General features: G+C 58.9%; 223 protein-coding genes, 5 tRNA genes and 1 other RNA gene (2 of these 229 only partly in view). 127 read left to right on the forward strand and 102 right to left on the reverse strand.

Annotated elements, in window-relative coordinates; genetic code table 11:
• The 5 genes from LG294_RS07610 to LG294_RS07630 form a co-directional block, all read left to right on the forward strand.
• Positions 1-1,876: the 3' portion of a S1 family peptidase gene (locus LG294_RS07610; protein ID WP_404291050.1), read on the forward strand. The gene continues 416 nt to the left of window position 1, outside the view; the window shows 1,876 of its 2,292 coding nt (coding positions 417-2,292); the start codon falls outside the window, past its left edge; its stop codon occupies positions 1,874-1,876.
• 169 nt (positions 1,877-2,045) lie between these two features.
• The gene (locus tag LG294_RS07615) at positions 2,046-2,594 is read left to right on the forward strand and encodes a hypothetical protein (protein WP_404291052.1); all 549 of its coding nucleotides are present in this window, start codon (positions 2,046-2,048) and stop codon (positions 2,592-2,594) included.
• A gap of 157 nt (positions 2,595-2,751) precedes the next feature.
• Positions 2,752-3,456: a signal peptidase I gene (gene lepB, locus LG294_RS07620; RefSeq protein ID WP_404291054.1), complete on the forward strand. Its 705-nt coding sequence runs from the start codon at positions 2,752-2,754 to the stop codon at positions 3,454-3,456.
• 11 nt (positions 3,457-3,467) lie between these two features.
• The gene (locus tag LG294_RS07625) at positions 3,468-4,175 is read left to right on the forward strand and encodes a ribonuclease HII (RefSeq protein ID WP_404291056.1); all 708 of its coding nucleotides are present in this window, start codon (positions 3,468-3,470) and stop codon (positions 4,173-4,175) included.
• Positions 4,176-4,190: 15 nt separating this feature from the next.
• Complete coding sequence (locus tag LG294_RS07630) at positions 4,191-4,511, forward strand: DUF2469 domain-containing protein (RefSeq protein WP_404291058.1); 321 nt, start codon at positions 4,191-4,193, stop codon at positions 4,509-4,511.
• 79 nt (positions 4,512-4,590) lie between these two features.
• On the opposite strand, the gene LG294_RS07635 is transcribed toward LG294_RS07630, so the two are convergent.
• From LG294_RS07635 to LG294_RS07645, 3 genes are all read right to left on the reverse strand, one after another.
• Entirely contained in the window at positions 4,591-5,475 is an 885-nt protein-coding gene (locus LG294_RS07635; RefSeq protein ID WP_404291060.1) for a glycine betaine ABC transporter substrate-binding protein, read from the reverse strand.
• Positions 5,476-5,540: 65 nt separating this feature from the next.
• On the reverse strand, positions 5,541-6,437 hold the full coding sequence (locus LG294_RS07640; protein ID WP_404291062.1) for an ABC transporter permease: 897 nt from the start codon (positions 6,435-6,437) through the stop codon (positions 5,541-5,543).
• Positions 6,437-7,705, reverse strand: coding sequence for a glycine betaine/L-proline ABC transporter ATP-binding protein (locus tag LG294_RS07645; protein WP_404291064.1), 1,269 nt, complete (start codon positions 7,703-7,705; stop codon positions 6,437-6,439). The genes LG294_RS07640 and LG294_RS07645 overlap by 1 nt, the downstream gene beginning before the upstream one ends.
• Positions 7,706-9,276: 1,571 nt before the next feature.
• Between LG294_RS07645 and LG294_RS07650 the strand changes: the two genes are divergently transcribed.
• The 5 genes from LG294_RS07650 (at position 9,277) to LG294_RS07670 (ending at position 14,091) form a co-directional block, all read left to right on the forward strand.
• A complete protein-coding gene (locus LG294_RS07650; protein WP_404291066.1) occupies positions 9,277-9,639 on the forward strand; it encodes a YraN family protein in 363 nt (120 codons plus the stop codon).
• Entirely contained in the window at positions 9,636-11,177 is a 1,542-nt protein-coding gene (locus tag LG294_RS07655; RefSeq protein WP_404291068.1) for a YifB family Mg chelatase-like AAA ATPase, read from the forward strand. The genes LG294_RS07650 and LG294_RS07655 overlap by 4 nt, the downstream gene beginning before the upstream one ends.
• A 9-nt stretch (positions 11,178-11,186) precedes the next feature.
• On the forward strand, positions 11,187-12,437 hold the full coding sequence (locus LG294_RS07660) for a DNA-processing protein DprA (RefSeq protein ID WP_404291070.1): 1,251 nt from the start codon (positions 11,187-11,189) through the stop codon (positions 12,435-12,437).
• Positions 12,438-12,442: 5 nt separating this feature from the next.
• A complete protein-coding gene (locus LG294_RS07665) occupies positions 12,443-13,444 on the forward strand; it encodes a tyrosine recombinase XerC (RefSeq protein WP_404291072.1) in 1,002 nt (333 codons plus the stop codon).
• Positions 13,445-13,587: 143 nt separating this feature from the next.
• Positions 13,588-14,091, forward strand: a complete 504-nt coding sequence (locus LG294_RS07670) for a DUF3145 domain-containing protein (RefSeq protein WP_404291074.1) — start codon at positions 13,588-13,590, stop codon at positions 14,089-14,091.
• Between the two features lie 128 nt (positions 14,092-14,219).
• On the opposite strand, the gene LG294_RS07675 is transcribed toward LG294_RS07670, so the two are convergent.
• The 7 genes from LG294_RS07675 to aceE form a co-directional block, all read right to left on the reverse strand.
• Positions 14,220-14,795 (reverse strand): dihydrofolate reductase family protein, encoded by a 576-nt coding sequence (locus LG294_RS07675; RefSeq protein WP_404291076.1) that lies wholly within the window; start codon positions 14,793-14,795, stop codon positions 14,220-14,222.
• A gap of 155 nt (positions 14,796-14,950) precedes the next feature.
• Positions 14,951-16,192, reverse strand: a complete 1,242-nt coding sequence (locus LG294_RS07680; protein WP_404291078.1) for a beta-ketoacyl-[acyl-carrier-protein] synthase family protein — start codon at positions 16,190-16,192, stop codon at positions 14,951-14,953.
• 118 nt (positions 16,193-16,310) lie between these two features.
• Positions 16,311-16,556, reverse strand: coding sequence for an acyl carrier protein (locus tag LG294_RS07685; protein ID WP_096287019.1), 246 nt, complete (start codon positions 16,554-16,556; stop codon positions 16,311-16,313).
• Positions 16,557-16,691: 135 nt separating this feature from the next.
• Complete coding sequence (locus tag LG294_RS07690) at positions 16,692-17,753, reverse strand: beta-ketoacyl-ACP synthase III (protein ID WP_404291081.1); 1,062 nt, start codon at positions 17,751-17,753, stop codon at positions 16,692-16,694.
• A gap of 23 nt (positions 17,754-17,776) precedes the next feature.
• A complete protein-coding gene (locus LG294_RS07695; protein ID WP_404291083.1) occupies positions 17,777-18,700 on the reverse strand; it encodes an ACP S-malonyltransferase in 924 nt (307 codons plus the stop codon).
• Between the two features lie 175 nt (positions 18,701-18,875).
• Complete coding sequence (locus tag LG294_RS07700; RefSeq protein ID WP_404291085.1) at positions 18,876-20,084, reverse strand: PucR family transcriptional regulator; 1,209 nt, start codon at positions 20,082-20,084, stop codon at positions 18,876-18,878.
• Positions 20,085-20,227: 143 nt separating this feature from the next.
• Positions 20,228-22,972, reverse strand: coding sequence for a pyruvate dehydrogenase (acetyl-transferring), homodimeric type (aceE, locus tag LG294_RS07705; protein WP_404291087.1), 2,745 nt, complete (start codon positions 22,970-22,972; stop codon positions 20,228-20,230).
• Between the two features lie 402 nt (positions 22,973-23,374).
• Here aceE and LG294_RS07710 point away from each other — a divergent pair, with 402 nt between their 5' ends.
• The 3 genes from LG294_RS07710 to LG294_RS07720 all read left to right on the forward strand — a co-directional run bounded on the left by LG294_RS07710 (position 23,375) and on the right by LG294_RS07720 (position 24,381).
• Complete coding sequence (locus LG294_RS07710; protein WP_404291686.1) at positions 23,375-23,749, forward strand: DUF3052 domain-containing protein; 375 nt, start codon at positions 23,375-23,377, stop codon at positions 23,747-23,749.
• Positions 23,749-24,201 (forward strand): redoxin domain-containing protein, encoded by a 453-nt coding sequence (locus LG294_RS07715; protein ID WP_404291089.1) that lies wholly within the window; start codon positions 23,749-23,751, stop codon positions 24,199-24,201. The genes LG294_RS07710 and LG294_RS07715 overlap by 1 nt, the downstream gene beginning before the upstream one ends.
• Before the next feature lie 104 nt (positions 24,202-24,305).
• Positions 24,306-24,381 (forward strand) — tRNA-Val (locus LG294_RS07720).
• Between the two features lie 87 nt (positions 24,382-24,468).
• Here LG294_RS07720 and LG294_RS07725 read toward each other — a convergent pair.
• The 3 genes from LG294_RS07725 to LG294_RS07735 form a co-directional block, all read right to left on the reverse strand.
• Entirely contained in the window at positions 24,469-24,753 is a 285-nt protein-coding gene (locus LG294_RS07725) for a hypothetical protein (RefSeq protein ID WP_404291091.1), read from the reverse strand.
• 273 nt (positions 24,754-25,026) lie between these two features.
• Positions 25,027-25,221, reverse strand: a complete 195-nt coding sequence (locus LG294_RS07730) for a hypothetical protein (RefSeq protein ID WP_404291093.1) — start codon at positions 25,219-25,221, stop codon at positions 25,027-25,029.
• Between the two features lie 129 nt (positions 25,222-25,350).
• Positions 25,351-25,650: a hypothetical protein gene (locus LG294_RS07735; protein WP_404291095.1), complete on the reverse strand. Its 300-nt coding sequence runs from the start codon at positions 25,648-25,650 to the stop codon at positions 25,351-25,353.
• Positions 25,651-26,554: 904 nt separating this feature from the next.
• Here LG294_RS07735 and LG294_RS07740 point away from each other — a divergent pair.
• Both LG294_RS07740 and LG294_RS07745 read left to right on the forward strand, forming a co-directional pair.
• Entirely contained in the window at positions 26,555-27,544 is a 990-nt protein-coding gene (locus LG294_RS07740) for an LLM class flavin-dependent oxidoreductase (protein ID WP_404291097.1), read from the forward strand.
• A 151-nt stretch (positions 27,545-27,695) separates the two neighbouring features.
• Positions 27,696-27,771 (forward strand) — tRNA-Val (locus LG294_RS07745).
• 169 nt (positions 27,772-27,940) lie between these two features.
• Here the strand turns inward: LG294_RS07745 and LG294_RS07750 are convergent.
• On the reverse strand, positions 27,941-28,453 hold the full coding sequence (locus tag LG294_RS07750) for a tyrosine-type recombinase/integrase (protein ID WP_404291099.1): 513 nt from the start codon (positions 28,451-28,453) through the stop codon (positions 27,941-27,943).
• Between the two features lie 548 nt (positions 28,454-29,001).
• Here LG294_RS07750 and LG294_RS07755 point away from each other — a divergent pair.
• Positions 29,002-29,277, forward strand: coding sequence for a hypothetical protein (locus LG294_RS07755; protein WP_404291101.1), 276 nt, complete (start codon positions 29,002-29,004; stop codon positions 29,275-29,277).
• 54 nt (positions 29,278-29,331) lie between these two features.
• Here LG294_RS07755 and LG294_RS07760 read toward each other — a convergent pair whose 3' ends face one another.
• Positions 29,332-29,718 carry a hypothetical protein gene (locus LG294_RS07760; RefSeq protein ID WP_404291103.1) on the reverse strand — a complete coding sequence of 129 codons (387 nt, stop codon included), beginning with the start codon at positions 29,716-29,718 and terminating at the stop codon, positions 29,332-29,334.
• A gap of 105 nt (positions 29,719-29,823) precedes the next feature.
• On the opposite strand from LG294_RS07760, the gene LG294_RS07765 reads away from it, so the two are divergent.
• The 5 genes from LG294_RS07765 to LG294_RS07785 are packed head-to-tail and all read left to right on the forward strand — an operon-like array spanning position 29,824 to position 32,067.
• Positions 29,824-30,285, forward strand: coding sequence for a hypothetical protein (locus LG294_RS07765; protein ID WP_404291105.1), 462 nt, complete (start codon positions 29,824-29,826; stop codon positions 30,283-30,285).
• A gap of 45 nt (positions 30,286-30,330) precedes the next feature.
• Positions 30,331-30,504 carry a hypothetical protein gene (locus LG294_RS07770; RefSeq protein WP_404291107.1) on the forward strand — a complete coding sequence of 58 codons (174 nt, stop codon included), beginning with the start codon at positions 30,331-30,333 and terminating at the stop codon, positions 30,502-30,504.
• A 49-nt stretch (positions 30,505-30,553) separates the two neighbouring features.
• The gene (locus LG294_RS07775) at positions 30,554-30,814 is read left to right on the forward strand and encodes a hypothetical protein (protein ID WP_404291109.1); all 261 of its coding nucleotides are present in this window, start codon (positions 30,554-30,556) and stop codon (positions 30,812-30,814) included.
• Positions 30,815-30,823: 9 nt separating this feature from the next.
• A complete protein-coding gene (locus LG294_RS07780) occupies positions 30,824-31,444 on the forward strand; it encodes a hypothetical protein (protein ID WP_404291111.1) in 621 nt (206 codons plus the stop codon).
• Positions 31,444-32,067, forward strand: coding sequence for a hypothetical protein (locus LG294_RS07785; RefSeq protein WP_404291113.1), 624 nt, complete (start codon positions 31,444-31,446; stop codon positions 32,065-32,067). Before LG294_RS07780 ends, LG294_RS07785 begins: the two co-directional genes overlap by 1 nt.
• A gap of 162 nt (positions 32,068-32,229) precedes the next feature.
• On the opposite strand, the gene LG294_RS07790 is transcribed toward LG294_RS07785, so the two are convergent.
• On the reverse strand, positions 32,230-32,895 hold the full coding sequence (locus LG294_RS07790) for a hypothetical protein (protein ID WP_404291115.1): 666 nt from the start codon (positions 32,893-32,895) through the stop codon (positions 32,230-32,232).
• Between the two features lie 64 nt (positions 32,896-32,959).
• On the opposite strand from LG294_RS07790, the gene LG294_RS07795 reads away from it, so the two are divergent.
• Positions 32,960-33,163, forward strand: a complete 204-nt coding sequence (locus tag LG294_RS07795; RefSeq protein ID WP_404291117.1) for a hypothetical protein — start codon at positions 32,960-32,962, stop codon at positions 33,161-33,163.
• Positions 33,164-33,926: 763 nt separating this feature from the next.
• The gene (locus LG294_RS07800; protein WP_404291119.1) at positions 33,927-34,538 is read left to right on the forward strand and encodes a class I SAM-dependent methyltransferase; all 612 of its coding nucleotides are present in this window, start codon (positions 33,927-33,929) and stop codon (positions 34,536-34,538) included.
• Between the two features lie 160 nt (positions 34,539-34,698).
• Here the strand turns inward: LG294_RS07800 and LG294_RS07805 are convergent, their stop codons facing one another.
• The gene (locus LG294_RS07805; RefSeq protein WP_404291121.1) at positions 34,699-35,892 is read right to left on the reverse strand and encodes a methyltransferase; all 1,194 of its coding nucleotides are present in this window, start codon (positions 35,890-35,892) and stop codon (positions 34,699-34,701) included.
• Between the two features lie 436 nt (positions 35,893-36,328).
• On the opposite strand from LG294_RS07805, the gene LG294_RS07810 reads away from it, so the two are divergent.
• The 3 genes from LG294_RS07810 (at position 36,329) to LG294_RS07820 (ending at position 37,572) form a co-directional block, all read left to right on the forward strand.
• Positions 36,329-36,991, forward strand: coding sequence for a hypothetical protein (locus LG294_RS07810; RefSeq protein ID WP_404291123.1), 663 nt, complete (start codon positions 36,329-36,331; stop codon positions 36,989-36,991).
• Entirely contained in the window at positions 36,978-37,274 is a 297-nt protein-coding gene (locus LG294_RS07815; protein ID WP_404291125.1) for a transcriptional regulator, read from the forward strand. The genes LG294_RS07810 and LG294_RS07815 overlap by 14 nt, the downstream gene beginning before the upstream one ends.
• Positions 37,275-37,377: 103 nt before the next feature.
• The gene (locus LG294_RS07820) at positions 37,378-37,572 is read left to right on the forward strand and encodes a CsbD family protein (RefSeq protein WP_404291127.1); all 195 of its coding nucleotides are present in this window, start codon (positions 37,378-37,380) and stop codon (positions 37,570-37,572) included.
• 78 nt (positions 37,573-37,650) lie between these two features.
• Here LG294_RS07820 and LG294_RS07825 read toward each other — a convergent pair whose 3' ends face one another.
• Positions 37,651-38,874 carry a glycosyltransferase gene (locus tag LG294_RS07825; RefSeq protein ID WP_404291129.1) on the reverse strand — a complete coding sequence of 408 codons (1,224 nt, stop codon included), beginning with the start codon at positions 38,872-38,874 and terminating at the stop codon, positions 37,651-37,653.
• A gap of 101 nt (positions 38,875-38,975) precedes the next feature.
• On the opposite strand from LG294_RS07825, the gene LG294_RS07830 reads away from it, so the two are divergent.
• The 3 genes from LG294_RS07830 to LG294_RS07840 all read left to right on the forward strand — a co-directional run bounded on the left by LG294_RS07830 (position 38,976) and on the right by LG294_RS07840 (position 42,222).
• A complete protein-coding gene (locus tag LG294_RS07830; RefSeq protein WP_404291131.1) occupies positions 38,976-39,662 on the forward strand; it encodes a TetR/AcrR family transcriptional regulator in 687 nt (228 codons plus the stop codon).
• 116 nt (positions 39,663-39,778) lie between these two features.
• Positions 39,779-40,948 carry an acetylornithine deacetylase gene (gene argE, locus LG294_RS07835; RefSeq protein WP_404291133.1) on the forward strand — a complete coding sequence of 390 codons (1,170 nt, stop codon included), beginning with the start codon at positions 39,779-39,781 and terminating at the stop codon, positions 40,946-40,948.
• Entirely contained in the window at positions 40,945-42,222 is a 1,278-nt protein-coding gene (locus LG294_RS07840; protein ID WP_404291135.1) for an MFS transporter, read from the forward strand. Before argE ends, LG294_RS07840 begins: the two co-directional genes overlap by 4 nt.
• Before the next feature lie 76 nt (positions 42,223-42,298).
• Here the strand turns inward: LG294_RS07840 and LG294_RS07845 are convergent, their stop codons facing one another.
• The gene (locus LG294_RS07845; protein WP_404291137.1) at positions 42,299-42,991 is read right to left on the reverse strand and encodes a hemolysin III family protein; all 693 of its coding nucleotides are present in this window, start codon (positions 42,989-42,991) and stop codon (positions 42,299-42,301) included.
• Positions 42,992-43,300: 309 nt separating this feature from the next.
• Here LG294_RS07845 and LG294_RS07850 point away from each other — a divergent pair, with 309 nt between their 5' ends.
• Positions 43,301-44,257: an HNH endonuclease family protein gene (locus tag LG294_RS07850; protein ID WP_404291139.1), complete on the forward strand. Its 957-nt coding sequence runs from the start codon at positions 43,301-43,303 to the stop codon at positions 44,255-44,257.
• Positions 44,258-44,350: 93 nt separating this feature from the next.
• Here LG294_RS07850 and LG294_RS07855 read toward each other — a convergent pair whose 3' ends face one another.
• Positions 44,351-44,611, reverse strand: a complete 261-nt coding sequence (locus tag LG294_RS07855) for a GlsB/YeaQ/YmgE family stress response membrane protein (protein WP_404291142.1) — start codon at positions 44,609-44,611, stop codon at positions 44,351-44,353.
• A 319-nt stretch (positions 44,612-44,930) separates the two neighbouring features.
• On the opposite strand from LG294_RS07855, the gene LG294_RS07860 reads away from it, so the two are divergent.
• Complete coding sequence (locus LG294_RS07860; RefSeq protein ID WP_404291144.1) at positions 44,931-45,446, forward strand: gluconokinase; 516 nt, start codon at positions 44,931-44,933, stop codon at positions 45,444-45,446.
• Positions 45,447-45,485: 39 nt separating this feature from the next.
• Positions 45,486-46,901 (forward strand): GntP family permease, encoded by a 1,416-nt coding sequence (locus LG294_RS07865; protein ID WP_404291146.1) that lies wholly within the window; start codon positions 45,486-45,488, stop codon positions 46,899-46,901.
• 133 nt (positions 46,902-47,034) lie between these two features.
• Here the strand turns inward: LG294_RS07865 and LG294_RS07870 are convergent, their stop codons facing one another.
• The 4 genes from LG294_RS07870 to LG294_RS07885 form a co-directional block, all read right to left on the reverse strand.
• Positions 47,035-48,261, reverse strand: coding sequence for an amidohydrolase (locus LG294_RS07870; RefSeq protein WP_404291148.1), 1,227 nt, complete (start codon positions 48,259-48,261; stop codon positions 47,035-47,037).
• A gap of 71 nt (positions 48,262-48,332) precedes the next feature.
• Positions 48,333-49,079 carry a hypothetical protein gene (locus tag LG294_RS07875; protein WP_404291150.1) on the reverse strand — a complete coding sequence of 249 codons (747 nt, stop codon included), beginning with the start codon at positions 49,077-49,079 and terminating at the stop codon, positions 48,333-48,335.
• Between the two features lie 26 nt (positions 49,080-49,105).
• Positions 49,106-49,843 (reverse strand): DUF5058 family protein, encoded by a 738-nt coding sequence (locus LG294_RS07880; RefSeq protein ID WP_404291152.1) that lies wholly within the window; start codon positions 49,841-49,843, stop codon positions 49,106-49,108.
• 414 nt (positions 49,844-50,257) lie between these two features.
• A complete protein-coding gene (locus LG294_RS07885) occupies positions 50,258-50,989 on the reverse strand; it encodes a FadR/GntR family transcriptional regulator (protein WP_404291154.1) in 732 nt (243 codons plus the stop codon).
• Between the two features lie 207 nt (positions 50,990-51,196).
• On the opposite strand from LG294_RS07885, the gene gndA reads away from it, so the two are divergent.
• The gene (gene gndA / locus LG294_RS07890; protein ID WP_404291156.1) at positions 51,197-52,636 is read left to right on the forward strand and encodes an NADP-dependent phosphogluconate dehydrogenase; all 1,440 of its coding nucleotides are present in this window, start codon (positions 51,197-51,199) and stop codon (positions 52,634-52,636) included.
• 66 nt (positions 52,637-52,702) lie between these two features.
• Here gndA and LG294_RS07895 read toward each other — a convergent pair whose 3' ends face one another.
• Complete coding sequence (locus tag LG294_RS07895; RefSeq protein ID WP_404291158.1) at positions 52,703-53,281, reverse strand: TetR/AcrR family transcriptional regulator; 579 nt, start codon at positions 53,279-53,281, stop codon at positions 52,703-52,705.
• 100 nt (positions 53,282-53,381) lie between these two features.
• Here LG294_RS07895 and LG294_RS07900 point away from each other — a divergent pair, with 100 nt between their 5' ends.
• The 5 genes from LG294_RS07900 to LG294_RS07920 all read left to right on the forward strand — a co-directional run bounded on the left by LG294_RS07900 (position 53,382) and on the right by LG294_RS07920 (position 57,108).
• Complete coding sequence (locus LG294_RS07900; RefSeq protein WP_404291160.1) at positions 53,382-53,768, forward strand: DUF1304 domain-containing protein; 387 nt, start codon at positions 53,382-53,384, stop codon at positions 53,766-53,768.
• 47 nt (positions 53,769-53,815) lie between these two features.
• Positions 53,816-54,826, forward strand: a complete 1,011-nt coding sequence (locus tag LG294_RS07905; protein WP_404291162.1) for an NADP-dependent oxidoreductase — start codon at positions 53,816-53,818, stop codon at positions 54,824-54,826.
• Positions 54,827-55,252: 426 nt separating this feature from the next.
• A complete protein-coding gene (locus LG294_RS07910) occupies positions 55,253-55,633 on the forward strand; it encodes a hypothetical protein (RefSeq protein WP_404291164.1) in 381 nt (126 codons plus the stop codon).
• Positions 55,634-55,639: 6 nt separating this feature from the next.
• Positions 55,640-56,254: a TetR family transcriptional regulator C-terminal domain-containing protein gene (locus LG294_RS07915; protein ID WP_404291166.1), complete on the forward strand. Its 615-nt coding sequence runs from the start codon at positions 55,640-55,642 to the stop codon at positions 56,252-56,254.
• Positions 56,255-56,577: 323 nt separating this feature from the next.
• Positions 56,578-57,108 (forward strand): hypothetical protein, encoded by a 531-nt coding sequence (locus LG294_RS07920; protein WP_404291168.1) that lies wholly within the window; start codon positions 56,578-56,580, stop codon positions 57,106-57,108.
• On the opposite strand, the gene LG294_RS07925 is transcribed toward LG294_RS07920, so the two are convergent.
• The 4 genes from LG294_RS07925 to LG294_RS07940 all read right to left on the reverse strand — a co-directional run bounded on the left by LG294_RS07925 (position 57,109) and on the right by LG294_RS07940 (position 61,348).
• On the reverse strand, positions 57,109-57,630 hold the full coding sequence (locus tag LG294_RS07925; RefSeq protein WP_404291170.1) for a DinB family protein: 522 nt from the start codon (positions 57,628-57,630) through the stop codon (positions 57,109-57,111).
• Between the two features lie 76 nt (positions 57,631-57,706).
• Positions 57,707-58,186, reverse strand: coding sequence for a GNAT family N-acetyltransferase (locus tag LG294_RS07930; protein WP_404291172.1), 480 nt, complete (start codon positions 58,184-58,186; stop codon positions 57,707-57,709).
• 3 nt (positions 58,187-58,189) lie between these two features.
• Positions 58,190-60,451 (reverse strand): ATP-binding cassette domain-containing protein, encoded by a 2,262-nt coding sequence (locus tag LG294_RS07935; RefSeq protein WP_404291174.1) that lies wholly within the window; start codon positions 60,449-60,451, stop codon positions 58,190-58,192.
• Positions 60,452-60,454: 3 nt separating this feature from the next.
• A complete protein-coding gene (locus LG294_RS07940; RefSeq protein ID WP_404291176.1) occupies positions 60,455-61,348 on the reverse strand; it encodes a dihydrodipicolinate synthase family protein in 894 nt (297 codons plus the stop codon).
• Positions 61,349-61,739: 391 nt separating this feature from the next.
• Between LG294_RS07940 and LG294_RS07945 the strand changes: the two genes are divergently transcribed.
• Positions 61,740-63,023, forward strand: coding sequence for a dicarboxylate/amino acid:cation symporter (locus tag LG294_RS07945; RefSeq protein WP_404291178.1), 1,284 nt, complete (start codon positions 61,740-61,742; stop codon positions 63,021-63,023).
• Positions 63,024-63,110: 87 nt separating this feature from the next.
• Here the strand turns inward: LG294_RS07945 and LG294_RS07950 are convergent, their stop codons facing one another.
• The 4 genes from LG294_RS07950 to msrA all read right to left on the reverse strand — a co-directional run bounded on the left by LG294_RS07950 (position 63,111) and on the right by msrA (position 67,220).
• On the reverse strand, positions 63,111-64,691 hold the full coding sequence (locus LG294_RS07950; protein ID WP_404291180.1) for an alpha/beta hydrolase domain-containing protein: 1,581 nt from the start codon (positions 64,689-64,691) through the stop codon (positions 63,111-63,113).
• Between the two features lie 210 nt (positions 64,692-64,901).
• The gene (epsC, locus tag LG294_RS07955) at positions 64,902-65,486 is read right to left on the reverse strand and encodes a serine O-acetyltransferase EpsC (protein ID WP_404291182.1); all 585 of its coding nucleotides are present in this window, start codon (positions 65,484-65,486) and stop codon (positions 64,902-64,904) included.
• A gap of 142 nt (positions 65,487-65,628) precedes the next feature.
• Positions 65,629-66,564: a cysteine synthase A gene (cysK, locus tag LG294_RS07960; protein WP_404291184.1), complete on the reverse strand. Its 936-nt coding sequence runs from the start codon at positions 66,562-66,564 to the stop codon at positions 65,629-65,631.
• Between the two features lie 128 nt (positions 66,565-66,692).
• Complete coding sequence (gene msrA / locus LG294_RS07965) at positions 66,693-67,220, reverse strand: peptide-methionine (S)-S-oxide reductase MsrA (RefSeq protein ID WP_404291688.1); 528 nt, start codon at positions 67,218-67,220, stop codon at positions 66,693-66,695.
• A 131-nt stretch (positions 67,221-67,351) separates the two neighbouring features.
• Here msrA and LG294_RS07970 point away from each other — a divergent pair, with 131 nt between their 5' ends.
• Positions 67,352-68,296, forward strand: coding sequence for a Nif3-like dinuclear metal center hexameric protein (locus tag LG294_RS07970; protein ID WP_404291186.1), 945 nt, complete (start codon positions 67,352-67,354; stop codon positions 68,294-68,296).
• Positions 68,272-68,682: a VOC family protein gene (locus tag LG294_RS07975; RefSeq protein WP_404291188.1), complete on the forward strand. Its 411-nt coding sequence runs from the start codon at positions 68,272-68,274 to the stop codon at positions 68,680-68,682. The genes LG294_RS07970 and LG294_RS07975 overlap by 25 nt, the downstream gene beginning before the upstream one ends.
• 68 nt (positions 68,683-68,750) lie before the next feature.
• On the opposite strand, the gene LG294_RS07980 is transcribed toward LG294_RS07975, so the two are convergent.
• Complete coding sequence (locus tag LG294_RS07980) at positions 68,751-71,618, reverse strand: exo-alpha-sialidase (protein ID WP_404291190.1); 2,868 nt, start codon at positions 71,616-71,618, stop codon at positions 68,751-68,753.
• A gap of 1,119 nt (positions 71,619-72,737) precedes the next feature.
• Between LG294_RS07980 and LG294_RS07985 the strand changes: the two genes are divergently transcribed.
• The 3 genes from LG294_RS07985 to LG294_RS07995 all read left to right on the forward strand — a co-directional run bounded on the left by LG294_RS07985 (position 72,738) and on the right by LG294_RS07995 (position 74,389).
• Positions 72,738-73,334: a hypothetical protein gene (locus tag LG294_RS07985; protein ID WP_404291192.1), complete on the forward strand. Its 597-nt coding sequence runs from the start codon at positions 72,738-72,740 to the stop codon at positions 73,332-73,334.
• Complete coding sequence (locus LG294_RS07990; RefSeq protein ID WP_404291690.1) at positions 73,229-73,495, forward strand: tyrosine-type recombinase/integrase; 267 nt, start codon at positions 73,229-73,231, stop codon at positions 73,493-73,495. Before LG294_RS07985 ends, LG294_RS07990 begins: the two co-directional genes overlap by 106 nt.
• Positions 73,496-73,792: 297 nt before the next feature.
• A complete protein-coding gene (locus LG294_RS07995; protein WP_404291194.1) occupies positions 73,793-74,389 on the forward strand; it encodes a hypothetical protein in 597 nt (198 codons plus the stop codon).
• 85 nt (positions 74,390-74,474) lie between these two features.
• Here the strand turns inward: LG294_RS07995 and LG294_RS08000 are convergent, their stop codons facing one another.
• The 4 genes from LG294_RS08000 to LG294_RS08015 all read right to left on the reverse strand — a co-directional run bounded on the left by LG294_RS08000 (position 74,475) and on the right by LG294_RS08015 (position 76,291).
• Positions 74,475-74,756 (reverse strand): hypothetical protein, encoded by a 282-nt coding sequence (locus tag LG294_RS08000; RefSeq protein WP_404291196.1) that lies wholly within the window; start codon positions 74,754-74,756, stop codon positions 74,475-74,477.
• Between the two features lie 839 nt (positions 74,757-75,595).
• The gene (locus LG294_RS08005; RefSeq protein ID WP_404291198.1) at positions 75,596-75,943 is read right to left on the reverse strand and encodes a hypothetical protein; all 348 of its coding nucleotides are present in this window, start codon (positions 75,941-75,943) and stop codon (positions 75,596-75,598) included.
• Positions 75,940-76,104: a hypothetical protein gene (locus tag LG294_RS08010; RefSeq protein ID WP_404291200.1), complete on the reverse strand. Its 165-nt coding sequence runs from the start codon at positions 76,102-76,104 to the stop codon at positions 75,940-75,942. Before LG294_RS08010 ends, LG294_RS08005 begins: the two co-directional genes overlap by 4 nt.
• Before the next feature lie 4 nt (positions 76,105-76,108).
• A complete protein-coding gene (locus LG294_RS08015) occupies positions 76,109-76,291 on the reverse strand; it encodes a helix-turn-helix transcriptional regulator (RefSeq protein ID WP_404291202.1) in 183 nt (60 codons plus the stop codon).
• Positions 76,292-76,770: 479 nt separating this feature from the next.
• Between LG294_RS08015 and LG294_RS08020 the strand changes: the two genes are divergently transcribed.
• Complete coding sequence (locus LG294_RS08020; protein ID WP_404291204.1) at positions 76,771-77,430, forward strand: hypothetical protein; 660 nt, start codon at positions 76,771-76,773, stop codon at positions 77,428-77,430.
• A gap of 129 nt (positions 77,431-77,559) precedes the next feature.
• Here LG294_RS08020 and LG294_RS08025 read toward each other — a convergent pair whose 3' ends face one another.
• From LG294_RS08025 to LG294_RS08035, 3 genes are all read right to left on the reverse strand, one after another.
• Positions 77,560-77,979, reverse strand: a complete 420-nt coding sequence (locus LG294_RS08025) for a hypothetical protein (protein WP_404291206.1) — start codon at positions 77,977-77,979, stop codon at positions 77,560-77,562.
• Complete coding sequence (locus LG294_RS08030) at positions 77,976-78,965, reverse strand: recombinase family protein (protein ID WP_404291208.1); 990 nt, start codon at positions 78,963-78,965, stop codon at positions 77,976-77,978. The genes LG294_RS08025 and LG294_RS08030 overlap by 4 nt, the downstream gene beginning before the upstream one ends.
• 300 nt (positions 78,966-79,265) lie before the next feature.
• Complete coding sequence (locus LG294_RS08035) at positions 79,266-80,045, reverse strand: YaaA family protein (protein ID WP_404291210.1); 780 nt, start codon at positions 80,043-80,045, stop codon at positions 79,266-79,268.
• A 141-nt stretch (positions 80,046-80,186) separates the two neighbouring features.
• Between LG294_RS08035 and LG294_RS08040 the strand changes: the two genes are divergently transcribed.
• From LG294_RS08040 to LG294_RS08060, 5 genes are all read left to right on the forward strand, one after another.
• Positions 80,187-81,647: a dihydrolipoyl dehydrogenase family protein gene (locus LG294_RS08040; protein WP_404291212.1), complete on the forward strand. Its 1,461-nt coding sequence runs from the start codon at positions 80,187-80,189 to the stop codon at positions 81,645-81,647.
• 46 nt (positions 81,648-81,693) lie between these two features.
• Positions 81,694-82,048: RNase P RNA component class A (gene rnpB, locus LG294_RS08045), an RNA gene on the forward strand.
• Positions 82,049-82,238: 190 nt separating this feature from the next.
• Entirely contained in the window at positions 82,239-83,696 is a 1,458-nt protein-coding gene (locus LG294_RS08050) for a glyceraldehyde-3-phosphate dehydrogenase (RefSeq protein WP_404291214.1), read from the forward strand.
• Between the two features lie 97 nt (positions 83,697-83,793).
• Positions 83,794-84,255, forward strand: coding sequence for a hypothetical protein (locus LG294_RS08055; RefSeq protein ID WP_404291216.1), 462 nt, complete (start codon positions 83,794-83,796; stop codon positions 84,253-84,255).
• Positions 84,256-84,411: 156 nt separating this feature from the next.
• Positions 84,412-85,428, forward strand: a complete 1,017-nt coding sequence (locus tag LG294_RS08060; RefSeq protein WP_404291217.1) for a winged helix DNA-binding domain-containing protein — start codon at positions 84,412-84,414, stop codon at positions 85,426-85,428.
• An 11-nt stretch (positions 85,429-85,439) separates the two neighbouring features.
• Here the strand turns inward: LG294_RS08060 and def are convergent, their stop codons facing one another.
• The 5 genes from def to orn all read right to left on the reverse strand — a co-directional run bounded on the left by def (position 85,440) and on the right by orn (position 90,670).
• Positions 85,440-86,012 (reverse strand): peptide deformylase, encoded by a 573-nt coding sequence (gene def / locus LG294_RS08065; RefSeq protein WP_404291219.1) that lies wholly within the window; start codon positions 86,010-86,012, stop codon positions 85,440-85,442.
• Between the two features lie 628 nt (positions 86,013-86,640).
• Complete coding sequence (locus LG294_RS08070; RefSeq protein WP_404291221.1) at positions 86,641-88,908, reverse strand: LuxR C-terminal-related transcriptional regulator; 2,268 nt, start codon at positions 88,906-88,908, stop codon at positions 86,641-86,643.
• Positions 88,909-89,605: 697 nt separating this feature from the next.
• A tRNA-His gene (locus LG294_RS08075) sits at positions 89,606-89,681 on the reverse strand.
• A 182-nt stretch (positions 89,682-89,863) separates the two neighbouring features.
• Positions 89,864-89,939, reverse strand: a tRNA-His gene (locus LG294_RS08080).
• Positions 89,940-90,097: 158 nt separating this feature from the next.
• On the reverse strand, positions 90,098-90,670 hold the full coding sequence (orn, locus tag LG294_RS08085) for an oligoribonuclease (protein WP_404291223.1): 573 nt from the start codon (positions 90,668-90,670) through the stop codon (positions 90,098-90,100).
• Positions 90,671-90,918: 248 nt separating this feature from the next.
• Between orn and mptB (LG294_RS08090) the strand changes: the two genes are divergently transcribed.
• The 7 genes from mptB (LG294_RS08090) (at position 90,919) to LG294_RS08120 (ending at position 99,320) form a co-directional block, all read left to right on the forward strand.
• Positions 90,919-92,448, forward strand: coding sequence for a polyprenol phosphomannose-dependent alpha 1,6 mannosyltransferase MptB (gene mptB, locus LG294_RS08090; protein ID WP_404291225.1), 1,530 nt, complete (start codon positions 90,919-90,921; stop codon positions 92,446-92,448).
• Positions 92,448-93,962 carry a polyprenol phosphomannose-dependent alpha 1,6 mannosyltransferase MptB gene (mptB, locus tag LG294_RS08095; RefSeq protein WP_404291227.1) on the forward strand — a complete coding sequence of 505 codons (1,515 nt, stop codon included), beginning with the start codon at positions 92,448-92,450 and terminating at the stop codon, positions 93,960-93,962. The genes mptB (LG294_RS08090) and mptB (LG294_RS08095) overlap by 1 nt, the downstream gene beginning before the upstream one ends.
• Positions 93,963-94,028: 66 nt before the next feature.
• A complete protein-coding gene (locus tag LG294_RS08100; protein WP_404291229.1) occupies positions 94,029-95,120 on the forward strand; it encodes a VanZ family protein in 1,092 nt (363 codons plus the stop codon).
• Between the two features lie 130 nt (positions 95,121-95,250).
• Positions 95,251-96,018 carry a DUF2637 domain-containing protein gene (locus LG294_RS08105; protein ID WP_404291231.1) on the forward strand — a complete coding sequence of 256 codons (768 nt, stop codon included), beginning with the start codon at positions 95,251-95,253 and terminating at the stop codon, positions 96,016-96,018.
• A gap of 65 nt (positions 96,019-96,083) precedes the next feature.
• Positions 96,084-97,181 carry a GTP pyrophosphokinase family protein gene (locus LG294_RS08110; protein ID WP_404291692.1) on the forward strand — a complete coding sequence of 366 codons (1,098 nt, stop codon included), beginning with the start codon at positions 96,084-96,086 and terminating at the stop codon, positions 97,179-97,181.
• Between the two features lie 173 nt (positions 97,182-97,354).
• Complete coding sequence (locus LG294_RS08115; RefSeq protein ID WP_404291233.1) at positions 97,355-98,956, forward strand: ABC-F family ATP-binding cassette domain-containing protein; 1,602 nt, start codon at positions 97,355-97,357, stop codon at positions 98,954-98,956.
• 127 nt (positions 98,957-99,083) lie between these two features.
• The gene (locus LG294_RS08120; RefSeq protein WP_404291235.1) at positions 99,084-99,320 is read left to right on the forward strand and encodes a hypothetical protein; all 237 of its coding nucleotides are present in this window, start codon (positions 99,084-99,086) and stop codon (positions 99,318-99,320) included.
• Between the two features lie 380 nt (positions 99,321-99,700).
• Here the strand turns inward: LG294_RS08120 and LG294_RS08125 are convergent, their stop codons facing one another.
• From LG294_RS08125 to LG294_RS08135, 3 genes are read right to left on the reverse strand one after another with little or no spacing between them, the layout of a single operon-like run.
• Positions 99,701-100,612: an SURF1 family protein gene (locus LG294_RS08125; protein WP_404291237.1), complete on the reverse strand. Its 912-nt coding sequence runs from the start codon at positions 100,610-100,612 to the stop codon at positions 99,701-99,703.
• Positions 100,613-100,855 carry an acetone carboxylase gene (locus LG294_RS08130; RefSeq protein WP_404291239.1) on the reverse strand — a complete coding sequence of 81 codons (243 nt, stop codon included), beginning with the start codon at positions 100,853-100,855 and terminating at the stop codon, positions 100,613-100,615.
• Entirely contained in the window at positions 100,856-101,260 is a 405-nt protein-coding gene (locus tag LG294_RS08135; protein ID WP_404291241.1) for a DUF3099 domain-containing protein, read from the reverse strand.
• A 209-nt stretch (positions 101,261-101,469) separates the two neighbouring features.
• On the opposite strand from LG294_RS08135, the gene LG294_RS08140 reads away from it, so the two are divergent.
• Both LG294_RS08140 and LG294_RS08145 read left to right on the forward strand, forming a co-directional pair.
• Positions 101,470-102,192 carry a beta-ketoacyl-ACP reductase gene (locus LG294_RS08140; RefSeq protein WP_404291243.1) on the forward strand — a complete coding sequence of 241 codons (723 nt, stop codon included), beginning with the start codon at positions 101,470-101,472 and terminating at the stop codon, positions 102,190-102,192.
• Positions 102,193-102,233: 41 nt separating this feature from the next.
• Positions 102,234-102,983, forward strand: a complete 750-nt coding sequence (locus LG294_RS08145) for an SDR family oxidoreductase (protein ID WP_404291245.1) — start codon at positions 102,234-102,236, stop codon at positions 102,981-102,983.
• Positions 102,984-103,106: 123 nt separating this feature from the next.
• Here the strand turns inward: LG294_RS08145 and LG294_RS08150 are convergent, their stop codons facing one another.
• From LG294_RS08150 to serB, 3 genes are all read right to left on the reverse strand, one after another.
• A complete protein-coding gene (locus LG294_RS08150) occupies positions 103,107-103,901 on the reverse strand; it encodes a GNAT family N-acetyltransferase (RefSeq protein ID WP_404291247.1) in 795 nt (264 codons plus the stop codon).
• Positions 103,902-103,975: 74 nt separating this feature from the next.
• Positions 103,976-105,703, reverse strand: coding sequence for a VanW family protein (locus LG294_RS08155; RefSeq protein ID WP_404291249.1), 1,728 nt, complete (start codon positions 105,701-105,703; stop codon positions 103,976-103,978).
• Positions 105,704-105,863: 160 nt separating this feature from the next.
• Positions 105,864-106,787: a phosphoserine phosphatase SerB gene (gene serB / locus LG294_RS08160; protein ID WP_404291251.1), complete on the reverse strand. Its 924-nt coding sequence runs from the start codon at positions 106,785-106,787 to the stop codon at positions 105,864-105,866.
• A gap of 107 nt (positions 106,788-106,894) precedes the next feature.
• Here serB and LG294_RS08165 point away from each other — a divergent pair, with 107 nt between their 5' ends.
• From LG294_RS08165 to LG294_RS08195, 7 genes are all read left to right on the forward strand, one after another.
• Complete coding sequence (locus LG294_RS08165; protein ID WP_404291253.1) at positions 106,895-107,335, forward strand: winged helix DNA-binding protein; 441 nt, start codon at positions 106,895-106,897, stop codon at positions 107,333-107,335.
• Positions 107,322-108,710, forward strand: coding sequence for an MFS transporter (locus LG294_RS08170; RefSeq protein ID WP_404291255.1), 1,389 nt, complete (start codon positions 107,322-107,324; stop codon positions 108,708-108,710). Before LG294_RS08165 ends, LG294_RS08170 begins: the two co-directional genes overlap by 14 nt.
• A 111-nt stretch (positions 108,711-108,821) precedes the next feature.
• Positions 108,822-109,613 carry an ABC transporter ATP-binding protein gene (locus LG294_RS08175; protein ID WP_404291257.1) on the forward strand — a complete coding sequence of 264 codons (792 nt, stop codon included), beginning with the start codon at positions 108,822-108,824 and terminating at the stop codon, positions 109,611-109,613.
• A gap of 18 nt (positions 109,614-109,631) precedes the next feature.
• Complete coding sequence (locus LG294_RS08180; protein ID WP_404291694.1) at positions 109,632-110,435, forward strand: sulfite exporter TauE/SafE family protein; 804 nt, start codon at positions 109,632-109,634, stop codon at positions 110,433-110,435.
• Positions 110,428-111,267: a TrmH family RNA methyltransferase gene (locus LG294_RS08185; RefSeq protein WP_404291259.1), complete on the forward strand. Its 840-nt coding sequence runs from the start codon at positions 110,428-110,430 to the stop codon at positions 111,265-111,267. Before LG294_RS08180 ends, LG294_RS08185 begins: the two co-directional genes overlap by 8 nt.
• Positions 111,268-111,401: 134 nt before the next feature.
• A complete protein-coding gene (locus tag LG294_RS08190; protein WP_404291261.1) occupies positions 111,402-111,659 on the forward strand; it encodes a type B 50S ribosomal protein L31 in 258 nt (85 codons plus the stop codon).
• A 103-nt stretch (positions 111,660-111,762) separates the two neighbouring features.
• Complete coding sequence (locus tag LG294_RS08195) at positions 111,763-112,818, forward strand: biotin/lipoate A/B protein ligase family protein (RefSeq protein WP_404291263.1); 1,056 nt, start codon at positions 111,763-111,765, stop codon at positions 112,816-112,818.
• Between the two features lie 12 nt (positions 112,819-112,830).
• On the opposite strand, the gene pepN is transcribed toward LG294_RS08195, so the two are convergent.
• Both pepN and LG294_RS08205 read right to left on the reverse strand, forming a co-directional pair.
• On the reverse strand, positions 112,831-115,476 hold the full coding sequence (gene pepN, locus LG294_RS08200) for an aminopeptidase N (RefSeq protein WP_404291265.1): 2,646 nt from the start codon (positions 115,474-115,476) through the stop codon (positions 112,831-112,833).
• A 53-nt stretch (positions 115,477-115,529) separates the two neighbouring features.
• Complete coding sequence (locus tag LG294_RS08205) at positions 115,530-116,264, reverse strand: FadR/GntR family transcriptional regulator (protein ID WP_404291267.1); 735 nt, start codon at positions 116,262-116,264, stop codon at positions 115,530-115,532.
• Between the two features lie 132 nt (positions 116,265-116,396).
• Here LG294_RS08205 and LG294_RS08210 point away from each other — a divergent pair, with 132 nt between their 5' ends.
• The 7 genes from LG294_RS08210 to LG294_RS08240 all read left to right on the forward strand — a co-directional run bounded on the left by LG294_RS08210 (position 116,397) and on the right by LG294_RS08240 (position 124,495).
• The gene (locus LG294_RS08210) at positions 116,397-118,013 is read left to right on the forward strand and encodes an ABC transporter substrate-binding protein (RefSeq protein WP_404291269.1); all 1,617 of its coding nucleotides are present in this window, start codon (positions 116,397-116,399) and stop codon (positions 118,011-118,013) included.
• A gap of 138 nt (positions 118,014-118,151) precedes the next feature.
• Positions 118,152-119,057 carry an ABC transporter permease gene (locus tag LG294_RS08215; protein WP_404291696.1) on the forward strand — a complete coding sequence of 302 codons (906 nt, stop codon included), beginning with the start codon at positions 118,152-118,154 and terminating at the stop codon, positions 119,055-119,057.
• 11 nt (positions 119,058-119,068) lie between these two features.
• Entirely contained in the window at positions 119,069-121,054 is a 1,986-nt protein-coding gene (locus LG294_RS08220) for a dipeptide/oligopeptide/nickel ABC transporter permease/ATP-binding protein (RefSeq protein WP_404291699.1), read from the forward strand.
• Entirely contained in the window at positions 121,051-121,854 is an 804-nt protein-coding gene (locus LG294_RS08225) for an ABC transporter ATP-binding protein (protein WP_404291271.1), read from the forward strand. The genes LG294_RS08220 and LG294_RS08225 overlap by 4 nt, the downstream gene beginning before the upstream one ends.
• A gap of 55 nt (positions 121,855-121,909) precedes the next feature.
• A complete protein-coding gene (locus LG294_RS08230; protein ID WP_404291273.1) occupies positions 121,910-122,857 on the forward strand; it encodes a dihydrodipicolinate synthase family protein in 948 nt (315 codons plus the stop codon).
• A 2-nt stretch (positions 122,858-122,859) separates the two neighbouring features.
• A complete protein-coding gene (locus LG294_RS08235; protein WP_404291275.1) occupies positions 122,860-123,804 on the forward strand; it encodes an ROK family protein in 945 nt (314 codons plus the stop codon).
• A 4-nt stretch (positions 123,805-123,808) separates the two neighbouring features.
• Positions 123,809-124,495, forward strand: coding sequence for an N-acetylmannosamine-6-phosphate 2-epimerase (locus LG294_RS08240; RefSeq protein ID WP_404291277.1), 687 nt, complete (start codon positions 123,809-123,811; stop codon positions 124,493-124,495).
• A 376-nt stretch (positions 124,496-124,871) separates the two neighbouring features.
• Here the strand turns inward: LG294_RS08240 and LG294_RS08245 are convergent, their stop codons facing one another.
• On the reverse strand, positions 124,872-125,201 hold the full coding sequence (locus LG294_RS08245; protein WP_404291702.1) for an NUDIX domain-containing protein: 330 nt from the start codon (positions 125,199-125,201) through the stop codon (positions 124,872-124,874).
• A gap of 379 nt (positions 125,202-125,580) precedes the next feature.
• Between LG294_RS08245 and LG294_RS08250 the strand changes: the two genes are divergently transcribed.
• Complete coding sequence (locus LG294_RS08250; protein WP_404291279.1) at positions 125,581-126,075, forward strand: hypothetical protein; 495 nt, start codon at positions 125,581-125,583, stop codon at positions 126,073-126,075.
• A gap of 91 nt (positions 126,076-126,166) precedes the next feature.
• On the opposite strand, the gene LG294_RS08255 is transcribed toward LG294_RS08250, so the two are convergent.
• Entirely contained in the window at positions 126,167-127,597 is a 1,431-nt protein-coding gene (locus tag LG294_RS08255) for a DUF222 domain-containing protein (RefSeq protein ID WP_404291281.1), read from the reverse strand.
• A gap of 622 nt (positions 127,598-128,219) precedes the next feature.
• Between LG294_RS08255 and LG294_RS08260 the strand changes: the two genes are divergently transcribed.
• Positions 128,220-129,254, forward strand: coding sequence for a DUF1648 domain-containing protein (locus tag LG294_RS08260; RefSeq protein WP_404291283.1), 1,035 nt, complete (start codon positions 128,220-128,222; stop codon positions 129,252-129,254).
• A gap of 197 nt (positions 129,255-129,451) precedes the next feature.
• On the opposite strand, the gene LG294_RS08265 is transcribed toward LG294_RS08260, so the two are convergent.
• Positions 129,452-130,408, reverse strand: coding sequence for a GlxA family transcriptional regulator (locus LG294_RS08265; protein WP_404291285.1), 957 nt, complete (start codon positions 130,406-130,408; stop codon positions 129,452-129,454).
• A gap of 85 nt (positions 130,409-130,493) precedes the next feature.
• On the opposite strand from LG294_RS08265, the gene LG294_RS08270 reads away from it, so the two are divergent.
• Positions 130,494-131,222 (forward strand): isochorismatase family protein, encoded by a 729-nt coding sequence (locus LG294_RS08270; protein ID WP_404291287.1) that lies wholly within the window; start codon positions 130,494-130,496, stop codon positions 131,220-131,222.
• Between the two features lie 143 nt (positions 131,223-131,365).
• Here LG294_RS08270 and LG294_RS08275 read toward each other — a convergent pair whose 3' ends face one another.
• Positions 131,366-133,375, reverse strand: coding sequence for an acyl-CoA dehydrogenase (locus LG294_RS08275; RefSeq protein ID WP_404291289.1), 2,010 nt, complete (start codon positions 133,373-133,375; stop codon positions 131,366-131,368).
• An 18-nt stretch (positions 133,376-133,393) separates the two neighbouring features.
• The gene (locus LG294_RS08280; RefSeq protein WP_404291291.1) at positions 133,394-134,071 is read right to left on the reverse strand and encodes a TetR/AcrR family transcriptional regulator; all 678 of its coding nucleotides are present in this window, start codon (positions 134,069-134,071) and stop codon (positions 133,394-133,396) included.
• 64 nt (positions 134,072-134,135) lie between these two features.
• On the opposite strand from LG294_RS08280, the gene LG294_RS08285 reads away from it, so the two are divergent.
• The 5 genes from LG294_RS08285 to LG294_RS08305 all read left to right on the forward strand — a co-directional run bounded on the left by LG294_RS08285 (position 134,136) and on the right by LG294_RS08305 (position 139,040).
• Complete coding sequence (locus tag LG294_RS08285) at positions 134,136-135,431, forward strand: acetyl-CoA C-acetyltransferase (protein WP_404291293.1); 1,296 nt, start codon at positions 134,136-134,138, stop codon at positions 135,429-135,431.
• Positions 135,432-136,769: a 3-oxoacyl-ACP reductase gene (locus LG294_RS08290; RefSeq protein ID WP_404291295.1), complete on the forward strand. Its 1,338-nt coding sequence runs from the start codon at positions 135,432-135,434 to the stop codon at positions 136,767-136,769.
• Positions 136,770-137,627, forward strand: a complete 858-nt coding sequence (locus LG294_RS08295) for a MaoC/PaaZ C-terminal domain-containing protein (protein WP_404291297.1) — start codon at positions 136,770-136,772, stop codon at positions 137,625-137,627.
• A 49-nt stretch (positions 137,628-137,676) separates the two neighbouring features.
• Positions 137,677-138,039, forward strand: coding sequence for an ArsR/SmtB family transcription factor (locus LG294_RS08300; protein WP_404291298.1), 363 nt, complete (start codon positions 137,677-137,679; stop codon positions 138,037-138,039).
• A 92-nt stretch (positions 138,040-138,131) separates the two neighbouring features.
• Entirely contained in the window at positions 138,132-139,040 is a 909-nt protein-coding gene (locus LG294_RS08305) for a cation diffusion facilitator family transporter (RefSeq protein ID WP_404291704.1), read from the forward strand.
• Between the two features lie 5 nt (positions 139,041-139,045).
• Here the strand turns inward: LG294_RS08305 and LG294_RS08310 are convergent, their stop codons facing one another.
• From LG294_RS08310 to LG294_RS08335, 6 genes are all read right to left on the reverse strand, one after another.
• Positions 139,046-140,233, reverse strand: coding sequence for a glycosyltransferase (locus tag LG294_RS08310; RefSeq protein ID WP_404291300.1), 1,188 nt, complete (start codon positions 140,231-140,233; stop codon positions 139,046-139,048).
• A 539-nt stretch (positions 140,234-140,772) separates the two neighbouring features.
• Positions 140,773-141,384 (reverse strand): Fic/DOC family protein, encoded by a 612-nt coding sequence (locus LG294_RS08315; protein WP_404291302.1) that lies wholly within the window; start codon positions 141,382-141,384, stop codon positions 140,773-140,775.
• A complete protein-coding gene (locus LG294_RS08320; RefSeq protein ID WP_404291304.1) occupies positions 141,371-141,544 on the reverse strand; it encodes a hypothetical protein in 174 nt (57 codons plus the stop codon). The genes LG294_RS08315 and LG294_RS08320 overlap by 14 nt, the downstream gene beginning before the upstream one ends.
• Positions 141,545-141,779: 235 nt before the next feature.
• Positions 141,780-141,863, reverse strand: a tRNA-Leu gene (locus LG294_RS08325).
• A 266-nt stretch (positions 141,864-142,129) separates the two neighbouring features.
• Positions 142,130-142,792 carry an NADPH-dependent F420 reductase gene (locus tag LG294_RS08330; protein WP_404291305.1) on the reverse strand — a complete coding sequence of 221 codons (663 nt, stop codon included), beginning with the start codon at positions 142,790-142,792 and terminating at the stop codon, positions 142,130-142,132.
• Positions 142,793-142,905: 113 nt separating this feature from the next.
• Complete coding sequence (locus LG294_RS08335) at positions 142,906-144,207, reverse strand: Nramp family divalent metal transporter (protein WP_404291306.1); 1,302 nt, start codon at positions 144,205-144,207, stop codon at positions 142,906-142,908.
• Between the two features lie 264 nt (positions 144,208-144,471).
• Between LG294_RS08335 and LG294_RS08340 the strand changes: the two genes are divergently transcribed.
• From LG294_RS08340 to LG294_RS08360, 5 genes are all read left to right on the forward strand, one after another.
• A complete protein-coding gene (locus tag LG294_RS08340; RefSeq protein ID WP_404291706.1) occupies positions 144,472-145,137 on the forward strand; it encodes a response regulator transcription factor in 666 nt (221 codons plus the stop codon).
• Positions 145,134-146,564 (forward strand): ATP-binding protein, encoded by a 1,431-nt coding sequence (locus LG294_RS08345; protein WP_404291308.1) that lies wholly within the window; start codon positions 145,134-145,136, stop codon positions 146,562-146,564. Before LG294_RS08340 ends, LG294_RS08345 begins: the two co-directional genes overlap by 4 nt.
• Complete coding sequence (locus tag LG294_RS08350) at positions 146,557-147,543, forward strand: TAXI family TRAP transporter solute-binding subunit (protein WP_404291310.1); 987 nt, start codon at positions 146,557-146,559, stop codon at positions 147,541-147,543. Before LG294_RS08345 ends, LG294_RS08350 begins: the two co-directional genes overlap by 8 nt.
• A 79-nt stretch (positions 147,544-147,622) precedes the next feature.
• Positions 147,623-148,939, forward strand: a complete 1,317-nt coding sequence (locus LG294_RS08355; protein ID WP_404291312.1) for a M20/M25/M40 family metallo-hydrolase — start codon at positions 147,623-147,625, stop codon at positions 148,937-148,939.
• 11 nt (positions 148,940-148,950) lie between these two features.
• Entirely contained in the window at positions 148,951-150,090 is a 1,140-nt protein-coding gene (locus LG294_RS08360) for an acyl-CoA dehydrogenase family protein (protein ID WP_404291314.1), read from the forward strand.
• Here the strand turns inward: LG294_RS08360 and LG294_RS08365 are convergent.
• The gene (locus LG294_RS08365) at positions 150,079-150,321 is read right to left on the reverse strand and encodes a DUF5703 family protein (protein WP_404291316.1); all 243 of its coding nucleotides are present in this window, start codon (positions 150,319-150,321) and stop codon (positions 150,079-150,081) included. The genes LG294_RS08360 and LG294_RS08365 overlap by 12 nt on opposite strands.
• Before the next feature lie 44 nt (positions 150,322-150,365).
• Between LG294_RS08365 and LG294_RS08370 the strand changes: the two genes are divergently transcribed.
• The 3 genes from LG294_RS08370 to mshC all read left to right on the forward strand — a co-directional run bounded on the left by LG294_RS08370 (position 150,366) and on the right by mshC (position 152,839).
• Positions 150,366-150,584: a hypothetical protein gene (locus tag LG294_RS08370; RefSeq protein ID WP_404291318.1), complete on the forward strand. Its 219-nt coding sequence runs from the start codon at positions 150,366-150,368 to the stop codon at positions 150,582-150,584.
• 78 nt (positions 150,585-150,662) lie between these two features.
• Positions 150,663-151,487, forward strand: coding sequence for an undecaprenyl-diphosphate phosphatase (locus LG294_RS08375; RefSeq protein ID WP_404291319.1), 825 nt, complete (start codon positions 150,663-150,665; stop codon positions 151,485-151,487).
• 89 nt (positions 151,488-151,576) lie between these two features.
• Positions 151,577-152,839 (forward strand): cysteine--1-D-myo-inosityl 2-amino-2-deoxy-alpha-D-glucopyranoside ligase, encoded by a 1,263-nt coding sequence (gene mshC, locus LG294_RS08380; protein ID WP_404291321.1) that lies wholly within the window; start codon positions 151,577-151,579, stop codon positions 152,837-152,839.
• 73 nt (positions 152,840-152,912) lie between these two features.
• On the opposite strand, the gene LG294_RS08385 is transcribed toward mshC, so the two are convergent.
• Positions 152,913-153,821, reverse strand: a complete 909-nt coding sequence (locus LG294_RS08385; RefSeq protein WP_404291323.1) for a proteasome assembly chaperone family protein — start codon at positions 153,819-153,821, stop codon at positions 152,913-152,915.
• Between the two features lie 83 nt (positions 153,822-153,904).
• On the opposite strand from LG294_RS08385, the gene LG294_RS08390 reads away from it, so the two are divergent.
• The 16 genes from LG294_RS08390 (at position 153,905) to LG294_RS08465 (ending at position 172,573) form a co-directional block, all read left to right on the forward strand.
• Positions 153,905-154,618 carry an HAD family hydrolase gene (locus LG294_RS08390; protein ID WP_404291325.1) on the forward strand — a complete coding sequence of 238 codons (714 nt, stop codon included), beginning with the start codon at positions 153,905-153,907 and terminating at the stop codon, positions 154,616-154,618.
• Positions 154,615-155,742: a site-2 protease family protein gene (locus tag LG294_RS08395; protein WP_404291327.1), complete on the forward strand. Its 1,128-nt coding sequence runs from the start codon at positions 154,615-154,617 to the stop codon at positions 155,740-155,742. Before LG294_RS08390 ends, LG294_RS08395 begins: the two co-directional genes overlap by 4 nt.
• A 26-nt stretch (positions 155,743-155,768) precedes the next feature.
• Positions 155,769-156,821 carry a tRNA (adenine-N1)-methyltransferase gene (locus LG294_RS08400; protein WP_404291329.1) on the forward strand — a complete coding sequence of 351 codons (1,053 nt, stop codon included), beginning with the start codon at positions 155,769-155,771 and terminating at the stop codon, positions 156,819-156,821.
• 183 nt (positions 156,822-157,004) lie between these two features.
• The gene (gene arc, locus LG294_RS08405; RefSeq protein WP_404291708.1) at positions 157,005-158,642 is read left to right on the forward strand and encodes a proteasome ATPase; all 1,638 of its coding nucleotides are present in this window, start codon (positions 157,005-157,007) and stop codon (positions 158,640-158,642) included.
• Positions 158,639-160,255 carry a depupylase/deamidase Dop gene (gene dop / locus LG294_RS08410; protein WP_404291331.1) on the forward strand — a complete coding sequence of 539 codons (1,617 nt, stop codon included), beginning with the start codon at positions 158,639-158,641 and terminating at the stop codon, positions 160,253-160,255. The genes arc and dop overlap by 4 nt, the downstream gene beginning before the upstream one ends.
• 66 nt (positions 160,256-160,321) lie before the next feature.
• A complete protein-coding gene (locus LG294_RS08415) occupies positions 160,322-160,507 on the forward strand; it encodes a ubiquitin-like protein Pup (protein WP_404291333.1) in 186 nt (61 codons plus the stop codon).
• Positions 160,508-160,580: 73 nt separating this feature from the next.
• Positions 160,581-161,954 (forward strand): Pup--protein ligase, encoded by a 1,374-nt coding sequence (gene pafA, locus LG294_RS08420; protein WP_404291334.1) that lies wholly within the window; start codon positions 160,581-160,583, stop codon positions 161,952-161,954.
• Positions 161,955-162,071: 117 nt separating this feature from the next.
• A complete protein-coding gene (locus LG294_RS08425) occupies positions 162,072-163,004 on the forward strand; it encodes an FKBP-type peptidyl-prolyl cis-trans isomerase (RefSeq protein ID WP_404291336.1) in 933 nt (310 codons plus the stop codon).
• A gap of 16 nt (positions 163,005-163,020) precedes the next feature.
• The gene (locus tag LG294_RS08430) at positions 163,021-163,416 is read left to right on the forward strand and encodes an FKBP-type peptidyl-prolyl cis-trans isomerase (RefSeq protein ID WP_096253963.1); all 396 of its coding nucleotides are present in this window, start codon (positions 163,021-163,023) and stop codon (positions 163,414-163,416) included.
• Positions 163,417-163,519: 103 nt separating this feature from the next.
• On the forward strand, positions 163,520-165,523 hold the full coding sequence (locus LG294_RS08435; protein ID WP_404291338.1) for a helix-turn-helix transcriptional regulator: 2,004 nt from the start codon (positions 163,520-163,522) through the stop codon (positions 165,521-165,523).
• 3 nt (positions 165,524-165,526) lie between these two features.
• Complete coding sequence (locus LG294_RS08440; RefSeq protein WP_404291340.1) at positions 165,527-165,886, forward strand: hypothetical protein; 360 nt, start codon at positions 165,527-165,529, stop codon at positions 165,884-165,886.
• 32 nt (positions 165,887-165,918) lie between these two features.
• Positions 165,919-166,134 carry a Sec-independent protein translocase subunit TatA gene (gene tatA, locus LG294_RS08445; RefSeq protein ID WP_096284442.1) on the forward strand — a complete coding sequence of 72 codons (216 nt, stop codon included), beginning with the start codon at positions 165,919-165,921 and terminating at the stop codon, positions 166,132-166,134.
• A 9-nt stretch (positions 166,135-166,143) separates the two neighbouring features.
• A complete protein-coding gene (tatC, locus tag LG294_RS08450) occupies positions 166,144-166,995 on the forward strand; it encodes a twin-arginine translocase subunit TatC (protein WP_404291342.1) in 852 nt (283 codons plus the stop codon).
• A 58-nt stretch (positions 166,996-167,053) separates the two neighbouring features.
• Positions 167,054-169,837, forward strand: coding sequence for a DEAD/DEAH box helicase (locus tag LG294_RS08455; RefSeq protein ID WP_404291344.1), 2,784 nt, complete (start codon positions 167,054-167,056; stop codon positions 169,835-169,837).
• Between the two features lie 35 nt (positions 169,838-169,872).
• Complete coding sequence (locus tag LG294_RS08460) at positions 169,873-171,471, forward strand: amidohydrolase (protein WP_404291346.1); 1,599 nt, start codon at positions 169,873-169,875, stop codon at positions 171,469-171,471.
• 373 nt (positions 171,472-171,844) lie between these two features.
• Positions 171,845-172,573, forward strand: coding sequence for a polyprenol monophosphomannose synthase (locus LG294_RS08465; protein ID WP_404291348.1), 729 nt, complete (start codon positions 171,845-171,847; stop codon positions 172,571-172,573).
• Between the two features lie 82 nt (positions 172,574-172,655).
• On the opposite strand, the gene LG294_RS08470 is transcribed toward LG294_RS08465, so the two are convergent.
• The 6 genes from LG294_RS08470 to zapE all read right to left on the reverse strand — a co-directional run bounded on the left by LG294_RS08470 (position 172,656) and on the right by zapE (position 177,297).
• The gene (locus LG294_RS08470) at positions 172,656-173,003 is read right to left on the reverse strand and encodes an RNA polymerase-binding protein RbpA (protein WP_404291350.1); all 348 of its coding nucleotides are present in this window, start codon (positions 173,001-173,003) and stop codon (positions 172,656-172,658) included.
• Positions 173,004-173,177: 174 nt separating this feature from the next.
• Positions 173,178-174,107: an SPFH domain-containing protein gene (locus tag LG294_RS08475; RefSeq protein ID WP_404291352.1), complete on the reverse strand. Its 930-nt coding sequence runs from the start codon at positions 174,105-174,107 to the stop codon at positions 173,178-173,180.
• Between the two features lie 56 nt (positions 174,108-174,163).
• Complete coding sequence (locus LG294_RS08480) at positions 174,164-174,634, reverse strand: NfeD family protein (protein ID WP_404291354.1); 471 nt, start codon at positions 174,632-174,634, stop codon at positions 174,164-174,166.
• A 103-nt stretch (positions 174,635-174,737) separates the two neighbouring features.
• Positions 174,738-175,592, reverse strand: coding sequence for a putative RNA methyltransferase (locus LG294_RS08485; protein ID WP_404291356.1), 855 nt, complete (start codon positions 175,590-175,592; stop codon positions 174,738-174,740).
• A complete protein-coding gene (locus tag LG294_RS08490) occupies positions 175,592-176,236 on the reverse strand; it encodes a peptide deformylase (protein WP_404291358.1) in 645 nt (214 codons plus the stop codon). Before LG294_RS08490 ends, LG294_RS08485 begins: the two co-directional genes overlap by 1 nt.
• On the reverse strand, positions 176,233-177,297 hold the full coding sequence (gene zapE, locus LG294_RS08495) for a cell division protein ZapE (RefSeq protein ID WP_404291360.1): 1,065 nt from the start codon (positions 177,295-177,297) through the stop codon (positions 176,233-176,235). The genes LG294_RS08490 and zapE overlap by 4 nt, the downstream gene beginning before the upstream one ends.
• A gap of 338 nt (positions 177,298-177,635) precedes the next feature.
• On the opposite strand from zapE, the gene LG294_RS08500 reads away from it, so the two are divergent.
• The 3 genes from LG294_RS08500 (at position 177,636) to LG294_RS08510 (ending at position 180,623) form a co-directional block, all read left to right on the forward strand.
• Positions 177,636-177,995, forward strand: coding sequence for an ArsR/SmtB family transcription factor (locus LG294_RS08500; protein ID WP_404291362.1), 360 nt, complete (start codon positions 177,636-177,638; stop codon positions 177,993-177,995).
• Between the two features lie 444 nt (positions 177,996-178,439).
• Positions 178,440-178,901: a DUF3817 domain-containing protein gene (locus LG294_RS08505; protein WP_404291364.1), complete on the forward strand. Its 462-nt coding sequence runs from the start codon at positions 178,440-178,442 to the stop codon at positions 178,899-178,901.
• Positions 178,902-179,348: 447 nt separating this feature from the next.
• Positions 179,349-180,623: a glycosyltransferase gene (locus LG294_RS08510; protein ID WP_404291366.1), complete on the forward strand. Its 1,275-nt coding sequence runs from the start codon at positions 179,349-179,351 to the stop codon at positions 180,621-180,623.
• A gap of 34 nt (positions 180,624-180,657) precedes the next feature.
• Here the strand turns inward: LG294_RS08510 and LG294_RS08515 are convergent, their stop codons facing one another.
• Positions 180,658-181,641: an arsenic resistance protein gene (locus tag LG294_RS08515; protein WP_404291368.1), complete on the reverse strand. Its 984-nt coding sequence runs from the start codon at positions 181,639-181,641 to the stop codon at positions 180,658-180,660.
• A 119-nt stretch (positions 181,642-181,760) separates the two neighbouring features.
• Between LG294_RS08515 and LG294_RS08520 the strand changes: the two genes are divergently transcribed.
• Positions 181,761-182,138: a DUF3054 domain-containing protein gene (locus LG294_RS08520; protein WP_404291370.1), complete on the forward strand. Its 378-nt coding sequence runs from the start codon at positions 181,761-181,763 to the stop codon at positions 182,136-182,138.
• On the opposite strand, the gene LG294_RS08525 is transcribed toward LG294_RS08520, so the two are convergent.
• Both LG294_RS08525 and LG294_RS08530 read right to left on the reverse strand, forming a co-directional pair.
• Positions 182,124-182,675, reverse strand: a complete 552-nt coding sequence (locus LG294_RS08525) for a hypothetical protein (protein WP_404291372.1) — start codon at positions 182,673-182,675, stop codon at positions 182,124-182,126. The genes LG294_RS08520 and LG294_RS08525 overlap by 15 nt on opposite strands.
• On the reverse strand, positions 182,672-183,265 hold the full coding sequence (locus LG294_RS08530; RefSeq protein ID WP_404291374.1) for a sigma factor-like helix-turn-helix DNA-binding protein: 594 nt from the start codon (positions 183,263-183,265) through the stop codon (positions 182,672-182,674). The genes LG294_RS08525 and LG294_RS08530 overlap by 4 nt, the downstream gene beginning before the upstream one ends.
• A 165-nt stretch (positions 183,266-183,430) precedes the next feature.
• Between LG294_RS08530 and LG294_RS08535 the strand changes: the two genes are divergently transcribed.
• Entirely contained in the window at positions 183,431-183,712 is a 282-nt protein-coding gene (locus LG294_RS08535; RefSeq protein WP_096284479.1) for an Lrp/AsnC family transcriptional regulator, read from the forward strand.
• 80 nt (positions 183,713-183,792) lie between these two features.
• On the opposite strand, the gene trpD is transcribed toward LG294_RS08535, so the two are convergent.
• A complete protein-coding gene (trpD, locus tag LG294_RS08540) occupies positions 183,793-184,860 on the reverse strand; it encodes an anthranilate phosphoribosyltransferase (RefSeq protein ID WP_404291376.1) in 1,068 nt (355 codons plus the stop codon).
• 287 nt (positions 184,861-185,147) lie between these two features.
• Here trpD and LG294_RS08545 point away from each other — a divergent pair, with 287 nt between their 5' ends.
• The 6 genes from LG294_RS08545 (at position 185,148) to LG294_RS08570 (ending at position 191,961) form a co-directional block, all read left to right on the forward strand.
• Positions 185,148-185,786, forward strand: coding sequence for a heme-copper oxidase subunit III (locus LG294_RS08545; RefSeq protein WP_404291378.1), 639 nt, complete (start codon positions 185,148-185,150; stop codon positions 185,784-185,786).
• 75 nt (positions 185,787-185,861) lie between these two features.
• Positions 185,862-186,656, forward strand: a complete 795-nt coding sequence (locus LG294_RS08550) for a c-type cytochrome (protein WP_404291380.1) — start codon at positions 185,862-185,864, stop codon at positions 186,654-186,656.
• A gap of 69 nt (positions 186,657-186,725) precedes the next feature.
• Positions 186,726-187,775, forward strand: a complete 1,050-nt coding sequence (locus LG294_RS08555; protein ID WP_404291382.1) for a Rieske 2Fe-2S domain-containing protein — start codon at positions 186,726-186,728, stop codon at positions 187,773-187,775.
• A 2-nt stretch (positions 187,776-187,777) separates the two neighbouring features.
• Positions 187,778-189,448: a cytochrome bc complex cytochrome b subunit gene (locus LG294_RS08560; protein ID WP_404291384.1), complete on the forward strand. Its 1,671-nt coding sequence runs from the start codon at positions 187,778-187,780 to the stop codon at positions 189,446-189,448.
• A gap of 684 nt (positions 189,449-190,132) precedes the next feature.
• Complete coding sequence (locus LG294_RS08565; protein WP_404291386.1) at positions 190,133-191,209, forward strand: alkene reductase; 1,077 nt, start codon at positions 190,133-190,135, stop codon at positions 191,207-191,209.
• Positions 191,210-191,247: 38 nt separating this feature from the next.
• Positions 191,248-191,961 carry an SDR family oxidoreductase gene (locus tag LG294_RS08570; RefSeq protein WP_404291388.1) on the forward strand — a complete coding sequence of 238 codons (714 nt, stop codon included), beginning with the start codon at positions 191,248-191,250 and terminating at the stop codon, positions 191,959-191,961.
• A 463-nt stretch (positions 191,962-192,424) separates the two neighbouring features.
• Here LG294_RS08570 and LG294_RS08575 read toward each other — a convergent pair whose 3' ends face one another.
• From LG294_RS08575 to LG294_RS08600, 6 genes are all read right to left on the reverse strand, one after another.
• Positions 192,425-193,207, reverse strand: a complete 783-nt coding sequence (locus tag LG294_RS08575) for a GntR family transcriptional regulator (protein WP_404291390.1) — start codon at positions 193,205-193,207, stop codon at positions 192,425-192,427.
• Positions 193,208-193,291: 84 nt separating this feature from the next.
• Complete coding sequence (locus LG294_RS08580) at positions 193,292-193,693, reverse strand: cytochrome c oxidase subunit 4 (protein ID WP_404291392.1); 402 nt, start codon at positions 193,691-193,693, stop codon at positions 193,292-193,294.
• Between the two features lie 2 nt (positions 193,694-193,695).
• Entirely contained in the window at positions 193,696-195,414 is a 1,719-nt protein-coding gene (ctaD, locus tag LG294_RS08585) for a cytochrome c oxidase subunit I (RefSeq protein WP_096284690.1), read from the reverse strand.
• 5 nt (positions 195,415-195,419) lie between these two features.
• Entirely contained in the window at positions 195,420-196,310 is an 891-nt protein-coding gene (gene coxB / locus LG294_RS08590) for a cytochrome c oxidase subunit II (protein WP_404291395.1), read from the reverse strand.
• 213 nt (positions 196,311-196,523) lie between these two features.
• Positions 196,524-196,898 carry a HesB/IscA family protein gene (locus tag LG294_RS08595; RefSeq protein ID WP_404291396.1) on the reverse strand — a complete coding sequence of 125 codons (375 nt, stop codon included), beginning with the start codon at positions 196,896-196,898 and terminating at the stop codon, positions 196,524-196,526.
• Positions 196,899-197,032: 134 nt separating this feature from the next.
• On the reverse strand, positions 197,033-198,442 hold the full coding sequence (locus LG294_RS08600; protein ID WP_404291398.1) for a dipeptidase: 1,410 nt from the start codon (positions 198,440-198,442) through the stop codon (positions 197,033-197,035).
• 69 nt (positions 198,443-198,511) lie between these two features.
• On the opposite strand from LG294_RS08600, the gene LG294_RS08605 reads away from it, so the two are divergent.
• The gene (locus LG294_RS08605; RefSeq protein ID WP_404291400.1) at positions 198,512-199,105 is read left to right on the forward strand and encodes a DUF3043 domain-containing protein; all 594 of its coding nucleotides are present in this window, start codon (positions 198,512-198,514) and stop codon (positions 199,103-199,105) included.
• Between the two features lie 372 nt (positions 199,106-199,477).
• On the opposite strand, the gene LG294_RS08610 is transcribed toward LG294_RS08605, so the two are convergent.
• On the reverse strand, positions 199,478-200,542 hold the full coding sequence (locus LG294_RS08610) for a quinone-dependent dihydroorotate dehydrogenase (RefSeq protein ID WP_404291402.1): 1,065 nt from the start codon (positions 200,540-200,542) through the stop codon (positions 199,478-199,480).
• Between the two features lie 61 nt (positions 200,543-200,603).
• On the opposite strand from LG294_RS08610, the gene LG294_RS08615 reads away from it, so the two are divergent.
• Entirely contained in the window at positions 200,604-201,641 is a 1,038-nt protein-coding gene (locus LG294_RS08615; protein WP_404291404.1) for an alpha/beta hydrolase, read from the forward strand.
• Here the strand turns inward: LG294_RS08615 and LG294_RS08620 are convergent.
• The 3 genes from LG294_RS08620 to leuA all read right to left on the reverse strand — a co-directional run bounded on the left by LG294_RS08620 (position 201,638) and on the right by leuA (position 205,022).
• A complete protein-coding gene (locus LG294_RS08620; RefSeq protein ID WP_404291406.1) occupies positions 201,638-202,444 on the reverse strand; it encodes an isoprenyl transferase in 807 nt (268 codons plus the stop codon). The two genes, LG294_RS08615 and LG294_RS08620, sit on opposite strands and share 4 nt — an antisense overlap.
• Complete coding sequence (gene recO, locus LG294_RS08625) at positions 202,441-203,190, reverse strand: DNA repair protein RecO (RefSeq protein ID WP_404291408.1); 750 nt, start codon at positions 203,188-203,190, stop codon at positions 202,441-202,443. The genes LG294_RS08620 and recO overlap by 4 nt, the downstream gene beginning before the upstream one ends.
• Before the next feature lie 92 nt (positions 203,191-203,282).
• Entirely contained in the window at positions 203,283-205,022 is a 1,740-nt protein-coding gene (gene leuA, locus LG294_RS08630; protein WP_404291410.1) for a 2-isopropylmalate synthase, read from the reverse strand.
• 329 nt (positions 205,023-205,351) lie between these two features.
• Between leuA and LG294_RS08635 the strand changes: the two genes are divergently transcribed.
• The 3 genes from LG294_RS08635 (at position 205,352) to LG294_RS08645 (ending at position 208,101) form a co-directional block, all read left to right on the forward strand.
• On the forward strand, positions 205,352-206,524 hold the full coding sequence (locus LG294_RS08635) for an FAD-dependent oxidoreductase (RefSeq protein ID WP_404291412.1): 1,173 nt from the start codon (positions 205,352-205,354) through the stop codon (positions 206,522-206,524).
• A 155-nt stretch (positions 206,525-206,679) separates the two neighbouring features.
• On the forward strand, positions 206,680-207,243 hold the full coding sequence (locus tag LG294_RS08640; RefSeq protein WP_404291414.1) for a DUF4396 domain-containing protein: 564 nt from the start codon (positions 206,680-206,682) through the stop codon (positions 207,241-207,243).
• A 42-nt stretch (positions 207,244-207,285) separates the two neighbouring features.
• Positions 207,286-208,101: a type II CAAX prenyl endopeptidase Rce1 family protein gene (locus LG294_RS08645; RefSeq protein WP_404291710.1), complete on the forward strand. Its 816-nt coding sequence runs from the start codon at positions 207,286-207,288 to the stop codon at positions 208,099-208,101.
• Positions 208,102-208,286: 185 nt separating this feature from the next.
• Here LG294_RS08645 and LG294_RS08650 read toward each other — a convergent pair whose 3' ends face one another.
• The 5 genes from LG294_RS08650 to LG294_RS08670 form a co-directional block, all read right to left on the reverse strand.
• Positions 208,287-209,522 (reverse strand): serine hydrolase domain-containing protein, encoded by a 1,236-nt coding sequence (locus tag LG294_RS08650; RefSeq protein ID WP_404291416.1) that lies wholly within the window; start codon positions 209,520-209,522, stop codon positions 208,287-208,289.
• A gap of 332 nt (positions 209,523-209,854) precedes the next feature.
• Positions 209,855-210,817 carry a GTPase Era gene (gene era / locus LG294_RS08655; protein ID WP_404291418.1) on the reverse strand — a complete coding sequence of 321 codons (963 nt, stop codon included), beginning with the start codon at positions 210,815-210,817 and terminating at the stop codon, positions 209,855-209,857.
• Positions 210,807-212,063 carry a hemolysin family protein gene (locus LG294_RS08660; protein WP_404291420.1) on the reverse strand — a complete coding sequence of 419 codons (1,257 nt, stop codon included), beginning with the start codon at positions 212,061-212,063 and terminating at the stop codon, positions 210,807-210,809. The genes era and LG294_RS08660 overlap by 11 nt, the downstream gene beginning before the upstream one ends.
• A 39-nt stretch (positions 212,064-212,102) precedes the next feature.
• A complete protein-coding gene (ybeY, locus tag LG294_RS08665; protein ID WP_404291422.1) occupies positions 212,103-212,576 on the reverse strand; it encodes an rRNA maturation RNase YbeY in 474 nt (157 codons plus the stop codon).
• On the reverse strand, positions 212,577-213,602 hold the full coding sequence (locus LG294_RS08670) for a PhoH family protein (protein WP_404291424.1): 1,026 nt from the start codon (positions 213,600-213,602) through the stop codon (positions 212,577-212,579).
• A 401-nt stretch (positions 213,603-214,003) separates the two neighbouring features.
• Here LG294_RS08670 and LG294_RS08675 point away from each other — a divergent pair, with 401 nt between their 5' ends.
• Positions 214,004-214,816 (forward strand): GerMN domain-containing protein, encoded by an 813-nt coding sequence (locus tag LG294_RS08675; RefSeq protein WP_404291426.1) that lies wholly within the window; start codon positions 214,004-214,006, stop codon positions 214,814-214,816.
• Between the two features lie 80 nt (positions 214,817-214,896).
• On the opposite strand, the gene LG294_RS08680 is transcribed toward LG294_RS08675, so the two are convergent.
• Genes LG294_RS08680 through hrcA form a run of 3 tightly spaced genes read right to left on the reverse strand, consistent with a single transcriptional unit; the run spans position 214,897 to position 217,862 of the window.
• Entirely contained in the window at positions 214,897-215,670 is a 774-nt protein-coding gene (locus LG294_RS08680) for a 16S rRNA (uracil(1498)-N(3))-methyltransferase (RefSeq protein WP_404291428.1), read from the reverse strand.
• 2 nt (positions 215,671-215,672) lie between these two features.
• Positions 215,673-216,797 (reverse strand): molecular chaperone DnaJ, encoded by a 1,125-nt coding sequence (gene dnaJ / locus LG294_RS08685; protein WP_404291430.1) that lies wholly within the window; start codon positions 216,795-216,797, stop codon positions 215,673-215,675.
• A 51-nt stretch (positions 216,798-216,848) separates the two neighbouring features.
• Entirely contained in the window at positions 216,849-217,862 is a 1,014-nt protein-coding gene (gene hrcA, locus LG294_RS08690; protein ID WP_404291432.1) for a heat-inducible transcriptional repressor HrcA, read from the reverse strand.
• A 124-nt stretch (positions 217,863-217,986) separates the two neighbouring features.
• On the opposite strand from hrcA, the gene LG294_RS08695 reads away from it, so the two are divergent.
• Together LG294_RS08695 and LG294_RS08700 are read left to right on the forward strand one after the other, a co-directional pair.
• Positions 217,987-218,859, forward strand: coding sequence for a DUF3097 domain-containing protein (locus LG294_RS08695; RefSeq protein WP_404291434.1), 873 nt, complete (start codon positions 217,987-217,989; stop codon positions 218,857-218,859).
• Positions 218,860-218,947: 88 nt separating this feature from the next.
• The gene (locus LG294_RS08700) at positions 218,948-219,349 is read left to right on the forward strand and encodes a DUF4870 domain-containing protein (protein WP_404291436.1); all 402 of its coding nucleotides are present in this window, start codon (positions 218,948-218,950) and stop codon (positions 219,347-219,349) included.
• Between the two features lie 17 nt (positions 219,350-219,366).
• Here the strand turns inward: LG294_RS08700 and hemW are convergent, their stop codons facing one another.
• Positions 219,367-220,596, reverse strand: coding sequence for a radical SAM family heme chaperone HemW (hemW, locus tag LG294_RS08705; protein ID WP_404291438.1), 1,230 nt, complete (start codon positions 220,594-220,596; stop codon positions 219,367-219,369).
• The gene (lepA, locus tag LG294_RS08710) at positions 220,597-222,441 is read right to left on the reverse strand and encodes a translation elongation factor 4 (RefSeq protein ID WP_404291440.1); all 1,845 of its coding nucleotides are present in this window, start codon (positions 222,439-222,441) and stop codon (positions 220,597-220,599) included.
• 112 nt (positions 222,442-222,553) lie between these two features.
• On the opposite strand from lepA, the gene LG294_RS08715 reads away from it, so the two are divergent.
• The 3 genes from LG294_RS08715 to LG294_RS08725 all read left to right on the forward strand — a co-directional run bounded on the left by LG294_RS08715 (position 222,554) and on the right by LG294_RS08725 (position 224,149).
• Positions 222,554-223,120 carry a type II toxin-antitoxin system PemK/MazF family toxin gene (locus LG294_RS08715; RefSeq protein ID WP_404291442.1) on the forward strand — a complete coding sequence of 189 codons (567 nt, stop codon included), beginning with the start codon at positions 222,554-222,556 and terminating at the stop codon, positions 223,118-223,120.
• A 170-nt stretch (positions 223,121-223,290) separates the two neighbouring features.
• A complete protein-coding gene (rpsT, locus tag LG294_RS08720) occupies positions 223,291-223,551 on the forward strand; it encodes a 30S ribosomal protein S20 (RefSeq protein ID WP_404291444.1) in 261 nt (86 codons plus the stop codon).
• 163 nt (positions 223,552-223,714) lie between these two features.
• A complete protein-coding gene (locus LG294_RS08725; protein ID WP_404291446.1) occupies positions 223,715-224,149 on the forward strand; it encodes an SRPBCC domain-containing protein in 435 nt (144 codons plus the stop codon).
• Between the two features lie 14 nt (positions 224,150-224,163).
• Here LG294_RS08725 and holA read toward each other — a convergent pair whose 3' ends face one another.
• The 5 genes in view from holA to leuS are tightly spaced (at most 34 nt apart) and all read right to left on the reverse strand, a layout consistent with a single transcriptional unit that may run on beyond the window.
• Positions 224,164-225,156 carry a DNA polymerase III subunit delta gene (gene holA / locus LG294_RS08730; protein WP_404291448.1) on the reverse strand — a complete coding sequence of 331 codons (993 nt, stop codon included), beginning with the start codon at positions 225,154-225,156 and terminating at the stop codon, positions 224,164-224,166.
• A gap of 34 nt (positions 225,157-225,190) precedes the next feature.
• The gene (locus tag LG294_RS08735; RefSeq protein WP_404291450.1) at positions 225,191-227,461 is read right to left on the reverse strand and encodes a ComEC/Rec2 family competence protein; all 2,271 of its coding nucleotides are present in this window, start codon (positions 227,459-227,461) and stop codon (positions 225,191-225,193) included.
• Positions 227,458-228,090, reverse strand: coding sequence for a helix-hairpin-helix domain-containing protein (locus LG294_RS08740; RefSeq protein WP_404291452.1), 633 nt, complete (start codon positions 228,088-228,090; stop codon positions 227,458-227,460). Before LG294_RS08740 ends, LG294_RS08735 begins: the two co-directional genes overlap by 4 nt.
• Positions 228,091-228,111: 21 nt before the next feature.
• Entirely contained in the window at positions 228,112-229,044 is a 933-nt protein-coding gene (locus LG294_RS08745; protein WP_404291454.1) for a DegV family protein, read from the reverse strand.
• 9 nt (positions 229,045-229,053) lie between these two features.
• Positions 229,054-229,528, reverse strand: partial view of a leucine--tRNA ligase gene (gene leuS / locus LG294_RS08750; protein ID WP_404291712.1) — the 3' end only. Its footprint extends 2,045 nt past the window's final position; only the last 475 of its 2,520 coding nucleotides appear in the window; its start codon lies beyond the right edge, outside the window; its stop codon occupies positions 229,054-229,056.

Genomic DNA, 229,528 nt, shown 5'->3' on the forward strand with positions numbered 1-229,528 from the left:
GATCAATGCTGAGGTCGGCAAGATCTCCAACGTGAATGACGTCTACGACGAACTTCGCGAAAATGTTGCACCAGCCGAAATGACTCGACTGACCGCAATCATGAACACCGGTGCCGGCAAGCCATTCGAAATCGTCGCAGCAGGACCAGCGAAGACCGAGAAGAAGGCAACGCCGAAGGCTACCGCCACCAAGGCAGCAGAAGAATTGCTCACCTTGGAAGAATTCGCCAAAGAAGCTAGCAACGTAAAGCTCGTAGAAGGTGCCAAGGCTAAGGCTGCAGCCCTGACCGACATTTACGGTGGCATGGGCTACGGTATGTCGAATACTGAAGACAGCGTTGAAGGTCTTTGCTCCATCGGCTTCAACGCTTGGAGCCCAGCAGGCGCCGACGCGGTACTCACTGCCGGTCACTGCACCGAAGACGGCGGATTCAAGAACACTTTCGTAGTTGAACACGATGCTCCAAACGAACCGACTGCGATCAGCGCCAAGCTGGGTGTCTTCGGTTTCAGCCAGTTCGGTGGCCCGAACAACTACGGTATTCCGATGACCCCGGACTTGACCCAGGATGACCTGGATAATGCCGAGCCAGGCACCGATATCGCCGTAATCGACGACATCAATCCTGAACTGACCCTGCACCCAGAAGTTTCGCAGTGGCCAGCTGGCGCTGATGAGCGTTCGAAGGTTATTCAGGTAACCGGCGTTTCGAAGGCAACCGTAGGTTCCGAGGCTTGCTCGGTGGGTCGCACCACCGGCTGGAGCTGCTCGAGCATTCTCGGCGAAGGCATGTTCTTCGTCGGTGGCTACGCCGATGACATTCGTGCCGTCTGGGGCTACACCGCCGAGAACCCTAACCAGAGCGTTCTGGACCAGGGCGACTCCGGTGGAGCCGTGCTCGTTGGAAACAAGGCTGTTGGCATCAACTCGGCTAACTCCGGTGGCGAAGATCGGGTCGAAAACACCGCAGACGATCTTGCCTTCTACACCTCGATGTCGGACGTCATGGCCAAGAACTACACCAACGGCTACACCGTCAAGTTCGCTGTGAACACCCCAGCTCAGACCTCGCCAGCAGTTGGCGCTGAGGTCGAGCCAGGCGCAACGATCACCGGTAAGGTTGCAGGCGCTTCGGCCGGCACCACCGTTCGTATCGTTGTTGGCGGCGAGCTGCACGCGAACCCTAAGGTTTCGGCGAACGGCACCTTCACCTTCGCTGCAGGCGATGCTGAAGGTCCATTCAAGTTCAGCATGACCGCTGTCAATGGATTCAATAAGTCGGCCAGTGCAAACGGTTCGGTAATTGTTGCGGCTCCGGAGCCAACTCCGACCCCAACTGAGCCAACCGCGACTCCTACTGAGCCAACGGCAACTCCTACTGAGCCAACCGCGACTCCTACTGAGCCAACGGCAACTCCTACCGAGCCAACCGCGACTCCTACCGAGCCAACCGCGACTCCTACCGAGCCAACCGCGACTCCTACCGAGCCAACCGCGACTCCTACCGAGCCAACCGCGACTCCTACCGAGCCAACGGCAACTCCTACCGAGCCAACCGCGACTCCAACCGAGTCGGCTACTCCAACCGAGAAGCCAACCGAGTCGGCTACTCCAACGGAGAAGCCAACCGAGTCGGCTACTCCAACGGAGAAGCCAACCGAGTCGGCTAAGCCAACTCCAACCAAGGATGATTCCGAAGAGCCAACTGAGGCTCCGAAGAATGATGACCAGACTCCAACCAAGTCGCCTGAGCAGAAGGATCCGCTGGCCGATACCGGTACCAGCACCGTTCCGCTGATCGCCGCTGGTGGAGCCCTGGCTCTCGTTGGTGCAATGTTCCTGCTGTTCCGCCGCGGAAACCGTCGCCACAGCTAAGGGATAACCCCTAAACGGTTGTAGCTTCGGCCACGACCAGAAAGTGCCCCGTTACCGTTGCCGGTAGCGGGGCACTTTCACTTGGCACACATGTGCCTCACCGAATACTTTGCAGAAGTCCAGATATCATCTTCCTAGGTGATCCCAATGACCTTGAGGCGGTAGTAACATGATCAAAAAATCCCCATCAGCTCGTCGTTCACTCGCATTGGCTTCCACCGCAGTCGTCGCAGGGCTCATGCTCTCCGGCTGCGGACAAGCTTCCACCAGCGGTGAAGGTACGACTGAACCTACCGGCAGCGAGAATGTTGTGGACCAGAACGCACTCCTAGAAACCAACGACGCATTGTCCGCCACCTTGGGGGAGGACTATGTGCAGGGCTGGATCGAGGACGGCAAGCTCAACGTGTCGACCACCGAAGAGAGCCAGATGAAGGCCATCGAGGATGCCGGTGCGACCCCGCACTTGGTTCAGTACTCCGCCGATGAACTGCGTCAGGCCATCAGCGACGTGATGAAGTGGCAGGCAGGCTTGGAAGCCCCCCTGAATGTCTCGATTCACGGTTACACCTTGAACCCGAAGATCGGTGGATTGACCTTGTCAGTGGATTCCAGCCACCTTGAGGAAATCAAGGGCTTGCTGGAAACGGACAAGCCACTGGGCGAGATCCCGATTGAATTCCAGAAGAGTGGCGGCATCGCCACCCGCGCCAACTAGGCAGCTGCGTCAAGGGCCGGCCAAGCACATCTGATGCTTGGCCGGCCTTGCACGTTAAACTTCGATTTTTACGCGCTGAGCTGGCCTCCGGCGGAACTACCTGCCCGCCAAGTAAGATGAGAAGCATTGCATGACAGTGAAAGGTAAGAAACCGAACGTGAGCGCCGAATCCGCAGAAGTACCCCCAACGCGGGGCCCGTTGTACCGGCTTTGGCGATTTGTGCGAGAAGTGTTGATCATCCTCGTCATTGCTATTGCGCTCTCCTTGCTCATCAAGACGTTCTTCTTCCGTGCGTACTACATCCCCTCGGGATCGATGGAGAACACGCTGCAGATCAACGACCGCATCTTTGCCAACCTGATGACTCCCGGCCCGTTCGACCTCGAACGCGGCGACGTGGTGGTTTTCCGCGACGACCTGCAGTGGCTGCCACCCTTGGAGAACGACCCGACCGGCTTTGAGAACGCGCTGTCTTGGGTGGGCATCTTGCCGGCGGCCGACGAGCAATACCTGGTTAAGCGCATCATCGGCATGCCAGGGGATACCGTCGAATGCTGCAGCTCGGATGGGCTGCTCACCATCAACGGTGAACCCATCGACGAATCCTACATTTACGACGGCGACGCGCCAAGTGACATCCAGTTCCAGGTCACGGTCCCCGAGGGGAAGATCTGGGTGATGGGCGATCACCGCGGCGCCAGCGCCGACTCGCGCTTCCACGTAGATGTCCAGGGCGGCTTTGTGGACCTGGAATCCGTGCAGGGCCGCGCCTCGGTCATCTCCTGGCCGCTGAATCGGATCGGCGCGATCGATACCCATGAGGAAGTCTTCGCGAACGTCCCCGACGCAGGCAGCAAGTAGAACGCCGGCCCATGGCAACAGCAAAGGCACAGCCAACGACCCTGGATCATGAGCGGGCGCTGGCCGCAGAGCACGGGGTGCGCTTCATAGGCGCTGTGGACGAGGTAGGCCGCGGATCCTTGGCCGGCCCGATCACGGTGGGCATCAACGTCATCGACATGCAACGGGTGACCGAGTTCCCCGAACTGCGCGATTCGAAGCTGCTCACCCCCGCGCGCCGCGAAGAACTTGTCATCCCGGTGCGCGAGTGGGCGCTCGGCTACGGCGTGGGGCACGCCAGCGCAGCCGAGATCGATCAGCTAGGGGTCACCGGTGCATTGCGCCTCGCCGGCACGCGCGCCGTCGCACAGTGCTCCGTGGCCCCGGAGGCAATCCTCCTGGACGGAAGCTATGACTGGCTCACCGCGCCGGAACAGGATCTTTTTGACCTGCTGGCCGATGACCGCGAGCCGGTGGGAGTCCACATTCCGGTTCGCACCATCATCAAGGGAGACATGACCTGCCAGGCGATCGCCGGGGCTTCGATCCTGGCGAAGGTGGAGCGAGATGCGATCATGGTCCAGGCTGCCACGCAGTATCCGGCCTTTGGCTGGGAAATCAATAAAGGCTATGCAACGGCCACGCATCGGGCAGCGATCGAAAAACTTGGCCCCTGCGAGATGCACCGGAAAAGTTGGAACTTGACTTCCAAGCCCGAAAAGGCCCAAGGTAAAACCTAGAGAAGAAGGAAAACCATGGCTGCCGAAGATCTCGAAAACTACGAATCAGACCTTGAATTACAGCTGTACCGCGAGTACAAGGCTGTGGTGGGTCTGTTTAACTACGTGGTGGAAACAGAACGCCGCTTTTATCTGGCGAACCAGGTCGATGTGAAGACGCTCACCGACTCCGGCGAGGTGTACTTCGAACTGAACCTCACCGATGCGTGGGTCTGGGACATCTACCGCCAGGGCCGTTTTGTGAAGACCGTGAAGGTACTGACCTTCAAGGATGTGAACGTCGAGGAGCTGAACCGCGACGAGCTGCAGATCCCTAAAGACGGACTGCCAAGCTAAACGCCCAGAACGCAAGAAAGGCTCCCAACCATCAACTGGTTGGGAGCCTTTCGCGTGCTCAAGGGCTTTACGCTAGTCGCTAGCTGGTCATGCCGTCGACGAACTCACGGTTTTCTTCCATCCACTGCTTAACCAGCGGCTGGTAGTCATCGGTGTCGTTCTCCACGAAGAGGAGGTTTTCTAGATCGTAGAGCGTATCCAGATCCATCTTGAAGTCACTCATCCACTTCGCCACCTCGGCGTGATCATCGGCAAAGCCCGCACGGCTGAAGGTGTGAATGCCTTCGGCGTCACCCAAGGAGCCCTTCGGGTCCTCCAGGTTCTTCACTGGGTAGGCGCTGTATGCCCAATGCGGCTCCCAGAGCGTAACGACGATGTTCTCATCGTTCTTCGTTGCGGTCTCCAGCTCGGTGAGCATCGCTGAGGTGGAACTGGTCAGGAATTCCATATCATCCAGGCCATAATCCGGGATGGCAGCCTCGTTCATGGCCTCGGTCAATCCGGCACCCGGCTCAATGCCCACGATGCGGTTGCTGAACTTGTCCGCGTTCGCCGCCAATTCTTCCAGCGAATCAATCGGAGCGTCCTCGTTCACGGCCACAGTTAATCGTGACTCGCTGTTCCATGCACCCAGATCCTCGATGTCATCGCCGTAATCTTCGAGGTAGGAGGCGTGCGTGACCGGGAGCCATACGTCGGTGGTCAGGTCGTAGTCACCTGAAGACAAGCCTTGGAAGAGGGGAGCGACGTCGGCGTTAATCAGTTCAACCTCGTAGCCCTTTTCTTCCAGGACTGCTTTCCACAGCTCACTGCTGGCGATGCCTTCGTCCCAGCCGTTGAAGACCGCGATATTCAACTTCTTATCTTCTCCGGCGGCTTCGGTGTCGCCACCGTTGCCGCAGGCGGTCAACGCCAAGGCGCTGGCCGCGAGGACCGCTCCAACCTTGAGGGTGTTGAGTTTCATGATCGTGATTCCTTTCGGGGTGGCGGTGTCAGCCGCCAGTTACATTGGTGGTTCGATGCGGGATGTTAGGCCGCGAGTTCTTGTTCTTTCACCGTGGCTGCCGCCTTGCGGCGCTTGGCGAACCAGGAAAAGAGCCCGGACTGCCGTCCGAAGGCATTGGTCAGCCGGTCGAGGATCATCGCAAGGATCACCACGCCCAGGCCCGCCTCGACGCCCAGCGCAGTATCCAGCCGGCCCAGCGAGGCAATCACGTCGCCGCCAAGGCCGCCGGCGCCGACCATGCCGGCGATCACGACCATGGACAGCGAGAGCATGATGACTTGGTTGACGCCAGCCATGATGGTCGGCAGTGCTAGCGGCAGTTGGATCTGGCGCAGGATGCGCCCGGAGGAGGACCCGAAGGCCTGGCCTGCTTCGACGACTTCCCGATCCACCGAGCGGATGCCCAGTTCGGTAAAGCGTACGCCGGGGGCTAGCGCGAAGGCGATGGTGGCCACGATGCCCGGGGCCACGCCGACGCGGAAGAGCATCAGCGCCGGAATCAGGTAGACGAAGGCCGGCATGGTCTGCAGGAAGTCCAAAAAAGGCCGGACGATCTGCGAGAAGGTCTGCGACTTGGCCGCCCAAATTCCCAGCGGAAGCGAGATCAACAGCGCCCAGAACGTTGCTACCAGCACCAAGGCCAGGGTGACCATGGCGTTGTCCCATTGGTCCATGCCCACGATCAAAACCAGTCCGAGCATCGCTCCGAGCATGAACTGCCAGCCGCGCGCGAAGAGTGCGATTAGCGCTACCAAGGCGATGATGATTGAGAAATGCGGGGTGCCTAGCACGTAGTAGACCCCGTCATACATTTCCACGAAGATCGCGCGGAGCAAGTCGAAGAACGGGCCCATATTGTCTACGACCCAGTCGACGCCCTTTTCGGCGACATCTCCGACCGGAATAATAAAGTCGTCCATTAGTTTTCCTCCCCGGCGCCCTGCAAGGCCGCACTGACAACGTTGCCCGGCAGTGGTTTATCCAGCACCGTCATTTCTTCGGTCGGTGGGGTAGTAGAGGCCAGCGCCGCCAGCAGCGTCACCCGCGGGATCACTCCGAGCAAGCGGTTCTCGCTATCGGTGACAGTCACCGGCAAGGGCGACTCCACCGAGGGAACGAACAGATCGATCAGCTGCGTATCGCGGTTGACCGATTCCAGTGGCTGGATCTTGGAGGTGATGGAAGTCTCGCCCTGGCGGACAAGCTTCAGGGCATCCCGGTCGGTGATCATCCCCAGAACCTTGCGATCCCGGTCGGTGACGATCGCCGCGGAGAGGAACATCTCGTGCATTGTGCGCAAGGCATTGCGCGGCCCGGCGGTCTCCAGAATGACAGCCCTTGTTGGTTCGAGCACGGAGGAGGCAGTCAGCACGCGAGCGCGGTCCACATCCTGCACGAATTGGGCTACATAGTCGTTGGCAGGATCCATGAGGATTTCCTCAGGGGTGCCCACCTGGACGATCTGTCCGTCACGCATCACCGCGATGCGGTCCCCAAGGAACATCGCCTCATTCAAATCGTGGGTAATGAACACGATTGTTTTGCCGAGCTTGGCTTGCAGCTGAACCAGTTGCTCTTGCATCTCGCGGCGGATCAGCGGGTCAAGTGCGGAGAACGCCTCGTCCATGAGCAGCAGTTCGGTGTCTGCCGCAAGTGCCCGGGCGATACCTACGCGCTGCTGCATGCCACCGGATAGCTCGCTGGGCATTTTGTCGCCCCAGCCGGTCAAGCCGACCAGATCTAGAGTTTTCGCGGCGGTGGATAGCCGCTGGGCCCGAGCCACGCCCTGCTGTTCGAGCGGGTAGGCGACATTGGCCAGTACGGAGCGGTGTGGCAGCAAGGCGAAGTGCTGGAAAACCATTGAGACGCGTTTTCGTCGAACTTCACGCAGCTTCGCCGCTGACATGCCGGTGATCTTGTCATCCCCGATGGTAATTTGGCCCGAGGTGGCGTCCCATAGGCCGTTCAGAGTGCGGATCAGCGTAGATTTGCCCGAACCAGAAAGTCCCATGACGACGAAAATTTCGCCTTCTTTAACTTCAAAAGAGGCATCAATAACGGCTGCGGTGTTCGATGCCGGCAGGTCTTGTCGCTTCGTTCCGGCTTTGAGCTTCTTCACCGCTTCCTGCGGCTTGCGACCGAAGACCTTGTACAAGTTCTCGACCTTGACGGCGATGTTGCTGGTCATTGTCTCCACTGCCCGTCTACCTGTGAAGGCACGAGCCGATTAGGGACCACAAGTTTCGGCCGCAGCAATCAGATCCTAGAACTAAAGATCGCTGGCACTCGCTTCTTGCTTGCGCGGCCCGAAGTTGGCCTCCAGATCGCGCACAGTCCTTGATTCTTTTATTCTTGGCTGACACAAACTGCATGTCGAGACCGATATCCACACTAACAAATTACCGGAGAATAGTTCTTCGGCATGGCGTGAAATCCTCCAATACTGTCCCGCTAAAACCTCAATTTATCGCGGATTCTAGGCCTAGAATCGTAAGTTATCCAATCGTTATATTCGACCGTTTCTTATCTGCTCGGAAAGTGTTTATTTGGGATATTTTGATATACGGGAAGCAGTGAGCTTGCACCTGCGATTAGTGTTCTATCGGGCATAGGAGGACTGTCCGATGTGCTGTCATAAGCGATGTGTGGGCAGCTTTCCACCGACGAACTCGAACATTCGAATCAATGAAGGATTGGAATCTCCAGGAAGAAATCTGCCGAGAAAAATTCACTTTATACGCGAGTTAAGCACCGACGATTGTGCCGAAGGGGAACCAAATTTGCGCAGGGCAGTTTATAATATCTATGCGAATCTGCCGGTGAGACGGTAGGTTCTACGACTGATTATGCATGCGTAAAGTTGCGGATTCTAGGTATGTAGTTGTGGCGCATTTCCCCGTTGGCCCACTCGTGGCTATTGCTTCCAGTAGAGGGAGAAGTCCGAGCGCTCAAACGATTCGATTACCGCGAGCATGCGCATTCTGCGCCTCCCTTGGGCCCGGCAGCGGTCGAACCAGGAGGCATCTCAACTGCATTGTGTTCGGGGAGTTTCTAGTGATTGGCCGCCATGCTGGTGTCGTTGCAAACTTGCAAACGAAATGGCTAGCCAAGCTGTTGTTTCATAACTACCGTTCTGGCCCAAAGTCTCTGAACATGCGGCCAGTGTGGCGCTGATCGGTCGTACGACTTGGCATTACAAATTCAAGCACCAGATCCAGAATGCCAACTAGAAAATTACGGTTAGCCAGCCGGTATCCACAGTTCTAGGAGGATGAAGCGATACTCGGCGAAGGCGGAGACCCTGGCAGTGTCCAAGCGAGGCTTTCGTGGATCTTTCAACGCATCGACTCATGGATAGCATGGTCAACCTCGTTCAACGAGCCCAATCGCTGGAAGCTTGGTATTACCCTGCCGACTGCGTTCTCGCTGGCGGTGAGCGTGCAGCTCTTGCGGACTTCTAGCAGCAAGACTAACTGTGCGGAAACTTCCAGTTCCTCCGCGTTATCTACTGCCTTGACTAAAGTGTCTGTGACGACAAGGCTGCCGTGGTTGTCCAGAGGCTGGATTCACGTATTTGCCTCACCGCGAATCGAATCAGATTGGCATCTCTGCACACCTAATCGTTCGCGACGGAAAACCCAGTGATTGGTATGCCTCATAGTAACGGGTTGTCCACATCTGGCAGCAGGCCCACAGACATCGAATCATCGTGAACGCATGATGGGGGACAAGGAATCGGATCTATTTGAAGGCTTCGTGATGAAAAACAAACATCAAGTGCTCGGGGATCAAGGTGAGCAAGCCGCCGTCGACTATCTCACCGCGCAGGGCTATACGATCCTAGAGCGCAATTGGCGCTGCAAATCAGGGGAGCTTGATCTAGTGGCGGCAGATGCGGACGGGTTTGTCCTTGCGGTCGAGGTGAAAACCCGAACCTCGGCACGCTATGGCACCGGATTCGATGCGATTACCCCAGCGAAATATCGCCGCCTGCAACGACTGCTCATCCAATGGGGCCACGCACGACAACGCTACATCGGGATGTTGCGCATCGACATAGTGGAGGTCCGCCCCGATGCAGAGGGGTTCAGCTGCGAACACCATGAGCAGGTGGGAGCATGAGCGTAGCGCGCACTTGCGCCGTAGGACTGCTGGGGGTGCAACCGGCGCTGATCGATGTGGAAGCAGACCTTGGCAATGGCATTCCGGGGTTTCTGATTTTGGGATTGCCGGACGCTTCCTTGAACGAGGCTCGCGAACGGATCAAAGCCGCTGCTCGGAACAGCGGAATTCCGTTAGCGAACCGGAAACTCACGGTGAATCTCAGCCCAGCTACACTTCCGAAATTTGGCTCGGGCTTTGACTTGGCGATCGTCGTCGCGGCCCTGGCCGCCGATGGTCAGCTGTCCGTACCAGCGCGGACTATCTTCTTAGCGGAGTTGGCCCTTGACGGCACACTGCGTCCGGTGGCCGGGGTTCTGCCCTCCGTTCGCTTTGCGAGCGCAGCCGGTTTCACGCACGTGGTGGTGAGCGCAGCCAACGCTCGGGAAGCTGAGCTCGTACCCGGCGTGCATGTCACCGGAGCGGAGCATCTGGGCGAAGTCCTCGGATTATGCGGGGCACCTTCGGATAGTATTCGCACCTACCTTAGGCACCGCAGTCAACCACCCGAGCAGGCGTCTGCGGCCGAAGAAACACCGCAGGATCTGTGCTTGGTCAACGGGCAATTCGAAGCCAAGCTTGCCCTCGAAATCGCGGCCGCCGGGGGCCACCACCTGATCATGGTGGGTCCGGCCGGAGCTGGCAAGACGATGTTGGCTCGATGCCTGCCAGGCATCCTTCCGCCGCTTGATGATGCCGACTCGCTCGAAGCGACGGCAATCCACTCAATTACCCGTGGCGGACAGGGCGGGATCAGGCAGCTTCAACGAACGCCACCCTTTGTCGCACCACACCATACCGCCTCGGCCTCCGCGCTGCTAGGCGGCGGCAGCCGCGCAATTCGCCCCGGCGCCATCACCCGAGCCCATGCCGGAATATTGTTTCTCGACGAAGCCACCGAATTCCAAGCCGGTGTGCTCGATGCGCTGCGCCAACCGGTCGAAGAAGGGCGAATCAACCTTGCCCGAGCCAGCGGACACCAGCAATTGCCTGCACGTTTCCAACTGATCCTGGCCGCCAATCCCTGTCCCTGCGGTCGCAATTTTGGCACCGGAACCGCCTGCACTTGCACGCCCAACGCTAGAAGGCGCTACTTCTCCAAACTTTCGGGCCCGCTATTGGACCGCATCGACCTGCAGGTTCGAATGAATGCGCTCACCGGACAGCAGTTGCTCGGGCGGGATGCCGGTGAGTCAAGCGCACAGGTCCGCGAGCGCGTTCTTCAAGCCCGTGCGCGGGCCGCCCAAAGGCTCAACCCTTGGGGACTGAACTGCAACGCACGCATGTCGGCCAAGATCCTACGCCAGGAGCTTCACTACCCGCAGGCCACCCAGCGGGCACTGGAACGCGTCTCCGAGCAGGCGGATCTTTCAGCCCGTGGCATGGACCGCATGCTGCGTGTCGCATGGACCGTCGCCGATCAGCAAGAGCACCAAGCGCCGACGGTGGATGACCTCGACGCTGCACTGCATTTTCGACAAAACCTCGAGCCCCGATAGGAACTGGTCATGCATTGCTCCTACACTCCCGAGCAGTTGTGCTTCGCAGAACTCAACACGCTGATCGAGCCGAACGACTACGCCAGCAACGGGCTGCTGCAGTTGATGAGCCCGGCCGAACTAGTGCAACTGATTCGCCGGGAGGACCATGTACCTGGCGGACTAGCCCCAGCCTTGGAAGAGGTGTTGGGACAGGGCTTTTCCGGAAGCCGGACGATGAGCTTGCCGGTGGCACTTGCCCGATGGCGTAAACGTTTGAGTTTCAGCAACCCGGTGGACGCACTAGACCGAATCTCGGCGCTCAACGGTGGATTGCTCACTCCCACGGATGCCGACTGGCCAGCTCAGTTCGATGACCTCGGGTTGGGCAAACCCCTGTGCCTATGGTGGCGCAGCAAACGTCCGGAACTCCTGGCAGCGCTGGAGGCAGAACGCTGCATCTCGATCGTCGGCGCACGGGACTCCAGCGACTACGGACATCAGGTGACTTATGAGCTGGCCCGTAAATTGGGTCTTCGCGGATTTACTATTGTTTCTGGCGGCGCTTACGGTATCGATGCCAGCGCCCACCGTGCTGCGTTGTCGGTCACGGATTTGGAGGCACCCAGCTATCCGACGATCACGATCCTGGCCGGGGGAGCAGACAAACCCTATCCGGCGGGTAACGAGACCTTGCTCAGGCAGATCATCGACACCGGGTTGCTGCTCTCCGAAGTGCCTCCGGGTACCGCACCCACTCGCTTCAGATTCCTCAATCGCAACAGATTAATTGCCGCGATTAGCAGGCTTACTTTGATTACGGAGGCGCGGCACCGATCCGGGGCGCTGAATACCGCGAGCCACGCGGTGGATCTCGGGCGCGATGTCGCCGCGGTTCCGGGAAGTGTTTATTCGCCGAACTCTGCCGGCACGCACCGACTGTTAGCCGCAGGTACGGCAGCCTTGGTGACCGGTGCGGCAGACGTCTTGGAGTTAATTGGTGTTCCAGCCGAACCAACTCCGCCAGCAGCGCAAACAGTTGATGTTCAGGATTTGCGCCCTACCGATGGGCTCAGCAGGCCCCAGTCAATGATCTACGACGTGATGAATTTCGTGCAGGGAAACGTACCGGATGAAATTTCGGCCTTGAGCGGTATCCCGATTCTGGACACTCTGCGTGCGCTGAGCGCCATGGAACGGCTCGGGAAAGTCGAGTCCAATGGGGCACGGTGGCGGTTGGTGCGCCGTGGATCCGTTTCCGCGCAGAACACGGTAAATTGAAGGAGATGAAGTCCGAACCTGTCAGCTCCGCACCACACCAGATTCCGGTGGCCATTACCGAGCCAATCGACGACTATCTGGATTATCTTCGCCTGGAGCGAGGCCGGAGCGAGAATACCTTGCGCGCCTACGGCGTTGACCTTCGACTCATGTCAGGCCACCTTGCCGGTAACTGCCACGTTCGACAGCTGACTGAGGTGAATGTGGATATGCTCCGCGAATGGTTGGCGGAGTTACACGAGGCGCAAATTTCTCGCACCACCATCGCCCGGCGAATTTCGTCGGTGAAGAACTTCTTCGCATGGGCGCTCAAACACGGAATCGTCGCCAAGGACCCGGCGCTTCGGTTGGTGGCCCCGAAAAAAGAACAGCGTCTGCCCCATGTGCTGCAGTCCGGACAGATCGATCGCTTGCTCTCCCGGCCAGCGGCCGCGCCGCCCGCTGAACCCTCCGATAGCCCGAAGACAAAAGCCGCTCGGCAAGCGGAACAAAAACGCTTAGCTCTCGCTGCCCGTGATCGGGTGATCGCGGAGCTGCTGTACGCCTCGGGGCTGCGCGTGAGCGAGCTCGTCTCCTTGGACATCGCTGACATTGATTTCGAACGGCGCACTTTGCGTGTGATGGGTAAGGGCAACAAAGAACGAGTGGTCCCTTTCGGGAAGCCTGCAGAGCGCGTGATCGAGCCCTGGCTGAAAAATCACCGCCGTGTCTTGGTGACGCCCGAAGCTGAAGGCGCATTGCTGGTTGGTTCCCGTGGCGCTCGGCTTAACGTCCGACAGGCGCGCCAGGTCATCGCGCAGGCTCTCGAATCTTTGGGGGACACCTCGGCGAGCGGACCGCACGCGCTGCGGCACACCGTGGCGACGCATTTGCTCGATGGCGGAGCAGATCTGCGTGCCGTGCAAGAGTTCCTGGGGCACTCGTCTTTGGCAACCACGCAGCTATATACCCACGTCTCGGTGGACCGGCTACGGCAAAGTTACCGGCAAGCACACCCCCGGGCATGATTGTTTGGGTGTAATCTACGAGAAGTTCCCGGTACAGCTGGCGAAAGCGCCCGGGTTCGGGCAAAATGGTACTTGTCGGTAGAAAATGCACTTCGACGAAGTTGACGTAGGGGAAGACGATCAACATCGTAACGGAGGATGGCATGTCTGCACCGATGACCAGAGGCGTGATCTTTATTCACTCGGCCTCTGCCGCGTTATGCCCACATCTTGAGTGGGCTATTGAGGCGGTGCTGGGTGGACCGGTCAAGATGGACTGGAACGACCAGCACGTAGCGCCTGGACTTCGTCGCGCCGAAATTACCTGGACCGGACCACAGGGAACCGGAGCCATCCTCGCCTCATCCATGCGCGGCTGGCAGCATCTGCGCTTCGAAATTACCGAAGAGCCAAGTCAAGGTTGCGATGGCAGCCGCTGGTCATTCACCCCTGATCTGGGGATCTTCCATGCAACCGTCGACGTCTCGGGCAACATTATGGTTGGCGAAGAGCGCATCCGTTGGGCCTACGAAAAAGGCGACGGAAACGCGGCCGTCTTCTTCCAAGAGATGTCTGTTGCCCTCGGTGAAGCCTGGGACGAAGAACTTGAACCATTCCGCCATGCAGGTGAAGACGCCCCTGTTCGATGGCTCAACCAGGTGGTATAACAACTGGTTACTAAGTCTCCGGGAGACCACTTGCGTCTTCCCGAGTAGATCCCCGGTGGTGCGGGGTGTTACCGCAAAAAAACGGGATCCCGATGCGAATCGGGGTCCCGTTTGCCGTAGGTGATATTTCAGCGCACCACGTCGTACACGTTTTTCTGAATTCCGTTGGGATACACGGCTGAATCGGTGAGCGCTAATTTCTGCGCCGGCAACGATGCCTCACTGAACAGCCTCTTGCCCGCGCCCAATAGCACCGGGAACACCAGCAAATGGTAACGGTCAATCAACTGGTGCTCCTGCAGGGAATGGAGCAAAGTCGTGGACCCGTGCACGATCAGCGGTCCACCATCGCCGGCGCGGAGCCGTGCTACCTCGGCGGCAGATCGCAAGATCTGCGTCTGGCCCCAGTTGTCCACCAAATCTCGGTTGTGCAGAGTAGTAGACACCACGTACTTTGGCATCGCGTTGTACTTCGGAAAGTCTTCGGTTAGATCTGGCCAGACGGAGCTGAAGGATTGGTAGCTGACTCGGCCTAGGAGCATGGCTTCAGCTTCATCTTGTTCGGACCCCTTCAGCGCGTAGGCCGCGGGATCAAAATCAACGCTGGACATGGTCCATCCGGAGTTTCGGTACCCCGGTTCGCCGCCCGGGGCCTCCATGACGCCGTCCGCCGAAATAAATGCTGTCGCGATGAGTTTACGCATGGCATTTGCCTCTTTCGTAGGTTGCCGATAACGCAGAGCCTAACAACGCGCGGGTTGTCGAACAATAGTTTGGACGTGCCAACCGGCGCTTAAAACACCGATGGCGGGGCAGCTCTAGAAAACTAGAGGTACCCCACCATCGAATCAAGCGGTAACTAGACGCTGCGGATTGCCACCACGGCATTGTGTCCACCGAAACCGAAGGAGTTATTCAGTGCCACGATGCTGCCCTCTGCGGGAAGCAAAGCTGGCTGGCCGGTAACGACCTTCAGCGGGATTTCCGGGTCCTGGTTGTCCAGATTGATGGTGACCGGGGCCTTGCGGTTGTAGATCGCCAGCGTGGTCAGCACCGATTCGACGGCACCAGATGCGCCGAGCAGGTGGCCCATCTGCGACTTGGTAGCTGAGACCCAGACATCGTCCAGGTGATCGCCCAGAGCGGCGCGCAGCGCGGTGTACTCCGGCTTGTCGCCCACCGGGGTGGAGGTCGCGTGCGCGTTGACGTGAACGACGTCCTCCGGCTGGATTAGACCATCGAACATGGCCGCCTTCAGCGCACGGGTTGCACCCAGACCCTGAGGATCGGGTGCCGTGATGTGGTGCGCGTCGGAGGTGACCGAGGTTCCGGCCAACTCGGCGTAGATGCGTGCGCCACGAGCCAGTGCGTGCTCTTCGGCTTCCAGCACCAGTGCGCCGGCGCCTTCACCCATGACAAAGCCGTTGCGGTCGATGTCATACGGGCGGGAGGCGCCCTGTGGATTGTCGTTGCTGCGCGAGAGCGCCTGCATCGAAGAGAATGCTGCGATCGGCATCGGGTGGATCGCGGCTTCCGCGCCGCCAACCATCACGATATCTGCCTTGCCCGAGCGGATCAGCTCAAGACCCACGTGCATGGCCTCGGTGCCTGAAGCACAAGCCGAAACCGGAGTGTGCGCGCCGGCTTCGGCACCCAAGTCCAGCGACACGGCGGCGGCTGGGCCGTTTGGCATCAGCATCGGCACGGTCATCGGAAGCACGCGGCGCGGGCCCTTTTCGCGCAGGGTATCCCAGGCGTCAAGCAGGGTCCACACTCCGCCAATGCCGGTGGCGAAAGCGACGGCCAGCTTTTTGCGGTCGAAATCTACGATCCCCGAATCCTTCCAGGCTTCGCGCGAGGCAACCACGGCGAACTGGGTGGATGGGTCCATGCGCTTGGCTTCCACGCGGGAAAGCACATCGGTGGCTGGGACCGAGGCGCGCGCTGCGAAGGTGACGGGCAGGTTGTATTCCTCCACCCAGGAATCGGTCAAGGTGGCGGCGCCGGAGACGCCCTTGAGGGCGTTCTCCCAAAGGGTGGGGACGTCCCCACCGATGGGGGTTGTGGCTCCGAGACCGGTGATCACTACTTTGCGCGCCATCATCAAACTCTCTACTGGGCGGTGTAAAAATATTGGGGGCCGGCTTCACGTACCGGCCCGTGCGTGCGGCTTTCCCACACAACGGGTTGCCGCGCCTCTGCAGGTGCGGCGGTAAGGCTTAGGCCTGTGCGGCGGCGATGAAGCTCACTGCGTCGCCAACGGTCTTCAGGTTCTTGACTTCCTCGTCCGGGATCTTGACCTCGAACTTGTCCTCGGCCTCAACGACGATGGTCATCATCGAGATCGAGTCGATGTCCAGGTCTTCGGTGAAGGACTTGTCCAGCTGCACGTCGGCAACGTCCAGGCCGGTCTCGGCGTTCACGATTTCGGCGAGGCCCGCCAGGATTTCTTCGTTGCTAGCCATCAGGTGGCTCCTTTTCTCGTTGTGCCGGAATGTTCCGGTCATTGTGTGTGGCGCAGTTCCCCGTCCGGGGCACTGTCCGGCTTAGATAAAATTTTACTGGTTCCCACCAGTCGGTGTTCGCCTTCGGGTTAAAGCTTAGGGCAGGAGTACTACCTGAGCACCAAAGACAAGCCCGGCACCGAAACCTATCTGCAGGGCAAGCTTGCCCGAAAGCTCCGGGTGCTCGCGGCGCATGCGGTCCATGGCCATCGGAATCGAGGCAGCCGAGGTATTGCCGTTCTCGGCGATATCGCGCGCTACCACCACCGAATCGGGAAGTTTCAGCTGCTTGACCATCTCGTCGATAATGCGCATATTTGCCTGATGCGGAATGAAAGCGGCCAGATCCTTGGCTTCGATCCCGGCCTCGCTCAGGGCCTTGCGTGCCATCTTCGCCATTTCCCAGACCGCCCAGCGGAAAACCGTCTGGCCGTCCTGGCGCAGCGTCGGCCACGGATTGGCGTGTTCCTCCAGTGGTTCGTCGACGGCGCTTTCAAGCAGCTCGTTTTCGCTGCCGAGCACCGATTCGCGCAGCGCCAGCTGCGAGTGAGTCATGCTGATCGCGTTCCACTTCGAGCCGTCAGAGCCCCACACCGAAGGGGAGATCCCCGGAACTTCGGAGGCACCGATCACTACGGCGCCCGCGCCGTCGCCGAGCAGGAATGAGATGGTGCGTTCGGAATTGTCGATGTAATCCGAGAGCTTCTCCACGCCTACCACCAGCACATGCTGGGCCAGCCCGGCGCGCACCAGCGCGTCGGCTTGAGCCACCGCGTAGCAGTAGCCGGCGCACGCGGCGGAGATGTCGTAGGCCGGAGCCGGGGTGGCGCCCAAGCGGTCGGTCAACGCGGAAGCCGCCGACGGGGTCGCATGCGGGAAGGTCACCGTTGCAACGATGACGGTATCCACCTGTTCGGCGGTGATTCCGGCGTCCTCCAAAGCACTGCGGGCGGCGGCTTCGGCCATATCGAGCACCGAGGTATTCGCATCGGCGCGGTGGCGGGTGATGATGCCGGTGCGCTGGCGGATCCACTCGTCCGAGGAATCGATCCACTGGCAGATATCGTCGTTGGTGACCACGACATCCGGGCGGAAGGATCCGGTGCCCAGAATGCGGCTGTAGGCGTTGGTGGCAGGGGTTTTCAGTTGCACGCTCATGATTGCGGAAAGGTGCCCGTCTGCTAGTTGGCGGTGTGCTCGGCGATGAAGTCGCGGGCTGCTGCCAGGTCTTCGGGGGTTTTCACAGCGAGGGTTTTTACGCCCTTCAGGCCGCGGCGGGCCAAGCCCACCAAGGTGCCTGCGGGGGAGAGTTCCAGTAGCCCGGTCACTCCCTGGACGGCCAAGGTCTCCATGCACAGGTCCCAGCGGACCGGGCGGGAGACCTGAGCTACCAGCGAATTCAGGTTCGCCTCGCCGTTGGCTACCGGGGCGCCGTCAAAGTTCGAGAGCAGCACCTGGGTCGGGGACTGCGGGTTCAGCGTGCTCGAGAGTTCTTCGAGCACTCCCACTGCTGGCTGCATGTGCGCGGTGTGGAATGCGCCGGCGACCTTCAAGGGGATCACGCGGGCCTTCGCCGGCGGGTTGGCCACTAGCGCTTCGAGCTGTTCCAGCGTGCCGGCGGCGACTGTCTGCCCGCCACCGTTGGCGTTGGCCGGGGTCAAGCCCAGTTCGTCGAGTTTGGCGAGCACCTCATCCGGGTCTCCGCCGAGCACCGCTGCCATGCCGGTAGGGGTGGCAGCCGCGGCTTCGGCCATCGCGTTGGCGCGTTCCCGGACAAAAATCATTGCATCGTTTTCAGCCAGCGCACCGGCCAGGGCCGAGGCGGTGATTTCTCCGACCGAGTGTCCGGCCAGGATGGCGCCGGCGGGCAGCTGCTCACCGAAGAGTGCGCGCGCGGTCACCAGGCCTGCGGCGACGATCAGCGGCTGGGCGACGGCGGTGTCTTTGATGGTTTCTTCATCCGAGACGGTGCCGTGGGCGATGAGATCGCGTCCGGTGATCTCGCTCAGGGCCGACAGATGGTCGCGAACGCCATCCACCTCGAGCCATTCGGTGAGGAAACCTGGGGTCTGGGAGCCCTGTCCGGGGCAAACGATTGCTAGCACTCTTACAGCTTTCCAAATAGTTGTGGCTTCACGCGCGGTATTTCGGTACCAAGCTCGTCGAACCTCTTTGTAGGAACTCTACAAAAGCTTATCGTACGCCGAGCACGAAAACCCATGTAATGCGGTTGTGTTGCGTCCGTTGAACTGTGCGGTCTCCATAAAAACATGAGCTCGGCTAGTCCGCCTCGGCAAGCCGTCCGACCACCAAAGCGGTCTGCAGCACAAATGCGTCGCGGGCCACCAGCGGATCCCAGCCGGTCACTTCGGAGACGCGTTTGAGCCGGTAGCGCACGGTATTGGCGTGCACGAACAGCTGCCGGGCGGTGCCCTCCAGGGAATGGCCCAAGGAAAGGTAGCTGGACAGCGTTTCGAGCAGCCCATTGCCCGCATGCACCAGCGGCACGTAGACGCGGTCGACCAGTGCGGTGCGCGCCAACTGGTCGCCGTTGAATACGCGCTCGGGCCACAGATCGTCGGCGCCCACCGGCGTGGGGGCCTGCGGCCAGGCCTTGGATGCGGCATAGCCGGCCACCGCGGCGCTGGCGGCGGTGTGCATATCCTTGACCGTCTCGGCCATCGGGGAATACACGATCGGGCCGGGCCCGAAGAACCTCGCAAAGCGCGAGAGGTCAGCTTCCTCGAATTTGGTATCCGAGAGCATCAGGATCGCCCGCTCGCCGAGCACTCCCACCAGCGAGTCGCTGGAATAGCGCAGCGCCATCCGGCGCAGCGCCGCGACGAAGGTCACCGAGTTCGAGCCCGGGGTGGTGCCCACCATGATGCGGATATTCTTCTGCGACTTCCAGCCGATGGCGGCGATGCGCGAGGAAAGGGAATCCTGGGATTCGCCGTGCAACACCGCGTCAACCACGTGCGCTTCGAGCCGGGAGTCCCAAGCTCCGCGGGTTTCCGCGGCTCGGGCGTACACGTCGGCGGCGGCGAAAGCGACCTCGCGCGAGTAGCGCAGCACCGCCTCGCGCAGCTGGGCCTGTTCGTTTTCCGCGGCGATATCAGGGACCTGGGATTCGACGACCTCCACAATGGTGCGCAGCAGGGCCAGCGCTTTCTGCAGCGAGATCGAGCGGGTCAGCTCGGTGGGGGCGGCGCCGAAGACGTCGTTCATCACCCAGGCCGGAGTGGATTCGGGTTCCTCGTACCAGGAGACGAAGGTGGAGATGCCCTTCTGGGCGACCAGTCCCAGGGCGGCGCGTTCGGCCGGTTCCAGCGAGCGGTACCAGGGCAGGGACTGGTCCAGATACTTCAGCGCCGTAGTGGAAAGCACCCCGAGATGGCTTTTGAGCCGGCGGATGGTTTCCGGCGTGGGCTTGGGCAAACGCACGGCGCGCGAGCGCACGCTGGATGTGGGTTCGACCTGAGGACTCATAATTCACAGCATACGGAAGTTTTCCGGTACTCGCTCGTAGGTTTGGCCCGCCGCAAAGCGAATATGAGGTTAATAACCGCAAGGGCGCGAAGGCAGTAGAACTGCCTTCGCGCCCTTGGGCATCAGCTTGGCCTATGCCGAGGCTAGGAGTCGCCGCCCGCGTTGCCGGAGGTTCCGGCATTCGGGTTGTTCAGGTCGTACTTGGCGTGCGCCTTCACCGCGGTGTCCGCCGGGATCTCGCCGCGTTCTGCCAGCGAGGCCAAGGTCTTGACCACCAGGGTGTGCGAGTCGATCTTGAAGAAACGACGCGCCGCCGCACGGGTGTCGGAGAAGCCGAAGCCGTCCGCGCCCAAGGTGTGGAATTCACCTGGAACGTAAGGCCGGATCTGCTCGGGCACCGCACGCATGTAGTCGGTGGTGGCGATGACCGGACCGGTGGTGGACTGCAACTTGTTGGTCACAAACGGCACCGGCCGAGCGATGGATGGGTTGGTGAGCACCGCGTCGTCGGCGATCTGGCCGTCGCGCGCCAACTCGTTCCAGGAGGTCACCGACCAGACATCGGCGGAGACACCCCACTCATCGGCCAGGATCTGCTGGGCTTCCACGGCCCACGCAAGCGCCACGCCGGAGGCGAGCAGCTGGGCGCGCGGTCCGTCGGTGGTCGCTTCCTTCAGCAGGTAGATGCCCTTGACGATGCCCTCGACGTCAACATTCTCCGGCTCGGCAGGCTGGGAGATCGGCTCGTTGTACACGGTGAGGTAGTACATCACGTTTGGATCTTCGTGCTTCCCGCCGTACATGCGGTCCAAGCCCGAGCGCATGATGTGCCCGATCTCGTAGCCGAAGGCCGGGTCGTAGGTGACTACCGCCGGGTTGGTTGCGGCAAGCAGCGGCGAGTGGCCGTCCGCGTGCTGCAGTCCCTCGCCGGTCAGCGTGGTACGCCCTGCGGTGGCGCCGATGATGAAGCCACGGGTCATCTGATCCGCTGCCGCCCAGAAGGCATCGCCGGTGCGCTGGAAACCGAACATCGAGTAGAACACGTAGATCGGGATCAGCGGTTCGTCGTGGGTGGAGTAGCTGGTGCCCGCGGCGGTGAAGGCGGCGACTGCGCCGGCCTCGTTGATGCCCGGGTGGATCAGCTGTCCGGCAGGGGATTCCTTGTAGGCCAGCACCAGATCGCGGTCAACCGACAGGTAGTTCTGTCCGGCCGGGTTGTAGATCTTGGCGGTAGGGAAGAAGGAGTCCATGCCGAAGGTGCGCGACTCATCGGGCACGATCGGCACGATGCGGTGCCCGAAGTCCTTATCGCGCATCAGGTCCTTGAGCAGGCGCACGAAGGCCATGGTGGTGGCCGCCTGCTGCTTGCCCGAACCGCGCTTGGCGAAGGCGTAGGACTTGTCCCCGGGCAGGGAGATCGGCGTGCTGGTCTCCTTGCGGCGGGTCGGCACCGCGCCGCCGAGCTCCGCACGGCGTTCCATCATGTACTTGTACTCCGCGGAGTCAACACCTGGGTGGTAGTACGGCGGCAGGTACGGATCGGCTTCGAGCTGCTCGTCGGTGATCGGGATGCGCAGGTGATCGCGGAAGCCCTTGAGGTCCTCCAGGGTCAGCTTCTTCATCTGGTGGGTCGCGTTGCGCGCCTCGAAGTGCGTGCCCAGGCCGTAGCCCTTGACGGTCTTCGCCAGGATGACAGTTGGCTTGCCCTTGAACTCGGTGGCTGCCTTGTAGGCCGCGTAGACCTTGTGGTAATCGTGGCCGCCGCGCTTGAGGTTCCAGATCTCGTCGTCGGTGTATTCGGAAACCAATTCCTTGGTCTCCGGACGCTGGCCGAAGAAATGCTCGCGGACGAATGCGCCGGACTCTGCCTTGTAGGTCTGGTAGTCGCCATCCGGGGTCTGGTTCATGACGTCGACCAGTGCGCCGTCTGGGTCGGCTTCGAGCAGGGCATCCCACTCGCGGCCCCAAACGACCTTGATGACGTTCCAGCCGGCACCGCGGAAGAAGGCTTCGAGTTCCTGCATGATCTTGCCGTTGCCGCGCACCGGTCCGTCCAGGCGCTGCAGGTTGCAGTTCACCACGAAGGTGAGGTTATCAAGCTTCTCGTTGGCTGCGAGCTGGAGGAATCCGCGCGACTCCGGCTCGTCCATTTCGCCGTCGCCCAGGTAGGCCCAGACGTGCTGGTCGGAGGTGTCCTTGATGCCGCGGTTATGGATGTAGCGGTTCAGCTGCGCCTGGTAGATGGCGTTTGCCGGGCCCAAGCCCATCGACACGGTCGGGAACTGCCAGAAGTCAGGCATCGAACGCGGGTGCGGGTAGGAAGGCAATGCGTGGCCTTCCTTGGACTTCTCCTGGCGGAAGCCGTCCATGTCCTCTTCGCCCAGTCGTCCTTCGAGGAAGGCGCGAGCGTACATGCCCGGGGAGGCGTGGCCCTGGAAGAAGATCTGGTCGCCGCCGCCTGCATGGTCCTTGCCGCGGAAGAAGTGGTTGAAGCCGACCTCGTAAAGGGTGGCAGCACCGGCGTAGGTGGAGATGTGTCCGCCGACGCCAATGTCTGGATGCTGGCCGCGGTGCACCATGATCGCTGCGTTCCAGCGCATATATGCGCGGAAACGGCGTTCTACGGACTCGTCGCCCGGGAATTCTGGTTCCTGATCCACTGGAATGGTGTTCACGTAGTCAGTGGTGGTCACGTGTGGGACACCAACAGACTTCGCGCCGGCGCGCTGCAGCAGCGAGCGGATGATGAACTGAGCACGTTCGGTGCCCTGCGACTCGACAAGCGAATCGAATGAGTCCAACCATTCCTGAGTTTCCTCAGGATCCCGATCGGATAGCTGGTAAGTCAAACCACTACGGATCTGGGAGATATGTTCCTCTACAGCCACGGATGCTCCTTGATTGAATTGCGGCTCCGTCGATTTGGTCTAAGTTTGGACCGGGCGACGGGTTGGGACTTTGAGACAGACACGCTTGATTGACGTGAGCATCTCGTTTCAACCCATACTCTAGTTCTTATGGGGAAGTGAAAAGTACACGTTTTTGACCCAAAAACGGCTTATATCTGACTTATTGAGTGACATATGCAACTCGGTACAGGAGCTATGCGGCCAATGGTCGTGTAAGAATGATGTGAGTCACAATGCATCGAGGTAGAATTACCGGCGTGTTACGTCGTTAGCGCTTGAATGGGACGACAAAAGAGTGTTTTGTTGTTAGTAACGCTTTGTATCAGCAGGAGGAATGAAGTGAGCAACGCCGTATCGGCAAACCCGGAACCCGCTAAGATCATGGGTTTCAAAGATGAAGACCTTATTCAGGAACTGGGCTATGACGAAGACGTGGACTTCGATCTTCGTGATGCTATCGAGGACCTGATTGGTTCAGAATTGCTCACCGAAGACGACCACGACGTAGTCGATTCAGTCATTTTCTGGTGGCGCGACGGCGATGGTGACTTGGTCGATGCCCTAATGGATTCATTAGAATGCCTCGACGAAGGCGGCATTGTCTGGTTGCTAACCCCTAAGCAGGGTCGGGTCGGACATGTGTCCCCAAGCCAGATTCAACAGGATGCTCCCACCGCGGGACTTCACGTCACTACAACCGAGGGTGTCTCTGAGGACTGGTCCGCCATCCGCCTGGCACCACGCAAGAAGAACTAATGATCGAAGCAGGTTCACGCCTGTTCGATTTCTCGCTGGAAAATCAGTACGGCGAAACGATCACCAGCACCCAGCTCGCTTCGGGCCGGGTGCTGGTGGTTTTTTATCCGTGGGCATTTTCCCGCGTCTGCGGATCCGAACTGGCGGAAATTCAAGAACACCACCAAAAGTTCCTCGATCAGCAGGTGCGAGTGGTGGCGATCTCGGTGGATCACAAGTTTGCGCTGCGCACCTACGCCGAGCAGCTTGGAATCGAGTTCGACCTACTCGCGGACTTCTGGCCGCATGGGGCAGTAGCCCAGGGAATCGGCGCCTTTGACGAGGAAAAGGGGGTAGCAACGCGCCTGACGCTCTATCTGGTGAACGGCGTCGTGCAAGAAGTGATAACCAGCTCGATGACCGAACCGCGCAGTCTGGAGAGCTACTTCGAGGCGGTCAAGAGGTCGCGGTGACGCGGCTCGCCGCACGCCGGGTGCCATCGATTTGCACGGTGAGGAAAATGCCGGTAAATTTATCTCTCGTTGGCTTGGATAAACGCAAGACAGCATAAAGGTTTGGGCCTTTAGCTCAGCTGGTAGAGCGTCACGTTTACACCGTGAATGTCATCGGTTCGATCCCGGTAGGGCCCACCACGCAAAACCCGTTCTGACTTGTCTGTATAGACTGGTTAGGGCGGGTTTTTTGTATTTTAACGCCAACTGATACGGGCCATTTAAGTTCTATTTCATCCCGGTAACCATAGAGCGAGTGTAATCGAAAGACATACTTTCATCTTCGGTGGTTACCTGAACTAATTTGAGTTCAGGAGTTTCCCACCCGACCTTTGACATGATATCCCAGCCCACATGCTCAATTGAGGGTTCATCCCATTTGCCGTTTTTGATAACTACTTTCAAGACCCCCTGCTCAGGTGAAGACCATTCGGCAATCTCGCGTTGAGCTGAGCCCTTGAAAAATGCGTTGAAACTTGCCGCGCCGTTGCCGTTCAAGAACAGGTTGATCATGTCATCTGCCCATGCTTGGCGCGGCGCAGTGGTCTTACTTTCACTGGCACTTGGCTTGGCACTCGGCTCGACCGACTTCGACACTGCCTGAGCGCTTGCCGAGGCGCTAGGCTAGGCTTTGGCGCTTGGAGTGGCATCGGTGGATTGATTGCCCGCAGTGCAGCCGGTGAGAGTGAGAGCGGCGATTAGGGCGTTCGGGGCAAGTTTCTTCACAGCAGTTTCCTCCAAAAGGTTTTGATACGAGTGCGACGAGGGCGGGCGACGGTTTTCGACTTAGCCCTTATTGATTTGGTATACGCGGGCATTGCTCAGCCCGGTTACTTCGGGAATCGTTGCCGTAGAGATACTAGGGTCCGCGATAGCTGCACATACTGCATCGGCGAGTTCGTCAGCGGCTAATGATTGCGCCTTGTCTGCAATTGCCTTCTTGGCAGCTGCTAGTTTCAAAGCTTCTAAATCATTGGCCATATTTGGCATCGTTTGCAGGTCCAATCGTTGCTCTCAATACTGTGTTTCTAGCCCATTAGACTTGATTTATTCTTGTAATCCCAACCCTAGTGGACAAGGCCTCATTATGCGGTGGACGGGATTTTGGCGTTAGGGCGCGACCTGTTCTTCCAGATTCTCACGCACAGCCCAGATTTCGGTCTGTGGGTTCTCGATGAGGTCCCAGGTGATGAGTTCGCAGCGGGGGTTGTGTCCGAGTCGTACTTGCACTCTCCATACCACGTAGTCGATCTGAACGTCTGTGTTCTTGGGAATCCGAAAAGTGGTATCTTCCCACCAGCGGGTGCGCTCAAACCATTTGGTCGGTTCCGACACCAATATGCCAGACCCGGCCGCCACGCCGAATGCGGAGCGGCTGGCCGGAGTAAAGACAACATCAACAGGAGCCATGCTGACTAACTTACGGACGTGAACCGACAGTAAAGTAAATTACGTTGAATGGTTGCCCGACACCACTAAAACTGCTGTTCAACGTGGTGCTCACCTCGCCTGATCGCAGTAGTGTCCGAGCACCGTTTTAGCCTTATGTTTCAAGGGTTTGCCCTCACGTTTACACCGTGAATGTCATCGGTTCGATCCCGGTAGGGCCCACCAAAATTTCATAGTTCAAAACGGCATATGTCCGATTTGAGAACACGATTCAGCGGCTCGCCCTCAGGGTAGGTCGCTGTTTTCGTGTAGCAAGATCGGAAAGCATGTGTTGGCGGTGTTAGTCCTAGTGGTCATGTGTTTTGGGTGTCTTCTGTACACCTTTTTGGCACTTAACCCTTGATTGCCTGCAGCCGATCATCGAGAGCTTCAGCAGAAGTGATGACGAAGCCCAGGAGCTCTGGCCTGTCTCTCAGTGAGGGGTGTCTCCAATTACTCGACTGCCAATCCAAAGAACTATCTGGACGTTGTCGATTAATGCCTAAGCGATGTGCGTCGTCAGGCTTCGAAAGTAGACACGGCGTTCCAAAAAGACATCCACACCCGAGCATGCTGTTGATCGGAACCGACTTGTAGGCTCCTGCGGTGTCGTGGCGCAACCCTAGGTAATGCATACCGTTTGAACGGCACGGGGTTCACCGGCGGGTATTGATTTCTTAAAACGAGGATCTTCGTCGGACGGCTGTTGTCCGTGGCAGGTACGGATGCCGAGGAAAGAAGATCGTGATCGGTGTCCTGCTGCCGAAAGCGCCTGTGAGCCAGGGGGCATTGGAATAGGAATACGCTCAGCGTGGTTACTGCTTAAAGCGACAATATTCCGTTTTGCGAAGAAAATACTGCAAAACTTCTACCTTAAGGAAACGATTTGCCTGTTCCGTTGAGCATTCTTGATCTTGCCTCTATCTCTGAAGGCTCCACTGCGCGGGAGGGGATCGCCGCTTCGATGAAGACCGCCCGGCTGGCAGATGAACTTGGGTACCATCGGCTGTGGTTTGCCGAACACCACAACACCCCAAGTCTTGCCTCGAGCGCCACGGCGTTGCTCATTTCGCAGGCGGCCTCGGTCACCGAGAGGATTCGCGTGGGTTCTGGTGGCGTGATGCTGCCTAACCACTCTCCGCTGATGGTCGCTGAGCAGTATGGAACCTTGGTTAACATGCACGGTGATCGGATCGATCTGGGTCTTGGCCGCGCACCAGGAACAGACGGTATGACCGCGCAGGCGCTCAGTCGTTCCTCCGCTGAGCCGCAAGAGTTTGCGCGGAGCATTTATGACCTGCAGGGCTGGTTCGGAGAGACCGGCACGGCCCACAGCATGCCGATCGTCTCCGCGGTGTCAGCCGGCATGAACGTGCCGATTTGGGTGCTCGGCTCCACGGTCAATGGTGCGTCTATCGCCGGCCAGTTGGGTCTGCCATTTTCGATCGCCTCGCACTTCGCTCCGGAACAAGTTGACCACGCGCTGAAAGTCTACCGAGAGGCATTCAATCCGCAGGCGGTGACGGCTCAGATAGAAAAGCCCTACGTGATGGCTGGCATCAACGTGATGGTCGCGGACACCGACGAGGAGGCTGCGCGAGAATTCACGGTGATAGAGCAGATGTTCCAAGATATTCAGCACGGACAATCACGCAAGCTGCAGCCTCCGGTGGACCCCGAAACGCTGGCAGGTCTCGGCGCCATGAGAAACCCGATGCTGAAGATCAAGGCGGTAGGCGCTGCCTCGACGGTGAAAGCTGAGCTGGATGCTTTCGTGCAGCGAACCGGTGCGGATGAACTCATTACGACGACTTATGCCTTCGATCCAGCTGTGCGTGATCATTCCTTGCAGCTACTAGCGCAGGCCTGGTTCTAACGCTTCGAGTTGTGGCGCAATCTGAGTGAGCCTGGACCGAACCGTGATGCGAGAGACGCACGTCACGCCCTGCTGATTTGCGCGGATAGGGAATCGCAAGTAAAGTTATTCTCTGTTGGCGCGAAGAAAATTCTTCGTTCAGCAATCGTCGGGGCCTTTAGCTCAGCTGGTAGAGCGTCACGTTTACACCGTGAATGTCATCGGTTCGATCCCGGTAGGGCCCACCAAGCAAAACCCGTTCTGACTAGTCTGTATAGACTGGTCAGCGCGGGTTTTTTGCATTTTTACGCCAAATGATAAGGGCAAGTGCTTCCGCGTATTTCCAACACTTTCGATTCATTTCCTAGTGCTGGAACTTTCCGAAAACTGTCCGGGTTTTGTCCCATTACTGTCCCGTTATTCGTCACTGAGTAGAGCCTGCGTGCGAGTAGACACATCATCAAGGTCTTGATCGAACAATCCAGCGTACGTAGCCAAGATGATCGATGCCGCGGCGTGCCCCAGCATCAGCTGCACGACCTTTACCGAAGCCCCGGACTGTACGAGCCATGACGCAGCCGTGTGTCGCAAATCGTGGACCCAAAGTCCCTTCGGTATCGTCAGTGCGCTCTTGTCACCCGGATATTTCTTTGCCTCAGCGGTTGCGTTTATTGACGCGATAGCTGAATCAAAATCGCGGTGCTTGAAGTTATTCGGCCTGATTTGGTGGCCACGAGCAGACTTGAACAAAAGTTCGTTAGGCCATCGATCTTTCACCAAGGGTTCGAGCATTGCCGAAATGTACGAGGGGATAGGAACCGTCCTGGCTTTAACATTTTCTGCTGGCCCAACAACCGAGCGGCCACCCTTTACAAAGACCACAGCGCGTTCGACGCGTATACGACCACGGCCGATCTGCACGTCCTTCACACGTAGTTCTACAGCTTCGCCGACGCGAAGCCCACAGCTAGCCAGTAACCAAATAAGGGGCCGTTATCGCTCGTTGACTGTGTCGGCCAGAGCGTTCATTGGGAGACATCTAATAACTGGTGCTCACGGGCTCGACCCGTTGGCACCAATGATCAGGCAGTAATAGTCAGAATCCCCAATTCCTAATCGCGAACTATCAGACTACCCAAAGGAAAAGCAGCCTGTTGGATTATTGCGGCACAAAGTCCCGGTCAGAGGAGATGGTACGGGTTCTGGAGTTGCTGGTGACGGATCAATAACCACTGCCGTTGTAATCCAGACGAGAGACACGAAGTACGCGACTAGCGAGATCTCCAACGGTCCGCTGATCTGGGGAGCGAAGAAACGCGGCAAGTGTGTTGTATCTGAAAATTACATCCCGGGTTACATGCTCTGGGTATATGAGAATGGAGCGCCCGATGACTAACCGAACCCCGCTAAACCCGGACGCGGTGACCGCCGTTGCGCGGGCACTAAACGAAGCCGGATGGACATGCTAGGAGGGCGGCATGGAGCCCGGAAATTACGATGAGTGCGAAGGCTGCCAAGAGGCGTGCGACAAAATCGCACGCAAAGACCTCGCCGCGTTGCCCGCCGCCCAGCCGGGAGTGAACATCCTGAAAGAACTCGACGCGTTGCCGATGTTGACCATTGTCCGCGATGCTCACGGACACCGTGCAGAGAAGTGGGTTCACGGCTTCAAGCTAGTTGGCGCGGCAGGAACATACTCGGTCTCCCTCCCTGCCCGTGTCCTGTACCGCCCGGAGGTGCCAGGTTTGGATTAATAGAAACGGGCGTGGCAGCACAAGAATGCTGACACGCCCGAAACGAAGACTAGGTTATGCGTAAGCGTAACCGGTAGACGACCTGAAGACATGCCCGCCGCTATTCATCATGTACAGCTTGAATGTCACCCGCTTACTTTCCACCTTGCCGTATTTATCCAAATCAATGCACGACCACGAGTCAAACACGCCCGTACCCAACTGAATAAGCGCATTCCCATTGACATAAAACGCGACATTTGCGGTGTAACCGCGTCCAACCTTTTGCTTGATACAGAACTCGTTGGTCGACGCATAGAACTTGTAGTAAATATGGCTCGCACCGTTGTAGGTGGAGCCGATGGATGTTCCAGCGTTAGCTGGGGCAGCACCCGCAACAGCGGTTCCGCCAATTAGCGCTAGCGAGAGTAACGCAGCGGAAAGTTTGCGTTTGAAAGACATGGGGACTCCTTGAGGGTAAAGAAAACGAACGGACTAAGAATTTCACAGGTGAATGACAGTGTCCACCAATCCCACAAAAATAAATCGTGCCGATAGGAGAACTAAATGGTTGTGAAGTTCACCGCGCAGGAGCTTGGTAAAGCGATCAAGCGTTACCGTGGCGAGCCAGCGTACGCGCCGGGGCCAGAGGTCAGCGGGAAGCTGATCTGTGGGGCGAAGAAGAACACTGACCCGTGCGGATCATCGCCTGTGCCGGGTGGTACCAGGTGCGGGAGGCACGGCGGCAACTCACTGAAAGCCAAAGCCGCGGCCACTCAGCGGATGGCTGAGCAGGAGGCCCGCGAGATCCTCGGCCATATCGACCCGGCGGCGCCGCGTGAGAACCCCGTCGAAATGCTCCTCAACTTGATCCACGGGACGTCTGCTGAAATCAGCTGGCTCCGGCGCAAAGCCAAAGCTCTCAACGTAGAAGCGCTCGTGTACGGGCTCACCGAACGGCAAGAAGGCATCGGCCCGCAAGGCCCAGTCGACATGACCACCCACAAAGTCGAGCAGAACATCTGGTGAAAACTCCTACGCGAAGCGGAAAACCAGTTAGCCTCCTGGACCAGCATGGCACTCAGGGCCGGTGTTGAAGAACGACGTGTCCGCATCGCCGAACAACAATGCAACCTCATCGCCCAAGCAATCCAAACGATCCTCGACGGCCTCAAGCTTACCCCGGCCCAAGCTAAGCTAATCTCGCAAATTGTGCCCGCAACCTTGCGAGAACTCACTGAGGACTAATAAATTAACAACCCGCCACACTGGTAAACCCGAAAACAAGGAGAAAGAAGTGACCATCACACGCGAAGCCAGACACCTAAGCCCGAACGACACCGGGAAAACAATGACCGCCACCGACCTCCTCACAAAACAAACCGTAACTGGCGAGTTCTACCGAATAACAGCCGCAGAAAACAGCATCGAACTAACCATCATCAACGGCGCGAGACACGAAGTCTTCCTCACATATAACGACACAGTCACCATCACCTGCACACCCACGCCACCAGGACTCAACCTACATAAACCAGTCACCGACCAGAACCAATAGGATGAGAACATGAATCTGGCCGAAAAATACTCTTGCGACATTCCGATGGAGGGGACAACCTTTGTAGAGTGCACGTTGCCTGGGGCTGGCGCACTTGAGTGGCTTACCGCATTTGGGACAGTTGGCGCAGTTGTCGCAGCAATCTGGATATCGCTTGCTTCAAAGAACAATCGCGACAGGGAGCGATGGGAGAACATCGCGGATGACTTTATCGAAGTACTCAACCAGATTTCATTGGAGTACCCGAACGTTCCTGAGGAAACTGAGGCGAAGTTCCGATCTAAGTTTGCTCGTCTTGCTTCAATATCCGATCGAAGATCCATCGGTATTTCATCCGCAGTGCTGACAGCTTTCAAGGTATCCGTTAGCCGCGTTTTGAGGAACTACAACAACACGAATAGCGAACTTGCAGCCAGCATGCTTGACGATGAATTCTACTCCCGCCGTAAGAGCGATGCGGAAGCACTTCTGTCTGAAAAAATCGCAGAATGGGTGAACTATTTTTCAGCTTTGGTGTATTCAAAAAACCAGCGGAGGAAGAAGTTGAAATCTATGGAAGCCATAGCTAAACAGCTGGACGAGAGACTTACGGCAATTGCCCACAAATCTGATTACAAATGGGGGGAATGATGAGCGAATATTCCATACAATTTTGGGTCACAATAGGCACTTTGGCTACAGCCGCCGCCACGATAGGTCTGGTAATCGGCGCATTCATGGCATGGCATAAAGCCAAACAAACCTTGGTGCAAATGCAGAAAGATGCGATAACTGCTTCTGAGAATTTTGATCGAGACATCATGCAGCGAGAGCGCCATGAAGGTGAGCGCCGTACAGACGCTACGATGTCTGGTTTGCTGTCGGCTGCGAGTGACCTAGTTGCCGCAACAAACGTTTCCTTGCATGCTGTGTACGCCGCCAGTATGGAGCTGCGGAAAGCCAACTTAAACTTCGTCATGACCTTCGAGCTGCAGAAGGGACAAGGCTCATTGGAGCAATTCTGTGCCTGCCTCTCATTGCTCGCGAAAAGCTCACACGCTACGGACAGAGACCTCGGTCGAGTAGCCAAGGACCTTGCGAATCAGGGGTTTGAGCAATTGTTCCAAACCCTGCTGTCGTTTCAACGTGAGGATATTGATATGCCAGGTTTTCTTGACGGAATTTATTCATTTGCAGAGGAAGTGAGTAACAACCACATGAGGCTCATCGGCAAACAAAATTGGAAAGACGGAAGGATCGTGAAGTGGTCGTGAATTGCCCAATTTGTGAGTACTCAGTACCGACCGGCCTGCACTTGTGCAGTCGCGACCATGGACGGTTTGAACTGGCCCCACAAACCTGACGACGGCCAACGAGCCGACACAACACACTGCGACCCGCTACGTGAGGCGCACACCGCAGACAAAAGACCGCCGTCAATTATTTCGCGGTACATTGAATACTGCTTCCAACAGCATTATGGGTGTAACGTCTGGGTCAGATATCCCCAAGTCCCGGCGGAGCTCATGGAGAACTCGGGAAAGTAGGTTTTGCACCGCTATGCTCTCGTCGGGTTCTAATTCAAAGCCCCCGCCAATTTTTTCCTTTGTGCTATGTAGGTACGTAATAAAACCTTGCCAGTCGCCCATTGCTTCTAACACTCGTGCGCTACCGTAGAGACTAACGAGCGACCGCAGATCAGCATCGGCTCTCATATCGTTTGTACCAACGAAGCTACTGACCAAGAGCTGGGCAACCCGTTGGTAAATTGTCTCTCGTTGCTTATCCAATGCAGTTTCTCGGTCACGCTTCCTCTGCTCGGCCCATGAAGATAGACCAAGCTGAGCGATGAGGGCTGAACCACCAGCAACGATCAGAGTAACCCCAGGCCCCACGATTCCAATGCCGCGATCTGCGAAGACGAACCGTCCAAACGCGAACGTTAACAGCGCTGTTCCTAGTGCCATCACGCTGACTGCGGCTACAGTCCCGACGTTCCTTCGCGAATGATCGTTTTCTAAGAGACTTAGAAAGCCCATTGTGGCTCTAGCCCAGAGTTTGTCTTTCTCCGGTACTGGAGTGGCAGATGATTCGTTTGACATACGTAACATTCTAGCGAGGTGCATTGTGTCCGCCGCATTTGATTGGGCGGAGTACGCTGCGCGCATGTTTGAATCACCTGAGCATGATTGGGAGACCCCCGGTCAGCTGGCAAAGGCTATCGAGCCGACGACTATTCAGACCCCGGCATTGGATCTCATTGACGAGTATATGGTGAAGGTTGAAGCTGGCGAGATTGACCGGCTGATTTTCAACCTTCCGCCGCAGGAAGGTAAATCGACCCGTGTCACGACGATTGGTCCGCTTTAGTTCCTCACCCGTAACCGTGACCGGCGTATCACAATCGTCTCCTACGCCGAGGACCTCGCCGACGAGTTCGGAAGAAACATCCGAAAACATATCTCGTCTAACAACGGCTAAGATGAAACACTCGACTTCGGCCTACGCGTCGCAAGAGACAATGGCGCTGCACTGCGTTGGAATCTCGACGCAGCCAAGGGCGGATTACGCGCAGTCGGTATCGGTGGCGGTCTGAGTGGTCGCCCCGTTGATACACCGTTCATTGACGACCCTATTAGCAGCCTTAGCAGGCTTACTTGAAACGTATCGTGAGCACGCGCGGGTGTCTTGACAGTCGGTCGGCATGACTCGTCTCGCGTCCGGAGAACCCGGCCAAGCCAGTACGGATGATCAGCGCGCCGACGTTGCGCAGCGACTGGGTGGTGAGGTTTTTCCTGTTTATCGTTGAACATGAAGGACTCCATGCGAGTCATTGAAATCAGCGAAAACATCGTTGTTTTATAGTACCGGGAATAGCTACGGACCGTTCATGAATTTCACCTAACGCAGGCGGTATCTAGGTTCTCGTCGGACGATTCAAGCAACTTCGGACAGCGGGTTCGTGGGTAAAAATACCAAAGCTGGGTTAGAGTAACGGTTGCGGTGGGACCTGAGTCGAAGTGGAGCCTGAATCTCCGAAGACGGCACTCAAGGTCACTGTCCCGAGGGGTGATTCCGCGTGGTTCGTAGTCTTGAAAGTTGATTGCGCGCGCCGGCGTGGGAAACTGGAGGTATGAGTGCTCCTGAAGAAAATGTGTGGCTCGCGGCAGTTCAAGCCAATCCAGATCATGCGCAGAACTACGCTCAGCGTTGGCGGAAGTTCGTCGAGGAAGGCAACGATATTTTCGGCGAAGCCCGAACGATTGATGCCATGGCCGAGCGTGGAAGCCGAATTCTCGATGCCGGCTGCGGTACCGGTCGGATTGGGGGCTGGCTCGCAGAGCATGGTCACCAAGTTGTCGGCGTGGATCTAGATGAGCATCTCATCTCTGTTGCCCGTGAAGATTACCCGACAGCGCAGTGGCAAGCTGGAAATCTTGCGACGTTCACGCTGAATGATGAGTCCGGTGCGGCCCAAAAGTTCGACCTCATCGTATGTGCCGGAAACGTACTCACCTTCCTTGCCAAGGCTGAACGGCTGCCTGCGTTGAAGCGACTTTGCGGGCACTTGGCACCAGAGGGCCGCCTCGTCGTCGGCTTTGGTGCCGGACGAGGCTACGAATTCGCCGACTTTGAAAGCGACGCATCAGAAGCCGGACTTGGCATGCAGCAGCGGTACTCCACATGGAATATGCACCTGCCGGCCGACGACTTCCTGGTCGCGGTACTAGGCCACGCCAAGTAGGTCGTCATGCTGGCCTCCGAGGCGCCGGGAGTATCCACCTCAGGTCGCCAAAACCACCATCTAACGCTGGTTTCGGTGACCTGGGCAAGACCAGAATTCGTCAGCTGCTGAGAGCACCATCCGAACCGTCGTCCAGCGATCTGGAACTATGCGGTGATCTTCAGCGTTTGGCTTGCAGCCGCCACAACGAGGTGACTTCGCGCGAGCGTGCTGCGTGAAGAATATCTGAGTCGTCCTTGGCGCGGGAGTGGGTGGGTGAGGTGTCGAGCCTGCCGATTACTTCGAGACCCGCCTGATCGATAGCTTCCAGCAGCAGCTCACGTGTGCGCAGGCCGAGCAGCTCGGCGAGGTCCGAGATGATCAACCAGCCCTCACCATTTTCGGTGAGGTGATCTGGCAGCCCACGCAGGAATTGCAACAGCATTTTGCTTCCCGGGTCATAGACCGCAGCGTCGAGGGAAGTCGGCGCGCTACCGGGCAGCCAGGGCGGGTTGCAGATGACCAGGGGTGCCTTGCCCGTGGGGAACATGCTGGTCAGTTCGGCTCGTGCAGCATCTTGGATGCCTAGGCGTGCAAAGTTATCGTTCGCGCAATCAACCGCCCGCTGATGGATGTCCGTGCCGATGACGTTCTTCACCCCGCGGGACACCAAAACGGCGGCCAGCACCCCGGTGCCGGTGCCGATGTCGAATGCCAGCTCCATAGTATTGAGCGGAGCCTTGGCCACCAGGTCGACATACTCGTGCCGGGTGGGCAAGAAGGTGCCGTAGTGGGGATGGATCTTCGCCCCCAGCGCGGGAACGTCTACGCCGTTGAGGAACCACTGGTAGGCGCTGAGCGTGCCCGTCAGCTCTTGCAGGCTGAGTACTGCGTGGCCCGAAGCGGGCTTCGTCTGTTGCGCGTAGCCAAATCCCACCGCGGGTCCGACAAGTGGCGCCCGGGAAAGCGGCAATGTCGCAGTACCATCGGGGGTGTCAAAATTCAGCGGGACCAAAATCATGGACATCATCCGCGAGCGTTGGGCTCGGGCTTGCCTGATGCCGTAGAACTTATCGGCGTCGGTCAGTGGCTTGCGGGGGACCTTGCTGCTGCCGGCCTTGGCCAGACGGCGGTCGATGGCGGTCAGCATTTGCTTGGCGTTGTGAAAATCGCCGAGCCACAGCATCGCGGTGCCCCGGGCAGCATGCCTCATGGCTGCGTCCGCGGTGAGGCGATCGTCGACGACAATGAGATCCTTGGGAGCTGAGCGCCCATTCGCGGACCACCAGGAAGCCGAGGTGCTAACGCCCTCGTGTTCCCAAGTGATTAATTGCTCGGCTGCAATGGGTGCGTGAGAGATATAAATCCACCTCATCTTTTCGTGGTGCTCACCCGATTAGCAACCGCGCACGAGCAGAACTGCTGCGAAGTTCGATAGACCCAATGATACCGAGGAAACCGGTCCATCAGGCTTTGATCAACGACCGGCCGGCGTTGATGAAGATCACCGATCACACGCCGCGCGGGCGTTTACATTGAGCGTCGGCTCAGCGGGGCGACCGCCGAAAACGCAGTGCCCCCGCATTATTTTCGGTGAAGTTTCTGCGAGTTGAAACCGAATGCTGGCCGCATTGACCTGTGCGTTTCAAATGGATTCGAAGCTACCACTCGCGGAGCGGAGGTGCTGGTGGAAACTACCCCTTCTTTAACCGGTGGGCGAGTGCTATCTTTAACTTTGTAACGCAAAGTACTTTTCATAGCGAACTACTTTGTGGTTTGCGTGAACGGCTCGGCGAAGGAGAGGGTACGTCATGAACAACGAAAATAGGCACGAGGTGGATCCGGCCCGGATCCTGCAGGACATCGAGGCGAATGCGCGGCAAACCCGCGAGGCCATGAGCCCGGATCAACGTTTGCTCTTTTCGATCTGGGGGACCGCGTGGGTGATCGCCTTCTTGGCGGTCTTCTTCACGCTTGCACCGCTCGGTGCCCCGATGCTGTCCAATGTCCTCGGGATCGGCATCGCCGTCCTCGCCTTCGTGCTTGCCATCGTTTTCTCGGCCGTGCACTCGGCCAAGCGCGCAATCGGCACCAAGGGCCCATCGATGCTTGAGGGCGCGATTTATGGAAATACCTTTACCCTCGGCATGATCTTTGCCGGGCTGCTTGGGTGGCGTCTGCATGTGTCGGGGCTCGATGCCATGGGCTTGGTGACCTTCGCATTAGCCGCGCTGTGTCTGGTGGTCGGCGTGCTGGTGGTCGCCGGATCATTGATCTGGAACGACCGCACGCAACTGATTTTTGGTGCGTGGATTCTCGTCGTCGGCCTACTCTCCTTGGCGGTGCCGGCCCCCTACAACCTTTTGGCGGGCGTGCTCGGCGGACTGGGGCTTATAGTCCTAGGACTGCTGTACGCAGCTCGGCCCGCATGGGTTTCGGGCGAGGTGGTGCGCGGTGGGCATGCAGGAGCTTGATCCGGTGATCCATGCGCAGGCAAGATTGCGCACTGTCACTGTGCTGGACACGCTGCGCCCGGGCGACAGCATATCGTTCCCCAAACTGCAGGGGCTGCTGGGGATGACTTCGGGGAATCTGGCCACGCACCTGCGAAAGTTGGAGGACAGCAAGTATGCGAACGTGGAGAAAATCCTCGAAGGGCGTTCGCCGGTCACCTATATCGCGCTCACCTCCAAAGGGCGCGAGGCCTTCGGAAACTATAAGCAGCAGCTTCGAGATCTGCTGGAAACGACGCCGTAGAGAAACTATCAGCAAACACTGAGGTTCCGGACAGTTTGCTCTAGGACTTCGCAGGTAGCGTCGGAAAAGTAAGTTGTTCGATCAATTGATAGGAGAACATCCAATGGGTTTGGGCGATAAGTTCAAAAACAAGGCGCAGGAAGCATCCGGCAAGGTCAAAGAGACCGTAGGCGACGCGACCAATAACGAGAATCTGCAAGCTGAAGGTGTGAAAGACCAGGCAGCTGCCAAGGCCAAGCAGGCCGGCGAAGCAGTGAAGGACGCCGCCAAGGATGTCCGAGACGATCTGAACAAGTAAAAAGTTTTTCACCAGCGGCACCCATTGATTATTCGATGGGTGCCGTTGGTGCTTTCGGAGCAAGCGGAGCCAGCGTGCCTATCGGGTCCGTGCCACCTCGCGCAGGGTTCTAACCACCGGCAGCGTGCTGTCTTCCTCCGCGTCCAGTAGCCGCGCAATGTGCGAAGCATTTGCGGCGTAGTGATCCGAGACGAGCGCTTGATCGATTGCCGTAGCCAATCGGATGACGCTCAAATCCTTGTACTTGATCGGCTCTACGCCTGCACCTAGAGCATGGACTCGGGCAGACCAGAATGGCTGGTCGGTGAAAATTGGCACCGTGATCGCAGGTAGCCCGGCGCGCAAACCTGCAGCGGTGGTGCCCGCCCCGCCATGGTGAACCACCGCGGCCATCTGGGGAAACAACCACTGGTGCGGGGTTGGGCCGATCCCGAGCACATCTGGTTCGCTAACTCCGGGGGCACCCTGCAAAATTGTGCGTCTGCCGCTGCGCCGTGCAACGTCGAGCATAAAGTCCGGTTCCATCGCAGCGGTACTGCCAAAGCCGATGAAGACTGGAGGCGGACCATCGGCGAGGAAATCGACCAGCTCGGTCGGTGGCGTCCAGGCGTCGTCGATGGCCGGCCACCAATAACCGCAGTTGCTCACACCGGATCGCCAGTCCGCGGCCCGTGGAACGACCGCCGAGCTGAACCCATGCAATACCGGCGCATTGGCACGCCTGCGTTGGCGTTCCGCGGAAGCCCGCGTGCGTTTGGGCAGTCCGAGGCTGGCGCGAATCCGTGCCGCCGGAGGGTCGTACGGAGCCTTGGAGGCGTTGATGAGATAGCCGAGGGCCTTGTTTCCCAATGAACCGAAGCTGCGTGCAGTGCCCAGGACCATCGGCGCGTATGCGGCGCTGGGTTCGGTGGGTTGCAGATGAGCGCCGATAGCCGGGATGCCTAATGCCTCCGCGACATCGTAGGCGAAGGGTGCGACCGAATTTGCCATGATCGCATCCGTGCCTCGTTCGGCCGCTTCGAGCGTACCGCTGGCCGCGGAATCGAAATATGTCCCCAATTCACGCATGTACCAACGCAATTGGCTGGCGCTTGGTTTGGCTCCCGGTGCGGCCGGGTTCACCAACTCGCTCATATCGCCGGGCAGCTCGTGGAAATTGCAGCCAGCAGCGGTGATCAGCGGCGCATGCGCAGCGTTGGCTACGATCGACACCTCAAAGCCGTGCTCCAAGAGATTTTTGCCCAGTCCTGCCATCGGAGCCACATCGCCCCGAGTGCCTGGAGCTACCATGAGCACACGCATTTTTCGCCCTCGATCCTAAATTGCGTTCACTGTTCGCAATTAAGTATATAGTCAAATAGAAGCAGGGGATAACAACCCGGCAAAGCACAACTTGGAGGAGCATGGTGCCGAAGAATGAGCAACCAGCTACGGCTGGTTCCGCTACCCGCCGCAGCACGGGCCCAAAGCCGCAGCACTCGCGCGAGAAGATTGCCCGCGCAGCGGTAGAACTGGCAGATCGTGAGGGGATCGCTGCGGTCTCTATCCGCGGTGTCGCCGCGAAAATAGGATCGGGCGCCGCCTCGCTCTATCGCTACGTGGATTCATCTGAGGAACTGATGGAACTCATGATCGATCAGGTGAGCGCCGAATATGAGTTGCACGACCTGAGCGGCAACGCAACCGAGCAGCTACTGGCTCTGGCTGCACAGGGCCGGAGCATTATGCACCGGCATCCGTGGGTAGCACCGCTGCTGCTGAGCAAAAGCGCGCTGGGGCCGCATGCGCTGGCCTATCTGGAGCGCGGGCTTGCGGCCTTGCAATTCACGGAACTCACCGGGGCCGCGAAACTTCAGACCATCGCCACGCTGACCGCCATCACCTCGGCTTTTGTGCAGAACGAACAAGGCGAACCAACGGGGGACACCAGTGAGCGAACCGCGAAGTCGTTGATCGCGGCACTTGAAACGGGCAAGTACCCGCTGCTTGCCGAGTCGATCGCCCAAGGTCCGGTAAGCGTGGACCAGGACGCGGTCTTCGCGACGCTCATCAGCAACTACCTGCGCGGTGCCGGGCTGGGTGATAGCTAAGCGCGAGATCGTCGGGCAGTTTTGCAGTTAGCCATGGTTCGAAATCTACTTTACCCCGGTGACTTGGTGTGAAAGCATGAGCAGATCGTAGTTTCAACGAAAACCGGGAGTTCACAATGGCTTCACCAGCCGAAACGACCATGGCGCAGATCAACGAACTGATCAGCCTCGATACCACCAGCCGCGACAGCAATCTGCCGCTGATCGAATTAGTGGTCGCCAAGCTCGACGCCGCAGGAATCAGTTCGCAGCTCATCCACAACGAAGATGGCAGCAAGGCCAACCTGCTCGCAACCATCCCGGCGGCCGACGGGTCGCGGACCGGCGGAATCGTCCTTTCCGGCCACACCGACGTCGTCCCGGTCGACGGACAGGACTGGTCAAGCGAACCATTTAGCGCACAGGTCCGCGACGGCAAGCTCTACGGCCGGGGCACCTGCGATATGAAGGGTTTCATCGGCGTCATTCTGGCCAAGCTTCCCGAGCTGACCGCCGCGAAGCTAGCCGAACCGATCCACCTGGCCTTGTCCTATGACGAGGAAGTAGGCTGCGTAGGTGCGGTGAGCCTGGTGGAGGAGATCACCCGCCAGAAGCTCGCCCCGCGCGGAGCCATCGTGGGGGAGCCAAGCAGCATGCGCGCCATCCGCGGACACAAGTCCATGAACGTTTTCCGCGTGGCCTTCAACGGCGTCGCGGCGCACTCCTCGCTGCCGCGAGAAGGACTGAATGCGATCTCCTACGCGTTGCGCTTCGCCAGCTTCGTGGAAGAAGTCTCCGAAGAATTGCGCACCGACGGCCCATCGGACGATGCTTTCATCGAGCCGACCACCACCATGAACGTGAACCGCATCGACGGGGGTATCGCGGTGAACACGATCCCTTCCGAATGCGTGGTGCACTTTGAATTCCGTTCGCTCGCGGTGGTGGATCGTGCAGCGCTGATTCAGCGCTTCCGCGACTACGCCAGTGAGCTGGAAGCGCAAATGCATCAGGTCAACTCGGCAGGTTCGGTGAACTTCGAGCAGATTGCCGGTGCCCCGGGCCTGGAAACCGTCAAGGACGCTGAAATCGTGGACCTCAGCGCTGCCTGCGGTGCGATCGCAACGGACGAGAAGGTTACCTACGGCACCGAGGCCGGCTTGTTCTCCGCCGCCGGAATCCCTACCGTTGTGTGCGGCCCAGGCGATATCGCCCAGGCGCACGCACCGGATGAGTTCATCGAACTCCAGCAGATCGTTGACTGCGAGAACTTCATTCTGCGTCTGGCCGACGAGCTGTCCGCATGAGCGCCACGGAACAGACGGCGACGCCAGAACAGCTGGCAATAGCTCGCAAAGCGGTAATTTCTTCCTCTATTGGTGCAGCCCTCGAGTGGTTCGACATCATTGTCTATGCCACCTTCGCCACCACCATCGCAAAGTTGTTCTACCCGGAATCCGATGCAGCTTTTGCGCTGATCCTGACCTTTGCGACCTTCGCCATCTCCTACCTCATCCGGCCGCTTGGTGGCATGGTGCTCGGCAGCTACGCGGACCGCAAGGGCCGGAAGAAGGCACTGACGCTCACCTTGATGCTGATGATGGTCGGAACGCTGATCATGGCCGTTGCTCCAACCTATGCAATGGTCGGGGTCTGGGGTGCGCTGATCATCCTGCTCTCACGCATGATCCAGGGCTTCTCCGCCGGCGGCGAGTTCGGCACCGCGACGGCTTTCCTGATTGAAAGCGCGCCAAATAAAAAAGCGTTTTACTCTTCGTGGCAGGTTGCCGCGCAAGGTGTTTCGATGCTTTTGGCTTCCGGATTCGGGTACGTGCTGACCACCCAGCTGTCCCAGGAATCGCTGGAGAGCTGGGGCTGGCGCGTGCCATTCTTCGTTGGTCTGCTCATTGGTCCGGTGGGACTGTATATCCGCGCGCGTCTGGAGGAGACCGAGGAGTTCATCACCACCAAGAAGGTCAAATCACCGCTGGGTGAGTTGTTCACTCAGCACTACGGGCGGCTCTTGGCAGGATCGGCAGCCATCGGCGTCGCCACGATCTCGGTTTACATGATCTTGTATATGCCGACCTTCGCGGTGACCAACTTGAATATCCCGGCGGATGCCGCGTTCCTCGGGGGAGTCGTCGCCGGTACCATTACCCTGATCACCGTGCCCCTAATCGGACACCTTGCTGACCGAGTGGGCCCGGCAAAGGTCATGACCTGGGCTGCTGTCGGAGCGCTAGTGCTCGCGTGGCCGCTGTTCAAAATTATGACAAGCAACCCGACCATTCCGGTGATGGTCCTGGTGATCGCATTGCTAGGCGTGATCATGTCCTTCTACTTTGGACCCTTGCCGGCCCTGATTTCTTCATTGTTCCCGGCAGCCATTCGCGGATCGGGCATCTCAGTGACCTACAACGTCGGGGTGACACTGCTTGGCGGTATTGCACCGCTGGTGCTGACCTGGTTGCTCAGCGTGACCGGATCTTTGGATGCGCCAAGCCTGTACTACATGGCCATCGCCGTGATTTCGCTCATCGGCCTGGCCTTCATTCGCTTGCGTTACAAGCTGCGTTAATAGCTGGCCCGGACAAAATGAAAACGGCTTCGAACTTCCCTCATGGAAGATCGAAGCCGTTTTTCTGTGCAGGAAACTACCTGACTACCAGCAGCACTGCGGTCCAATGGCAGAGGAAGGCCAAAACCGTGCAGGCATGGAATAGCTCATGAAATCCAAACACCGTAGGTATCGGGTTTGGCCGTTTCATCGCGTAGAACACCGCGCCCACGGTGTAAAACAATCCGCCGGCCAATATGAGGAGCAGAACCATGGGGCTCGCCGCCCAATAGGCGGGGATGTCCATCACCGCACCCCAGCCGAGCAGAATGTAAAGCGCTACGGAGAACCAGCGTGGTGCAGATGGCCAAAACGTCTTCACCAGTACCCCGAGCACGGCACCAGCCCAGATGATCGACAGAGTCAACGTGGCTTGAGGCCTGTCTAATATCTGTACTGCAATCGGTGTATAGGTTCCTGCAATCAGCAGGAAAATGTTCGCATGGTCAGCCCGCCGGAACCAGACCATAATATGCGGACTCCAATTGCCTCGGTGATACATCGCCGATGTGGCGAAGAGAGTAATTGAGGCGAGCGCAAATACAGCTGTAGACCATTCTGCAGCGTCACCCTGAGCGAGAACCACCAGGAGCAAGCCCAAAATGATGACGAGCGGGGTGCTCCATGCGTGAATCATCCCGCGCCATTTGGTTCGTTCGGTTCCTGGTGTCGGCTCCCGTCGCGGCTTAGGTGGAGTCGACTTATTGGCTTCGGAGAAATTGCCTGTCATGCGATTCCTTAGCTGGTCGAAGACATGTGCTTAGTTGTTTGAAGTCTACGTGAAACCAGCATTGACTCATTCCACCTTGGTGGACATGAATTGCGCACATGACGTGTCTATGAACGAAAGGCTCTCGTTCGTCTTGGGGGGTGTCTTTCGGTTCTGCATAGGGATCTCGTGTCGAAACTTTATTGGTGGATTGTCGCGGTAAGCTACCAGTTTGGTCGAAGTTTCTACTATGGGCGGTCGCGGTCATTCTGCGTACGCTACCGCGCGTCGATCTTCGCCTTGCACTTGCATGATCATTGGAGGAATTACATGCAGCGCCGTCTATTGGCCATGCTCGCAATCGGAGCCCTGGCGCTGACAGGTTGTTCAGATATATCCGAGCGCGACAAAGCCACGGCCGAGTATTCCTCGAATATCGTTCGCGTGGCTCAGCCAGAGGTGGCGGATTCAGCCGCGACCGGATCGACGAAGGTCAAACCCGGCGCCAAGCTCACCGGGCCGCGCGCACTAAATACGCTCAACTCGTTGCCGGTCAAGGGCAAGGCCCCGGCCACCGGGTATAGCCGCAACGGCAAGTTCGGTAACGGGTGGAAGGACTTCGACAACGACAAATGCGACGAGCGTCAGGATACGTTGTCCCGCGATATGTCCAAGGTGAAATTCAAGGATCGCAAGAAGTGCACGTTGCGTTCCGGGACGCTTCATGATGCATACACCGGGAAGCGGATCAACTGGAAAGCTAAGTCTGGTTCTGTCGATATTGATCATGTGGTGGCACTGAAGAATGCTTGGATTTCCGGTGGGCAAAAGCTATCCCAATCGCAACGGCAGGCATTGGCCAACGATCCGTTGAACTTGATGGCTTCGTCGGCGACCGCAAATCGCCAAAAGGGCGGGAAGGATGCGGCCGAATGGTTGCCGAAAAATAAAACCTTCCGGTGCCAATACGTGGCCACCCAGATTAGCGTGAAGAAAAAGTACGCCTTGTCTGTAACGAAGGCCGAAAAGAACGCCATAGCGATGGTGTTGAACAGCTGCAAGAGCCAGAAGGCCGCGAAGGTCAAGTCCATCAAGCCTGGCGGAAGTAAAGACAGTTCCAAGCCGAAGGCTCCGAAGAAGATCCAGAGTCACTACGTTAAGGGCACCGTGCACCCCGGCGCCTATTGCAAGGGCGCCGATAAGGGCAAGAAGGGTAGGTCGAAGGCAGGAAAGACCTACACCTGTAAGGGTTCAAAGACCGACAGCCGTTTGCGCTGGCGAGTCTAGGGATAAAAGAGACTGACCCACAATCCGGCACAAGCCGGGTTGCGGGTCAGTCTCTTTGTCTTCACCGAGGTCCAGTATTACCTCGGTCAGCAACTACGCTCTCTTTTTGGTGATGAAGCCCCAGATGACCAGGACTACCAGCGCACCGCCGATAGCGAGCAACCAGCTTGAAATCGAGAAGAACTCGTCCACACCCTTGTTGAAGATGGCGCTGCCAATCCATCCGCCAACGAGTGCGCCGATCACGCCGAGGACCAAGGTTGCGATCCATCCGCCGCCTTGTTTACCGGGCAAAATTGCTTTCGCGATGGCTCCGGCAATCAATCCCAGAACTATCCATCCAATAAATCCCATGGTTCTCTCCAATGGTCGAACTATCAGAAGTGGTCGGGTTTGACCTACTTAAACGCGACACTACTCGTCTTTGAGTAGGAGTTCCACGTCATCGGCGCTTTTTTGAGAGAATTTTCGGAAAACTTTCAACCGTCACCTGAAGGTTCGGGGATATTGGGACTGAACCGCGGGCTGACATGAGCGAACTCGCAGGGGTTTAGCTTCTAGATAATTTTCCCTTGACAGGCTGGTGTGGCGCTTCTAGTCTGTTTAAATCTGCTTTTATAACCCACTAGAACTATAAAAGCAGATATATGTTTCGCGCACGACGGAGTGAATAATGACATTGAAAAACGTGCCCATCATTGTGATGGGCGTTTCTGGAAGCGGTAAATCCACCATCGGAGCCCTTCTTGCCGCTGAACTACGGCAGGAATTTATAGATGGGGATGCGCTGCATCCGGAAGAAAACCGCGCCAAGATGGCGGCGGGCATCGCCCTCGAGGATGCTGACCGAACCCCGTGGCTCCAAATCATCGGGAACACCTTGGCGACGAGCCTCGACGCAGATACTCCGGTGGTGATTGCGTGTTCGGCACTCAAACGGGCCTACCGAGATTTGATCAGATCCCACGAACCCGGCACTGTATTTGTTCACCTCACCGGTGGCAAGGATTTGATTGGCGAACGCATGGCTGCACGGAAACACGAGTTCATGCCGAGCTCCCTGCTCACCAGCCAGCTGGCTACGCTTGAAGAACCAGGGAGCGATGAGCATGTGCTCCTTGGCGATATCGCGCGCAGCCCAGAACAAATCGTCAATGATTTACTCGAGCAGCTGCAACTCCAGCACTAGACCCTAAGCGCTAACAATCTCCATTGATCAAGGAAGACAATGACATCTGAGCTCGAAATGAACTGGACACTGGGCACCCCCGGCCTCCTTGGATTAGCCGTTGCGGCGGTCGCGTTGTTGCTGCTGCTCATTATCCGATTCCGTGTCCATGCGTTCGTGGCGCTGGTCTTGACCAGCCTGCTTACTGCCATTGCCGCAGGCATTCCGGCAGGCTCGATCATCACCACGATGACCAGCGGGTTCGGGAGCACACTGGCCAGCGTGGCCCTGCTGGTAGGTCTGGGAGCAATGCTTGGACGCATGCTCGAAACCAGCGGTGGCGCCGAAGTATTGACGAACTGGCTGATTGATAAATTCGGCGAGGATCGCGCGCCGCTGGCGCTCTCGGTTGCCTCGTTGCTCTTCGGTTTCCCCATCTTCTTTGACGCCGGTCTCGTGGTCATGATGCCGATCATCTTCACCGTCGCCCGCCGGCTCGGTGGATCGCTGCTGTTCTACGGTATTCCCGCTGCCGCCGCATTCTCAGCCATGCACATCTTCGTGCCGCCTCACCCAGGTCCGGTGGCTGCCTCCGGACTGCTGGACGCAAACGTGGGTCTCGTGCTCATTATGGGCCTGATCGTTGCGATCCCTACTTGGTACGTTGCCGGACACCTCTTCGCCAAGTACGTTGGCAAGAAGTTTGATGTCCCGGTCCCTGATATCTTGGGCGCCGCGTTGGGCGACGGGAAAGATGAGAACCACTTCAAATCTTCCCCTTCGGTGGGTACCGTCTTCAGCCTGTTGCTGCTCCCATTGATTCTGATTTTCCTGAACACGGGGCTGAATATGCTCGGTTCGGCTGGCGTCGTTGATCCAGAGGCAAGCTGGGTTCAGTGGTTGCGACTTCTGGGCGAAACTCCGGTTGCGCTGATCATCACCGTTTTGCTCGGGATGTACCTGCTGGGATTCCGCAAAGGCAAGGACAAGACCCTGATCGAAACGATCGTCGATTCCGCCCTCGGCCCGGTGTGTTCGATCATCTTGATCACCGGCGCCGGTGGAATGTTCGGTGGCGTCTTGCGTGCGAGCGGTATTGGCGACGCGATTGCATCTTCTCTGGAAAACGTTGGCCTTCCGCTGATCGTTGCCGGCTTCTTGATTGCCGCCATCGTTCGCGTGGCGCAGGGTTCCGCGACCGTCGCTCTGACCACGGCGGCCGCAATCATTCAGCCCGCCGTGCTGGCCGATACCTCGCTCAGCGCGTTGCAGGTAGTCACCATGGTTCTGGCGTTGGCGGCCGGTTCGGTCTTCGCGAGCCACGTCAACGACTCGGGCTTCTGGCTGATCTCCCGCTTCTTCCAGATGGATGTGCCCACCACCTTGCGCGTGTGGACCGTTAGCCAGACCCTGGTCTCGCTCGTTGGCTTCGGCTGCGTGATGGTGCTCTACGCATTGGCAACCATGCTGGCCTAGCCTCTTGTATTCGCCACCACAGAACGGCTCCCGGTATCAGCGGATTCCGGGAGCCGTTCTGTTTAACTTTTCCGATTGCGCGTGGAGCTTCGAATGGGCGTCCTGCTTAGCGTGGTGCGTTCGAACGCAACCGTTACTTACCGACCTTCGAATACAGCGCGCGTACCGCGGCCTGTACTCCGGTGCTCAAGGTCGGTTCGATCACCGGTGCGAAGAATGGCGAGTGGTTTGCAGGTGGTGGGCCGGCGGCTAGGGTTTGGGCCGTATTGCCGCCGAAGAACCAGAACACGCTGGGCACCCCAAGGGCCGAAGCCAGCGCACCGAAGTCTTCGCTGCCCATTACCGGGCTGCCGGGCAGCACTTGTTCGGCGCCGAACTCGTCACGGAACTGCTCGATGAGCAACGCGGTCTGCGCCGGGTCGTTGTACAGCGGAGGAAAATGCGACAAATCCTCAATCAACGGTTCCGGGGCCCCGGAGGCGGCTGCTTCCATGGCGATGATGCGCTTGATCGAGGCGAGCACGGTTTCACGCACCTCGGCCTCGAAGGTGCGCACATTGAGCGTGAAGACCGCCCGATCCGGGATCACGTTTTCCTTCAACCCGCTATGGAAGGAACCGATGGTCACCACCGCCGCGGACTGCGGGGCGACTTGGCGCGAAACGATGGTCTGCAAACGCATGACCATCGCTGCGCCAAGAACGATCGGATCAATGGAATGTTCGGGCATCGAGCCGTGCGAGCCCTGCCCGAACACGGTGACGCGGTAGGAGTCGGCGGTGGTCATCGCCGCGCCTTCCATCGTGGCGACGGTGCCTGCCAAGCCGTTCATGACGTGCTGCCCGTAGATCACCTCGGGTTTGGGTGCTTTGTCCCAGAGCCCGTCCTCGATCATGGCCTTGGCTCCAGCCCCGACTTCCTCACCGGGCTGCAAGATGAAGACGATCGTTCCGGCCCAGTCGTCGGTGCCCTGGGCATAAAGCTCGGCAGTTTTCAGTGCGGTGGCCATATGCGTGTCATGGCCGCAAGCGTGCATCACCGGAACTTCGGTGCCGTCCTCGAGCGTACCTGTGGCCTTGCTGGCATAATCCAGACCGGTGTCTTCTAGCACCGGCAGCCCGTCGGTATCGGCGCGAAATCCGATGACCGGTCCGGCCCCATTGCGCAGAACACCCACTACTCCGGTGCCGCCGCAACGGAACACCTCAAGCCCAAGCGACTCCAAACGCGCGGCGAGATAGTCGGCGGTCTGCTGCTCCTGCATTGAAAGTTCGGGGTTAGCATGCAAGTGCTTGTAGGTGGCGACCAGGTCGGCCGCCATGGCCTCGGTCATTTTCAGCGACTGCGGGACGTTGCTCATCAGATGCCTGCTTCCTTGGGCGCGGTGTGTGGCGGAACCGCACGGCGCCGCCACGGAGAATCGATCCGTTGCTAGTACACAGGTCCCTCCGGTGGCACCTCGCCTTCGGCCTCCTCGGGAAGTTCCGTGGCCTTGCGATCGCGTAGCACCCAGGCCAGGACCGCCGAAGAGATTACGGCGATCGCGGTGGAGAACAGCGCCATCTTGGGGGACAGCGGAGTGAGGACGAAGACCACGATCAGGGAGACCACCAGCGCGATCACCGCGGCCCGCGGGGACTTCTGGCTTACGATCGCCTGAATCAGCACCGCACCCATCACGGTGGGCAGGATGTAGACCTGAACGGTGTTCACGATATCGGCGGGAATCACGCTGACAAGCCAGCTGCCCAGTACACCGACAAAGATGAACAGCGAGGTCAGGTGAACCGCAGCCGCGCCGCAGATGGCCGCTACCGAGGCGAGCTCGCCCTTGCGTGTCCCGGGCTTAACCCCGATGGTCGCCTGGGCGATCATGGCCGCGGGAAGCAGCTTATTGGAGATGTTGCCAATCATGAACGCCTGATACATGGATGACGCGCCCAGAATTGGGTAATAGGTCAGCGGCTCGACGATCCAGATGACGCCGAAGACCGCCGCCAGCGCGGCGAAGGCCCCGAAAACTCCGGCGAGTTCGATGTCCAGGCCGGCGAAGAAGACCAGATAGACCGGTGCTGCCAGGGAGAAGAACAGGCCAATGATCATGGTGATCCGGCCCCAACGCGAGGTGGTTTTGTCGAAGGCGCCGAGCGCGTCGTGGATTTCGGTTGTCTTACTCATGGTGTGCTCCTTGAATCCGGTCCGGGCTAAGCGCGCGTAGCGAAGTGGGTAATGGCCAATGACAAGATGATGGCGATGCCTAGTGCCCATTCTTTAATCCAAGGTTTGTCCACCTGTTTAGCAATGAGCATCAGCACGGTCATAATCACCGCCGAAGATCCGAAAGCGACCACATGGATCCAAGACTTGGGCAGCTCTCCGATTCCCAGCACCATAAATGCCGCAACCATCGCTGCCCCGGGAACTACCATCATGATGGCCGGGTTGACTTTGCGCAGTGCTGAATCGCCGCGTTTGAGCAGCGGGGTGAGCACGAGTGTGGCGATCATCCACATGGCACCGCCAAGGCTCATGGCAGCAAGGGCCAGCCCGAAGACTGCTTGAGTATAGGTGGGGCCTCCGAGTTCGGCGCCAGCGGTGTTCACCGCGATGGCTGCCGCGGCCGTCTCATAGGACACCGAGCCGATCAGGCCGATTCGTACCAGCACCGCCGGGGTGCCGAAGACCGTCAGCAACGCAACCGCCACCATGACCACCGCCAGCGACGGACCCAGCGCGGAGATCGCGCCGGCATTAAAGCTCCTCTTGATCTCCTGCTGGCTCATTCCTATATGGGGTGCCGCGACTTTGGCGGCCTTCATGTAGATGACGCTCTGGAGCACGATGACCAAAAAAACGCCGATGGCACAGGCCCAAAGTACCGGTGAATTCGCCACGGCGAGAATGTCGGTGGAATTGTTGTCCACCACGGCTGGGATGTACATGAATGCTCTACCCTTCAGCGCAAGGTTCACGGCGTGAAGTGAGCGCCGAGTTGAACCAGTTTGGATGCCCGAGTGCACAAACTCGGCGCATTTCTTCGGTGAGCCGTGATACCCGGTGACCCCGCCCCAAAGGTTTCCATACGTGGCGGTGCTTGGAATCTGTGGGACTCGGCAAGACGTGTCCCGCAGTATCCGAGCATGCTCCGGGTTTCACCGGCCACGAGTGTTCGGAAGACTATGCAATTGTCCGTGGCCGACTGCCGCGTGCCACTAACCATACTTGACATGCGTCACATCGAGAATAGTTTTTTTGGGCGCGTTTGTGGAGGCGCTTAAGCGCTGAATAATTCCCTGACCAGTGATTAAGGGTGTGGCGTGTCCTCTGCGGCGAATTAGCACCGCGGCCGCGTGAGCTTACTTCTTCGTGCTCGGGTCGACGAATACGCGGGGCGCGCCTTCCCACAAGCTGCAGATTTCATTGTGGGTGCGGCGCATGATGCTCTCCATATTGCGCCGGGCGCCGAGCGCGTCCAGATGTGAGATGCTTTCGGCGACCGACTGGTGCCAGGCCAAGGCTTCTTCGTGGGGACGTTCGGGCATAAGCCCCAGTTCGGTGCGTCCGCGCAGGATGGCGGCAATCGGCGTGGACAGATTCGCGAACATCTCATTGCCCGAGGCCGCGAGCACTAAGCAATGGAAGCGAATATCCAATTCGAGGAAGCGTCGTAAATCGCCCTGGCGTCCGTAATGATTCATCTGAGCCGAGATCAGCAAGAGTTCTTTGCGCATCGCTTCGGGGGCGAACTCTGCGGCTAGTTCTGCCGCCATCGGTTCCACCGAGATGCGCAGCTCGGTCAGCGAACGAAGTTGGGCGCCGCGTTGCTCGCTAGCCAGTCGCCAGCGGATAACCTGGGTGTCGTAGGGGTTCCACTCTTCGGGCCCCAGAACGCGGATGCCTACGCGTTTGGTGCTAGTGACTAGGCCGCACTGCGCTAGAACACGCACTGCCTCACGGATCACCGAACGAGAAACCTGGAGCTTTTTCTCCAGTTCGGCGGCCAATACGATGGACCCGCGCGGGATGTCGCCGTTGACAATCCGGGATCCGAGGTGCTCAACTACATGAGCGTGCAGACTTGTTGCCATGGCGCCAGTTTAGCCAATATCTGCTGGTCAAGATGCTCTGGCGCAGCCAAGGAGAAAAATAAATATGCTTTAAAAAGGGTTCAAGTCTGGGAATCGATGGGTCCGCACGCGTAGAATGGAACCGTCACATGGCCGTGATGGAGGCCGTGAGTTCCCGGTTTCCAAAAAACGGTACAACTCCCCGGTAACTGATGGAGACTTATTTTTATGCCTGCACAGATTGGTGTCACAGGTCTGGCCGTGATGGGCGCGAACCTCGCCCGCAACTTCGCCCGCAACGGATACACTGTCGCCCTGCACAACCGCTCGGTCGCCAAGACCGATGCCCTGCTAGAGGCGCATGGCGATGAAGGTGACTTCATCCGCACCGAATCGCTCGAAGAGCTGGTCGCGAACCTCGAGATCCCACGCCGCGTGCTGATCATGGTGAAAGCCGGCGGTCCGGTTGACTCGGTCATCGATCAGCTGGTGCCACTGCTCGACGAAGGCGACATCGTCATCGACGCCGGCAACTCGCACTACACCGATACCCGCCGCCGAGAAGCCGCATTGACCGAAAAGGGTCTGCACTTCGTAGGCGTTGGCGTCTCCGGTGGCGAAGAGGGGGCACTGCTCGGCCCATCGATCATGCCAGGCGGCTCGGCTCAGTCCTACAAGGCCCTGGGCCCAATGCTTGAGAAGATTTCGGCGAAGGCCGATGACGGTACTCCTTGCTGCGCGTGGATTTCCACCGACGGCGCCGGACACTTCGTGAAGATGGTGCACAACGGCATCGAGTACGCCGACATGCAGGTCATCGGTGAAGCTTACGATCTCATGCGCAATGCAGCAGGCATCGAGCCGGCTAAGCAGGCAGAGATCTTCGCCGATTGGAACAAGGGCGAACTCTCCAGCTTCCTCATCGAAATCACCGCAGAGGTCCTAGGCCACACCGATGCTTCCACCGGCAAGCCGCTGGTCGATGTTATCCAGGACTCCGCAGGCCAGAAGGGCACCGGTCGCTGGACCGTGCAGTCCGGCTTGGATATGGGTTCGCCGGTTTCGGCGATCGCCGAGTCCGTCTTCGCCCGGTCGCTGTCCTCCCAGCGCGATATCCGCGCGGTGGGCCAGGAAGTCTTGGCGGCTAACACCACCGAGGTCACCCTGCCGGAGAACTTCATCGAAGACGTGCGCCAGGCGCTATTCGCTTCGAAGCTGGTTTCCTACGCCCAGGGCATCGACATGCTCACCTCCGCTGCCGGCGAGTACAACTGGGAACTGAAGATGGACGAGATCGCTGGCCTCTGGCGCGAAGGCTGCATCATCCGTGCGGCCCTGCTCAAGGACATCACCGCCGCTTACTCGGCAGATGAGAAGCCGGTCAACCTGCTCTTTGCTCCGGCCTTCGCCGAAGCAATTGCCAAGGCCGTGCCAGCTTGGCGCCGCGTGGTCTCGGTTGCAGTGCAATCGGGTATTCCAGTTCCACTGTTCTCCTCTTCGCTTGCTTACTACGACGGCTTGCGCCGCGACCGTCTGCCAGCAGCGCTGACTCAGGGTCTGCGCGACTACTTCGGTGCGCACACCTACCGCCGTACCGATAAGGAAGGCACCTTCCACACGCAGTGGAGCGGTGACCGTACCGAGGTCGAGGCAGTGGACACCCACTAGTCTTTCGGCAGCAACGAACACACCCGCAGATTCTGAGAATCTGCGGGTGTGTTCGTTTAAGCGAGGTTAGTCGTTGAGCAGCAGTTCGGCGGTGGTCAGCAGCCGCACCGCCTCTTGGGGCGCGATGCGCACCAGGGCAAAGGAAGCGACCACAAGTCCGGTGATCGCGGTGCTCAGCATATTTGCGCGTTCGTCGCTCACTCCGGGCAGCGCGCTGGTTACACCACGGAGTATCGCAGCCTGCAGCTCGGCGCGGTATTCGCCGATGAGGCGCGAAATCTGCGTGTCCTTTGCCAGCGGCGCGCTGGCGGTATTGATCAACAGGCAACCGTGCGCGGCGGGCAGGGATTCGGGGCGGGCGAAAACCGCGGCGAGCCCCTGCAGGTAATCGGTGAGCGCCGAGGCGGAAACCTGGTCGGTGAGCAGCGGGCGCAGCCGTGGCCTCACGATCTCGTCGAGGTAGCTGACGACAGCCGCATCGAACAGGCCGCGCTTGGAGCCGAAGGAATTGTAGATACTGGAGCGGCTGAGTCCCGTGGCGGCTTCGAGCTCCGGCACCGAGGCGGCCTCGAAGCCCTTGGACCAGAAAACCGAGCGAGCATTTTCAATGACTTCCGCGCGGTCGAAAGCTAGTGTTCTTGCCATCACATGCCTTTCCACTTTCGGTAACGACCATTCCAGTATATATTGAAATGGTCATTACAAAATAACTTTGGCCGCGAAGCCCGTAGGGAGCCCCTCAATCATGGTTATTACCGGACTCGTGCTTGGCGCGTTGGCAGCCGTAATTCACGTGTACATCTTCCTTATGGAATCCGTGTGGTGGACCACCCCGCGAGCGCGCGCGATTTTTGGAACCAGCGAGGCAGAAGCGAAGGCCACCAAGGAACTGGCCTTCAACCAGGGCTTCTACAACCTGTTCCTCGGAATCGCCGTTTTGCTTGGTGTGGGGCTCTTCCTCATGGGCCAGCCGGTGATCGCAGCCACCTTGGTGCTCACCGGGGCCGGTTCCATGGTGCTGGCCGCCACGGTACTGCTGATCTCCAGCCCTGACAAGGCGTCCGCCGCGCTGAAGCAGGGAGTGCTACCGCTGCTCGCGGTGATCTTCATGATCCTTGGTCTGGCCCTCTAGGTTATTTTCCGTACCCGACAACCACCCCGAGAAAGGTACTCATCAGGATGAGCGAATTTACCAGTACGCAGATCCAGCTAGCTAGCCGTCCCACCGGTTGGCCAACTGCCGAAAACTTCAACGTCACCACCAGCTCCTTCGAACCGCTGCGCGACGGCCAGGTGCGAGTACGCAATGAATTCATTTCCGTCGACCCATATATGCGCGGACGAATGAGCGACGCACGTTCCTATGTCGCGCCCTATGGCATTGGCGAACGGATCACCGGAGGCGCGATTGGCCGCGTCGTCGAGTCCGCATCCGAAGAGCTGCCGGTCGGAGCGGTGGTGCTCCACCAGCACGGCTGGTCCGACACCATCCAGGACGATGCCTCCAGCTTCAGCCAGGTACCCGAGATTCCGGGCATGCCCCTGTCATTGCGCTTGCATATCCTGGGCATGACCGGGTTGACCGCTTATGTCGGCCTAACCGAGATTGCCTCGTTGAAGGCCGGGGAGACCGTCTTCATCTCCGGTGCCGCAGGGGCCGTGGGCACCGCGGCCGGACAGATCGCCAAGCTGCTCGGAGCCAAGCGGGTCATCGGTTCGGCCGGCAGCGCCGAGAAGGTCGAATTGCTGACCAGCAAGTACGGCTACGACGCGGCATTCAACTACAAGGACGGCGACGTGCGTGGACAGCTGGCCGCCGCGGCTCCCGAGGGAATCGATGTGTTCTTCGACAATGTCGGCGGCGAGCACCTCGAAGCTGCGCTGGCCTCATTCAATGACGGCGGCCGCGCAGCACTATGCGGCGCCATCTCCGGCTACAACACCACGCAAAAAGCCGCCGGCCCGGAGAATATGGCCAACCTGATCACCCGCGGGCTCAAGCTGCAGGGTTTCACCCTCTCCAGCTACCTGCACCTGTCCGGGGAGTTCGGGCAGAAAATGGGGGATTGGTTCGCCTCGGGCAAGATCGCCTACGACGAGACCATCGTTGAGGGCATCGAGCACACCGTGGATGCGTTCCTGGACATGATGCGCGGCGCCAACACCGGCAAGATGCTGGTGCGGATCTAGCCGCCAGAACCATGGGGTGAGTGCCGCTGGGCTCTGCAATGACTTTGCAGAGCCCAGCGGCGCGCCTGTTCTCTGCCGTCGCTGCCAGAGTGCATCGAGAATTATGCCCGACCAAGACCAAGCGTGATTAGGTGAGCAAATACGCGGTTCGGAGGATTGAACCATGCGCGGTGAGATGAAAGTCGGTGGCTTCGGAGCTTGGCCGGTCACCGTTCGCCTGGCCGGTTCAAATTGCGGGAATGCATGAAAAGCTCCATTCCCGCAGGCCACCTCGCGGTTCCCGGTGCACAGTGCATCGGCGGCCGCCGAAAGCCGAGAAAGTATCTGGCTCCTACCCTTGGAGAGCGACAGCGTGAAGCGTAGAGTAGAAATAGACCGACCGGTCTAATTTATGCAGTATTTCTTCAAGGGAGAAGAATCATGCGTGTGGCAAGGGACGATGTCGAAGTCAGGATGGAAATTCCCGGCGCGGTGATCCGTCAGCGCAAGGGATTCGGCGAGGGGAGCGGATTCGAGTCCATCAGCGGTGAATACTTCACCCTCGCCGCGGGCGTGGACACCACCGCGTTGTTCGAGGGACTGGAAGGCGATCTGTGCCAGTGCCCGCATTGGGGCTACGTGCTGCAAGGCCGGATCACCACCACGGATTCCCTGGGCGCTCAGGAAACGGTCGACGCCCATGATCTCTTTTACTGGCCGTCGGGCCACAACGTGCGCGTCGATGCCGATGCCCAGATCGTCATGTTCAGCCCGGAGCAGCCGCACAGCGAGGTTATCGACCATATGATCAAGAAAGTCGGTGGCTAACCCCTCGTGGACGCACCGTCTCCTCAAATTCACCATCCGACTAAGCAGCTCCTGCTCGATGCGGGGATGCCGATGTTGCTGAAGCAGGGCTACAACGATCTGGGGATCCAGGCACTGCTCGCGGCCACCGGCACCCCGAAGGGCTCCTTCTACCATCACTTCCGGGACAAAGAAGATTTTGCGCTCCAAGTCATCGGGCAGTACATGCGCGGGGTTCATGACGGTCTGGACGCGTGCCTGAACAATGAAGAACGTGTTCCGCTTGACCGGGTACGCGCATTCTTCGAGCTGACCCAGCAGAGCTACCGGGATGAAGGTTATCTGGGCTGCCTCCTGGGGGGCCTGGGCCAGGAACTCTCTGGGGTGAGCGAGGTGTTCCGGCGCAAGATCGACGGATGTCTGACCCAGATTGCCGAACGGATCGCGGGCTGCCTTCAGCTGGCTGTCGAACGCGGCGAGGTTGCGGCCGGGGCCGACCCCCGAATCATGGCGACCCTCTTGGTGGATTGCTGGGAAGGGGCCGCGCTTCGCAGCCGGCTTCGGGGAAATGCCCAGCCACTGACCGAGATGCTGGACTTCTACTTCACCTCGGCCGTCGGCCGCGGTACCTCGAAGCCTTGAAATGAACAGCGCCAGAGCATCGCGAGCCCGAGCACTCGCTTTTTTAGACCGACGCTAGCGCTCCGCAGGCGATCGCGATCCAAGTCCAGCCGGCCCGTGGAGCCCAGGCGCTGGTCCTGCCGAAGGCGTTGTTCGGTCCCCATCCTTTCGCATAGGTCGATCAGGAACTTCTGGAATCGCTGTGGCCTGTTGGCCCCAGCGGATCATGGTTCGCAACACGACCGGAAGCAAAGCTGCGCGGCGCCAACACCGCAAAGTTGCCGGTCCGCATTTAGTCGATGCAACTGCGCCGCAAGGCCTGTGGGCCGGGCTAGGATCGAATCATGTATGGAATAGTTTCGGCATCCGGGACGGGCGCGGGACTGCTGCTGCTCGCCCCGCTGTTCGCCGTCATAGTCGCTGCGGTGGGAGCCTTCGTGGCGATTAGATCCTTGCAATTCCGGACCAAGATCGACAGCGCCGGGCAATGGTGGGCGCGCGTGGAAAACGCCGTGGACCATTGCCTGGCGGACAGCACGGTGGAGCAGAACTTGGGCACCACCATGCTCGCCCACCTCCAAGGCCAAGGCGAGATGCCAGACGGCTTGGATGACGCACAGCGCCGGGAGTGGGCGCATCTGAGTAAATTGCGCTGGAAGGTGCAACCCGAGGATCTGGCGATGATCCACGATATCGTCAAGGATCTGGCGCTGAGCAAGTCCCGGCGCTTCACTTCCATGGGAATACGCTTGAATCCAGAGCTGCGCCCCGAGCACGAGACCATGATGCGCCAGGCGCAGCTGGCGCTGCAGATCGACCAGAAACTGGGGCGCGTCAGCGACCCGGAGATCCTGAAGATCTTCACCAGCGAGTAGCTAAGCCTCCAGGCTCAGCTGCCGCGCGTGGAATGCGAAATGCGCACTGGGGTAGGCGTAGATCTCCGATAGAGACATGGATCGAGAGAAAAACGGGTCCCAGCGCTCCGGGAAATCCGTTCGCCGCGCTAAGGCCGCAGGGCTCTCGCGTTCCAGCGATCGTTCCAGGGCGAGCATGGTGCGCCGCAGCCGGCGCTCCATGCGCCGGTGGTTGAACACCAGTGCCGCCGCGCAGGAACCGGCGTAGTTCACCGGATGGAACAGCGGGGTTCCGGCGTTCAGCAGTCGCGAAAACCCCGATTGCACTCCGGCTGGAGCACGCACCAGCAAATGCACCAGCGGGATCAGGACGCGGACCACCATGTACCCGAACACCATATGGAAGAGCAATTGCTCATTGGTCCAGCGCGTTCCCGAGCTCCTGCGGCGCAGGCCCGCTGGAGAGGCCCCACGCAGATAGCCTTGCAAGCTTTGCGCATCCTGCCGGTAGCCCTGGATGATCCGGGACTTGGCTTCCTCCATGGCGCTACCCCTTACGCAGAGATCTCAATCCGGCCGGTGAGCCGACGAACTTCATTGTAGGCTCCGCCAGAGCCCCTCAGCGAAGCATGCGCAACTCGATCATTTGCGGCACCTCTGGATCCGCCTTTTCGGCTCCGTCGAAGGCGAATCCATTGCGCAGATAAAAGGCCGTGGCCCGCGGATTGTCCCTCGCCACCCACAGCATCCCCGGCTCTGCTCCCAGCACCGCATCGAAAAGGGCCTGCCCGATGCCCGTCCCATGAGATTGCGCCAGCAGATAGAGACTGTAGAGCTGCAGCTGGCACTCGCCGTCCAGGCTCGGACCGGCGAGCGCCAAGCCGACCAGTTCTCCTTTTTCTTCGGCCACGACCCGGCGCAGCTTCGGGTTTTCATCGCCGATCAGGCGTCCCCAGAGCAGGCGGCGTGACTCAAGGCGTTGAGCGGTGAAATAATCCGCGGGCAATAGATGCGCATAGCTTTGCTTCCAGCATTGGGTATGCAGCTGGGCAAGCGCCTCGATATCCTTAGGTTCGGGGGCGCGCAGGGTGAAGTCCATGCCTTATCCGGCGGTGTATTCGTTCAGGTGCTGGCCGGTGAGGGTTCCGGAGTTGGCCAGCTGCTGCGGCGTTCCTTCGAAGACTATGCTTCCACCGTCATGCCCTGCGCCCGGACCCAAGTCGATCACCCAGTCTGCATGGGCGATGACTGCCAGGTGGTGCTCGATCACGATCACCGTATTGCCTTCATCCACCATTTCGTCGAGCAGTCCCAGCAGCCGGTCAACGTCCGCCATATGCAGGCCGGTGGTGGGTTCATCCAGGATGTAGGTTCCCTGCCCCTTGCCCAGGTTGATGGCGAGCTTCAGGCGTTGGCGCTCCCCGCCGGAGAGGGTGTTAAGCGGTTGGCCGAGCTTGATGTAGCCCAGCCCCACCTGGTTCAGCCGTTCGAGCATGGCTTTGGCCTTGGGGATTTTGAGCTGTTCGAACGCTTGTTCGATACTCAGGTTGAGCACCTCGGCGATGTTCAGCCCCTCCAGGCGGTATTCGAGGACCTGCGCGGTGTAGCGCTTGCCTTCGCAGACCTCGCAGAGCAGCTGCACCCCGGCCATGGTGGCCAGGTCGGTGTAGATGAAGCCCACCCCGTTGCAGTTCGGGCAGGCGCCTTCCGAGTTGGCGCTGAAGAGCGCCGGCTTGACGCCATTGGCCTTGGCGAAGGCTGCGCGGATCGGGTCCAGGATCGAGGTGTAGGTGGCTGGGTTGCTGCGCCGGGAGCCGCGAATGGCGGACTGGTCCACCACCGCGACGTCGTCGCGCTTGGAAATGGTGGAGTGGATGAGCGTGGACTTTCCGGAGCCCGCCACCCCGGTGACCGCGCAGAGCACGCCCTTGGGGATGTCCACGTCCACATTTTTCAGATTGTGCGTGCTCGCTGCGCGGATCTGCAACGGATCCTTGCCGCTGCGCACATTTTGCTTCAATGGCACGCGGGCGGAGAAATGCCTGCCGGTGACGGTGTCGCTGGCCAAGAGGCCCTCGAGGTTCCCCGCGTAGCTGATATTGCCACCGTGCAGCCCGGCGCCGGGACCGAGATCGATCACGTGATCCGCGATCTTGATGACCTCCGGCTTGTGCTCGACGACCAGCACCGTGTTGCCCTTGTCGCGCAGGTCGCGCAGCAGGTGGTTCATGCGCTGGATGTCGTGCGGGTGCAATCCCACCGTGGGCTCATCGAAGACATAGGTGACATCGGAGAGCGCGCTGCCGAGGTGGCGGATCATCTTCACGCGCTGCGCCTCGCCGCCGGAGAGGGTGCCGGCCGGGCGGTCGAGCGAAATATAGCCCAAGCCGATCTGGATCATGGAGGCGAGAATCGCGCGCAGATTCACCAGCAGGGGAGCTGCATCTTCGATATCCAGTTTTTCGAGCACTCCATGCAGGTCGGTTACCTGCATGGCGGTCATCTCTGCGATTCTCAGGCCGGAAATCTTCGAGGCGCGGGCCTTCTCGCTCAAACGTGAACCCGCGCAGGCCGAGCAGGGTGCGGTCGTGGAGATCCGCGCGATCCAATCGCGGATATGCGCCTGCTTGATTTCCCGGCCCGAGTGAATGTAATTGGACTTGATCCGGGTGATCAGCCCGGCGTAGCTCATATTCGCCCCATTGAGCTTGACCTTGCCCGGTTCGGCATAGAGCATCCGCTCCAGCATCTCCTTGGGCATTGCGCTGAGCTTCACCTCCAGATCCGGCTCGGTTCCCGCGGTCAGCGTTTGCCATAGCCATGAATCCGGGGCGAAGTTCGGAGCCTTGATGGCCCCCTCGTTCAGCGTCTTGTCCCAGTCAAGCAGTTCATCCAGATCGATGCTAGCCTCGGTGCCAAATCCTTCACAGGTCGCGCACGCCCCTTCGCCGAGGTTGAACGAATACGCTCCGGCGCCCCCGGCGCTCGGCGTGGAATAACGCGAGTAGAGCACACGCAGCAGCGAATACGCGTCGGTGGCGGTGCCCACCGTGGAGCGGGAGTTCGCTCCCATGCGTTCCTGGTCCACCACGATCGCTGCCGACAGGTTCTCCAGCACCTCGACATCAGGGCGCGGCATCGAAGGCATGAAGGACTGCACGAAGGAAGTGTAGGTTTCATTGATCAGGCGTTGCGACTCCGCAGCGATCGTGCCAAACACCAACGATGATTTCCCCGACCCGGAAACACCGGTAAACGCCGTAATACGACGCTTGGGAATATCGGCATCCACACCCTGCAGGTTGTTCTCCCGTGCTTGGCGGACGCGGATCATATCGTGGGTATCTGCAAGATGCTGGGTCATGAACTAAATCCTACCCAGTTCCCGCAGCAACTCTCGGGCGCGGATTCGCAGTTCGTCGCTCAAATTGTGCAACGGGGCAGGCAGCGCGGAGTCCGACACCATCCCGAGTTCGCGGGCCAGCCCAGCAATGGCGCGAGCACTGCCTCCGCAGGCGGTGTAGAAGTCCCACAAATGAGCAAGTTGCCCCGATGCGGCGAGTGCCAATTCATGCTTTCCCTCCTTGGCTGGAGCCGCGATCCGCAGAGCCAGCGCCGGTAGCGTCCCGGCGAGCACGCTGTACCACCCATCGCATCCGGCTGCCAGGCCAGCGGCGGCGAAAGCGTCTCCCGAAATCCCCAAGGTGACATCCGCTGGGATCACCGAACGGATCGCTTTGATACGCTGTTCGGCTTGGTGCGGGTCCGACGGCAGCGGGGGGATCTTGATCGACACCACATTGGGCAATGCGCTGATGCGCGCGTAGAGCTCCAGGCTGAAGCTGAAGTGAGTGGTGCCCGGATTGTCATAGAGGATCACCGGGAGCGTACTCGCCTGACAGACAGCGGCAAACAGCGCAAAAACCTCCTCGTCACTCAACGGTTGGTAGCTCACCGGCGCCAGAAGCAATCCTTGGGCTCCGGCCAGCTCGGCTGAATGCACATTCGCCATAACCTGCGAGGTGCGTAGCGCACCGACGCCCACGAATACCGGCATACCGTTGGCATGCGAAACCGCAAGGCCAGCTACCCGTGCGCGCTCGCCGGAATCGAGGTAGGCATACATGCCGGTGGAACCGAGCACGGTGATCGAGTCCACGCCGCTGGTGGACAGCCGCTCGATAAGCTCGATGAAGCCAGGCTCGTCGAGCCGGTCCTCAACTAGGGGAGTGAGCGGGAAGGCGCTGAGCCCGGAAAACATTTCGAAGTGCTCCAAGTCATTTGCGGATAGACGGATGACCCTCATTAAACACGGGGGTGCCACGAGGGATCCGGCTGCCACGCGTGATGCTCGCCTCGCGGCAGAATATGACGCGGTGCAAGTAACTTTGTGCCCCCAACGACTAGGCGCGCTAGCGTTTAAACGTTGTCTGGAGACGAAACGCTGCGCGAATTCGCCTCGGCCGGGATTTTCTGGACAAAAAGCGAGAGTTATCGGCGCCGGGTGACGTCTCATCCATAGACGAAGCCCATGGTTTCTATGAATCGAAGCCAAGCCCTAACATTATGGAAGCATGTCGTACGCCACAAAAGCGCGTGGGCTCGACGCCGGACTGCTCGTCACTCATCATTCGTTACCTTGAAGGAAGCCCATGAACCTGTTGAAAAAGATCCCGCTACTTGGGTGGATCCTCGTTGCTATCGTCCTGGGCATTCTGCTTGGACCGGTTATGCCCGTGGGACTGGGCAGCGTATTCCTCACGTACAACTCGATCTTCTCGGGATTCCTGAGCTTCATCGTGCCCCTGATCATCTTGGGTCTGGTAATGCCCGCTATTGCCGAACTGGGTAAGGGCGCCGGCAAGTGGCTCGGAGTGACAGCACTGATCGCTTACACCTCGACCGTTCTAGCCGGTCTGTTGGCCTACTTCGTGGGTCGCTGGTTGTTCACCGCCTCGCTCAGCGGTGGCGGAGTTGAATCACTCAGTGAGGACTCCGGATCCGGATTCGAACCATACTTCTCACTGGTCAGCTCCGCCGGTGAAGGGGCAACCGAGATTGTCCTGGAACCAGTCATCGGTGTGATGAGCGCGCTGATCCTCGCATTTGTGATCGGTATCGGCCTCACCGCATTCCGCAGCACAGTACTCTTCCGCGGTGCGGTCGAATTCCGTACGATCATCGAAATGGTGATCCGCCGCATTATCGTTCCGGCTCTGCCATTGTTCATCTTCGGTATCTTCCTTGACCTTTCGGCCAGCGGCTCGGCTATGACCGTGGTAACCAAGTTCCTGCTTGTTGCCCTAGTGTCCTTCGCCCTGACCCTGGTGGTCCTGCTGGTCCAGTACACGGTGGCCGGCTCGATGACCGGACAGAACCCGCTGAAGGCACTGTGGAACATGCGCGACGCCTACTTCACCGCCTTGGGCACTTCCTCCTCCGCGGCAACCATTCCGGTCACCCTTGCCTCGGCGAAGAAGAACGGCGTCTCCGATTCGGTGGCAGGGTTCGTGGTGCCGCTGGGCGCGACTATCCACCTTTCCGGCTCGATGGTCAAGATCACCTGCTTCTCCCTCGCGGTGCTGCTGCTCACCGGAGGCGACGTTTCCCTCGGCGCGTTCTTGCCATTCATCTTGATGCTTGGCGTCATGATGATCGCAGCTCCCGGTGTTCCAGGTGGCGCTATCGCTGCCGCCGCTGGCTTGCTGGCGCAGATGCTGGGCTTCGGCGAGGTCGAGGTTGGCCTGATGTTCGCCGCCTACATCGCGCTGGACAGCTTCGGCACCGCCACCAACGTGACCGGCGACGGCGCCATTGCGTTGATCATGCACAAGCTCACCCGCGGAAAGCTTGGCGCGCAGGCGCAGGATCCTGCCGATGAGAAGGTCGAGGTCATCACGGGCAGCGATACCGCTTCGCACACCCTGGGCGACTAATTCTTCGCACCACCCCAAAAACCACGCAGGACCAACGCACAAAGCGTTGGTCCTGCGTGGTTTAAGGCCTCAATCCGTCGCTGGTGGCTACTTCGTGCCGGCCGGAACTCCGATGCGATCCAACAAATCGTTGGCTACCTCGGCGAAGTACCGTTCACCCCATTGCGTGAGGTACCCCTGCTCGACCAGTTTCGCATCGACCTTGCCGATCAGTTCCAGATAATCCGCCCGGGTCCCGAAGCTCTTCGCGAATTCTTCTGCAGAGATCAGCTCCATCGAACCATAGACCGCGCCCGGCTGCGCTGCCCCACGGAATTGGCCCAAAGAATGCTCGAGCAGTCCGTAGCGAAGCCCTCCAGCGACATTGCCGTCCGCAGCGAGTTCCAACTGGCCCGCTGACTGCTCGAACCACTTGGAGGGCGCGGCTTCGCGATTTCGCTTGGACCAATCGATCAGCGACTGTGTGGCCGCAACCACCGCAGGTTCCAGCGGGTAGGTATTCAGCGAGTCGCGGAACGCCTCATCGTGCACCGCGGTATTCGGCAGCCTTCCGGATCGGTAGATTTCGGCGTCAGCCGGGATGACCGGCGAGAGCAGATCGGTGTGCGCGGTACCCGGCACCTGCCAGTGCCGCCGATTGGCTGGCAGCTCCTTCTCGGCGAGGGTGGCGGCCCCGAACAGGCCCGCATCGCCCTCGGCGGTCACCGTGATGAACGGGACATCCAGCGCCGGCTCGGAGCCGGGCGCGGTCACCAGCCCGCCGGTCTGCGACTGCGCCAGGGGACGCTCCAGAACGGCGCCGACGGTGTTCAGATACCCGTCGAAGACCGGTCCGCGGTTAGCTTCGGTGACGAGCCCATGGAAGTTCGAGGCATAGGTGTTCAGATAGAGCCCCGACTGCGACTGGCCCATGAGCAGCACGGTCTTCGCCTGCTGCCCGCCGAGCACCGCACGGCCCGGCTTGCTCTCCAGCAGCGTGCCCACCTGGGTGATGATGTCCCAGGCGAGTCCTTCTTCGGCGCCGGGCACCACCATGAACGGATCGAAGGACGAGGGGTCATCGCGGTCGGCGATAATCGGCTCGCGCTCAGCATCCTCGACATCCCAGCTCAACGGCGCGTAGCGTTCGGGGTCGAAGTTCTTCAACGCGTCGACCTGGATGGGTTTGGAACTCACGCCAATGATCGTGTGCCCTTCTTCTGCGGCCCAATCCCACATGCGCCGCAGATGGTCTTCGCCGGGAAAACCGTTGGAGGCATTGAGGATGTCCACGAGCACCACGCCGGAAGAATCTGCCTTCTTGGCTGGGCGGCGCACCAGCATGTGGTTGGTGTAAGGAACGTTTTCGGTGACGACCTGCAATTCGCCTTCGGGATTCTCATAGACATTCGCTTCGCCGCGCAGGAAAAATTCCTCCTCCACGTAGCCTAGGTCCGAAACATCCACCGGCACCCGGGCATGCTCCAGCGCCGACCAGGGATAGCTGTCCTCGGTGACTGCGATTGGTCCGAGCACCTGCGGGACAGCTTCAAGCGTGTTGCTCTCCGCCTGCGCAGTCTTGGACGGGGAAGCGCCGGCCGGGGACGCGAGCGTTGCAAGGCTCAGCGCGCCGATGCAGGACACCGCCAGAAGCTTTCGGTATCGACGGTTTCCGAATTGATGAGGCACGATCCACTCCTTCGTGGGGAAAGTTGATGATCGGGATGCACCTGCGCACCCCTGGACGCCAGCGTGTCAGAGGTCACTTGGGGCAGTCCACTGGTTGCCATAACTTGCCAGCGGCTCGTTGGAATCCACGCGAAAATGCAAATGGCCCGGTGATTCGAACAGCAACTGCTGTCCAAAGCACCGGGCCACCTGAGGCGTTTCAGCGGGAAATCAGATCCACATCGCCGGATCGATATATTCCGCCGGATCCACCGCCGGCTTATGCTCTTCAGGCTTGCGCGGGCGATTCTGCGCCGGAATGCCGGTGACGATCGAGCCTGCCGGTGCATCCTTGACGACCACCGCATTCGCGCCAACGGCCGAGTCGGCGCCAATGGTGATCGGACCCAGGATTTTCGCCCCGGCTCCGATGACCACGCGATCCTCGATGGTCGGGTGCCGCTTGGTCTTTGCCAGCGACCGGCCGCCCAGGGTCACGCCGTGATAGAGCATCACGTCGTCGCCGATCTCGGCGGTTTCGCCGATGACGATTCCCATGCCGTGGTCGATGAAGAAGCGCCGCCCAATCGTGGCACCGGGGTGGATCTCAATTCCGGTGATCGCGCGGTTGGCCTGCGAGAGCAGCCTGGCCGGCCAACGCAGTGAGGGGTTCTGCCACATTTTATGCGCCAGCCGGTGAATCCAGATGGCGTGCAGTCCTGAATACACGAAGAAGTTCTCGGTATCGCTGCGTGCTGCCGGGTCGTGGGAGCGAGCGTTGGCGAGGTCTTCGCGTAACCGGAAGAAAAAACTCATAAATACAACCTTCATAGTGCTTGCAGCAAGCTGGCGTGCCCTTGAATTGGTCACATGACAAATCGGCGCGAACCGCACCGTGGACTTATTAAGATCCAACGACGGGCCACGCCGATTTATTCGCGGAGCAGGAAACTATTTCTTAGCCGCGGATGTCATCGAACAGCAGGGTGGAAATGTAACGCTCGCCAAAGTCAGGGATTACGGTGACGATCTGCTTGCCAGCGAACTCTTCGCGGGCCGCGATCTGCAGTGCACCCCAGACGGCTGCGCCGGCGGAAATACCGCCGAGGATGCCTTCCTTGACGCCCAGTTCACGTGCCACGGATACCGAATCCTCGATCGACGCGTCGAGTACCTCGTCGTAGAGCTCGGTATCGAGCACCTCAGGGATGAAGTTCGCGCCCAGACCCTGAATCTTGTGCGGGCCTGGCTTGCCGCCGTTGAGGATTGGCGAATCCTTTGGCTCGACAGCAACGATCTTCAGGTTAGGGTTCTTTTCCTTCAGGTAGCGTCCAGCACCGGTGATGGTGCCACCGGTACCGATACCGGCTACGAGCACGTCGATCTTGCCGTCGGTATCGGCCCAGATCTCCGGGCCCGTGGTGTCCGCGTGCACCTGCGGGTTCGCGGTGTTCGCGAACTGCTGCGCCCAGATGGCGTTCTCCGAGGTGGCAACGATTTCCTTGGCCTTTTCCACCGCACCGCGCATGCCATCAGCACCCGGGGTCAGCACGATCTCGGCACCATAAGCGCGCAGCATCACCCGGCGCTCGGTGGACATGGTCTCGGGCATGGTCAAGATGACCTTGTAGCCGCGGGCCGCGCCAACCATTGCCAGCGCGATGCCGGTGTTGCCACTGGTGCCTTCAACGATGGTTCCACCTGGCTTCAAGTCACCGGACTTTTCTGCAGCATCAACGATGGCTACGCCGATACGGTCCTTGACCGAGTTCGCTGGGTTGTAGAATTCCAGCTTCACTGCGATGCTGCCTGGCAGGCCTTCACCTAGGCGGTTGAGCTTCACCAGTGGGGTGTTTCCGATGATCTCGGTGACATTGTTGTAGATCTTGCCCATGTATACGCAATCCTTACGTGACTCGATGCAGGCCGCTGATGCCCGGCGAGGTTGGTTGGAGAAAGCCGTGAAAACGGCGTTTCATCCATAAAGTTTTCACTACTAACCCTAATCGGCTGACTCGCCGCTTAGTTCTCGTTAAGCCATTGAGCGTAATATTTCCTGACTTTTGCGAGCTTCGGGTCAATAATGACTCGGCAATACCCGACTTCTTGGTTCTCCGAGTAATAATCCTGGTGCACTTGCTCGGCCGGGTAGAAATCTTTTGACTCCTCGATGGTCGTCACGATCGGGCCCGGGTAAAGTGCCGCGTACTTTCGCATGCTCGCCTCGAAGACTCCGCGCTGGTTTTCATCCAACGGGAACATGGCCGAACGATACTGGGTTCCCACGTCGTAGCCTTGGCGGTTGAGCGTGGTTGGATCGTGCACGGTGAAGAACATGTCCAAAATGACATCGGCCGGAACTGTCTGCTCGTCAAAGATGACCGCGACCACTTCGGCGTGACCGGAGGTGCCGGAACACACCTGCCGGTAATCCGGGTTGCTGGTGTGTCCGCCCTGATACCCGGAAAGCACCGCGTGCACTCCGCGGGTGCGTTGGTACACGGCGTCGAGGCACCAAAAGCAGCCACCGGCTAGGACAAAGGTTGTCAGTTCGGTGTCCGCCACGGTCATCCGGGCGGAGAAACGATGGGGTGTGTCTAATCTGAGAATACTCACAGAGTCCATAACGTCGCGGCGTTGCATTATGTTCCTGACCCAGCTGTACCGCGTAGTGTGGAACTATGCAGAGCAAGGCTAATACCCCGCAGGATCCGGAGCAGAAGAACCCGACTTCGCCCTCCGCCAACTTATCTTCCGTGAGCGATGATGTGGTCGAGAACGATGCGACAATCGGTGCCACGACCCTGGGCGAAGTGCTTGAGGCCGTAGAAGAACTGTGGCCGCAGTCATTGGCCGAAGATTGGGATGCCGTAGGCCTCGTTACCGGTCGCACCACCGCTAAGGTGAAGAAAATCCTCTTGGCGGTCGACCCGACTATAGCTGTCATCAACGATGCGATCGCACGCGATGCCGACCTGCTGATCACGCACCATCCGTTGTTGTTGCGCGGGGTGACCCAGGTAGCGGGAACCGGCTTCAAAGGCGAAGCGATTCACCGGCTGATCGAAACCGGTACCGCCTTATTAACTGCCCACACCAACGCAGACAACGCGATCGGCGGCGTGAACGACGCCCTAGCTGACGCTTTCGGCCTCAAAGACTGCGTGCCGCTCGTTGAAACCAAGGATGGTCTGCCCGAAGAAGGATTGGGCCGTGTTGGATTCCTCGAAAAGCCGATGAAGCTGGAGGACTTCGCCGAACGCGTGTTCACCGTCCTGCCTGCGGTAGCCGGTGGCGTCCGTGTCGCCGGTGATCGTCTGGGCATTGTCCGCAAGATCGCCCTGTGCGGCGGCGCCGGTGATTCGCTCTTCGATGCGGTGCGCGCCCACAAGGCAGATGTATATGTCACCGCGGATTTGCGCCACCACCCGGCCAGCGAGGCGCGCGAAGCCGCCAACGGGGGACACCCCTTCCTGATCGACGTCTCGCACTTTGCCTCGGAATGGGTCTGGCTTTCCGCCGGAGCCCGCGCGCTGCAGAACGTGCTGCAGGACCTGGGACACGAGGTGGAAATCGAGGTGTCGCAGATAAACTCCGACCCTTGGGACTTCGTGCTCACCCCGTAGCGATGCTTCATCATCTTGAACTTTGGGTGGCTGACCTGAGCGCCAGTACCGGCTCGCTGGGCTGGCTGTTGTTGCGCCTAGGATTTGATGTTGAATCCACGTGGGCCAGCGGCGTCAGCTATCGACACCAAGAGTTCTACATTGTGCTCGAATCCGGACCGAACGTGATTGATGCGCCGCATCAACGCTGTGCCCCTGGAATGAACCACCTGGCCTTCCATGCCGGGAGCCGCGAGCAGGTCGAGGCACTGACCGCCGAGGCGCTCGATCACGGGTTCACACTGATGTTCCCTGATAAGCATCCGCACGCCGGAGGAGCAGAGCACTACGCCGCATACTTGGAGGACGCCGCCGGTTTCGAGGTCGAGCTGGTTGCTCACCGCTAGCGCAACCGCAGCTGGCGGTGACCCGGTGGATTCGGTTCCGGGTCACCGCCAGAAAATGCCTTTCGTCGCTAGCTCACCTTGACCTGAATGGTCTTGGTCTTGGTTTCTCCGACCTCATTGCTCAGCACCGCCTGGTACTGGTAAGTGCCGGGTGCTCGCTGGCTCAACGTTGAGACGGCTTTTTGTGCTTCGGGGGTAGCGACCGTCAGCTCCTGTTCGTCGACGAGCACACCATTCTCGTAGAGGCGATAGCCGCTGGCATTGGTGCCCCACCACATGTTGGTTTCAAGGTTCACCGTCCCGTCGGACTTCCCGGCGGATCCACTGAGCACGCCCGTAGTTGGGTCGGCGTCCGTAACCTCCACCTTCAATTCTTCGGTCCTCGTGGTTCCGGCAGCATTGGTGAGCACGGCTTGGTAGAGGTACACCCCGTTGGGCTTGCCGGCAACGTCCACCGTCGCCTGCTGGGCCGCAGGCGAATTCGGTTGGAGCTCTTGGCGGGAGATCTCCGCACCGTCCTCTAGCAGCACGAATCGTGAAGCGTTGGTGCCCCACCACAGGTTCATGCTGATGGTGAAGTCACCATCCTTCAGGCCTGTGTCATGTCCGTTATTGTGCGAAAGCACCGCACGCGCCGGCTGGTTGGTCTCTGTGTCCTGGGGCGCTTGCGGAAGCTGTGCGGCGGCCAACGAATATTGGGCTTCGACCTGACGCAAGCCATTTCTTGCCGTCGAAACCTCGGTGGAGGCCACGAGGGTACCGGCTTCGATATCCGACGCGGAAAGTTTTCTTGTGGCGCTCGCCGTCTGGGATTCTCCAATTTCCAGCGCGGAAATATCATTTCCGGCCCACTGCAGGTCCGTTAGCCGGACGTTGCCGTCGTTGGAAATTGTGAGCTCGTAGGCAACGACGTCACCGAGCGAGGCATAGCCATCGCCGTCCTTGTCGACGAATACCGGTTCGGCTACCGAGATGCCGAGCCCGGGATTGCGTTCAATGAGGTCTACTTCTTCCCCGGTGATCTGGTATTCGTCAACAATCGCATTGACCTCACTCAAGCGTCCCGAGGTCCAATGCGTTGAGGGGACGAAGAATCCATTAGCCAGATCGTCAGCAGTGACCTCATGGGCAGGGGTAGTGCAATTATAAGACTTGCCGGCGGCGAGGTTCGAATAGCGGCAGTTTCCCGAAGGGCTAGGCTCGCCCACCGGTTTGGCGGCGAAAGGTGAAAAGTTGCCTTCCGTGGGGACGATCCACTGGTTGATATTCCCCGTGTTTTTCACCAGGAAATGATAGGGAAGTTTTTCCCCGACCTGATAGGGATCCGCTGCTAGATCACGGTCGGCATCGCCGCGTTTTCCTGCGACGTCGATGCCCGTGACTTCCTTGCCTGCGATGGCGGTTTCGACAACAGCCTGCGAGGTTTTGCCCGCGTCGGTGGTGAACTGCAGTTGGAGGTTTTGCTGGCCGTTGGCTACGACGGAGATATCCACCGGCAGCGCCACCGTAGTGCTTTCGCCTGCTGGCAGGTTCTCTACATCCACCGGTGCCGCCGAGAAGTTTTCGGAGGAAACGAGCTGCACCGAACCGGAGAGCGGCTCGCTTTCCTGATTGGTGATGGTGACTTCAACATCGTGGGTGCTTCCAGCCTCGGCGCTGAAGCGATCGGCAGACAGTGGCGCGCAGACGTAGTTCAGCCACTGTTCATCGAAGGAAGCGAACTGCATATTGTTGGTGTAGCTCGCCTCGAAGAAGACTCCGAACTGCCCCTTGTCTAATGCGGTAGCTACCGAGTAGGCGGAGAATCCGCGGCGGATGGTGCGCAGACCGGGCCAGGTCTTGCCGTCGTCGCAGGAGACTCGTGCCGAAACATTCTCACGGGCGGTTTGGGAATTGGAGCCGGTGTAAAGCAGCTTCTTTGCATCTGCGCTATTTGCTTCGGCGTTTGGGTGCATTTGCGTCACATGAGCGTTATTTGTTGGATCAGGAAGGTTCTTGTCCTGTTCGACCTTCGAATAGCTATGCCCTCCGTCGTCAGAGATGGCAACTTTTCGGTAGCCGCCGCCTGCCGAATCGCGGGAGTTGAGCATGATACGCCCATCGGAAAGCTCGACAACTTTATTTTCATCCATCGAATGCCCGGTAAATTCGCCGCGCTGCCAGGTCTTACCGTGGTCATCGGAGTAGATCGAATATGCCTGGATGGATCGTGAACCGTCCGGCTGCATGACGTCGCCGGCGTACTGCTGGATCAGGCGCCCGGCGTATGGCCCCCGCGTGACCTGAATGCCCTCGCCGGATGTCGCGAACGTTCCACGGACTGCCCCCGGGACTGCGCTATCGCCCGGTTTGACTACGTCGGTGATCAACCGTGGTTCGCTCCAGGTTAGCCCGGCATCCGTCGAATGCACCACGGCTGCGCTCAAGACGTTGCGATTGGCGTCGTCATTGCCCCAAGTGCTTCCGTGGAAGCCCTGGTCTTTGGAATACACGAAGAAAGCGAAGACCTTTCCGCTCTCTCGGTCCACCACGTAGCTTGGATCCGAATAGCCGTATTTGCCTTCTGTTGCCGAGCCGGAAAATCCTTCGGCAATAGTGGTGAGCGGGCCCCATGTGGCGCCATTGTCCGTGCTTCGTCGTTGGATAATGCTGTTGGCATTGGGGGCATCGGCGGCGCTGCCTGGACGGGCGTCCCACGAAGTGATGACAACTCCGTTTCCAAGGTGCGCCAAAGCAGGGATGCGGTAGAAGAAGTTCTCCGCTGTACGATCCGCACCGAGATTGAGCTCGGAGTAGCTGCCGGGGGGAGTTTGGGGATCGGCTTCAACGACCGATGATGCTGCTTGCGCGCCAGGCGCCCAAGCCAGGGGCAATATCAGGGCTGCTGCGGCTGCTGCAGCCAGGGTCTTGCGGTGATTCTTGGAGTAAATCCGCACGGGCTAGCTTCCTCTCGAGAATGGGGGAGTCCGTGAATCAAATTGGACGTATGACGTAGGACGTCATACGTGAAGCCTATGTGAATCGCATCACGTTCGTAAGGGTGTAGTGCAATAATTCTCGAGCGAAAAGATGCAAAGCAGATTTCGTGGCGGGATACCCCTAGTCAATTTAGGCGCGCAAAGTCTAACAGGCAACGCGTTCGGAATTCTTTGCGCAGCTGTATTCAACCCGTCCCGACGGGCCTCAGCTTTGTTTGGGGATCATTTCGAGCGGTAATAATGTTTGGACACAGCAAGCCAATTAGATTTCACTCCCGGCGGCTTGCAGAAACTTGAATGCCCCAGCACTGCGTCAACAGTCTGGGGCGTGGCAACCGCTTACAAGGAGCGATCACGTGTCCAATAATACCCCGCGCACTAATGCGCGCACCACAGGCCGCGGTGTTTTTACCCCGGTCCCACATATTGCGCTGAACACTCGCGCAGCATCACTACCCGAAAGGCTACGCAGTCCGTGCACGCCAACACTCTACAGTCGAGTGGGATCTCTGGGCATGGGTAGATCAAGATCAAACTCTCAGCACCGATTACGTGCGCCGCGACGTGCCAGAATCCGCATTCACGCTTTCGCTTCCTCATCTGTCTGCGGTGACCAGCGATGCGTAAAGCAATTCAGCACACCGTTCAAGCTACCTTCTACAGCTCTCTGCTGTTCGCTATTGTCGCTATTCCACAGTTGTTGTGCGCTGCCCTCGGTGCACCTGTGACACTGTAAGGGGCGCCATGGGAACCGGAAGAATCGTAGATACCTGGCATAAGAAAGACAAGAGCCCTTCCTCGCGCTATGGCATAGGCCAGCGTTGGCAAGCCGTCTGGAGCGATGGTAAAGGCGGAGAGACTAAACGCTCATATCAGACGCAAGACGCTGCCAAGTCATGGATTGACACACAAATCTACGAAACTACGCGTAACCCGTACACACTCCGCCGTGACGTTACCTTCGAAGCCTATTGGGACCTGTGGAGGAGCAAACAGGCTCACCAACGGACGGCGTCTCTGCGAACCATCGACACACAAGGCAAGTAATGGATTCTGCCCTCATTCCGTGGCAGGACTATGCAAGAAATTACGCGGGAAGATGTACAGGCCGCCGTCAACGCGTGGTCAATGGTTCTGGCGCCGTCCACGTTTGAAGTGACCATGCGCTATCTGCGTGGCCTATTCAACGATGCTGTCTACAGCAAGCAAGTGAACGAGTCGCCATGTCAGCGAATTCGAATGCCGGAGCTTGTTCAGGCCGCGGGTATCGAACTGACAGATGACGTACTGAGTGAACTAGTCGCTGTTCTTCCTGCGCCCTACAATGACGCTGCCAGGATCTGCGCGGCCACCGGGTTACGCCCTGGCGAGCTCATCGGGTTGTCCAAGAAAGACATCAACTTCAAGGCCGGGCGCATTCAGCTGCGCGAACAAGACACCAGCACCAGCGCCTCGAACGTCAAGCGTGGCGCGCTGAAAACACGGTACTCCACGCGCATATCAGTTTCGGCCCTAAGCTCGCCAGTATCCTGCAGCGCCTTAGCGACGCCTCAGGCAGGAGCGGACGCCTGTTTCAAGAGAATGGCAAGCCGCTCCTTCGCACTCACTTCCAAGCGGCATGGAACGACGCTAGGAAAGAGCTCGGAAACATCGGCCCCGGCTGGCACCAGCTGAGGCACTACCATGCGAGTGCTCTAATTTCACGCGATTTTTCCCCTGTCGCCGTCGCCTCCCGAGTTGGCCACAAAGACGCGAACAAAACTCTTCGGACTTACTCACACATGTGGTTCGACGAGGATGACCGTTTAGCGGAAGCTTCGGAGGCCAACATCTAACTGGCCATTACTCTCATGCGCGCTCTTTTCGATTCTCAGCGCCTAAACGATGAATCCCCGGGATACTCACACTCACTGGCCGAACCGCGGCCAGACCGTCGCGCAAAGGCCACGCGCACACGACGGGCTACACCTGCTCGCTCTCATTCTGAGAGTGGGCTACTGGTGTTGGAATGGCGCAGGCAGTGAGCGGTGGGCGCCGGAAATTTCGGGGCAGGGGCAAGAGCAAGCCCACCCGTGGGTGCCCGCTAGCGCGCAGCGCCACTAGTCGTATGTTGGCTAAGATATGTTGTTTCTATGGAACTCGGTGAATTGATACTCCCCGCAGCTATAGGCGCAGGTGGAACAATTTTAGGTGTATTGGTGACAAACAGCCATACAGTTAGACTCGCAAGACTCAATCACAACTACACGAGGATCGGCGCTGAGAGGCTCAGGCTGGAAGAGACGGCCCAAGTTCTAGAGCGCTGGACTAATAATATGATCGCTATCCTGCCGTTCTACTATCGGGCAGAGACCTCGGATCTCATTGAATTCGTTGATACTGATTCCGGTAAGAAGAACCGCGAGGATGGCGAAAGACTTAAAAATCTCTTGACTTCGGGCAAAGTGAATTCAACATCACCTCAAGTTCAGGATGCTTACCGGCAGCTGGCAAGCCTGTGGGCAAGTTTCACCGACAAGTCGATACATACCTTGACGCTCAAGAAGAACGGGCATACGCCGGAATCTTCGTATGTGGACGCCATGGAGTTCCGAGAGAATTTCACCAAAATCGTTGACCACATTGGGATCCTCTTGAATGCGCCCGAGCCCAGTTGGGTAAAGAAGTTCTGGTTGAACCTTCGAGAAATGATTCGCGGCAAGTTTACGCGGAATAGTGGTGGCGCATAAGACTATTAATTCCCCTCCGAATGAGGGATAAAGCCCGCTGGAACTTTCCGAATTTACGGAAAGACCAGCGGGCATAGTGGAGAGATTAGTCTTGCGAAACAGGCGTTTCTACCTTCGTAGGTACTGCGTTCATTGCCAACACATACGATGCCGAAGTTGCTGCAGCAATCTGTTTCAAGTAGCCAGTGATTGCCGTTAGTAGGCCGATAGGAACTAGAGCGAATAGAACGGGCGTGCCACCCGATAGCGCGATAGCAATAGCAAGCAATAGGCCTATCGCAGCGACGAGCAAGCCGATAGTTTGGAGTACGCCACCTTCGCTTTGAACGTGTTTGACAGTCGGCGGAGTGTAAGTATTCTTTCCCATGATCCTGACCATAACAACAGAACCTATTCTCTGAGCTATTCGTTGCGAGTGATGATGCCGGTTAGGTATTCGGTCCACTCACGAGTTTCCGGATTGTAGCTATCGCATTTCCACGGAGACTAGTTCATTCGGTTCATGGCTTCCCAGTGTGCTCACCATTTGTCGTTGGCGGTTTTGTTCTTCGGAGATTGAATTTTCGTCGTCGGTGTTTTTTGGAGATTTTTTGGCAGCAGCCGTTTTTTGCGTGGGCTCCCTCGTAAGTTGAGAGAACGACGATGGGTATTCCTCTAATTTCTCCTCTAGGTATTCCTCAGTTGTTCCTGAGGTTGTTCCTAGGGGTACACCTAGCGGTCTCAGGTTGGGTTAGATCTATGGCGTAGCCAGGGGTAAAAACTTTGCTCTGGGTACCTGTAGCTGTCTCAGATTGAGTCGAGACTCGAACCTGTCGCCACTTCACATTGCCGCCTTCACCCACCGGTTTATAAGTGACCGTGGGATCCAAAGCGAGGGCATACTCAGCGCGCACATCTGTCCGCGCTTGGCCATTAGAGACGATTGCACCTGACTTAGTGAGAGCTCCGAGTACACGGACTGCAGTGCGTCGGGCACTCTCTCGCTTGCCTTCTAGGTCGGCTCCGAGCGCATTCGCTAGAGCTTCCCAGCCGCCGAAATAGACTCGTGGTGTGTCCGCATCCAGAGAGATGTTTGCCATGAAAATGAGTGTGCGCATTTCGCGGTGATCGAGATGTGTCCAGTGAGCAAATGCCATTGCTACATTGCTAGCTCCCATGCGATCGCCTCACCTTCGTTGTTAGTTTTTTGTCAGTCATTAGTGGCGGTTACAGCCCCTGCCAGATACGAACGCCGCGTTCTTGACCACTGGCTGTTGTACTTGGGCCCCAGCCAACTGCCTCTGCGATGCCGTGATGTTGGAGGGCAGCAAATAATGCGCCCCATTGTTGGGGTTTTTCTGGTGCGGGGAGTCCTAGCCGGCGGAGGACTTCGGCGGTGAATCGTTCGCCGTCTGCAGCTAGCGAGCAAACGATGTCTAGTGCCTGGTCGCGCCATTGCTCAGTGGTGTACGCGAAGGCGGATTGTAGACCGTCCGTATACCCGGGTAGTGCTGTGTTCGGATCCAGTTTTAGCAGCTGGTCTAGGAAATCGGCTTTAGTCGTTTGGGGGTTCATGCGGCCACCGCCATAGTCATGGTGCGGGGCGTGAGTAGATCTCGTATGCGTGCGCACTGCTCGGCGGTGAGTGGGGGAGCGGTAGCAACGAGTAGGGCAACCTGTTCCGCTATGGACGGGATGCGCTCGGTAGATTCGATATTCAGTTGTGGGGTGGCCATGGCTTTACACCTGGCTCCGGAATGCCTGTTCGGCGTCGGAGAGTTTGATGCGCACCGACCGGGGGTCGAACCGGTAAATCCTTAGCGTGCCGTCTTTGATGCGACGCTTGATTGTGGAGCGGCTAATTCCGTAATGTGCGGCTACTGCTCCGATAGAATGGAAAATGATGTCCTTAGGGATAACCATTTTCTGTCTCCTCGTTTCTGGCGATTCGGGTTTGCGGTGAATGTTTGAACCGAAGTTGTTTGCAGCGTCTTCGATTCTTGAACCCCGGGTTGTCTTTGCAGGACTTCCCGGGGTTTCTTAGGTTCTAGCGATACCTTGTGAACCCATCATAAGCACATTTTCACTTCATGTTCATCAGCCTAATCGCATTCTGACTTGGGTATTAGGGTTGTATCACAACCACTTTGTCCAACTGATGTTGTGGATAAGGTTGTGTGTATCGGTAGGCTGGTTATCACGTACTTCATGAAGCGTTTCAAATATAGCCATGTCGCCTTGGGTAGGCGCAACGCCCCTTGAATCGATTTAGATAGGCGCTAGAAAACAACTCGCTTACAGTTCACAAAAAACAGTCCGTCATAAAATAATCTGAAATACCTTTCGAAAGCCACGAAATCCAACTGGAATGCCAGGCGCATTAGTTCACCTAAGATCAGAGCATGATCACCGCCGAACAATTCAAATGCGAAATACCTCTGCCCAATGGGCTGAAAGAGGGCGTTCTTTACTGCAGTACCAACGCGACAAATGCGGCCGAAATATGGACTGCTGCCGCCGCCGTAGTTACGGCCCTTGCCACGGCCGGACTTGTGCTTGGCGTCGTGATTGCTTTTCGGCAGATCAAAGAAAACCGACAGATGCACGAAGATCAGCAGCAGTTGGATGCGCTGGCCAGTTACATCACGGCCATGCAATTCTTCGAGACGCTCAGGGCAGGGGATGAAGAAGAGCTTGTTGAAGCAGCGACTCGCGTAAGGTCTACCGGGCTACTGTTCGCGCTTGTTTTTCGTATTCAGAATCCGCAGACGATTGGCTCAATTCGTAGATTCGAGGAATTGCTGATCGACTTCGCGATGCTGGAATTCCAGATGCGAGACAAGAAGACGTATTCGAAAAATCACTACGGATACAACAAGTCGTTAACGGAGCTCGCGGGAGCGGCGACCGAAGCGCTTCCGCGATTGCGGCAACGGAATTTCGGGATCGACGATCTGAGCAAACTATTTACGCAAGCAGCGAATGACGCTCAATCTCAGAACCCAGAGTCAGCTATCGAAGCTCTTGTATTCCGCGGACTATTCGGGCGCAAGAATCAATAATCACGAATAAATGAGAAACGCGCCCACAGCCGTTATATACGGTGTGGGCGCGTTCTTTGTACTTCTATAAGTCATCTCAAAAGCTGTTTGCCATTACCTCGAGAATCATTGAGTTCTCGGGAGCGCGCACTACTTCCACGTGACTTCTACGCGGCGAGGATCGAAACGGCGAGGGGCCGCGATATGCACAGACTTTAGCCTGATCGTCATTATCGACTTGATGACTGCGCGCTGGTTTTCAAGAGTGGCATCAGCCCACCATTCTCGAATGTCACCTGCCTCCACGGACGGCACAGCAGTTCCGGCGCCGAGTACGGCTAACTCGTTTTGTGCTGCTGAAATCTTCCCGCGCAGTAGCCCTGTGATCGTTGCGAGTTGAGACGCTTCAATAAGTCCGGAGGCGAATGACTCGGAGCCTTGATCTAAGCGGTTCCGCAGTACTGCTAGCTCTGTCTGTAGCTCGGCTGCGCGCTTCGGGTTCTGTGGTGCTGACAAGTGCCGGCGTACCTCGTCGTCGGATAGCCTGGCCAGCACTAGCTCAGTGATCATTGCATCGATGGGCTCAGCCGTTTAGAAGCTGTGCCCTTGCCCACGAGTCGCGCTTTATAGTAGTCCTTGTTTTGGATCTGCACCTTTGAAGATCGAGTGGATCCCTTCATCGGTGCGCCACACTCGCCGCACTCTAGGATGCCAACGAGTAGCCGGCGCACCTTCGATTCAACGTTTGTGCGCTGCGCAGGGTCGGTAAGGATCAGAGAGGATGCCAGCCAGTCAGCTTCGGAGACGATTGCGGGCGCTTGTGCGTCACCAATGACTTTGCCTCGGTGTGTGGATTTACCTGCGTAGGTGGCTCGTTTCAGCATGTTGCGCATGGCTGTGGAGTTCCACTGCAGGTTACGGCGGGTAACTAGTCCGCGGTCGTTGAAGTCGCGCACCAGGCTGCCGAGTGATGCACCGTTGAGGAATTTGCGGAAAGCTTCGGCGACTTCCGGCGCTTCGACGGGATGCAGTCCAAGTTTTTTCTCTGGACGTCGCATGTAGCCATAGGGGATAGGCCCGCCAACGTAGGCGCCTTCTTTGGCTAGTTCGAGTTTCTTTCGCTGGATGCGGTCTGACTTGTGTTCCGATTCAAAGCGGGCCCAAGCTCCGAGGGTGCGGGCTACTGCGCGGCCGGAAGCAGTCGACAGGTCTATTTCCCCGGCTTTGACGGTGAGTGAGTTTGTGCCGTTGCGTTCGGTGAGGTCTATGAACTCTTCGAGCTCTCGCGGGTGTCGGTGCAGTCTGTCGGTGTGCCATGCGATGATCACGGCAGGTTTGCGGTCTGACCGTTCGGCGAGCATGCGGCGGTACTGTGGGCGTACTGCTCCGTTGTAGGGCGAGACGTCGTTGTCGATGTAGACCTCGGAGACTGTGAATCCGCGTGCCTGGGCGAGTGCTAGGCAGTCCTCTTTTTGGCGTTCCACGCCTTTGAATGTGCCTAGTTCATCTTTGGAGATTCGGCAGTAGATGACCGCGGATTGGAGGGATTCGACCATGATTCTGTTCTATCTTCTCTTGCTGTCACTTGACATACTTTCCGAATGGGTTCGTTCATGCCGCATGCTGTTGAGGTGAGTGCCAGAAGAAGCAACCCGGTGCGATTTCACATCGGATTCCATCAGCTGGTGTCCTCCTGCGCAGCCGAGGTATCCCGAGAGCTCTTGCTCCGAAGAGATGCGCAATGGCGGAACGCGCCTGAACTGGATTATTCAGCGTTGTGCCGAGGCTCGAACGCGAGACGGAATCTCGCAGAAAAAGCCGGGCGCAATTGGCGCCGGCGGGTCCAGCTCAGCGAACTATTTTGCGGTGGTGAACTGGTGATCTGCGGATAGCAGGATGCTCAGGGCGCGGCCCTTTTTGTCTTCGACTAGGCTCGCTTCCCATTTGGTCTGGGCCAGCGCGAGCAGTTCCTCCGGGTTTTGCGGGGCCACCGGCTGCTCCACTAAGAAGCGCGCGACCTCGCCGCGGGTGTGCTTGGCGAAATGCGAGACCACTTTCGGGACGCCATTGCGCAGCTGGAACACATTCACCGCAACGGAATTGCCATTGCTCGGCTTATAGGCTGCGGCGTAGGTGCTGGAGCGGGCATCCACGATCAATTGATCGCCAGCGGTTTCGTCGAGAACCGGGGTCAGCCGCTTCTTCCACCAGCTCGCCAGCTTGCCTAGTGGTTCCAGCTTCGCCGACATGGATAGTCGGTAGGGCGGGATCTGATCCCCGAAGCGTACTGCGCCCCAAAGGGCCGAGACAACGATGATCGAGTCGTCGGCTCGCTGCTTGGACGCAGCATCCAGCGAAGCATAATTCAAGGCTTCGAAGAGCACACCCGAGTAGATGTCATGGGCCTGGGCAGCAGGTTCGGTATGCAGATTAATATTGCGGGCTACCTCTTTGGCCAGCGAGGCACCCACGCCAAGGACCTCCATGGCGTCTTCGCGAGCCGAAACTTCAGCGAGCGCCGACAGGACTAGCCGGCGGTCGGCAACCAGCCCCGGGAAGGAAAGGTCGCTGATTTCAAACGGGGCGCCTTCGGCGTGGGCGGTCTTACCTTCGGAAGGCGGCAACAAAATAAGCACGCCTTCCAGCTTATCGGAGATCAACCGCCGTTTATTTCAGGGCCGTTGGAGGTTGCCGAAGATGAAGCATGTACCAAACGAGCGCCACTAGCTACGCTGAGACCGTAAGCCTGCAATCATCGAACACAGCGAGGAAATAGCATGCCCGAATCTCCGGAAACTGCAATGCCAGGTAGCTCTGAGCGGGACTATGACTTGATCGTGCTCGGTGCCGGGCCAGCTGGCGAGAACGTCGCCGACTATGCAACTAAACGCGGGTTGCGCGTGGGGATCATCGAGTCCGAATTGGTTGGCGGCGAATGCTCTTACTGGGCATGCATGCCATCCAAAGCCCTCTTGCGCAGCGGCCAGGCGCTGCGCGCGGCACGCCGACTGCCCGGGGCACGCGAAGCGATCACCGGTGGCCTTGACGTTGAAGCGGTCCTCGGCCGACGCGATTCGTTCACCAGCAATTGGAATGATGAGGGCCAGATCGACTGGCTGGACTCCGCTGGGGTCGAGCTGATTCGCGGCCACGGGCGGCTCGCCGGACCGGGACTGGTGCAGGTCGGTGACCGGCAGTTTTCGGCCCATGCCATCGCCCTGGCAACCGGTTCCATCCCGGCACTTCCCGAAATACCTGGTTTGGCCGAAGCCAACCCGTGGGGAACCCGTGAAGCGACGGCAGCGCAAGAGGTGCCGCCACGGCTGATCATCGTTGGTGGTGGAGTGGCGGGAACCGAGCTGGCTTTCGCCTTTTCTGCCCTTGGCTCCGAGGTCACGATGCTCGCCCGCGGCGCCTTGCTTAGCCGCGAAGAGCCTTTCGCCGGTGAGCTCGTGGCGGCTGCCCTGAGCGGCGAAGGCGTTCAGCTGGTCCAAGGCAACTCTCCGGTCAGGGTGGCGCGGGACGAGCAGGGAATCGTGGAGGTCCTGTTGGAGGATGGGACCCAGCTGCGGGCCGAGGAGCTGCTGGTATCAACCGGCAGGCGGCCGAACACGCAGCAGCTCGGCCTCGAAGAGGTTGGCCTGGACCCGCACGGCACGTTGGAAGTCGATGACACGATGCTCGTGGCGGGTACCGACTGGCTGTACGCCGTGGGAGACGTCAATTCTCGCTCACTGCTGACCCATCAGGGGAAATACCAGGCCCGAGCCGCAGCCGAGGCAATCGCTGCAAGGCAGAAAGGCTCACCGGTTGTGGAAGAACCTTGGGCAATGCATAGCGCCACGGCGGATCATGCGGCGGTACCGCGCGTGGTCTTCAGCGACCCGGAGGTGGCGGCCGTCGGGCTGACCGAACGCCAAGCGCGCGGCCAGGGCCTGGACATTCGGGTGGTGGAGCATGATTTGGGCGCCGTGGCCGGGGCAAGCCTGCACGCGGACGCATATTCGGGTCGAGCAAAGCTGGTCGTCGACCAGGTGCGCTCGGTGATCATCGGTGCGACCTTCGTCGGGCAGGACGTCTCCGAGCTGGTGCATGCGGCAACAATCGCGATCGTCGGCGAGGTGAGCATGAACCGGTTATGGCATGCGGTCCCGGCGTACCCCACCATGAGCGAAATCTGGTTGCGGCTGCTTGAGGAGTACCACTATCCAGCCGCCAGTGTGGCCAGCAGCTCATAGCCGAAGTCGGCGCACGCAAACTCGCGGGGCTAGAATGGTTAACGAATGGGATGACTAGGCGATCGCGTGCCGTGCAAACGGCCCGAGGAACGTCCGGGCTCCATAGAACAGGGTGGTGGGTAACGCCCACTCGGGGTAACCCGCAGGCTAGTGCCACAGAAATTAGACCGCCAGGTTTCCTGGTAAGGGTGAAACGGTGGTGTAAGAGACCACCAGCGTCCCGGGTGACCGGGATGGCTTGGTAAACCCCACTCGGAGCAAGGTCAGACAGACTGCGATATGAGGGCTGTTCGCCCCATGCAGTCGGGTGGACCGCTAGAGGCTGTCGGCAACGGCAGTCGTAGATAGATGATCGTCTCCGCGCAAGCGGACAGAACCCGGCGTATCGGTCATCCCATTCACCATCCACCAGCAGTTCGGGTGAGATGATTCACAGGCGTCCAGCCCCGCAATCGGGGCGCACCGTCTAGAATGGATACGTACTTGCGGGGATGATCCTGTTACCCCGCACCACCGCAAAAGCAATGGTGCTTCTCACGGTGCCAACCGACTTTATGGATCTGTAAGTCGGCTGAATTGGAAGGATTTTCTGTGACCCAGCAGTCTGTCGTTGCCCAGGAAGAATGGAGCGGGCGCGAAGAGCTCGCCGAGGCCATGATTCCATTGATCGGACGTCTTTACCGCAAGAACAATGTGGTGACCTCCATCTACGGCCGCAAGTTGATCAACCAGTCCGCAATTGACATCATCAAGGCCCACCGCGTCGTGCGCCGGATCGATGGCGAGGAACTGGCCCTGACCACGACCATGCCCCTCCTTGAAGCAATTGAGACCTTGAACCTCGGTTCGGTTTCAGTTGATTTGGGGCGCCTGAACAAGAAGTTCACCGAATCTGGTTCGCAGGACCTGAACGCATTTCTGACCGAAGAACTCGGCGACAAGGTCGGCCAGGCTGGCGCCTCCGACGTTGAGCCGCAGGATGTAGTGCTTTACGGCTTCGGTCGTATCGGCCGCCTGCTCGCACGCATCCTCATCGAACGCGGCGGCTACGGCCTGCGCCTGCGCGCCATTGTGGTGCGCAAGGGCTCGGATGATGACATCGTCAAGCGCGCTTCGCTGTTGCGCCGCGACTCGGTGCATGGCCGTTTCGACGGTTCGATCACCGTGGATGAAGCCAATAACACCATCCAGGCCAACGGAACCCTGATCAAGGTCATCTACTCGAATGACCCAACCACCGTTGACTACACCGAACACGGCATCAACAATGCCATCGTGGTGGACAACACCGGTCGTTGGCGCGACGAGGCTGGCCTGTCCCAGCACTTGCAGGCCAAGGGCGTTGCCCGCGTTCTGCTCACCGCACCGGGCAAGGGCGATTTGAAGAACATCGTCCACGGCATCAACGATTCCTGGATCACCGCTGAGGACAAGATCGTTACCGCCGCCTCATGCACTACCAACGCGATCACCCCGGTGCTGAAGGCGTTGAACGACAAGTTCGGCGTCATCCACGGGCACGTCGAGACGGTTCACTCGTTCACCAACGACCAGAACCTGATCGACAACTTCCACAAGGGTGAGCGCCGTGGCCGTTCGGCGGCCCTGAACATGGTCATCACCGAGACCGGTGCCGCTAAGGCAGTGGCTAAGGCGCTGCCCGAGCTCGAAGGCAAGCTGACCGGTAACGCCATCCGCGTTCCGACCCCAAATGTATCCATGGCGATCTTGAACCTGAACCTGGAGAACGGGACCACCAAGGAGGAGCTGAACGCTTACCTGCGTGAAGCCTCGTTGACCTCGAGCCTGCACCGCCAGATCGACTACATCGATTCCCCTGAGGTTGTTTCCTCGGACTTCGTCGGCTCACGCCGCGCGGGCATCGTTGATGGTTTGGCCACCATCGTTTCGGACAAGAACGCCATCGTTTACGTTTGGTACGACAACGAATTCGGTTACTCTTGCCAGGTTGTGCGCGTGATTGAATCAATCGCAGGCACCCACCCGGTAGCGGTTCCAGCAGTACAGGCACAGGCCGCTAGCGTCTAAGCCGTCAGCAAGCAGTGCGAAGCCCCGATCCTCCTGCATGGATCGGGGCTTCGACTTTTAAATCGGCCATCGAAACTGTATTGCTATTGTTCGGTACATGTCATCAATAATCCGAACCGGCTATAGGGCAGGCCCACTAGGTATGGCGGCGCTGTTGGGCGCAGCCATCTTCGCGTTCTCCGCTTGCAGCTCCGGGGGACCGTCCAGCGGATTAGGTCTCACCTCCGGTAATCCCCGTGCAGTGGTTGACGAGCGGAGCTCGGCTGCCGAGGGACTGGCGGCCGGTGAAGGTGCGGGGAACCTGCTGGTCGGCGCGGGCGGATGCTTTGCACTGGATGCCGATGACGGTCCACCGGTGTTGCTGGTGTTTCCGGAAGAGGCACAGATCCTCGCCGACGGCTGGCCGGGCGTGAAGATCGCGGACGAAGAGTATCTGGTCGGCGACGAAGTGGTATTCAGCGGCGGGTACCGCAATTTAGCTTCGGCAGAGCTCGAAGCAGTGACTGATTGCCAGCCCCAGGAAGAGGCGTTTTTCGTGCATGCATCGCCGGGGCAATGACACCAAAAACCTCGTTCGAATATTTGTTCTAATGGCGCTTTTGGCGCCGCGGCCAATCTGCCTCGCTCCGAGCGCGCAGGCAGTGTTCTGCTACGCTCAACGCACCAAGATCGGGGGAGCGCGAAAATGCGACGAGATCAATTGTTGTCAGCAAGAATGGCCAGTCAATTATTGCTGGAGCCGGCAGGATCGATTGTAAGCGGTGCTGAACACCTGCTAGCTATCCAGTCTCAGGACTTCACCGCCGGCCGCTACGCGCTGGCCCAGCGTGCGGGAGACAGCGTAACTCGGGCTCAGGTAGATGAGTTGTTCAATTCGGGCAAGCTTGTTCGCTCCTGGACGATGCGGGGCACCCTGCATATCTGCTCGCCGCAAGACCTCAGGTGGCTGATGAGAACCACCAGAGAGCGGACGCTGCGAGCTGTCGCGCCACGACTACGCGAACTGCAGATAGATACCGGCACCATTGAGCAAGCCGCCGGTGTCATTTCCGCTTATCTCACTGCCCATGGTCGAGCCAGCCGCAAGGAACTGTTCGCCGAACTGAATGCTTACGATATACCCACTACCGGGCAGCGTGGGATCCACCTGTTGATGGTGCTGGTTCAACATGGGCTGATCTGCCTGGGGCCAATTCCAGTTGATGCAAAGCTGGCCGCCCAGGATTTTGTCCTTTTGGAGCACTGGATTACCGAACATCATGAGCTGGAGAATCCGCTGCAGGATCTATTGCGGCGCTATCTTGAATCCCATGGACCGGCGACCCTTCGGGATGCCGCCTGGTATACGGGCCAGACGCTCACGACAATGAAACTCGCCGCCAACGAGCTAGGCGGGAGTCTTGAGCGAGTTGGCGCCGATGAGCCTGGTGATGATTACTGGGTGGTGACCGATTCCCTCGCCCACCAGCTCTGGGAATCTCCGAGCCGCCACGGCCTTCCCACGCGATTGCTGGGAGCGTTTGATGAATACTACTTGTCCTTTGCCAATAGAAGTCACGTGGCGGATGAGTTCCTCCAGCAACAGATCGCGCCCGGGAAGAATGGAATGTTTTTAGCGTTCTGGCTCGTGCAAGGGCAAGCGCAAGAAATCTGGAACGCAAAAGCAGCGCCGACCGATCCTGTCGGTGCGGCGCTGCATCAGCGGTATGTAGATTTCAGAACGGTCCGGTAAACCGTGATGGCTTAATGCCCGAATGGGTCCTCGTCGGTTCCCGGCAGCCACGTATTACCTGGAACGCCCCAGCCCAGAGCCTTCTTGGCCTTCAGCCAACGCTTATCCCAGCGTGGCGTGAGCTTGTCCACGTACAAGAAGCCGTCCAGGTGATCGAATTCGTGCTGCAAGATGCGAGCGAACCAGCCAGTGGCTTCGAAGGAGACCGGCTTGCCGAATTCATCCACGGCTTCAACCTTGGCGTAGTCGGCGCGCTTGAGCGGGTAGTTCAGTGCCGGCACCGAAAGGCAGCCTTCGGCGTCTTCATCTGGATCCGGACTTGCCTGAGACACCTTGGAGAGGGTTAGCACTGGGTTGATGAGTACCCCACGCTCCGGTGCGCTATCTTGATCCGCATAGATATAGGTGAAGATGCGCAGACCAATGCCGATCTGAGGGGCTGCCAGGCCTACCCCGTTGGCCGCGTCCATGGTGGTATGCATGTCGGCAACGAGCTGACGGAGTTCGTCGTTGAACTCGGTGACTTCAGCTGCGCGCTGATGCAGTACGGGTTCTCCATAAACGGTGATCTGCCGAATGGGCACGTGATCGGTTCCTTTCGAAAGTGCTTTGACTACTTATCCAATAGTTTCATGGCTCATCTGCCTTGTGCCAATACGGCTATTCGCCAAAACGAATAACGCTAGGAGTCAGTAAGCAGCCCGTTGGGCACAACTGTATCGCTGCCGAACGCGGGCTCTATTGATTTTCGGCGGGTTTACTAGTCGATATCCGTAGCTGAGGCATTGAGACGGATAGCAGAGCACGCCTTATGAGGGTGAGTTCCAGGAGGCTAAGGTGGGCACAGGTGATATGCGACTCAGCGAAGGTTCGAGGACCATTTCTACACGGGACTGCTCGGAGCTAGTAGGTGCGGAAGCATGAAGGCGTGCAGTGATGGGGGATGCAAAACGCAGTTTCGAAGATATGTTCGACTGCCTTTTGTGCTGCCAAACCGGTGCGAACTGACCGCGTTAAACAGGAAATGCTAACGCCCCCATGACGCTAGCCTCCCCGCTGAGCTTGTTAGGCGCTCTTGTCGATGCGAGTGTCTAAAAGCCTTGTTCCCAAGATATCGAATTGTGGATCCCCCAAGACCCCATAAACATAATTCGATCCCCACGGGTCTTAGTCTAGGTCGTCCAACCCTTATTGAGCACCGGAATTCGGACACTAGGTAGTCTTTGGCCCGGATACAGGTATCGTTTTGAACTTCTCATCGAGGATTTCATCCGAGATAGCCACCGAATCACTGACCGGAAGGAGCTGGCGGCGATCGGTGATGCCCAATTTGGTGTAAGAACGCTGTAGGTGGCCTTCCACCGTACGGGGGGAGAGGAAGAGTTCCTCGGCGATTTCTTGATTGCTGCGAGCACGTGCGGCTAGTACGCAAATCACGTATTCGCGTTCGGTTAGTAGAGAGCGAACGATACGTCCGCGCCCTAGCGAGGGAGTGTTGACTTCTGTCAGTGGGGCGGCCAAATCCACCGAGAGCCCGAGCATCCGCGTCGAAAGTGCGCGCCGACCCAGACTCCGTGCCCGCGAGGATGCTCGATGAGCGAACTCCGCTGCATAGAGCGGGCGATCTGCCGAAGCATGGGTATCGCAAAGGCGCACAATTGCGTCTTCGCTCAGCGAGTCCAATACCTCTGCATAGCCGGAGAGTGCCTTTGCCAAGGGCCCCTGAACCTGCTCGGCGGCCACGTTGAGCTCTGTCTCTCCATCGGTAAGCTCCAGTCTCCATGCGTCATGAAGCAAACGCATCCTCAACAATTTGCGCCCGAATTTGTCGGCATGGACTATGCACTGATGCAGATGCTCCAGCGCGGCTTGACGGCCTTCGAGTTCAAGGATCACCGGCAGTAGGTAGCGCTGCGCCAGAGGGCGCATGATCTGCCCTGCCACATGGGGGGCCGAGCGAGCCACGTTGTAATGGAAGCGGGCCCTGGGTCTATCTCCAATCATTACCGCGGCCGCCGCCGCGAAGGAGGAGGTAAAGCCGGAAACCAAATAAGGATCAGACACCGAAATGAGCGCCAGCGCCTGTTCGAAGGAATCGAGAGCTTTAACTGCCAGTCCTTGCTCCAAAAGCTCAATGCCCATGCCGGTCAGGTAATTTGAAGGATTCAAGGCCAGGGAGGTGAAATCAATGCCGGCCAATATGGAAGTCAGTGCCTCACCACCTCCACCCAAGGCCGACATCAATGTCGGAAGAGCGAAAACTATCTCCGACTGCACCGCTGGAGTAGCAGTTCTCCAAAAATCACCCGATACCAAATCCAGAAATTCCTCGAGCGCGTCAACCGGTTTGCCGGCGTAGCAGTCCTCGATGATCGCATGCGCTAGGCAAGCGGTGCGAAGTTCGGGAGAGATTCTCTCGTCGCTCGCATATTCGCGAAGTTTGGCCAAGTCCACAATTTGCTGTGCTCGGGCGCGCAGGATCAATCCGAACGCACGACTCTCGACCGGATCCTGAGGCCCTGCATCAATGATTTCTAGCGCCAAGTCAGGACGCGCCAGGCCGGAAAAAGCAATCCTAGCTGCCACACCTCGCACTTCGGCGCTCCCGGTAAGCAGTAAGGGCTTGAGAACCGCTAGGGCGGCCTCGGACTTGGCGAGCTCATACAGGGCATCTGCCCGAAGCACCAAGAGCTTCTCCAGCATGCGCTTGTCGGTAAAAGCATCGTGCCTCACGGAATCGGTCAACGCGACCACTTGCGCAAAACGGCGCGCGTCCGCTGATCCTACGACATCTTCGAATAACTCGGACGCCGGCACCTCAATCCCCAATTGCACACGGTGAGTGGTGAATCGTGCTCGCGCTCGCGAAGTCAATACCTCGCGGGGAAAAGCATTATCAGCGCGCAGCAGATAGCCGCGAAGCTTCGATGGCGACAGGGTACTCAATACACTTTGCGGGGCTAACCCCGCACTCAAGTCGACCGCTAGATCGCGCTCGCCGGTGGCCTCATCCACGGAAAGAACAATCAGCTTGGCTAGCCGAGAGTCCAGCAGCGTCGGTAGTGATTCTCCGAATAATCGTTGGGCCAGCGGATAAGGCAGTCTTCCGGTGACCGATAGCAGTTCGATTGACTCTCGGACTTCCTCCGGCTGCTCTTTGAGCCGTGATGAAATGAGGTCGGAAATTCGTGATCCTTGCGGGGTCCATCGCTGGTCGAGTGTCCAGTAGCGGCCCTTCAGGGTCAGAGCCCGAGCGGTCTGCGCATCAAGTGTGAGTTCGCGCAAATGCAGCGCATTTCCGCCGGAAAGCTCCTGGAGCATCACAACGGTACTGGAATTGACCTGGCCGCCGAGCACATATTTGAGAATGGCTTCCGTATCTTCGAAGGTCAGCGCAGAGAGCTCGATGCGTTTTGAATGAGCATCGGAGCTAAGGTGACGCAATGATTCTGGAAGTTCATGGGTGGCAGTAGTTGCCATAACGAGTTGGATATTCCGAGATAGTGACAGTTGAGCCAGTACTGCTGCACTTTGTTCATCTGCGTATTCTGCTTGATCAAGGAGCAAGCAGAGTCTTTGATTCGTCGTGTATTGAACCAGCGCCGAGATCATTTCGCCCGGTGTGGAACCTCGGCTTTCCAAGGGTAGCTGCGCGCAGAGTGTTGTTAATAGTGCGAAAGGTACATGCACAAGAGCCTTCGCCGCGGTGAGCCAATAGAACTTTCCCGCGCAGTCCGAGAGAATTTGATGGGCGAAAGTTGTCCGCCCTGAACCCTGTTGCCCAACCACAAAGATTGCTGCCCCATGTCCGATTGCCAATTGTGCTTCCCTGAAACTGACTAGGAGCGAAGGGAGGACTGTTGAAACCGCACTGAGGGGACCTAACATAGGCACAAGTGTGTACTTCGATCTCGGGCTGGTCAAGTAGCCAAGTTCATAATTCAGGTAGCGTTTGGGGTATACAAGTAAAGCTAGTCTGACTTAAACTGCGCGTTTGTTGGTCGCACCGAATTTAGCATCACCGTGAACCAGGGCTAATTCCAGCAGATATTAAAATATGCATGTGGAATTATGGGAAGCATTTCAAGCCGAACTGCGTGGGAGTGCGGCACTTCTGTGCGTCAAAGAAAAAAATCGGTCTGATCCACAACTTTCGTTTTGGATCAGACCGTTTGTCTGGGGTGAGTAACGGGGCTTGAACCCGCGACCTTCTGGACCACAACCAGACGCTCTACCAACTGAGCTATACCCACCATGTTTACTTAGCTACTAGTCGGAACGCCACAGGCGCTCAAACTGATTTCAAGCAACGAGAAATACTATACACGCATCTGGTCCGAAAATTACAATCCGAGACGAGTTCAAGCGGGGGAGTCGGGCGTTAACGAAAAAATGGCCTGATCCGCAACTTTCGTTTTGGATCAGACCATTTGCCTGGGGTGAGTAACGGGGCTTGAACCCGCGACCTTCTGGACCACAACCAGACGCTCTACCAACTGAGCTATACCCACCATATTTGCTTCGTCACTAGTCAGTTCGCTTTTGCGTCCCGACTTCGTATCTGGCAACGAGAAATACTATACACATACTCGGGGGGTGAGTGCCAACTCGAAAGGGCCCTAATTCGCTGTGTTGTGCATCACGCGTATTTTAGGGCCCTGACTAGTGGTTACTTTTCGGTTGCTGCGGAGAGCTGCGAAGCTATCGCGCGGGCTTGGTCCGAGTTCGGCCCCGGCGAGGGAACCATGATCGCGGCCCGGTAATAACGCAATTCATCGATCGAGTCCTGGATGTCACCGAGTGCACGGTGATTGCCGGTTTTGGCGGGAGCGGCGTAGTGCGCCTTGGTAAACCAGCGCCGGCTCAATTCCTTCAAAGTGGAGACATCGATGATGCGGTAATGCAGGTGCTCGATAATCTCCGGCATATCGCGTGCCAAGAAGTTCTTATCGGTCCCTACCGAGTTGCCACCCAACAGGGCCTTGTTTGGTTCAGGAACATGTTTGCGGATGTAGTCCATAACCAAGCGTTGCGCTTGATCCATTTGCATTCCGCCATCAAGTTCTTCCAGGAGTCCCGAGACTTGATGCATATTGCGCACGAAGTCACCCATTTGAGCCAGGGCAGCCGCAGGTGGCTGGATGACCACCTGAATGCCCTCATCCGCGATATTAAGATCCGAATCGGTGATCAGTACCGCTACTTCGATCAACGCATCATGAACTAGGTCCAAACCTGTCATTTCGCAGTCGATCCATACAATTTTTTCTGAGTTACTAGCCACATAACCAATCTACCCTTTGCGCGGGTTGTGGGAGAGCATACGAGTCGAAAGCTTTGTCGATGATGGTGTCACACCGGAAACCCGGTGGTGCACAATGCTAAAATCGACTGAGATTTCCGGACGTTGAATTTAAGGCTTTCCACTGATTCCCCGGACTCAGCATCGATTTTTAAACAAACTTTTTGTCCAATCCAGCACGAGGTGTCATGGTGTCCGCTAGCAAACCAGAAGTGCTGGAATCCCAGCCGTATCCTGGTGTCAATAAGACGCTGCTCAGTGGCATCGTCGGTTCGTCCATGATCCTCTTCGGGTCGTTTGGGACGGGCTGGCTTGCCAGCGTTTCACCGCTGAACCGTGATCCGTTTTTCATCATGGTCCGTACTGAAGCAACCGGTGTGACCATCAGCGTGATCTTGCTGGCGCTCGGTTGTTGGCTGCTATTTCGAGCCTGGTGGCGGTTGGGGCAGAAGCTCAATTCCTGGGACGAAGGCTCGCTGAAGATTGTGCGCCGCGCGGTCTGGCTGTGGAGCATTCCGATGCTCATTGCGTTGCCGATCATGAGCCGCGACGTCTTCGCCTATATCGGGCAGGGCAGGCTCGTTGACGCGGGACAGGATCCCTATGTTGACGGCATCTCCAGTTTGAACAATTGGTTCCAGCTGGGTGCCGATACGATGTGGGCGCAAGACGGCACCCCCTATGGCCCGCTCTTCCTCACCATTGAATTCATTGTGGTCAACATCGTGGGTGGCTCGACAGATGTGGCGGTACTGGCATTCCGTGGAATTGCTCTGATTGGAGTGTTGCTCTGCCTGCGGTACGTTCCTAAACTGGCCGAATTGCACTCTGTGTCGGGGGCCAAGGCGGCGTGGATGACCGTGGCCAACCCGCTCTTCCTGGTGAATTTTGTTGCCAGTGCGCACAATGATGCGCTGATGGTCGGGCTGTCCGTCTGGGCCGTCTATCTCGCCTGTAAACGCCACGGGTTCTGGGCCATTGTGGTGCTTGCGGCCTCGATTGGGGTCAAGCCGATCACCTTGGTGCTCTTGCCATTCATCGGTTTGCTCTGGGCAGGACCGACGGCCAGCTGGCCGCGACGTATCTTGTACTGGGCCTACTCCGGGACCATCTTCCTCGCGCTTATGACACTCGTAGGCTGGATGAACGGGTATTGGTTCGGCTGGCTCGACGTGCTCCTGAACTACAAGGGCGTCGGAGTTTCCATCATCGCTCCATTGGGCATGTTGACCGTTGGGCTTTCAGGCATCTTCAATTCCTTCGGCCTGGAATCGGGCTGGGTGCTCCCGGTGGTGAAATCCGGCGGGCAGCTGCTCGCGGTGGGATTGGCCATAGTTCTCATGTTCCGCGGAAAGTACTCGCATTTGGTCCAGCGCATGGGCATCGCCTATGCGGGGATCGTCGTTCTGTCTCCGGTGATTCAACCGTGGTATCTACTGTGGTTGCTGCCGTTCTTCGCCGTTACGGGTCTGCGGGACGACTGGCAGATGCTCTGGTTGCATCTGACCACGATCTTCTTCTTGGCCTATCAGGCCGCAGACCAAATCTTCGTCTGGCAGTTCTTGCAGGAGAGCCTGGTGCCAAGAGTTCAGCTGATCTCTTGGAGCATTTCGATTATCTGCGCCTTGTACCTGATCTTCCTAGATCCGAAGACTAAAACGATTTGCCCTGAATTGCTTAGCTCCACAAACTGGCTGAAGAAGAAAAAGAAAGCCTAGTGAGCGTGGACGTGCGAAATTACGAGCGGCATGCCACACCGCTGAGAAACCTCGGGTGGCAGGGATTCGCGGCTTCTGCGATGATCACCGTGGCTTCGTGGGGGATCGGCTGGTTTCCCCGGAGCCAACTCTCGCCGCTGGCACGCAGTGGCTTCTTTATCGAGTTCCGCACCGAAGTTTGGGGCGTGATTAGCTGCATTATCCTGATGGCGCTGGGATTGGCGTGGCTGACCCGAGCCTGGATTTTGGCTCGGCCGCTGGTTGAAACCGCTGATACGATCCACTCAAAACAACTGGGCAGATTGATCGCCATGTGGTCTGCGCCGCTGATGTTCAGCTTTCCCATCCTCAGCCGTGACGTCTACTCATACTTGGCCCAAGGTCGGATGCTACATGCCGACAAATCTCCATATCATGAGGGCATTTCGGCACTTCCTGGCTGGTTTGATGGAGGTCCCGATGGCCTCTGGGCGCAGTCTCCTTCGCCATACGGGCCCTTCTTCTTGGTCTTATCGCGCATAATCTACTTCGTTTCAAATGGTGTGCCGGAGATCGGTGTGGGATTGCTGCGCGTTGTCGCGCTGCTCGGCGTCATTGGTTGTTTTCACTTCACCGCGAAGCTCGCTCAAAAAATGGGGCAAAACCCGAACTGGTCCAATTGGGCCGTCGTGGGCAACCCGCTGTTCTTGTTGACCATGATTGGCGGCGCCCACAACGATGCGTTGATGATTGCCGGCGTGTTCAGCGCCTTCGCCCTAGCCTATGACCGCCGTGCCATCGCTTCGACCTTCGCGCTGGCCATTGCGGTCTCTGTCAAACCAATCGTGCTTTTGGTCTTACCGTTTATCGGATTGGTGCTGCTCGGTCGCGACCACCGGCTACGCGCGCGCTGCGTCATCTGGCTGAAGGTTTTCTGCTATTGCCTGGCCTGGCTTACGGTGATCGGCGCGGTTACTAATCTGTGGTTCGGCTGGTTGCCAGCAATGTTCACCTCTGGCGACGCGGCCTTCCCCTATGCTCCGGTGGGACTGATTGGCTGGTCGCTTGGCAACCTCGTGGGCTTCCTCGGCGGACCGGTGGCGCTGACTCAGTCGATCGTGGTGACACTCTTTCAGGTCTTCTCCCTGCTGATTGTCGCCAAGCTTGCCTTGGCCAAGAATATTTCCCGGCCTGTCCGCTTGGCCGCGTGGGCCCTGTCTGCGGTGGTTTTGCTCGCGCCAATCATCCAACCTTGGTACATCTTGTGGATGATCGCTCTCTTCGCGATTTCGCACCGCGTCTCGTGGTCTTCGGAGAAGCTTATGATCTACTTGTCCAGCTTGATCCTGCTGGTGGTTTTCGTCGACCAGCTATCCATCGAACAGTGGCATATTGTCTGGCTGATGCGGGTCTTGGCAGCCGTAGTCGCGGTGGGTCTGATTGCCGGTCTCTTCCGATTTGATCCGAAGACGCGCACCGTGCTCAGTGGCAACACCGGACCAGCTACCATCCCGGGATCTCCCAGCGGACGATAACGAAGCTCACACTGAACATCTCAGCTTCTTGGTATCTTTCTCGGCTTAGATAGAAATATGCAAACGATGTTTTGGCCCGCGACGATAGCCATGCTCGGTGGTGCGCTGTTCCTCGGCGCCGCCGGTATCTTCCTGCTCGCAATCCAGTACCACCGCCACGGGCGGTTATCCTGGCGTCGCACGCTGACCACCGGTGCCGCGGTGATTTATGGTTTTGGCTTGTTCAGCTACACCATGCTTCCGCTGCCCGAAACACGTACTGCATTTTGCCGGCCGGGGGTTGCCATCCCACAGCTGAATCCGCTGAACTTCCTCAACGACTTCGCCCTATCCTACGAGCTGGGCATGCGTCACTTTTTGACAAGTTTTACGCTGTGGCAGGTCTTATTCAATGTGATCTTGTTCATGCCTTTGGGTATTCTGGCGGTTCGTTGGCTGCGCGGAAATATTCTCCTGGGCACGCTCATCGGACTTACCGCGAGCCTTGCTATCGAGCTGACTCAGTACACCGGCATCTGGGGACTCTATACCTGCGCCTACCGTGTCGCGGATGTGGACGATCTGCTGACCAACACCCTCGGCGCACTCATAGGTTCGATTGTGGCCTACCTGCCGATGTTCAGTTGGCTCACCGGGCCGCGTGAACCGAGCGCCGCGATTGCCGCACCGCGCGCGGTGACCCGGATGCGTCGATTCATGGCCAATGCCTTCGACATAGCTTTCGTGCTTGCCCTGGTAATGCTCACTACCTTTGCGCTGGAAATCGCCGAAAAACTGGGCGCACCGCAGGCTTCATATAATTTGACGGAGCGGTGGATCCCTTCCATCTCGGTGGCGCTGGTCTTCCTGCTCCCCACTCTCGCTCCGGGGCGCGCAAGCCTGGGGCAGCGTTGCGCCTGGATCCGTATCGCCGGAAACAACGCTCGCGAGGTCTCCGCGTGGAAGGCCTTGCTGCGCAGCATCTTGGGTCTCGGCGGAATTTCCTTTGCCTTCCAAATCGCCGATAGCATCTGGGCTGTCAGTCCCTGGGCCTGGCTGAGTTTGCTCGTCCTCGGTTACTTGGTGCTCAGTTCGATCTTCCTGCTCATGGATCGCTCCGGCCAAGGCCTGGCCGGCAGGATCACCGGTACCAAATTCGTCGATCGCCGGATGCGCTAAGCGCGCACCGCACAACGTTCAGCCGATGAGGCTAAAATAGTTCCGGAGCCGGTGCCCGATACCGCAGGCAACTACATTCGCTTTGTTGACGTTCCTATTCATTTCTCGAAAGTAAGGTCTGCCCCGCAGCATGGATAATAAGCCAGAAATTCCGCGCGAACCTCACCGCGCCGTCCTAGGCACCGCCGTCGGCGCTACGGTCTTGATCGCGATCGGTGCATTCGTCCTATCGTTTGCGGCCTTGACCGACCTCGCCGAACGCTCAGGCATCCAGTCGAATCTGGCCTGGATCTGGCCAATCATCATCGACGGCATGATCGTCGCGGCAACGGTAGCGATCGTTGCGCTGAACGGATTCAACCGCAAGGCAATGATCTACCCGTGGTCGCTGTTGTTCTTCGGCGCTATCGTATCCACCGCGGCCAACTCCACCCACGCGATCCTCACCGTCGACTCGATCGTCAACGGTGTGCCACCGCTGGTATCGGCACTTGTCGCCGCCATGCCGCCAATCGTCTTGCTGGCCATCACCCACCTGACCGTGCATATGTACCAGAAGAAGTCCGAGGCCGCGAAGCTCCGCGCCGAGTACGACTACGATGAAGCCGAAGCCAACGCCGAGAAGTACGGCGTCGCATACGATGACGGCTACAACGCCGCACTGACCGACTCCCAGCAGGCCGAAGCCGAACGCGTTGCCCAGCTTGAGCAGGATCACCAGGATGCCATCGCCCGGGCCCGCGCCGAGGCGATTGCCCAGTCCCGTGCCGAAAAGGTCACCCCGCTGAAGCAGACGCAGCCAGCTGGCGCACCGGCCACCGCAGCGAAGCCGAAGAGCGAAGAAAAGGCGCCACTGTACGAAGATATGGCCAAGCGGCTATCCCGTCCGCAGGCCTAAGGTTTCCACCCGCTTAACAGCACACGAAGGAATTATTGCATTTCACCGCATTAGGAGGCATGACTATGGATCAATCGACCAGTAGCATCGAACCGGCACAGTTCAACGACCAGATCGACGAGGCAGTCGCTCGTTTCGAGGCGGTCGGGGCGGAGCTCGACGAGGTGCTCGCTGCGATGAAAATCAAGATCCGTTCGTTGTTCCATGGCAGTGAAGTCCAACCTTTGTTCGTCACCGGGCGGGTGAAGACCCCGGAGTCCTTCCGGGCTAAGGCTTCGCGCCAGCTGCAGGAAACTCCAGAGTCGAGCCCGGTGCTCGAATTCCCGAATCCGCTGCGCGAAATCCACGACATGGTGGGTTTGCGCATCATCGTGATGCTTCCCCACGAAATCCAGCAGGTCGCGACGTTGATCAAGGCGCACCGCGAAGATTTCGATTGCCGCAGCGACCGCGAGAAGGACATCGGTTCGGTGGAATCCGGGACCTATGGCTACTCCTCGCGCCACCTGCTGCTGAAAACCCGCAATGAGCCGAGTGTCTCTAAGTTCCAGGCGGCTCTGGGCAAACCGGTTGTTCCCAGCGGCAACTTCGTCTTCGAGGTCCAAATCCGCACGGTGCTCCAGCATGCCTGGAGCGAAATGGAACACGACATTCGGTTCAAACATCCCGGCGAGGCCGCCTGGAACCCGCAGATCGACAGGCATTTCACCGCCACCTCGGCGATGCTCGAAACCGTTGAAAACTACTTCACCGACATCGACGATCTCTACCACCGGATGAACGGCTACCACGACCGCGAGGGTCTGGGCGCCCAGCAGCTCACGGGTGAGAAGATCGGTGAAATCTGGCAGACCCTGCTGCCACATGTTGACCGTAAACGCGACGACGACTGGTCCTGGGCGGCCGAACTGCTCGGCGCGCACGGCATCGACAAGACCTGGCAGTTGGCCGAGCTCCTGGACGCGAATGTGGTCACCGAGGTCCGCGCGGCCCTGGACCACCGGTATTCACCGGGTCCGGACCGCCTGCTCGACGATGTGCTGCTGTGGCGCTTCGGCAAGGAGCATATCGAAAAGACCAATGGCTCGGATCTGCGCCGCGAGGCGTCACTGCGCCGCCGGTTGATTCAGATGAAGGACTTCCGCTCCACGCAGCGCGGCTAAGCCATAGGCCTCCGCCCGCCACCGATGCCCGGTGGCGGGCGGCTGCTTTCTGCCGCCGGTGTCGATTCGCACACAGTAAGACTTAACCCAGCACAGCGACCGGTAGGATAGTAAAGTTGCCCTTGATAGGGCCAATAGATTTTCCTTACCCCGTTTCGAAAGGGCCACACCATATGATTTCCGTAGCCAACCTTGAGCTACGCGTCGGCGCCCGCTTGCTGATGGACGAAGTAAACTTCCGCATTGACAAGGGCGACAAGATCGGACTGGTGGGTCGTAACGGTGCCGGTAAGACCACCATGACTAAGGTTCTGGCCGGGGAAACCCAGCCAACCGGCGGCGACGTGACAAACAAGGGCTCCATCGGCTACCTGCCGCAGGACCCGAAGACTCCGGATATGGAGCAGCTCGCGCGCGACCGCATCCTCGCGGCCCGTGGGCTGGATATCGTGCTGAACAAGCTTGCCAAGAACCGCGACGAGATGGCCAGCGACGACGCCGCGGTCTCGGCCAAGGCGATGCGCCGCTACGACCGTCTGGAAGCCGAGTTCATGGCCGCCGGCGGTTACGCCGCAGAATCCGAAGCCGCCGCGATTTGTTCGAATCTGGATTTGCCAGAACGCATCCTGGACCAGCCGCTGAGCACGCTCTCCGGTGGCCAGCGCCGCCGCGTGGAGCTCGCCCGAATTCTGTACTCGGATGCCGAAACACTGCTGCTCGACGAGCCGACTAACCACTTGGATGCCGACTCCATCACCTGGCTGCGCGACTTCATCAAGAATTATGCCGGTGGCGTGCTGATGATCAGCCACGATACCGGCCTGCTGGATGCCACCGTGAACAAGGTGCTCTTCCTGGACGCCAACCGCGCCACCGTGGACGTCTACAACATGAACTGGAAGCGCTACCAGATCCAGCGCGAAACCGACGAGCGCGCCCGCAAGCGCGAGCGCGGCAACATCGAGAAGAAGGCTTCGGTCTTGACGGCGCAGGCCAACAAGATGAAGGCCCGTGCCTCCGGTGCCTCCGCCGCCCAGTCGATGCTCAAGCGTGTGGACCGCATGCTCTCGGGACTCGAAGATGTGCGTGCCAACGACCGTGTCGCGGCGTTGCGCTTCCCGGATCCTGCCCCTTGCGGCAAGACCCCGCTGATGGCCGAAGGCCTGTCGAAGGCCTACGGTTCGCTGGAGATCTTCACCGACGTGTCACTGGCGATCGATCGCGGATCAAAGGTAGTCATCCTGGGCCTGAACGGTGCCGGCAAGACCACCTTGCTGCGCATGCTCGCCGGCGTCTCCGAACCGGATACCGGTGAGATCGTCCCGGGCCACGGCCTGAAGATCGGCTACTTCGCCCAGGAGCACGACACCCTGGACACCGAAGCCACCGTGCTGGAGAACATGCGCCGCAACGCGCCCGATCACCTCAACGATGCAGACGTGCGTTCGATCCTCGGCTCGTTCATGTTCGTCGGCGATGACGTGAACAAGTCTGCCGGAGTGCTCTCCGGCGGTGAGAAGACTCGTCTTGCTTTGGCCACCATCGTAGCTTCCAGCGCCAACGTGCTGCTGCTCGATGAGCCAACTAACAACCTGGACCCCGCCTCGCGCGGTGAGGTCCTCGGTGCGCTGTCCACCTTCCCTGGTGCAGTGGTCATGGTCAGCCACGATGAGGGCGCAGTATCCGCTTTGAAGCCTGAACGCGTTGTCATCCTGCCCGATGGCGATGAAGATCTGTTCAACGACGGCTACCTGGAATTGGTTTCGCTGACCTAAACCAGCGACATTCCATGGAAAGGGCCGCACACCACTTGGTGTGCGGCCCTTTTTGGGCTCGCCTCGTGCCATGAAAACGCGACGGAAATACGGGCATAATAGAGTGTCAGTGGCGGGAGAATGCTTCGTGGACCTACTGATCATTTGGACCCTCGCGGCGGGATTGACCGTCATCGTTTTCTACGCGGCATGGAAAGCGCAGCCGGCTCGTTCCGCAGAGCATGCACCAGGCGAGAAGGGTTCACCGCGCAAGCGCATTACCGAGTTGATTGCCTCGTTTGATATGCAGAGCTGGGGCTTGTTCATCGCCGCAATATGTTTTCTTCTCGCTGCTTTGGTGCGAACCATCGGTGCGTTTGACTGAGAGCACTCGTTCCACGCCCCCGGGATTATTGGCATCCCTCGATAGCTCCAGCAGTAACTTTCAGGCGGCCTTCAAAATCATGCGGCGCAAGCAGCATCCGGCTCGGTCCCCAGGCGCTTCGTCCACCGGGCACGGTTCAGGGGATCTTCGCACAAGGTATGAACCACCGGACCCGTAAAGGTTGCTCAAGAGAAATGAACGCAAACCCGAAATCTTGGCGGGCCCAGAACAAGTTCGGAGATTCAACCGCGAATGCTGCAGATCATTTGGGTGTTGGTTCTTCGGTTAACCAGACACGGTTGCTGCAACTCCCGAATAATCAGGTGTCGCAACAACCGTTATAACTCCGCATCCTGCTGGAGACTGAATTCTAGTTGCGCTTAGCGCGATTCACTGGAGGCGCTGGCGTCTCGCGGTTCATCGAGCATTGCATCCTCGTAGGCCTCATCGGTCAGGGAACCATCACGCCTGAACTTCTTCTCCTGCTTCGCGCGCAGCTTACGCACCCGGTGCACCGGTTCGTCGAAGCCCAGCGCCTTCGCCTCGGCTAGCTCGGCGGCATCTTCGGCATTGATCTTTCGCTGTTGTTTCACCGCGTACCAGAAGCCCACGAAGGCAAGCGCGCCGAAGGCGTACCACTGGTAAGAGTAGGACAGGTGCGGTCCTTCATCGGTGTCGGGCTTGTCCAGCGGAAGCGGAGAGGAAGCCGGTGCCGGGTCTTCGGCGTACATGATGCCGTAGGCGCCTTCGGCGATCGGGTATTCAAGATCCTCGGCATAGCCCGGAAGGAAGATGGAGGCTAGCTGGCCCTCGGGGGCACCGCGATCCAGTTTGATTTCCGTTGGCTTCAGGCGAGCCTCCAGAGTGACAGTGCCCGCTGGGGGAGCGGGCACCTCGTCGGGACGTCCGTTTTCGGAGTTGCCGATGGGCAGGTAGCCGCGGTCGATAATGACGGTGGAACCAGTTTCGGTGCGGAAAGGAACTAGCACCTCATAGCCCGGGCGGGCCGCCTTGATGCGGTTACGCACGATGCGAGTGTCTTCGGTGAGATATTGGCCGGTGAGCTTGACCGTCATCCAGGTATCTTCCTCGGGCAGCGCATCAAACTTTGACAGCGCGTCGTTCCCGGATACCGGTTCGGCGTCATAATTGTTGTTCACATGCGTGATCGCGGTGAGAACTTCGGCGCGGCGATCTGCCTGCCACTTGCCAAGGCCAGTACAAGCGGCGGCAAAGATCACGACGAGCAGCAACCAGCCTACCCAGCGGGTACTGGCCAAAAAACGGTACATTTACTGATTAGCTCCTTCGCCCATTGGCAGGGTTTCTTTATAGAGCAAGCGTTCCTTGAGATAGGTTTCCAGCCATCCGCGATGTTCTTGGCAGGCTAACCAGATCTTGCGTCGTTCCGGGGTGTGGATTTTGGGGTTATTCCACAAAAGCTGAAATTCGGCTGGCTGTCGGCATCCCTTGCGGGAGCACTGCACCGGGGCCGGCGCGGCTTCTGCGCCACCGAGTGAACCCAACAGATCCATTTACTGCTCCTTCGGAGTCGCGCTAGGCGGGGTCGGCTCTACGAGCGTGCCGTCGATGATGACCACTTCTGGTTCTTCGACCTCGGTGGCCTGGGCCTTGTTTTCAAGCTGTTCCGGTGCGGGGCCGGTGAAGAACTCCGCCGGCGGTTCGCGCTTTGTCAGATCGGCACCACCGTTGGCGATGACCACCGCGATATAAGGAAGGATGATCGCCCCGGCCAGGAATACCCAGCGTATCCAGCCCTCAAAAAAGAAGGCCAAGATGAAGCACACCATGCGCACGGTCATGGAGATCGTGTATTTGCGTATACGCAGATCGCGCTCGGAGCTATGGGACTCGTGCGCTTCGGTAATGCGATGAACCGGTTGGTCTTTGGGACCGTGGTTCGAGTGCTGATGTGACATGGCTTTCGAACTTCGCTCAACGGGGGTATTTCTGCCTTCATTCTCTCACTTGAGCCTGTGAGAACCGAATTTCTACATGCCGTCGAAGCGGTAATACTGCATGGTAGCTAATAGGATTGTTCTCAGAGTAGCTACTGACCTAAGCAAAGTGCCTGATCTCTCGCCCGCAAACTGATGGTGTGCGGAACTGGCATGGATGGAGAAATACATTGAGCACGGATACCACCAACGGCCGCAGCGTACTGGTCACCGGCGGAAACCGCGGAATCGGCCTAGCCATTGCGCGTTCTTTTGAAGCCAACGGTGACAAGGTAGCGATCACCTACCGCAGTGGCGAGGTACCCGCTGGGCTGCTAGGAGTGAAGGCAGATGTCACCGACTCAGAGTCGATAGACGCGGCCTTTAAAGAGGTTGAAGCGGCTCATGGACCGGTCGAGGTGCTCGTTGCCAACGCAGGTGTTACCAAAGACACTCTCCTGTTGCGCATGAGCGAAGACGACTTCACCTCGGTGATCGACACGAACCTGACAGGCGCCTTCCGCGTGATCAAGCGCGCGACCAAGGGAATGCTGCGTCTGAAGCGCGGGCGCGTAGTGCTGATCTCCTCGGTGGTTGGCCTCTACGGCTCGCCAGGACAGATCAACTACGCCGCCTCCAAGGCAGGACTGGTTGGCATCGCACGTTCGCTGACCCGTGAACTGGGCTCACGCAATATCACCGCCAACGTGGTTGCACCGGGCTTCATCAATACCGAAATGACCGCAGTCCTTCCCGAAGAGACCCAGAAGTCTTACTTGCAGTCCATCCCGGCCAACCGCTTCGCCGAACCTGAAGAGGTCGCCAATGTGGTCCGCTGGGTTGCCAGCGATGAAGCGGCCTACATCTCCGGAGCCGTGATCCCGGTCGATGGCGGCCTGGGCATGGGCCACTAGAACTACCCCCAATCTTCAATCATCCGAAGGAGTAAGAAAAGTTGAGCGAATACAAGGGTGCAATTGTCACCGGTTCTTCCCGCGGCATCGGCGCAGTCACCGCACAGATCCTCGCCGAGCAGGGCATCGGCGTGGTGATCAACTACCGCGCGAAGGCTCCACGAGCTAATAAGATCGTGGCTACCATCGAGGAAAAAGGCGGCAAGGCCGTCGCAGTGGGCTCGGATCTCACCACCGTTGAGGGCCCCCAAGCCTTGGTCGACGCAGCGGTTGAGAACTTCGGTTCCCTCGACGTGCTGGTGCTGAACGCCTCTGGCGGTATGGAAACCTCGTTGGGTGAGAACTACGCGCTGCGTTTGAACCGAGATGCGCAGGTCGCAATGCTTGAAGCTGCCCTGCCAAAGCTGAGCGAAGGTGGCCGCGTGGTCTTCGTGACCAGCCACCAGGCGCACTTCATCAAGCAGGTCTCCACCATGGAAGCCTACGACCAGGTGGCACAGTCCAAGCGTGCAGGTGAAGACGCTTTGCGCGAGTTCATCCCGAAGCTGGCAGAGAAGAACATCGAGTTCGTTGTTGTCTCCGGAGACATGATCGAGGGCACCATCACGGCGACCCTGCTGAACCGCGTTGAACCAGGCGCAATCGAGGCCCGCCGCGAGGCAGCCGGCAAGCTGTACTCCGTCGAGGAATTCGGCGCAGAGGTTGCCAAGATGGTCTTCGCCGATGTGGAATCCGGTCACACCGAGTATGTCGGTGGCGCCGCGGACTTCCTGAAGCAGGCTGGCCAGTAATTATCTGCTAATCAGAGGTGTAAAGCCTGTTGCCCGCTCCCATGAATTGGGAGGGGCAGCAGGCTTTACGCTTCTGGGCAGGGTTTCGAAAAGGGTAGTTGCCCAGTGCAGAATGCTCAGCGACTAGCGTGTCCACTGGTAGGGAGTGGTTGTCGAGACCCGAAGCAGACCGTAGCGTTCGAGGATGGGGCGGGAGTACTCAGTCGAATCGCTATGGATCAGCGTTTTGCCCATCTTCAGTGCGGAGCGTGCACGAGCAGCTGTCAGTGCTCGGTAGATCCCTCTTCCGCGCCATTGCTCAAGGGTTCCACCGCCCCAGATTCCCGCAAATTCAGTGCCTGGAACTGGTTCAAGCCTGCCCGCACTGACGATCTGCCCATCGGCCTCCGCAATCCAGAGTTCCATTCCGTCATTTGTGGCGAGGCGCATTAACAGCGCTTCAGCCTGATGCTCTGAAACCGGATCGCCGAAGGCTTCGTCTTGCATCGCGCTCATGGCACGCACATCTGCCTCGGTTGAGACTTGGCGCAGGCTAACGCCTGGCGGCAACCCGACGTCTACCGCGAGATTCGAAGCCTGCCCAATCATGATGGATTCAGATTCCCCGGCAACAAAACCATTGGCGAGCAATTCTTCATGCAGTCCGGGTGCATGATCGTGACCGCGAGTCTTCCATTCAACTTTGGTGATCTCGGGCGCCAATTCGTAGTGCGCCAATGCCTCGCGGACCAGGCTGGAGAGATCAACTCCGCTGGAAATATCAACGTGCGGGTAAGTGACGAAGCCTCGGCCATTCTGGAAGCTCACCAAACGTAATGGACCGAGCCGGGCCACGCGGATCGCGCTCGGTGTCTCTGCGTCGGTGCGTAGCTGCGTGTCGTAAAAACCAAGAAATTTTCCGGCTAATGCTGAGTCCATGAGTAGGTCCTACCCGCTAAATGATTAAAAAGGGCGTCTTCTGAAATATCAGAAGGCGCCCTAAGAAGTTGAGGTTACGGCTTCTCGCCGCAGACCACCTTGTGCCATGGCTGGTAGGTCCAGCTCTTTACATCAGGTGGCAGAGTCTTCGAACCGTCAACGGTCACACGGTTACGCGTGATATCGATGGTAAAGCCCTTCTGACCGCCGCTTTCAGAAACACAATCCTTAGCGGTGTTGTACTTGGTCTCCGGGTTCGTCTGGTTGTACTTGCCCGAACTCTTCTGGGAGACCTTCCAGTACTTGGTGCTCCACAGGCGGGTGTGAACCCGATCGCCGGACACCCAAGCCTGAATCATTACACCGTAGGGGGAGTTGTTCTTCCAGATCATGTCGACCGAGCCTTCCCAGAGGGTCGCTTCGCGTCCTGCTGGGTAGCGTTCGAACCAGCGGGAGTGCGGCTTGTGGGTGACGTCATCGAAACCGCCAAGGAAGCCGACGTTGTACAACTGGGTGGAGATCTGTGAAAGACCGCCGCCCACTGCCTCGCTGGAGAAACCGTCAACTACGACGCCGGAACCGAAGTAGCCGTTGGCGACGGTGATTGGGCCCAGCGCCTCGAGCAGCGAGAAGTTTTCGCCGGGTTCGACCACGGTGCCGTTGATGCGTTCAGAGCCCGCGCGCAGGTTCTTGGTGCGGACCGTGTCATTGGTCGGGTAGGGGGTCGAGAACTCGACGATTTCTTCCTTGATGCCCAGCTTCTTGGCGTCTTCTGTGGTGAAATCGGCTTCGGAAGCGGTCAAGACAACCTTGGCGGTGCGTTCCTTCGTCTCGGTCGCGGCCAGTACCTTAGCCCCTAGACCCTTGGTCTCAAGTGCGACACCAGCCACCGACTTCGTAATAGTCGGCTTGCCGTTGGCCAAGGTGATGCGTGCATTCTTGGCCGTGCTGCTTAGCTCAGAATTCTTTGTCGCCGCTTCGAAGAGCTTCTTATCGTCCAGAGTGATGGCGGGGGCGTCATCCTTCGGAGTGTAGCTGGCTGCGGCGGCGATCGAGTCAACCGAAATATCGACCTTTTTCTGATCCGAGGTCAAAGTGACTTTGCCCGCGAGCAAGGATTTCACCTGGTCGTCATAGAAGGCTTTCAAGGCATCGGGGGAAATCTTAGGCTTGGTGACGTCGCTGGGCAGCTCAATACCCTCGGCGCCGATTCGCCACTCTTCGCTAAGCAGGTTAGCGGCTTCATCTTGCTTCAAGCTGACGCCGTCCACGGGTGCGACAAGCTTTGCTTTGCCGCTGGCGAAGGTGATCTCACCCTCGGTGACCTCAGCATTAGCCTTTTCGGCCAGGGCCTGAAGCTCCGTGTCAAGCTTTTCTTTGTCTACGTCGACACTTGCGGTGGCGGTGTATTTGCCGGACAGGCGATCTATCAGATCCGCCGGATTAGCTTCGTATCCGGTCAGGTCGGCGACCGTGTCATCGATATTGAGCGTCAGGCCTGCCTTGGCCGGATCAAGTTTGTAGCTCTTCGAATTTACGAGGACCTCGAACGGCTCCGCGGCCAGAGGGGCCACGGACTCACTCAAGGCTACACGTGCTTCGTCCTGGCTCATCGAACCAATATTCACCCCGGCGATGCTCGTATTCGCTGGGATCTGGGCACTCACAAAGGCGGCGCCTCCGAAGTAGAGCGCTGCCGCAGCGACCACGCACGAACCGGTAATGATCCATGGCTTGGCCTTGCCCTTGGAACCGTTGCGAGCGGCGGGTGAGGATGAACTGTCCGGGGAGGGAGTCTGCACTTGTCTGTTAGCTCTTTCGAAAAGCGATTGGGGTCGGGCACAATACCTGAATAATTACTTCCAAGTACAGTAGTGCACCAAAAGAAATACTAACGGGTGGAGCAACCGACACGCTGAGTTGTGTGAGCAATCGCCTGAATTGTTATCGACTTGTTGGATTTCAGGCCTCGAAGTCGTTCAAAACTAGGTCAGCGATCACATCCAGTCGACTGAAATCGATGCGAGCGCCCGCTTGTTCCCGCAAGGCCGGCTTAGCATTAAACGCTACACCCAGCCCCGCGGCGCTGACCATGTCTAAATCGTTGGCACCATCTCCGGCGGCAATCGTTGCTTCCATACCGATGCCGTGTTCAGCGGCCCAAGCGCGCAGCATCTTTTCCTTCATGGCGCGATCCACGATCTGACCGTGCACCGTGCCGTCCAGTAGCCCAGCCTTGATTCCCAAATTATTTGCCAACGCGTGGTCCAGTTTGAGCTCTGCTGCCAGCGGGTCGAGGATCTGCTGGAATCCGCCGGAGACAACGCCAACGATGTGCCCAGCCGCATGGAAGCGCTGCACGAGTTCGCGTGCGCCATCGGAGTACACAACGCGCGCAATGACTTCGCTCAAGACGGTATCTGGCAGGTCTTTCAGGGTGGCCACTCGCTGAATCAGCGACTGGGCGAAGTCCAATTCTCCTCGCATTGCGGCTTCGGTGACCGCAGCGACCTCCTCTTCGCGGCCTGCATGTGCCGCAAGCAATTCGATGACTTCCTGCTTGATCAGGGTTGAGTCGACATCCATCAGTAGTAGCACGCGTGGCGCATCAGTCAGTGCGGAATCCACTACCGTCACGCAGGCATCCGATGCCTTAATCGCGCCGGACGCAATGTAGGCATCAAATATCTCTTGTGCTTTGACGCGCAAGGCGGTCGAGTCGGCATTCTCGAAACGAGCCTTAGCCACCAGGCGCTCTGCCGATTGCTGCACATTAAAGGTGGCTTCTGGGGAAAGAGGCATCGCATTGCCTAGATGGTCAATGAGCGAATCGAATGATTCGCGGGGCAGTGCCGGGCGGGAAACGAGGGTCAAAGTTGAAGCCATGAAACTATTTTCGTCTCTGGGGCCGAGTACGACCAAACATGACGGCCGGTTCGCCCCACCGGCAATAAGGTCAATGCACTTGTACAAGTTAGTTGTATAATCATTAGATGGCCAGTTATCCATTGGATCCCGAATTGCCCGTAGACCTCCTCGACGCGATCTACCCCTTGCTGGGATTGCTCAACTCGGTGCGCACCATCTCTGCGGGCAAGCTTGGCATCTTGTCCCTGGCCGCAGAGCAGGGGAAAATATCTGCGGCTGACATGAAAGACAGGCTTGCGGTCAGCCAGCAAGCGATATCTGTAGCCGCCAAAGAACTGGTCGAGATGGGATTGCTCGCACGCGACAAAGACCCCGCGGACCTTCGTCGCACCTGGTTTCGGCTCACCGATGCCGGAACTAAAAAACTCTATATCGAACGCGCACAGGCTCGCACCATACTGGCGGAGGCAATCAGCGCCAAGCTCGGACACAACGAACAGCTCGCCATCCGCCAAGCTATCCCTGCCCTGACGCAGATTTCTCGGGCCACAGATGAGCCAAGGTAATCCTCGGCTAGTCCCGGCCCTGATCTTCGCCGCTCTGTCCACCGCGATTGTCAGTTCGCTGGGCATGCTGCTCGTCCCTTCGATTGCGGAAACCTACGAAATTTCGGTCAGCTCGGCCCAATGGATGCTGACGGTGAACCTCTTGGCCGGTGCCATTGCCACACCTGTGATGGGCCGGCTCAGCGACGGTCCGCATAAGAAAACATTGCTACTGGTTTCGCTGATCATTATTCTGTTCGGTTCGGTACTTGCCGCGCTCGCTCCGAATTTTGCGACCTTCCTCATCGGGCGTTCCATGCAGGGACTGACCTACGGAATAGTGCCGGTCACCATTGCCCTTGCCAGACGATATGCAAACCCTGCCACCGTGCATCATTCGATCTCGACTCTCTCGGTGACGGTCGCCACCGGAATCGGCATCGGTTACCCACTGACCGGTGTGGTTGCCGGACTATGGAGTTTCAAATGGGCTTTCTGGTTCGCTGCCGTGTTCGTCTTCATCGTGATCTTCGTGGTGCTGCGCATTATCCCCAACGGCCCCGATGAAAATGCACCCCGAACAAATTTCGATTTCCTCGGCGCACTGCTGCTAGCGGCGGGTCTCGGGCTGTTGCTGCTGGGAATCAGTGAAGGCTCGCACTGGGGCTGGGTCTCAATCCCCACCGCCACAGTGCTGCTGGCAGCGCTGATCCTCCTGACCATCTGGGTGAAGGTCGAACTGCGTGTGGCGCACCCGCTGATCAATTTAAACACCTTGCGTCAGGGCGAGGTGCTATTGGCAAACTTTGCTGCTATCGGGCTGGGCGCGGCCTTATACATCGGAATGTCGGTAGCCAGCTTGGTTGCCCAAGCGCCAGCCACCACCGACTTCGGACTGGCCCTGCCGGTATTCTGGGCAGGCTTTGTCATCATGCCGCTCTCGGTGGGAAGCCTCGTGGCCAACCGATTGGTGCGCCGTTTTGGCCACCACCTCGGATACGCCGCACTGCTACCGATCGGCGCGGTGCTCTTCGCCGCGGCGGCCACCTTCCTGTGGCTCGCCCATTCTGCGCTGTGGGAACTGCTGCTGGGCATGCTGGTTTTCGGTTTGGGAATGGGGGCCAGCTACGCGGCGATGCCGGCGCTGATTGCGCGGAGCGTGGCGGCCGAACAGCTGGGAAGTTCGGTCAGCTTCAATCAGGTGCTGCGCACCGTGGGCAGTTCCTTCGGAACCGCGGTTTCCGCGGCGATCATCGCCATGCATGCAAGTGCTGGCGGGGCTACCACGGGTGAAGGTGTAAACCTCACCTTCGCGGTGAGCGCCTTCGGGTGCATATTGCTCAGCCTGTGCTTGGTGATCCACTTCTTCTACAAGGCTCGAAAACATCGCGCTTAGGCTGGCCTCCGGGTCTCGGTCGGTCCGCCGCGGGCAGTGGAGTCTTATTCCACATCAACAATGGTGTTTCCAATTAGTGAATCAGAGAACGAAAGTCTAGGCTTAAAAACCATGAGCGAAGTGCTATCTTTCAACGATGTCAGCGTGGTGCGCGGGGGTAAAAACCTGCTCAAGGACGTGTCCTGGGAAGTCAAAGAAGGCCAGCGGTGGATTGTGCTGGGTCCTAATGGCGCCGGTAAATCGACCCTGATGAACATTGCAGCCACCCGTCTGCATCCCTCCCGCGGTACCGCGGGTATTCTGGGTGAAACCATGGGCAAGGTCGACGTTTTCGAACTGCGACCGCTGATCGGCTTGAGCTCGGCATTGGTCGCCAACGCCATTCCGGGCAACGAGACCGCGCTGAATGTGGTCCTCACTGCCGCATACGGGATGACCGGACGCTGGCGTGAGCAGTACGAACGCCTCGACGAACGCCGTGCCTTCTCGATGCTCCACCAGTGGGGCATGTCCACCTTCATGAACCAGCCATTTGGCAAGCTTTCCGAAGGTGAGCGCAAACGCGTACTTATTGCCCGTGCGCTGATGACCGATCCGGAATTGCTGATTCTCGACGAACCAGCCGCCGGCTTGGATCTCGCCGGACGCGAAGAGCTGGTCACCAAGCTCACCGAGCTTGCCTCCGACGAGGACTCCCCGGCCCTGGTGCTGGTAACCCACCACCTGGAAGAAATCCCGCCAGGGTTCACCCATATCTTGATGCTCAAAGACGGCGAAGTAGTTGCTTCGGGCGATCTTGCCTCCACCCTCACCGAGGAAAACCTCAAGGCAACCTACGGGATGGAGCTGAGCATGCGCGAAGAAGCCGGCCGCTACTCCGCTGTCGCGCGTCGCCAAAACTAAGGACAAGGCTGAACCGTGATCGAATTTTGGCGTGAAGCGCTAGTACTGCTCGGCGGCCTGTGGGCGGGAACGATCAATACGGTAGTGGGTTCGGGCACGCTGGTGACCTTCCCCATCCTGGTCGCACTGGGAATTACCCCGGTGAATGCGGTGGTTTCCAACGCGATGGGCCTGGTTGCCGGAGGTTTCTCCGGAGCCTGGGGCTACCGCCGGGAAGCCGCAAGCGTCAAGAAGACCTTGCTGAAACTGGTGCCGGTCTCCCTGGTTGGCGGCCTGATCGGTTCTCTCCTGCTGCTGAACCTGCCCGAATCGGTTTTCGGTGTCGTCGCACCGGTGCTGCTGCTATGCGCCTTGGTGCTGGTGATTTACCAGCCAAAGCTCGCCGCCTGGGCCAAGACCCGGCAGGCGGAGCATGGCGGAAGCGACCCGGATGACGCAGACCGGGCCAAGATCCCGCTGATTCTCTACGTGCTGGTCTTCGTCATCGGCGTTTACGGCGGATACTTCACCGCCGCTCAGGGCGTATTGCTCATGGCGGTTTTCGGTGTCTTCCTCCAAGCATCGCTGCAGCAATCCAACGCGATCAAGGTGATCCTTTCCCTGATCGTGAACCTGGTTGCCGCCGGGATCTATTTGCTGATCGCACCGGAACGCATCCATTGGCTGATCGTCCTGCTGATCGCCGTGGGCTCGCTGATTGGCGGGTTGATCGGTGCGAAAGTGGGCCGTAAGCTTTCCCCGGGATGGCTGCGCCTGGTCATCGTCATCCTGGGCGTCGTTGCCTTGACGAACATGCTCTACAAGTTGGTGGCCGGTGCCTGAGATCACGAACCCCGAGCGCATCTTGCGGGTAGAGGATCTTCATGAGGATGCGCGCTTGGACGAATACCTGCGGCTCTCCGAAGCCCATCTGCGCATGCGCACCGATGTGGAAAATGGCTTATATATCGCCGAAAGCACCACGGTGGTCAACCGCGCCATCAATGCCGGCCACGTGCCGCGCAGCTTCCTGCTTGCCGAAAAGCATTTGGGCCAACTCACCGAAGAGTTCGAACGCTTTCCCGAAGCGCCGATCTTCATCGGCGACGACCAGCAACTCCAAGACTTGGTGGGCTTCCATCTGCACCGCGGCGCGATGGCCTCGATGAACCGTCCGGCACCGCTGGACCTGAGTGAAGTGCTCACCGCCAGCTCGCGGATCGCGATCCTCGAAGACGTCGCCGATCACACCAATCTCGGTGCGATCATGCGTTCTGCATCCGGTTTAGGCGTCGACGCGGTGCTGATCACTCCGAAGTGCGTTGACCCCTGGTATCGGCGCAGTGCGCGCGTTTCCATGGGCACCGTATTCGATCTGCCCTGGGTGCGGTTGAACTCTTGGCCGGAGGATATCCAAATACTCAAGGAGCATGGCTACACGATGCTGGCCATGGAACTGACCGAGGACGCGGTGCCGCTCAACGCAGTCGAGATTACCCAAGCGAAGAAATTCGCGATGGTCCTGGGCAACGAAGGCAGGGGAGTAGCGGAGCAGACCCTGGCCTTGGTTGACCAGGCGGTGATGATCCCGATGCACCGCGAAGTCTCCTCGCTGAACGTGGGCGCGGCCAGCGCAATTGCCTTCTGGCACCTGTGCTCCGCACCACGCAATTGAGTTTCGCAGAACTTGGCTTTGTGAGATAGGATGGAATGTCTGTGTATCGACTACTGGTCGAGGTCGCAGACTAATTTTCCGAGCAAGTAGCTGCTGGCAAAATCCAGTGGCCATAAACCAAAAGGTGTATAGCTATGAAGGCTGATATTCATCCACAGTACGGTCCAGTTGTCTTCAACGACCTGGCTTCCGGCGAGCAGTTCCTGACCCGTTCGACCCGTTCGTCGGACAAGACCGTCGAGTGGGCAGATGGCAACGTCTACCCAATCGTCGACGTCGAAATTTCGGCTGCATCGCACCCGTTCTACACCGGTAAGCAGCGCATCATGGACACCGCTGGCCGTGTCGAGCGCTTCAACGCCCGCTTCAAGGGCTTCGGCGGCAAGAAGTAATTCTTCGCCCCTCGCGAGCTTTGAACGGCGCGATTCCAGTTTGACTGGAATCGCGCCGTTTGCTCTTTAACCCGCCGCCAACCTCAGACGATAGAATCGTCATATGAAGCATCATGGCGAATACAAGGTAGTCGGCGGCAAATTAGTCGTCGTAGATCTCGAAAGCATTAACGGGGTGATCGCCAACTCCTCGGTAAACGGCGACTTCTTCCTGGAACCGGACGAAGCCCTGGAAGATCTCAACGCGGCCCTCGACGGGCTGCCCACCGAAGCCAGCCACGGCACGATCCGCGACGCGGTCAAAGCGAACCTGCGCGAAGGCGCGGTGATGTTCGGCTTCGACGCCGATGCCGTGGCCCGCGCGGTACGCCGCAGCTTAGGCCACGCGACCAAATGGGAAGACCACCAGTGGGAAATCCTCGGTCCGCAAATCATCCCAGTGGCCGAACAAGTAGCCCTGGATGAGGTGCTCACCCGGCAAATCGCCAAGGGGGAGCGCAAACCTACCATCCGTTTCTGGGATTGGGACGAATCCGCGGTGGTTATCGGTTCCTTCCAGTCCCTGAAGAACGAGGTGGACCTGGAACAGGCCAGGCACCACGGCATTAAGGTGGTTCGCCGCATCTCCGGCGGCGGCGCGATGTTCATGGAGGCAGGGAACTGCATCACCTATTCGCTGTACGCCCCGGACTCACTGGTCGATGGAATGAGCTTCGCAGATTCCTACCCGTTCCTCGACGACTGGGTTATGCAGGCCCTGGAATCGGTGGGAATCAAGGCGCACTACAAGCCGCTCAACGATATTGCCACCGCCAGCGGGAAAATCGGCGGAGCAGCGCAAAAACGCCTGGCTAACGGCGCGCTGCTGCACCACGTGACCATGAGCTATGACATCGATGCGCAGAAGATGGTCCAGGTGCTGCGCATCGGCCGCGAAAAGATCTCCGACAAGGGAATCACCTCGGCGGTGAAGCGCGTGGATCCACTCAAGACGCAGACCGCGCAGGACCGGATGCAGATTATTTCGACGATGATGGACACCTTCGCCAAGCGCACCGGCGCTACCCGCAGGCAGCTCGACGAGCAGACGCGAAAAGCCGCCCAGGACCTGGCCGAATCGAAATTCGACACCGAGGCCTGGACGGCTCGCGTACCATAAAGCCAGCGTTTTTTAGCGGCTGATCCGGCTGAAGGACTGCGCCTGCAAGCTGCGCTGAAGCTCTGCACGTTCCTCGATCAGGATGCGTTGCAGGGCGGCCGGCGCCGCCTGATGCGCTTCAAGCCAAGCGTTGGCCGCAAGCAGCGTCGGGTTCTGCGCCGGGTCGCCGGTCAGATCCTGTGTGCCCGGGTAGAGCCCCTCGATCACGCGCGTGGCGAATTCCATGCTCATTGTTTCGAAGACGGGCAGAATGGCGGTCCAGTACCGCTGCTGGCAGTCGGCCAGAAGGCTCGCGGATCCCATGGAGAACCCCTGGGCGATCGCGGAGAGCGCATCATTGGACAGCGGACCGTTGTCGTCGTGGCCCATCAGCACCGTGTCGAAAGCCGCTTCCTTGACCTCGGCAACTGGTCGGGCGGCCAACGCGGTGCGCACCGAATTCTGTGCGACGCTGCTCGGGTTGGCCTTCGCCGCCTCATGCATTCGGGCCTCGGCGGCGGCGTCCATCCGGCCGGAAGCCGCGAGGGCGATATAACTGGCCCAGCGCAGCTGCTCGTCGACGGTGACTTGATAGGGATTGGGCTCCGCGGCGAGGAAGGAATCGATGACTTCCGCCGACACTCCGGCCCGCGCCAGACGCGCCAGCGTGCGTGCGGTGGTGGTTTGCTGATCGCTGCCGGACTGGAAATCGCCGAGCCAGCCGGTGAGCATCTGCGCCGCCCGTTCGCGCAACGCGGCGCGAAGTTCGGGGGCGACATACTTGGAGATCGAGGTGGCCAGCTGATCGAGCAGCATCGAGAACACCCCCGAGTCCTCGATGGTGTGGGCGTGCTCCAAGATCGCCGCCACATAGCTTTGCGCATCGAGTTTTCCCTGGCGGACCGCATCCCAGAGTGAAGCCCAGCAGGTGGCGCGCGGCAAGGACTCCTGCAAAGCCCCCAAATTCTCCAGCAGGGTCTTCAGTGAGCGCTCATCAAATTCGATCAACGCGTAGGTTTCATCCCCATCGTTGGGCAGCAGCAGGTCCGGGACGCTGCGTCCGATCAGGAACTCCAAATTGACGCTGGCACCCAGCAGTTCCACACGCTTGGATTCGGTGCGTTCCAATCGGCCAGCGCGCAAGGTGTAGGCGCCGACACTCAATACATGCGGACGGATGATCTGCTCGCCGCTGATTGGATCGATGCCGCGTTGCTCCAGCGCCGCGGAGGTGATGAGCCCCGCCTGGTCCACGGTGTATTCAACCGCGAGCTTCGGCACCCCGCTGGTCTTCAGCCAGGCGTCGGCCCAACCGCGCATATCGCGTCCGCTGGCCTTTTCCAGGGCCTGCAGGAAGTCTTCCAGCGAGGTATTGCCGTACGCGTGCTCCCGGAAGTAGGCGCGCGCCGCATCGCGGAATGCCTCTGCGCCCACGAAGGCGGCCAGCTGCTTGAGCACGCTGGCGCCCTTGGCGTAGGTAATGCCGTCGAAATTCTGGTCCGCGGCCAACAGATCCGGAATATCGGCCACGATCGGGTGGGTGGTCGGCATCTGGTCTGCCACATAGGCCCAGGCCTTGCGGCGGGCGGCGAAGGTGGTCCATGCGGTGGTGAAGTCGGTGGCCTCGTCATTGGCCAGCGTGCCGATGTAGTCGGCGAAGGACTCCTTGAGCCACAGGTCGTCCCACCATCTCATGGTGACCAGGTCGCCGAACCACATATGCGCCATCTCGTGCATCAGGGTGTTGGCGCGTTGCTCATGCTGCGCCTCGGTGGCGTGCGAGGTGAACACGTAGCGTTCGGTGAAGGTCACCAGTCCGGGGTTTTCCATGGCACCGAGGTTGTACTCGGGTACGAAGGCCGAATCGTACTTCCCCCATGGGTAGGGGAAGTCGAACAGTTCGTGGAAGTAGTTCAGTCCCTGGCTGGTCAGCTTCAGAATCTCTTCGCCATCGAAGTGCTCGGCCAGCGAGGCGCGGCAGGTGGCCGCCATCTCGATGTTCAGCTCTTCGCCGTCCGCCAGCTTCTGCAGGTGCGTTCCGCGCACCACGTGGTAGGGGCCGGCGAGCACCGCGGTGATGTAGCTGGAGATCGGAGCGGTCGGCGCGCAGGCAACGGTTTTGGTGCCGTCGCCATTGTTGACCTCGTCAACGATCTGCTGGTTGCTGGCCAGATGCCAGGCCTCCGGGCCGGTGAGGGTGAAGCGGTAGCTGGTCTTCAGATCGGGCTGTTCGAAGCAGGCGAAAACCCGCCGCGCCTCGGAGGGCTCGAACTGCGTGTAGAGATAGGTCTGTCCATCTTGCGGATCCACAAAGCGGTGCAAGCCTTCGCCGGAGCGTGAATAGATCGAGCGTCCGGTGATCCGCACGGTGTTCGGTGCGTCGGTGCGCAAGCCGCTCAGATAGATGCGTGCGTCGAGCACCGCATCCGCTACCGGGATTTCGGACCCGTTGAGCACAATGCTTTGAATCGACTCGTGTATGTAGTCGATGAAGGTTTCGGGGGAGGCCGCCGAGAAGCTCAGCGTCGTGACCGCTGCGTAGGAAGTTTCTTCCTCGGCGGTGGCGTTGCTCAGATCAAGCTCGACTTCTGCGAAGTGCCAGCTGATGCTGGCGGCCCGCCAGGCTGCCTCATCGCGTCGCAGGTTCTCATTGGGTGCATAGCGTTCTAATGTGTCCACCCTTACAGCTTAGCTGTGAAATAAATGTTTGATAATGCCTGAATGGTTGGCAGTTATTTCGCCTCGGCGTGCATTCGGGCCAGCAGTTGGCGAATTCCCTGGAAATGCTCGCCCAGCAGCACGCGTGCCTGATCGATATCCTTGGCGCGCACCGCTTCGAGAATGACGCGGTGGGCCGCCGCGGTCTCCAGCAGCGTCGGCTTATCGGGCTCTGCCTGGCCGATCACGTCGTGAATCGAATGGTAGACCTCCCAGAACACGCCCAGCAGATTGGTGAGCAGGGTATTGTTCAGCGGCTCGAAGAGGACCCGGTGGAAATCCCGGTCCGCGTCGGTGAACATATCGCCTTCGACCGCCGATTGCTCCATGCGCACCACGGCGGCCTCCAGCGCCAGCAAATGCTCTTCGGTCACCGCGCCGATGGCCTGGCCGATTAGTCCGACCTCCAGGGCCTGGCGCACATCGACCAGCTCTCCGGCCTCGTGGCCGCGATGGCGCAGCGACATCTGTCCGCGGAAGGAGAGTGAATCATGCAGCGCGCTGAGCGTATTCTCTGCGACGAACATGCCAAATCCGTGCCGGGTGTCGATGATGCCCAGCGCCTGCAGGACCTTCACCGCTTCGCGCAGCGAATTGCGCCCTACGCCGAGTTCGGCCATCAGTTCCTGCTCGGTGGGCAACGGGTCTCCAGGGAGCAGATTCCGATCCAAGATCAACGCGGTGATATCGGAGGTCAGCGCCCGCAGGCGTGCCTTCGCGTCGGTGCGGCGTGGCCCGTTAGTTGTCATGAACTTCTCCAATTTTCCAATTCGCGGCTGTGAGCTAGTTGACCACCGCTAGTGATTACCATTACAGTCTAGGCTATAGATCGGACATCCTACGTCCGACGAACTCACTTTATTTCCTTGGAGGTGGCATCGATGGCACTTAACGAAGTGGCAAACAAGCCCTTTGCTCGTCGAGACTTTTTGAAGATTACCGGCATGGTCGGAGCGGCCGCGGCATTCTCCGCCAGCCTTGCCGCTTGCTCGTCGGGCAGCAGTACCGAAGGATCCGGCGGAGCGGGCGGCACCGCTGCCGCAGGCGTGCTCACCGCAGGTATTTCCTACGCCCTGTCCACGGGGTTTGACCCGATGACCTCCTCAGGGGCCACGCCCTACGCGGCGAATATGCACATCTTCGAAGGCCTGGTCGATCTGCACCCGGCCACTCGCGAACCGTATCTGGCCTTGGCCGCCGCACAGCCGGTTCAGGTCGATGACACCACCTGGGAAGTGGCCCTGCGCGAGGGTGCGACCTTCCACGATGACAAGCCGGTCACCGTCGAGGATGTGGTTTACTCCTTCGAACGCGTGCTGGACACCAAGAACGCCTCGCTGTTCGCGCAGTTCATCCCGTTCATCAAATCGGTCAAGGCCAAGGATGCGAGCACCGTTTCCTTCACCCTGAACTATGCATTCCCGCTCTTCCCAACCCGCATCTCCGTGGTCAAGGTTGTCCCGAAGGCGATCGCCGCCAAGGACCAGCTGGCCTTCGACGCCTCCCCGATCGGCTCCGGCCCCTACAAGTTCGTTTCCGCCACCAAGGACGACAAGATCGAATTCGCCAAGCACGCGGGCTACAACGGCAGCCAGGGCGCCACGGCGGAAAAGATGACCTGGTTCCTGCTTTCCGATGCGGCCGCTCGCGTGACCGCCATGGAATCGGGCCGCGTCCAGGCCATCGAAGACGTTCCCTACCTGGACATGGAACGGCTCAAGGCGAAGGCCACCGTCGAGTCGGTGCAGTCCTTCGGCCTGCTCTTCTTGATGTTCAACTGCGCCGAGAAGCCTTTCGACGATGCCAAGGTCCGCCAGGCGCTGCACTACGGGCTGGACACCGAATCCATCATCCAGACCGCGCTGCTGGGCAACGCCAAGGCCGCGACCTCCTATATGCAGGACACTCACCCGGAGTACCTCAAAGCGGACACCGTCTACAACTACGATCCGGCCAAGGCCGAAGCGTTGTTGAAGGAGGCCGGAGTGAGCAACCTGAGCTTCGAGCTGAAGACCACTGACACCTCCTGGGTGAAGGACATCGCCCCGCTGATCCTCGAATCCTGGAATAAGCTCCCCGGCGTATCGGTGACCATGCAGAACCTGCAGTCCGGTGCCTTGTACGCAGATAATGTGGACTCCGGGAAGTTCACCGTGGTCGCCGCCCCAGGTGACCCATCGGTGTTCGGCAACGATCTGGACCTGCTGCTGTCCTGGTTCTACCGCGGAGATGTCTGGCCCAAGGCCCGCTTCCGCTGGAGCGGAACCAAGGAGTACAAGGATCTGCAGAAGCTGCTCGATCAGGCGGTCAAGGCCGAAGATGCCACCAAGGCCAAGGAAGCTTGGGCCAAGGCCATCAACCTGATCGCCGCCGAGGTGCCGCTCTACCCGGTGCTGCACCGCCAGCTGCCAACGGCCTGGAACCCCGATGCGGTAGACGGCTTCGCGCCGCTGCCAACCACCGGCGTATCCTTCGTCGGAGTATCGCCTAAGGCATAACCTCACCATCTGGCCGGGCTCCGCCCGCACGGCGCAGCCCGGCCAGTAACGAGTCACATTCACTTCCCAACCCAACGGAGTCATTGCGTGGGAAATTTCCTCAACCTGCTGCTACGCCGCCTCGCGGCACTGCCCGTGATGATTCTGGGCATCTCGCTGCTGGTCTTCATCATCCTCAAACTCGCCCCCGGTGACGAGGCAACCAGCGCCCTGGGCGAAGGTGCCTCGCAGTCGGCCAAGGAAGCCTACCGAGAAGAACGCGGACTCAACGATCCGATCTTCATCCAGTACTTCGCCTTCCTCGCCCGGCTGATCCGGCTGGACTTCGGAACCACCACGCCACCTGCCCAGTCGGTGAGCACCATGATCCAAGGCGCTTTCCCGCTGACCTTGCAGCTGACCTTCCTCGGCGTCATCATCGCCGTTCTCATCTCGCTGGTCTTCGGTGTGCTCGGAGCGCTCTACCGCGACAAGTGGCCGGACCAGCTGGTGCGCATCTTCTCCATCGCCGCGATCGCCACCCCCTCCTTCTGGCTGGGCATCCTGCTCATCCAGTGGTTCGCCCTCGGCGCGAATCCGCTCTTCCCTTCCGGCGGCGCCGCCCCCGAAGGCAGCGGATTCGGCACCTGGCTGAGCCATATGGCCCTGCCCGCGCTGGCCCTGGCCATCCCGGTTTCCGCCTCGCTGACCCGCGTGGTGCGTACCTCCATGGTCGAAGAGCTGGATCGCGACTACGTGCGCACCGCCATCGGCAACGGGGTGCCGCGCAACGAGGTAGTCAGCCGCAATGTGCTGCGCAACGCCCTGGTCACCCCGGTGACGGTGCTGGGCTTGCGCATCGGCTACCTGCTCGGCGGCGCGGTGGTCATCGAAATGATCTTCTCGCTGCCCGGCATGGGGCAGCTGATCATGAACGGCATCACCAACCAAGACACGAACCTGGTCCAGGGCGTAGTGCTGACCATCGCGATGACCTTCGTGCTGGTGAACATCGCCGTCGACCTGTTGTACCTGCTGATCAACCCACGTATTAGGACGGTGTAGCGATGACCATCATGGCCCCACGCAACAATCTGGTGCAACGCCTCAGCGAAGGCGGCAGCCGCTTCCGCGCGCTGACCTTAGGCTCCAAAATTTCCTTGGCCTTCCTGGTCATCGTGGGATTGCTCGCGCTGCTTGCCCCGGTGCTCTCCCCGCACGATCCACTGGCCACCGGAATCCCGGCCCAAGCTCCGGGAGCCGAGCATCTATTCGGCACCGACCGCCTGGGCCGCGATATCCTCTCCCGGCTGCTGCACGGCGCGCAGGCCTCGCTGCTGGTGGGCCTCTGCTCGGTGGCGCTGGCGCTGGTGCTCGGCGGGCTGCTCGGCGCCCTTGCCGCCACCAGCAGCAAATGGGCCAACGAGACGATCATGCGCATTATGGACATGCTGATGGCCTTCCCGGGCATCGCCTTGGCCGCCGCGCTGCTGGCCTCGCTGGGCAACTCGCTGCCGGTGATCATCCTGTCGATTGCGATCATCTACACCCCGCAGATCGCCCGCGTGGTGCGCGCCAACGTGCTCGCCCAATGGGGCGAGGACTATGTGCGCGCCGAACGCGTAATCGGCGCCGGACGCTTCTTCATCCTCGGCACCCACGTGCTGCGCAACTGCGCGGCCCCGGTAATGGTTTTCGCCACCGTGATGGTCGCGGACGCGATCATCCTCGAAGCGTCCCTTTCCTTCCTCGGCGCGGGCATCCAGGATCCGGCCCCGAGCTGGGGAAATGTGATCTCCTACGGCCGCACCCTGGTGCTCAACGGCGCCTGGTGGGCCACCACCTTCGCCGGTTTGACCATCCTGCTCACCGTGCTGGCGCTGAACATCCTCGCCGAGGGCATGACCGACGCGCTGGTCAACGTGAAGGGCGCGGGCAAGCCGCGCGCAAAGAGCGAAGAGCGAGCCTCCGTCACCAAGGCCGCCACCGACGAGCACGCCCACGAGCGGCTGCGCCGCGAACTTCAGCTGCTGGCACGCACCGAATCCCAGCGCACCGACCGGCTCGTTTTGGATGCGGCCGATCCGCGCACCATCCTGGAGGTCAAGAACCTCTCGATCCGCTTCCCGGATCGCTACGGTGCGACGCAGATCGTGCAGGACGTCTCCTTCACCGTGCGCGAGGGCGAAACCATGGCCCTGGTCGGCGAATCCGGCTGCGGCAAGTCGATCACCTCGCTGGCGATCATGGGCCTGCTCGGCCCCGGCGCGAAGCTGTCCGGATCGATCACCTTCGAAGGCAGGGAACTGCTGCCGGCCACCGCCGACGGCGGCACCCTGGCCGGAGACGACAAGGTCTACAAGGGATTGCGCGGCGAGTCGATCGCCATGGTCTACCAGGACGCGCTCTCCAGCCTGAACCCCTCGATGCTCATCGGCGAACAGCTGCGCCAGCTCACCCGCCGCGGCGGACGCAAGAGCCCCGAAGAGCTGCTGGCGCTGGTGAAGCTGGACCCGCGGCGCACCATGCGCTCCTACCCGCACGAGCTTTCCGGCGGGCAGCGCCAACGCGTGCTGATCGCGATGGCCCTGTCGCGGCGCCCGAAACTGGTGGTCTGCGACGAGCCGACCACCGCGCTGGACGTCACCGTGCAGAAGCAGGTGGTGGACCTGCTCAACGAGCTGCGCGAGCAACTCGGTTTCGCAATGGTCTTCGTCAGCCACGACCTGGCCCTGGTCGCCTCGCTGGCCCACCGGGTCACCGTGATGTACGCCGGGCAGGTGATCGAGGCCGGCCCGATCCGTTCGGTGCTGGCCAACCCGCAGCATGAATACACCCGCGGACTGCTCGGCGCGGTGCTCTCCATCGAATCCCAGGCAGAGCGCCTGCACCAGATTCCGGGAACCGTGCCCAGCCCGTACGACTTCGTGCCCGGGGACCGCTTCGCCGAACGCAGCCAGCGTGCCGACGCGGACCCGCACCAAGCCACCAGCTTCGTTCCGGTGCCCGAGAATCCCGAACACCGCTGGGCCAGCCACGAGAACGCAGGAGTTAACCGATGAGCACCAACACCATGCCGGTCATCGAGCTGCGCGGCATCCATGTGCACCACAAGATCCGCGGCGGCAAGCTGTTCTCCCCGCGGCTGATCAAGGCGGTCAACGGGGTGGACTTCACCGTGGCCCGGGGCGAAACCGTGGGCATCGTGGGCGAATCGGGCTGTGGCAAGTCAACCCTCGCCTCGGTGCTGGTCGGCCTGCAGGAACCCACCAGCGGACAGGTGCTCTTCTCCGGCAAGCCGGTGGGCAAGCGCTCTGCCGCCGGGCGCAAGGAATTCGGCCGGGCCGTCGGGGTGGTCTTCCAGGACCCGGCCACCGCGCTGAACCCGCGCATGAGCATTATGGACACGCTCACCGACCCGCTGCGTGTGCATGGGATCGGCAATACCGCCTCGCGCACCGCCCGCGCCCTCGAGCTGCTCTCCGTGGTCGGCTTGCCGGCCTCGGCCGCCACCGCCCTGCCCAATCAGGTCTCCGGCGGGCAGCGCCAGCGCGTGGCCATCGCCCGGGCGCTGGCGCTGGAGCCGGAGGTGATCGTCGCGGACGAACCCACCAGCGCGCTCGATGTCTCGGTGCGCGCGCAGGTGCTCAACCTGCTCACCGACCTGAAGGCGCAGCTGAACCTCGGCATGGTATTCATCTCCCACGATATCCAGACCGTGCGCTACGTCTCGGACCGCATCTGCGTGATGAACTCCGGGGTACTGGTCGAAGAAGGCACCGCCGCGCAGGTATTCGACGCGCCGACCAACGAGTACACCCGCACCCTGCTGGGCGCAGCACCCTCGCTGCTCCAGCTGTAGGCACCCACCATTTCAGGGCCCGAAGCATTGGGCCACAAGTAGAAGGATCAGTTCCGTGGCATTTGTTAACAACCCCAAGTACACCGGCGTCATCCCACCGGTAGTCACCCCACGCTCGGCCGCCGGGCAGATCGACATCCCATCCCTTCAACGCGTCGTCGAACACCTGATCGCCGGGGGAGTCTCCGGCCTGTTCGTGCTCGGCTCCTCAGGCGAAGTTCCCTACCTGTCCAACGCCGAACGCGAGCAGGTGATGCGCACCATCGTGTCCGCCAATGCCGGGCGCGTGCCGATCCTGGCCGGCGCCAGCGAGCAGACCACCGTGCGCACCATCGAGGAAGGGGCGAAGCTGCTGGCTCTCGGCGCCGACGCGCTGGTGGTCACCACCCCCTTCTACGCCTTGAGCAACGCAGGTGAAATCGAGGCGCACTTCCGCGCGATCAAGGCAGCGCTTCAGGTGGACATCTTCGCCTACGACGTGCCGGTGCGCACCCACCACAAGCTGCCGCTGGATGTGGCAATCCGCTTGGCCACCGATGGAGTGATCGTGGGCGTGAAGGATTCCTCGGGAGATGACGTGTCCTTCCGCCAGCTGCTGCTAGCCGCCGGCGGCATCGAAGGCTTCTCGGTCTTCACCGGCCACGAGGTCGTCGTGGACGGTGCGCTGCTCGGCGGTGCGCACGGCGTCGTGCCGGGCCTGGGCAACGTGGATCCGGCCGGCTACCGCCGCCTGTTCGACCTGGCGGTTGCCGGGAACTGGGCGGAAGCCGCCGCCGAGCAGGACCGTCTTGCGGCCCTGTTCAACATCGTCTACACTCCTGATTCCACCCGAGTTTCCGGCGGTGCCGCTGGCCTGGGCGCATTCAAGACCGCACTGGTTGAGCTCGGCGTGATCACGTCGAACACGATGAGCGTGCCCATGGAAGCGCTGAACGCGCAGGAAGCCGCGGCCATCCGCGTCATCCTGGATGAAACCGGACTGCTGACCGCGGTGGCCAGCTGAGCATGAAGAAACACCATTTCGGCGCCGGCGCGGTGCTCGCCCTGGATGTGGGCGGCACCAAAATCGCCGGCGCCGTGCTGGATTCCCACCGGCAGATTATCGCCACCGGGCAGGTGCCCACCCCCGCGAGCGCTGGAGCGCCGGCAGTGCTCGACGCGATGGCGCGGCTCGTCGCGCAGCTGCGCGGGAAAACGACTGAAGAAATTCTGGGCCTCGGCTTAGGCGCGGCAGGAGTCATCGACCCGGCGAACGCGCGGGTCAGCTCAGCGACTGACACCATCGCCGGGTGGGCCGGAACGGATTTGCGCACCGAGCTGATGCACCGCACCGGATTGCCGGTCCGCGCGGTGAACGATGTGCACGCCCACGGCCTCGGAGAAGCCCACGCCGGCGCCGGGCGCGATGCCGAGCAGGTCTTGCTCTTCGCGGTGGGCACTGGCATCGGGGGAGCGCATCTGCTCAACGGTCAGCTGCACTCCGGAGCGCATCATGTGGCAGGGCATATGGGGCATGTCGACTCGCCGCTGGCGGCCGGGCTTCCCTGTTCCTGCGGCCGCACCGGGCATGTCGAGGCCATCGCCGCAGGTCCGGCGATCCACCGCAACTATCTTCGTCTCGGCGGCGACCAGAGGGTCGCCGATACCCGCGAGCTGGCGGCTCGGGCAGTCCAAGGCGATGAGCTGGCGAGAACCGCGCTGCGCACCGGAGCCCGGGCCGCCGGCATGGCACTGGCCTCACTGGCGAATGTACTGGATCCGGACCTGATCATCGTCTCCGGCGGTATGGCAGGCGCCGGGGATATCTGGTGGCACGCGTTGCGTGCAGGCTACGCGGACTCGATTATCGACCTGCTGGCGCACACCCCGATCGTGCCAGCCCAACTGGGCAACGACGCAGCATTTTATGGGGCGGCCAGCTTATTCTGGTCGACCAACGAAAGGAACTAAAGCAATGTTGCTGAGCGACAGAGAACTAGCTGCACTGCGCGGACGCTTGATCGTCTCGGCACAGGCCTACCCAGGCGAACCCATGCGCAATCCGCAGACCATGGCGCAAGTCGCCGCGTCCGCAGTGATCGGTGGGGCAGCCGCCGTTCGCGTGCAGGGAATCGCAGATATCCAGTTCACCCGTTCGGCGGTCGAGGTACCGGTGATCGGGTTATTCAAGGACGGCCACGAGGGTGTGTTCATCACCCCGACGATCCATCATGCCTTGGCCGTGGCTCAAGCCGGTGCGCATATTGTGGCGCTGGACGGCACCCGCCGTGAACGGCCCGATGGCGAGAGCTTGAGGCAAACCATCACCGCGGTGCACGAACAAACAGGCGCGCTGGTGATGGCTGACTGTGGTTCGCTCGACGACGCGCTGGCGTCCGCCGAGGCCGGTGCCGATCTGATCGGCACCACCCTGGCCGGATACACCGGCGAACGAGCTAAAACCGATGGCCCGGATCTGGAGCTGCTGGAGTTAATCGCCGCGGCCGGGCTCGACCGTCCGCTGGTCGCCGAGGGACGTATCCATACCCCGGCCCAAGCCCGTGCGGCGTTGGAAGCCGGCGCGTTCAGTGTTGTGGTTGGTACCGCGATCACCCACCCGGCGAGCATCACCGGATGGTTTGACGCGGCGCTGCGCCGGTAGAAAACAGTCTTCTGGCCAATATGCTTTGACAAATTTCGGGCTCAAAAGATTGTGGCCCGGCAAGTGAACGGCGCGAGTGAATTCACCACCATTCGCATGCCGCCATAAATTATTAGCTTCCCTTCGGAACTTGTCCGATCTGCTTTCGGCAAATTTATCTACATCTTCGAGAGGCGACTTCGACGATGTTGATTCCATTCCTTAGGAAGTGGACAACTTTCGAGGGTCGGCACTCAGTAAATTACTGGGTCAGGCGGGAAACATTGGCAATTACTGCCGGCAGATCATCGCCTAGCTGATCAAGGATGCATCGCTCGTGTGGAACGACTTTCTCAGGTAGTTCGGCAAGGTCAAACCAAGTAAGTGCAGACGTTCTTTACGGCTCCATGATTCGAGGCACGCCATTCCAAATGGTGCATTCGAAGAAGAAATCTACTCGTCCTGCCGAAGTTCCGTTGCTGTATTGCGGTCGGTGCATGGTGGTGAGCGGCTCTAGCTGCGTGGCATTCAGCTCAATCCCGAGTTCTTCACGTGCCTCACGAACGGCCGCTTGGACGGCCGACTCGCCAACTTCGATATAACCCGCGGCAGCATTTGACCAGTGGTTGTCAAAGTATCCGGTGTCCTGCCTGCACTGTAGGAGAACCCGATGTTCATTTCGAATGACTACGTAGCTTACTCGTGTGGGCTCGTCCCTATTTTTGATGTGAAATCACAGTCTTTGCTGGTCTAGTTCGTTGACTCCGGGCACAGCCCCTGAGGGAACCAATGGTTCAACGCTAATTGTGCAGTTACCCAGTCGGCATTGTGAAGAGTTCGAGCGTAAACACGACTGTGAAGAACAGAGCCATCCAAAATGCGACGAGGGCCCAGTTACCAAAGAACCTGTCCTCTTTTGAGTGCGTGCGCTTCCGTTCTCGGCGTTCCCAGAAATAAGTCCCACTAAACACCAGCGTCAAAAATAATGAAATAAGCATTGGCGCTAGCATGGTCTTTCTCATTCCGGTAGGCTAAAGAGTATTACTGCTGATGGTAGCAGGAAGATCGCTCGGATCCTGTGGGAGGCGACAATGACTAAAGGCCTAGTGGATACACCCATTTCTCATGATGCATGCCCTGCCGGAACACGAGTTCTATTCATTTTCGCGCCCGGCTTGTCGATTGCACTGACACTGCTGGCCTATTGGCTGGCCAGCCCTTGGATACCGGAGCATGTTGCAATTCATGTTGGGCCCGACGGAGTTGGCTACGGATCAGCATTGCGCATGCTCGTAACCTGTTGCATTATCGCAACGGTGGCGTTTATCGTCGGCGGGTTCACCGCAAGGGGATTCTTTGTGTCGGGACACTGGTATCAGATTGAAAAATCGATCGTCGTGAGCACGGAATCGTTCGCCTATGCGGTGCTTGGTGTTGCACTTGGTGCCGTCATGAGCACCTTCGGGCAAGAACCCAATGGCTCCACCAGTCAGAGTGTGGGTATTGGACTATTGTCGTTCTTGCTCGTTTTTATCGTCTCGGCCATCGTTTATGTTTTGGCGCTGCCCAAGGGGCGCTTTGAAGAGCTGGATGCCGCATAATTCACAACAAGTCTCGTACACCTTCGTGAATACCTCGGTGTGCACCGGCTAGAGGATTGTGCTTCAGGCAGGCCAACGCCAGCTGGGTTGTTTACTCTTGCTGATGCTGCGGTAGGTGAATGACCGGGGGCTCATAGTCCCGGACCACTCCCGTCGCTGGTGGCGCCAAGGAGCGGTAGGTCCGTCCGTCTCCGGTGTCGATCACGATGGAATGGGGCAGATACGGATCTACTTTTTCATACCAGCCCGGCAGTTCCTTCGCTTTATTGCAGAAGGAGCAGCGGAGCGAAGAATTGTGGACCGTGGTCGGCCCATTGAGGTGTCGTTGGACCACGTGGTCGATTTCTTCCGGGACTCCGTTGCAGTAGGGGGTTTGGCAGTGCACGTCGCGGATTCGGATGAATTCTTTGAGTCCTTCGGGGAATTCGCGGGCTTTGGAGTCCATGGCGATGAGGTCTTGATTCCCTGGGGCGGTGTAGATTCGTTGGATTTCGGGGAAGGTGTAGATCCGTCGGTTGAGTTCGTCATCGTGGACGGTGAGGTGGAAGGGGTCTTTGAGGTCTACTCGGGCTCCGGCGACTAGTTCGCGGGCGTATTGCGCGGGGAGCATTCCGTAGCCTGGCAGGTTTGCTGGTTCCCGGTCGCCGAGGAATAGTGCTTTGTCGGTCATGATGAGCTTGACGTCCAGGAACAGCGGGATTTTGGGTGGGAATCCGTCGAGTTGGCTGCAGATGAGCATGTCTGCTTGGAGTTGTTTTTTGGTGCGGGGGTCTTGGCCGGTGCGGTGGATTGCTTTGGCGCGGTCTTTAATGGATTTGGCTAGTGCGGTGCCCTCGATGAGGGGGAGTTTCGCGCTGAGCAGGACGCAATTTTTGCCTTTGCGGAAGTGGACGTGGCGATTGGCGGCTTCGTCTTCGGCTTGGATGGCTTTTTCGCTGCTTTGGAAGCGTTCGGTGAATTTGCGGACGGTGTCGGTGATGGCGTTGAGGCCGAGGTGGGTGAACATGTCCGGGTGGGTGGCGAAGAGGGCGTCGAATTCGCGGCGGGGGTTGGTGTCGATTTCTTGGAGTGGCGCGGTGATGGCGAGTATTTGTCGCTCGGTGAGGTCCCCTTGTTCGAAGGCGTGGGCCAGGTGTGGGGTGTCTTCGTTGAGGATGCGGCAGGAGGTGAGGTAGCTGCAGGCGCCGTGGGTGGATTGGCGGCGGTTGATGGCGATGGCTGCGGCGGCTCCGCGTTCGCTGCGGTCGATGTGGATGCCGCGGTCTTCGTGGTCGCGGACGACTTCTTTTTCGTAGTGGTAGGCGAGTTTGGCTTGGGCTGCGCTGCAGCTGGCTTTGAGGCGTTCCAGGTCGTCGATGCTCTGGGTGAGGGTGGCTCTGTTGCGGTGCTGCAAGGTGGTGGCGAGGCGGGTGTTGAGGTCTTCGATGAAGGGCATGGGGGTGTCCAGGACGCCTGGGGTGGGTGGCCTGGTTGGGGGCTGGGTTTCGAAGTCTTTTTTGGCTTCGTTCTGTTCTTCGAACATGTTTCCACTGTACGGGGTGGTTGGGACGGTTTGGGGTGGTGTTTACCAACTGTGGATTAGCGTGAAAACGAATACTTCACGGGTCAGTAACTGACGCTCGTTTATGTGCTGCAACCTGGGTACTCGCCGCTGATAATTTTCGAAGTCCGATGTTTTGCACCATGTTCAGGTGTCCATGCTGGCGGGCCGGGAGGAAAGAGTCCGCAATTTTCATGCTGAGGCATTAGGGCTAGTTGAAGTTCCGAAATCATCCGCTCTGCGAGTCGGGGGAAGTCGCTGGTTCCGAGCATTTGAGGCAACACAGTTGCAGCAGTGGTCCGTGTTGTGAGCGAGCGGGGTTTCCCCCAAGCGAAAAAGAGCATCCTGATTTTGCTGTCGAAAGAATTGTCAGGTTAGAACGAGTTGCCGACAAGGTTGCGAACGCCGGGTTCAAATCATCCTGGAGCGAGCGCCGTAGCTTTGAGGGTAAGAACGGCTCCATTGCCACGATCGTTTCTGCCATCGCGTTGAAGTCCTCGCGCTGATCAACAAGTGATATGCGGATTATTGGGTAACTGGCTATTCACTTGGTAAGGTTCATTCTAATGAATGGGCTTTAGGGGCTTGCAGGAGAAGAGGCATCGTGGCGGAACAGAAGAAGATGTACAACAGAAACTGGGCTCTCGGATGCCTCGGTGGGCTACTGGTCCTAGCGTTGGCTGCTTCTGCGTGGATGTATAGCGTGCAGAGCCGGTTACCCGCAGTGCTTGCAGTTCATTGGAATGGAAGCGGTGAGGTTGACGAGTTTGCGACCCTTGCCAATGTGGCCTTGACGACCGTGCTGCTGACGGTTTTTATTGGTGTTGCCATATGCTTGTCGGCGATTATGATGCGTGGGCATTCGCTCATGCTTGCTCGAATCGGATTGGGATTCGGCGTAGCTTTGAGTTCCATAGTCACCGGCCTATTCGTCGCGCTCGTGGCCGGTCAGATCGGTTTGGCGACCGCAGAACATGCTGAGTTGTCCGGGCCAGTGATTGCCGGAGCAATCGTTGTATCCGCCCTGGCTGGATTTGCAACCGTTATGGCCTACCGTCCCGAGGAGATCGTGCGCGATCAAAGCGTGGAAGCCCTTCGAGCGAATGACGTAGCCAACGATCCAGCTTCCGCAGCATCGCAAATAGAAGCGGGGCGCGCGGCTCAGCGCGTAGTGCACGTAATTCCGTTGAGGGTGACACCGTTCCGCTATTTGGTGGTGGCAATAGCGCTACTGGCGGTTCTTGTCGGATGGTATATGGATCAGTTTTATCTGGTATTTTCCTCTACCGTCGCGGGAGTCTTCTACTGGATCTTTTTCGCCGGGACCTTTGTGGTGGACGCGGCGGGTACCCGGTTCGTGGCCTCCGGTTTTTGGAAGGTAATGAAGCTGGACTACGCCGATATCAAAGGGGTCCATATTAAGGACCTGAAAGCGCTGGATTACGGTGGCTGGGGTTACCGATCTAATATTTCGGATCGGGGGTTCATCACCGGTGATGGCCCCGCGGTGTTGATCGACATGGGCTACTACCAGCAACAGGTCATCTCCATGCCTGATCTAGAAACTGCAGTAGAAACCGCCGCGCTGATCAACGCATACCGAGCGGTGGAATCCTCGAAATCCGCGGCCATCAAATAGGTAATCTGGTCTCTCCGGGAAATAAAGGGCCTTTGACTACTTCAGCGACCTTGTGCTGACCAATGACTGAATACCGCTGTCAAATTACGCCAGTGCATGGAAAACGCTGGCTTCCAATTCAGCTTTGTCGCGCTCGCTTTGGCTCTCGGCCAATTTGATCCGCGTGGATTGTCTCAATACAGAAAACGGGTCCCGCCCTAAGTTCGCATCTGAAACGCTTTGCGGTATTCCACCGGCGCCATTCCCTTGATCGCCCGGAATCTTTGGCGGAAGGATACTGGAGTCGCATATCCGACCGCACGGGCGATCTCGGCAATCGAGCTGGTGCTCTCTTCTAACAACTGGCTGGCCTCATCTACGCGCCACGTCATCACCCATTGATGGGGTGTTGTTCCTGTTTCTGCAGCGAATCGTCGAAGGAACGTACGCTCGGACATGCAGGCGAACTTAGCATATTCAGCCACGGTTCGGGTTTGGCTCGGATTTTCCAACAGCAAGGAACGGACCGCATGGAGCGCCTGTCCATCTGAATCTTTGAGGGCTACCGGACTACGTACAAATTGTGCTTGACCTCCGGCGCGATGTGGTGCCATCACCATGGATCGAGAAACCGTTGTCGCAACCATTCCGCCGCACAACTGGCGGATCAAGTGAATACTCAAATCTATGCCCGCTGCCACGCCAGCGGAAGTCCACACGCGATTGTTGCCCACAAAGAGTACCGACGGATCGACTTTGATTTGAGGGAATTTTTCGGCGAATTTATCGGTCAGCCCCCAATGCGTGGTCGCTTTGTGCCCATCCAAGAGCCCGGTTGCCGCCAAGACAAATGCGCCCGAGCACAGCGAGGCAATGACTGCCCCACGTTGGTGCGCTTCACGGATGGTTCGCAGGTATATCGAATCTGGAATGCTGTCGGGGTTACCTAATCCGGGGATCAGCAGCACATCCGCATTTGTAGCCCAGGTAAGGGATCCATCGGCAGCGCACGCTGCCCCATCCGTCAGCTCTACTAGTTCTGACTCATCCGAACACCTACGAAGTTCTATGTCCACGGGTGGAGACGAGATTCTTTCGGTAGCCCATGTCTCGGCGACGATGGCGACGTCAAAAAGTCTTGATCCTGGCATTAATAGCAGGGCTACATTGAGCATCTGACCATTATATGGCGGTAAATCATCGAACAGTGTCATAACTGACTCTCACGCTTTGCGCCGTACCGGCGGCAAAGTTGTAACCATGAATGAAATCGACGACCAGACTGCAACATCGACCCAAATGCCATCGGTGCAGACATCCGAGAACGCATCACATCCACGGGAAAAACTGGTTTCACAAGCAGCGCTGATCATTATCGATGTGCAACAAACTTTTGATCGCGCCGAGTACTGGGGGAGACGAAATAACTCCGAGGCCGAAAAGAATATTCAATGGCTGGTCGAAAGCTGGCAGGAGCGGGGACTGCCTATCGTCATGGTCACCCATACCTCTGATCGCATCGAGTCAACTTTTCATCCACAACACGCAACGTCGAAGCTGAAGCCCTTCTTGGCCGATGTCGTTCCGACCATCAAAATCACTAAGACCGTGAATTCAGCTTTCTACGGGACTCCGGACCTGGCCAGATGGTTAACTGGCCAAAATATGGATCGCATCGTTCTTTGCGGAATTCAAACGAATATGTGCGTGGAAACCACCGCGCGGATGGCCGGAAATTTGGGTTTTAAGACGCAGGTGGCGATCGATGCCTGCCACACCTTCGAGCTCAAAGGCGACGATGGCTTGATGATCAGTGCGGAGCAGCTAACACAGGTGACAGCCGCTAATTTATCGGAAGGTGAATTCGCCTCCGTCGAGTCGACCGCGTCAATCATAGGACGGCTGCGAACCGAGACCCGGAAAGCCGCAGCTTTGGCATCGCTCGATTTCTATTGCACTAGGCAAACAGGCAGTGCTTCAGCTTGCTGAAACCGCGGTTTGAGACGTATTTAGCGCGGTAGTGAAGACCCGGCGCTGACCTGGGTGGCGATCGGAGCATTGCCGTCTTGAGATGGAAAACCTGCGCAGCACGCCCGCCAGCAGAGCATTTTGCTGGCGGGCGTGCCGCGGTCTTAGGCCCGGGAGTTCTTCAGCGACTTCTCGCTGATCGGTGCCTGGTCGCTGGCGCGCAGCTTGGCGAAGTACGCCATAGCCTCGTCCTGGCGTTCGGCTTCGATGCCGCTGGAGATCTCCGCGCGCAGGTGGTCCTGGGTGTAGCCGAAGGCATCGACCAGTTCCTGGGCGTGCGGGCGCAGGCGGGCGAGCAGGCGGTTGATGTAGCCCGGCAGGGTGCGTGCGCGCTGCATGGACAGGCGGCCATTGGCCAGGAACCAGCCCAGATCGTCCTCGATCACGCTCAGCGCGAAGACGTCGCGCAGCCAGGTGAGCACCTCGCAGGTGGGCGCGTCGGACATCTTTTCCAGGGCGGCGGTGAAGGCCTCCCAGCGCAGCAGTTCGCCGTGCGCTCGGGCCGCGGCGATGAGCAGGTCCTGATTTTCGTTGAAGGCGTTGGCTGCCTTCAGCTTGTCCTTGCCGGCGGTGCGCAGCGCGGTGGCCACCTCGGCGATCTTTGCGTTGATCCGGTCTGCGAGCAGCTCGCGCTGGTTTTGCGGATCCTTGAAGAAGTTTGCGCTCTTGCGCTCATCGGAGATGTCCACGAAGGCCTGGCCGACGCTGCGCAACCCCGAGCGATGCAGCGCGGTGGTGCCCACCTGCTTGGCCACGTAGCGGGCCATGGCGCCAGTATCGAGCTTGCGGAACTCCTGGGCGTAGTCGGTGAGCAGGCGTTTGCCCACCAGCTGCAGCAGCACGTTATTATCGCCTTCGAAGGTCACGTAGATATCAAGGTCCGCGCGCAGCTGGGTGAAGCGGTTCTTGGCGATGAAGCCGGCTCCGCCGCAGGCCTCGCGCGCTTCCTGGATGGTGTCCAGGGCGTCCCAGGTGCTCAGCGACTTGAGCGCCGCGGCCAGGGTTTCCAGGTCTTGGCGGTCCTCGTCGGTGTCTTCGCGGCCGGAGAACACCGCGTCGAACTTGTCCAGCAGCTCGTCGTGGGCGAAGCTGGCCGCGTAGGTGCGCGCCAACCGGGGCAGCAGCCGGCGCTGGTGGCGCTGGTAGTCCAGCAGCGTGGTTTCCTCGGTGTCCGAGACGCTGTTGAACTGGCGGCGCTGGTTGCCGTAGGTCACCGCGATCTGCAGGGCCATCTTGGAAGCGCCGGTCGCCGCGCCGTCCAGCGAGACGCGGCCCTGGACCAGGGTGCCGAGCATCGTGAAGAAGCGGCGGCCCGGTGAGGAGATCGGGGAGCTGTAGCTGCCGTCGGGAGCCACGTCTCCGTAGCGGTTGAGCAGGTTGGTGCGCGGGATGCGCACCTGGGTGAAGTGCAGCCGGCCGTTGTCGATGCCGTTCAGCCCGCCCTTGAGCCCGTCGTCTTCGCCGCCGATGCCGGCCAGGAACTCGCCGTTGGCGTCGCGGATTGGCACGTAGAAGCAGTGCACCCCGTGGTTGACGCCATTGGTGATCAGCTGGGCGAAGACGGTGGCGGCGATGCCGTGCAGCGCGGCGTTGCCCAGATATTCCTTCCAGGCCGCGGCGAAGGGGGTGTGGATGATGAATTCTTCGCTGTCCGGATCGTAGGTGGCGGTGGTGGCCACCGCGGCGACGTCCGAACCGTGGCCGATCTCGGTCATCGCGAAGGCGCCAGGGACCTGGAGATTCATCGCGCCGGGCAGCCATTTGGCGTGGTGCTCGGCGGTGCCCAGATGCATGATGGCGCCGGCGAACAGGCCCCACTGCACCCCGGCCTTGATCTGCAGCGAGGGGTCCGCGGCGACGAGTTCCTCGAAGGCGGCGATGGATCCGCCGTGGTCATCCTGCCCGCCGAATTCCTTCGGGAAGGCGCGCTGCACGGCCTGCTGCTCGACGAGGATCTTCAGCTGGCCGAGCACCTGCTCGCGGTGCTCATCCATGGACCACGAGGGGTCGCGCTGCAGCTTCGGGTCCGCGGCGCGGGCCCGGGAGTCCTTGCGGATTTCGGCGTAGGGGCCGAGCAGCTGTTCGGCGAGGGCGTTGACGTTGATGCTGGTCATGGTGGAGCCTTTCGAATGCTAGGAGCGGGAGTTGGGGGAGATGCCGTGGGTGAGCCAGGCGCCCAGGGCCTGGGCAAGTTCGTTCAGGCTGGGCTTGTCCGGGGCGTCGGGCTGGCGCAGCCAGAGCTCCCCGGCCGAGCGGATCATGCCCAGCGCCGCGCGCGGCCAGAGTGCGGTGGCCTTGGAGGGGGTTAATGTGTGCGAGGCGAAGTGCGCGCTGAGCCGTTCGTTCATCAGCGAGGTGACCTCGTCGAAGAAGGCATTCAGCGCCCCGGTGGAGCCGGTGGCCGCGCGATCGGGCATGATGAGCACATCCGGGGTCTGCGCGGTGACGAAGAAGTAGAGGTTCGGGCTGCCTTTGGCCAGTTCCAAATAGGCGGTGACCATCGCGCGCAGCGCCCCGGCCTCGTCCCCCTCGGCGAGCCCGGCGGCGATGATGGAGTCGCGGAAGTCGGAGATGACCACGGCACCCAGCGCCTGGCGCAACCCTTCCTTGTCGCCGAAGTAGCGGTAGTACACCGGTTTGGAGGTGTTGGCGTGGGCCGCGATCTCCTCCATGGAGACCTGCGGGCCGAGCTTGTGCACCGCCTTGCGGGCAAGCTTGAGCAGTTCCTGGTGGCGTTGGCTGCGGTGCGCCTGCCAGCGGGCCGAGCGGCCGTCGGTTGCCGAGTCGTTATCGGGGGTGATCTTGTTCACGTAACCCACAGTATCATGTACTCTTGGTTACAGTAATACTTCTCACAACCCTAGGAGTTCCTCCATGGCCGATCAGCCAGTGCGCAATGCAGTCATCATCGGTGGCAATCGCATTCCCTTCGCCCGTTCGAACACCGCCTACGTCAACGTCTCGAACCAGGACATGTTCACCGCGGCGCTGGAAGGACTGGTGGCACGCTTCGGTTTGCAAGGTGCGCGCCTGGGCGCCGTTGCAGGCGGCGCGGTGCTCAAGCACTCCAAGGACTTCAACCTGATACGCGAGTCGGTGCTCGGCAGCTCGCTGGACGCGGCCACCCCGGCCTACGACGTGCAGATGGCCTGCGCCACCGGCATGGAGGCCATTGGCTCGCTGGCCAATAAGATCAAGCTCGGCCAGCTCGATTCGGCCATCGGCGGCGGGGTGGACACCACCAGTGACGCGCCGATCGTGGTTTCCGAGGGACTGCGCGCGGTGCTGCTGGAACTTTCCCGTGCGCGCAGCACCAAGGCCAAGCTGACCGCCCTGTCCAAATTGCGCCCGGCGCATCTGGCCCCTTCGGCTCCGGGCACCGGCGAACCGCGTACCGGATTGTCCATGGGCGAGCACCAGGCGATCACCACCCACGCCTGGGGCATCACCCGCGAGGAGCAGGACGAGCTGGCGCTGGCCAGCCACCAGAATCTGGCCGCCGCCTACGAGCGCGGCTTCTTCGACGATCTGCTCACCGCCTTCAACGGCCTGGCCAAGGACAACAACCTGCGCGCCGACTCGAGCCTCGAAAAGCTCTCAAAGCTCAAGCCGGCCTTCGGCAAGACGCTGGGCGACGCGGCGACGATGACCGCGGCGAATTCCACCCCGCTGACCGACGGCGCCTCCGCAGTGCTGCTGGGCAGCGAAGCGTTCGCACAGGATAATGACCTGCCGATGCTGGCGAACTTCGTGGACTTCGAGGCCGCAGCGGTGGACTTCGTGCACGGCGGCGAGGGGCTGCTGATGGCTCCGGCCTACGCCACCGCACGGCTGCTGGCACGCAATAACCTCACCCTGGCGGACTTCGACTTCTACGAAATCCACGAGGCCTTCGCCGGCACCGTGCTCGCCACGCTGAAGGCCTGGGAGTCGGAGGAGTTCTGCCGCGAAAAGCTCGGACTGGATGAACCGCTGGGATCGATCGACCGGGCTAAGCTGAACGTCAACGGCTCCTCGCTGGCCGCCGGGCACCCCTTCGCCGCCACCGGCGGACGGTTGATCGCCAGCACCGCGAAGATGCTGCATGAAAAAGGTTCTGGCCGCGCGCTGATTTCCGTGTGCGCAGCCGGGGGACAGGGCGTTGTCGCAATCTTGGAGGCACGAAGCTAAATGGCAGATAAGTACCTGGAACTAGTTAATACCGGCATGACCAAGAAGCTGGCCAAGCTGCTCGGACTGCCGCGTCCGCCGCGGCTGCGCCGCTACACCCCGGACACCGCGCTGCTGCCCGGTCCGGTGCTCGTGCTCGGGCGATCCGCGCATGCCGCGGCGCTGTGCGACACGCTGGTTTCCTGGGGGCTGGACGTACGCCGCCACGACGCCGGGCAGAGCAAGCTCGGCGGGATCGTACTGCTGCTCGATGAGCTCACCCACCCCGAACAGCTCTCCGAATTGATGCTCAGCACCGGCGCCGCGCTGCGCCAGCTGGTCCCCGGAGCGCGTGTTGTCTCCTTCTCCCGTCCCGCCTTGGCCGAGGATGCCCCTGCGGTGGCCGCGGTGCGCCAGGGCATCGATGGGATCATCCGTTCGCTCGGGCGCGAAATGCGCGCCGGAGCCACGGCCAATGGCATTGTGCTGGAAAATGCGACCCAGGCGGACAGCCCCAGCGCGCTGGGCGCCTTGCGGTTCTTCCTCTCCGGGCGCAGCGCCTACGTCGACGGCCAATTCCTGAGCGTGCGGACCGAGCAAGGCGAGCTCCCGGCAGATTTCCGTGCTCCGCTGGCGGGAAAGGTCGCGGTGGTCACCGGAGCTGCCCGCGGCATCGGCGCTGAAATCGCCCGGACCCTGGCCCGCGATGGGGCGAAGGTGGTGCTGGTGGATATGCCGGCGGCCGGGGATGCGCTGGCCAAGGTGGCCAATGAGGTCGGCGGCACCACCTTGCAGCTGGATGTCACTGCCAAGGACGCCGGGACGCGGATCCTGGATCACGCCCTGACTCGGCACGGCGGGCTGGATCTGGTGGTGCACAACGCCGGCATCACCCGGGACAAGCTGCTGGCGAATATGGACGCCGGACGCTGGGACTCGGTGATCGCGGTGAATATTTCCGCGCAGCTGCGCATGAACGAGGTTTTCCTCGCGGCCAAGCTGCCGGGCTTGCGGGTGGTCTCGCTGGCCTCGACCTCCGGGATCGCCGGGAACCGCGGGCAGACGAACTATGCGGCGAGCAAGGCCGGTGTAATCGGCATGGTGCGCTCCAGCGCGGCGCTATTCGCCGAGAAGGGCGGCTCGATCACCGCGGTGGCCCCCGGGTTCATCGAAACCGAGATGACCGCGAAGATCCCGTTGGGCACCCGGACGGTGGCGCGTTTGGTGCTGCCCTCGCTGATGCAGGGCGGACTGCCGGTGGACGTGGCCGAGGCGATCGCTTTCCTAGGCTCCGACGCGGCGGCCGGGCTGAACGGGGCGACCTTGCGCGTCTGCGGCCAATCGCTGGTGGGTGCCTAAGTGGATGCCGAACTAGTCACCGAAATTCCGAGCATGGCAGCGGTGTATGCCCGGGCGGTGAAAACCCTCACGCGCAAACCGAAAAATCCGGTGCTGCCCGAGGTGACGCTGATCTTCCACGGGGCGCGCGCGGATCAGGAAAAACTGACTGCCTTCCGCCAGGCAGTCAGCGCGCCGGCCAATGGGAAGCTTCCGAGCCTGTACGTGCACTCGCTGGCCTTCCCGCTGGCGATGTCGCTGATGCTGCGCGATGACTTCCCGCTACCGCTGCTGGGCATGATCCACCTGCGCAATGAGGTGAGCGTCGCACAGCCGCTGGCCCAGGACGAGGTCTTCGACGTCGAAGTGAATGCCGAAAACCTGGTGCCGCATGCCAAAGGCGCCTGCTGTGATCTGGTGGTGAAGATCGTGGTCGCCGGGGAAACCCGGCTCACGCTGCGCAGCACATTTCTGGCCAAGGGGGTCAGACTTTCCGGGATGGCGCCGGAGGCCAAGACCCACGAGCGTTTTGTGCCGCCGCGCCGCACCGCTGCGTGGAAACTCGATGGCGGCACGGGACGGCGCTGGGCCGCGGTGGCCGGGGACTACAACCCGATCCACCTCAGCTCGCTCAGCGCCAAGGTCTTGGGCATGCCCGGGGCGATCGCGCACGGCATCTACCTGGCCGCCCGCGCGCTGGCCGCTATTGAACCAGCCAACGGGAACTACGAGTGGGAGATCGAATTCCAGACACCGGTGGTGCTGCCGAGTGCCGTGGATCTGTCGTTTGCGCCGAGCGCTTCGGGATTCGCGGTGCAAGGCTGGAATTCACGGAAAGGCAAACCGCACTTCTCCCTGCGGCTGACCCGCGAGGAATAAAGCGTGCTGCGCCCTAGCCGGGGAAGGTCTGTAATGCCATAATGTGCGTATGAATGCAGATAAGAGAGTTTGTTCGCTGCAGGTCGACAGCCAGTATGTGGAACTCGCGGTGGAGGTCTTCTCCATGCTCGCCGACGCCACCCGGGTGCGGATCATCTTGGCCCTGCGCGAAGGTGAAATGGCGGTGGGCACGTTGGCCGGCATCGTGGGCAAATCCCCGGCGGCGGTCTCCCAGCATCTGGCAAAGATGCGTCTGGCGCGGATGGTTTCCACCCGCCAGGACGGCACTAAGGTCATGTACCGGCTGGAAAACGAACATGCCAGGAAACTGGTGGCCGACGCGATCTACCAAGCCGAACATGCCCTGGGCGGCGTGCCCGCGCACCACCGCGGCGAGCGAGGCACACCGTGAACACCACCGATGAATTAGGCCACCACTCGCACGAAGACCACGACGGGCACGTCCATCGCACGGGGTTCAAGGGGTGGCTGATCGAGCTGTTCATGCCGCATACCCATGATGCCGCCGATTCCATCGACGACGCCATGGAAGCCAACCGGGAGGGCATCCGCGCGCTGAAGATCAGCATGGTGATCCTGCTGGCCACCACGCTGTTGCAGGTGATCGTGGTGGTCATCAGCGGGTCCGTGGCGTTGCTGGCCGACACCATCCACAACTTCTCCGATGCGCTGACCGCCGTGCCGCTGTGGATCGCGTTCATCCTGGGCCGCAAGGTGGCGAGCAAACGCTATACCTACGGCTACGGGCGGGCCGAGGACCTGGCCGGGTTGTTCATCGTGCTGGTCATCGCGCTGTCCGCGGTGCTCGCCGCCTGGCATTCGATCGAGCGGCTGGTCAACCCGCAGCCGCTGCAGAACCTGTGGTGGGTGCTCGCCGCCGGGCTGATCGGCTTCGCCGGCAACGAGCTGGTGGCGGTCTACCGGATCCGGGTCGGGCAGAAGATCGGTTCGGCCGCGCTGGTGGCCGACGGGGTGCATGCGCGGACCGACGGCTTCACCTCCCTGGCGGTGGTCTTTGGCGCGGTGGGCGTGATGCTCGGCTTCCCGCTGGCCGATCCGGTCATCGGCCTGCTGATTTCAGCGGCGATCATCGTGCTGCTTGCCGGGACGGTCAAAAGCATTGGCCGGCGGCTGATGGATGGCATCGAGCCCGAGCTGGTTTCCCGCGCCCGGACCGCGCTGGAAGGGGCACCCGGGGTGCTGGAAGTCTCGCGGCTGCAATTGCGTTGGGTGGGGCACCGGCTGCAGGGCAGCTCAACCATCGTCGTCGCCGACGCGGCACTCTCGCAGATCGAAGGGATCATCGCCGAGGCCGAGCAGCGTTTAGCCGCGGCGTTGCCCAAGCTCGAGGACATGGTGATCACCGCGTCCACGGGCGAGCCTCGGCGCTGAGCCGCCTAGGAACGGCATTGGCAGGACATGCGGTAGCTGGCCAGGGTGGCAACCGCGGCCCGCTCCCAGGTGAATTCGCCCGAATTCTCCAGCGCCGCGTGCCCGGCCCGGGTCACGCGCGCCGGATTGCGGGCCAGTTCGATCAGCTGCTGGGCCCACAATTGTGCGGAGGGCTCGGGGATCAGCCAGCCCGAAACTCCGTCGTCCACCGCGTAGCCCAATCCGCCGACCCGGTTGGCCAGCACCGGAGTGCCGCAGGCCTGTGCCTCGGCGGCGACCAGTCCGAAGGTCTCGGACAGCGATGGCACGGCCACCACATCGGCGTTGGCGAAAACCGTTGCCAGTTCCGATGGCTGCAAGGGGCCGAAGAAGCTCAAATGCTCGGCTACCCCTTCGCGGCGTCCCAGAGCCGGCAGGTCGTATTCCCCGCCGCCGGACAGCGCACCGAAGAGCGAGGCGGTAATGCGCAGATCGGGAGCGCTGCGCTGGGCAATGCCCAACGCCTCGATGAGTAGATGCGCGCCTTTCAACCGCTGCATGCGCCCGGCATAGACCAGATGCAGGTCATCTTCGCCCAAGGGGCGGGCAAGCTTGTCCTGCTCCGGGTGGAAAATGCGGTGGTCCACCCCCGGGAGCACAACATCGAGCCGCTCGCGTTCGAGCTGGTAGAAGCGCTCGAGCTGAGCGGCCTCGACGGGAGTATTGGCGATCACCCGGTCGGCTTGCGCCAGCAAGGCCCTTTCGGACTCTTTGCGCAGCTCGGGTTCGGTGAGACCGGATTCGAATTCCTTGGCCGCCGCCGAGGTATGCATGGTGAGCACCAGCGGCACCTGCCACGCTGCGGCAAGTTTCTGCCCGACGATGCCCGAGAGCCAATAGTGCGCGTGCACGATGTCGATCTTAAGCCCGCTCAGGTGCGCGGCGATCTGCTCGGCGGCCGGATCGATAATGGCAGGCAGTTCGTCTTTGCTTAGCACCTGGCCGGCGGCGACCTGCACCTGATGCATCCACACGCCCGGATTTACCTCCACGCTGCTGCTCGGCTCGGCGGTACGGGTGAGCATGTGAACCTCGTGCCCGAGCGCGCCAAGGGCGAACGAGAGATTCTGGATGTAGACGTTCATGCCACCTGCATCTCCGGACCCTGGCTGTTGCATGGGGGAGGTGTGCAGGGAGAGCATGGCGATGCGCATGTAGAGAGGCTCCAGCCGGATCGAGAATAAGACCGTAGGACAAATGAGGGTCGTGTTGATATTACCAATTACCGCAATAAGGTGTTTCGGGGTAGACCCTGTCCAGCAATGTTCGAAGTGTGGCTGGTCCTTCGATGGACTAAAATATGGTGCAAGGTAAATGGCGGACCAAATGTCAGATCACCGCGTTATGCGCCGGAGGCTAAGTCGAGTTACTTGAATTCTGGCAACGGTGGGTTGCTTAAGAGCAAGCTCGATATCGTGCAACCGATAAATTGGCGGAGTACTCATCGCCACCTGCCACCACAAGATTGCTTAGGCGACGCGGCGTCGCGAGGTGGATGCATCCCGGGCAGATTCCGGTAGCGAGCGATGCGGTCGTCCTGCGATCGCCCGGGCAAATCGATTCTGCACCTACTGCTAGCTCACCTTAACCCACGCATCGACGGGCTAACCGAGGGGCGGAGATCATGGCCATTGAAAGTAGTTGATGCGGTTCATGAATCACCGTGCAACGAAACATGGGACAAATCAGGAGCTTAAACTGGTGGTACGGCCGAGACACACCTATCCAAAGCCCGACGCAAAGGCTCTAGGTTCAGATCCTCCCTTGCGATTCTGCTTGTCTCGTTCAATTCGTTACCTTGTATAGATTGCCAAACCAAGTACCAACCGGCGGAAAACGCTAGTCTCGACCAGTAGGTTCGTTGCATCCGACCATTTCCCTCACGGAACGGGTGAATGTGGTTGAGCTCGTCGTAAAATTTCGCTAGTGAATCAATGAAGCCTTCTTTATCCAGGTCTTTGAGATGGTTGCGATTCGCCAGCTCGGACATGACATTGTCGATAAGAAAGGGAATGTGAGAGCTGGGTGCAAAAAATTGTCCTGATCCCCGCCGCATATTAATGGTCCGGTATTCGCCGGCCCAATCGTAAACATCCTGAAATAGATGCCTGTGGAGGCCTTTTATTTCCGAGGCATCACGAGTTGGTTCCACTAGTTCATGATCGCGAAGTTGAACGACACGTGCGTGAAATAGGTCGGCTTCGGCCTTCGCGAGCGCTTGAGACGAGTCGGCCCCGACTAAGTTCCGCAGAACTCCATCGGGGCTGATCAAATACGGATCCTCGATACTATTATTTGAGGCCATATCGTTCTCGAGTAATCCTCACTAGCTCATCTGCCGTGATATCACCCGCAACGTAATTTTTTGATTCTTCAGCATATTCCGAGCTGACGGTCAAACCTTCAAGGTATACGCTGTGAGTGGCTTCATCCACCCAAGCAGTTCGCATTTTAAGTGTAGACATGTGCGCTCCCGCAAGTGTTGGTTCTACTATTCTACCGGCGCCGGGATCCTATTCCAACTAAGACGAGTGGGTTATCTCCTGAGTAACTGAGTCGGAGCTAAGGCATGGAGGCTGGGACTGAGATGCGTCCTCGGCGATCGCCTGGTTGGGACTTAGGGATTTAGCCCCTGTTTGCTGTCAGTACTGGTATATAAAAAATCCCCGGTTGACCGAAGTCAACCGGGGATTTCACCTGTGCGCGAAAGGGGACTTGAACCCCTACCCCCTTGCGAGGACTAGCACCTCAAGCTAGCGCGTCTACCTATTCCGCCACCCGCGCAGGTTATGCGTTGTCTGCGTTGTTATCGCTGGCAACGAAGTAAAACTTTACCACCGTCCGGCGACGTTTACCAATCGGGCAGGATTGGCCATCAAGGCTCCAAAATCCGCGGAATCATGCGGGAAACTCCGGCTTGATTAGTGGTTTAACATAAAATTTCGATGAATCAGTGTTGAGCGTCACAGCAATTCGCTCGTTTACTGGGATCTGACGAAGGTTTTGCGCCACCCCTTCGCCAAGCTGCAGTTTGTTCTGCCGGATGCAGCTTAGGCCCGCACGATCGACCGTAGCTGTTCGGCGCCGAGTACCTGATTGAAGATTTCGCCATCCGGTTCCAGCCAGTGGCCTGCGGCAAGATTGGCCAAGCGAACCGGTTCGTAGCCCAGCGCGCTAATCAAAGTCTCTGCGAGGGCGGCGCCTTCTGGGTAATCGGTGGCGATCCCCAGTGCCCGACGGTGCCCAGCCTTCACCGATCCGTCGGAATCCAGATCCCAATGGCTGATGTGGTTCAGCGCCTTCACGACCCGCGACTCCGGAAAATGCGCGGCAATGGCCTCGGAGCTGGACAGCCCAGCACGCAGGCTGATTTCCAGCCAGTCCGGCAAGGGTTCGTCCTGCCACCGGTTTGTCGCATCCAACAACACCAGACCCGCCAGGCTGGCCTGCGCCACGTCGTCCAGGTCCTCCTGAGGGACCATAAGCACGACGAAGTCGACGCCCGCACCGATGTCTTGGGCCGGCACCGCCTGTGCCTGCGGAGCGTATTGAGCCAGATGGTATTTCATCTGGCTCACGGGCCTTGAGGAAGCGATGTTGACCGCTATGCCGGCAGTCGCGGCCGCACGAGCCAAAGCGGTGCCTGCACGGCCTGCACCCAGGATGCCAATGCGTTCAATTCGTGCCGCCGACGGGTGGGGGCTCTGGCCCATGTGGATCCTCCTACGTTCGTACTTGAAGCCTAGCCGCAGTTGCCGGGTTGGCGCATGAAAAAGGCCACCGGCCCGAGTGTGGAACTCGGGCCGGTGGCCTAGATGGAGTTTGGCTAGCCGCCAAAGAGCGGAGCGATGTTCTTCCAGAGCTGCTGGATGCCCAGGGAGATGAACAGTAGCGCGGTAATGCCCAGCGCCGTGTTGGTGTGCCAGCGGTTCGCCCAGCCCTTAGGGATGCGCTTGCCGTTGAGCAGGCCCAGCAGGGTGATCGCCAAGAATGGCATGAACAGCGAGCCGAGCACGCCATAGGCGAGAATCAGGGCGATTGGCTGGTCCAGTAGGAACAGCACCATCGGCGGGAAAGTCAGCCACAGGACGTAGAACTTGAAGTACTTGCCGCCGGTCAGGGTGTCCTTGTGTCCAGCAGGCTTCTTGCGCATGTGGCCCCAGAAGTCGGCGAACATCAATGACACGCCGTTCCATACGCCGATGATCGATGAGAATGAAGCGGCCCAGAAGCCCACGAGGAATCCGGTGCCGACAAAAGTGCCGTAGCGCTCGTTGAGCACTTCGCCCAGATCCAGCAGGCCGCGGTCACCTGCGGAGATCGAGACACCTGCGGCGCGAACTACTTCAGCGCCGACGATCAGCATGGCGATCACGAAGATACCGGTCATGACGTAGGCCATCGAGTTGTCAATGCGCATTACGCGCATCCACTTAGGGGTGATCCAACCCTTTTCGCGCAGCCAGTAACCGTAGGCCGCCAGAGTGATGGTGCCGCCAACGCCACCGGCCAGAGCCAGGGTGTAGACCACGCCGCCGGACGGAATCATAGGTACGAGACCCTTGAGCATTTCCGGAACGTTCGGTACGGCAATGACCGCCAGACCGACCACGGTGACGAACATGATGCCCACGAGTACGGCGGTGACCTTCTCGAAGAAGGAGTAGCGGCCGAACCAAACCATGGCGAAACCGGCCAAGCCCATCAGCACAGCCCAAATTTTCAGGTCCACCGCGGGGAAGAGAGCCGCCAGCGGCATCGCCGCCGAGCTCATTGCCGTGGCGCCATATACGAAGCCCCAGATGATGATGTACGGGCCGAAGTACCAGGTGGTCCACTTGCCCAAGGACTTCCAGCCCTCGAAGATGGTCTTTCCGGTGGCCAGCGTGTAGCGCCCAGCGCCTTCAACCAAAACGATCTTCAGGATGACACCCAAAATAACCGCCCACAACAGGGCGTAGCCGTACTGGCTACCGGCTACCAATGTGGCGACCATGTCGGCCGCGCCCACACCAGTTGCCGCAACAACCAGGCCCGGGCCAATAATCTTCCATTTTGGTGGTCCGCCACCGTCGCGGTCGGCGTGAACCGGGGCGCCCTCTGCGCCCGGCTGATGCTGTTCGGCCATGAGTGAAGTCCTTAAAGTGTTTAGCTCGTATCCGGTGCGAGTACCGGGATGCCTCAAAACAGTTGGTGTGAGCAATGATCGTCGTTGATCTTCATCACGGCAACTAGAGAGACAGATCTAATGTATGGGTGAGTAGCATCATAACCAAGGTGTGAGCCAAGTCTTAAGTGGTTCTTAGGAAACCAATCGGTCGGTAAGTGGTCGAATTCAGCTGATAAAGTGCTTGACAGTGCGTGGTGCACCAAGGATTGAAAGGACGTGGCCTTGCAGCTGCTCATCGTCGAGGACGACGACGCCGTCGCGACGGCTCTTGCCGATGCCGTGGCAGCTGCCGGACACACAGCCCAATGCGTCACCCGCGGGGAGGACGCGTTGCTGCGCCACCGGGAAGCAGACATGATCCTGCTCGACCTCGGCCTGCCGGATATGGACGGTCTGGAGGTGCTGCGCAAGCTGCGCCTGGTCACCACGACGCCGGTGGTGATCCTCAGTGCCCGCAACGACGAACGCAGCGTGGTGCGCGGGTTGCGCCAGGGCGCTGATGACTATCTGGTCAAGCCGATCGGACTGACGGTGCTCCTAGCACGCATCGAAGCGGTGGCCCGCCGGTCGCGGATGAGCTCCCCGGTTTCCAAACTCCTGCAGGTCGGCGAGTTGAGCATCGATCTTGACACGCGGGAGGCCCAATTGGGGTCGCGGGCGCTGAACCTGACCGCCAAGGAATTCGATTTGCTGACGCTGTTGGCTAAGCATGCCGGCTCGGTCATCACCCGGGAACAGATCCTTGATGCCCTCTGGGGCGACGCCTTCGTGGCCGTCTCCCGTTCCCTGGACGTCCATCTGACAGGGTTGCGCGCCAAACTTGAGCGACCAGGAATGATCATCAACGTTCGCGGTGTTGGCTACCGCATCGAGGCAAATCTCCAGTGAGATGGCGGGTCATCGCTATTCTGGGCTCGCTGCTGGCTTTGCTGGTAGTGATCGTCTCGGCGGTGCTGATGCAAAATGCGAGCGTTGACGCGACCCAGGAGCTGCGGTTGAGCCGCGAAGCGTCGCTGAACCGATTCATCCAATTGGGTGCCCAGGCCGAAGCCGATGCCGAGCACAGCAAGGTGCAGCTGGAGATGGACACCTATTCCGAACTCTATGACGAAGGGCTGCTGTTGCGCCTGGGCACCGTGACGCTGACTTCCGGCCAGCTGGATCCTACGGCGCCCAAGGTGGTGCGGGCGTTGGAGAATACCGAGCTGAACCTCGCGCATACCGATATCCCCACCATCAATCCCTTCGCCGCTGACCACGCGCTGATTGCGCGCCCTTTTGGCAACTCGACCCAGGTCCTCGGCTCGGCGCTCATGGAGGTAAACCTGGACACCTCACGCCAGCTGGTCCTGCAGCGCTGGGCCATGGTGGTGCTGTTGAGCCTCGCTTCCGGGGCTGCCTTGCTGCTGCTCGCGGACCGGGTCACCGCCTGGGTGCTCAAGCCGATTCACCGGCTTAACGAAGCAACCAAGGAATTGGCGAAAACGAAGACCTCGGCCCCCTTGGAAGCGGCCGGTCCGCCCGAGCTGCGTGAATTGGCGCATTCCTTCAGCAAAATGTCCGATGTGATGACCGCTAGCCTCGCCGCGCAGCGGGAGCTGATTGCCGAAACCTCGCACCAGCTGCGCAATCCCGTGGCGGCCCTGCGGCTGCGGGTCGACTTGCTGAAGCTGCGCCTTGGTTCAGAGGCGAACCCGCAGGCGGTGCAGGCCGTTGAGAAGGAATTGCGCCGGGTGGAGTCGCTGCTGGACGCGGTGCTCCGGCTGGCCAGTGCGGATCATCGGCTCTCCGAACAGGCAGCGGGCAGCACGCTCGCTGCCCGTGCGGCGGATGCAGATGCGGTAAGGGTGCGCGAACTGCTGATTGAAGAAATCGAACGGCAGTCCATGGCGGCGCGGCAAAGCGGTACCGAGCTGCTGCTGGACGCCGGGAACAACGCGGATGTCCTCATTGCCTGCAACGAGTTCGAGCTGCAGCAGATGCTCGCCGAGCTCTATGAGAATTGCCTGAAGTATGCGGCAGGGTCGCCGATAGAAACCACCCTTCGGGCCGCGCCGGATCTTGTTGAAATCACCATCCGCGACCATGGCCCCGGACTGGGCGAAGCGCAGTTGGCTCAGGTGACCGAAAGGTTCTGGCGCGCCGACCCGAACGGGACGACCCCCGGCACCGGGTTGGGCATGGCGATCGTGGAACGGCTCGCCCGCGCCAACGGGGGAGAACTGCGGGTAGCGGCGGCAGCAGGCGGTGGCCTGTCCTTCAGCTTGCTGATGCCACGCGGCCAAGGCCACAGCGGGGGCGGTCCAGGTGCTTAAATACGAAAACCAGGGCTCGGGGCTCCCTGGCCGACGGCGACTGCTGCGCTGGGCGGGGCTGGGTGCCCTCGCCGCTACTAGCTTGCCGGCGTTGGCCTCCTGCTCGCAGGGGGCGCTGATCGAGCGGCTGAATGTGGCCGGCGGCGAAAGCGGCGGCATGTACTTTGAATTTGCGAACCTGCTCGCCACGGCCCTGGTCCGCTACGGCATCGCCGCGCACTCCGAAGCGTTGCTGACCGAGGCGAGCGTCGAAAACCTCGAACTGCTGGAGAACGGGCAGGCAGGGCTATCGCTGGCCCTGGCGGACACCGTGGCCCAACGCGAACTGTCCGCGGATTCTTCGCTGGTGGCTCTGGGCCGGGTCTACCAGAACTACTACCACTGCATCGTGCGCCGCGACAGCCAGATCCGAACGCTGGCCGACCTGTCCGACCAACGTCTGGGAACAGGAGCGCCGGGTTCGGGCACCTGGGTGACCGGGCAGCGCATTCTTTCAGCCGCCGGGCTGGAATCCGAGGGAACAAAGCCGAGAGAACGCCAATTGGGCTACGTAGCCGGGCTCAAAGCGCTGGAAGCCGGGGAAATTGACGCGCTCCTGCTATTCGGCGGCATCCCGGTCAGTTCCATCACTGAGTTGGGACTCAAAATGGAGCTGCGATTGATCAATCTGGCAGGGGTGCTTCCGGCCCTGCGCACAGAGCATCCGCGGCTTTACGAGCACGTGATCATTCCACGCAACACCTATCCGGGGGTGGCCGAGGTCAATACCGTGGGAGTGGCGAACCTGCTGATGACAAGCGCTGGGCTGCCGGACCGGGTGGCGGCGGCGGTCGTCGAGCTATTGGTGAACCATGCGCGTGAACTCATTCCGCGCAATAGCGCCGGAATTCAATACCTCACTCCCGATACGCTGATCTCCACCGGCGGGCAACCCCTGCATCCAGCGGCCGCAGCCACCTACCGCAGACTCCATGGCTAGGCGAGGCCGAGCACAATTGCCCTCCGCGAACTAGGGTAGATAGCAAATACGGCCGTCACTGCGAACAGAGGTCCACAAGATGCCCAGCACCCGCTCCTATGAACTGATGCAAGATGAAGTGGTGCAGATCTGCCGCAAGCTGATCACCATCGACACCACCAACTTCGGCGAGAATAACAGCCATGGCGAACGCGAGGCCGCGGACTATATCGCGGAGCTTTTCGCCGAGGTCGGCCTGGAGTCTGCGATCTACGAATCGGCGCCGGGACGCGCGAACCTGGTCACCAGGATCCCCGGCAGCGATCCGAGCCTGCCGGCGCTGGTGGTGCATGGGCATCTGGACGTGGTTCCGGCGATCGACGAGGATTGGTCGGTGGACCCCTTTGGCGCTGAGCTCATCGACGGCATGATCTGGGGCCGCGGAGCGGTGGATATGAAAGATATGGACGCGATGATTATCGCGGTGATCCGGCACCTGATGCGTGAGCAGATCAGTCCGCGCCGCGATCTGATCATCGCGTTCTTCGCCGACGAGGAAGCCGGCGGCGACTGGGGCTCGATGTGGATGGTGGAGCAGCATCCAGAAGTCTTCGCCGGGGCCGGGGAGGCGATCAGCGAGGTCGGCGGATTCTCCACGGAGATCGCCGGGCAGCGTGCCTACCTGGTGCAAACCGCGGAGAAAGGGATCGCCTGGATTAAGCTCGCCGCGCATGGGGTGGCTGGACACGGTTCGCAGCTCAATACGCAGAACGCGGTGACGCGCCTGGCCGCCGCGGTGAGCCGCATCGGTGAATACCAGTGGCCGCTGTCCTATACGAAAACCACGCGCGCCCTCTTCGAGGAGCTGGCCCAGATCTGCGGAATCGAGTTCGTCGAGGAAAACCCCGGCGAGCTGCTCGAGGCGTTGGGGGATACCAGCCGCTTTGTCGGCGCCACGCTGCAGAACACCTCGAACCCCTCGGTGCTCAAAGCCGGCTACAAGCATAATGTGCTGCCTGGCTATGCCGAGGCGCTGATCGATTGCCGCACCCTGCCCATGGAACACGAATCCACCATCGAGAAACTGCGCGAGCTGGCCGGAGAACACGTCAACCTCACTCTGCTCCAAGACCAGCAGTCGCTGGAGGTGCCATTTAGCGGTGAGCTGGTTGATTCGATGGTGCATGCGCTACAGGCCGAGGACCCCGAAGCGCTGGTCTTGCCTTATATGCTCTCCGGCGGCACCGACAATAAAGCGCTGGCAAAGCTGGGGATCACTGGCTACGGTTTTGCCCCCTTGCAGCTGCCCAATGATCTTGATTTCACCGGCATGTTCCACGGGGTTGATGAGCGGGTGCCGATTTCGGCTCTGAAGTTCGGAACCCGTGTCCTTGACCGACTACTGCGCGACTACTAGGAGAAGCCAACTTGCCTATTGAACAGATCCTCAGCGCTGAGCTGCTTGAACGATTCCGCGAACGCGCCGGAAGCTATGATGCCGCCAATGCATTTGCCACCGAGGACTTCGAAGAATTAGTGGGCCTTGGTTATCTCAAGGCTTTGGTGCCCGAGTCCCAAGGCGGTTTGGGGTGGACCTTTGAACAGGTGGTGCTCGCCCAACGCCGGCTGGCCAGCGCCGCGCCGGGCACCGCATTGGCCATTAACATGCATCAGGTTTGGGCCGGTGTCGCCTATCTGCTCGCGGCCCGTGGGGACCGGCGCTTGGATATGGTCACCGAGTGGATCGCAGCCGGAGAGGTGATGGCCTTCGGGATTTCCGAACCCGGAAACGACTCGGTGCTCTTCGACTCGAAAACCTCGGCGCAAACCCTGGCCGATGGGTCTGTCAGCTTCACCGGCACGAAGATTTTCACCTCGCTGTCCCCGGCGTTCACCCGGCTTGGCGTGTTTGGCAAGGATGAGGCCAGCGGGGAACTGGTGCACGGCTTCCTCGCCCGCGGTGCCGGGGTCCGCTCGCTGGAGGACTGGAATACCTTGGGCATGCGAGCCAGCCAGTCGCACACCACTAAATTGGAGGGCGCGGTGGCCCCGGCCGGCTGGGTGCACTCGCGGCTTGAGGCGGGGCCGAACGCCGATCCGCTGATCTTCGGGATCTTCGCCTCGTTCCTCACGCTCACCGCGAGCGTGTACGTCGGGATCGCCGAACGCGCAGTGGAGCTTTCACAGGCGGCGTTGAACTCACGCACCCATCAGGACGGCAGCAGCTATACCCAAGATGTCCGCGCCAGGGGAGTGCTGGCCCAAGCTGGAATGCGCATGATCAGCCTCGACGCCCTGCAGCGTACCGTCGCCGGGGATCTGGAAGGCAAGGTGGACCACGGGAAGAGCTGGTTCCCGCGGTTGGTCACGCTACGCACCCTCGCCGGGCAGAGCGCACGGGAAAATGTGGAGGCTGCCGGTCAGCTGCTCGGCGGCGGCGGATATTTCCGGGGCAGCGAATTCGAACGTTTGTACCGCGATGTGCAAGCCAGCTGGTATCACCCATCCAATGCCGCCTCGGCGGAAAATACGGTGGCCAGCTGGCTGGTCGGGCCCTTAGATTCCTGAGCGTTCCATCGTGCTGACCACGCGAATCACCTTTCGGCGCAACCAATATTTGCTGGCGCCACCCTCGTAACGCAGGGTGCGCATCAGCTCCCATTTGCCGTTATCCGAATGCTCGCGCAAGGCTGTGCGTGCCACCTGCTTGGATTCTGCAGGGAACGCGGTGATCACCAAATACTCGTATCGGTCATCATTATCCAAGTGCAGCGGAGCCTTGATTAATTCCTGAAGCATTTCACCCCTATCGAAAGAACGATTTCGGTTGTAGCGTGTGACTCATGAGCACCGAACCGAGATACGCCCTGCAACTGCTGATCTCACGACTCGAGCAGCACCTGACGGTGGTTTCCCAGAGCCGCGGATCTGCCGATGCCGCGGTTGACGCTGCCTTTGGTTCGCTCGCCGAAGCGTTCGAGCTCTATGAGGATGCACTCTACGACCAGTATTCTGAACTACTTCCGTTCACCATACCTACGGATGAGGACGATGACGAGTGAGTACGGCCACGGTTTGAATTTCGTTTCGAAAGCCGTTTAATCACCGAGAATCCCCTCCAAATGACGTAGTGTCAAGGGGTGAATTGGTTTGAAGCAGCTTTCCTCGGGTTAATCCAGGGCCTGACAGAGTTCTTGCCCGTCTCCTCATCGGCCCACCTGCGTATCGTGGGTGAACTCTTGCCCAATGCGCAAGATCCCGGTGCAGCCTTTACCGCAATCACCCAATTGGGTACCGAAACCGCGGTGGTTGTCTTCTTCTGGCGCGATATCGTGAGGATTATCGGTGCCTGGTTCAGGGCGCTCACCGGTAAGATCCCGCATTCGGACCCGGATGCAAAAATGGGCTGGTTGATCATTGTCGGTTCCGTGCCTATCGCCATCTTGGGACTCCTGCTCGAAGACTATATCGACTCGAACTTCCGCTCCCTGTGGATCGTGGCGACCATGCTGGTACTCTTTGGCCTGTTCCTGGCCATCGCCGACCACTACGGCAAGCAGGAACGCACGCTGGATAAGCTCACCGTCAAACACGGCGTGCTCTACGGTCTGGCCCAGGCGATGGCGCTGATCCCCGGTGTTTCGCGCTCCGGCGGCACGATCACCGCCGGCTTGCTCATGGGCTATACCCGTGAATCAGCCGCGCGCTATTCCTTCCTGCTGGCCATTCCAGCGGTGTACGCCTCGGGCCTGTACAAGCTGGCAAAATCCTTCTCCGAGCCAGGGGTCTACAGTCTGGCGCAGACCGGGCTGGCCACCGCGATCGCCTTCATCGTGGGCTTCTTCATCGTTGGCTGGTTCCTGAAGTACGTCTCCACCCACTCTTACCGGTTCTTCGTCTGGTACCGGATCCTCTTGGGCCTAGGATTGTTCGTTTTCCTTAGCCTCGGAATGATCAGCGCCTAAAACTCTTTCCTGACACGGGAATAAAGTTTGCGCTCGTTGACTTGCCCTTAAAGGAAGATCGTCTATACATCTGCGAAAGGATGTACTCAGTGCTCGCGTGGAAGTCTCCGCAAGTGCCACATGTAGTTGGCTCCGCACCTATTTTGGAGGTCTTCAATACCTCCAGCGGAACCAAACAGGCCACCGCACCGGCAGATAAGGCCAACGCCCCGGCAAGCATGTATGTCTGCGGGATCACCCCGTACGACGCCACCCATATGGGACACGCCGCCACCTACGTCACCTTTGATTTGCTGCACCGCACCTGGCTGGATAACGGCCGCAAGGTCACCTACACGCAGAACATCACCGATGTGGATGATCCGCTGCTCGAGCGCGCGAGCGCTACCGGGGTTAACTGGCAGGATCTCGCCGAAGATCAGATTCAGCTATTCCGCGAGGATATGGAAGCGCTGAACGTGATCCCGCCGCAGCACTACATCGGCGCGGTCGAATCCGTCGACTGGCTCGTTCCGGTGGTAGAGCGGCTGCTCGCCGCGGACTTGGCCTACCGGGTTCCGGCAGGAGCTGACGGAGTGGAAGGCGATATCTACTTCGATACCCTTGGCGCGCAGAACGATGCTTGGAAACTTGGACGAGTCTCCAACTATGACCGCGAAACGATGCTCGGCTTCTTCGCCGAACGCGGCGGGGACCCTAAGCGCAGCGGCAAACGCGACGCCTTGGATCCGCTGCTGTGGCGCATGGCCCGCGACGGGGAACCATCCTGGGAGGGCGGCGAGCTGGGCACCGGACGCCCGGGCTGGCATATCGAGTGTTCGGTGATTGCCCGCAGAACTCTTCCGGCGCCGTTCACGGTGCAGGGCGGCGGGTCGGACCTGATTTTCCCGCACCACGAATTCTCCGCGGCGCATGCCGCAGCAGACGACCAGACCGAATTGGCCCAAGCCTACGTGCACACCGGCATGGTGGGCCTGGACGGCGAAAAGATGAGCAAATCCCTGGGCAACCTGGTGCTCGTCTCCAAGCTGCGCGCCGCTGGCGTGGAGCCGGTGGCCATCCGCGCGGTGCTGCTCTCGCAGCACTACCGGACTGACTGGTCCTGGACCGATCAGCTGCTCGCACAAGCCCAGGAACGCGTTATTACCTGGCGCACCCGGATCACCGGCGCGGGCCTGGCCGAAGCCACCGCGCTGCTGACCCGGATCCGCTCACGCATGGCAGATGACCTCAACGCCCCCGCGGCTTTGGAAGCCATCGACCAGTGGGCCGCCGGCGAAGCCGAGGGCAGCGGTGAAGGCAGTGAACTGCTCACCCGCGGAATCGATTCCTTGCTGGGTCTGAAGCTCTAAAAGCAGCGTTTCTCCCCAAAAGCAGGTCCGAAAGTTCGGTACCTGCTTTTGGGGATTTTTTATGCCCGAAGAGCTAGATCTCGAAATCCGGACCGTGCTCTTCGCCGCGCGAGCGCCCCCGGCGGCGCAGATAGCGCTCGAATTCGCGGGCAATGGATTCGCCGCTTGCCTCGGGAAGTTCGCTGGCATCCGAGGCTTGCTCGAGCCGCTGCACGTATTTGGATACATCCGGATCCGCGGCCGAGAGCTCATCCACCCCACGCTTCCAAGCGCTTGCATCCTCGCGCAGCTTCTGCGAGGAAACCTGCATCGGAACCAATTCTTCGATCATCTCCACGATCGCCAGTTCCACCCGCGGGCTGGGCGCTTGGGCGACATAGTGCGAGAGCTGCGCCCACAGCGACATGGTGGGAATCCCGTTTTTTTCAAATTCGGCGCCGAGCACCGAGGGAATTCCGGTGGGCCCCTCGTATCGGGAAGCCGAAACCTTGAAGTACTCCTGCAATTTCGGGTGATCGCTATTGAGCACCGTTGGCACCGGGCGGGTATGCGGCACGTCGGCCAGCAAGGCGCCGAGGGTGAGCACCGCATGGACGTTTTCCGCCCTTGCGCGCTTCACAATCTGCGCGCAGAACCCCTGCCACTTGTAGGTTGGCTCCACTCCGACCACCAGCAGCAGATCCGCCGGGGCGAGCGGAATATCGATCCGGTAGAGGTCGGTGGTCGGCCAGTCGATAATCCGGCCTTCTTCGGTCAACCGCGAGTGCGGCCGGGTGAACTGGTAGTCGTAGTAGTCATCCTTGCCCACGGTGGCCAGATGTTTCGGCTCAGCGTTGTTCAGGATGCGGCGCACCGCATCGCTGGCGGCCGAACCAGCATCATTCCACCCCTCGAAAGCCGAAATTAAGATGGTGGGACGCATCTCATGTTCGGTTTGCGCAACGAAGCCGTTCAGCGTTGGTGCGTGGTATTCCTCGCTCATGACAAACCCCTTTCCAGCCTGCAGACCGCCCCGGCCGACTCGGCGAAGCGGTTTAGCACCACTCTTCCATCTAGAATGGAGTCATGCCAAGCACCAAATCAGCGTTCGATGCAAAAGTTCCATCCCATGGCCCCCAAGCGGTGCTCTGGGATATGGACGGTACCCTCATCGACACCGAACCCTATTGGATTAACGCGGAAATGGAACTCGTTAGATCCCATGGGGGAATCTGGAGCGAGGAGCAGGCGTTCAACCTCGTCGGCCAAGCATTGCCCAACGGGGCAAAAATCCTGCAGGAAGCCGGCGTCGATCTGAGCATCCGTGAGATTATCGAACACCTTTCCGCGGAGGTTGTGGCGGGTTTGACCAATGACATCCCTTGGCGGCCCGGCGCACTGGAGTTGCTGAGCGCTGTGCATCAGGCGGGAATTCCGCAGGCTCTGGTGACCATGAGCGAGCGCAGCATTGTGGACGAGCTGATGATGGCGCTCCCGGAAGGCATCTTCACCGTCAGCGTCACCGGCGAAGAGGTCACCCACGGCAAGCCGGACCCAGAACCCTACCGGCGCGGACTGGCTCTCCTGGGCGAAAAATTGGACCGCGAGTTCAGTGCCGCACGCTGCATCGGCTTTGAGGATTCCAAACCCGGGATCACCTCGGCCTCCGCGGCGGGACTGCACGCGGTGCTGATCCCCAACGCGACGGACCCGGGCGTGGGGAACTGGCGGCGAATCGATTCGCTGGTGGACGTAGATCTTAGAACGATGACCGATTGGTTGGTGCAGGTTAACGCGTGAGCGAAGTTACCGAAAAAGCCCCGGGCTTGAAACTTGGCCGCATCGGCGGGGTGCCGGTGTACCTGTCGAATTCGTGGTTCATTATCACCGCGGTCATCACCGTGGCCATCGGCATACAACTGTCCAATAATGCGCTGATCCCGCCGCTGGTCGCCTATCTGCTGGGTTTCGCCTGCGCTGTGGTGATCGCGCTGGCGGTACTCGTCCACGAAGTGGCCCACGCGCTGACCGCGCGCGCGTTCAAATGGCCTGACGCGCATATTGTGCTGACCTTGATGGGCGGGCACACCCAATTCGGTTCGTTCAAGGCCAAGCCTGGCGCCTCTCTGGCGGTGGCCATGGCCGGGCCGCTGTCGAATTTTGTGCTTGCAGGCCTCGCCTGGCTGGCGTTGCAGCTGCCGGAGCTTGGGTTGTACCCGGGGCTGCTGCTGAACTTCTTCGTCTACGCGAACCTGCTGCTCGGCGCGTTTAATGCCTTGCCAGGCTTGCCGCTGGACGGCGGCCGTCTGGTGGAATCCGCGGTCTGGAAACTGACCGGATCCCAATTCAAGGGAACTATCGCCGCTTCCTGGGCCGGCCGTCTCATCGTCATCGGCGTCTTGATCTGGTTTGTCGTGGTGCCGTTCCTCAAGGGCGAGCGGCCAGAGCTGCTCACCATGGTGGTCGGGGTGATGGTGGCGGTCTTCATGTGGCAGGCCACCACGGCGCTGATCAACCACGCCAAGATGATGCTGAACCTGCCTAAGGTGATCGCCGGGGATTTGATGTCCCCGGCCAGTGCGATGATGTCGGTGGCCACGGTCGCCGACGTGCTGACCCGCAGGCAGAACCGCGGCGGACACATCATCTTGATCGACCCGCAGGGCATGCCCTGCGGCGTGGTCGACGAGCAGGCGTTGAGCCGGGTTGACCCGGCCGGGGCCGGCCAAGTATCCGCGCTTGCGGTATCCCGTGCTCTGGGCCATGGCGCCGTTGTGGCCCAAGACTCCGATGGCCGGCAGCTCATCGATTATTTGGCCAGCGTGAGCAGCGCAGAATACGCGGTCATCGATTCACGCGGCACCGTGGTGGGTTTGCTGCACCAACGCAAGATCATCGCGGCCGTCACCGGCCGCAAAGCCTAAAAAGCTCTACAACAAAGGAAAACTCAGTGAGTGCTCAGAACACCGCAGCGCCGCATGGCGCGAATGCCCGACGCGGCCCCTTCCGCGTCGGTGACCGCGTCCAGCTGACCGACGAGAAGCGCCGGATCAACACCATCACCTTGGAAGACGGTGGAGAATTCCACACCCACCAGGGCGTGCTGGGACATGATGCGATCATCGGCTCTTCGGAGGGCACCGTGATCGAAAACGTCGAAGGCGTGCGCTACCAGGTGCTGCGTCCGCTGGCGAAGGACTTCGTGCTGTCCATGCCGCGCGGCGCGGCCGTGGTTTATCCAAAGGATGCCGCGCAGATCATCCAGTTCGGCGACATCTTCCCCGGTGCCCGTGTGGTGGAGGCAGGGGTGGGCTCTGGCGCGCTATCGATTTCGCTGTTGCGCGCGGTTGGCGACCAAGGCTACCTGCATTCCTACGAGCGCCGCGAGGAATTTGCGGATATCGCCCGCGGCAATATTTCCACGGTCTTCGGCGGCGAGCACCCGGCCTGGCATTTGTCCATCGGAGACTTCCAGGAGAAGGTGCTCGAGGTGGAAGAGCCGGGCAGCGTGGACCGCGTGGTGCTGGATATGCTTTCGCCTTGGGAATGCTTGGATGCGGTAGCAACCGTACTGGCGCCGGGCGGGGTATGGACCAACTATGTGGCCACCGTGACCCAGATGTCCCGTGTGGTCGAAGCGATTCGCGCCTCGGGGCAGTTCACCGAGCCAGAATGCTTCGAAACCATGGTGCGCGGCTGGCATGTCGACGGCCTCGCGGTTCGCCCGGATCACCGCATGGTGGCCCACACAGCGTTCTTGATCACCACCCGCCGTCTGGCCGACGCTCAGGACGGCATCCCTAAGGCCAAGCGCATGAAGGAGCACGGCTACTCGGCCGAGGACCTGAACGCTTGGACCCGGGAGCACGACAAGGAGCAATGGACCGACACTGCGCTGGGTGAACGGGGCATTTCGCCCAAGAAGCTGCGTCGCGCCGCCAAGGACGCAAACCGCCCGAATCGGATCCGCGAAGGCGAAAACGTCTCGGATCCCGAGAACTAACGTTTCAATATGTGAACTAAAGCCCTGGGAAATTCATTCCCGGGGCTTTACGTTCATAGGATGGACTCAGAACGACCCGCGTATCCAGAGCCAGTAGCTGGGCCGCGTGGCGAACGGCGAGGTTTGGGAGAGTACAACGTGAGCGAAAACAACGAGGCGCAACGCGTCGCCGAACGACTTGAGATGACCGAACGCCAGGTCAACGTGCTTCGCGATAAGAACCGCAACCTGGATAAGCAGCTTGCCGGAATCAGCGGAAATAACCAACGCCTCGTGGCGCTGCTGGAGCAGACTCGCGAACAAATCATCAATCTCAAATCCGCGTTGGAAAAAGACGGCGATACCCCGTTCAGCCACGGAACTATCGTAGCCAAACATCCGCGCAAGCACCCCGAAGCGGGACTGGGCATCGAAACTACCGCCGCACAGGCGATGGACGTAATCCACTCCGGACGCAAGATGCGCGTGGCCATCAGCCCGCTGCTAGATTTTGCCAAGCTGCACGTTGGCCAGCAGGTCCTGCTCAATGAGGCGCTGGTCATCGTTGCCGGACTGGGCTATGAGCAGTCTGGAGACCTGGTCACGATCAAGGAAATCCTGGAGAACCACCAGGCGGTTGTGATGGCGCGCGGGGATGACCAGCGGGTGATCGAATTCGCCGAGCCTTTGCGCGGAGAACACCTTCGCGTAGGGGACCAGCTCACCATCGATGCCCGGACCGGCTTGGCCATTAACAGGGTGCAGCTGACCGATATGCAGTCGCTGGTTCTGGAAGAGGTTCCGGATATCGATTACTCCGATATTGGTGGACTGAATTCGCAGATCGAAGCGATCCAGGACTCGGTGGAGCTGCCGTTTGCCCATCCCGAGCTCTACCGCGAACACGGATTGAGCGCACCCAAAGGCATCCTGCTCTATGGTCCTCCGGGCTGCGGCAAGACGTTGATCGCCAAGGCCGTGGCCAATTCGTTGGCCCAGCGCGCCGCGGCTCGCAAAGGCACCGGACAGGCCCGAAGCTACTTCTTGAATATCAAGGGCCCGGAACTGCTCGACAAGTATGTGGGCGAAACTGAACGTCATATCCGGCTGATTTTCGCTCGAGCCAGGGAAAAGGCGCTGCACGGCGATCCGGTAGTGGTGTTCTTCGACGAGATGGAATCCCTGTTCCGCACTCGCGGATCCGGACTGTCCTCGGATGTCGAAACCACTATCGTGCCTCAGCTGCTGGCCGAAATCGACGGGGTTGAACGCCTGGATAACGTGATCGTGATTGGCGCGTCAAACCGCGAAGACATGATCGACCCGGCGATCCTGCGTCCGGGACGCTTGGACGTGAAGATCAAGATCCGCCGACCTGACGCGACCGGTGCAAGCGAGATCTTCGGCAAATACCTGACCACCGAGTTGCCGCTGCACGAGTCCGAGGTGGCAGCCGACGCAGGGGATGCCCAGAGGACCGTGGACCGAATGATCGCCGGCACCGTTGAGGCCATGTACTCCACCGAACCGATCAACGAATTCTTGGAGGTCACCTACGTCAACGGACAAGTGGAGGTGCTCTTCTTCAAGGACTTCTCCTCCGGCGCGGTCATCCACAATGTGGTGGACCGGGCCAAGAAGCACGCGATCAAGGCGCTGATCACCAGCGGCGAACGCGGGTTGAAGATGGAATACCTCTTGCGCGCGGTGCGCGAAGAATTTGCCGAGCACGAGGATATGCCAAATACCACCAACCCCGATGATTGGGCGCGGATCTCCGGACGCAAGGGCGAGCGGATCAGCCACATTCGTTCGCTGGTCAAGGCGAAGGATGCCTCGTGAGCGCCCGGCGCTTAGTCGGCCTTGAGACCGAATACGGGATCATTCGCCCCTCGATGCCGCAGGCCAACTCGACAGTGCTCTCGGCTCAAATTGTCGACGCCTACGCGCAGCTGGTACGCGACTCCGGCTCGGATGCCCGAGCCGCCCGCTGGGACTACACCGATGAATCGCCGCTGGCCGACGCGCGCGGGCACTCGGTGGACCGTGCCCAAGCCCATCCGAGCCAGCTCACAGATTCCGAGCCAACGCTCGAGGACTCCGGGATCTGGACGGCCGAATCGATCGCGCTGGACGGCAATGACGCCCGCGTGGGTGCGACGCTGTACCAGGAGAAGGACACCACCGATGTGGTGATGAACATGGTGCTCGGCAATGGAGCGCGGCTCTACGTGGATCACGCGCACCCCGAATATTCCAGCCCCGAAGTCACCTCGCCGCGCGCCGCGGTGCTCTGGGACCATGCAGGGGACGAGGTGATGCGCCGGGCGGCGGCCACCGCCGCTACGCTGGGCAGCGGCGAATTGTTGCTCTACAAGAACAACACGGACAACAAGTCCGTTTCCTACGGTTCGCACGAAAACTATCTGGTGCCCCGTGACGTGGAATTCTCCAAACTGGTCGGTGGATTGACTGCCTTCTTCGTAACCCGGCAGATCTACTGCGGGTCGGGAAGAGTGGGCCGGGGCATGCTCGGGCGCGGAGCCGAGTTCCAGATCTCCCAGCGCGCGGACTTCTTCGAGGCCGAGGTGGGCCTGGAAACGACCGTCAACCGCCCAATTATCAACACCCGCGACGAACCGCACGCCAACTGGGACAAATACCGTCGGCTCCACGTGATTATCGGGGACGCGAACCTCGGGCAGATTTCCACGCTGTTGCGTGTGGGCACCACCAATTTGGTGCTCGGCCTCATCGAAGCTGGAATGTCGCCGAACCTCGAACTGGCGGATCCGGTCTCTGCCCTGCAGCAGATCAGCCATGACCCCTCGCTGCGCACCACGGTGGCGCTGCGTGGCGGTCGCAGGCTCACCGCAATTCAGATCCAGCGCAGTTACCTGGAGGCCGCAGAAAGCTTCTGCGCCCAGCGGGAACTGGACGATCCGGACACCACCGAGATCCTCGGCCGCTGGCGTGCCATCCTCGACACGCTGGAAAAAGATCCCTTAGAGGCCGCCGCTCAGGTCGATTGGGTGGCGAAGTACAAGCTGATGAAGTCCTACACCGAGCGGCACGGGGTCGGATTCGACGATGTTCGGGTGGCCTTGATGGACCTGCAGTGGGCGGATCTTCGTCTGGACAAGGGCCTGTATTACCGCATGGCATCGCGAGGACTGATGGAGACCATCTTCAGCCAAGAAGAAATTAACGCCGCCGTGGATCATCCTCCGGAAGACACCCGCGCCTACCTGCGCGGCATGACGCTGCAACGCTATGCTCCATACGTGGTGGCGGCAAACTGGGACGCGCTGTCCTTCTCGGTGCCCGGCGCCCGCAAGGTCAGCCGATTCCACATGCCTGAACCTTTAGCCGGAAGCAGAGCCCAAGTGGGGGAACTCTTCGACGCAGATCTAGAGATCGCCGAGTTCATCGACCAGTTGGCACGACGCCGCTAAACGGCGCAGAATGAAAAGCAGAGACGCTCAGCAATGAGGCGTTTTGACAGAACTTAGGAGAACACCATGACTCAGGAAAATTTCTCGGCCCGTCGCGAGACCCAGGCCCAAGGCGTCGAAGCCGAGCAGGTGCAGGTCAATGCGACCGGCACCAGCGCAGGAGTTGATGATCTACTCGATGAAATTGATTCGGTGCTCGAATCGAATGCCGAAGAATTCGTGCGTGGATTCGTTCAAAAGGGTGGCCAGTAACCTACGGGTAAACAGGCAGCAGGCAATCGTTGCCGGGGCTACCGGCAACATCAATGAGGGGAAGTAACTTCTGGTGGATCGCAGAATCTTCGGTCTGGAGACCGAATTCGGGTTGAATTACGTGCCGTCCGACGGTCGGCGCCTCACCCCGGAAGACGCGGCACGACACCTTTTCCGCCCCGTCGTCGCTTGGGGACGTAGTTCTAACGTGTTCCTGAACAACGGCTCGCGGCTCTACCTCGATGTGGGTTCCCACCCGGAATATGCCACCGCAGAATGCGATCAGCTCTTGCAGCTGATCGCCCATGACCGGGCGGGGGAGGCAGTGATGCTCGATCTGGTCGAGCAAGCCGAGGAGCAATTGCTCGAAGAAGGCCATGAGGGCCGGCTGTTCTTGTTCAAAAACAATGTGGACTCGGCCGGCAACTCTTACGGTTGCCACGAAAACTACCTGATTCCACGCAAGATCGAGTTCAAGCGACTGGCCGACATGCTCATTCCCTTCCTGGTCACTCGCCAGCTGCTGTGCGGTGCCGGGCATTTGGTGCAGGTGGAGGGCGAAACCAAATTTGTGTTCTCCCAGCGTGCAGACCACATGTGGGAGGGCGTCTCCTCGGCCACCACCCGCTCGAGGCCGATTATCAATACCCGCGACGAACCGCATGCCGATGCCGAATACCACCGCCGCCTGCATGTCATCGTGGGAGATTCCTCGATGAGCGAAACTACGCAGCTGCTCAAGATCGGAGCCACAGACCTGGTCTTGCGGCTGATTGAATCGGGGGAGATCTATCATGATCTGCGCCTGGAAAATCCGATTCGCTCGATCCGCAACATATCCCACGAATTCACCGGCCAAACTGTGGTGCGTTTAATGTCGGGCGATGAGCCAACGGCATTGCAACTGCAATGGAAGATTTTGGAACTAGTTAAGGCATTTGTGGCCCGCCACGGTGCACATCACGATCAGGTCGAACGAGTTCTCGAATTGTGGGAACAGGTGCTCGTCGCTGTAGAAAGCCAGAACTTCTCCCTGATCGACCAGGACATCGACTGGGCGATCAAGCACAAGCTGATCACCGGATATGCGGCAAAAAACGATCTGGGGCTAGATTCGCATCGAGTCGCGCAACTAAACTTGACCTATCACGACATCGACCCTAGACGTGGAATCTTCCACCTGTTGCGCCGCCGCGGGCTGGCCAGCTCGGTGCTCGACCCGGCACAAATCCTGGATGCGGTGGAGAACCCGCCGGCCACCACCCGTGCGGCGGTACGCAGCAAATTCATTCGTGCCGCACGTGCCACCGGCCGGCGTTACTCAACCGACTGGGTTCATATGAAATATGAGGAAGGCGAGGGCGGGGTGGTCTTGTGCAAAGATCCTTTTGCCACCACAAATTCAGCGGTTGATGAGCTCATCGAAGTGATGCGGCGCCCCGTATGACCAGCTGAAAACAAGAAATTTCACAGTAAATGGCCCTAAGCTGGATGCAGATCGTCGTGCCCTTGCCTCGGCAAGGTGCGTAAGCAGAGTAAATAATTCTTATCGGAAAGAAGATTCGTGCGAAAAGTTTTGGCAGTATGTGCAACCGCGTCCGTCCTGGCCCTAGTATCCTGCGGTTCGGGCTCTAGCTCCCTGAGCAAGGTCGAAGTGAAGCCGGCCGCCGACGAGCAGACCGCCCCCGAGGTGAACTTCAAGGCCCCGCTGCTCACCGATAAAGAAGAGGCGGTCACCGTCGTTGAGGGTGATGGCGCCGACATCAAAGAGGGCGACACCATTGACATCCAATCGGGTCTCTACAAGACCATTGATGGGCAGCTGACCAACGAAAACTTCACCGGTGCGACCACTCAGATGCCGGTCGATGCCGCGCTTAAAGAGCAAATGCCGGAACTCTATGAAACTCTGCTGACTTCGCAGGTCGGCGACTGGATCGCTTACGCGGCCATCGATGGCGTGCAGCAGCCGGACGGCAGCGTCGCCGAGCCTGCCGAGGGCGCTCGCGCCGAGCGTCTGATCGTCATCAAGATCGCCGAGTCTGAGGCAGCTACCCAGCCGTTGACCCAGGACGAAGTCAAGAAGCTCAAGGACGAAGGCAAGCTGCCTACCGTCAAGACCGGCAAGGGCGATCCGGCGATCACCATTCCTAAGGACACCGAAGCCCCAGCAGGTCTAGCGGTGGATGTTCTTGAAGAAGGCACCGGCCCGGCAACCACCGACACTTCCAGCGCCAGCGTCCACTACCACGGTGTGCGTTGGGAAGATGGCAAGAAGTTTGACGGCAACTTCGGCTCCGATGCGGGCTTTGAGATGCAGATGTCCGGCGGCGTCATCAAGGGTTGGCTGGAAGGCCTTAAAGGACTGAAGGAAGGCAGCAAGGTCTTGCTGAGTATTCCTGCGGACATGGCCTATGGAAAGAACCCGCAGCCGGGTCAGCCAGAAGGACCACTGGTGTTCTACGTAGAATTAGACAAGGTAACCGAAAGTAAATAATAGAAAGGCCGTAAACATGTCCTTTGGAGAACGTAATTACGAGCGCACCAAGCCTGAAATCGACTTTCCAGGCACCGATGCACCTACCGAACTGGTTATCAATGACCTGATCGAGGGCGACGGCGCCGAGGTCACCCCGGGCACCACCGTTCAGGCGCACTACGTAGGTGTTTCTTGGTCCACTGGCGAAGAGTTCGACTCTTCGTGGGGCCGCGGTTCGACCCTCGACTTCCCGGTGGGCGTCGGCATGGTTATCCAGGGTTGGGATCAGGGCCTTTTGGGCATGAAGGTCGGCGGCCGCCGCCGTCTGGAGATCCCTTCGGAGTTGGCCTACGGCGAACGCGGCGCTCCAGGTGCAATCGCACCGAACGAAGCCTTGATCTTCGTCGTTGACCTGATGGGCACCAAGTAAGCCACTGAAGTTAGCCCCAAGAGTTGCGTTCTTTTCGCAATTCTTGGGGCTTTCTCTGTCTTCAAAGTCTTAGATCAGCACGGAAGTTCGTTAGGGTAGGCACGTGAGCACAAAGCAGAGTGACGGACCCAGCAAGGCGGAACGCCTGACAAGTCTCATCTATGCGTTGGCAACTACCGAACGAAAGTTCAACGCCGAACGCATCGGAGACTACCTGAACCCCGATGGCAACCCGGAGGCTCGTGAAAAGGCCATCGAACGGTTGAAGGACGATATCCGCAACGAGTTCGGTCTGCGGCTGATATCCGAAAGCGTCGACGGGACGGCGTACTACAGAATCGATACCAGCGACTGGTTCTTGCCCGCTATCGACTTCACCGTTGCTGAAACCGGGATGATCGCCCTCGCGGCGAGCCTTTGGAAAGACTCGAAGCTCCAGGCTCTAGCCCTCAGCGCCGCGGCGCGCATTACCGGAAACCAAAGCACGGAATTGAGCATCGCGCCCTATGCTGGGGCGATGCTTCCGCGGCTGTCCATGGACGACCCGAATTTCAAGACATGCGCATTGGCGGTTTTCAATAAGAAAACGCTGAAGTTCGATTATCAGGACGCCCAGGAAAACACCACGAAACGCGTCGTGGACATGTGGGGGATCGGTCAGCGATTCGGAAACTGGTACTTCACCGGCTGGGATCACTCCCGCGGCGCAGAGCGGGTTTTTAGGCTTAACAGGGTGCAGGGAAACTTTGCCACCCAAGTACGCCGTGATGGCGCCTCCAGCAACAGTTACAGGGCACGTCCGCAAGACTTTTCGATGACCCAGGTGCTTCAGGATTTTGACTTGCGCAACCCCGGACATCTTGCGGTGGTCGAAGTGCTTGATGAGCAGGCCACCCCGTTGCGTGCCCGTGCGATCAACGGCACGCGCAGCTCCTCGAAGCTGAACATCGGCTACGCAGACCGGCATTCATTCGCAGCTGAGCTAGCAAGCTATGGGGCCTCAATCAGGGTACTGGAACCAGCTGCGCTAGTTTCCCAGGTGGCAGATATTCTCCGCCAAGCTCGAGATGCGCAAGCCGAGATTCCTCTGCGCGAGTCCGTGAAGAACGCAAAGTTCAAGCCGCACCGCGCTATGGGCCGAAGCTCGACCGCCCAGCAGGTGATGCGAAATATCGACATGATCCAGTTCGTGGTCTCCCAGGGGTCGGCAACCATTGGCGAGTTGAGCGAACGCTATTCGTTAACGCAGTCGAAGGTTCGCGATGAGCTGGCAATGATCATGATGTGCGGCGTGCCAAATGGCCAGCATGATGAACTGATCAACGTTAACGATGGCGATCTGGATTCGGATGTAGTCACCATCTCCAACGCGGCCCTTCTCGCAGAACCGCAGAAGCTTGCCCCGCTGGAGGCGGTGGCGGTTCTGGGCGGTTTGAACGCGCTAGTCAGCATCCCCGAATTTGAGCACCGAGAAGTGCTACTAACCGCCTTAGAGAAGATTAATGCCGCGGTGGCACGCTTCGAGGGCTGGAATGGCGCGCTGGGCTTCGCCTTGAATCAGGTCCGCGAACACGACACTCCTGCGCAGCTGATCAAGGCGCTGCGCAACTCCGAAGTCGTGGAAATTGATTACTATTCGGCGAATTCGCAAACCCATCAGTTGCGCGTCATCGAGCCGTTGCGGATCATTGAGGACGGTCCCGTCCAATACCTGCGTGCCTGGTGTCGAACCCGCCAGGCAATCCTCACCTTCCGGATTGATCGTGTCCTCGAAGCCACCCTCACGGGGGAGCACTTTGAACTCACCGAGCGTCATCAAGACGTTGAGAAGCTAGATTTTAGTTACTCGGCAAACAGCGATGATCTAGAAGTTGAATTTTTCGTGCATCAAGACGTTCTGCCGGTGATTGAAGCCTTCAACCCGATAGCATGGTCTCAATCCAAGGTTGACTCAGGTCATCTTGCGAAAGTGCAGCTTTCTCATCATCTCGTTGCCGCCCCCTGGGTGGCTCGTAACGGCGGTAAGATTGTTGTAGTCGCCCCTGATGCCACTCGCGAACGCGTGACCAAGTGGTTGGACGACGCTATCAGAATGTATGAGGATTGATAGATGCTTCCTTGGTGGTTTTGGGTTCTCTTGTGGACCGTTCTAGTCCTTGCAGCGCTGCTCCTGGCGGTGCTTGCAGGGTTCCGTTTATTCCGTCGCGGCATGGCCGTGCTCGGCAGCGCTTCGGACGCAGCTGACCACATTAGCGGAGAATTTGCCAAACCCGGCACCGTAGTTAACTACGAGCCGGTGGGTCGGCGATACCCTCACGGGACCGAAGCAACTCATGGCGATCCTGAGAAAATCGCCAAGAAAAGGCTCAAAGGCAAAGCCGAACGAATTGAGGCGCGACGTGTCAAACGCGTGGCTCGTCGCAGTGATCGAGGACAGGCGCAAAACATGCGCGATGTGAAACTGTTCTGACGTAGACTTAAGTTTGAGAGAAGGGAACCAACATGTTTGGTGGTTTACAGGGATGGCATTTGGTCATCATTATCGTTTTGGCATTGCTGCTTTTCGGTGCGCCAAAGCTTCCAGGATTGGCACGCTCGATGGGTCAGTCATTGCGTATTTTCAAGTCTGAGGTTCGTCAGATGAAAGACGATGACAAGCCGGAAACCGTTGACGGGACCGTGAACGAACCGAATCCCGACGAAAAGAACAACTCGTAGACCTTTTCAGTGGTAAATAGCAAAGATAAGGCGCCGCGCAGCAATAAGAAGGCGCGAGCCAAAGACGCCGAGGGGCGGATGTCCCTCAAAGACCATCTGATCGAAGCGCGAAATCGACTTTTCAAGTCGCTAATCGCGCTTGCGATCGGTACCGTGGCAGGGTTCTTCCTTTACGACGAACTCCTCGCGCTTCTCATTGAACCGGTGAAAGCGGCCGGAGGATCGGTCGTTTTCACAGCCGTCATGTCGCCATTCGACATTCTGCTGAAGGTCGCGATCTTCGTTGGGATAGTCGTTGCCTCCCCGGTCTGGATCTATCAGATCTGGGCTTTTATAGTGCCCGGATTGAAAAAGAAAGAACGCCGTCTCGGCTATTCTTTCGCCGCGGCGGCCGTACCGTTGTTCCTCGGTGGCGTGGCAATGGCGTATTTCGTCTTGCCTTTTGCACTGGAATTCTTTATTGGTCTTTCACCAGAAAATTCCGACAATCTGCTCAACATCTCCGAGTACCTGCCATTTATATTCCGGCTGTTGTTCGCCTTCGGCCTGGCAATGCTGGTACCGGTATTGATGGTTGGCTTGAACATGGTCGGAGTGCTGCATTCGAAGGTCATTCTCAAGAACTGGCGTATTACCGTCTTCCTGATTGCCCTCGTTGCAGCCATGGCGGCACCAGGCGGAGACGCGATCACCATGTTTGCGCTAGCCGGACCGCTCTTCCTAACTTTCGCCGCGGCGACGCTGTTCTGCTTCTTCAACGATAAGAAGCGGGCCAAGAAGCAGGCGGCACAAGATGCAGCAAATGAAAATATGGCGGACGGGACCGCCTCATCGATCGATGAACCAAGTCCCGAGGTCTAGCACCAATAGGTAAGTGTTTCGGAACGGGGATCCCGTTCCAGAAAGTGAACGGCCGATAGTGACTTCACCCGCGGAGCGATACGCGAATTCCAAGGAACGACAGGTCGAAAGCGGCACCTATTTGCCTGACTTCCGCGCCAGCGTGTCCTTCAACCTCGACGAATTCCAATCACAGGCTTGCCATTCGGTGGCCAAAGGGCATAGCGTCCTGGTCGCAGCGCCCACCGGTGCAGGCAAGACCGTAGTCGGCGAATTCGCCATCTATCAGGCGATTCACGAAAACCGCAAGGCTTTCTACACCACCCCAATCAAGGCGTTGAGCAACCAGAAGTATTCCGAACTGGTCAAACGTTACGGGGCGGAGAAGGTCGGGCTGCTCACCGGCGACACCTCGATCAACAGCGAAGCTCAAGTGGTAGTGATGACCACCGAAGTGCTTCGCAATATGCTCTATGCCGACTCCCGCACCCTGGATGGGTTGGGCTACGTGATCATGGATGAGGTCCACTACCTAGCCGATAAGTTCCGCGGAGCGGTGTGGGAAGAAGTCATCATCCACCTGCCTTCAAATGTGCAGACAATTTCCTTGTCGGCCACCGTTTCCAACGCCGAGGAATTCGGTGGTTGGTTGGACACCGTGCGCGGGCAGACAGACATTATCGTCTCCGAGCACCGACCCGTCCCACTCTTTCAGCACGTGATGGTTGGCCCTGAGCTTGTGGATCTCTTCGCCGAAGACGTCGCGTTCGACCGGGCAGCCGACGAAGATGCCAAGATCAGCGTCAATCCCGAATTGCGCAAGCTGGTGCGCAGCAACCGTCCGGTTGGGCGCCCTCAGCGTGGTGGACGTGGACCGCAACGTGGCCGTGCCCAAGCACCAGGGCAAAGCCGTCGAGTTAGTCGCCGTGACGTGATCTCGCGTCTTGAAAAGGCAGAAATGCTGCCGGCGATCTTCTTCATTTTCTCCCGCAAGGGCTGCGACATGGCCCTGCAGCAGTGCGTCTCGGCAGACCTGCGGTTGACTACGAATGAGGAAGCCGCACAGATCGTAGAGGTTTTGGACGAAGTCGCCTACAGAATTCCAGGTGAAGACCTCGACGTACTCGAATTCTGGTCCTGGCGCGACGGGTTGCTGCGCGGCATCGCCTCGCACCATGCCGGACTTCTGCCCATCTTCAAAGAAATTGTGGAAGATCTTTTCGCCCGAAACTTGATCAAGGTGGTCTTCGCGACCGAAACTCTGGCCTTGGGCGTCAACATGCCTGCACGCTCGGTGGTGCTGGAAAAGCTGGTCAAGTTCAACGGCGAGTCTCATGTGCAGATCTCCTCAGGGGAATACACCCAGTTGACCGGTCGTGCAGGACGCCGCGGGATTGATGTCGAAGGCCACTCGATCGTGCTGTGGAACCCGGATATCGAACCTGAAGCCTTGGCCGGATTGGCTTCTCGCCGCACGTACCCGCTGAACTCATCCTTCCGCCCGACCTACAACATGTCTACCAACTTGTTGGCGCAGTTCGGACGCGAACAGACCCGCCAGATCTTGGAATCGTCTTTTGCGCAATATCAGGCGGACCGTTCGGTAGTTGGCATGGCGCGCCAGGTGCGTTCACGTGAAGAGTCGTTGGCGGGATATGAGAAGTCCATGGAATGCCATCTGGGTGACTTCCGCGAATATTTGAAACTTCAACGCGACCTTTCCGAGATCGAGAAACGCGCGGCCAAAAACCGCAAAACCCTGCGCCGTTCGGCCGCCGAAAGTTCCTTGCAGGCGGTGATCCGCGGTGATGTCGTGGATCTGCCGGGTGGACGACGTTTCGGACGCGCGGTCATCGTCGCTCTGGACGAGTCGCTCTACAACCCGCGGCACACGGTCCTTACCGAAGAAGGCCAACTGCGTCGACTCTCCGTCGAGGACCTCAACGGCCCGATAGAGATCCTGTCTCGAATTCGGATCCCCAAGGGCTACACCGGGAAAAGCCCTAAGGAACGACGGGACCTGGCCACGTCCCTGCGCGACGCGATTTCCGCAGAGCGCCCGCCGCGCCAGGACGCCCAGAGCTTCAACTTCGAAGGATCCGACTCCTTCGAACGGGAGGGCGACAAGCTGCGCCTAGCCCTGAAGGATCATCCATGCCATGCCTGTTCGGACCGGGATGCGCATATGCGCTGGGCCGACAGGTACTGGAAACTGAAGAAAGATACGGACAAGGCGCGTCGCGCGATCCGCGGACGCACGAATACGATAGCTACCGAATTTGACAAGGTCTGCAAGGTACTCGAGCAGTTCGACTATCTGATTCCCAGCAATGACGGTGAAGACTACGAAATTACCGAATCGGGCCGTCGGCTGCGTCGCATCTATGGCGAGCGTGACCTGTTGACCAGCCAAGTTCTGGAAACCGGCAAGCTCAACGGGCTGCACCCCGAAGAGTTATGCGCGGTGGTTGCGGCGCTGGTCTACCAGGGACGGCGCGACTCTGATCGGCCCGACCCTAAGATGCCCACCGACCGGGTTGGCGATATCTGGACTCAGACGATCAATATCTGGGGCCAACTTTCCGATGCCGAAGAAGCTTTGGGGTTGAATCCAACCGCGCCGCCGGAGGCTGGCCTGATCTGGCCCATGTACAAGTGGTCGCGAGGTGCTTCGCTCAATAGCGCCCTGCGCGGGGGAGATATGGCGCCGGGAGACTTTGTGCGCTGGGCCAAGCAGGTAATCGACACCTTGGATCAGTTCGGCAAGAACACCGACCTGCCGGTGGATCTGGTGAAGTCCGCGCGTCAGGCAGTTGACATGGTTAAGCGTGGCGTCATCGCCTATTCGAACGTCCTTGATTAATCGCATCCGGTTTTGAGAGCAAAGGAAAATAACTCGTGGCACTAACTCTGTACCGCAATGGATCCATCTATTCCGCAGCCGATCCTTTCGCAACTGCCCTGGTCATCGACGGGGATACCGTCGCTTGGCTTGGCGGTGAAGAGGCCGCCGAACGCTACGCGGCCAAGGCTGATCGGGTGATAGATCTCGAAGGCGCGCTGGTGACGCCGGCTTTTGTGGAGTCCCACACCCATTTGGCGGCCCTCGGTCGAAGCCTTGGGGGAGCAGACCTGACCGGCGCCACCTCGGCCACAGAACTTCTGAGACTGCTGGCGCAGCGTGCCAAAAGCGCTGAAAATGTAGTAGTCGGCCAGGGCTGGGATGAAACGGCCTGGTCCGATCCGGCGCTTCCGAATGAAACCGACCTGACATCGGCCTCCGACGGTCGGCCCTACTACCTGTCTAGGCGCGACGTGCATAGCGCACTGGTGAACCGGGAACTGCTCGACCAGCTAGGACTGGGCTCCATCACTGCCGGTGTCGTACGCGGAACCGAGCACGACGAGGTACGCCGGGCGCTGCTGACCCAAGGACCAGCGGTTGAACAATTCCAGCTGCTGGCCCTGGAATATTACGCCTCACGTGGTTTTGCGACGGTCGTGGAGATGGCTGCCCCGCAGCTGGAGGGCCGTGCGGCCCTGGACCAGCTGCTGGCTACCGACCTCACGCAATTGCCGCAGGTGTACGCCTACTGGGGCGAGCTGGTTGATAGTGCTCAGCAGGCCGATGAATTGATGCGTTCATTCCCGCAAGGCCGCGTGCTTGGCCTCGGCGGAGACTTGAGCGTGGATGGTTCCCTGGGCAGCCGTTCTGCCTTCTTGCGTGAGGACTACAGCGATCAGCCCGGTCACCGCGGCGAGGCGTATTTGAGCGTTGAGCAGATCGCCGCCCACCTCGTCGCCTGCTCGGAGCAGGGGATCCAGGCGGCTTTCCACGTAATTGGAGATGCGGCGCTGGATCTGGTGCTTGATGGTTTTGATGCGGCGGCCGAACGAATCGGTATCGCAAAATTGCAGTCTGCCCGGCACCGCTTGGAACACGTTGAAATGGTGGATGAGCAATCGCGTGCTCGGCTCCTTTCCTACTCGATCACCGTCTCCATGCAACCGGGATTCGATGCACTCTGGGGAGGCTCCAACGGCATGTATGAACAGCGCCTGGGTGAGCGCTCGGCATCAATGAATAATCTTTCTGCCATGCTGTCCAGCGGCGTTCCGCTGGTGCTTGGCTCGGACGCGCCGGTCACCGAGGTCGACGGCTGGGCAGTGGTGCGCGCCGCCATGTCCATGAGCAACCAGGAAGCGCGTATTTCAGCTCGTGCAGGGTTTATGGGCCAAACCCGCTCGACCTACCGGGCCATGGGGGAGATGAATCCGTTTGCTGGGCAGTTGATCATCGGGGCTCCAGCCACTTTCGCCGTATGGAGCGCGTCCGAATTAGCAATTCAGACCCCAGACGAGCGGATCAGTTCTTGGAGTACCGATGCGCGTGCGGGAACGCCGATGCTTCCGGTTGTTGATGAAGAAATTCCCATGTGCTTGCGAACCGTACGAAGCGGTATAACGCTGTTCGACCGGCTGGATTCGCGGAATTAGCCCGCAGCATAATCCACTCCGCCGCAAGTTCTCCAATATCATAAATCTGCCCTTTGATAAGTATCGATTTAGTGAAGATTGTGGTCACCATGTGGTTGACAGGCGGGGTAGGGGAACGGCTAGGCTGGGGGACAGCGCCTCATCGTAGTGCAGCTGCATTGCGTTCGAAACGACGCAGTACGATAGTGATCCCCGGTGACCTTAGATAACATTTCGCACGCCTCGCGCATGTGAGATTGGGCCGAAGTCACCGGGGATTGCTGTGTCTGATAGTGCTGCGGGTTTGCAGGTGACTATACTTTAAACTTGGCTTTACTCTCCGCCCTGTTCGCAGGCTGGAACTTCTGTTGTATATCTAGAAAGGTGCCGCCGCGTGCGCGTCATTACGATCATTCCGACATATAACGAATTGGAGTCGCTCCCGCTGACCGTGGGCCGTCTTCGACAGGCCGTTCCGGATTCGGATGTTTTGATCGTGGACGATAACTCCCCGGACGGCACCGGTGAGCTTGCCGACAAGCTCGCGGCCGAGGACTCATCCATCCACGTTCTACACCGCACCGGCAAAGAAGGCCTAGGCGCGGCCTACATTGCTGGTTTCCGTTGGGCACTAGAGCGCGACTATGAAGTCCTAGTGGAAATGGATGCCGACGGCTCACACATGCCTGAGCAGCTTCCACGTCTGCTGGAGGCAAGCGCTGCCGGAGCCGACCTCGTGATCGGCTCGCGATGGGTCAAGGGCGGCGAGGTCGTAAACTGGCCGCTTCACCGTAAACTGATCTCCCGCGGTGGCAGCTTCTACGCACGCACCATGCTCGGCCTCCCACTGCGTGACATTACCGCCGGCTACCGGGCTTTCAAGCGCACTACCCTTGAAGCGATCGATTTCGATGCGGTAGAGTCCCGTGGCTACGGTTTCCAGGTCGACATGACCTTCCGCGTGGCGATGCTGCGCAAGAAGATCGTCGAAGTTCCGGTGACCTTCGTCGAACGAGAGCTTGGCGATTCGAAGATGAGCGGCAACATCGTATTCGAAGCAATGTGGAACGTTACCCGTTGGGGACTGGGCGCTCGTTGGAAGAAACTGACTTCCAAGAGGTAGCACCGACAGCATATGAAAAGGGAGGCGGTTTCCAACTCGATAAGTTGGAAACCGCCTCCCTTTTCTGCTGAAGCTTAGTGAACTACGCTGATTCGCCACGCGCAGTGCGCAGGTGGGTCAGTCGGTCACCCAAGATCTTTTCAAGTTCTTCCTCGCTACGACGCTCTAGCAGCATGTCCCAGTGGGTACGTACTGGCTTCTCGTTCGTAACTTCAGGGGCATGGGCTTCGCCGTGTACCAGCTTCGCCTCTTTGCCGTTCTTGGTCAGCCAAGTGGCAGGAATTTCGGCTTCGGCTGCGAAGACGATGAAAATACCTTCGCCCGTTTCGGTACGGTACTCCACACGCTGACGGGCAGCCGGCTCCACACCTGCCTCAGATTCCATGCTCTGTGCACCTAGGCGCATGCCTCGTAAGCTGCGATCGCTCATGATTTTCCTCCGCGGTGTTTAAAGAATTCGCTACACGTACCAACGATTGGTGTCACCGGATAATTCCCAAGGAATATTCACGACACCAAAACATCCATTATACGCGTCGATGGCGGGGTACGTCGTACGCACCCCGCCACCGAACTGATGTTATTCACCCTACATGCTCAGAAATTAGATTCCCGAGTTGTTATTTGGCGGCTGAACCGTTCCATCATTTGGGTTTTGGCTGTTGCTGAACGCGCCACCAATACCCTTCAAAGCTTCGGTCAGCTCGCTAGGGATAACCCACAGCGTATTGCTCGTACCCTCGGCCAGTTTCGGCAGCGTCTGCAAGTACTGGTAAGCGAGCAACTCAGAATCCGGCTTACCGGCGTGGATTGCATCGAAGACCTTCTGAATGGCCTGGGCTTCACCGTCTGCACGCAGGATCGATGCCTGCGCATCACCTTCAGCCTTCAGGATCGAGGACTGACGGGCACCTTCAGCGGTCAAGATCGAGGACTGCTTAACGCCTTCTGCAGTTAGGATCGCCGCGCGGCGATCACGATCTGCGCGCATCTGCTTTTCCATCGAGTCCTGGATCGAGACCGGTGGATCGATGGCCTTTAGCTCGACGCGCGAGACACGAATGCCCCATTTGCCGGTAGCTTCGTCCAACACACCGCGCAACTGGCCGTTGATCTGGTCGCGGCTGGTCAGAGCCTCTTCCAAATTCAAGCCACCAACAACGTTACGAAGGGTTGTAGTCGTGAGCTGCTCAACCGCCTGAATGTAGTTCGCGATCTCATAGGTAGCAGCACGTGGTTCGGTGATCTGGTAATAAATTACAGTATCGATCGATACCACGAGGTTGTCCTCGGTAATCACCGGCTGCGGCGGGAAGGAAACAACCTGCTCACGAAGATCAAGCATTGGCAAAAGCCGATCCACGAATGGGATCAGAATCGTTAGCCCCGGAAGGAGGGTTCGATTGTATTTGCCTAGACGTTCCACAATGCCTGCGCGTGCTTGCGGCACGATACGAACACTGCGCAACAGAACGACGATCACAAAGATCGCCAGGACGACAAGTACAATTGTCGTGCCAAATCCATTTTGCATGGTGTGTACTCTCTTTCCTAGTGCGTAGTAATAGAGTTGTTAAACCGAAACGGCAGTTATGCTTCGTTATTCGGTGCTGGGGTGAGGTAAGCGGTGGCGCCTTCGATGCGGTTGACCACCGCGTAGGAGCCTGGCGACATAGTTGCCGCGTTCGCTTCGGCTCGTGCGGTCCAGGTTTCACCGGCGATCTTTGCCGATCCGGACAGGCGTGAGGTCGGTTCCAGAATCAACGCATCCTGTCCAATCAGGCGTTCAATATTTGTCCGAAATCCTTCGGGAGATTTCTTCAGATGTATAATGGCAACTGGCCTGACCAAAAAGATCATCAACAGTGACATCAAACAGAAAACGACAACTTGTAGCCAGATAGGGCCGTTGAAAAGCGCTACGCCGACGCCGCCTAACGCGCCAACGCCAAGCATAATGAAGTAAAGATCCAATGAGATCATTTCAATAATGGCCAACAGCAGGAATAACGCGAGCCAGATAACCCACGCATTGCTGATAATCCATTCTGCCGTTGTCATGGCATCCACCTTTGTTCAAAAGAGCAAGAGCCAATTGCGAGTGGCCTTTGCTCCATTCTGCCGTAAGACGAGATGAAAAGCGGTAGTCATTTTGGTGGATTTTCTAGCCTAGGCGGACGAACATATGTACTCCGAAGGATGCGTTGACTCTTTGGGTTCCGAGGGATTCGGCTTTGGCGCGTAAAACTTCGGGGGAGAGGTGATGTCCCGCCGGCCCCATGAACGCCAAGTTGAATAAGTCGCTAGTCTGCAGATCCATCGCATAAGTTAAGTTTTCTGTCTGCTGATGTTGCAGTCCGGCGGAACGGAACTTTTCGATCAGCGATGCCTCTTTGTTTTCAGCGATACCAAGCATTCCCAGGGGCTCGCGGATCTCTTGTAGGTGGTCATCGGCGGCGGTAACAACCAAGCAGATACCGTTTGCGCGTAGAACGCGATGAAACTCTTGTGGATTGTGTGGAGCAAAGCAGTTCAAAACCACATCGCGCGATTGATCTGCCGAGGGTAGGCGACGCCAGACATCCCAAACCATGGCCAGCGTGTGCGGCAGTTTTGCTGCGCGACGCATGGCGTAGCGCGATATATCCAATGCCAGCGCATCAACTTCGGCTTCGGTTTCAGATATCGACGCGATCATTTCGCCTAGGTAGTATCCGGTACCTGCACCTGCGTCGAGCACATCAAGTTTATTCTCTGGATGGTGGCCCTCAATAGCTGCACAGAGCGCTTTAGCCAAGGGCGCGTAGTGACCCCGGTTTTGGAATTCCTCGCGGGCAATCACCATCGGTCCGGTATCTTCAATGAAATTTGTCCCGCGTCCAGTTAAGAAGTTGAAATACCCTTGCTTGGCAGCATCAAAACAGTGGCCGCCCGGGCAACTCAAGCTGCGTCTCGGATCGTCGGTTAAGACAAGGACCAGATCGCAGACAGGGCACAGAACCGTGGTGCTTTTCGTCATTAGAATTTCAGTTCCTCTTGGGCATGGCTGAGTTCAAGTCCTGGGTAGCGGTAAAGTTCGGTCTCATTAATAAGCGAACGGGTAAGCGCCTTGTCGATATAGACGGTACCGGCTAAATGATCCGTTTCGTGTTGCACGATTCGCGCCTGCCAGCCGGAGAATTCGCGGGCAATTTTTGTTCCTTCACGGTCGCTGAAATTGCAGATAATCTCGGCGGGACGGTGAACTACGGCTTGGAACCCTTCAAAGGATAGGCAGCCTTCGTAGAAGACCGCCTCGCGCACACCGGTCGCTCGATAGGTGGGATTGAAGATTTCAAAGTATTCCAAAGGGGCTCGTTCACGTAGCGCGGCGGATTCCTCGTCGATCGAGTACAAGTCTTCGAGCACCGCAATTTGAAGCGGGATGCCGATCTGTGGTGCGGCTAGCCCAACTCCGGGAGCATCGTACATGGTGCTTCGCATCACCTCTAACAGCTCGGTGAGAAGCTGTTCGGGAAGCTGGGCATCGTAGCGCTGAGCTTGTTGTCGCAGTACCGGGTGCCCCAGTTGAACAATCGGGACTACTCCATCCTTGGACTCGGCCAAGATGCCCGCTACCAAGTCGGTCAGATCTTCTGCATTTAGTTCTTTAGAGGAATTCACTTGGTGATCCGATCAGTAGCTTCTTCTGAATATTGCAGTTGCGCCAACCGTGACTCGAGTCGGGCACGTTCCGTATCGTGCAGTCGATGACCAAGATGTTCTAACCGATCTTGAGTGTAGAGGTGAACCTCTAGGTCTTTGTCGTAGAACACGTCAATGAGGTTGGCGAAACGTCGTTCCTCGTCCATCGGCATATTATGGCTGGCCGGTACCGAGGTGATATGCCAGCAGGTGAACTGAGAGGCGAGGGTTAGGTAGTCGGCGGTATTCCGGCGGGTTCGGCAAAGCTGGTCAAAGGAGATTTCGATGGTTGAGCCACGGTATCGAGCAGGCCCGATTTGGTCGTAGCCAATCTCAATGAGTGAGTCAAAACTTGATTCGTCGATAGGGGAGTAACCCGAGTTAAGCGTGCCAGCGAGGTAGCCTTCGCGACGCATTTCAGCTGGTGCGTCAAGCGTTCGGTAATCCACGGCAGAATCCAACTCAAAGACGGAAAATGTTGAACGAACTAGTTCGATAGTCGGCAAAGCGAGGTGGTGGAAGTACTCGTCATCCAGGAGCTTTTCTGGCTCGTAGTTTGAGGTCGTGACCAAAAAGATTTCCTGCTCTTGGCAGTACTTCACGAGTTTGGCCATAAACATTGCATCTCCTGGTTCAACGCAGTGAAACTCATCGAACAGCAATATTTTGATGCCGGTGAGTTCGCGTTCCAGTCCCTGTGCGAAAACTGAACCGAGGCTCTGCTTCTGGCCATGTTCGGCGGGGCTGTTGATTGCCCGGAAGAACTCATGGAAGTGGTACCGCGCGGTGACCGTCTTATCCAGATCGGCACAGAATGCATCTAGCAACATCGATTTACCGCGTCCTGGCGGGCCATAGACGTAAACTCCGCCTGTGGCTCGTACCGATGGGATTGAAATCGCTCGGCTAAGTAGTTGGATAAGTTCGTGCTGACGCTTATCGAGCCTGAATCCCTGGCGCTCGAGAGCTGAAACTACACGGCGCCTACGTTGCGCGAATCGACGGGTACGCAGCAATCTAGCAGGCAGAGGTGAAGGCATGTCTAAATCTTCCCATTAGCTCTAGCGACTGCCAATTTTATGCTCGTCAACATCAGCGATCACTGAGGGCTGAGAACGTCAGAATAGGGAATTGAGAAGTCATACGAGTATGCAAATCTACAAGTCAGAAGCACATTTGAATCAATTGAAGAAACAAGTAATTTTAGGGGAGAGGTTCATTGGTTCCGAATGTTTATGATCAAGGCAATCATAAATTCACCACTTAGCTATCGCTTTTTTCGTTCTCGTGACCATAATGGTTGCACCGAGGCCTCTTTGTGTGGCGTGTCGTTGGCATCACAAACTCCGGCCAAATGACTAGTCGAGGAGTGGGGATCATGACCAGTGAATACGCCGGGTTGCCAACACGCGAAGACATCATATCTAATGATTTGCTCGACATGTCCATGATCATACTTAAAACCTTGTCAGATCCAGCCAGGCTGCAGATGCTTTGGGCGCTGAGTAAGTCAGAACACTCCTTATCGGAGCTGTCGCAATTCGTTGGTGTCAGCCCAACTGTCGCCGGGCAATTGCTTGCGAAGCTACGAACTACCGGAGTGCTGCAGACGCGCAAATCTGGCCGTCACGTAATTTACTCGATGCAAGACGAGCGACTCAAGAAGTTCATCGGACAAACTTTGGATTTTGCCGAATACCGTCTACAGATCAGTAATGATGATCTGCCGGCGATCTAGCCTTCCAATAGAACTGTGCAATCGTTTACTCGGAGAATACGTGCGTAAAACAGGCGATTCTCACCCCTGCCGAACTAATACGTATTCAGCCGATAATCTACATTATGTAAAGTAGTGGAAATCTGACGCTCCCCAGGGTGGTCTTGCGCATGGCATTTGTCCCGGCTCATTGCAGTTGGGTGCATTCTAATTTCTGTCTCATTTTTAGCGGCAAGAACATCGTTTTCACGAGTGCGGGAATCGCTTGTCAATTAGCAACTGGTTTTAGAAGCAAGGCATACCGATGGCGGAACTCGTTAATGCGGAAGCAACATGTAGTAATTCACGCGCAGTCAGTTTGAACGGAATGCGCGAATTAAACGCACGTAGTTCGAGCCGATAGTCTAGAGGCAGAGATAATCTCGAAGTTGTTCTCCCCCACCACTCAAGGACTGAAATCAGCCCATGTCTCCAAGCGCCCTCTATCGAACCGTTGCCAGAGCCGAAGCCGTCACCTGGACCATGCTCATCATCGCAATGATCTTAAAATACGGGGTAAAGGTCGGCGATTGGCCCGTTTCCATTGCCGGTTTTATCCATGGGTTTGTCTTCCTGTCCTACGTTGTCATGTCGATTCTTGTAGGCATGAACCAGCGCTGGAGCAAACGTCTCATTATCGGAGCCGCGGCTACCTCGATCATTCCGTACCTCACTATCCCATTTGATAAGTGGCTGGAGAACAATGGAAAGCTTGTTGGCGCATGGCGCACAACCGCGAGCGACCATCCTGATGATAGGAAATGGACCGATGCAGCCATGCGTTGGATGGTGAGCCGTCCGGTGCTGACCGGAGCGATCCTGTTGCTTGCAGTAGTCGCGATTTTCTCGACCATGCTGGTCCTTGGCCCTCCGGGCGGACGCGGCTAGCACCCTGCAATAGGCCATGGATAAGTCGGTCATGCTGTCCACGTATTTAGGCGCGAGTTTGTTTTCTTAACCAGCGACAACCACTATTCCTGAACACTCGGAAGCGTTCAGCCAAACTCGGGTCTAGCAGTTCGTTACCCGGTACCAACTGGTAAATGAGACTGGGGCGCGACGCCCCTCGATCCCAAGGCGCCGTGACCGTGCGCGGAGCTTCACAGATAACCGCTTCTTCTTCAATTCCCGCACCATTGATCCGCCTTCCGCTGAGAATCGTCCTCACCAGGATGGGCCTGATCAGCTACGTTCAGCTACGTATTGCTAAGGCCAGTTGGTTACGCGCTGCTTCGCTGGATTTCACGTCCGGCCATGGCAATTCCGGCAGGAGTAGCATTGGCCGTGTGCCGGGAAGCCTGGCCGCCAAGTGGTCCCGTCGGGAAGGAACTAGCCATGCGCGTCTTGATCATGTCGTTCGGTACTCGCGGCGACATCCAACCCTATGCCGCCCTCGCTGGCGAGCTTGCACGTTCCGGGCACGACGTTGATTTTGCGCTCCCGGAGGGGTTCGCAGATCTAGTACCAAAGGGTGGAGCTGGAAGCATCACGCACTACCCCGCCGGTTCCGAAATGCTGCGTCTGCTTCGCGAGGTCATGCCCGAGCTGCGTGGTCCGCGCGACGTGTTGAAGACACTGGGAATCATGACCTCCGCGATGCGCGAACTGAACGCGGAGTGCTGGGCTGCGGCGCAGTCCTCGCGCCCGGACATCATTGTGTACCACCCCAAGTGCTTGGCCGGGCAGCACATCGCGCAGGCGCTGGGGGTGCCTGGCGTGCTTTCCCTCCCGCTTCCATTTTTCACGCCGACTCGTGCGCATCCGGTGCCTTTCATCGGCGGCGCCTCCTTCGGGGCGTGGGGCAACCGTGCGACCTTTGAATTCAGGCGGATGGCAGGGATCCTCTACGGTGGCATGATCAATGACTTCCGGCGTGAGGTCGGACTGGGCCGCATAGCTCGCCTCGCGGACCCGCTCAAGAATCCCGACGGGAGCCCGGTCCACGTCCTGTATCCATACAGCAAACACGTGCTGCCAATCCCCCGCGACTACCCCTCGTCAGCCCACGTCACCGGTTACTGGTTCCTGGATCAAGGCGATGATTCAACTTGGGAGCCACCTGCACGGCTAGTGGACTTTCTCGCGAACGGAGCGCCTCCGGTCTATGTCGGGTTCGGTTCCATGGGCTTTGGCAAGGGCGCAAACGAGCGCCGGGAGGCGATTTTGGCCGCGCTGCGGGTTAACGGTCTGCGCGGGATCGTTGCGACCGGGTGGGGCGGGATCGCCGCGGGTGAGTCCGGGACTGATGACATCCTCGTCCTGGAGGGCGCTCCGCACCAGTGGCTCTTCCCGCGCGTCTCGGCTGTCGTGCACCACGGCGGTGCCGGCTCAACAGCGGCCGGGCTGCGGGCGGGGCGGCCGACACTAGTTGTGCCGTTCCTCGGAGACCAGCCGTTCTGGGGAGCGCGTTTGCACGCGCTCGGTGCCGGCCCCACTCCGCTACCGGCTAGGAACTTAGGTACCGGACTGAACGAACGCATCGGCGACCTTGTCCGCACGGAATCCTACGCGATCCGTGCTGCGGGGTTAGGCGCGGCAATTAGAGCCGAAGATGGCCTCAGCATCGGCGTGCAGGTGCTGGAGCAGATCGTCGACGGGACTGCGCGGTGAGCCATGTTCGGCCGGCCTGGCGCCGAATGCTCGCCTAATTCCGGGCAGGTTTACGCGCCCGGAGGATTTTCGGGACCAAACGTATGAGTATCAACATGCACAGCAGCTCTACCAGCGTCTGGGTGACCACAACAGTGGGTGCCAGATCGTATTCTGCCGGCAATGCCAGAGCCAAAGGCAAAACAACTAACGAGTTTCGGGTAATTCCGCTGAAGACCAATGCTCGACCCGCAGCAACATCGGAATTCGATAATTTGGCGACAATCGTTCCCACGGCAGCCATGATGACAGCGAAAGCCACAAATATCGGCAGGACACGAAGCACCTGGTGCAGTTCCGACGTTACGAGGACGATCTGTGACCCTACGACCGCGGCAAGAGTCGCCATCATGAGAGGCACCATTAACCACTGGGCGGCCGAGTTGACGGTACCGACTCGGGGAGATCGTTGGGCTAAAAATCTGGTCAGGGTTGCCGCCACCAGAGGGAGAACGATGAGCCCCAGAAAGGCGCGAAGAAACTGTTCTGGCGCAAACAGTTCTACTGCTTGTGGGCCCATGACCAGGAAGATAAACGCTGGTATCAGAACCATCTGCAATATCATCAGCATCGGTGTTGCGGCCAGCAGCCGATGGCCTGCTCCCCCGGCAACATTCGTGAACACAATGACATAGTCCACGCACGGAGCCAACAGCACCAGCAGGACGCCAACCAGCAGTGCATGATCGTATTGCACGAAGCGAGTTAGGCCAAAGACAACTAGGGGAACCAAAAGGAAATTTACGAGTACTAGCGCACCCACAAATTTCAGGTCTTTGAACGCCTCGCCGAGTTTCCCTAGCGGCAAAGCTAAGAACGTGGCATAAAGCAAGAGCCCAATCAGTGGATTGATCGTGATTTCCAGAGCGGTTTTGCCTGCGGGCAACCAGAGCCCGAACAAGCAGCCGAAGAATATCGCAGCTAGATAGAGGGTGATCTGGTGTCGTTCCATCCAGATATCACCGGGCCAGCTTCTCATGCCTCTTAGTCTAACGATCTTCACAGCCTGCTAGTGGCGGCGTACTTTTGTGGTGAAAGCGACTGGTCTGGGTGCAATTCAGGAGTAATTGCGTTCAGGCCATTGCCTAAGATGGAAGCATGTCTGAAAATATTCGCAAATGGCCGTTGTGGGTCGCCGTCGATCTTGTGCTCATTATTCTTTTTGCACTTCTCGGGCGCCGTGAACATGAGCATGCGTTGTCAATCACTGGAATTTTGATGACGGCTCTCCCATTTCTGATCGCTTACCTGATCATGACGCTGATATCCCGACCGTGGACGACCATCAACCGTCTATGGCCAACAGGTGTTCTCGTCTGGCTCGGCACGGTCGCTCTTGGACTTGCCTTGCGGGTGTCGATGAATTCGACCGCGGCACTACCGTTCATCATCGTGACCGTTTTGGTGCTTGGCCTATTCTTGATGGGTCGACGTCTGATCTGCAAGCTCGTGGCTCTTCGCTCAGTGAAGAAGTAGCACGCCTAGGCCATAGCCAGCGGCGGCGACTAGGCAACTTGAAAAAGTACCAAGGATGAACTGCTCGGCCGCCTGATGGTTTTTCAATTCAGCGAACCTGCCGAGGCCCTTGACTGCCAGAACGACCGCGATGCCTTCTGGCCAATGCGCCCAGAGCGTCGCAACAATCGCAGACCGCTCCAAAAGGCCGATCCACAAACCACCGCGCAGTGGTGATGGGTCGGCCTTTGGGCTTTCTTCCACTTGGTCCTGGCGCGAAGCCAGCTGGAAGATTAATTCCGTAAGCGGCCCGCCGAAACTCACGGCAAAAAGCACACTGACCGCTATGACCAACACTTCGGGAACGACGGTAGGATCTTCATCGAGTCTGGCGGCAAGTCCCAGAATCAGAGTCAGCACGGCAGCCAATGCCGCGAGGACCGTCAATACGTTGCGCAGCTTCGCCTTGGCACCCTGTGCCCCACCGAGGAAGCTGGCCCCCACCGCAATAATTACTGCCACGACGAGAACCGACCAGGCGACCCAAAGCACGGTCACTCCCCTAACTGTCGCAGTTGCTTGGACAAAGACTTGGTGGCTTCCGCCATCATGCGGTTCGCTTCGAACCACAGCGCTGCTGAAAGCCTAGATGAGACTGCCTGCTGTGTGATACCTAGGCGCGCCGCAATTTGCTGTTGCGTCAGACCTTGATCGGCTAATGTGCCGGCCTCCCAGGCCGTGGCGCGACGTTTGGAAATGATGCAGGCTGTGAGCTGGAGTTCCGCTTCCAAACGAGTGGCTTCTTCAGTGGGTCCTTCAACGGCTACGTGTGCGTTCGTATTCTTGGCCCGTTCCACCGCATCTCTGGCAAACACGAAAGCCGGTCCCCTGCCGGCACGCGTTTCTTTGGGCAGTGGAAGCTCTACCGCTCCGAAGCCAAGGCCAACACTCCAATCCCCCGAGGCAGCCATCATCACGGCTAGGTGGATGGCTTCCATTGCGTCATCAAAGACAGCTTGGACTTCATCGCCTGCTGTTCGCTGGAACGGACGAATGTGGGAGACAGTGGAGTTGGCCTGCTTTATTAGTGCTTCAACCTTGTCCTCGTCTTTACGCGAACGACGCTGGTCGATAGTTAAAACGATCATATCTACAATGCTAATCTTTTGTATTGCTTTTTACAAAATTTAAAGATTGTTTAACGGTTGTCATAACCTTGGTCTCACACTGGGGACACCTCCGCGCAGTGCACTAGAGTTATTTTATGAAGCAATCCCCCAGAGCGGGGAATTTTCCAACGTTGAGAGGTTTTCATGGTTACCGCATTCGTCATGATTCAGACGGCAACCGACAGTATTCCTGAGTCGGCGAAGCAGATCTCTGAAATCGAAGGTATTAGCGAGGTGTATTCCGTCGCCGGAGACTGGGATCTTATCGCTGTGGCACGCGTTCACAAGCACGAGGACTTGGCAGAGGTTATTGCTAATCGACTGTCAAAGATCCCAGGCATCCGCCAGACCCAGACGCATATTGCCTTCCGTGCCTACTCGGCACACGATCTCGAAGCTGCCTTCTCGCTCGGTCTAGACGACTAAGTAAGCTGTTCCTACAACAAAGGGAGCTTGTCTCGGTTGCTTTGCAGCCCGAGACAAGCTCCCTTTCTTGTTCGTGTTTTCTACTTTCCTACGAACTTGGACGTTGTTGAAGACCAGGTATTCAATGCCTTAGCTGCGGCACCTGAATCCAGTGAATGCTCCGCGCGTAGAATCGCCGCGCTCATCCGTTCATGAAAACTTCCGTTGGCTTCTTGCGCGAAGGCCACCATGCCCGCCGCGGAGTTCAGTACCACGGCATCTCGCACCGGTCCGGTCGCGCCGGCGACGATGTCGCGCACCACTCCCGCATTATAGGCAGCATCTGCACCGCGTAGGTCGTCAAGCGTTGCGCGAGCAATGCCGACATCTTGTGCGTCAAAAGCGAATTCTTCCACTTTGCCATTTCGCACTTCCCACACCATATTCGGCGCGGTTGTGGTCAGTTCATCCAGCCCATCATCGCCACGGAAGACTAGCCCGCGTACCCCTCGACTTGCTAGAACGCCAGCCATAATCGGAGCCATGCGCAAGTCCGAACAGCCAATAGCCGAAGCGCTCGGTAGTGCTGGATTAGTCAGAGGTCCCATGAAGTTGAAGGCTGTAGGCACCCGCAGCCCTCGACGCGCGCCGGCGACATGGCGCATTGAAGGGTGGAAAATATTCGCAAAGCAGAATGCGATACCAACCTCGTCATAGACGTCTACAAGGCGTTCGATTGGTACATCGAGGTGCACGCCGAGGGCCTCGAGCACATCGGCAGAACCCGAGGAGGAGGAGGAGGCACGATTTCCGTGCTTGACGATCTTCACCCCAGCACCGGCACACACCAAAGTGGACATGGTGGAAATATTCACGGTGTTCTGGCGATCGCCACCGGTACCAACAATGTCCAGTGTTTGTGCATCGATGATCAGTTCGCGCGCATTACCCACCATGGAGTCGACCAGGCCGGTAAGTTCCGCCACTGTCTCCCCCTTGGCGCGGAGCGCAACTAGGAAGCCGGCGATCTGGACGTCGCTAGCTTCGCCGGTCATGATTTCGTTCATGGCCCAAGCCGCTTCTTCACGACTTAGGTTCTCGCCGTTAATCAGGGAAGCCAAAAGATCTGGCCACGTTGGGAACTTTTCATTTGCAAGGCTCGTTGACACGTATATAAGCCTATCGATGCTGCTCCCCCGCTGCTACTTCGTGTCGTTGCGTGATGGCTTGCAAGACATCGAGCTTTTCGCCGAAAACACCCCTAATTAGGGCACGTTTGTCTTTCATAAATGATTGTTTCGTGCGGCGCGCCGGGTCAAGCTCTACGAATTGTAGAAAGAGTTTTTCGGCTACTTCCGCATGTTTCCGCGGTTGTTCTCATAGTGTGTCGTAGAAAACGACATTGAACCATGGTTTGCATTGGTATCTGAGGGCTGTTTAGAGACATAATGACAGTGTGACAACTGCGACTCATGCCCCAAATACGACGGCGCCACATGCGCCGAACCGCCCAAACATGGTGTCGGTGGGAACGATGGTGTGGCTCTCCAGCGAGCTCATGTTCTTCGCCGCCCTCTTCGCCATGTACTTCAGCCTCCGGGCTGCCGCGCCCGAGCTTTGGGCGACTGAAACTGCAAAGCTGAACGTACCGTTCGCGCTGGTTAACACCTTGATTCTGGTGTCCAGCTCGTTCTCGTGCCAGATTGGCGTGTTCAAAGCAGAAGAATTCAAGCCTCGCCGTTCCGGTGGACTTTTCAAGTTCAAGGAATGGGGAATGATCGAATGGTTCATCCTTACCTTCATTCTTGGCGCGATCTTCGTTTCTGTTCAGGCCTACGAATACGCCGTGCTGGTTAGCGAAGGCGTAGCGCTGAACTCGAACTCGTACGCTTCCTCGTTCTACATCACCACTGGCTTCCACGGCATTCACGTGCTCGGTGGCCTATTAGCATTCTTGCTAATTATTGGTCGAGGAATGCTAGCTAAGAAGTTTGGTCACTTTGAAGCGACCGGCGCCATCGTTGTGTCTTACTACTGGCACTTCGTTGACGTAGTGTGGATCGCGCTCTTTGCGATCATCTACTTCCTGCAATAGGCAACTAATATCCATCAGTTGCCTCCACAGAAGTATGGCAACACCACACCAAGAAACTAAGTGAGGAACCAGCAAGTGAAGGCTCTTTCGAAAAAGCGCCGCCACCCGCTCGCCGCTGTGGCCCTGCTGTTGTTCGGATTGCTGGTCACCGGCAGTCTGTACACTGCAGCCGGTAGCGTAAGCGAAGCGAAGGCAGCGGAAACCACTTCTGCATCGGTAGCCGATGTAGAGGAAGGCCAGAAGCTTTTCGTAGCCAACTGCGCCACCTGCCACGGCATGAACGCCGAAGGCACCGAGGAAGGCCCCTCGCTGATCGGCGTTGGCGCCGCAGCGGTTGACTTCCAGGTAGGCACCGGCCGTATGCCAATGCAGATGCAGGGCCCGCAGGCCCAGGTTAAGCCAGTTCAGTTTGACGAAGACCAGATCTCGCAGATGTCGGCCTATGTTGCGAGCCTCGGCGCAGGTCCAGCAATTCCAGACGGAGAATCCCTGGATACCACCAAGGGCGATGCAGCCCACGGTGGCACCGTCTTCCGAGTGAACTGCGCAATGTGCCACAACGCCGCTGCCGGTGGTGGCGCGTTGACCCGCGGTAAGTTCGCACCGACGCTAGCCGGCGTCTCAGAGAAGCACATTTACGAAGCGATGGCTACCGGTCCGCAGAACATGCCAGTGTTCAACGACTCGAACATCACCCCGGATGAGAAGCGTGACGTTATCACCTTCCTGAAGACCATTGAGGCTAATGGTTCTGCCGGTGGCGCTTCTCTTGGAAACCTTGGCCCAGTGGCTGAAGGTCTCTTCGTTTGGACCGCCGGTTTGGGCATCATCATCGCCTTCACCATTTGGTTGACCTCGCGTCCTTCCTAAGGCTTTCGCGGTGCAAACCGCAAACATCACTACGTACATAAATTCCTAACAGAAGGATGAGAGAGAAACATGGGCGACCATAGTCACGGCAGTCCCGAAGAATCGGGCACCGTTGCTAAGGCTGACGATGTAGCTCAGGACCGGTTCCCGGATCCAGGACTCCCCCCACATCGTCCGCGTCTCGCAGATCGCGATCCGCGCGCAGCCAAGCGACACGAGCGCCAAGTTGCGCTGCTATTTACCATCTCCATCATTGGCACGCTGTTCTTCTTCGTGGCTTACTTCGTCCTGGGCCACCTGGGCGAAATGACCTTCGCTGAACTGCGTGTGCAGAACGCTGCACTGGGTCTGGGCACCACATTTGCGATGCTCGGAATTGGTGTAGGCATCGTTCACTGGGCCAAGACTCTGATGCCGGATCACGAACTCGTTGAACAACGTCACGAGATCAGCTCCGAAGCAGATCGCCAGGATGCTGTCGAAATTATCGACACCGTGATCGAAGAAACCGGTATCAAGCGCCGTCCGCTGATCCGCAACACCCTGATTGGCGCCATTGCTTTGGCTCCAATTCCAGCAATCTTCATGTTCCGCGACCTTGACCGTACCGGTAAGACCGCGCACCAGATGATCGAGCAGATGCGTCACACCTTGTGGGACACCGGCGTTCGTCTGACTCGCGATCCATCGGGAACCCCGATCAAGGCCTCGGACGTGCAGCTTGGCTCAGCTTTCCACGTGATCCCTGAGGGTCTGGACGAAGCAGAGAACATGCTGAACGAAAAGGCTAAGGCCGTTGTGCTGCTCATGCGCATGGACCCACAGGAGATGAACATCTCCGAGGGCCGCGAAGACTGGCACGTGGATGGCATTGTTGCCTACTCGAAGATCTGCACCCACGTGGGCTGCCCGATCGCTTTGTACGAGCAGCACACCCACCACCTGCTGTGCCCTTGCCACCAGTCGACCTTCGACCTTGCCAATGAGTGCAAGGTAGTCTTCGGCCCGGCTGGACACGCACTTCCGCAGTTGCCTATTACCGTGGACGCTGACGGCTACCTCGTAGCTCAGAGCGACTTCCACGAACCTGTAGGCCCAAGCTACTGGGAGCGTGGTTAATCATGGCATCGACTACTGAATACACACCTTCAACCGCTACCGGGCGGATCGCGAACTTCGTCGATTCCCGCGTTGGCGCTTCGGGTATGGTCAAGGAATTCGGTCGCAAGATCTTCCCTGATCACTGGTCATTCATGTTCGGCGAAGTAGCGCTGTACACCTTCGTGCTGCTGCTGCTCTCCGGTACCTTCCTGACGTTCTTCTTCGATCCATCGATGACTCACGTCACCTACAACGGTTCGTACGTTCCGTTGAAGGGCATCGGCATGTCGGCGGCTATGGCTTCGACCATGGACATCTCCTTCGATGTTCGCGGTGGTCTGTTCATGCGTCAGGTACACCACTGGTCGGCACTGCTCTTCGTAGCTTCGCTGTCCGTGCACATGCTGCGCGTGTTCTTCACCGGCGCCTTCCGTCGCCCACGTGAACTGAACTGGGTTGTCGGCGGCGTGCTGCTGATCATGGGTCTTGCTGCTGGCTTCACCGGCTACTCACTGCCAGATGATCTGCTCTCCGGTAACGGCCTGCGCATTATTGACGGCGTGATGAAGGCTCTGCCAATCGTTGGTACCTACCTGTCGATGTTCTTCTTCGGCGGCGAGTTCCCCGGCGTTCACGTCATTCCTCGCTTGTACTCGTTGCACATCATGATCGTTCCTGCAGTGATCATCTTGCTGCTGGTCATTCACCTGTTCATGGTTGTGACCCACAAGCACACTCAGTACCCTGGCCCAGGTCGCACCAACGACAACGTTGTTGGCTTCCCAGTTGGTCCGGTTTACGCAGCGAAGGCCGGCGGCTTCTTCTTCATCGTCTTCGGTATCGTGGCGTTCATCTCCGGTCTCTTCCAGATCAACCCGATCTGGAACTACGGTCCATATGACCCATCACCTGTTTCCGCTGGTACCCAGCCGGACTGGTACATCGGATTCGTCGATGGTGCGTTGCGTTTGATGCCTGGTTACCTCGGTAACTTCAGCTTCGAATGGATCATCCCATTCCCATGGGGCGATAACACTCTGGTCCTGAGCGTCCTGCTTCCAGCGCTGGTTCCTGCCGGTGTATTGTTCATGGTGATGTTCGCATGGCCATGGATCGAACGTTGGGTGACCAAGGATAACCGCGAGCACCACCTGTTGGATCGCCCGCGCAACGCTCCGTTCCGTACCGCTGTTGGTGCCGCTGGTGTTGTCTTCTACTGTGTGATGTGGGCAGCTGCCTCGTCTGACTTGATCGCAACTCACTTCCACATATCGCTGAATGACGTAACCTACTGGCTACGTACGCTGTTCTTCCTAGGCCCAATCTTTGCCTTCTGGTTGACGCGACGTATCTGCTTGTCGCTGCAGCGCAAGGATCGCGAGATCGTATTGCACGGTCGTGAAGCAGGCATTATCCAGATGTCCCCAGAAGGTGGCTTCTCGGAGAAGCACGAGGAAGTTGACGTGTACAAGCGTTACCTCCTCACTAACTTCAACGACAACAAGTACATTCCGGCTCAGCCGGATGCAGCAGGACACATCTCCGGCTCGGAGAAGCGTCGTGCAGCTATCTCGAAGTTCTTCTTCGAAGATCGCGTTGCCCCAGTTTCCCCAGCGGAGCTTGAAGCTGCACATGCAGCCCACGGCCACCATGAGGTTGAGGGTGAAAAGCAAGACTCGATCGAGAAGTAATATCGACTCGCATTAGTCACAAGAAGAGGGACACACCATCTGGTGTGTCCCTCTTCTAGGTTTAATGCCGCTTTACTGCGCGCTACTCCCCCGCATTTGGTATTGCTCGGGCAGCGCGATCTTCCAGGAGGCATTCAATTGATCTCGGCGGAGCACCATGTCGATCATTACGGGCGCTGGCTGAAGGAACGCACTGTGCAAAGTTCAATCTCTAGACCGACTAATCGTTCAGTGCCCCATGCAAGGGATGGGTGGCAAGCTCGGCTTCCTGAGCTCGATTCCTCCCAGCGAGTATCAGGTAATCCTTTCAGCGCGGATACGAGAACGACCTGGCGCTGACGTCGAGTGCATTTTGGTACGCACTCGGGGATCATCGGTTCAGCGATGGGCGCTAAGCGTGTGGCTTCATTCACGCCATGTTCGGCAATAAGTTCTCGCTTGGCAGCCATGATCCGATCGACCCTGGCCTGCTCATTTCGCTCGCACCGGCCGCTCGGTTGGGAGGCGACTGGCATGAATTGACGTTTAGGGAATAATAGATGACTAAACTCAGTTATGACTATAGTCGGTACTGTGCGGGACCGGATATGCATCCACTCGTTCTCCCACGCGGGCCCAGAGCGTTCCGCCGGGAGGCTTGATGTACCGACATCCATGACCGACCCAAATAAAGGATTCTTCCCCATGGCTTCGACTTCCCTCTGGCAACCATTCACCCTCGGACGGGTGAACCTTGCCCACCGGCTCGCATTGGCCCCCATGACCCGCAACCGAGCCAAACCGGATGGCACCCCCGGAGACCTCTCCGCGATCTACTACGGGCAGCGTGCCTCGCTCGGTCTTATCATCACCGAAGGAGTCCAGCCCTCGGCCGACGGGCAGGGATACCTGAACACCCCGGGCATCTACACCCCGGAACATATCAAAGGCTGGCGGAAGGTCGCCGACGCCGTGCGCGCCGAAGGCGGTTCACTGTTCATCCAGCTGATGCATGCAGGTCGCTCCGCACACCCGGACAACTCGCCGCACCACCGCCAGCCGGTGGCGCCCTCGTCGATTGCCGCAGGCCAGGACATCGCGACCCCGACCGGGCAGCAGCAGATGGCGGTCCCGCGCGAGCTGGGCACCGAGGAGATCTCAGGCGTGATCTCCGAATTCCGCCACGCCGCGGCCTCCGCGATCGCAGCCGGTGCTGACGGTGTGGAGATCCATGGCGCCAACGGCTACCTGCTGCACCAGTTCCTCTCCCCGAACGCCAATCATCGCACCGACTCCTACGGCGGATCGGTGGAGAACCGGTCCCGGTTCGTCATTGAAGTAGTGCAGGCCGTCGCAGAGGAGATCGGCGCCGACCGCGTCGGCATTCGACTCTCCCCGGCCATGCCGCTGGGCGGAATCGAAGAGGGCGACACCGAGAGCGTGCGGGCACAGTACCGCCACCTGGTCGGGGAGCTTGCGTCCCTGAACTTGGCCTACCTGCACGTGCATCATGTGGGCGACGACGAATTGCTGCGCTCCTTCCGCGACGTCTGGCCCACAGCGGTGCTCGTGGTGCGCTACGGCCGCACCCGTGAACAGGTGGCAGATGACATCGACGCGGGGCTTGCCGACATTGCCCCGCTGGGCCGGATGGCCTTGGCTAACCCGGACATCGTCGAGCGTCTGCGTACCCACGCCGCGCTCAATGATCTGGATCCCGCAACCCTTTACGGCGGCGGCGAAGCCGGCTACGTCGACTACCCCACCATGGCCCACGCCTAAGCCTGCGGCCCGAGCAACGAGAAGAAGGAATCAATCACATGTCTTCACTTAATGGTGCAGTTGTCCTGGTCACCGGAGCCAACGGTGGCATCGGAACCCATTTCGTCCACGAAGCTCTAGCCCGTGGCGCAAGCAAGGTCTATGCCACAGCTCGCAATCCGCGTGTTTGGGACGACGAGCGGATCATTCCGCTGGTCCTGGATGTCACCGACACAGCCTCGATCCAGGCCGCTGTGGCGGCCGCCGGAGACGTGACGGTGTTGATCAACAATGCCGGAGCTTCGGTGTCCAGTGCCGGGATACTCACCCATACCGACGAGGAAATCCGGGCGAACGTCGAAACCAACTTCCTCGGACCCCTGTTTGTAGCACGGGCGTTTGCGCCGGTGTTGTCGGCACACGAGAATTCGGTGCTGATCGACATGCACTCGGCCCTGAGCTGGTATGCAGTCGCCGGAATCTACAGCGCCACCAAGGCCGCCCTGTGGTCTGCGACTAACTCGCTGCGCTTGGAACTGGCCCCGGCAGGAGTGCAGGTCCTCGGGGTGCACGTGGCCTACGTAGACACACCTATGGCCGCGAACGCCACCGATCCGAAGACCGACCCGGCGGACCTGGTGTGCATCGTCTTTGATGCCATGGAAGCCGGCCAGCACGAGGTTCTTGCCGATGCCACCTCGGAACAGCTGAAGGCGGGGCTCAGCGCACCGCTCGAAGCGCTGTACCCACAATTGGCCAGCACGAGAGCGTAAAGACCGCCCTGGCACACCGTCGCACGCAGTGCCACTCACTTGAGGAGTTCCCGAGCAGTGTCATCGGCCAAAGCATTCCCGGCAGATAGCTCTCCCCCGGGAAGCGAAGTCAGAGTTTGATTCGTTTCTGGAGCACGCGTGCTTATACGCAGACGAACCATGAGCCGGTCCCGCAAATACGGGACCGACTCATGGTTTTGTTGCATCTGCCCAAGGCCGCATTCGTAGCCGGTATGGATCTGCACGCATGAGCGTTGGCTGCCTCCACACGCTAGGTGGATCGCTTCACTACGGAGGGATACCCGACCCCGAACCGCGCCGCAACGAAATCTGACAAAGACCATGGCAGAACCTACGGGTTAGCGACAGTAGCGAATTAATGGGCTAAACCCGAAATCTTGTTCCGTTGCCAGTGGAACCTCCGATAGAACCCTCGCCAATGGCGCTGTACGCATATCTAAGGCTAGAAGTTTTCGGTATAGCGGGGAGTGCGTGTTCCGAGCCGTTGCAGCGGCACAAAGAGCTTGTATCGATCTGAGCGATACAGTGAAACCGAATAGTCGGCGAGGCGCTCGCCAATGTAGGCATACCGGGTGATCTGCAAAAGTGGAAAGCCCGGTTCAACACCAAGTAAAAGCGCCTGTGCGCTGCTTGCAGCGGTGCTTTCCACTTGGTCTTCGCCCCACTCCAGCAAGATGCCGTAGCGCTCGTGGAGAGCCTGATAGAGCTTGGACGGCGGTGGACCGTCGGTGAAGCCTGGCACGAGGTCCGCAGGCATGTAGTTCTCATCCAGGCTCATTGGGGTGCCGTCCGCAAGCAGTAGTCGTTTGAAACGGATTACCGCGGTGCCCTCGTCGACCATGAGCTGCGCACTAAGGTAGGTGGATGCCTTGAGCTCGTCGAATTCTAGAACTCGTGCGTCGGGCACCATGCCGCGGCGCATCATATCTTCGGAGTATGAGTGCAGCCGTACTCGAAGATCCATTTTTTCCGGGACAACAAAAGTGCCGATGCCCACCACGCGTTTGAGCACCTGCTCATCGACCAGGGCATCAATAGCTTGGCGGATAGTCTTTCGGGCCACTCCGAAATGGGCCGCCAGCTCACGCTCAGGCGGAATCTTATAACCTGGCTTGCAGGATTCCCGGGCGTGGGTTTTGAGAATGTCGCGGATCTGGCGATACTTGCTCGTCTTACTCTGGGCATCGAGTGTGGCGGTAACGGCTGGCGTCGGCGAGTAACGCACGATGATCTCCTTTGACGCGGTGGTGCTACTTAAAATACTAACGGGGTGACAAGTAAGAACTTGTCACCCCGTTAGGAGAACTACTTAGTGGGCGTGATCGCCGCGGCTGTATTCGTAAACCCAGCCAACGAGTGCGATTACGGATAGGCCTGCTCCGATGAAGAAGACCCACCAACCAACGGCCAGGCCGAGGAAGCCAATTGCAGCGGCACCGGCAAGTACCAGTGGCCACCAGCTCCATGGCGAGAACAGGCCGAGGTCTCCGGCGTTCTCGTGGATTTCGCCATCAATGCGGTCCTCTGGACGAGCACCAACACGCTTGGCGGTGAAGTACAGGTAACCGCCGACCATGGCCGACAAACCGGTGAGCATGAGCAGAGCCAGCAGGCCAACCCATTCGTTCCAGTTGGTCATGTAGCCGTAGACGACTGCCACAGGGGTGAAGAAGAAGATTCCACCCAGGAAGAGCCAGGATTCAACTTTCATCTTTACAGGTCCTTCTGGTCAGCCGGTCCGAAGATCTTTGCGGCACCAGCAGTAGGAGTGGAACGACCACTCAGTTCTGGGTGGTGCAGATCCAGCGCTGGGCGCTCGGAACGGATACGTGGGATCGAGTGGAAGTTGTGACGTGGTGGAGGGCAAGATGTTGCCCACTCCAGCGATGCGCCGAAGCCCCATGGATCGTCAACTTCAACCTTCTTGCCATTGCGGTGAGTGACCCACACGTTCCAGAAGAACGGAATCATCGACATACCCAAGATGAAGGCGAACACGGTCGAAACCTGGTTCATGGCGGTGAAGCCATCTTCTGGCATGTAGTCAGCGTAACGACGTGGCATACCCATAACGCCCAGCCAGTGCTGGATCAGGAAGGTTCCGTGGAAGCCGATGAAGAGCAGCCAGAAGTGAATCTTGCCTAGACGCTCGTTGAGCATCTTACCGGTCCATTTTGGCCACCAGAAGTAGAAGCCGGCGAACATTGCGAACACCACGGTACCGAAGACCACGTAGTGGAAGTGTGCCACCACGAAGTAAGTATCGGATACGTGGAAGTCCAGCGATGGAGCGGAAAGGATAATACCGGTCAAGCCACCGAACAGGAAGGTGATCAAGAAGCCGATGCTCCAGAGCATTGGAGTTTCGAAGGTAATCGAACCTCGCCACAGGGTACCGATCCAGTTGAAGAACTTCACACCGGTCGGTACAGCGATCAGCATCGTCATGAAGCCGAAGAACGGCAGCATTACGGAACCGGTCACGTACATGTGGTGTGCCCAAACGGAAACCGAAAGAGCTGCAATGGAGATGGTCGCGAAGACCAGACCCTTGTAACCGAAGATCGGCTTGCGGCTGAAGACCGGGAAGATTTCCGAAACGATACCGAAGAACGGCAACGCAATAATGTAAACCTCTGGGTGACCGAAGAACCAGAACAGGTGCTGCCAGAGAACGGCGCCACCATTATCCGGGTCAAAGATATGTGCACCGAAGCGGCGATCTGCACCCAAAGCGAACAGCGCAGCTGCCAACGGTGGGAAGGCCATCAGGACCAAGATCGAAGTGATCAAGGTGTTCCACGCGAAGATCGACATGCGCCACATGGTCATACCAGGAGCACGCAAGCAGATGATGGTGGTGATGAAGTTGACGGCACCAAGGATAGTACCGAAGCCCGACAGTGCAAGACCGAAGACCCAGAGGTCTCCACCGATGCCTGGCGAGAAGGTGGTGTTCGACAGTGGTGCGTAAGCGAACCAACCGAAGCTAGCGGCACCCTGGGGGGTGAGGTAGCCAGCCAAGGCGATTGTCGAACCCAAGGAGAAGAACCAGAAGGCCAACGCGTTCAGACGTGGGAAGGCCACATCTGGGGAACCGATCTGCAGAGGCATCATCACGTTGGCGAACCCTGCGAACAGCGGGGTTGCGAACATCAGAAGCATGACGGTGCCGTGCATGGTGAACAGCTGGTTGTACTGTTCCTTGGTCTGCAGGATCTGCATACCTGGTTCGAACAGCTCTGCACGAATCAGCAGCGCCATGACGCCACCGATGCAGAACATGATGAACGAGGTGATCAGGTACATGTACCCGATCTTCTTGTGGTCGGTCGAAGTGATGTAGTCGACAAAGAGTCGACCCTTTGACTTCGGCACGACGGATGGGGCAATCGACTTGACGTCGTCGGTAGCGTACTCAAACGTAGTCATAGCGATTACTCTCCTTCCTCTGCGTGACCGTGCTCCACAACGATGGAGTTGACCTTGTTAGGCTGACGGTCGTATTCCTCACCAATGTGGCCATCTTCCAGCTTGGCAAGTTCAGCCTTGAACTCTGCGTCGCTAACGACCGCAACGTTGAAGAGCATCTCCGAGTGGTACTCGCCGCATAGCTCGGCGCACTTACCATCGTAGTTACCCTCAACCTGTGGGGTCAGGTAGATGTAGTTGGTCTTACCTGGAATCATGTCCAGCTTCTGAAGGAATGCTGGAACCCAGAACGAGTGGATAACATCGCGGCTGTTGAGCTCGAGAGTTACCGACTTACCTGCAGGCAGGTACAAGGTTGGCAGTGATTCCTTCACGCCAGCCGAGCCGTCCTTGTTCAGGTGAGCCTGCTCGCCAGCGAAGTACTTCTCCTGGCCCTCGTAGCTGTAGTTGAAGTCCCACGACCACTGCTTCGCGCGGACGTCTACGACGACCTCGGAATCTACAGGAGCGTTGATCGACTTCTCAACAGTGTTATTGAAGCTAAAGAAGACCAAAACAAGGACCAAGGGAATGGCCGTGTAGAAGATCTCCAATGGCAGGTTGTAGCTCAGCTGACGTGGGTAACCAGTATCGGTCTTACGGCGACGGTAAGCCACGACGCACCAAAGCATCAGACCCCAGGTCAAAATTCCGATAATGATCACGGCGATCCAGGAGTGAACCCATAGATCCTGGATTGCTCCAGTGTGGTTCGTGGTATCGCGCTCCACGTTTGGGAGCCAACCGCGTTTAGCCTCCGCTGTACATCCCGTCAGCAGCAATGCGCCGGCGCCAACCAAAGCAATAACTTTTGCCTTGGCAGTTCCGCGACTGCCGGTTCGGTGTTGCGAACTCACAGACGGCCCTTCCTCTTTGTTGGTGCAGAATGTGGTCTTCATAAGTCACCTCGCGGTTAAACGAGTTGCACAGTGAGGTGGCTCACGAAGGGAAACATAGTTTTACTACTTAATGTAGAGCTTACCCTCTTCGACCCCAGAATACCGAAAAACGCCGCCGTTCCAACGAGAAATTTCTTCAACGTTTGAACGGCGGCGTTAGTTCCCTAAGGCCTAGTGGAAGGAATCTCCACAGGCGCAGGAGCCGGAGGCTGCAGGGTTATCAATAGTGAAGCCCTGCTTTGAAATTGTGTCTTCGAAATCGATCGAAGCGCCGGAGAGATACGGCACGCTCATCTTGTCGACGATGACTTCCACGCCGTCGAAGTTTCGCACTGCGTCACCCTCGAGCATGCGCTCGTCGAAGTAGAGCTGGTAAATCAGGCCCGAGCAGCCGCCAGGCTGAACGGCGATACGCAAACGAAGATCGTCACGACCTTCCTGCTCCAGAAGTGAACGTACCTTCAACGCAGCCACGTCGGAAATTTCTACCTCGTGGGTTGGTAGCTCGGTTGAGTCACCTTTTGTCTGGTCAACTGCTGCAGTCATGATTTTCCTCCCATACTGCTTGGTGTGACGACATCACCACGAATTTCTTCAGGGTAAATGGCGCCTGTTCTTGATTCAATACTACGTCGCAGACACTGAAAATGCTCTCAGAAGTTCTCCTTGTATGACGCGGTTCACAGGCCTTCGGAGTTAATCCGCGCCAACAGTAAGGCTTCTGCAACAATCGCCTTCTGGAAGTCCCCAATATGAAGCGACTCATTCGCCGAATGAGCCCGCGAATCGGGGTCTTCCACGCCTGTCACCAGAATCTGAGCCTGCGGGAATACCTCGAGCAAGTCCGCGATGAACGGAATCGATCCTCCCAAGCCCATGCTGACAGGCTCCACTCCCCACGATTGTTCCAGAGCCCAGCGTGCGGTTCCATTGGCCGAAGCTTCGAGATCCGCCTGATAGGCGCTGCCGGCTTCGGTAGCCACAAACTGGACCTCGGCACCACGTAGGTCCACGGAGTTCACATGAGCTTCCAAAGCAGCCAGAGCCTGGCTTGGTTCCTGCCCGGGAGCCAAACGCATCGAAACCTTGAAGCGCATCTGCGGGATCAGGGTATTGGACGAGCGATCAACACTGGGCATATCCATTCCAATGACACTGAGCGCTGGTTTATTCCAGAGCCGGTCGGTGATCTTGCCGGTGCCTGCCAGTTGAACGGACTCAAGCACCGAACTGTCGCGACGGAACTCGGCCTCGTCGAAGTCGACATCGGCGCTATCGTTCGCCACCAATCCGGGTACTGCAACCGATCCATTTTCGTCGTGGAAAGACGCAATGAGCTTCGCTGCAAGAATCGGCGCGTCGAGCACCGGACCGCCAAACATGCCCGAGTGAACTGCGTGCCCCAATGAGCGCACGGTGATTTCCGCGGCAGCCATCCCGCGCAATGAGCTGGTCAGCGCCGGGACTCCCACGGCCCAGTTCGAAGAGTCGGCCACGACGATGACATCGGCGGCAAGCTTGTCCTGGTGGGCCTCGAGGAAGTTTCTAAAGGACGGCGAACCGGCCTCTTCTTCGCCCTCGAAGAAGTAGGTGACGCCTACTCCGAAATCTGCCACGGACTCCAGCACCGCACGCAGGGAGGCGATGTGCACCATAATGCCCGCCTTGTCGTCGGCTGCGCCGCGACCGTAGAGCCGTTCCCCTACCTTCGTGGCCACGAAGGCCGGAGTGTTCCAGTCTTCTTCGTTCCCCGGAGGCTGCACGTCGTGGTGCGCGTACAGCAGGATAGTCGGCTTGCCTGGCTTGGCCATACGGCGAGCCACCACTGCAGGTGCACCCATGACGCCGTTATCGTCCGGCTCGCGTAGAATCTCGACACTTTCCATGCCGGCGTCGCTGGCCAGTGCGGCCACGGCCTTGGCGCTTTCTTCCAGGTTGGCTGGATCGAAGGATTCCCAAGCGACTCCGGGGATGGCTACCAGCGAGCTGAGTTCTTCGAGGATCCTCTCGAAGTTCTTCTCGATATGACCTTTAAGGGCAGTGACATCGACGCCATGGTTCGAGGCGACGACTGAAGAATTATTTGTCATGTCTTCAGCCTAGCAATGACCTTGGTTGCTAATGTCACTGTGCCGCAAACAAACCGGTAGGATAGGGGCGTGTTTGGACGTAAAAAAAATGACTCTCAATCCCCCGCAAATGAAGAGCCGACTGCACTGGCTCCCGATTCAACTGACGGCCGCAAGACTGGCCCGACCCCTAAGCGCAGCGCGCAGCAGGCTAGCCGCCAGCGCCCTTTAGTGCCTACCGATCGCAAGGCAGCGAAGGAGGCCGACCGTCAGCGACGCATCGAAGCTCAGAATCGCTTGCGCATCGCCAATGAGACCGGCGACGAACGCTATCTAATGCCTCGCGACAAGGGGCCGCAGAAGCGCTATGCCCGTAACTTCATCGACTCGCGCTGGATGTTCAGTGAATTCATGATGTTCGTAATCTTCGCATTCCTTATCTTGTCGTTGACCTTCAGCCAGAACCTCTCCGTTCAGATGTACGTACAGGGTGCACTGTGGGTTGTCATCGCTTTGGTGATCATCGAATTGATCGTCACTACGGTGCTGCTCAAGCGCCGCTTGGTAGCTAAGTTCGGCTCCATGGATCGAGGCATCCGCATGTACGCGGCTATGCGCGGCATGCAGTTCCGCAAGCTACGTCTGCCGAAGCCGCAAATCAAGCGCGGAGCCGACATCGACTAGTTTCATTGTCCAAATCTTCAAGGGCGGATTCCGTATGGAATCCGCCCTTCTTTTATGTCAGTCAACCCCGCAGCAAGCGAAACCATGCACAAGTCAGAAAGCTTGTGGATTGATTTACAAGCTTATAATTATTAGACGCCTGAGCTGCCGCAGATCGGTCGCGTTTACCCTTGTAAACGCGTTTACTAGCTTTTGCAAGAATCCACAACGTTTAATTGTGGTATTGAAAGCTACGCAGAGGCAAGACGCCCTTTGGGGCGGCAGGCCTCTCCCCCAGTGATAGGCAGTTCGCCATGATGAAATGGTGGCCAGAGACGGTGAAGCTCCCGAAACTATGTTTCGGGAGCTTCACCGCGATCCATCGGCTACAGATTAGCGGCGGCTAGCTAATTCGCGGTTGATAGCACGTGCCCAGAACGGACCTTCATACAGGAAAGCTGTATACCCCTGTACGAGGTCGGCTCCGGCGGTTAGCCGAGCGTCGACGTCATCGGCGTTCTCCACACCGCCGACAGAAATGATAGCCATCCCAGCTGGAACCAATTCGCGTAGCTGGCGAAGCACTTCCAGCGAGCGTTCTTTCAACGGTGCGCCGGATAATCCGCCGGCACCAATTTCTTCGACCTTTGTGGCATCGCTGGACAAGTCTTCGCGGCTGATAGTGGTGTTGGTAGCAATAATGCCATCCAAGTTCAGCTCGGTTGCCAACTTCGCGACATCGGCGACGTCTTCATTGCTCAAGTCCGGGGCAATCTTAACCAGTAGTGGGATATGACGACCGGCGACTTGATCGGCCAAATTCCCGACTTCGCTGAGAAGTGGTCGCAGCGACTCAACGCTTTGCAATAGACGCAGGCCCGGAGTATTTGGGCTGGAGACATTGACCACCAAGTAGTCCGCATGGTTGGCCAGCTGGCGGGTGGACTGAAGGTAATCGCTCACCGCGTCGTCGAGCTCCACCAACTTGGTCTTGCCGATGTTCACCCCAATGACCGGGCGAGTGCCCGCATAATCGGACTTGAGCTGTTGACGAGCGGAGGCAACTCTGGCCGCGACGACCTCGGCGCCCTCGTTGTTGAAGCCCATGCGGTTAATCACGGCGCGATCATCGACGAGTCGGAAAAGCCGTGGCAAAGGGTTCCCGGGCTGCGCCTGGCCGGTAACGGTACCGATCTCAACATGGCCGAAGCCGATGTCGCTCAGCGCCAAAATACCGGTGGCACCCTTATCGAATCCGGCGGCCAGGCCGAAAGGCGAAGGGAAATCTATACCCATCACGGTTCGACGGAGCCTAGGATCCGGGGCAAAAAACTTTCGAACTGCCTTGGTCAATCCCACGCGTTGCATGAACTTGATGGCGTCAAAGGCGAAGTAATGGGCCTTTTCAGGATCCATCTTGGTGAAAACGTGTTTGAAGACCAAAGGATAAATGCGCATGGATACTAGTTTCTCGTGAAGTTCCCGATTCCGACAACTTGCGGTCGGTATGCTTCAACATATGAAGGTGTCATCGAATGTACCTAGCGGGCAGTGGCCGGACTTCACGACCACAACCAAACCAGGCGAATGGGTGCCTGATCCCCTAGGCGATGGCTTCGAGTACACGACCTTGGACTTCGGTATCGATGCAGAGGGACCAGCCGTGGGCACACTCGTGCGCTACAAGCCGACAGGTTGGCGTAATCGTTTACTCCGAAGGTACACCGGCGTGGTGCTCAGCGTGCATGGATGGAGCGACTACTTCTTCAACAGGGAGCTTGCGCAGTTCTGGAACCAGCAGGGGTACCACTTCTACGCTTTGGACTTGCGACGCTACGGGCGCAGCCTTCGCGCCGAACACGAAATACCGGGCTACGTCGATGACCTCGCCGTTTATGACGAGGAACTGGTCGCCGCCATGGAGATGCTCGGCGCGGCCCATCCTGACCTGCCGATCATCGGGCAGGGGCACTCGCAGGGAGGCCTGATCCTTAGCTTGTGGGTTGCACGTACAGCCCCTCGCATTCAGGCATTGGTGCTCAACGCGCCGTGGCTCGAATTTCAAGGGACCGCATTTTTGCGCGTTCCGATGCATGGCATCCTCGAAGCGATCGGCCGCACCAATGGCCGGCGTAAATTGGCACTGCCGGAGTTTGACCACTATTGGAACTCATTGAGCGATCAAGGGGTCGGCGCGTGGGACATCCATCGAATTTGGCGTCCTCGTCTGGCGTTCCAACCAACTACCGCTTGGATGAAAACCATTCTCGACGGTCATGCCACTGTCGCCAAGGGCTTGAACCTGACGCAACCTATTTTTGTCATCAGTTCAGATGCTTCGCATTTCAGCACCAGTTATTCGCCGGTAATGCAGAGCACCGACTCGGTGATTGACATACACCAGATCCGATTGCGTGCCTTGAAGCTGGGAAGTTTCGTGACGCTCGCACAAGTGCACGGCGCGATGCACGACGTATTCACCTCGGCCGAACCTGCCAGGGCCGCCGCCTACCAGGATCTAGCTTTGTGGCTGCGGATGTTCCAATTGCGCCGCTAGCTTGTCGGCTTATCCACTGCCCCGCCGTAGCGTCGATCGCGTTGCGCATATTGCTCGACGGCGGTGAATAACGTCCTGCGGTCCACGTCTGGCCAAAGCTGATTGAGGAAAACCATTTCCGCGTAGGCCGACTGCCACAACAGGAAGTTGCTTGTGCGCTGCTCGCCACTGGTGCGCAGGAACAGGTCAACGTCCGGAAGCTCCGGGGCGTACAGGTATTTACCGAGGGTTTTCTCGCCCACTGCTGAAGCTTTCAGCTTTCCGACTGCCACGTCTTTTGCAATCGCGGCCACCGCGTCACCAATTTCGGCGCGGCCGCCGTAATTCACGCACATGGTCAGCTGGCAACCGAGATTGTCTTGGGTCAGCTCCTCGGCCGCGCGAAGCTCGTTGACCACCGATTTCCACAGGCGCGGTTCACGCCCAGACCAACGGATTCTTACGCCCCAAGAGTTCAAGGTATCGCGCTGGCGGCGAAGCACGTCGCGGGAGAAACCCATGAGGAAGCGAACCTCCTCCGGACTGCGCTTCCAATTTTCAGTGGAGAACGCATAGACGGAAACGTGCTTGATACCCATCTCCACCGCGCCAGCCATGACATCGAGTAACGCGGCCTCGCCGGCCCTGTGTCCTTCGGTCCGTGGCAGCCCACGCTGATTCGCCCAACGGCCGTTACCGTCCATGACGATCGCAATATGCTCGGGGACCAACGCTGCCGGGATGCTAGGCATCACCGGGTTAGCTGGGTGCGGATATGGTTTGACCGGACCTGGACGGCCGGTGATGGGGCGCAGCTTGCTCATGTTCTCTCCACGTGTCCTAATGACTTCACGGCACGTTCCAGGTGCCATTGCAGGTATTTGGCAACGATATCCGCTGCCTGACTTCTTGCTCGAGGCCCGGCCTGGGATATCGTGTCCCAGTCCCCGGTCAGCAAAGCTTGCAAGTATCCAATGGTGATCGGATGAGGGGCAAGCGATCCGGCTGGCCTACATGCGGCGCAGACGACCCCGCCGAGATGCACGTTCAGCGCTTCATGCGGTCCCGTCGTTCCGCATCGCGCGCAATCGGTAAAAGATGGGGCCCAGCCGGCAATGGACAGGGCGCGAAGGATATAGGAATCCAGCACGGCTCCCGCGTCAACCCGATGTTTGGAGAGCAACGCGATAGCGCCGTGCAATAACAGATACTGCTGATTGGTCGAATCGGCATCGGCTTCCAGCAGCCTCTCGGCAATCTCGACCATGGCGGTGGCCACCGTGTAAGTCGAATAATCGGTAACCAGCTGCTGGCCATAGGGGTGTCGAAGCTGAGCCTGAGAGACTACATCAAGATTTCGTCCCATCACGATCAGCGCATCGACCTCCATAAACGGCTCGAGGGTTGCTCCAAGACGCGAGGAGGTGCGCCGTACCCCTTTGGCGACCGCGCGAACCAAACCTTTGGGGGTGATCAGCGTGATGATCCGGTCGGCTTCGCCGAGTTTATGGGTGCGCAACACCAGACCGCGGGTGCGGTAGCTGCGCGAGGCGAATCCGGAACGTGACACATCCTCAATTCTCCCACCTCAACTGCGCAAGACTAAAAACGCCACGGTGCACAACCGAAGTTGCGCACCGTGGAGTCAGTATCCTCGAGCGATTAGGCGGCGTCGCGAATTGCTCGGTTCACGGCTGAAATTACTGCCTTCAGCGCGGCGATATTAGTGTTCGTGTCCAGGCCGATTCCCCATAGGATGCGATCTCCCACGGCGCATTCGACGAATGCTGCGGCGCGGGCGTTGCCGCCTTCGCTCATCGCGTGTTCGGTGTAGTCCAGCACTCGCAGGTCTACTCCGTCGTCGTTGAGCAGCTTCACCAGGGCCGAAAGTGGACCGTTGCCCTGGGCGCTACGTTCGTGAGCCACACCGTCGACGATCAGCTTGACGTCCAGCTGGAAGCTTCCGTCTTCGGCGGAGGCCGCGGTCGCCGAGGCGATCTCGTAGTGGCCCCAGGCGTTCAACTCGGAGTCCTCGCTGACCGGCAGGTATTCATCCTGGAAGACGTTCCAGATGGTGGACGAGGAGACCTCGCCGCCTTCGGTTTCGGTCTTCTTCTGGATGACCCCGGAGAATTCGATCTGCGCACGGCGTGGCAGATCCAGGTTGTAGTCGTTCTTCAGCAGGTAGGCCACGCCGCCCTTGCCTGACTGCGAGTTCACGCGGATTACCGCTTCGTAGGAGCGGCCGATATCCTTCGGGTCGATCGGCAGGTACGGAACCGCCCAAACCATATCGTTCAGTTCCTTGCCGGCAGCCGAGGCCTTGACCTCCATGGCTTCCAGGCCCTTCTTGATGGCGTCCTGGTGGGAGCCGGAGAAGGCGGTGAAGACCAGGTCGCCACCGTAGGGGCTGCGCTCTGGGACCGGCAGCTGGTTGCAGTACTCCACGGTGCGGCGGATGTGGTCCATATCGGAGAAATCGATTTGCGGATCGATGCCCTGACCGAACATGTTCATGCCCAAGGTCACCAGGTCGACGTTGCCGGTACGCTCGCCGTTGCCGAAGAGGCAGCCCTCGATGCGGTCCGCGCCGGCCAGGTATCCCAGCTCGGCTGCGGCTACGCCGGTGCCGCGGTCGTTGTGCGGGTGCAGGGACAGAATGATCGAATCGCGGTTTGCCAGGTTGCGGTGCATCCACTCGATGGAGTCGGCATAGACGTTCGGGGTGGCCATTTCGACGGTGGCCGGCAGGTTCAGGATCATCTTGTTTTCCGGAGTTGCCTCCAGCACCTCGGCGACGGCCTCGGAGATCCGCTTGGCGAAGGCCAACTCGGTGCCGGTGTAGGACTCCGGGGAGTACTCGTAGGTGATTTTGGTGCCGGCCAGCTGCTCTTCGTATTTCTTGCACAGCCGGGCGCCTTGCACCGCGATGTCTACGATGCCGTCCTCATCCTGGCGGAAGACGACTTCGCGCTGCAGGATCGAGGTGGAGTTGTACAGGTGGACGATGGCCTGCTTGGCACCCTCGAGCGACTCGTAAGTCCGCTCGATCAGGTGCTCGCGGGACTGGGTCAGCACCTGGATGGTGACGTCGTCCGGGATGCCACGTTCGATGAGCTGGCGGACGAAATCGAAGTCCGTCTGCGAGGCCGAAGGGAAGCCGACCTCAATTTCCTTGAAGCCCATCTGCACCAGCAGGTCAAACATCTTGTGCTTGCGTTCGGGGCTCATCGGGTCAATAAGTGCCTGGTTTCCATCTCGCAGGTCAACCGCGCACCAGCGCGGAGCCTTGGTGATGTACTTATCTGGCCAGGTGCGATCGGGAAGGTTGACTTCGATCTGGTCCTGGAAAGGAACATACTTGTGGACTGGCATGTTCGAAGATTTTTGCATGTTCTGCATTTCGGTTATCCCCTAGACAATGTTGGTGCTTAGTTGTGTGGGGCCAGACAAGAGCTACTCCGCGGCGAGAAGGTCGGCCGAATAGACCACTAACGGTCTCTTGGATCCTCGCAGCGGCAGATTAGAAGTAGAAGCTCGAAATGCACTTTTTGAGCATAACACCGCTTTGAACTGCGACGGGATTTGCTACTCAATTGTGTCAAATAGTGGACATCAGACGGTGCGGATCCATTCGGCAGCCATGGACAACCCCGCCGAAGCGCGCGAACAATAGGACTTCAAACCAAGTTGCACGCCGAACTAGGCGACTGAACTGCGGAAGGAAACAAATGAAGGCGATCATCATCGGCGCAGGAATTGCCGGCCTTGTCGCGGCGCGCCAGCTTGGTCTGTCCGGCTGGCAGGTACTGGTGCTTGAACGCTCTAAGGAGCCGCGCCCCGACGGCTACATGATGGACTTCTTCGGCCCTGGCCTGCGAGCCTCCGAACGCATCGGGCTCTACCCCTATCTGGCAGAGGTTGCCTACCAGGTGTTGGCCGCTGAATACGTTGATGCGAAAGGCCGGCGCACCGCGAGTCTGGACTATCAGAAATTCTCTGAGCTGGCAGGCGGACGGGTGCTCACGTTACTACGCCCGGATCTGGAAATGGCCGCACTCAAAGCCTTGCAGGATGTTCCCACGGGCCGAGTGAGCATTCGCTACGGCGCAGAAATTGAACGGGTCAAAACGGTGGACGCCGGAGTACAAGTGCAGCTAGCGGGCCAAGAGCGTCCGGAATCCGGGGACCTCTTGGTAGGTGCCGACGGGATCCATTCAATGGTCCGGGCCGCGGTCTTCGGGCCCGAGGAAGACTACCTGCGGCCCTTGGGGATGCGGGCGGCCGCCTTCATCGTTGAAGAGCCACAGCTGAATCGGGAGTTCAAGAACCGTTTGGTGCTCAGCGATACGGTCGATCGCACCGCCGGGATCTATGGTCTGCGTTCCACCGAAGTTGCCGCATTCCTGGTCTATAGACAGCCAGCCGAGGAGCTTACCGACGATCCCCGGCAGCGGTTGCGCAAAGCCTTCGCGGGAGTTGATGCGAGGGTTGATCGGTTGCTTCAGCTATGCCCAGAGCGACCCTACGATGATGCCGTAGCCCAGGTGATCATGACCGGCTGGCACCGCGGACCGGTGGTGCTGCTCGGGGACGCGGCCGCCGCGGTATCGCTGCTTGCCGGGCAGGGCGGCTCCATGGCCATCGCCGGCGCCGCGGCCCTGGGCGATAGCTTGGCCACGGTCACCGCGCCGGCTCAGCTGCCGGGCGCACTAGCCGACTATGAACGGAAAATGCGTCCGGTTCTGGCCACCGCACAAGCCTCCGGGCGGCGTGCGGCGAATACCTTCCTGCCCAAAAACAAGCTGCAGCTGCTGGTGCGCCGCTGGATCGTGCGATTAACCCACCTGCCCGGGGCAGATAATTTGGTGGCCAAGCAAATCCTCAAGCGCGTCGCGAAATAGCGCAGGCACATTGCAGAGGTTCGCCCGGGACTATCCCCCGCACAGTGGACGAGCACCTGGCGAAAAAGCATCAACGTAGCCGGCTTGGACACCGGCGGTATGATGCTGCAGTACCGCAATTGGGCAGCATCGAGGACGCAATCCGGGAGGAATCCATGGAACACGATACGAGCGGTGAGCACGACGGGCATGACATGTCGTCGATGGCGGTGGGCGCAACGCTGCACTGCCTGACCGGTTGCGCGATCGGGGAAATCATCGGGCTCCTGGTAGGCACCGCGGCGGGGTGGGCGAATCTGCCGACGGTAGCACTGTCGGTCTCTTTGGCTTTCCTCTTCGGTTATGCGCTGTCGGCCATTCCGCTGGTGCGCGGCGGCATCGCCCTGTCCGCCGCCCTGGGCCTGGTGCTCGCCGCCGACACCCTGTCCATCGTGACGATGGAGGTCGTGGACAACCTCGTCATGCTGCTCATTCCCGGAGCCATGGATTCCGGGGTCCTCAACCCCGTTTTCTGGGTTGCCATGGCCCTTGCCCTGACGGTCGCCTTCTTCGTCGCTTGGCCGGTGAACCGGGCCCAGCTGCGCCGCGGCAAGGGACATGCGGTGACCCACAAGGCGCTGGGCGAAGGCGCGGGCATGGATAACCGGCAGCTGGCCATCGGCATCGGCGCTTTTCTGCTCGGCGGATTCGTCGCCTCGCTCGGCACGCTGCTGCACTGACCCCTTTTGCGCCGCGGGCGGAGGTGGCATGCTGGTGGTGTGATGCTCACCCTGGATGATCTGCCCCGCACCGCGCTCAGCTGGAAACTGCTGCCGGCGGTACTGCTCTCGATGTCCGGCGTGCTGCTCTTCGCCGTAGCCAATGACCCGGCGGGCTACACTACGCTCGTGCTCAGCGTGCTCACGGCAGCATTCATCGATCGCCAGCTCGCCCGCCACCTGGGACTCATCGCGGCGGGACTGGCGATCATCAGCTTCGTTCCGCTCAATGCCGATTTGAGCATCGGGCACATGCTCCAGATGGGTGGTGCGCTTGGATTGGCCGTGCTGGTGCCCTGGCTGGTCTCGCGGTTTGCCTACCGCGAGGAGATCATCAAATTTCCGGTGAACACCGGACGTAAATGGCCGTTGGTCGCCAAACTGTATCTGCTCGGCGTGGTAGCGCTGGGCTTCCTCATCTTGCCGGTGTACCTGATCAGCACGGGGGTCTTCCAAAACTGGCCGGACGCCTCGGATCCCACCATCTTCTGGCGGCTCTTCCTCGGAGTGAACGCCGTTGGCATCTGGGATGAGCTGTTCTTCATCTGCACCACCTTCACGCTGCTGCGACGTCATTTCCCTGATTGGCTCGCCAATATTCTGCAGGCAGTGATCTTCTCGTCATTTCTCTGGGAGATCGGCTACCAAGCCTGGGGCCCACTCCTGACGTTCCCCTTCGCCCTGCTGCAGGGCTACACCTTCAAGCTGACCAAGTCGTTGACCTACGTCGTCTCGGTGCATTTGATCTTCGACTTCGTGCTGTTCCTCGTGCTGGTGCACGCGCACAACCGTGATTGGCTGCCGATTTTCTTCTACTAGGTTCCGGGGCGCGCATGCAGTTCCAAGACAGCGGGCCGGCAACAGTCCGTGCGCTTGACTTTGGCTGATGACAACCTTCGACCAGCTGCCCGATCCGTGCACGAGTGCTGCACTCTGGCACGGAGAAATCTCCGCCGAATCGCTCGCCAACCTGGGATCCCGGATCCCAGGCGGCAAATCGCCAGCTAGCCGCCGGCGGGTGCCGCCGAGGCAGATGGTGCGGTGTTGACCTCCACCAACAGTGCCGCGGAGATGGCGTCGAATGCGCGCAGCGTGCGGGAGAGCTTGGCAGGGCCCTGCGGGGTCGGCCAGCTGGACAGCTTCACCGCCACCACCTCAGCGGGCCGATTGATGTAGACCATCTGCCCGTGGATGCCCAGGCAGAGCATCACATTGTCACCGGGGTACGGGAACCACATCTGGTTCCGGTACATCCCGCCGGGCATGAGGTTGTCCACCGGGCCGTCGGCAAAGGCATCGCGGGAATCCGGGGCGCCGGCCAGCGTTTGGGCGATCCATTCTTTCGAGAGAACCTGTTCGCCGCTCGGCGAGAGGCCGTCGTTCAAGAAGAGCGAGCCGAACCGGGCCATATCGCGCATCGTGGCGTTGATCCCACCATCGAATATTCCGGTGCCGAACTGGTCGACGCCGATGGTGGCATCCGACTCGGCGCCGAGCTTGCCCCATACGAGCTCGCTCAATAACGTAGCCATGGGCTTCTTGGAAGCGGACTCACAGATCCAGCCGAGCATGTCGGTCTCGCAAGAGCGGTACTCGAAGACCCCGCCGTGGGCGGTCTTGCGCACCAGGGTGCGCAAGTACGGGTACATGCCGGTGGGGCCTGGGGCTTTGTGGGCAGACCAGCCAATGGCTTGCCCCAGCATCCGCACCCCGGCGCTCGGGTCCAGATAGTTCTCGGAGAAATCGATGCCGGAACGCATATCCAGCAACTGGCGCACCCTGGCCCCGGCATAGCCATTCTCGGCGACCTCCGGCAGGTAATCGGTCAACCGCGCGTCGGAGTCAAGCACCCCGGAATCGATCAGCGCTCCGGCCACCGCGCCGATTAGCGACTTGCTCATGGACATCAGCAGGTGCGGGGTGCCGGCCGTCATCTGGCCGAAGTACTGCTCGGTCAGCACCGTTCCGCGGTGCATGAACATCCACCCGTCGGTTTCGGTCGCGCCCATCACCGAGCCCACGCTCAGCGGCGCTTCTCCGGCGAATGCCGGGGCCAGCCTCACCGAATCCAGGTCACGGTGTGCCGCTGGAAGCGGCGCCACCGGACCTTCACCCCGGGAAATCAGCGCCGTGGGCAAGAAGTCGGCCATATGTTGGAAGGACCAGCGCAGGTTCTCGGGAAGCCGCCAGTTGTTCATATCCACTGGGTCCGGGGTGTGACCCGGGTTGGTGCCGTCCATGTGCGTTCCCTATCTATTGCCGCGCGAATTATTATCTGGACATTACCATCGAGTAACCTCCCTTCCTCGGTTAATTCCCGTGCCGTTGCGTTATCGCCTAATTATGAAGCCGCACTGGCTCCATTCCCGACGCACTTTTCCGCTGGGCAAGTGGGGTTAATACTTGGTAACGCGATTCCGTGCATCCAGTTCGCTGCACGCCTGCGCAAGAGCCTCAGTCAGGCCATGGTGTTTTCTCGAGGTAGCCGCCATCCGGTGGCAGTTAAAAACCTGACCCCGGGTCGCCTCGAGGTGAGGTGATCCGGGGTCATGAAGGCTATGCCAGAAGGAGCTTAGAAGCCCAAGCGTCCGAGCTGCTTCGGGTCACGCTGCCAGTCCTTGGCAACCTTCACATGAAGGTCCAAGAAGACCTTGGTTCCCAGCAGCTTCTCGATGCCCTGACGGGCGTTGGATCCTACTTCGCGCAAGCGTGATCCGCCCTTGCCGATGATGATGGCCTTTTGGCTGGAACGCTCAACAAACAATGAGACGTGAATGTCAATTAACTGCTTGTCTTCGCTGCGTCCCTCGCGTGGGATCATCTCTTCGACCACCACGGCCAAGGAGTGCGGCAGCTCGTCGTGCACACCCTCAAGGGCTGCCTCACGGATCAGTTCGGCGACCATCTTCATCTCTGGCTCGTCGGTCAGCTCGCCGTCCGGGTAGAGCGGTGGGCCCTTGGGCAGGTGCTTCACGAGCACATTCGCGACCTCTGCAACCTGGAACTCCTTGACTGCGGAAACCGGGATGATGGCTGCAAAGCCCTCTTCACCAAACTGTTCCACGCCCAGTTCGGCGACAGACATGAGTTGTGCCGCGAGCTGCTCGCGATCCACCAGATCGGCCTTGGTGACCAGTGCGATAATCGGTTTGCGCTGCAGCTGGGCCAACTGGGAGGCGATGAAACGGTCGCCGGGCCCGATCTTCTCATTGGCAGGCAAGCAGAAACCAATCGCATCCACCTCGGAGAGGGTCTGCGCGACTAGGTCGTTCAGCCGCTGTCCCAAGAGGGTGCGCGGGCGGTGCAGTCCAGGAGTGTCGACCAAGATCAGCTGCGCATCATCGCGGTGCACGATCCCGCGGATGGTGTGTCGGGTGGTCTGCGGCTTGGCCGAGGTAATGGCCACCTTCTGGCCTACCAGCGCGTTGGTCAGCGTGGATTTGCCAGCATTTGGGCGCCCCACGAAGGAGGTGAAACCGGAACGGTAGTTTTCGGGCCAGCCACTGGTGGCCAACAGCTTGTCTTTATCGCTCATCTGAGGATTCCTCGTCGTTCTCTATATGATCGGATGCGTCCGTTTCCAGACGCTCTACATGGATTTTGCCGATGCGGTTGCGGCGGCCCGCCAGGGCCACCACGGTCAGGCGCAGACCGTAGACATCGGCAGTGGAACCGAGCACGGGCACGGATTCCAACACTTTGGATAGCAGACCGCCGACAGTGTCTACATCTTCATCATCGATGAACACATCAAAATGATCTGCGACGTCATCGATGGATACCGAGGCCATCGCGAAGAGCGAGCCGTCGGGGTTTTCAATCAGCTCGGTGCGTGAACGGTCATACTCGTCGTCAATTTCTCCGACGATCTCCTCAAGCAGATCTTCCAGGGTGATCAGGCCGGCGGTGCCGCCGTATTCGTCGATGACCACGGCTAGGTGAATGGCTTCTTGCTGCAGCTCCTGCAAGAGTTCTGCGGCGTTCTTCGATTCAGGGACGAAACGCACCGGACGGGAGAGATCTTCGAGTCGCTCCGCCTGCTGCAGGCCGTGGATCTCGGAGATCACATCCTTGAGGTAAATGATGCCCTGGATGTCATCGGTGTCTTCGCCAATCAGCGGGATCCGCGAATAACCCGAAGCCATGAACAGTTCCAGTGCACCGTTGATCGTATGCTCTCGGGTGAGCACTACCATGTCGGTTCGTGGCACCATCACCGCTCGGACATTGGTCTCTTCCAGATCCATCACCGAAGAGATCAATTCCGCGGATTCTTCGTCCAGGTCTTCTCCTTCGCTGGCACGATCCACAATGTCGCGCAGGCGTTCCTTGCCTAGGTAGCCGTCTTCGTCATTGCCGGGACCGGGGCTCATCGCGGTGCCAATGCTCGCCAGCCAATTAGTAATCGGGCCAAGCAGTACACGCAGGAGGCGTACCATCGGTGCGGTTGCGCGCACCACGTTGCGCGCATTGGACCGGCCATAACGCCGTGGGGACACACTCACTAGGACGAACCCGAGGGCTGCCATGACCATGGTCGCCACCAACCCGACCATCCAGATGTTATCGATCCAGCGGGCCACCAGCAGAGCGACGGCCACCGCAGAGGCCGTTTCGAACCAGATACGCCAGAATCGTATTGCCTGGGCATGTGATTCGCTGTCGTCCAGAATGTGACTTATCGCCTTGGAATTCGACTCAAGGCGCAATCGTTCGGCTGCATTGCGGGACAAGGCGTAAAAGGCTGAATCTGCGGCGGTGAGAATTGCGGCACTAGCCATGAAAGCCAATGCCACGATTAATAGGACTATGCCCACCGGTTATTCCACCGTTTCCTTCGGCGCCGGGCGGCCGGTGTAACTCTCTAGCAGTCGTCGCTGCAGTGTGAACATTTCAGCTTTTTCTGCAGGATCTTCGTGGTCGAAGCCCATTAGATGCAGCATGCCATGGGTGGTGAGCAACAGGATCTCGTCATGGACAGGGTGTCCCCCGGCCTTGGCCTGGGCTTCGGCTACGGTTGGGCAGATCACGATATCTCCAAGGATTCCGCTTTCCGAAGGGGCCTTCTCCGAACCAGGACGCAGCTCGTCCATCGGGAAGCTCATCACATCGGTGGGACCTTCAAGATCCATCCATTCCACGTGCAGTTCGCTCATGGCCTCTTCATCGATAAAGACGACGGAGACTTCCGTTTCCGGATGGATGAACATCGCCTGAGTGATCGAATCGGCGAGTTTCTGCACATCTTGCAGATCCACTTCATAGTCTGTTTCGTTGTTGACTTCAATGCTCATTTACTTCTGCCGTCCCCGCGAATGTACTTTATGCTGTTGGGTGTCCCAGCGGTCGTACGCCGTGACAATGTCTGCAATGAGGCGGTGCCGCACCACGTCGCCGGCGTCCAGGCGGCACAGGGCGATATCGTCGATACCTGCCAATACGTCGATGACCATGCGCAGTCCGGAAACTGAGTTTCCGGGCAGGTCTACCTGAGTCACATCTCCGGTGATGACCATCTTGGATCCGAAGCCCAAACGCGTGAGGAACATTTTCATTTGCTCGCTGGTGGTATTCTGCGCTTCGTCAAGAATCACGAACGCATCATTGAGCGTGCGCCCGCGCATGTATGCCAAGGGAGCGACTTCGATGGTCCCTGCCTCCATTAACCGTGGAATGGTTTCCGGGTCGATCATTTCGTGCAGCGCATCGTAAAGCGGGCGCAGGTACGGGTCGATTTTCTCCGTGAGGCTTCCGGGCAGAAATCCTAGTTTTTCGCCAGCCTCTACGGCGGGACGAGTCAAGATGATGCGGCTGACCTGCTTCGCCTGCAAAGCTGCCACAGCCATGGCCATAGCCAAGAAGGTCTTTCCGGTACCCGCAGGCCCTACACCGAAGGTCACCGTGTTGTCTTCGATGGCGTCGACATAGCTTTTCTGATTCAGTGTTTTCGGCCGAATAGCGCGTCCCCGACCGGAAAGGATTTTCAACCCAAGGACGTCGTTGGGCGCATCGGCACCGCCGGCAGAAAGCATCTTGATGATCTGCTCAATGGTGTCTGCACTCATCCGGGATCCCCGGCTGGCAAGGGCACGGGCTTCTTCGGTGACGCGCTGAGCTTTGCGCACTTGGACGGGCTCGCCGACCAAAGTCAAGGAGGCGCCATTGGGGCGGAACTGCACCAGCGGGTAAGCGCCAGTCAGAATGCGCAACAATTCGTCGCTTGGACCCAGCGTGGCAACCATGAGTTCGGGAGTCTCGAAGGTGATCGTCAGTGACGCGGGACCGGACTCGACCGGCATCTTGTTCTGTTCAACCTGCATGCAGTGCTTAGTGCCCCTTTATTGAGCTTGGCATCGATTTTCATTCTTGTACCCTTACAGTCTATCTAGTTCAGCACGCTAAGGGGATATTTTCGCGGGTAGCTTCAGCACAAAGAATCTGAAGCGATTCTAAAGTATCTGAGGTGGCGAAGGTATAGATTTGGTTACGAATGCTTCGATTAGCTCGTTTTTAGCCTTCTCAGTCATCTTCATGTGCCAAACTATTTGAGCGCCTGCGATGGCTTAGCAGGCAGGCGTCAAATGATTAATCAACGGATTGGCAAGTAGTGCGGGGTAGAATAACGGGGTTGATCTCAAAACGGGCTACCGTCGTTGGGGTCTGTTTAACTCTCGTCGTAGCAGCTGGCTGCGGTATCGCCACGCGCGAAGAATCTCACGAAATGCCGATCAGTTCGGCTGCCGCCACCATGGGCTTGCCTCCTGCTAACGATTCGGTCGAGCACCATTCATCGATCGACAGGCTCCCGATCTACTGGCTAGAAAATATGGATCAGGGCGTTTTCCTCTACCGCGAGTACGCCACTAAAAACGCCACGGGCGAACCTATCGGCGATTCGATTTCCTACTTGTTGAACGAGAAGCCGGCAAACTCTGTGTGGTACACGCATCTAAAGCCGACCAGCGAAATTGGCGTTTCCATGAACCAAGACAATGTGATCACTCTGGATCTGCCGGAGAAGGTCTTCAGTGCAAAACTTGACCAGGGACTTTCCGAACGTACGATTCAGCAGTTGGTGTTCACTGCCTCTGCCGCCGCATCAAATGCAGGCCTCTTCGTTGGCGCACTGCCACCTAAGGTGAGAATTCTGGTTGATGGCCGGGCCAACGCTACGGTCTTCGGCGACTTGCGCCTGGCAGACTCCTATGAACGCGACGCCAGTTTCATGGCTCCAATTTGGATTATCGATCCTCAGCACGGTTCGACTTTTAAAGCCGGTCAGGTTCACTTCACCGGCCGCGCCTCGAACTTCACCGATGGCATCTATTACAGCTTGGAGAGCAAGGACAAGTCGGGGAAGCTCACTGTGCTGACCGCCGATGACCGTATCCCGGCAGATACGGTCAGTAGCGATGGCTCCTTCGAGTTCGATAAACAGCTCAGCGTAGGTTCCTACAAACTGACTTTCTGGGGCAAAGAATCCGGATCCGAGGATAAGATCGCCCCGGTATCCAGCGAGTTCTCCATCAAATAAGTTTTGAAATTCAGTGCCAATTAAAAAGTTCCGCAGACTCTCGGTCTGCGGAACTTTTCAGGTACTGGAGCTTGCGGCCCTTACAGCTCTCCGAGCAGATGACGCACCAGGACGAGGGCTGCCGGTCCAGCAGTCGAAGCGCGCAACACGTGCTCGCCTAAGAGTGCGGCTTTGGCACCAGCGCTGAGGAACTGATCCAGTTCGGCGTCGCTGATGCCTCCTTCGGGACCCACCACCAACGTCACCCCGGCATGTGCGGGAGCCGACTCGAGCCATGACCGGGTTTCTTCGGCCACCGAGCATTCGGCGGTTTCATGCAGGATCAGAACCAGTTCGCCCTTGGATGTAAGGTCCCCGATCAGTGCGGCCAGTGCCTTGGACCCGACCGGTTCCAAGACCTCAGGTTCGAAGGCACGGCGTGACTGCTTTTGCGCCGAGCGCACCTGCGAACGCCATTTAGCTAGGGCTTTCGCGGTCTTCGGCCCATTCCAGCGCACGATCGATCGATCGGCTTGCCACGGGCGCACCGTGAATATTCCCAGTTCTACCGCCGATTCCACGGCTTGCAGATCTCGGTCGCCCTTGGCCAGTGCTTGCACCAGGCCGATTGGGTGAGCTGGCGGCGCTTCTTCGATCCGCGCCACGACGGTCACGCTGAGCAGATCCTTGGTCGCGGCGCTGACCTTAACGCACAACCGCAGACCCCTGCCGTCGAGCAAGTCCAGTTCTTCGCCAGGCGCCACACGCTTGACCGCGACCGCGTGGTGCGCCTCGGGCCCGGTGAGGTCCAAGGTGTCCCCCACCTGGGCTTCAGCGGCCTGCTGAGCATCGATCACAAAGCTGTGATTGCTCATGGTTAACGCTGGTTCAACTTGTCTCGCAGCCGCGAGAACATGCCACCGGACTGTTCAACACGTCCAGCGGTCATCTCTTCACCACGCAAAGCAGCCAACTGCTCGAGCAGATCGCGCTGTGCGGCGTCCAGCTTCGTCGGAGTCTCCACCTGCAGGTGAACAACGATGTCGCCACGCTTGCCGCCACGCAGGCGCGGCACACCCAGCCCTGGCAGAGTGATCGTATCGCCGTCCTGAGCCCCTGATTCCACGGTGATCTGCTGTTCGCCATCGAAGGTTTCCAGCTTCAACTCGCAGCCGAGGGCGGCGCCGGTCATTGGAATGGTCATCTTGGCGTGCAAATCGGTCTGCGCGCGTTCGAACACCTTATGACGGCGTACGTCGATTTCGACGAAGAGGTTGCCGTTGGGTCCACCACCGGGACCGGCTTCGCCCTGTCCGCGTAGCTGAATGCGGGTACCGGAATCGACACCGGCCGGAATGTTCAGCGACTTCGAGACGTGCTCGCGCACGCGCCCCTCGCCGTTGCATTCATTGCAAGGATCCGGAATGGTCGTACCGAAGCCGCGGCAAGCCGGGCAGGTCTCCACGGTCATCATCTGGCCGAGGAACGAACGCACCGGACGCTGGATCTGGCCCGCACCGCGGCAGGTCTCACAGGTGACCGGGCTGGTGCCAGGTCGGCAGCAAGAGCCTTCACAGACTCGGCAGGTGACGGCCGTTTCCATCTCCAGCGGGTATACGGTGCCCTTGACAGCGTCTTCCAAATCGATGGTGATGGTGATCAACGCGTCTCGACCAGCTTGCGTGCGCGAGGCAGGCCCCTGAGCCTGTCCGCCGCCGAAGAACTGTTCGAAGATATCGCCGAAGCCACCGAAGTTCTGCCCACCGCCACCGAAGCCCTGCTGGCCGTTGCCGTTTAGGTCACCAGTGGCATCGAAGTTGGCGCGCTTCTTCTCGTCGGAAAGGACCTCATAGGCGCGTGTAACGAGCTTAAACTGCTCGGCCGCCCCTTCGCTGGGGTTTACATCGGGGTGCAGCTTACGCGCCAGTTTGCGGTAGGCGCTCTTGATTTCCTGCGGGGTCGCATCCTTAGCAACACCCAGCGTCTCGTAATGCGAGCTCACGATATTCGCCGTGTCCTTTCGTAAAAATATAAAACGTTGTTGCTGACGAAACTAGTTCGTCAAAATCTTTGACAGGTAACGAGCAACCGCCCGCACCGAAGCCATGGAGGTTGGATAATTCATCCGCGTCGGGCCCAGCACTCCAAGCTTGTTCCTGGCATCTGAGCCATAGGTCGTCGCGATGACCGTCGCATCGGAAAGCTGCCCATAGTGGTGCTCGGTGCCGATGGCTACTGCCACACCCCGAGAGTCTGCTTCCAGTTCCGAGAACAGCTTCAGCAACACCACCTGTTCCTCAAGTGCGTCGAGTACCGGGGTGAGCGTCAGCGGGAAATCTCCCACCGAACGGGCAAGGTTCCCGGTCCCCGCCATCACGATACGCTGTGTGTTTGCTGCACGCGCCATCTCCTGCAACAAATTGAGCACCGTGATAAACAGCGTATCTTCTAGCAGCTGGGCGGGAATTGAATCCGTGGCTAGCGATCCCACAAGATCAGCCAGCTGCCGACCGCCGAACGCCTTGAGCACGCTTTGCTTCATGCTTTGCAGTTCGTCGTCTGCGTACTCCCTCGAGGTGGCGATCATCCGCTGGTCCACGGTCCCGTTCGAGGCAATCATGACCATCAATACCTGGGTTGGGCCAAGTCCGACTAGATCGAGGTTCCTCAACGAAGCGGTGTCATAGTGCGGTACCTGGATCAACGCCACTTGGTTTGTTAGGCGTGCCAGCAAACGCACGGTGCTATGTAAGACCTCGTCTAGATCTTGGGAATTATCCAAGATTTTGTTGATGGCCTCACGCTCGGCACGCGATAGCGGCTTAAGCTCGCCAATCTGGTCAACAAATCGGCGGTAGCCTTTTTCCGTGGGAATTCGTCCCGAGGAGGTATGCGGGGCAACGATGAGCCCCTCTTCTTCCAGCAGCGCCATATCGTTGCGAATCGTGGCAGCCGAAACTCCAAGGTTATGCCGATCAAGCAAGGCCTTGGAACCTACCGGTTCATGTGACTGGACATAGTCCTCCACGATGGCGCGCAAAACGTCTAGACGTCGAAACTCGCTCATGTCAACACCTCCTAGAATTCCCTCAAGGATTTGGCACTCTAACCTATCAAGTGCCAAGTCTAATACCTTCATCGGTTGCTAGCATTGGATTTCGAGCGTATTCGATCACAGCGAAAGGCAGTACGTGACCAATTACTCCTGGGGAGCCCAAGACCTCAGTGCACCGGCACCTAAAAAACTGCGCCAAGTTCCGATAGCCATCGGCCTTTTACTCGAAGATGTGGACAGCGGTTGGGTCGGCGAAGTGGTGCGAACCGAAAAATCCGGTGGAATGCGGGTGATCGTATTAGAGGACCGACGCGGAAAAACGCGCTCGTTCCAGGCCGGGTTCGGATTCCTGCTCGAAGGTGAGCCGGTGGAGATTATTGAGCCGCAGTCTCGGGTGGCCCCGCCAAAGAACATGGTTTCTGCTTCCGGATCCCGTGCGGTCACCGATTTGAAGGCCCGCACGGCACGCGCCAGCCGCATCTGGGTAGAGGGCAAGCACGATGCTGAACTGGTAGAGAAAGTATGGGGCCATGACCTGCGCGTTGAAGGCATCGTAGTTGAGCCTCTGCATGGCGTGGATGACCTAGCCGGAGCTATTCGAGCATTCAACCCCTCGCCAGAGCGCCGCTTAGGAATCCTGGTTGACCACCTGATTGCGGGCACCAAGGAAGAACGTATCGTGAAGGAAGCGATGGCGGTACCAGGTGCGGCGAATCATGTCCTGATTCTGGGTCACCCGTATGTCGATGTGTGGCAGGCGGTGAAACCGGCAGCACTTAATATCGAGAGATGGCCGGTAATTCCTCGTGGAACCGACTGGAAAACCGGAATATTACGTGCATTCGGCTGGCCGCACTCAACGGCCGAGGATATCGGGCTGGGTTGGCAGCGCATCCTATCCCGGGTTGACCACTACTCACAGCTCGAACCGCAGCTGCTGGGAAAAGTCGAGGAGCTCATCGATTTTCTAACCAGCGAAGATTACGGTTTCCTAACGATTGACCAATAGTTGGATTTTTAGGGCGGGTTGTCCTAAACGTCGCTAGATCCTCGATAGAATCAGATTGACAACACCCTCCTATCCAAGGAAGCGCCACGTGACTGCACGCAAGACCGTACCACCGGAAAATTCACGCTTCGAAGGTTCCAAGGTCTCGGCTTTGCCCTTGACTCCCTCTGAGGACCGTCAATGGGCCATGATGTCGCATTTCGGCGCAGTACTGGGATGCATTCCAGCGGCCATCATCTTCGCCGTGTACCGCGACCGCGGACCTTTCACCTCGCAAGAGTCGAAAGAAGCGTTCAACTTCACGTTCCCGCTAACCATTCTGGCAATCCTCTTGAACGTGCTGACTCTTGTGCCCGGGCTTGGTTGGGTCTTTGCTGTAGCAACCGTCGCACTGTGGGTCTATATGACACTGATGGGCGCCCGTGCAGCCATCCAGGCTAACAAGGGACGCCCATACCGCTACGCTTTCAACCTGCGGCTAATGAAGTAACAAACCCTGTTGAAACTTTAGAAGTCCAACAGTTCGCGCACTACAAGGTCGGCCAGGAGCCGGCCTCGTTGCGTTAACACGATAGTTCCGGCAAAGGCCGCCTTGGGTTCGATCAGTTCGTCGGCAATGAGTCCCGCGACTGCCCGACGACCATGCTCATCCAGTTCGGCGATCGGCATGCCGCTGTCTAATCGGGTCAACAGCATCGTTCGCTCTAGTTTGACCGCCTCGGCATCGGGGAACTCGCGGCCATGGCCTGGCGAGATTCCACCGTCGATCCGCTGCTGATAGGCCGAAGGGTGCTTGACATTCCACCAGCGCAGGCCACCAACGTGTGAGTGGGCGCCGGGTCCAGCACCCCACCAGTCTCCACCTTGCCAGTAGGCGACGTTATGCCGGCAAGCATGCCCATCGCCCTTGGCCCAGTTGCTGACTTCATACCAGTTGAAACCAGCGGCGGCGAACATCTCGTCGGCAATCTGATACTTTTCGGCATGATCGTCATCGTCGATATTCGGCACCTGACCGCGACGAATTTGCGCTGCAAGCTTGGTGCCATCTTCGATAATTAGCGCATAGGCCGAAATATGGTCCGGCTCGTAGCTCAGGGCCGCTTCGACGCTTGTACGCCAATCTTCCACGGACTCCCCCGGGGTCCCATAGATCAGGTCTACACTCACATCTAGGCCGACCTCACGAGCCCACTGGACCACCTGCGGCACCCGCTTGGGATCGTGGGTTCTTTCCAGAACAGCCAGCACATGTGGCACCGCAGACTGCATGCCGAAGGACACGCGCGTAAACCCGCCATCCTTGAGCTCTTGCAGGCTCTCGCGGGTCACCGAATCAGGGTTCGCCTCGGTGGTGACCTCGGCGCCGGGCTTCAAACCGAACTCGCTAGTGATCCGAGCCAATACCGACACCAGGTCGCTAGCCGGCAGCAACGTGGGTGTGCCGCCACCGAAGAAGACGGTTTCGATTTCACGATGCGGCAAGCCGGACTTATCCATCACTCCACGAGCGAAACTGATTTCCTGGCTAACTGTGGCTGCATAGCTGGCCTGGCTCGCCCCGGAACCCAGTTCCGTTGCCGTGTAGGTGTTGAAGTCGCAATATCCACACCGAACGGTGCAGAACGGAATATGAACATAAAAGGACATGGTCCGCTCCTGCGCATTGTGCGAGCACAATGCGGGGAGCAGACCATCGGCTGGAGCCGGATCGCCATCAGGCAAAACTGAGGGCATTTACTTCTTTTTCTCTTCGCCTGTGGACAACGCGGCGATGAAGGCTTCCTGCGGAACCTCCACACGACCAACCATTTTCATTCGCTTCTTACCAGCCTTCTGCTTTTCAAGCAGTTTACGTTTACGGCTAATATCGCCGCCGTAGCACTTAGCCAGAACGTCCTTGCGGATGGCTCGGATGGATTCTCGGGCAATGATGCGCGATCCGATAGCGGCCTGAATAGGCACCTCGAACTGCTGGCGTGGAATCAGTTCGCGAAGCTTGCCGGTCATCATCACGCCGTATGAGTATGCTTTGTCGCGGTGCGTGATCGCGCTAAACGCGTCCACCTGCTCACCTTGCAACAGAATGTCGACCTTGACCAGGTCTGCAACCTGCTGCCCGTCGGCTTTCCAGTCCAAGGATGCATAACCACGCGTACGTGACTTCAGGTGGTCGAAGAAGTCGAAAACGATCTCGGCCAACGGGAGCGTGTAACGCATTTCTACGCGCTCTTCGCTGAGGTAATCCATGCCGCGCAAGGTGCCACGGCGCCCCTGGCATAATTCCATGACGGAACCGATGAATTCCGCTGGCGCAAGAATAGTTGCCGAGACCAAAGGTTCGTGAACCTCAAGAATCTTGCCTTCAGGGAATTCCGAAGGGTTAGTCACTGTGGTCAACTGCTTGTCTTCGCCCATGACTTCGTAGACCACGTTCGGAGCGGTAGAAATTAGGTCGAGGTTGAACTCGGCCTCCAAACGCTCACGAGTGATTTCCAAGTGCAGGAGCCCCAAGAAACCAACGCGGAACCCGAAGCCCAAAGCAACGGAGGTCTCTGGCTCGTAAACCAGGGCAGCGTCATTGAGCTGAAGCTTATCCAAGGCGTCGCGCAGCGCGGGGTAATCTGTACCGTCCATTGGGTATAGACCAGAGAACACCATAGGCTTCGGGTCTTCATAGCCGCCGAGGGTCTCGGTGGCAGGCCTCAAGCTATTGGTGACCGTGTCGCCGACCTTAGACTGGCGTACATCCTTCACGCCAGTGATCAGGTAGCCAACTTCACCTACACCCAGTCCTTTACTTGGAACCGCGTTTGGTGAGGAGACGCCAATTTCGAGCAGTTCGTGCGTGCTGCCGGTGGACATCATCTGGACGCGTTCGCGCGGTCGCAACATGCCATCGACGACTCGAACATAGGTGACCACACCGCGGTAGGTGTCGTAGACCGAGTCAAAGATCATTGCACGTGCAGGAGCATCGGCCACACCAACCGGCGGCGGAAGCTGCTTGATAACTTCGTCCAGGAGCTCCTCGACGCCCTGACCGGTTTTACCTGAAACCTTCAAGACATCGTCGGGATCGCAACCGATGAGATTCGCCAATTCTTCGGCATACTTTTCCGGTTGCGCGTTGGGCAGGTCAATCTTGTTGAGCACCGGAATGATATTCAGATCGCTCTCGATGGCCAAATATAGGTTCGCCAAAGTCTGCGCTTCAATACCCTGTGCGGCATCAACTAGCAGAACAGCACCTTCACAGGCAGCTAGGGAACGCGAAACCTCATAGGTGAAGTCAACGTGGCCAGGCGTATCGATCATGTTCAGCGCATAGGTCACGCCGTCAACTTCCCAAGGCATGCGGACAGCCTGGGACTTGATGGTGATACCACGCTCACGTTCGATGTCCATGCGGTCCAAGTACTGGGCCTTCATGTCGCGGGCTGAGACCACGCCGGTGGACTGCAACATGCGATCAGCCAGGGTGGATTTACCGTGGTCGATATGGGCAATGATGCAGAAGTTACGGATGAGCGACGGATCGGTCGCGGCTGGCACCTGGGCGGTGCGGGCCAATGGAGACACCTAAGCAGACCTCATTTGCAAACTAAGAATAGACGCGGAATTAGGCTCCATTCTGTCATGATTTACGCGTCACTACCTATTTGGAACCGCGAGCCCTGATAGTTTGTCGATCATGGCTTTGAATGTGCAGAAAATTCTTTCCCTCGTTGTGCGTGCAGTTAAAGTGTTTAACTCCGCACGTTCGAACGGTTCAAACAACTCCACCACTACCCGCCGGACGAGCAATGCTCCGAGCCGAGTTCCTCAGGCTCACGGAAACAGCAATGACCGGTCCGACGTTCCTGGCTCTGGCTACCCGGGTGATTTCCGCGGCACAGTCCACTACGAATACAACCCGAGCCTCGATGGTGAAGCGGATCCCGGTGAGGTGGTCTGGGGCTGGGTCCCTTACGAAGAGGATCCCAGCCAGGGAAAGGATCGCCCAGTACTAATTATTGGTCGCGACGGCAACTGGTTGCTTGGCCTCATGCTCACCAGCAAAGACAAAAACAATGATGGCCGCAGCAATCCGGACTATCTGGACATCGGCACTGGCTCCTGGGACCGCGAGCGTCGCCCCAGCGAGGTCAAGCTCGATCGAATTATCCGACTAGCACAAAGCGCGGTGCGTCGCGAGGGAGCCATCCTCGATGAGCAACGCTTCCGCAATGTGGTGAACGCCCTAAATAACGGCCGCTAGGCGTTGGTCGTTGCCGTGGCGTTCTGCTAGAGTTAATTCTTGTGTGTCACGCAGGTTGGGTGACACGCCCCCTTTGGGTCGCCATAGGTGCCCCACACCGCTCAGTCGATGGCCCGAAGGATGAACCCTCTACCGACCGTATTTCGCAATAAACGAGAGAGTTTATTAAAGTGGCAAACATCAAGTCCCAGAAGAAGCGTAACCTTACCAACGAAAAGGCTCGCCTACGTAACGTAGCAGTCCGCTCGGAAGTTAAGACCGTGATCCGTAACGTCAACGACGCAATTGTCGCCGGTGACAAGGATAAGGCAACTGACGCATTGCGTCTAGCTGGCAAGAAGCTCGACAAAGCTGTTAGCAAGGGTGTTCTTCACAAGAAGAACGCTGCTAACCGTAAGTCGTCGATTGCCAAGAAGGTTAACGCCCTCTAAGCAACGCTAAACTTCAGCAAGATCCTCGAAACCCTTGGGTTTCGAGGATCTTGTGCTTTAATCACCACTTTTATGCCACGTAGCACTGCGTTAGTGTTCAGCTATGCCTATAGTCAAAAAATCAGTTGATAGCGGCTTAGGAAGTGTCCTTCATCAATGGGAGATGCCTGCCACTCCAGATCAAGTGTGGCAGGCGCTGACCGCAGCCGAGACGTTGCCCAGTTGGCTCGGCAAACTGGATTCCGGAACTTTTGAGGTCGATCAAGTGATCACGATTGAGCATGCGCCGAATTATTTCTGTACCTCAAAGGTGCGACGATGCGAAACGCAAAAGCTATTGGCCATGTCCTGGCAGTTCCCCGATGAAGAACCTTCCGAATTGCAGATCGAACTGATCGGGCGAGAATCCACCACCGAGTTGCGGCTCGTACATCGGGGTTTAACCGGTGAAACCGCCAGCTATCTGATCGGCTGGCACACTCATCTGTTGTACTTGGAATACCTGATCGCCGGCACGCCTCGCCCTATGGATGATTTTTGGTCTCTCTACGACCAACTCGCCAGCGCTAGCGAGTACGGTGAGACGAACGCGAAATGAAGAAACTAGTTGGGCTATCGCTGTGGTGCTTTGGAGGCAATAAACAAGATCGCGCGTTCTAAGGCATAGCCTGGCGAACGCCCACCGCCTTTGACCATGCGATCGGTTTGCGCGATGTTCTCGATGCACAACACCACATCAGCACGTTTCCAACCGCGTGCTTGCTGTTGGGCGGCTTGGACTTGCCACGGAGCCATACCCAGTTCCGAGGCCAAGGACGCAGCCGGCTCATTGACCCCGAGAACTTTCGCCAACTGACGAACCTTCATCGCCAAGGTGGCGACGATGGGAATTGGATCCGTTCCGGTGTCCAAGGAATGGCGCAAGGTGGTCAACGCCAATTGCGCATTCCCAGCCAGAGCGGCATCCGCCACTTTGAAAGCCGTCGCTTCGATTCGTCCACCGTAATACCGGTCAACAACCTCTTGGTCAATGGTCCCCGTAGTGTCCTGAATCAGCTGGTGACAGCTGGATCCAAGCTCTGCCAAGGAATTGCCCACCGCAGCCACCAATGACTTCACCGCATCATTGGTAATACGACGCTTGGCTGATTTGAATTCGGCCTGTACGAAGTCAATTTTCTCCGCGTCACGTTTAATTGGCTGGCAATTTACGATCAACGCGCCGGAGGACTTAATGGCGTCCAGCAATTTCTTGCCGCGAGTCCCCCCAGAGTGGTGCATGATCAGCACATTCTCTGGTGCCTGATCCTTTACATAGTTCAAGGCATCTTTGAGGAAGTACTCGTTCATCGACGCTAGGTCGTGTACTTCAACGAGGTTTGCACTGGAAAACAACGAGGAGCTAGTGGCTAGCAACAGTTCGCCTGGCTCGTAGTTGGCCGCATTGAGCCGGGTATGTTGGATGTCCTCGCGGGTTGCAGCTTGGCTGCGCAACAGTTCGAAAGCTCGCGATGCGAGATACTGTTCGGATCCGGTCAGCAGAATCAAGGGTTGGGGTGTCAAATCCCGCCAAGATATTCCCGGAGATGCTTGCGCGCGTGCCATCGAGCTCCTTTATGCGTCTTGCGTTATCTCGATCCTACCGAACTGCCGGCCCGATCGCCGTGGCGAGCACGTTGCCCGGTTCAAATGTGAGCAGAACCGTACCTTCAAGATCGGATCTGATGACACGAGTGCCGGTTCTCTGCGCGGCATCGAGTATTTCTTGATGCGGATGACCATAGGAATTGTCTTTGCCAACTGATATCAAAAGGACTCGGGGCTTTAGTTTTTCAATAATTTCCGTGCCCCCATTCCGCGCTCCGTGATGCGAAGCCTTGAGCACTTGAACCGGGGGTTGCGGCAGCTCGGATAGCAACTGGTGCATTGCTTCTTCTTCCAGATCCCCGGCGGTAAAGAAGCTCACAACTTGATCTTGGACAAGAAAATCAAAGACGATCACTAAGGAGGTGTCATTCGGTTCCGCATATCGCGCGCTGATTTCATTTGGCCCTATCACTCTGTAATGCACGGTGTCCGTGCCAGCGCTATCCCCCGGTTTGAGGACTGCTGTACCCGGCCAGCGGCTAGGGTCGAAGCCGGTGGAAACTAAACGCTCATCGATTTGCAGTCCTGTCGCTTCCACCTCGGCGAAACCGCCGAAATGATCTGCGTGTTCGTGCGTGATGAAAACCTTGGATAGCTTTTGGATCCCAAGCTGTTTGACGCAGGCAGCCACGCCCCCATCGGGCGGTCCGGCGTCCAGGAGCCACCCTTCGTCGGGACCAGTATGAATCACGAACGCGTCTCCCTGTCCTACGTCGCACATCGCGACATTCCATTCCACTGGGATGGCCGGACGGTAGAACAAGGTCGCCGGCAGCACCATCGCAGCAAGAAGGACCACGACCACCGCCAACGCGATGCCAGCCAGCCGATGAATACTCGCGTGCTCGCTTTCATAAGTGCTTAGCAGCAGGACGGCGAACACCACCGAGAATCCAACCGCGAGGCCGATACCGGCAATTCCAGGCGGCCAGGGACGTGAGGCTCCGGGTAGCTCAATCACCCAAAGCGCGAGCTTTCCGATCCAGCATGCCGGGAGCCCTGGCACCCAAAGTAATATGTCGGCAACCGCAGGCAGCGGAGTGCAGAACAGCAGGCAAATGACGCCCACGCTGGTGATCAGGGGCAGCAATGGTGCAACCAATAGGTTGACAGGCAATGAGTACAGACTGAAATTCGAGTTCAAGGCGATGATCACGGGAAGACAAGTGAACTGCGCGGCACAACAAATTGCAGTGAGTTGTGCAAACCAGATCGGGAAGACGCGTGAGAGGATTTCAGTGATTGCCGGGGTCAGCACGATGATGCCCAATGTGGCAAGAACTGATAAAGCGAATGCCGGTTCCACTGCTAGTGACGGATCGATGAGCAATAATACGGTTCCGGACAGACTCAATATTCCTAGGGATCCGCGCCCACGACCCAGCATGAGCGAAATGGTTGCGATGATGCCCATCAAACCGGCGCGAAGCACGCTCGGGTCAGGTCCCACGAACCAAATGAATAATGCCAGAAAACCGATGCTCAATAGTGCGGCCGGCACCCTGGGCACGGAGAGGAGCCTGAGGATAACGAGCGCCATGGCGCCAAGCAGTGCCACATTTGAGCCGCTGACCGCGGTGAGGTGGCTCAGACCGCTGTCTTTCATAGCCGCGGACAGTTCTTCGCTTTGCCCCGAGCGGTCCCCGTAAAGCATGCCCGGAAGAAGTCCGCGAGCCTCATCCGGAAGATTTTTCACGCTCAACGTGAACCTGCTTTTCAGATAATCTGCCGGCGTCGGTTCCTGCCACGTCTGGACTACAGGTTCGCTCTTTGCCTTCGCCCACCAAGCGAAGGCGCCTTTCGTGCCGGTAGATTGCAGGTCAAGAATTGTTTCGAACTCATCCGCGCCGGGTTGCAGCGGGTAGGGCAGGCTCAGATACACGGGCGTGGGGCAAGCGATCCAACGGTCCTTGTCCCAATATTTTATTATCTGCGCAATTCCCTTGCTCATTCCTTCCCCGTCGAGGCGCGGCTGATCAGTGAAGGAAATTACCACCCGTCGCTGTTGTTCTGCACCCTCAGGCAGTTGGCAATTATCCTGCCCTAGGGTGACCACGCTGACGCTGATCGAAGCCAGGAGCAAGAGCAGTGGGCCGGTAAACCAAGGCGCGGAGGAAGGCGCATCGTGTCGCCTGCGTAGCAATAGCGCAAAAATTATCAGGAAGAGCAGCAGCACGATTGCGGTGATTAAGAACGGCGGTTGCATGTAGGCGGTCACCCACGCTCCAGCCAAAATCCAAAGTCCACGAAAATCTGTCTTCACGGGATCACCAGTTCCGCGAGCTCTCCCAAGAGCACCGGGCCGATTCCAGAAACCGCGTCGAGTTCCTCAACACTGGTGAAGGGTCCATTTTTGTTCCGAAAATCGATAATTCGCTTGGCCAGCGCCGGGCCAATGCCCGGAAGCGTCTGCAAGGCCTCTGCATCAGCCTGGTTAAGCGAAACCTTCGAGTTACCCCCTTGGGCTGGCTGCTCCCCCAGCGTTGCGGTGGAATCGGTAGTTTCGGGCAGGATGATTTGTTGGCCGTCGGTGAGTTTGGCCGCCAAGTTCAAGAGATCCGGACGCGCTTTTTTGGTCATGCCGCCGGCTTTGTCGATCGCATCGGTAATCCGCGAACCGTCGGGAAGCTCATACACGCCCGGCTTTTTCACCGCCCCGACCACATGAACGGTGACCGTCGCGAGCTTTTCGGTGGCCGCCGGGTGTTCAGGATCTGCCACCAGTGGAATGGAATCGAGTTCTTCGGCCTCCGGTGGCGGCGAGAAGATGATTGAGAAGGCAACCCAGACCAGAACCACGAGTACCAGCACGAGGGCAGCGACCCGCGACACGGCGAAGCGCAAGCGGGTCGGCCGTGGCGCAAATTTACTGAAGAAGTCGTGGCGCCCCATGGCCGACAGTCTGCGCCACAGCTACGAAGGGAGCTGTTCCTCCGGCTCGGATTGTGGATTCAGCGGCGCGACGGCCACGGCGAGTACCCCGATGCCGGTATGCGCCGCAAGCACAGCGGGCAGGGATTCGATCGACACCTGCTGTTCGCTGAGCGGGGCGAGTTCGTTAGCGATTTCGGTGGCAAGTTCAGCCGCCCCGAAGTGCATCACGCCAATGCGTACCGGCCCCTGGGCTTCAGTGGCCGCTTGGGCCCCGAGCGCTACCAGTCGTGCCTGGGCACGGGCGAAAGACCGCGGTTTTTCGATCGGGTGAATCGCTCCGTCTGCGATGCTCAAAATCGGTTTGACGTTCAGCAGGTTGCCAACCACCGAAGAGATGGTGCTGATTCGTCCGCCGCGGCGCAACTGCTCAAGACTTGGCACGGCGAAGTAGACGGAGTTCTGCGTCGCGCTGCGAGCGATCTGCTCAAGCATTTCCAACGGTGCGCCGGCATCGCGAGCAGCAAGCACATCGGCGACCGCAAATCCTTGGGGCATGGCTACGGTCCGCGAATCGATAACCTTCACCGGGACCTCGATGCCCTCCGCTGCCAAGCGCGCGGCCTCCACCGTTCCGGATAGCTGCCCGGAAAGGTGAATGGAAATGATCGACTCGCAGCCGGCGGCGGCTAACGCCCGGTAGACGCGAGTGAATTCTCCCGGTGCCGGACGCGAAGTCTTGACGGGTTTGCCCATGGCAAGTCCCATCATCAAGGCGTTCAGATCCTCGCCGTGCACGTGGTTGTCCACGATAATCGGGATTCCCAGGCAGGCAAAATCTTCGCTGTCCAGCAAGTGTGCTGGCAGGCATGCGGCGGAGTCGGTGACCACGCCGATTCTGGTACGCGCAAGCCCACGCGGGGCCAGCCACTTAGGCAGCCAGCCCGCGCGTGGGCTCTTCGTGCGTTCGTTCATGCCCTGAGCTTACGGTGCCGGAACCACATTCACGAGCTTTGGCGCACGGACGATGACCTTCAACGGTTCTTTTCCGTCGAGCATGCGAATCACCGTCTCATGTGCCAAGGCCTGCTCGCGCAGGTCATCCTCGGAAATGTCGATCGGAACTTCCAGACGCGCGCGGACCTTGCCCTTGATCTGGACCACTGCGGTCACCGTATCGTCGACCAGCAGCGACTCGTCGACCTCTGGCCAATCGCTGTTCACAACGCTCGGTTCGTAGCCAAGTTCGGCCCACATATCCTCTGCGGTGTAGGGGGCGAACATCGACAGCAGCTGAGCGGTGACGGTGGCCGCCTCGCGGACGGCCGGGTCAGCCGAGCCGGCACCGGAATCGATGGTCTTGCGGGCCGCGTTGACCAATTCCATGGTCTTGGCGATCACCACGTTGAACTTGCCCGAATCCAGCAGTTGGGCTGCCTCATGCACGGTGCGGTGGGTG

Origin of the sequence: Glutamicibacter arilaitensis (assembly GCF_044793945.1) — a bacterium.
GTDB classification, from domain to species: Bacteria; Actinomycetota; Actinomycetes; order Actinomycetales; family Micrococcaceae; genus Glutamicibacter; species Glutamicibacter arilaitensis_B.

Bases quoted from the DNA above. Each gene is read 5' to 3' on its own strand.
- LG294_RS08635 (WP_404291412.1), top strand. From the start codon at position 205,352: ATGAAGGCGATCATCATCGGCGCAGGAATTGCCGGCCTTGTCGCGGCG.
- LG294_RS08415 (WP_404291333.1), top strand. From the start codon at position 160,322: ATGACTCAGGAAAATTTCTCGGCCCGTCGCGAGACCCAGGCCCAAGGC.
- LG294_RS08330 (WP_404291305.1), bottom strand. From the start codon at position 142,792: ATGGGCCAGAGCCCCCACCCGTCGGCGGCACGAATTGAACGCATTGGC.
- holA (WP_404291448.1), bottom strand. From the start codon at position 225,156: ATGGCACGCGCGCAAGCATCTCCGGGAATATCTTGGCGGGATTTGACA.
- LG294_RS08600 (WP_404291398.1), bottom strand. From the start codon at position 198,442: ATGACAAATAATTCTTCAGTCGTCGCCTCGAACCATGGCGTCGATGTC.
- LG294_RS07995 (WP_404291194.1), top strand. From the start codon at position 73,793: ATGGAACTCGGTGAATTGATACTCCCCGCAGCTATAGGCGCAGGTGGA.
- LG294_RS08225 (WP_404291271.1), top strand. From the start codon at position 121,051: ATGAGCACCAACACCATGCCGGTCATCGAGCTGCGCGGCATCCATGTG.
- LG294_RS08310 (WP_404291300.1), bottom strand. From the start codon at position 140,233: ATGCGCATCGCCATGCTCTCCCTGCACACCTCCCCCATGCAACAGCCA.
- LG294_RS08745 (WP_404291454.1), bottom strand. From the start codon at position 229,044: ATGAACGAACGCACGAAGAGCCCACGCGCGGGCTGGCTGCCTAAGTGG.
- LG294_RS08470 (WP_404291350.1), bottom strand. From the start codon at position 173,003: ATGAGCGATCGCAGCTTACGAGGCATGCGCCTAGGTGCACAGAGCATG.
- LG294_RS08205 (WP_404291267.1), bottom strand. From the start codon at position 116,264: ATGACAACTAACGGGCCACGCCGCACCGACGCGAAGGCACGCCTGCGG.
- LG294_RS08135 (WP_404291241.1), bottom strand. From the start codon at position 101,260: ATGTCACATCAGCACTCGAACCACGGTCCCAAAGACCAACCGGTTCAT.
- zapE (WP_404291360.1), bottom strand. From the start codon at position 177,297: ATGCCTTCACCTCTGCCTGCTAGATTGCTGCGTACCCGTCGATTCGCG.
- LG294_RS08570 (WP_404291388.1), top strand. From the start codon at position 191,248: ATGTCTTCACTTAATGGTGCAGTTGTCCTGGTCACCGGAGCCAACGGT.
- LG294_RS07985 (WP_404291192.1), top strand. From the start codon at position 72,738: ATGCAAGAAATTACGCGGGAAGATGTACAGGCCGCCGTCAACGCGTGG.
- LG294_RS08650 (WP_404291416.1), bottom strand. From the start codon at position 209,522: ATGGACGGCACCAACCCGGGTCACACCCCGGACCCAGTGGATATGAAC.
- LG294_RS07725 (WP_404291091.1), bottom strand. From the start codon at position 24,753: ATGATCAACCTGTTCTTGAACGGCAACGGCGCGGCAAGTTTCAACGCA.
- LG294_RS07800 (WP_404291119.1), top strand. From the start codon at position 33,927: ATGAGTGCTCCTGAAGAAAATGTGTGGCTCGCGGCAGTTCAAGCCAAT.
- LG294_RS07780 (WP_404291111.1), top strand. From the start codon at position 30,824: ATGAATCTGGCCGAAAAATACTCTTGCGACATTCCGATGGAGGGGACA.
- LG294_RS08195 (WP_404291263.1), top strand. From the start codon at position 111,763: ATGAAGCATCATGGCGAATACAAGGTAGTCGGCGGCAAATTAGTCGTC.
- LG294_RS07810 (WP_404291123.1), top strand. From the start codon at position 36,329: ATGAACAACGAAAATAGGCACGAGGTGGATCCGGCCCGGATCCTGCAG.
- LG294_RS08130 (WP_404291239.1), bottom strand. From the start codon at position 100,855: ATGGATCTGTTGGGTTCACTCGGTGGCGCAGAAGCCGCGCCGGCCCCG.
- LG294_RS08535 (WP_096284479.1), top strand. From the start codon at position 183,431: ATGGTTACCGCATTCGTCATGATTCAGACGGCAACCGACAGTATTCCT.
- LG294_RS08610 (WP_404291402.1), bottom strand. From the start codon at position 200,542: ATGCGCATTTATCCTTTGGTCTTCAAACACGTTTTCACCAAGATGGAT.
- LG294_RS08530 (WP_404291374.1), bottom strand. From the start codon at position 183,265: ATGATCGTTTTAACTATCGACCAGCGTCGTTCGCGTAAAGACGAGGAC.
- LG294_RS07760 (WP_404291103.1), bottom strand. From the start codon at position 29,718: ATGTCTTTCAAACGCAAACTTTCCGCTGCGTTACTCTCGCTAGCGCTA.
- LG294_RS07715 (WP_404291089.1), top strand. From the start codon at position 23,749: ATGATCGAAGCAGGTTCACGCCTGTTCGATTTCTCGCTGGAAAATCAG.
- LG294_RS07845 (WP_404291137.1), bottom strand. From the start codon at position 42,991: ATGACAGGCAATTTCTCCGAAGCCAATAAGTCGACTCCACCTAAGCCG.
- LG294_RS08000 (WP_404291196.1), bottom strand. From the start codon at position 74,756: ATGGGAAAGAATACTTACACTCCGCCGACTGTCAAACACGTTCAAAGC.
- LG294_RS07640 (WP_404291062.1), bottom strand. From the start codon at position 6,437: ATGGACGACTTTATTATTCCGGTCGGAGATGTCGCCGAAAAGGGCGTC.
- LG294_RS08335 (WP_404291306.1), bottom strand. From the start codon at position 144,207: ATGGCCGAACAGCATCAGCCGGGCGCAGAGGGCGCCCCGGTTCACGCC.
- LG294_RS07825 (WP_404291129.1), bottom strand. From the start codon at position 38,874: ATGCGTGTGCTCATGGTAGCTCCAGGCACTCGGGGCGATGTGGCTCCG.
- LG294_RS08555 (WP_404291382.1), top strand. From the start codon at position 186,726: ATGGGCGACCATAGTCACGGCAGTCCCGAAGAATCGGGCACCGTTGCT.
- LG294_RS08560 (WP_404291384.1), top strand. From the start codon at position 187,778: ATGGCATCGACTACTGAATACACACCTTCAACCGCTACCGGGCGGATC.
- era (WP_404291418.1), bottom strand. From the start codon at position 210,817: ATGAGCGATAAAGACAAGCTGTTGGCCACCAGTGGCTGGCCCGAAAAC.
- LG294_RS08390 (WP_404291325.1), top strand. From the start codon at position 153,905: ATGCCAAGCACCAAATCAGCGTTCGATGCAAAAGTTCCATCCCATGGC.
- LG294_RS08240 (WP_404291277.1), top strand. From the start codon at position 123,809: ATGTTGCTGAGCGACAGAGAACTAGCTGCACTGCGCGGACGCTTGATC.
- LG294_RS07935 (WP_404291174.1), bottom strand. From the start codon at position 60,451: ATGACCCAGCATCTTGCAGATACCCACGATATGATCCGCGTCCGCCAA.
- LG294_RS08620 (WP_404291406.1), bottom strand. From the start codon at position 202,444: ATGAGCAAGCTGCGCCCCATCACCGGCCGTCCAGGTCCGGTCAAACCA.
- LG294_RS07970 (WP_404291186.1), top strand. From the start codon at position 67,352: ATGCAGAGCAAGGCTAATACCCCGCAGGATCCGGAGCAGAAGAACCCG.
- LG294_RS07805 (WP_404291121.1), bottom strand. From the start codon at position 35,892: ATGAGGTGGATTTATATCTCTCACGCACCCATTGCAGCCGAGCAATTA.
- LG294_RS07790 (WP_404291115.1), bottom strand. From the start codon at position 32,895: ATGTCAAACGAATCATCTGCCACTCCAGTACCGGAGAAAGACAAACTC.
- LG294_RS08235 (WP_404291275.1), top strand. From the start codon at position 122,860: ATGAAGAAACACCATTTCGGCGCCGGCGCGGTGCTCGCCCTGGATGTG.
- LG294_RS07840 (WP_404291135.1), top strand. From the start codon at position 40,945: ATGAGCGCCACGGAACAGACGGCGACGCCAGAACAGCTGGCAATAGCT.
- LG294_RS08320 (WP_404291304.1), bottom strand. From the start codon at position 141,544: ATGTCTACACTTAAAATGCGAACTGCTTGGGTGGATGAAGCCACTCAC.
- LG294_RS07700 (WP_404291085.1), bottom strand. From the start codon at position 20,084: ATGAGTCCTCAGGTCGAACCCACATCCAGCGTGCGCTCGCGCGCCGTG.
- LG294_RS08365 (WP_404291316.1), bottom strand. From the start codon at position 150,321: ATGCTTCAGGAATTAATCAAGGCTCCGCTGCACTTGGATAATGATGAC.
- LG294_RS08015 (WP_404291202.1), bottom strand. From the start codon at position 76,291: ATGGTTATCCCTAAGGACATCATTTTCCATTCTATCGGAGCAGTAGCC.
- LG294_RS08680 (WP_404291428.1), bottom strand. From the start codon at position 215,670: ATGAGCAATCACAGCTTTGTGATCGATGCTCAGCAGGCCGCTGAAGCC.
- LG294_RS07885 (WP_404291154.1), bottom strand. From the start codon at position 50,989: ATGGCAACAAGTCTGCACGCTCATGTAGTTGAGCACCTCGGATCCCGG.
- LG294_RS08255 (WP_404291281.1), bottom strand. From the start codon at position 127,597: ATGTTCGAAGAACAGAACGAAGCCAAAAAAGACTTCGAAACCCAGCCC.
- LG294_RS08580 (WP_404291392.1), bottom strand. From the start codon at position 193,693: ATGAAAGTTGAATCCTGGCTCTTCCTGGGTGGAATCTTCTTCTTCACC.
- LG294_RS08040 (WP_404291212.1), top strand. From the start codon at position 80,187: ATGCCCGAATCTCCGGAAACTGCAATGCCAGGTAGCTCTGAGCGGGAC.
- LG294_RS07635 (WP_404291060.1), bottom strand. From the start codon at position 5,475: ATGAAACTCAACACCCTCAAGGTTGGAGCGGTCCTCGCGGCCAGCGCC.
- argE (WP_404291133.1), top strand. From the start codon at position 39,779: ATGGCTTCACCAGCCGAAACGACCATGGCGCAGATCAACGAACTGATC.
- LG294_RS07795 (WP_404291117.1), top strand. From the start codon at position 32,960: ATGTTTGAATCACCTGAGCATGATTGGGAGACCCCCGGTCAGCTGGCA.
- LG294_RS08480 (WP_404291354.1), bottom strand. From the start codon at position 174,634: ATGACAACGGCAGAATGGATTATCAGCAATGCGTGGGTTATCTGGCTC.
- LG294_RS08565 (WP_404291386.1), top strand. From the start codon at position 190,133: ATGGCTTCGACTTCCCTCTGGCAACCATTCACCCTCGGACGGGTGAAC.
- LG294_RS08010 (WP_404291200.1), bottom strand. From the start codon at position 76,104: ATGGCCACCCCACAACTGAATATCGAATCTACCGAGCGCATCCCGTCC.
- LG294_RS08210 (WP_404291269.1), top strand. From the start codon at position 116,397: ATGGCACTTAACGAAGTGGCAAACAAGCCCTTTGCTCGTCGAGACTTT.
- LG294_RS08300 (WP_404291298.1), top strand. From the start codon at position 137,677: ATGAATGCAGATAAGAGAGTTTGTTCGCTGCAGGTCGACAGCCAGTAT.
- LG294_RS08370 (WP_404291318.1), top strand. From the start codon at position 150,366: ATGAGCACCGAACCGAGATACGCCCTGCAACTGCTGATCTCACGACTC.
- LG294_RS08285 (WP_404291293.1), top strand. From the start codon at position 134,136: ATGGCCGATCAGCCAGTGCGCAATGCAGTCATCATCGGTGGCAATCGC.
- LG294_RS08215 (WP_404291696.1), top strand. From the start codon at position 118,152: ATGATTCTGGGCATCTCGCTGCTGGTCTTCATCATCCTCAAACTCGCC.
- ybeY (WP_404291422.1), bottom strand. From the start codon at position 212,576: ATGAGCATTGAAGTCAACAACGAAACAGACTATGAAGTGGATCTGCAA.
- LG294_RS08115 (WP_404291233.1), top strand. From the start codon at position 97,355: ATGATTTCCGTAGCCAACCTTGAGCTACGCGTCGGCGCCCGCTTGCTG.
- LG294_RS08670 (WP_404291424.1), bottom strand. From the start codon at position 213,602: ATGCAGGTTGAACAGAACAAGATGCCGGTCGAGTCCGGTCCCGCGTCA.
- LG294_RS07650 (WP_404291066.1), top strand. From the start codon at position 9,277: ATGAAAAACAAACATCAAGTGCTCGGGGATCAAGGTGAGCAAGCCGCC.
- LG294_RS07855 (WP_404291142.1), bottom strand. From the start codon at position 44,611: ATGGGATTTATTGGATGGATAGTTCTGGGATTGATTGCCGGAGCCATC.
- LG294_RS07870 (WP_404291148.1), bottom strand. From the start codon at position 48,261: ATGAGCAACGTCCCGCAGTCGCTGAAAATGACCGAGGCCATGGCGGCC.
- LG294_RS08190 (WP_404291261.1), top strand. From the start codon at position 111,402: ATGAAGGCTGATATTCATCCACAGTACGGTCCAGTTGTCTTCAACGAC.
- LG294_RS07645 (WP_404291064.1), bottom strand. From the start codon at position 7,705: ATGACCAGCAACATCGCCGTCAAGGTCGAGAACTTGTACAAGGTCTTC.
- LG294_RS07850 (WP_404291139.1), top strand. From the start codon at position 43,301: ATGCAGCGCCGTCTATTGGCCATGCTCGCAATCGGAGCCCTGGCGCTG.
- LG294_RS08265 (WP_404291285.1), bottom strand. From the start codon at position 130,408: ATGCTCAATGTAGCCCTGCTATTAATGCCAGGATCAAGACTTTTTGAC.
- LG294_RS07765 (WP_404291105.1), top strand. From the start codon at position 29,824: ATGGTTGTGAAGTTCACCGCGCAGGAGCTTGGTAAAGCGATCAAGCGT.
- LG294_RS07945 (WP_404291178.1), top strand. From the start codon at position 61,740: ATGAACCTGTTGAAAAAGATCCCGCTACTTGGGTGGATCCTCGTTGCT.
- LG294_RS07930 (WP_404291172.1), bottom strand. From the start codon at position 58,186: ATGGACTTCACCCTGCGCGCCCCCGAACCTAAGGATATCGAGGCGCTT.
- LG294_RS07625 (WP_404291056.1), top strand. From the start codon at position 3,468: ATGGCAACAGCAAAGGCACAGCCAACGACCCTGGATCATGAGCGGGCG.
- LG294_RS07830 (WP_404291131.1), top strand. From the start codon at position 38,976: ATGGTGCCGAAGAATGAGCAACCAGCTACGGCTGGTTCCGCTACCCGC.
- LG294_RS07925 (WP_404291170.1), bottom strand. From the start codon at position 57,630: ATGGAGGAAGCCAAGTCCCGGATCATCCAGGGCTACCGGCAGGATGCG.
- LG294_RS08100 (WP_404291229.1), top strand. From the start codon at position 94,029: ATGTTTTGGCCCGCGACGATAGCCATGCTCGGTGGTGCGCTGTTCCTC.
- LG294_RS08675 (WP_404291426.1), top strand. From the start codon at position 214,004: ATGCCGATCAGTTCGGCTGCCGCCACCATGGGCTTGCCTCCTGCTAAC.
- LG294_RS07875 (WP_404291150.1), bottom strand. From the start codon at position 49,079: ATGAGTAAGACAACCGAAATCCACGACGCGCTCGGCGCCTTCGACAAA.
- orn (WP_404291223.1), bottom strand. From the start codon at position 90,670: ATGACAGGTTTGGACCTAGTTCATGATGCGTTGATCGAAGTAGCGGTA.
- LG294_RS07680 (WP_404291078.1), bottom strand. From the start codon at position 16,192: ATGGCGCGCAAAGTAGTGATCACCGGTCTCGGAGCCACAACCCCCATC.
- LG294_RS08475 (WP_404291352.1), bottom strand. From the start codon at position 174,107: ATGCAAAATGGATTTGGCACGACAATTGTACTTGTCGTCCTGGCGATC.
- LG294_RS08315 (WP_404291302.1), bottom strand. From the start codon at position 141,384: ATGGCCTCAAATAATAGTATCGAGGATCCGTATTTGATCAGCCCCGAT.
- LG294_RS08025 (WP_404291206.1), bottom strand. From the start codon at position 77,979: ATGATCACTGAGCTAGTGCTGGCCAGGCTATCCGACGACGAGGTACGC.
- LG294_RS08485 (WP_404291356.1), bottom strand. From the start codon at position 175,592: ATGACGAAAAGCACCACGGTTCTGTGCCCTGTCTGCGATCTGGTCCTT.
- arc (WP_404291708.1), top strand. From the start codon at position 157,005: ATGACCGAACGCCAGGTCAACGTGCTTCGCGATAAGAACCGCAACCTG.
- LG294_RS08170 (WP_404291255.1), top strand. From the start codon at position 107,322: ATGAGCCAAGGTAATCCTCGGCTAGTCCCGGCCCTGATCTTCGCCGCT.
- LG294_RS08725 (WP_404291446.1), top strand. From the start codon at position 223,715: ATGCCTGCCACTCCAGATCAAGTGTGGCAGGCGCTGACCGCAGCCGAG.
- LG294_RS07860 (WP_404291144.1), top strand. From the start codon at position 44,931: ATGACATTGAAAAACGTGCCCATCATTGTGATGGGCGTTTCTGGAAGC.
- LG294_RS08305 (WP_404291704.1), top strand. From the start codon at position 138,132: ATGCCGCATACCCATGATGCCGCCGATTCCATCGACGACGCCATGGAA.
- LG294_RS08220 (WP_404291699.1), top strand. From the start codon at position 119,069: ATGGCCCCACGCAACAATCTGGTGCAACGCCTCAGCGAAGGCGGCAGC.
- serB (WP_404291251.1), bottom strand. From the start codon at position 106,787: ATGGCTTCAACTTTGACCCTCGTTTCCCGCCCGGCACTGCCCCGCGAA.
- LG294_RS08640 (WP_404291414.1), top strand. From the start codon at position 206,680: ATGGAACACGATACGAGCGGTGAGCACGACGGGCATGACATGTCGTCG.
- LG294_RS08595 (WP_404291396.1), bottom strand. From the start codon at position 196,898: ATGACTGCAGCAGTTGACCAGACAAAAGGTGACTCAACCGAGCTACCA.
- LG294_RS08440 (WP_404291340.1), top strand. From the start codon at position 165,527: ATGCTTCCTTGGTGGTTTTGGGTTCTCTTGTGGACCGTTCTAGTCCTT.
- LG294_RS07630 (WP_404291058.1), top strand. From the start codon at position 4,191: ATGGCTGCCGAAGATCTCGAAAACTACGAATCAGACCTTGAATTACAG.
- LG294_RS08060 (WP_404291217.1), top strand. From the start codon at position 84,412: ATGGCCAGTCAATTATTGCTGGAGCCGGCAGGATCGATTGTAAGCGGT.
- LG294_RS08645 (WP_404291710.1), top strand. From the start codon at position 207,286: ATGCTCACCCTGGATGATCTGCCCCGCACCGCGCTCAGCTGGAAACTG.
- LG294_RS07685 (WP_096287019.1), bottom strand. From the start codon at position 16,556: ATGGCTAGCAACGAAGAAATCCTGGCGGGCCTCGCCGAAATCGTGAAC.
- LG294_RS07920 (WP_404291168.1), top strand. From the start codon at position 56,578: ATGTATGGAATAGTTTCGGCATCCGGGACGGGCGCGGGACTGCTGCTG.
- LG294_RS08270 (WP_404291287.1), top strand. From the start codon at position 130,494: ATGAATGAAATCGACGACCAGACTGCAACATCGACCCAAATGCCATCG.
- LG294_RS08515 (WP_404291368.1), bottom strand. From the start codon at position 181,641: ATGAGAAGCTGGCCCGGTGATATCTGGATGGAACGACACCAGATCACC.
- LG294_RS08430 (WP_096253963.1), top strand. From the start codon at position 163,021: ATGTCCTTTGGAGAACGTAATTACGAGCGCACCAAGCCTGAAATCGAC.
- LG294_RS08125 (WP_404291237.1), bottom strand. From the start codon at position 100,612: ATGTACCGTTTTTTGGCCAGTACCCGCTGGGTAGGCTGGTTGCTGCTC.
- LG294_RS07895 (WP_404291158.1), bottom strand. From the start codon at position 53,281: ATGGCAAGAACACTAGCTTTCGACCGCGCGGAAGTCATTGAAAATGCT.
- LG294_RS08105 (WP_404291231.1), top strand. From the start codon at position 95,251: ATGGATAATAAGCCAGAAATTCCGCGCGAACCTCACCGCGCCGTCCTA.
- LG294_RS08715 (WP_404291442.1), top strand. From the start codon at position 222,554: ATGGCTTTGAATGTGCAGAAAATTCTTTCCCTCGTTGTGCGTGCAGTT.
- LG294_RS08070 (WP_404291221.1), bottom strand. From the start codon at position 88,908: ATGGCAACTACTGCCACCCATGAACTTCCAGAATCATTGCGTCACCTT.
- hrcA (WP_404291432.1), bottom strand. From the start codon at position 217,862: ATGAGCGAGTTTCGACGTCTAGACGTTTTGCGCGCCATCGTGGAGGAC.
- LG294_RS07670 (WP_404291074.1), top strand. From the start codon at position 13,588: ATGTCTGCACCGATGACCAGAGGCGTGATCTTTATTCACTCGGCCTCT.
- LG294_RS07785 (WP_404291113.1), top strand. From the start codon at position 31,444: ATGAGCGAATATTCCATACAATTTTGGGTCACAATAGGCACTTTGGCT.
- LG294_RS07660 (WP_404291070.1), top strand. From the start codon at position 11,187: ATGCATTGCTCCTACACTCCCGAGCAGTTGTGCTTCGCAGAACTCAAC.
- LG294_RS08660 (WP_404291420.1), bottom strand. From the start codon at position 212,063: ATGGCTAGTGCCGCAATTCTCACCGCCGCAGATTCAGCCTTTTACGCC.
- LG294_RS08020 (WP_404291204.1), top strand. From the start codon at position 76,771: ATGATCACCGCCGAACAATTCAAATGCGAAATACCTCTGCCCAATGGG.
- LG294_RS08505 (WP_404291364.1), top strand. From the start codon at position 178,440: ATGTCTCCAAGCGCCCTCTATCGAACCGTTGCCAGAGCCGAAGCCGTC.
- LG294_RS08500 (WP_404291362.1), top strand. From the start codon at position 177,636: ATGACCAGTGAATACGCCGGGTTGCCAACACGCGAAGACATCATATCT.
- LG294_RS08165 (WP_404291253.1), top strand. From the start codon at position 106,895: ATGGCCAGTTATCCATTGGATCCCGAATTGCCCGTAGACCTCCTCGAC.
- LG294_RS08355 (WP_404291312.1), top strand. From the start codon at position 147,623: ATGCCCAGCACCCGCTCCTATGAACTGATGCAAGATGAAGTGGTGCAG.
- LG294_RS07880 (WP_404291152.1), bottom strand. From the start codon at position 49,843: ATGTACATCCCAGCCGTGGTGGACAACAATTCCACCGACATTCTCGCC.
- LG294_RS08175 (WP_404291257.1), top strand. From the start codon at position 108,822: ATGAGCGAAGTGCTATCTTTCAACGATGTCAGCGTGGTGCGCGGGGGT.
- epsC (WP_404291182.1), bottom strand. From the start codon at position 65,486: ATGAGTTTTTTCTTCCGGTTACGCGAAGACCTCGCCAACGCTCGCTCC.
- cysK (WP_404291184.1), bottom strand. From the start codon at position 66,564: ATGGGCAAGATCTACAACAATGTCACCGAGATCATCGGAAACACCCCA.
- LG294_RS07755 (WP_404291101.1), top strand. From the start codon at position 29,002: ATGGAGCCCGGAAATTACGATGAGTGCGAAGGCTGCCAAGAGGCGTGC.
- gndA (WP_404291156.1), top strand. From the start codon at position 51,197: ATGCCTGCACAGATTGGTGTCACAGGTCTGGCCGTGATGGGCGCGAAC.
- LG294_RS08510 (WP_404291366.1), top strand. From the start codon at position 179,349: ATGCGCGTCTTGATCATGTCGTTCGGTACTCGCGGCGACATCCAACCC.
- leuA (WP_404291410.1), bottom strand. From the start codon at position 205,022: ATGCAGAACATGCAAAAATCTTCGAACATGCCAGTCCACAAGTATGTT.
- LG294_RS08290 (WP_404291295.1), top strand. From the start codon at position 135,432: ATGGCAGATAAGTACCTGGAACTAGTTAATACCGGCATGACCAAGAAG.
- LG294_RS07905 (WP_404291162.1), top strand. From the start codon at position 53,816: ATGAGCGAATTTACCAGTACGCAGATCCAGCTAGCTAGCCGTCCCACC.
- LG294_RS08520 (WP_404291370.1), top strand. From the start codon at position 181,761: ATGTCTGAAAATATTCGCAAATGGCCGTTGTGGGTCGCCGTCGATCTT.
- LG294_RS07865 (WP_404291146.1), top strand. From the start codon at position 45,486: ATGACATCTGAGCTCGAAATGAACTGGACACTGGGCACCCCCGGCCTC.
- LG294_RS07940 (WP_404291176.1), bottom strand. From the start codon at position 61,348: ATGTTTTCCGGGCTCAGCGCCTTCCCGCTCACTCCCCTAGTTGAGGAC.
- LG294_RS08055 (WP_404291216.1), top strand. From the start codon at position 83,794: ATGTCATCAATAATCCGAACCGGCTATAGGGCAGGCCCACTAGGTATG.
- LG294_RS07665 (WP_404291072.1), top strand. From the start codon at position 12,443: ATGAAGTCCGAACCTGTCAGCTCCGCACCACACCAGATTCCGGTGGCC.
- LG294_RS07675 (WP_404291076.1), bottom strand. From the start codon at position 14,795: ATGCGTAAACTCATCGCGACAGCATTTATTTCGGCGGACGGCGTCATG.
- LG294_RS08150 (WP_404291247.1), bottom strand. From the start codon at position 103,901: ATGGACTCAGCATTAGCCGGAAAATTTCTTGGTTTTTACGACACGCAG.
- LG294_RS08110 (WP_404291692.1), top strand. From the start codon at position 96,084: ATGGATCAATCGACCAGTAGCATCGAACCGGCACAGTTCAACGACCAG.
- LG294_RS08740 (WP_404291452.1), bottom strand. From the start codon at position 228,090: ATGGGGCGCCACGACTTCTTCAGTAAATTTGCGCCACGGCCGACCCGC.
- LG294_RS07735 (WP_404291095.1), bottom strand. From the start codon at position 25,650: ATGGCTCCTGTTGATGTTGTCTTTACTCCGGCCAGCCGCTCCGCATTC.
- mptB (WP_404291225.1), top strand. From the start codon at position 90,919: ATGGTGTCCGCTAGCAAACCAGAAGTGCTGGAATCCCAGCCGTATCCT.
- LG294_RS08005 (WP_404291198.1), bottom strand. From the start codon at position 75,943: ATGAACCCCCAAACGACTAAAGCCGATTTCCTAGACCAGCTGCTAAAA.
- hemW (WP_404291438.1), bottom strand. From the start codon at position 220,596: ATGCCCTCAGTTTTGCCTGATGGCGATCCGGCTCCAGCCGATGGTCTG.
- LG294_RS07900 (WP_404291160.1), top strand. From the start codon at position 53,382: ATGGTTATTACCGGACTCGTGCTTGGCGCGTTGGCAGCCGTAATTCAC.
- LG294_RS08615 (WP_404291404.1), top strand. From the start codon at position 200,604: ATGAAGGTGTCATCGAATGTACCTAGCGGGCAGTGGCCGGACTTCACG.
- LG294_RS07815 (WP_404291125.1), top strand. From the start codon at position 36,978: ATGCAGGAGCTTGATCCGGTGATCCATGCGCAGGCAAGATTGCGCACT.
- LG294_RS08275 (WP_404291289.1), bottom strand. From the start codon at position 133,375: ATGACCAGCATCAACGTCAACGCCCTCGCCGAACAGCTGCTCGGCCCC.
- tatA (WP_096284442.1), top strand. From the start codon at position 165,919: ATGTTTGGTGGTTTACAGGGATGGCATTTGGTCATCATTATCGTTTTG.
- LG294_RS07690 (WP_404291081.1), bottom strand. From the start codon at position 17,753: ATGAGCGTGCAACTGAAAACCCCTGCCACCAACGCCTACAGCCGCATT.
- LG294_RS07770 (WP_404291107.1), top strand. From the start codon at position 30,331: ATGGCACTCAGGGCCGGTGTTGAAGAACGACGTGTCCGCATCGCCGAA.
- LG294_RS07730 (WP_404291093.1), bottom strand. From the start codon at position 25,221: ATGGCCAATGATTTAGAAGCTTTGAAACTAGCAGCTGCCAAGAAGGCA.
- LG294_RS08385 (WP_404291323.1), bottom strand. From the start codon at position 153,821: ATGAGCGAGGAATACCACGCACCAACGCTGAACGGCTTCGTTGCGCAA.
- LG294_RS08030 (WP_404291208.1), bottom strand. From the start codon at position 78,965: ATGGTCGAATCCCTCCAATCCGCGGTCATCTACTGCCGAATCTCCAAA.
- LG294_RS07655 (WP_404291068.1), top strand. From the start codon at position 9,636: ATGAGCGTAGCGCGCACTTGCGCCGTAGGACTGCTGGGGGTGCAACCG.
- LG294_RS07820 (WP_404291127.1), top strand. From the start codon at position 37,378: ATGGGTTTGGGCGATAAGTTCAAAAACAAGGCGCAGGAAGCATCCGGC.
- LG294_RS07710 (WP_404291686.1), top strand. From the start codon at position 23,375: ATGGGTTTCAAAGATGAAGACCTTATTCAGGAACTGGGCTATGACGAA.
- LG294_RS07615 (WP_404291052.1), top strand. From the start codon at position 2,046: ATGATCAAAAAATCCCCATCAGCTCGTCGTTCACTCGCATTGGCTTCC.
- ctaD (WP_096284690.1), bottom strand. From the start codon at position 195,414: ATGACTACGTTTGAGTACGCTACCGACGACGTCAAGTCGATTGCCCCA.